The organism is Pseudomonas sp. FW300-N2F2 (assembly GCF_017351655.1).
Lineage (GTDB): Bacteria > Pseudomonadota > Gammaproteobacteria > Pseudomonadales > Pseudomonadaceae > Aquipseudomonas > Aquipseudomonas fluorescens_AA.
On the sequence record NZ_JACNDQ010000001.1, the window covers coordinates 1 to 230,686 of the forward strand.

Annotated in this window: 211 protein-coding genes and 4 tRNA genes; 147 read left to right on the forward strand and 68 right to left on the reverse strand. The window is 61.0% G+C overall.

Features of this window, described 5'->3' with window-relative positions; all coding sequences use genetic code 11:
* Window positions 1–103: 103 nt before the first annotated feature.
* The 50 genes from birA to bfr all read left to right on the forward strand — a co-directional run bounded on the left by birA (window position 104) and on the right by bfr (window position 36,675).
* On the forward strand, window positions 104–1,060 hold the full coding sequence (birA, locus tag J4E63_RS00005; RefSeq protein WP_207282429.1) for a bifunctional biotin--[acetyl-CoA-carboxylase] ligase/biotin operon repressor BirA: 957 nt from the start codon (window positions 104–106) through the stop codon (window positions 1,058–1,060).
* Window positions 1,050–1,799, forward strand: coding sequence for a pantothenate kinase (locus J4E63_RS00010; protein ID WP_207280603.1), 750 nt, complete (start codon window positions 1,050–1,052; stop codon window positions 1,797–1,799). Before birA ends, J4E63_RS00010 begins: the two co-directional genes overlap by 11 nt.
* Window positions 1,800–1,806: 7 nt before the next feature.
* Entirely contained in the window at window positions 1,807–2,262 is a 456-nt protein-coding gene (locus J4E63_RS00015) for a hypothetical protein (RefSeq protein WP_207280605.1), read from the forward strand.
* Between the two features lie 142 nt (window positions 2,263–2,404).
* Window positions 2,405–2,489 (forward strand) — tRNA-Tyr (locus tag J4E63_RS00020).
* A 24-nt stretch (window positions 2,490–2,513) separates the two neighbouring features.
* Window positions 2,514–2,587, forward strand: a tRNA-Gly gene (locus J4E63_RS00025).
* Window positions 2,588–2,613: 26 nt separating this feature from the next.
* A tRNA-Thr gene (locus tag J4E63_RS00030) sits at window positions 2,614–2,689 on the forward strand.
* Window positions 2,690–2,773: 84 nt separating this feature from the next.
* Entirely contained in the window at window positions 2,774–3,967 is a 1,194-nt protein-coding gene (tuf, locus tag J4E63_RS00035) for an elongation factor Tu (protein WP_003186103.1), read from the forward strand.
* Window positions 3,968–4,020: 53 nt separating this feature from the next.
* Window positions 4,021–4,096: transfer RNA gene (locus tag J4E63_RS00040), tRNA-Trp, on the forward strand.
* A 45-nt stretch (window positions 4,097–4,141) separates the two neighbouring features.
* Window positions 4,142–4,510, forward strand: a complete 369-nt coding sequence (secE, locus tag J4E63_RS00045) for a preprotein translocase subunit SecE (RefSeq protein WP_003206102.1) — start codon at window positions 4,142–4,144, stop codon at window positions 4,508–4,510.
* Between the two features lie 9 nt (window positions 4,511–4,519).
* Window positions 4,520–5,053, forward strand: coding sequence for a transcription termination/antitermination protein NusG (gene nusG / locus J4E63_RS00050; RefSeq protein WP_003186097.1), 534 nt, complete (start codon window positions 4,520–4,522; stop codon window positions 5,051–5,053).
* 117 nt (window positions 5,054–5,170) lie between these two features.
* Window positions 5,171–5,602 carry a 50S ribosomal protein L11 gene (gene rplK, locus J4E63_RS00055; RefSeq protein WP_003176435.1) on the forward strand — a complete coding sequence of 144 codons (432 nt, stop codon included), beginning with the start codon at window positions 5,171–5,173 and terminating at the stop codon, window positions 5,600–5,602.
* Window positions 5,602–6,297: a 50S ribosomal protein L1 gene (gene rplA, locus J4E63_RS00060; protein ID WP_003186095.1), complete on the forward strand. Its 696-nt coding sequence runs from the start codon at window positions 5,602–5,604 to the stop codon at window positions 6,295–6,297. Before rplK ends, rplA begins: the two co-directional genes overlap by 1 nt.
* Window positions 6,298–6,495: 198 nt before the next feature.
* The gene (gene rplJ, locus J4E63_RS00065; protein WP_060740391.1) at window positions 6,496–6,996 is read left to right on the forward strand and encodes a 50S ribosomal protein L10; all 501 of its coding nucleotides are present in this window, start codon (window positions 6,496–6,498) and stop codon (window positions 6,994–6,996) included.
* Window positions 6,997–7,074: 78 nt separating this feature from the next.
* Complete coding sequence (gene rplL, locus J4E63_RS00070; RefSeq protein ID WP_027617682.1) at window positions 7,075–7,440, forward strand: 50S ribosomal protein L7/L12; 366 nt, start codon at window positions 7,075–7,077, stop codon at window positions 7,438–7,440.
* Window positions 7,441–7,660: 220 nt separating this feature from the next.
* Window positions 7,661–11,734, forward strand: coding sequence for a DNA-directed RNA polymerase subunit beta (gene rpoB / locus J4E63_RS00075; RefSeq protein WP_060740392.1), 4,074 nt, complete (start codon window positions 7,661–7,663; stop codon window positions 11,732–11,734).
* A gap of 64 nt (window positions 11,735–11,798) precedes the next feature.
* Window positions 11,799–15,998 carry a DNA-directed RNA polymerase subunit beta' gene (gene rpoC / locus J4E63_RS00080; protein ID WP_047230482.1) on the forward strand — a complete coding sequence of 1,400 codons (4,200 nt, stop codon included), beginning with the start codon at window positions 11,799–11,801 and terminating at the stop codon, window positions 15,996–15,998.
* Window positions 15,999–16,214: 216 nt separating this feature from the next.
* On the forward strand, window positions 16,215–16,586 hold the full coding sequence (gene rpsL / locus J4E63_RS00085) for a 30S ribosomal protein S12 (RefSeq protein ID WP_003186084.1): 372 nt from the start codon (window positions 16,215–16,217) through the stop codon (window positions 16,584–16,586).
* Between the two features lie 102 nt (window positions 16,587–16,688).
* A complete protein-coding gene (gene rpsG / locus J4E63_RS00090; protein ID WP_003186074.1) occupies window positions 16,689–17,159 on the forward strand; it encodes a 30S ribosomal protein S7 in 471 nt (156 codons plus the stop codon).
* A gap of 30 nt (window positions 17,160–17,189) precedes the next feature.
* A complete protein-coding gene (gene fusA / locus J4E63_RS00095; protein ID WP_060740393.1) occupies window positions 17,190–19,295 on the forward strand; it encodes an elongation factor G in 2,106 nt (701 codons plus the stop codon).
* Window positions 19,296–19,326: 31 nt separating this feature from the next.
* Window positions 19,327–20,520, forward strand: a complete 1,194-nt coding sequence (tuf, locus tag J4E63_RS00100; RefSeq protein WP_003186103.1) for an elongation factor Tu — start codon at window positions 19,327–19,329, stop codon at window positions 20,518–20,520.
* Window positions 20,521–20,675: 155 nt separating this feature from the next.
* Window positions 20,676–20,987: a 30S ribosomal protein S10 gene (gene rpsJ / locus J4E63_RS00105; RefSeq protein WP_003186070.1), complete on the forward strand. Its 312-nt coding sequence runs from the start codon at window positions 20,676–20,678 to the stop codon at window positions 20,985–20,987.
* A gap of 80 nt (window positions 20,988–21,067) precedes the next feature.
* Window positions 21,068–21,703 (forward strand): 50S ribosomal protein L3, encoded by a 636-nt coding sequence (rplC, locus tag J4E63_RS00110; RefSeq protein ID WP_003186059.1) that lies wholly within the window; start codon window positions 21,068–21,070, stop codon window positions 21,701–21,703.
* Between the two features lie 12 nt (window positions 21,704–21,715).
* Window positions 21,716–22,318: a 50S ribosomal protein L4 gene (gene rplD / locus J4E63_RS00115; RefSeq protein WP_003186057.1), complete on the forward strand. Its 603-nt coding sequence runs from the start codon at window positions 21,716–21,718 to the stop codon at window positions 22,316–22,318.
* Window positions 22,315–22,614 carry a 50S ribosomal protein L23 gene (gene rplW, locus J4E63_RS00120; protein WP_002555488.1) on the forward strand — a complete coding sequence of 100 codons (300 nt, stop codon included), beginning with the start codon at window positions 22,315–22,317 and terminating at the stop codon, window positions 22,612–22,614. The genes rplD and rplW overlap by 4 nt, the downstream gene beginning before the upstream one ends.
* Before the next feature lie 14 nt (window positions 22,615–22,628).
* Entirely contained in the window at window positions 22,629–23,453 is an 825-nt protein-coding gene (gene rplB, locus J4E63_RS00125; protein WP_003186055.1) for a 50S ribosomal protein L2, read from the forward strand.
* Window positions 23,454–23,469: 16 nt separating this feature from the next.
* The gene (gene rpsS, locus J4E63_RS00130) at window positions 23,470–23,745 is read left to right on the forward strand and encodes a 30S ribosomal protein S19 (protein ID WP_002555486.1); all 276 of its coding nucleotides are present in this window, start codon (window positions 23,470–23,472) and stop codon (window positions 23,743–23,745) included.
* Window positions 23,746–23,756: 11 nt separating this feature from the next.
* Window positions 23,757–24,089 carry a 50S ribosomal protein L22 gene (gene rplV / locus J4E63_RS00135; protein WP_003103908.1) on the forward strand — a complete coding sequence of 111 codons (333 nt, stop codon included), beginning with the start codon at window positions 23,757–23,759 and terminating at the stop codon, window positions 24,087–24,089.
* A 13-nt stretch (window positions 24,090–24,102) separates the two neighbouring features.
* A complete protein-coding gene (rpsC, locus tag J4E63_RS00140; RefSeq protein WP_003176422.1) occupies window positions 24,103–24,789 on the forward strand; it encodes a 30S ribosomal protein S3 in 687 nt (228 codons plus the stop codon).
* Between the two features lie 12 nt (window positions 24,790–24,801).
* Window positions 24,802–25,215 carry a 50S ribosomal protein L16 gene (gene rplP / locus J4E63_RS00145; protein WP_025215754.1) on the forward strand — a complete coding sequence of 138 codons (414 nt, stop codon included), beginning with the start codon at window positions 24,802–24,804 and terminating at the stop codon, window positions 25,213–25,215.
* The gene (gene rpmC / locus J4E63_RS00150) at window positions 25,215–25,406 is read left to right on the forward strand and encodes a 50S ribosomal protein L29 (RefSeq protein ID WP_002555481.1); all 192 of its coding nucleotides are present in this window, start codon (window positions 25,215–25,217) and stop codon (window positions 25,404–25,406) included. The genes rplP and rpmC overlap by 1 nt, the downstream gene beginning before the upstream one ends.
* Window positions 25,407–25,408: 2 nt before the next feature.
* Entirely contained in the window at window positions 25,409–25,675 is a 267-nt protein-coding gene (gene rpsQ / locus J4E63_RS00155) for a 30S ribosomal protein S17 (protein ID WP_003194644.1), read from the forward strand.
* Window positions 25,676–25,698: 23 nt separating this feature from the next.
* Complete coding sequence (gene rplN / locus J4E63_RS00160) at window positions 25,699–26,067, forward strand: 50S ribosomal protein L14 (protein WP_002555479.1); 369 nt, start codon at window positions 25,699–25,701, stop codon at window positions 26,065–26,067.
* 11 nt (window positions 26,068–26,078) lie between these two features.
* Window positions 26,079–26,393 carry a 50S ribosomal protein L24 gene (gene rplX / locus J4E63_RS00165; protein WP_003186046.1) on the forward strand — a complete coding sequence of 105 codons (315 nt, stop codon included), beginning with the start codon at window positions 26,079–26,081 and terminating at the stop codon, window positions 26,391–26,393.
* 20 nt (window positions 26,394–26,413) lie between these two features.
* Window positions 26,414–26,953 carry a 50S ribosomal protein L5 gene (gene rplE, locus J4E63_RS00170; RefSeq protein WP_003186044.1) on the forward strand — a complete coding sequence of 180 codons (540 nt, stop codon included), beginning with the start codon at window positions 26,414–26,416 and terminating at the stop codon, window positions 26,951–26,953.
* A 13-nt stretch (window positions 26,954–26,966) separates the two neighbouring features.
* Window positions 26,967–27,272 (forward strand): 30S ribosomal protein S14, encoded by a 306-nt coding sequence (rpsN, locus tag J4E63_RS00175; RefSeq protein ID WP_003186042.1) that lies wholly within the window; start codon window positions 26,967–26,969, stop codon window positions 27,270–27,272.
* A gap of 210 nt (window positions 27,273–27,482) precedes the next feature.
* A complete protein-coding gene (gene rpsH / locus J4E63_RS00180; RefSeq protein WP_017848802.1) occupies window positions 27,483–27,875 on the forward strand; it encodes a 30S ribosomal protein S8 in 393 nt (130 codons plus the stop codon).
* A gap of 12 nt (window positions 27,876–27,887) precedes the next feature.
* Window positions 27,888–28,421 (forward strand): 50S ribosomal protein L6, encoded by a 534-nt coding sequence (gene rplF, locus J4E63_RS00185; protein WP_003186039.1) that lies wholly within the window; start codon window positions 27,888–27,890, stop codon window positions 28,419–28,421.
* 10 nt (window positions 28,422–28,431) lie between these two features.
* The gene (gene rplR / locus J4E63_RS00190; RefSeq protein ID WP_003186037.1) at window positions 28,432–28,782 is read left to right on the forward strand and encodes a 50S ribosomal protein L18; all 351 of its coding nucleotides are present in this window, start codon (window positions 28,432–28,434) and stop codon (window positions 28,780–28,782) included.
* 3 nt (window positions 28,783–28,785) lie between these two features.
* A complete protein-coding gene (gene rpsE, locus J4E63_RS00195; protein ID WP_003186035.1) occupies window positions 28,786–29,286 on the forward strand; it encodes a 30S ribosomal protein S5 in 501 nt (166 codons plus the stop codon).
* 2 nt (window positions 29,287–29,288) lie between these two features.
* Window positions 29,289–29,465 (forward strand): 50S ribosomal protein L30, encoded by a 177-nt coding sequence (gene rpmD / locus J4E63_RS00200; protein WP_003176408.1) that lies wholly within the window; start codon window positions 29,289–29,291, stop codon window positions 29,463–29,465.
* Window positions 29,466–29,468: 3 nt separating this feature from the next.
* Complete coding sequence (rplO, locus tag J4E63_RS00205) at window positions 29,469–29,906, forward strand: 50S ribosomal protein L15 (RefSeq protein ID WP_003186032.1); 438 nt, start codon at window positions 29,469–29,471, stop codon at window positions 29,904–29,906.
* Window positions 29,907–31,235, forward strand: a complete 1,329-nt coding sequence (gene secY / locus J4E63_RS00210) for a preprotein translocase subunit SecY (protein WP_003186029.1) — start codon at window positions 29,907–29,909, stop codon at window positions 31,233–31,235.
* 30 nt (window positions 31,236–31,265) lie between these two features.
* Window positions 31,266–31,382 (forward strand): 50S ribosomal protein L36, encoded by a 117-nt coding sequence (gene rpmJ, locus J4E63_RS00215; protein ID WP_002555468.1) that lies wholly within the window; start codon window positions 31,266–31,268, stop codon window positions 31,380–31,382.
* A gap of 130 nt (window positions 31,383–31,512) precedes the next feature.
* Complete coding sequence (gene rpsM / locus J4E63_RS00220; RefSeq protein ID WP_003186020.1) at window positions 31,513–31,869, forward strand: 30S ribosomal protein S13; 357 nt, start codon at window positions 31,513–31,515, stop codon at window positions 31,867–31,869.
* 30 nt (window positions 31,870–31,899) lie between these two features.
* Window positions 31,900–32,289, forward strand: a complete 390-nt coding sequence (rpsK, locus tag J4E63_RS00225; protein WP_002555466.1) for a 30S ribosomal protein S11 — start codon at window positions 31,900–31,902, stop codon at window positions 32,287–32,289.
* 18 nt (window positions 32,290–32,307) lie between these two features.
* On the forward strand, window positions 32,308–32,928 hold the full coding sequence (gene rpsD, locus J4E63_RS00230; RefSeq protein ID WP_003176404.1) for a 30S ribosomal protein S4: 621 nt from the start codon (window positions 32,308–32,310) through the stop codon (window positions 32,926–32,928).
* A 22-nt stretch (window positions 32,929–32,950) separates the two neighbouring features.
* Entirely contained in the window at window positions 32,951–33,952 is a 1,002-nt protein-coding gene (locus tag J4E63_RS00235; protein ID WP_003186012.1) for a DNA-directed RNA polymerase subunit alpha, read from the forward strand.
* A gap of 42 nt (window positions 33,953–33,994) precedes the next feature.
* Window positions 33,995–34,381 (forward strand): 50S ribosomal protein L17, encoded by a 387-nt coding sequence (gene rplQ, locus J4E63_RS00240; RefSeq protein ID WP_003186009.1) that lies wholly within the window; start codon window positions 33,995–33,997, stop codon window positions 34,379–34,381.
* Window positions 34,382–34,604: 223 nt separating this feature from the next.
* Window positions 34,605–36,053 carry a catalase gene (locus J4E63_RS00245; protein WP_207280607.1) on the forward strand — a complete coding sequence of 483 codons (1,449 nt, stop codon included), beginning with the start codon at window positions 34,605–34,607 and terminating at the stop codon, window positions 36,051–36,053.
* Window positions 36,054–36,210: 157 nt separating this feature from the next.
* Complete coding sequence (bfr, locus tag J4E63_RS00250; protein ID WP_003186005.1) at window positions 36,211–36,675, forward strand: bacterioferritin; 465 nt, start codon at window positions 36,211–36,213, stop codon at window positions 36,673–36,675.
* A gap of 163 nt (window positions 36,676–36,838) precedes the next feature.
* Here the strand turns inward: bfr and uvrA are convergent, their stop codons facing one another.
* Window positions 36,839–39,673, reverse strand: coding sequence for an excinuclease ABC subunit UvrA (gene uvrA, locus J4E63_RS00255; protein WP_072410491.1), 2,835 nt, complete (start codon window positions 39,671–39,673; stop codon window positions 36,839–36,841).
* Between the two features lie 179 nt (window positions 39,674–39,852).
* On the opposite strand from uvrA, the gene J4E63_RS00260 reads away from it, so the two are divergent.
* Together J4E63_RS00260 and J4E63_RS00265 are read left to right on the forward strand one after the other, a co-directional pair.
* Entirely contained in the window at window positions 39,853–41,250 is a 1,398-nt protein-coding gene (locus tag J4E63_RS00260) for an MFS transporter (protein ID WP_053125859.1), read from the forward strand.
* Between the two features lie 9 nt (window positions 41,251–41,259).
* A complete protein-coding gene (locus J4E63_RS00265) occupies window positions 41,260–41,781 on the forward strand; it encodes a single-stranded DNA-binding protein (RefSeq protein WP_003206078.1) in 522 nt (173 codons plus the stop codon).
* Window positions 41,782–41,905: 124 nt separating this feature from the next.
* Here J4E63_RS00265 and J4E63_RS00270 read toward each other — a convergent pair whose 3' ends face one another.
* The 3 genes from J4E63_RS00270 to J4E63_RS00280 all read right to left on the reverse strand — a co-directional run bounded on the left by J4E63_RS00270 (window position 41,906) and on the right by J4E63_RS00280 (window position 45,623).
* A complete protein-coding gene (locus J4E63_RS00270) occupies window positions 41,906–42,526 on the reverse strand; it encodes a hypothetical protein (protein ID WP_207280609.1) in 621 nt (206 codons plus the stop codon).
* A 145-nt stretch (window positions 42,527–42,671) separates the two neighbouring features.
* Window positions 42,672–43,526: a hypothetical protein gene (locus J4E63_RS00275; protein ID WP_207280611.1), complete on the reverse strand. Its 855-nt coding sequence runs from the start codon at window positions 43,524–43,526 to the stop codon at window positions 42,672–42,674.
* Window positions 43,527–43,697: 171 nt separating this feature from the next.
* The gene (locus J4E63_RS00280) at window positions 43,698–45,623 is read right to left on the reverse strand and encodes an MAC/perforin domain-containing protein (protein ID WP_207280613.1); all 1,926 of its coding nucleotides are present in this window, start codon (window positions 45,621–45,623) and stop codon (window positions 43,698–43,700) included.
* Window positions 45,624–45,834: 211 nt separating this feature from the next.
* On the opposite strand from J4E63_RS00280, the gene J4E63_RS00285 reads away from it, so the two are divergent.
* The gene (locus J4E63_RS00285; protein WP_207280614.1) at window positions 45,835–49,134 is read left to right on the forward strand and encodes an AAA family ATPase; all 3,300 of its coding nucleotides are present in this window, start codon (window positions 45,835–45,837) and stop codon (window positions 49,132–49,134) included.
* Between the two features lie 81 nt (window positions 49,135–49,215).
* Here the strand turns inward: J4E63_RS00285 and J4E63_RS00290 are convergent, their stop codons facing one another.
* Entirely contained in the window at window positions 49,216–49,770 is a 555-nt protein-coding gene (locus tag J4E63_RS00290) for a cysteine hydrolase family protein (protein ID WP_060740398.1), read from the reverse strand.
* A gap of 98 nt (window positions 49,771–49,868) precedes the next feature.
* Between J4E63_RS00290 and J4E63_RS00295 the strand changes: the two genes are divergently transcribed.
* The 3 genes from J4E63_RS00295 (at window position 49,869) to J4E63_RS00305 (ending at window position 53,046) form a co-directional block, all read left to right on the forward strand.
* Window positions 49,869–50,864, forward strand: coding sequence for a GlxA family transcriptional regulator (locus tag J4E63_RS00295; RefSeq protein ID WP_192264052.1), 996 nt, complete (start codon window positions 49,869–49,871; stop codon window positions 50,862–50,864).
* A 330-nt stretch (window positions 50,865–51,194) separates the two neighbouring features.
* Window positions 51,195–52,298, forward strand: a complete 1,104-nt coding sequence (locus J4E63_RS00300; protein WP_207280616.1) for a DUF3182 family protein — start codon at window positions 51,195–51,197, stop codon at window positions 52,296–52,298.
* On the forward strand, window positions 52,288–53,046 hold the full coding sequence (locus J4E63_RS00305) for a S9 family peptidase (protein ID WP_060740401.1): 759 nt from the start codon (window positions 52,288–52,290) through the stop codon (window positions 53,044–53,046). Before J4E63_RS00300 ends, J4E63_RS00305 begins: the two co-directional genes overlap by 11 nt.
* 126 nt (window positions 53,047–53,172) lie before the next feature.
* Here the strand turns inward: J4E63_RS00305 and J4E63_RS00310 are convergent, their stop codons facing one another.
* The 4 genes from J4E63_RS00310 to J4E63_RS00325 are packed head-to-tail and all read right to left on the reverse strand — an operon-like array spanning window position 53,173 to window position 57,188.
* Window positions 53,173–54,174 (reverse strand): lysylphosphatidylglycerol synthase domain-containing protein, encoded by a 1,002-nt coding sequence (locus J4E63_RS00310; RefSeq protein WP_207280618.1) that lies wholly within the window; start codon window positions 54,172–54,174, stop codon window positions 53,173–53,175.
* Window positions 54,161–55,459: a cardiolipin synthase ClsB gene (clsB, locus tag J4E63_RS00315; RefSeq protein WP_207280620.1), complete on the reverse strand. Its 1,299-nt coding sequence runs from the start codon at window positions 55,457–55,459 to the stop codon at window positions 54,161–54,163. Before clsB ends, J4E63_RS00310 begins: the two co-directional genes overlap by 14 nt.
* A complete protein-coding gene (locus tag J4E63_RS00320) occupies window positions 55,456–56,265 on the reverse strand; it encodes an endonuclease/exonuclease/phosphatase family protein (protein WP_192264038.1) in 810 nt (269 codons plus the stop codon). The genes clsB and J4E63_RS00320 overlap by 4 nt, the downstream gene beginning before the upstream one ends.
* Window positions 56,262–57,188: a DUF72 domain-containing protein gene (locus J4E63_RS00325; protein ID WP_207280622.1), complete on the reverse strand. Its 927-nt coding sequence runs from the start codon at window positions 57,186–57,188 to the stop codon at window positions 56,262–56,264. The genes J4E63_RS00320 and J4E63_RS00325 overlap by 4 nt, the downstream gene beginning before the upstream one ends.
* 257 nt (window positions 57,189–57,445) lie before the next feature.
* On the opposite strand from J4E63_RS00325, the gene J4E63_RS00330 reads away from it, so the two are divergent.
* The gene (locus J4E63_RS00330) at window positions 57,446–59,521 is read left to right on the forward strand and encodes a mechanosensitive ion channel family protein (protein ID WP_207280624.1); all 2,076 of its coding nucleotides are present in this window, start codon (window positions 57,446–57,448) and stop codon (window positions 59,519–59,521) included.
* A 150-nt stretch (window positions 59,522–59,671) separates the two neighbouring features.
* On the opposite strand, the gene J4E63_RS00335 is transcribed toward J4E63_RS00330, so the two are convergent.
* Window positions 59,672–63,985 carry a DEAD/DEAH box helicase gene (locus J4E63_RS00335; protein ID WP_207280626.1) on the reverse strand — a complete coding sequence of 1,438 codons (4,314 nt, stop codon included), beginning with the start codon at window positions 63,983–63,985 and terminating at the stop codon, window positions 59,672–59,674.
* A 293-nt stretch (window positions 63,986–64,278) separates the two neighbouring features.
* On the opposite strand from J4E63_RS00335, the gene J4E63_RS00340 reads away from it, so the two are divergent.
* Complete coding sequence (locus J4E63_RS00340; RefSeq protein WP_060740408.1) at window positions 64,279–65,163, forward strand: sugar nucleotide-binding protein; 885 nt, start codon at window positions 64,279–64,281, stop codon at window positions 65,161–65,163.
* Window positions 65,156–66,085: an NAD-dependent epimerase/dehydratase family protein gene (locus tag J4E63_RS00345; protein WP_207280628.1), complete on the forward strand. Its 930-nt coding sequence runs from the start codon at window positions 65,156–65,158 to the stop codon at window positions 66,083–66,085. The genes J4E63_RS00340 and J4E63_RS00345 overlap by 8 nt, the downstream gene beginning before the upstream one ends.
* A gap of 119 nt (window positions 66,086–66,204) precedes the next feature.
* Here the strand turns inward: J4E63_RS00345 and J4E63_RS00350 are convergent, their stop codons facing one another.
* From J4E63_RS00350 to J4E63_RS00370, 5 genes are all read right to left on the reverse strand, one after another.
* The gene (locus J4E63_RS00350) at window positions 66,205–66,903 is read right to left on the reverse strand and encodes an OmpW family protein (RefSeq protein ID WP_060740410.1); all 699 of its coding nucleotides are present in this window, start codon (window positions 66,901–66,903) and stop codon (window positions 66,205–66,207) included.
* Window positions 66,904–67,151: 248 nt separating this feature from the next.
* Window positions 67,152–67,670, reverse strand: a complete 519-nt coding sequence (locus J4E63_RS00355; protein ID WP_025215734.1) for a DUF3299 domain-containing protein — start codon at window positions 67,668–67,670, stop codon at window positions 67,152–67,154.
* An 11-nt stretch (window positions 67,671–67,681) separates the two neighbouring features.
* The gene (locus J4E63_RS00360) at window positions 67,682–68,947 is read right to left on the reverse strand and encodes an ABC transporter permease (RefSeq protein ID WP_092476109.1); all 1,266 of its coding nucleotides are present in this window, start codon (window positions 68,945–68,947) and stop codon (window positions 67,682–67,684) included.
* Window position 68,948: 1 nt separating this feature from the next.
* Window positions 68,949–69,659 carry an ABC transporter ATP-binding protein gene (locus J4E63_RS00365; RefSeq protein ID WP_060740412.1) on the reverse strand — a complete coding sequence of 237 codons (711 nt, stop codon included), beginning with the start codon at window positions 69,657–69,659 and terminating at the stop codon, window positions 68,949–68,951.
* Between the two features lie 136 nt (window positions 69,660–69,795).
* The gene (locus J4E63_RS00370) at window positions 69,796–70,383 is read right to left on the reverse strand and encodes a DUF2796 domain-containing protein (RefSeq protein ID WP_207280630.1); all 588 of its coding nucleotides are present in this window, start codon (window positions 70,381–70,383) and stop codon (window positions 69,796–69,798) included.
* Window positions 70,384–70,503: 120 nt separating this feature from the next.
* On the opposite strand from J4E63_RS00370, the gene J4E63_RS00375 reads away from it, so the two are divergent.
* Complete coding sequence (locus J4E63_RS00375) at window positions 70,504–70,851, forward strand: hypothetical protein (RefSeq protein ID WP_207280632.1); 348 nt, start codon at window positions 70,504–70,506, stop codon at window positions 70,849–70,851.
* Here the strand turns inward: J4E63_RS00375 and trxA are convergent.
* The 3 genes from trxA to J4E63_RS00390 all read right to left on the reverse strand — a co-directional run bounded on the left by trxA (window position 70,848) and on the right by J4E63_RS00390 (window position 73,021).
* Window positions 70,848–71,720, reverse strand: a complete 873-nt coding sequence (gene trxA / locus J4E63_RS00380) for a thioredoxin (RefSeq protein WP_060740415.1) — start codon at window positions 71,718–71,720, stop codon at window positions 70,848–70,850. The genes J4E63_RS00375 and trxA overlap by 4 nt on opposite strands.
* Before the next feature lie 186 nt (window positions 71,721–71,906).
* Entirely contained in the window at window positions 71,907–72,560 is a 654-nt protein-coding gene (locus tag J4E63_RS00385) for a methyltransferase (RefSeq protein ID WP_207280634.1), read from the reverse strand.
* A complete protein-coding gene (locus tag J4E63_RS00390; RefSeq protein ID WP_060740417.1) occupies window positions 72,557–73,021 on the reverse strand; it encodes a YbaY family lipoprotein in 465 nt (154 codons plus the stop codon). Before J4E63_RS00390 ends, J4E63_RS00385 begins: the two co-directional genes overlap by 4 nt.
* A 127-nt stretch (window positions 73,022–73,148) precedes the next feature.
* Between J4E63_RS00390 and nrdR the strand changes: the two genes are divergently transcribed.
* From nrdR to J4E63_RS00450, 12 genes are all read left to right on the forward strand, one after another.
* Complete coding sequence (gene nrdR, locus J4E63_RS00395; protein WP_013694316.1) at window positions 73,149–73,613, forward strand: transcriptional regulator NrdR; 465 nt, start codon at window positions 73,149–73,151, stop codon at window positions 73,611–73,613.
* Window positions 73,610–74,743, forward strand: coding sequence for a bifunctional diaminohydroxyphosphoribosylaminopyrimidine deaminase/5-amino-6-(5-phosphoribosylamino)uracil reductase RibD (gene ribD, locus J4E63_RS00400; protein ID WP_207280636.1), 1,134 nt, complete (start codon window positions 73,610–73,612; stop codon window positions 74,741–74,743). The genes nrdR and ribD overlap by 4 nt, the downstream gene beginning before the upstream one ends.
* A 46-nt stretch (window positions 74,744–74,789) precedes the next feature.
* The gene (locus J4E63_RS00405; RefSeq protein WP_103311338.1) at window positions 74,790–75,467 is read left to right on the forward strand and encodes a riboflavin synthase; all 678 of its coding nucleotides are present in this window, start codon (window positions 74,790–74,792) and stop codon (window positions 75,465–75,467) included.
* A 16-nt stretch (window positions 75,468–75,483) separates the two neighbouring features.
* On the forward strand, window positions 75,484–76,575 hold the full coding sequence (gene ribBA, locus J4E63_RS00410; protein WP_003206026.1) for a bifunctional 3,4-dihydroxy-2-butanone-4-phosphate synthase/GTP cyclohydrolase II: 1,092 nt from the start codon (window positions 75,484–75,486) through the stop codon (window positions 76,573–76,575).
* Between the two features lie 249 nt (window positions 76,576–76,824).
* Entirely contained in the window at window positions 76,825–77,301 is a 477-nt protein-coding gene (gene ribE / locus J4E63_RS00415; RefSeq protein ID WP_003206025.1) for a 6,7-dimethyl-8-ribityllumazine synthase, read from the forward strand.
* Window positions 77,298–77,798 (forward strand): transcription antitermination factor NusB, encoded by a 501-nt coding sequence (gene nusB, locus J4E63_RS00420; RefSeq protein WP_003185935.1) that lies wholly within the window; start codon window positions 77,298–77,300, stop codon window positions 77,796–77,798. Before ribE ends, nusB begins: the two co-directional genes overlap by 4 nt.
* Window positions 77,799–77,816: 18 nt before the next feature.
* Entirely contained in the window at window positions 77,817–78,782 is a 966-nt protein-coding gene (gene thiL, locus J4E63_RS00425; protein WP_207280638.1) for a thiamine-phosphate kinase, read from the forward strand.
* Complete coding sequence (locus tag J4E63_RS00430) at window positions 78,779–79,282, forward strand: phosphatidylglycerophosphatase A (RefSeq protein ID WP_053125805.1); 504 nt, start codon at window positions 78,779–78,781, stop codon at window positions 79,280–79,282. Before thiL ends, J4E63_RS00430 begins: the two co-directional genes overlap by 4 nt.
* A gap of 11 nt (window positions 79,283–79,293) precedes the next feature.
* Entirely contained in the window at window positions 79,294–80,052 is a 759-nt protein-coding gene (locus J4E63_RS00435) for an ABC transporter substrate-binding protein (RefSeq protein WP_207280639.1), read from the forward strand.
* Window positions 80,053–80,161: 109 nt separating this feature from the next.
* Window positions 80,162–80,779 (forward strand): GTP cyclohydrolase II, encoded by a 618-nt coding sequence (gene ribA, locus J4E63_RS00440; RefSeq protein WP_092204490.1) that lies wholly within the window; start codon window positions 80,162–80,164, stop codon window positions 80,777–80,779.
* Entirely contained in the window at window positions 80,776–81,195 is a 420-nt protein-coding gene (locus J4E63_RS00445; RefSeq protein ID WP_060740421.1) for a hypothetical protein, read from the forward strand. The genes ribA and J4E63_RS00445 overlap by 4 nt, the downstream gene beginning before the upstream one ends.
* The gene (locus J4E63_RS00450; protein ID WP_404943320.1) at window positions 81,195–81,977 is read left to right on the forward strand and encodes a cobalamin-binding protein; all 783 of its coding nucleotides are present in this window, start codon (window positions 81,195–81,197) and stop codon (window positions 81,975–81,977) included. Before J4E63_RS00445 ends, J4E63_RS00450 begins: the two co-directional genes overlap by 1 nt.
* Window positions 81,978–82,091: 114 nt before the next feature.
* On the opposite strand, the gene J4E63_RS00455 is transcribed toward J4E63_RS00450, so the two are convergent.
* From J4E63_RS00455 to J4E63_RS00470, 4 genes are all read right to left on the reverse strand, one after another.
* The gene (locus J4E63_RS00455) at window positions 82,092–83,972 is read right to left on the reverse strand and encodes a TonB-dependent siderophore receptor (RefSeq protein WP_207280648.1); all 1,881 of its coding nucleotides are present in this window, start codon (window positions 83,970–83,972) and stop codon (window positions 82,092–82,094) included.
* Window positions 83,973–84,118: 146 nt separating this feature from the next.
* A complete protein-coding gene (gene dxs, locus J4E63_RS00460) occupies window positions 84,119–86,017 on the reverse strand; it encodes a 1-deoxy-D-xylulose-5-phosphate synthase (RefSeq protein WP_207280649.1) in 1,899 nt (632 codons plus the stop codon).
* A gap of 115 nt (window positions 86,018–86,132) precedes the next feature.
* Window positions 86,133–87,020 (reverse strand): polyprenyl synthetase family protein, encoded by an 888-nt coding sequence (locus tag J4E63_RS00465; protein WP_103309257.1) that lies wholly within the window; start codon window positions 87,018–87,020, stop codon window positions 86,133–86,135.
* Window positions 87,017–87,259, reverse strand: coding sequence for an exodeoxyribonuclease VII small subunit (locus J4E63_RS00470; protein WP_060740426.1), 243 nt, complete (start codon window positions 87,257–87,259; stop codon window positions 87,017–87,019). Before J4E63_RS00470 ends, J4E63_RS00465 begins: the two co-directional genes overlap by 4 nt.
* 486 nt (window positions 87,260–87,745) lie before the next feature.
* Here J4E63_RS00470 and J4E63_RS00475 point away from each other — a divergent pair, with 486 nt between their 5' ends.
* The 13 genes from J4E63_RS00475 (at window position 87,746) to J4E63_RS00535 (ending at window position 103,959) form a co-directional block, all read left to right on the forward strand.
* Window positions 87,746–88,534, forward strand: coding sequence for a YfaP family protein (locus J4E63_RS00475; protein ID WP_060740427.1), 789 nt, complete (start codon window positions 87,746–87,748; stop codon window positions 88,532–88,534).
* Window positions 88,535–88,569: 35 nt separating this feature from the next.
* Window positions 88,570–90,279, forward strand: coding sequence for a DUF2138 domain-containing protein (locus J4E63_RS00480; protein WP_207280650.1), 1,710 nt, complete (start codon window positions 88,570–88,572; stop codon window positions 90,277–90,279).
* Window positions 90,264–90,923, forward strand: a complete 660-nt coding sequence (locus J4E63_RS00485) for a DUF1175 domain-containing protein (RefSeq protein ID WP_092172828.1) — start codon at window positions 90,264–90,266, stop codon at window positions 90,921–90,923. Before J4E63_RS00480 ends, J4E63_RS00485 begins: the two co-directional genes overlap by 16 nt.
* Window positions 90,920–95,488 (forward strand): alpha-2-macroglobulin, encoded by a 4,569-nt coding sequence (locus J4E63_RS00490; protein ID WP_207280652.1) that lies wholly within the window; start codon window positions 90,920–90,922, stop codon window positions 95,486–95,488. Before J4E63_RS00485 ends, J4E63_RS00490 begins: the two co-directional genes overlap by 4 nt.
* A gap of 1 nt (window position 95,489) precedes the next feature.
* Window positions 95,490–97,109: a DUF2300 domain-containing protein gene (locus J4E63_RS00495; RefSeq protein ID WP_207280653.1), complete on the forward strand. Its 1,620-nt coding sequence runs from the start codon at window positions 95,490–95,492 to the stop codon at window positions 97,107–97,109.
* 3 nt (window positions 97,110–97,112) lie between these two features.
* Window positions 97,113–97,946, forward strand: coding sequence for a YfaP family protein (locus J4E63_RS00500; RefSeq protein WP_207280654.1), 834 nt, complete (start codon window positions 97,113–97,115; stop codon window positions 97,944–97,946).
* Window positions 97,947–98,346: 400 nt separating this feature from the next.
* Window positions 98,347–98,928, forward strand: coding sequence for a YjfI family protein (locus tag J4E63_RS00505; protein WP_003205989.1), 582 nt, complete (start codon window positions 98,347–98,349; stop codon window positions 98,926–98,928).
* Window positions 98,929–98,950: 22 nt separating this feature from the next.
* Window positions 98,951–99,649 carry a PspA/IM30 family protein gene (locus J4E63_RS00510; RefSeq protein ID WP_003185899.1) on the forward strand — a complete coding sequence of 233 codons (699 nt, stop codon included), beginning with the start codon at window positions 98,951–98,953 and terminating at the stop codon, window positions 99,647–99,649.
* A gap of 288 nt (window positions 99,650–99,937) precedes the next feature.
* Window positions 99,938–100,972 (forward strand): ion channel, encoded by a 1,035-nt coding sequence (locus J4E63_RS00515; RefSeq protein ID WP_192264412.1) that lies wholly within the window; start codon window positions 99,938–99,940, stop codon window positions 100,970–100,972.
* Window positions 100,959–101,621: a DUF2491 family protein gene (locus tag J4E63_RS00520; RefSeq protein WP_192264414.1), complete on the forward strand. Its 663-nt coding sequence runs from the start codon at window positions 100,959–100,961 to the stop codon at window positions 101,619–101,621. The genes J4E63_RS00515 and J4E63_RS00520 overlap by 14 nt, the downstream gene beginning before the upstream one ends.
* Before the next feature lie 15 nt (window positions 101,622–101,636).
* Window positions 101,637–102,065: a DUF350 domain-containing protein gene (locus J4E63_RS00525; protein WP_060740436.1), complete on the forward strand. Its 429-nt coding sequence runs from the start codon at window positions 101,637–101,639 to the stop codon at window positions 102,063–102,065.
* A 19-nt stretch (window positions 102,066–102,084) separates the two neighbouring features.
* Window positions 102,085–102,789, forward strand: a complete 705-nt coding sequence (locus J4E63_RS00530; RefSeq protein WP_207280655.1) for a DUF1190 domain-containing protein — start codon at window positions 102,085–102,087, stop codon at window positions 102,787–102,789.
* A gap of 12 nt (window positions 102,790–102,801) precedes the next feature.
* Window positions 102,802–103,959, forward strand: a complete 1,158-nt coding sequence (locus J4E63_RS00535) for a glutathionylspermidine synthase family protein (protein WP_207280656.1) — start codon at window positions 102,802–102,804, stop codon at window positions 103,957–103,959.
* A 139-nt stretch (window positions 103,960–104,098) separates the two neighbouring features.
* On the opposite strand, the gene J4E63_RS00540 is transcribed toward J4E63_RS00535, so the two are convergent.
* From J4E63_RS00540 to J4E63_RS00565, 6 genes are read right to left on the reverse strand one after another with little or no spacing between them, the layout of a single operon-like run.
* Window positions 104,099–105,031, reverse strand: coding sequence for a phosphatidate cytidylyltransferase (locus J4E63_RS00540; protein WP_060740439.1), 933 nt, complete (start codon window positions 105,029–105,031; stop codon window positions 104,099–104,101).
* 1 nt (window position 105,032) lies between these two features.
* Window positions 105,033–105,653, reverse strand: coding sequence for a 1-acyl-sn-glycerol-3-phosphate acyltransferase (locus J4E63_RS00545; protein ID WP_003205972.1), 621 nt, complete (start codon window positions 105,651–105,653; stop codon window positions 105,033–105,035).
* A gap of 9 nt (window positions 105,654–105,662) precedes the next feature.
* Window positions 105,663–106,118: a hypothetical protein gene (locus tag J4E63_RS00550; protein ID WP_207280657.1), complete on the reverse strand. Its 456-nt coding sequence runs from the start codon at window positions 106,116–106,118 to the stop codon at window positions 105,663–105,665.
* Window positions 106,108–107,451, reverse strand: a complete 1,344-nt coding sequence (locus tag J4E63_RS00555) for a phosphatase PAP2/dual specificity phosphatase family protein (protein WP_207280658.1) — start codon at window positions 107,449–107,451, stop codon at window positions 106,108–106,110. The genes J4E63_RS00550 and J4E63_RS00555 overlap by 11 nt, the downstream gene beginning before the upstream one ends.
* A complete protein-coding gene (locus tag J4E63_RS00560; RefSeq protein ID WP_207280659.1) occupies window positions 107,451–109,208 on the reverse strand; it encodes a bifunctional alpha/beta hydrolase/class I SAM-dependent methyltransferase in 1,758 nt (585 codons plus the stop codon). The genes J4E63_RS00555 and J4E63_RS00560 overlap by 1 nt, the downstream gene beginning before the upstream one ends.
* An 11-nt stretch (window positions 109,209–109,219) precedes the next feature.
* Entirely contained in the window at window positions 109,220–109,843 is a 624-nt protein-coding gene (locus tag J4E63_RS00565) for a CDP-alcohol phosphatidyltransferase family protein (protein ID WP_103309243.1), read from the reverse strand.
* A gap of 586 nt (window positions 109,844–110,429) precedes the next feature.
* On the opposite strand from J4E63_RS00565, the gene J4E63_RS00570 reads away from it, so the two are divergent.
* The 14 genes from J4E63_RS00570 to J4E63_RS00635 all read left to right on the forward strand — a co-directional run bounded on the left by J4E63_RS00570 (window position 110,430) and on the right by J4E63_RS00635 (window position 131,297).
* Window positions 110,430–115,265, forward strand: coding sequence for an RHS repeat-associated core domain-containing protein (locus J4E63_RS00570; protein WP_207280660.1), 4,836 nt, complete (start codon window positions 110,430–110,432; stop codon window positions 115,263–115,265).
* 3 nt (window positions 115,266–115,268) lie between these two features.
* Window positions 115,269–115,670 carry a hypothetical protein gene (locus J4E63_RS00575; protein ID WP_081015364.1) on the forward strand — a complete coding sequence of 134 codons (402 nt, stop codon included), beginning with the start codon at window positions 115,269–115,271 and terminating at the stop codon, window positions 115,668–115,670.
* Between the two features lie 341 nt (window positions 115,671–116,011).
* Window positions 116,012–117,265, forward strand: a complete 1,254-nt coding sequence (locus tag J4E63_RS00580; RefSeq protein ID WP_072410372.1) for a cystathionine gamma-synthase family protein — start codon at window positions 116,012–116,014, stop codon at window positions 117,263–117,265.
* Between the two features lie 135 nt (window positions 117,266–117,400).
* On the forward strand, window positions 117,401–118,831 hold the full coding sequence (locus tag J4E63_RS00585) for an amino acid permease (protein ID WP_060740446.1): 1,431 nt from the start codon (window positions 117,401–117,403) through the stop codon (window positions 118,829–118,831).
* Window positions 118,832–118,890: 59 nt separating this feature from the next.
* On the forward strand, window positions 118,891–119,775 hold the full coding sequence (locus tag J4E63_RS00590) for a LysR substrate-binding domain-containing protein (protein ID WP_060740447.1): 885 nt from the start codon (window positions 118,891–118,893) through the stop codon (window positions 119,773–119,775).
* A 30-nt stretch (window positions 119,776–119,805) separates the two neighbouring features.
* Window positions 119,806–121,170, forward strand: a complete 1,365-nt coding sequence (gene thrC, locus J4E63_RS00595; RefSeq protein WP_207280661.1) for a threonine synthase — start codon at window positions 119,806–119,808, stop codon at window positions 121,168–121,170.
* 11 nt (window positions 121,171–121,181) lie between these two features.
* Window positions 121,182–121,619, forward strand: a complete 438-nt coding sequence (locus J4E63_RS00600) for an Lrp/AsnC family transcriptional regulator (protein ID WP_053125728.1) — start codon at window positions 121,182–121,184, stop codon at window positions 121,617–121,619.
* A 1,761-nt stretch (window positions 121,620–123,380) separates the two neighbouring features.
* Window positions 123,381–124,439, forward strand: a complete 1,059-nt coding sequence (locus tag J4E63_RS00605) for a homoserine dehydrogenase (RefSeq protein ID WP_207280663.1) — start codon at window positions 123,381–123,383, stop codon at window positions 124,437–124,439.
* A complete protein-coding gene (locus J4E63_RS00610; RefSeq protein ID WP_207280665.1) occupies window positions 124,436–125,848 on the forward strand; it encodes an aldehyde dehydrogenase family protein in 1,413 nt (470 codons plus the stop codon). Before J4E63_RS00605 ends, J4E63_RS00610 begins: the two co-directional genes overlap by 4 nt.
* 226 nt (window positions 125,849–126,074) lie before the next feature.
* On the forward strand, window positions 126,075–127,079 hold the full coding sequence (locus J4E63_RS00615) for a hypothetical protein (RefSeq protein WP_207280667.1): 1,005 nt from the start codon (window positions 126,075–126,077) through the stop codon (window positions 127,077–127,079).
* A gap of 457 nt (window positions 127,080–127,536) precedes the next feature.
* Window positions 127,537–128,811 (forward strand): glycoside hydrolase family 68 protein, encoded by a 1,275-nt coding sequence (locus J4E63_RS00620; RefSeq protein ID WP_207280669.1) that lies wholly within the window; start codon window positions 127,537–127,539, stop codon window positions 128,809–128,811.
* Between the two features lie 595 nt (window positions 128,812–129,406).
* Window positions 129,407–129,766: a DUF6124 family protein gene (locus J4E63_RS00625; RefSeq protein WP_103309233.1), complete on the forward strand. Its 360-nt coding sequence runs from the start codon at window positions 129,407–129,409 to the stop codon at window positions 129,764–129,766.
* Window positions 129,767–129,943: 177 nt separating this feature from the next.
* Window positions 129,944–130,519, forward strand: a complete 576-nt coding sequence (locus J4E63_RS00630; protein WP_092177023.1) for a hypothetical protein — start codon at window positions 129,944–129,946, stop codon at window positions 130,517–130,519.
* A gap of 418 nt (window positions 130,520–130,937) precedes the next feature.
* Window positions 130,938–131,297 carry a DUF6124 family protein gene (locus J4E63_RS00635; RefSeq protein ID WP_192263491.1) on the forward strand — a complete coding sequence of 120 codons (360 nt, stop codon included), beginning with the start codon at window positions 130,938–130,940 and terminating at the stop codon, window positions 131,295–131,297.
* A 107-nt stretch (window positions 131,298–131,404) separates the two neighbouring features.
* On the opposite strand, the gene J4E63_RS00640 is transcribed toward J4E63_RS00635, so the two are convergent.
* The 12 genes from J4E63_RS00640 to J4E63_RS00695 all read right to left on the reverse strand — a co-directional run bounded on the left by J4E63_RS00640 (window position 131,405) and on the right by J4E63_RS00695 (window position 144,758).
* Window positions 131,405–133,276 (reverse strand): DNA/RNA helicase domain-containing protein, encoded by a 1,872-nt coding sequence (locus tag J4E63_RS00640; RefSeq protein ID WP_207280671.1) that lies wholly within the window; start codon window positions 133,274–133,276, stop codon window positions 131,405–131,407.
* Between the two features lie 24 nt (window positions 133,277–133,300).
* Window positions 133,301–133,684 carry a nucleotide pyrophosphohydrolase gene (locus tag J4E63_RS00645; RefSeq protein ID WP_053189928.1) on the reverse strand — a complete coding sequence of 128 codons (384 nt, stop codon included), beginning with the start codon at window positions 133,682–133,684 and terminating at the stop codon, window positions 133,301–133,303.
* A gap of 127 nt (window positions 133,685–133,811) precedes the next feature.
* Entirely contained in the window at window positions 133,812–134,579 is a 768-nt protein-coding gene (locus J4E63_RS00650; protein WP_207280674.1) for an HNH endonuclease, read from the reverse strand.
* Between the two features lie 546 nt (window positions 134,580–135,125).
* Window positions 135,126–135,857, reverse strand: coding sequence for a helix-turn-helix transcriptional regulator (locus J4E63_RS00655; protein ID WP_207280675.1), 732 nt, complete (start codon window positions 135,855–135,857; stop codon window positions 135,126–135,128).
* Between the two features lie 194 nt (window positions 135,858–136,051).
* Window positions 136,052–136,579, reverse strand: a complete 528-nt coding sequence (gene ppa / locus J4E63_RS00660) for an inorganic diphosphatase (RefSeq protein ID WP_053151827.1) — start codon at window positions 136,577–136,579, stop codon at window positions 136,052–136,054.
* A 112-nt stretch (window positions 136,580–136,691) separates the two neighbouring features.
* Window positions 136,692–137,504 (reverse strand): zinc-dependent peptidase, encoded by an 813-nt coding sequence (locus J4E63_RS00665; RefSeq protein ID WP_207280677.1) that lies wholly within the window; start codon window positions 137,502–137,504, stop codon window positions 136,692–136,694.
* 5 nt (window positions 137,505–137,509) lie between these two features.
* Window positions 137,510–138,166 carry a DedA family protein gene (locus tag J4E63_RS00670; RefSeq protein WP_106274660.1) on the reverse strand — a complete coding sequence of 219 codons (657 nt, stop codon included), beginning with the start codon at window positions 138,164–138,166 and terminating at the stop codon, window positions 137,510–137,512.
* A gap of 438 nt (window positions 138,167–138,604) precedes the next feature.
* Window positions 138,605–139,066, reverse strand: a complete 462-nt coding sequence (locus J4E63_RS00675) for an N-acetyltransferase (RefSeq protein WP_060740460.1) — start codon at window positions 139,064–139,066, stop codon at window positions 138,605–138,607.
* Between the two features lie 107 nt (window positions 139,067–139,173).
* A complete protein-coding gene (gene eutC, locus J4E63_RS00680) occupies window positions 139,174–139,998 on the reverse strand; it encodes an ethanolamine ammonia-lyase subunit EutC (protein ID WP_207280678.1) in 825 nt (274 codons plus the stop codon).
* A gap of 11 nt (window positions 139,999–140,009) precedes the next feature.
* Window positions 140,010–141,404: an ethanolamine ammonia-lyase subunit EutB gene (locus tag J4E63_RS00685; RefSeq protein WP_207280679.1), complete on the reverse strand. Its 1,395-nt coding sequence runs from the start codon at window positions 141,402–141,404 to the stop codon at window positions 140,010–140,012.
* A gap of 202 nt (window positions 141,405–141,606) precedes the next feature.
* Window positions 141,607–142,977 (reverse strand): ethanolamine permease, encoded by a 1,371-nt coding sequence (gene eat, locus J4E63_RS00690; RefSeq protein ID WP_207280680.1) that lies wholly within the window; start codon window positions 142,975–142,977, stop codon window positions 141,607–141,609.
* Between the two features lie 260 nt (window positions 142,978–143,237).
* Entirely contained in the window at window positions 143,238–144,758 is a 1,521-nt protein-coding gene (locus J4E63_RS00695; RefSeq protein WP_060740464.1) for an aldehyde dehydrogenase family protein, read from the reverse strand.
* 490 nt (window positions 144,759–145,248) lie between these two features.
* Between J4E63_RS00695 and J4E63_RS00700 the strand changes: the two genes are divergently transcribed.
* From J4E63_RS00700 to J4E63_RS00715, 4 genes are all read left to right on the forward strand, one after another.
* The gene (locus tag J4E63_RS00700) at window positions 145,249–147,156 is read left to right on the forward strand and encodes a sigma-54-dependent Fis family transcriptional regulator (protein WP_207280681.1); all 1,908 of its coding nucleotides are present in this window, start codon (window positions 145,249–145,251) and stop codon (window positions 147,154–147,156) included.
* A gap of 240 nt (window positions 147,157–147,396) precedes the next feature.
* A complete protein-coding gene (mpl, locus tag J4E63_RS00705; protein ID WP_207280682.1) occupies window positions 147,397–148,746 on the forward strand; it encodes a UDP-N-acetylmuramate:L-alanyl-gamma-D-glutamyl-meso-diaminopimelate ligase in 1,350 nt (449 codons plus the stop codon).
* The gene (gene ubiX, locus J4E63_RS00710; protein WP_060740467.1) at window positions 148,743–149,390 is read left to right on the forward strand and encodes a flavin prenyltransferase UbiX; all 648 of its coding nucleotides are present in this window, start codon (window positions 148,743–148,745) and stop codon (window positions 149,388–149,390) included. Before mpl ends, ubiX begins: the two co-directional genes overlap by 4 nt.
* Window positions 149,383–149,667, forward strand: coding sequence for a YceK/YidQ family lipoprotein (locus tag J4E63_RS00715; protein ID WP_207280687.1), 285 nt, complete (start codon window positions 149,383–149,385; stop codon window positions 149,665–149,667). The genes ubiX and J4E63_RS00715 overlap by 8 nt, the downstream gene beginning before the upstream one ends.
* 151 nt (window positions 149,668–149,818) lie before the next feature.
* Here J4E63_RS00715 and J4E63_RS00720 read toward each other — a convergent pair whose 3' ends face one another.
* The 3 genes from J4E63_RS00720 to J4E63_RS00730 all read right to left on the reverse strand — a co-directional run bounded on the left by J4E63_RS00720 (window position 149,819) and on the right by J4E63_RS00730 (window position 152,764).
* Entirely contained in the window at window positions 149,819–150,460 is a 642-nt protein-coding gene (locus J4E63_RS00720; RefSeq protein ID WP_192263509.1) for an oxidoreductase, read from the reverse strand.
* A 27-nt stretch (window positions 150,461–150,487) separates the two neighbouring features.
* Window positions 150,488–152,206, reverse strand: coding sequence for a C13 family peptidase (locus J4E63_RS00725; protein ID WP_207280688.1), 1,719 nt, complete (start codon window positions 152,204–152,206; stop codon window positions 150,488–150,490).
* A 102-nt stretch (window positions 152,207–152,308) separates the two neighbouring features.
* Window positions 152,309–152,764 (reverse strand): MaoC family dehydratase, encoded by a 456-nt coding sequence (locus J4E63_RS00730; protein WP_207280689.1) that lies wholly within the window; start codon window positions 152,762–152,764, stop codon window positions 152,309–152,311.
* Window positions 152,765–153,124: 360 nt separating this feature from the next.
* Here J4E63_RS00730 and J4E63_RS00735 point away from each other — a divergent pair, with 360 nt between their 5' ends.
* Genes J4E63_RS00735 through J4E63_RS00745 form a run of 3 tightly spaced genes read left to right on the forward strand, consistent with a single transcriptional unit; the run spans window position 153,125 to window position 154,804 of the window.
* Window positions 153,125–153,490: a CidA/LrgA family protein gene (locus J4E63_RS00735; RefSeq protein ID WP_192263513.1), complete on the forward strand. Its 366-nt coding sequence runs from the start codon at window positions 153,125–153,127 to the stop codon at window positions 153,488–153,490.
* A complete protein-coding gene (locus J4E63_RS00740; RefSeq protein WP_060740473.1) occupies window positions 153,487–154,203 on the forward strand; it encodes an LrgB family protein in 717 nt (238 codons plus the stop codon). Before J4E63_RS00735 ends, J4E63_RS00740 begins: the two co-directional genes overlap by 4 nt.
* A gap of 10 nt (window positions 154,204–154,213) precedes the next feature.
* On the forward strand, window positions 154,214–154,804 hold the full coding sequence (locus J4E63_RS00745) for an LON peptidase substrate-binding domain-containing protein (protein ID WP_192263518.1): 591 nt from the start codon (window positions 154,214–154,216) through the stop codon (window positions 154,802–154,804).
* Window positions 154,805–154,973: 169 nt separating this feature from the next.
* On the opposite strand, the gene J4E63_RS00750 is transcribed toward J4E63_RS00745, so the two are convergent.
* Together J4E63_RS00750 and J4E63_RS00755 are read right to left on the reverse strand one after the other, a co-directional pair.
* Entirely contained in the window at window positions 154,974–156,290 is a 1,317-nt protein-coding gene (locus J4E63_RS00750) for a bifunctional DedA family/phosphatase PAP2 family protein (protein WP_207280690.1), read from the reverse strand.
* A 197-nt stretch (window positions 156,291–156,487) separates the two neighbouring features.
* Window positions 156,488–157,165 (reverse strand): DNA-3-methyladenine glycosylase, encoded by a 678-nt coding sequence (locus J4E63_RS00755; protein WP_207280691.1) that lies wholly within the window; start codon window positions 157,163–157,165, stop codon window positions 156,488–156,490.
* A 196-nt stretch (window positions 157,166–157,361) separates the two neighbouring features.
* Here J4E63_RS00755 and J4E63_RS00760 point away from each other — a divergent pair, with 196 nt between their 5' ends.
* The 13 genes from J4E63_RS00760 to J4E63_RS00820 all read left to right on the forward strand — a co-directional run bounded on the left by J4E63_RS00760 (window position 157,362) and on the right by J4E63_RS00820 (window position 171,038).
* Window positions 157,362–158,633: a glutamate-5-semialdehyde dehydrogenase gene (locus J4E63_RS00760; protein WP_060740477.1), complete on the forward strand. Its 1,272-nt coding sequence runs from the start codon at window positions 157,362–157,364 to the stop codon at window positions 158,631–158,633.
* A 1-nt stretch (window position 158,634) separates the two neighbouring features.
* The gene (gene nadD, locus J4E63_RS00765; protein ID WP_060740478.1) at window positions 158,635–159,321 is read left to right on the forward strand and encodes a nicotinate-nucleotide adenylyltransferase; all 687 of its coding nucleotides are present in this window, start codon (window positions 158,635–158,637) and stop codon (window positions 159,319–159,321) included.
* Between the two features lie 71 nt (window positions 159,322–159,392).
* A complete protein-coding gene (rsfS, locus tag J4E63_RS00770; RefSeq protein ID WP_058543147.1) occupies window positions 159,393–159,887 on the forward strand; it encodes a ribosome silencing factor in 495 nt (164 codons plus the stop codon).
* A 9-nt stretch (window positions 159,888–159,896) separates the two neighbouring features.
* Window positions 159,897–160,364, forward strand: a complete 468-nt coding sequence (rlmH, locus tag J4E63_RS00775; RefSeq protein WP_047229490.1) for a 23S rRNA (pseudouridine(1915)-N(3))-methyltransferase RlmH — start codon at window positions 159,897–159,899, stop codon at window positions 160,362–160,364.
* 9 nt (window positions 160,365–160,373) lie between these two features.
* Window positions 160,374–162,269: a penicillin-binding protein 2 gene (gene mrdA, locus J4E63_RS00780; protein ID WP_060740479.1), complete on the forward strand. Its 1,896-nt coding sequence runs from the start codon at window positions 160,374–160,376 to the stop codon at window positions 162,267–162,269.
* 31 nt (window positions 162,270–162,300) lie between these two features.
* Window positions 162,301–163,404, forward strand: a complete 1,104-nt coding sequence (gene rodA / locus J4E63_RS00785) for a rod shape-determining protein RodA (protein ID WP_060743125.1) — start codon at window positions 162,301–162,303, stop codon at window positions 163,402–163,404.
* A 17-nt stretch (window positions 163,405–163,421) separates the two neighbouring features.
* On the forward strand, window positions 163,422–164,432 hold the full coding sequence (mltB, locus tag J4E63_RS00790; RefSeq protein WP_053125663.1) for a lytic murein transglycosylase B: 1,011 nt from the start codon (window positions 163,422–163,424) through the stop codon (window positions 164,430–164,432).
* Window positions 164,432–165,442 (forward strand): septal ring lytic transglycosylase RlpA family protein, encoded by a 1,011-nt coding sequence (locus J4E63_RS00795; protein WP_060740481.1) that lies wholly within the window; start codon window positions 164,432–164,434, stop codon window positions 165,440–165,442. The genes mltB and J4E63_RS00795 overlap by 1 nt, the downstream gene beginning before the upstream one ends.
* A 168-nt stretch (window positions 165,443–165,610) precedes the next feature.
* Window positions 165,611–166,768: a D-alanyl-D-alanine carboxypeptidase family protein gene (locus J4E63_RS00800; protein ID WP_060740482.1), complete on the forward strand. Its 1,158-nt coding sequence runs from the start codon at window positions 165,611–165,613 to the stop codon at window positions 166,766–166,768.
* Window positions 166,769–166,849: 81 nt separating this feature from the next.
* Window positions 166,850–167,125, forward strand: a complete 276-nt coding sequence (locus J4E63_RS00805; protein ID WP_053125656.1) for a DUF493 domain-containing protein — start codon at window positions 166,850–166,852, stop codon at window positions 167,123–167,125.
* The gene (gene lipB / locus J4E63_RS00810) at window positions 167,125–167,772 is read left to right on the forward strand and encodes a lipoyl(octanoyl) transferase LipB (RefSeq protein ID WP_003205887.1); all 648 of its coding nucleotides are present in this window, start codon (window positions 167,125–167,127) and stop codon (window positions 167,770–167,772) included. The genes J4E63_RS00805 and lipB overlap by 1 nt, the downstream gene beginning before the upstream one ends.
* A 1-nt stretch (window position 167,773) precedes the next feature.
* The gene (gene lipA / locus J4E63_RS00815; protein ID WP_014340371.1) at window positions 167,774–168,796 is read left to right on the forward strand and encodes a lipoyl synthase; all 1,023 of its coding nucleotides are present in this window, start codon (window positions 167,774–167,776) and stop codon (window positions 168,794–168,796) included.
* Window positions 168,797–170,105: 1,309 nt separating this feature from the next.
* Window positions 170,106–171,038, forward strand: a complete 933-nt coding sequence (locus tag J4E63_RS00820) for an LD-carboxypeptidase (protein ID WP_207280692.1) — start codon at window positions 170,106–170,108, stop codon at window positions 171,036–171,038.
* Between the two features lie 113 nt (window positions 171,039–171,151).
* Here J4E63_RS00820 and J4E63_RS00825 read toward each other — a convergent pair whose 3' ends face one another.
* The 5 genes from J4E63_RS00825 to leuS all read right to left on the reverse strand — a co-directional run bounded on the left by J4E63_RS00825 (window position 171,152) and on the right by leuS (window position 177,316).
* Window positions 171,152–172,474 (reverse strand): lytic murein transglycosylase, encoded by a 1,323-nt coding sequence (locus tag J4E63_RS00825; protein ID WP_207280699.1) that lies wholly within the window; start codon window positions 172,472–172,474, stop codon window positions 171,152–171,154.
* A 72-nt stretch (window positions 172,475–172,546) separates the two neighbouring features.
* Entirely contained in the window at window positions 172,547–172,711 is a 165-nt protein-coding gene (gene arfA, locus J4E63_RS00830) for an alternative ribosome rescue factor ArfA (RefSeq protein WP_030140368.1), read from the reverse strand.
* A 225-nt stretch (window positions 172,712–172,936) separates the two neighbouring features.
* Window positions 172,937–173,974, reverse strand: a complete 1,038-nt coding sequence (holA, locus tag J4E63_RS00835) for a DNA polymerase III subunit delta (RefSeq protein ID WP_207280701.1) — start codon at window positions 173,972–173,974, stop codon at window positions 172,937–172,939.
* A 39-nt stretch (window positions 173,975–174,013) separates the two neighbouring features.
* Complete coding sequence (gene lptE, locus J4E63_RS00840; RefSeq protein ID WP_207280702.1) at window positions 174,014–174,619, reverse strand: LPS assembly lipoprotein LptE; 606 nt, start codon at window positions 174,617–174,619, stop codon at window positions 174,014–174,016.
* A gap of 90 nt (window positions 174,620–174,709) precedes the next feature.
* Window positions 174,710–177,316, reverse strand: a complete 2,607-nt coding sequence (leuS, locus tag J4E63_RS00845; RefSeq protein WP_207280704.1) for a leucine--tRNA ligase — start codon at window positions 177,314–177,316, stop codon at window positions 174,710–174,712.
* Window positions 177,317–177,608: 292 nt separating this feature from the next.
* Between leuS and J4E63_RS00850 the strand changes: the two genes are divergently transcribed.
* The gene (locus J4E63_RS00850; RefSeq protein ID WP_092205537.1) at window positions 177,609–177,929 is read left to right on the forward strand and encodes a hypothetical protein; all 321 of its coding nucleotides are present in this window, start codon (window positions 177,609–177,611) and stop codon (window positions 177,927–177,929) included.
* A gap of 103 nt (window positions 177,930–178,032) precedes the next feature.
* The gene (locus J4E63_RS00855; RefSeq protein ID WP_207280705.1) at window positions 178,033–178,794 is read left to right on the forward strand and encodes a YdcF family protein; all 762 of its coding nucleotides are present in this window, start codon (window positions 178,033–178,035) and stop codon (window positions 178,792–178,794) included.
* A 141-nt stretch (window positions 178,795–178,935) separates the two neighbouring features.
* Here J4E63_RS00855 and lnt read toward each other — a convergent pair whose 3' ends face one another.
* The 5 genes from lnt to miaB all read right to left on the reverse strand — a co-directional run bounded on the left by lnt (window position 178,936) and on the right by miaB (window position 184,372).
* On the reverse strand, window positions 178,936–180,459 hold the full coding sequence (lnt, locus tag J4E63_RS00860) for an apolipoprotein N-acyltransferase (RefSeq protein ID WP_207280706.1): 1,524 nt from the start codon (window positions 180,457–180,459) through the stop codon (window positions 178,936–178,938).
* A gap of 27 nt (window positions 180,460–180,486) precedes the next feature.
* Complete coding sequence (locus J4E63_RS00865; RefSeq protein ID WP_003205870.1) at window positions 180,487–181,326, reverse strand: HlyC/CorC family transporter; 840 nt, start codon at window positions 181,324–181,326, stop codon at window positions 180,487–180,489.
* 39 nt (window positions 181,327–181,365) lie between these two features.
* Window positions 181,366–181,824, reverse strand: a complete 459-nt coding sequence (gene ybeY, locus J4E63_RS00870; RefSeq protein ID WP_003205868.1) for an rRNA maturation RNase YbeY — start codon at window positions 181,822–181,824, stop codon at window positions 181,366–181,368.
* Window positions 181,817–182,827, reverse strand: a complete 1,011-nt coding sequence (locus tag J4E63_RS00875; RefSeq protein WP_060740491.1) for a PhoH family protein — start codon at window positions 182,825–182,827, stop codon at window positions 181,817–181,819. Before J4E63_RS00875 ends, ybeY begins: the two co-directional genes overlap by 8 nt.
* Window positions 182,828–183,043: 216 nt before the next feature.
* Window positions 183,044–184,372 (reverse strand): tRNA (N6-isopentenyl adenosine(37)-C2)-methylthiotransferase MiaB, encoded by a 1,329-nt coding sequence (gene miaB, locus J4E63_RS00880; protein WP_060740492.1) that lies wholly within the window; start codon window positions 184,370–184,372, stop codon window positions 183,044–183,046.
* 133 nt (window positions 184,373–184,505) lie between these two features.
* Between miaB and J4E63_RS00885 the strand changes: the two genes are divergently transcribed.
* Window positions 184,506–184,835 (forward strand): DUF1820 family protein, encoded by a 330-nt coding sequence (locus tag J4E63_RS00885; protein WP_003185742.1) that lies wholly within the window; start codon window positions 184,506–184,508, stop codon window positions 184,833–184,835.
* A 139-nt stretch (window positions 184,836–184,974) separates the two neighbouring features.
* Here J4E63_RS00885 and J4E63_RS00890 read toward each other — a convergent pair whose 3' ends face one another.
* From J4E63_RS00890 to J4E63_RS00905, 4 genes are all read right to left on the reverse strand, one after another.
* Window positions 184,975–185,529: a tetratricopeptide repeat protein gene (locus J4E63_RS00890; protein WP_053188388.1), complete on the reverse strand. Its 555-nt coding sequence runs from the start codon at window positions 185,527–185,529 to the stop codon at window positions 184,975–184,977.
* Window positions 185,530–185,746: 217 nt separating this feature from the next.
* The gene (hemL, locus tag J4E63_RS00895; RefSeq protein ID WP_060740493.1) at window positions 185,747–187,030 is read right to left on the reverse strand and encodes a glutamate-1-semialdehyde 2,1-aminomutase; all 1,284 of its coding nucleotides are present in this window, start codon (window positions 187,028–187,030) and stop codon (window positions 185,747–185,749) included.
* Between the two features lie 28 nt (window positions 187,031–187,058).
* Window positions 187,059–187,685, reverse strand: a complete 627-nt coding sequence (gene thiE, locus J4E63_RS00900; RefSeq protein ID WP_060740494.1) for a thiamine phosphate synthase — start codon at window positions 187,683–187,685, stop codon at window positions 187,059–187,061.
* Window positions 187,686–187,702: 17 nt separating this feature from the next.
* Window positions 187,703–188,500: a hydroxymethylpyrimidine/phosphomethylpyrimidine kinase gene (locus tag J4E63_RS00905; protein ID WP_060740495.1), complete on the reverse strand. Its 798-nt coding sequence runs from the start codon at window positions 188,498–188,500 to the stop codon at window positions 187,703–187,705.
* Window positions 188,501–188,915: 415 nt separating this feature from the next.
* Here J4E63_RS00905 and J4E63_RS00910 point away from each other — a divergent pair, with 415 nt between their 5' ends.
* From J4E63_RS00910 to J4E63_RS00925, 4 genes are all read left to right on the forward strand, one after another.
* Window positions 188,916–191,300, forward strand: a complete 2,385-nt coding sequence (locus J4E63_RS00910) for a hybrid sensor histidine kinase/response regulator (protein ID WP_207280707.1) — start codon at window positions 188,916–188,918, stop codon at window positions 191,298–191,300.
* A 71-nt stretch (window positions 191,301–191,371) separates the two neighbouring features.
* Complete coding sequence (locus J4E63_RS00915; RefSeq protein WP_207280709.1) at window positions 191,372–193,021, forward strand: acyl-CoA dehydrogenase family protein; 1,650 nt, start codon at window positions 191,372–191,374, stop codon at window positions 193,019–193,021.
* Window positions 193,022–193,330: 309 nt separating this feature from the next.
* The gene (gene amn / locus J4E63_RS00920) at window positions 193,331–194,830 is read left to right on the forward strand and encodes an AMP nucleosidase (protein ID WP_207282431.1); all 1,500 of its coding nucleotides are present in this window, start codon (window positions 193,331–193,333) and stop codon (window positions 194,828–194,830) included.
* A 139-nt stretch (window positions 194,831–194,969) separates the two neighbouring features.
* The gene (locus J4E63_RS00925) at window positions 194,970–195,536 is read left to right on the forward strand and encodes a pseudouridine synthase (RefSeq protein ID WP_207282432.1); all 567 of its coding nucleotides are present in this window, start codon (window positions 194,970–194,972) and stop codon (window positions 195,534–195,536) included.
* Here the strand turns inward: J4E63_RS00925 and J4E63_RS00930 are convergent.
* Complete coding sequence (locus tag J4E63_RS00930; RefSeq protein ID WP_003228500.1) at window positions 195,531–195,740, reverse strand: DUF2788 domain-containing protein; 210 nt, start codon at window positions 195,738–195,740, stop codon at window positions 195,531–195,533. The two genes, J4E63_RS00925 and J4E63_RS00930, sit on opposite strands and share 6 nt — an antisense overlap.
* Before the next feature lie 211 nt (window positions 195,741–195,951).
* On the reverse strand, window positions 195,952–196,431 hold the full coding sequence (locus J4E63_RS00935; RefSeq protein WP_003185723.1) for an Lrp/AsnC family transcriptional regulator: 480 nt from the start codon (window positions 196,429–196,431) through the stop codon (window positions 195,952–195,954).
* 415 nt (window positions 196,432–196,846) lie between these two features.
* Here J4E63_RS00935 and J4E63_RS00940 point away from each other — a divergent pair, with 415 nt between their 5' ends.
* Window positions 196,847–197,854, forward strand: coding sequence for a DUF6515 family protein (locus J4E63_RS00940; protein WP_207280710.1), 1,008 nt, complete (start codon window positions 196,847–196,849; stop codon window positions 197,852–197,854).
* A 130-nt stretch (window positions 197,855–197,984) separates the two neighbouring features.
* Here the strand turns inward: J4E63_RS00940 and J4E63_RS00945 are convergent, their stop codons facing one another.
* Window positions 197,985–198,878 carry a cation diffusion facilitator family transporter gene (locus tag J4E63_RS00945; protein ID WP_207280711.1) on the reverse strand — a complete coding sequence of 298 codons (894 nt, stop codon included), beginning with the start codon at window positions 198,876–198,878 and terminating at the stop codon, window positions 197,985–197,987.
* 28 nt (window positions 198,879–198,906) lie between these two features.
* A complete protein-coding gene (locus J4E63_RS00950) occupies window positions 198,907–199,326 on the reverse strand; it encodes a hypothetical protein (RefSeq protein ID WP_060740501.1) in 420 nt (139 codons plus the stop codon).
* 98 nt (window positions 199,327–199,424) lie between these two features.
* Here J4E63_RS00950 and hrpB point away from each other — a divergent pair, with 98 nt between their 5' ends.
* Window positions 199,425–201,944 carry an ATP-dependent helicase HrpB gene (hrpB, locus tag J4E63_RS00955; RefSeq protein ID WP_207280712.1) on the forward strand — a complete coding sequence of 840 codons (2,520 nt, stop codon included), beginning with the start codon at window positions 199,425–199,427 and terminating at the stop codon, window positions 201,942–201,944.
* A 17-nt stretch (window positions 201,945–201,961) separates the two neighbouring features.
* Here the strand turns inward: hrpB and J4E63_RS00960 are convergent, their stop codons facing one another.
* The 3 genes from J4E63_RS00960 to J4E63_RS00970 all read right to left on the reverse strand — a co-directional run bounded on the left by J4E63_RS00960 (window position 201,962) and on the right by J4E63_RS00970 (window position 205,043).
* The gene (locus tag J4E63_RS00960; protein ID WP_207280714.1) at window positions 201,962–203,197 is read right to left on the reverse strand and encodes a hypothetical protein; all 1,236 of its coding nucleotides are present in this window, start codon (window positions 203,195–203,197) and stop codon (window positions 201,962–201,964) included.
* 13 nt (window positions 203,198–203,210) lie between these two features.
* Window positions 203,211–204,290, reverse strand: a complete 1,080-nt coding sequence (locus tag J4E63_RS00965; RefSeq protein ID WP_207280720.1) for an endonuclease/exonuclease/phosphatase family protein — start codon at window positions 204,288–204,290, stop codon at window positions 203,211–203,213.
* A gap of 90 nt (window positions 204,291–204,380) precedes the next feature.
* Window positions 204,381–205,043, reverse strand: coding sequence for a YciC family protein (locus tag J4E63_RS00970; protein WP_207280721.1), 663 nt, complete (start codon window positions 205,041–205,043; stop codon window positions 204,381–204,383).
* Window positions 205,044–205,218: 175 nt separating this feature from the next.
* Here J4E63_RS00970 and J4E63_RS00975 point away from each other — a divergent pair, with 175 nt between their 5' ends.
* The 3 genes from J4E63_RS00975 (at window position 205,219) to J4E63_RS00985 (ending at window position 207,209) form a co-directional block, all read left to right on the forward strand.
* A complete protein-coding gene (locus tag J4E63_RS00975; RefSeq protein ID WP_207280722.1) occupies window positions 205,219–205,968 on the forward strand; it encodes a DUF2076 domain-containing protein in 750 nt (249 codons plus the stop codon).
* Window positions 205,969–206,096: 128 nt separating this feature from the next.
* On the forward strand, window positions 206,097–206,576 hold the full coding sequence (locus tag J4E63_RS00980) for an NYN domain-containing protein (RefSeq protein WP_207280723.1): 480 nt from the start codon (window positions 206,097–206,099) through the stop codon (window positions 206,574–206,576).
* Between the two features lie 21 nt (window positions 206,577–206,597).
* On the forward strand, window positions 206,598–207,209 hold the full coding sequence (locus J4E63_RS00985; RefSeq protein ID WP_057451857.1) for a PolC-type DNA polymerase III: 612 nt from the start codon (window positions 206,598–206,600) through the stop codon (window positions 207,207–207,209).
* 117 nt (window positions 207,210–207,326) lie between these two features.
* Here the strand turns inward: J4E63_RS00985 and J4E63_RS00990 are convergent, their stop codons facing one another.
* Window positions 207,327–207,779: an Lrp/AsnC family transcriptional regulator gene (locus J4E63_RS00990; RefSeq protein ID WP_207280725.1), complete on the reverse strand. Its 453-nt coding sequence runs from the start codon at window positions 207,777–207,779 to the stop codon at window positions 207,327–207,329.
* 161 nt (window positions 207,780–207,940) lie between these two features.
* Between J4E63_RS00990 and yedA the strand changes: the two genes are divergently transcribed.
* From yedA to J4E63_RS01070, 16 genes are all read left to right on the forward strand, one after another.
* Window positions 207,941–208,843 (forward strand): drug/metabolite exporter YedA, encoded by a 903-nt coding sequence (gene yedA, locus J4E63_RS00995; protein ID WP_207280727.1) that lies wholly within the window; start codon window positions 207,941–207,943, stop codon window positions 208,841–208,843.
* A gap of 58 nt (window positions 208,844–208,901) precedes the next feature.
* Complete coding sequence (locus J4E63_RS01000) at window positions 208,902–210,236, forward strand: DEAD/DEAH box helicase (RefSeq protein ID WP_207280729.1); 1,335 nt, start codon at window positions 208,902–208,904, stop codon at window positions 210,234–210,236.
* 263 nt (window positions 210,237–210,499) lie between these two features.
* Window positions 210,500–211,810, forward strand: a complete 1,311-nt coding sequence (gene wbpA / locus J4E63_RS01005) for a nucleotide sugar dehydrogenase (RefSeq protein WP_207282433.1) — start codon at window positions 210,500–210,502, stop codon at window positions 211,808–211,810.
* Between the two features lie 98 nt (window positions 211,811–211,908).
* Entirely contained in the window at window positions 211,909–212,856 is a 948-nt protein-coding gene (locus tag J4E63_RS01010) for a Gfo/Idh/MocA family protein (RefSeq protein ID WP_092205265.1), read from the forward strand.
* A 99-nt stretch (window positions 212,857–212,955) separates the two neighbouring features.
* Complete coding sequence (wbpD, locus tag J4E63_RS01015) at window positions 212,956–213,540, forward strand: acyltransferase (RefSeq protein WP_207280738.1); 585 nt, start codon at window positions 212,956–212,958, stop codon at window positions 213,538–213,540.
* Window positions 213,537–214,628 carry a DegT/DnrJ/EryC1/StrS aminotransferase family protein gene (locus J4E63_RS01020; RefSeq protein ID WP_207280740.1) on the forward strand — a complete coding sequence of 364 codons (1,092 nt, stop codon included), beginning with the start codon at window positions 213,537–213,539 and terminating at the stop codon, window positions 214,626–214,628. The genes wbpD and J4E63_RS01020 overlap by 4 nt, the downstream gene beginning before the upstream one ends.
* Window positions 214,625–215,710, forward strand: a complete 1,086-nt coding sequence (wecB, locus tag J4E63_RS01025) for a non-hydrolyzing UDP-N-acetylglucosamine 2-epimerase (RefSeq protein WP_207280742.1) — start codon at window positions 214,625–214,627, stop codon at window positions 215,708–215,710. Before J4E63_RS01020 ends, wecB begins: the two co-directional genes overlap by 4 nt.
* A complete protein-coding gene (locus J4E63_RS01030; RefSeq protein WP_038859231.1) occupies window positions 215,707–216,489 on the forward strand; it encodes an ABC transporter permease in 783 nt (260 codons plus the stop codon). Before wecB ends, J4E63_RS01030 begins: the two co-directional genes overlap by 4 nt.
* Window positions 216,482–218,263: an ABC transporter ATP-binding protein gene (locus J4E63_RS01035; protein ID WP_259333792.1), complete on the forward strand. Its 1,782-nt coding sequence runs from the start codon at window positions 216,482–216,484 to the stop codon at window positions 218,261–218,263. Before J4E63_RS01030 ends, J4E63_RS01035 begins: the two co-directional genes overlap by 8 nt.
* Window positions 218,260–221,580 (forward strand): glycosyltransferase, encoded by a 3,321-nt coding sequence (locus tag J4E63_RS01040; protein WP_207280753.1) that lies wholly within the window; start codon window positions 218,260–218,262, stop codon window positions 221,578–221,580. Before J4E63_RS01035 ends, J4E63_RS01040 begins: the two co-directional genes overlap by 4 nt.
* A gap of 53 nt (window positions 221,581–221,633) precedes the next feature.
* Complete coding sequence (locus J4E63_RS01045) at window positions 221,634–222,671, forward strand: acyltransferase (RefSeq protein WP_207280755.1); 1,038 nt, start codon at window positions 221,634–221,636, stop codon at window positions 222,669–222,671.
* 10 nt (window positions 222,672–222,681) lie between these two features.
* Window positions 222,682–223,653: a hypothetical protein gene (locus tag J4E63_RS01050; RefSeq protein WP_207280757.1), complete on the forward strand. Its 972-nt coding sequence runs from the start codon at window positions 222,682–222,684 to the stop codon at window positions 223,651–223,653.
* 7 nt (window positions 223,654–223,660) lie between these two features.
* Entirely contained in the window at window positions 223,661–224,884 is a 1,224-nt protein-coding gene (locus tag J4E63_RS01055; RefSeq protein WP_207280759.1) for a glycosyltransferase, read from the forward strand.
* 60 nt (window positions 224,885–224,944) lie between these two features.
* Window positions 224,945–226,864 carry an asparagine synthase (glutamine-hydrolyzing) gene (gene asnB / locus J4E63_RS01060; RefSeq protein WP_207280761.1) on the forward strand — a complete coding sequence of 640 codons (1,920 nt, stop codon included), beginning with the start codon at window positions 224,945–224,947 and terminating at the stop codon, window positions 226,862–226,864.
* A complete protein-coding gene (locus J4E63_RS01065; protein ID WP_207280763.1) occupies window positions 226,836–228,095 on the forward strand; it encodes a glycosyltransferase family 4 protein in 1,260 nt (419 codons plus the stop codon). The genes asnB and J4E63_RS01065 overlap by 29 nt, the downstream gene beginning before the upstream one ends.
* Complete coding sequence (locus tag J4E63_RS01070) at window positions 228,092–229,318, forward strand: glycosyltransferase family 4 protein (RefSeq protein ID WP_207280765.1); 1,227 nt, start codon at window positions 228,092–228,094, stop codon at window positions 229,316–229,318. The genes J4E63_RS01065 and J4E63_RS01070 overlap by 4 nt, the downstream gene beginning before the upstream one ends.
* Window positions 229,319–229,355: 37 nt before the next feature.
* Here the strand turns inward: J4E63_RS01070 and J4E63_RS01075 are convergent, their stop codons facing one another.
* Window positions 229,356–230,603, reverse strand: coding sequence for a TIGR03862 family flavoprotein (locus J4E63_RS01075; RefSeq protein WP_207280771.1), 1,248 nt, complete (start codon window positions 230,601–230,603; stop codon window positions 229,356–229,358).
* Window positions 230,604–230,686: the final 83 nt, after the last annotated feature.

Sequence of the window (230,686 nt, forward strand, 5' to 3'; positions counted from 1 at the left end):
AGGTAGGGGTTTTGTTTTGCCCGCAGGAAAGTCATTTTGTGTTTCTATGCAACTGTCTTGCGCATGGCTATCATGCGGGCCTCATTATCAGGGCGCAGTCCGCATGCTCACGTTGCTAAAACTTCTGAAGGATGGCCGCTTTCATTCGGGGCAAGCGCTGGGTGCCGCACTGGGTATCAGTCGCAGTGCTGTATGGAAGCAGTTGCAGCACTTGGAGGCGGATTTAGGATTGTCTGTTCATAAAGTTCGAGGTCGGGGCTATCAGTTGGCTAAGCCTCTGTTGCTTTTGGATGCGACAGAGATCTGCGCAAAAGGCCTTCATGAGTGGCCTGTCCATATATTCGACTCTATCGATTCCACTAACGCCGAGGCGCTGCGTTTCATCGAGCGCGGAAGCGTGGCGCCATTCATGGTTTTGGCTGAGCGACAGATAGCGGGTCGTGGTCGTCGTGGCCGTAAGTGGGTCAGCCCATTTGCCGAAAACCTCTACCACAGCCTGGTGTTACGCATTAGCGGTGGCATGCGACAAATCGAAGGTCTGAGCTTGGTTGTCGGGCTTGCGGTCATGCATGTCTTGCGCGATATGGGGATCGCGGCGGCGGGGCTGAAATGGCCTAATGATGTCTTGGTGGGTGAGAAAAAGATCGCCGGCATTTTGCTTGAATTGGTTGGAGATCCTGCAGACGTTTGCCATGTTGTCCTGGGCGTAGGGATCAATGTGAATATGCAATCGACTGATGAGGTCGACCAGCAATGGACATCCATGTGCCTTGAAGCGGGCAGGGATTTTGATCGAAATGAGCTGGTGGCCCGATTGGGGGTGAAGCTGCAGCAATATCTGGAGCTTCATCGCGTATCGGGGTTTGCTGCGATCCAGTCGGAATGGGAGCAATACCATCTTTGGCAGGGGCGGGCTGTGTCTCTGATTGCCGGTGTTAATAAAATTGACGGCATTGTGCTGGGCATTGATCACCAGGGTGCGCTGCGTTTGAAGGTGGATGGTGTGGAAAAAAACTTTAGCGGTGGTGAGCTCAGTTTGAGGTTGCGTGATGATTCTTGAGCTCGACTGCGGCAACAGCTTTATCAAATGGCGCGTTCTGCGCCCTGACGGGATAACGCCGGTCGAGGGTGGTGTGGTCGGCTCTGACGACGATTTGCTCGCGAGCCTGAATGACGCGAAGAGGTTCCAGCTCAAGAAGTGTCGTCTTGTTAGCGTGAGGACCCAGGCGGAGACGGATTCATTGGTCGCTTCGCTGGTCGATGTGTTCGGGGTATCGGTAGTTCGTGCTGTGCCCGCCCGGGAAATGGCGGGTGTGAGAAACGGCTACGAGGATTACGAGCGGCTTGGCCTCGATCGATGGTTGGCTCTGCTTGGTGGTTTTCATCTCGCTTCGGGGGCGTGCCTGGTGCTGGATTTTGGTACTGCCGTCACGGCCGATTTCGTGGCTGCGGATGGTGGGCATCTGGGAGGGTTCATTTGTCCTGGCATGCCTCTGATGCGTAATCAATTGCGTACCCACACGCGGAAAATTCGTTATGACGATATAGCGGCCGAGCGAGCCCATGAGAGCCTTGCTCCAGGTCGTGCGACTGTCGAGGCGGTCGAGCGCGGTTGCATGCTGATGCTCAGGGGTTTTGTCCTGACTCAGCTTGAATTGGCGGAGCAATATTGGGGAAAGGATTTCGTGGTGTTTCTTACTGGGGGGGATGCCAATCTGGTTTCCGGGGTCGTTCCAGATGCCAGGGTGGTACCTGACCTGGTTTTCGTTGGTTTGGCGATGGCCTGTCCTTTTTCTTGAGGTTTCTATGCGGTGGCTGTTCCTGTTGTTGCTGGTTTTGAATGTCTTCTACTACATCTGGCATCAGCAGGAGGCCCCGCTTCGCGCCAAGGATGTCACGCCGCTGAGCTTGTATCGCGGGTCGCAGCAGGATATCCATCTCTTGAGCGAAACGGCGGATGCCCTTGTCAGGCGTGATTCGGCTAAATCTTCTGAGGTGCCCAAAACTTGTGTCTATCTGGGTGGTTTTGCTCGTCCGGAGCTGGCCAGGCAACTGGAGCAGCGCCTGGCGGCTTTGGGTGTCGTAGGTCGCTCTGTGGTATCGAGCGCGCAAAATCTCCCTGAGGGAGGGGGGTTCTGGGTTCAGGTTCCTCAGGAAGGCGCGGGAAAGGTGAATGAAACGCTGCTCCAAAACCTTTCTAAAGAATTCAATGAGTTAAAACATAAAATAATGCCATGCGAAGGGGTTGCACCCGCAGGGTAGTTTGCATAGAATGGCGCCCGCTTCGCAGCGAAGACCTTTAAAGGTAAGCGATACGAAGCGAGGTCAACGCAGCTAACCTCAGGTTTTTAATGAGAAAATGCTTGACAGAAGGCTGGCATGATATAGAATGCCGGCTCGCTTAGGAGGGGTTCCCGAGCGGCCAAAGGGATCAGACTGTAAATCTGACGTCTACGACTTCGAAGGTTCGAATCCTTCCCCCTCCACCATTTTTAGCGTGAGCTGCAAGCTCCGCGGGTATAGTTTAGTGGTAGAACCTCAGCCTTCCAAGCTGATGATGCGGGTTCGATTCCCGCTACCCGCTCCAAGTTTGCAGATTGTGCAAAGTGTTTTGCTCTTGTAGCTCAGTTGGTAGAGCACACCCTTGGTAAGGGTGAGGTCAGCGGTTCAAATCCGCTCAAGAGCTCCATATTACAAGGCAGATATGCAAATATCTGCCTTTGTTTTAATGGCTTGTGTGACTCGCTAAATTCTTCTCCTAGGGGTGATTTCGATGGCTAAGGAAAAGTTCGAACGTAATAAGCCGCACGTCAACGTCGGTACCATTGGTCACGTTGACCACGGTAAAACCACGCTGACCGCTGCTCTGACCCGTGTCTGCTCCGAAGTTTTCGGTTCGGCCAAGGTTGACTTCGACAAGATCGACAGCGCCCCGGAAGAGAAAGCTCGCGGTATCACCATCAACACCGCTCACGTTGAATACGATTCGGCCGTGCGTCACTACGCACACGTTGACTGCCCAGGTCACGCCGACTACGTAAAAAACATGATCACCGGTGCTGCCCAGATGGACGGCGCGATCCTGGTTTGCTCGGCCGCTGATGGTCCGATGCCACAAACCCGTGAGCACATCCTGCTGTCCCGTCAGGTAGGCGTTCCGTACATCGTTGTCTTCCTGAACAAGGCTGACATGGTTGACGACGCTGAGCTGCTGGAACTGGTTGAGATGGAAGTGCGCGACCTGCTGAGCACTTACGACTTCCCAGGTGATGACACTCCAATCATCATCGGTTCGGCTCTGATGGCTCTGAACGGCCAAGACGACAACGAAATGGGCACCACTGCCGTCAAGAAGCTGGTGGAAACTCTGGACAGCTACATCCCAGAGCCAGAGCGTGCTATCGACAAGCCGTTCCTGATGCCAATCGAAGACGTATTCTCGATCTCCGGTCGCGGTACTGTTGTGACTGGTCGTGTTGAGCGTGGCATCGTCCGTATCCAGGAAGAAGTTGAGATCGTCGGTCTGCGCGACACTCAGAAAACTACCTGCACCGGCGTTGAAATGTTCCGCAAGCTGCTCGACGAAGGTCGTGCTGGCGAGAACTGCGGCGTACTGCTGCGCGGCACCAAGCGTGACGACGTTGAGCGTGGCCAGGTTCTGGTCAAGCCAGGCACCGTCAAGCCGCACACCAAGTTCACCGCAGAAGTCTACGTTCTGAGCAAGGAAGAAGGCGGTCGTCACACTCCGTTCTTCAAAGGCTACCGTCCACAGTTCTACTTCCGTACAACTGACGTGACCGGTAACTGCGAGCTGCCAGAAGGCGTTGAAATGGTAATGCCAGGTGACAACATTCAGATGACTGTTACCCTGATCAAGACCATCGCGATGGAAGACGGCCTGCGTTTCGCTATCCGTGAAGGCGGTCGTACCGTCGGCGCTGGCGTCGTAGCTAAAGTCATCGAGTAAACAGTTGTAATGTCTTTTTCGGGCCGGCATAATGGTCGGCCTGATTTTGTTTTAGGTCAGTAGCTCAATTGGCAGAGCGACGGTCTCCAAAACCGTAGGTTGGGGGTTCGATTCCCTCCTGACCTGCCAGATTCACTCAGTGTGTCTGGCTTTCTTTTCACAGGATCTTCATAGATGACTCCTAAAGCTGAAGCTCAAGGCTCTCGCTTCGATCTGCTCAAGTGGCTAGTGGTAGTCGCTTTGGTGGTTATTGGCGTTGTTGGCAATCAGTATTATTCTGCTTCGCCGATCCTGTACCGTGTACTTGCATTGCTCGCCATTGCTGCTGTTGCTGCCTTTGTAGGCTTGCAGACGGCCAAGGGCAAGTCTTTCTTTGTACTCGCTAAGGAAGCTCGCACCGAGATTCGTAAAGTCGTATGGCCGACTCGCCAAGAAACCACGCAGACCACGTTGATCGTTGTGGCTGTTGTTCTGGTAATGGCGTTGCTGTTGTGGGGGCTCGATTCCCTGCTCGGCTGGCTTGTTTCCTTGATTGTTGGCTAAGGGTGTCCCGTGGCTAAGCGTTGGTACGTTGTGCATGCTTACTCGGGTTACGAGAAGCATGTCATGCGCTCGCTGGTAGAGCGCGTAAAGCTGGCTGGCATGGAAGACGGCTTTGGCGAGATTCTGGTCCCCACTGAAGAAGTGGTTGAAATGCGTAATGGCCAGAAACGCAAAAGTGAACGCAAGTTCTTTCCGGGCTACGTGCTGGTACAGATGGATATGAACGAAGGGACTTGGCACTTGGTCAAGGATACCCCTCGGGTGATGGGTTTCATCGGCGGTACTGCCGACAAGCCTGCGCCGATCACGGATAAAGAGGCAGAAGCGATTCTGCGTCGCGTCGCTGATGGTAGCGACAAGCCGAAGCCGAAGACGTTGTTTGAACCAGGTGAGGTTGTACGTGTCACCGACGGTCCATTCGCTGACTTCAATGGCACGGTTGAAGAAGTTAACTACGAAAAGAGCCGGATCCAAGTGGCAGTGCTCATTTTCGGTCGCTCTACTCCGGTAGAGCTAGAGTTCAGTCAGGTCGAAAAGGTCTGATTGAGCAGGCATCCCAACCCCGCAGCCCAAGGCTGTGGGGTTTTGTCGTCACTGGGATAAACGCGCAAGTAACCGGGGAGCCTTTCGAGGCGTTCGAACCCGTAATTGGAGTGCCTCATGGCCAAGAAAATTACCGCTTACATCAAGCTGCAAGTGAAGGCCGCTCAGGCTAACCCAAGCCCACCTGTTGGTCCTGCACTGGGTCAGCACGGCGTGAACATCATGGAATTCTGCAAGGCCTTCAACGCCCGTACTCAGGGTCTTGAGCCAGGTCTGCCGACTCCAGTGATCATCACTGTCTACAGCGACCGTAGCTTCACCTTCGAAACAAAAAGCACCCCAGCTTCGGTTCTGCTGAAGAAGGCTGCAGGTTTGACCAGCGGTTCCGCTCGTCCAAACACCGTTAAGGTTGGCACCGTTACCCGTGCTCAGCTGGAAGAAATCGCGAAAACCAAAAACGCGGATCTGACTGCAGCTGATATGGATGCAGCCGTGCGTACTATCGCCGGTTCTGCTCGTAGCATGGGCCTTAACGTGGAGGGTGTGTAATGGCTAAGCTGACCAAGCGTCAAAAGGCTATCGCCGGCAAAATCGAAGCAGGCAAGGCCTACAACTTTGTAGACGCCGCCGCTCTGCTGGCTGAGCTGTCGACTGTCAAGTTCAGCGAGTCGTTCGACGTTGCTGTGAACCTGGGCGTTGACCCACGTAAATCCGACCAGGTCGTTCGTAGCGCTACCGTGCTGCCACACGGCACTGGCAAGACCGTTCGTGTAGCTGTCTTCACCCAGGGCCCAGCAGCTGAAGCTGCTCTGGCTGCTGGCGCTGATCGCGTCGGCATGGACGATCTGGCTGCCGAAATGAAAGGCGGCGACCTGAACTATGACGTAGTGATCGCATCTCCGGATGCCATGCGCGTTGTAGGCCAGTTGGGTCAGATCCTCGGTCCACGTGGTCTGATGCCTAACCCTAAAGTCGGCACCGTAACGCCAGACGTAGCCACCGCGGTTAAAAACGCCAAGGCTGGTCAGGTTCGTTATCGCACCGACAAAAACGGCATCATCCACACTTCCGTTGGCAAGATCGGCTTCGACGCCGTCAAGCTGAAGGAAAACGTTGAAGCCCTGATCGCTGATCTGAAGCGTATCAAGCCTGCTTCTTCGAAAGGCATCTACGTCAAGCGCGTTACCCTGAGCACCACTATGGGCCCAGGTCTGGTCATCGACCAGAGCTCGCTCGACGCGTAAGACTCGGGTTGGCGCGAGCAATCGCGCCAATCAAAAAATTGGGGTCCCTGCCTGGCGGGGGCTGTCCAAGACCGTAGGCGACGCAAGTCTTAAACCACAAGCCTACGCAGATGGTGCTCCCGGTTCCTTACCGAATCAGACACCAAAACGACATTCGGTTTCGACCGAATGAAACGGTAACAAGCAGGAGTTAAACCCGTGGCAATTAATCTCGAAGACAAGAAGGCCATCGTCGCTGAAGTCAACGAGGCTGCCAAAGTCGCTCTGTCCGCTGTTGTGGCTGATGCCCGCGGTGTGACGGTAGGCGCTATGACCGGACTCCGTAAAGAGGCTCGTGAAGCTGGCGTATACGTACGTGTTGTACGTAACACCCTGCTCAAGCGCGCCGTTGCTGGCACTGAATACAGTGTCCTCAACGACGTGTTCACTGGCCCGACTCTGATCGCGTTCTCCAAGGATCATCCAGGCGCTGCTGCCCGTTTGTTCAAGGAATTCGCCAAGAGTCAGGATAAGTTCGAGATCAAGGCAGCTGCGTTCGAGGGCAAGTTCCTCGCAGCTAACCAAATCGACGTACTGGCAACACTGCCGACCCGCGACGAAGCCATTTCGCAGCTGATGAGCGTGATTCAAGGCGCTACCAGCAAGCTGGCTCGTACTCTGGCTGCAGTTCGCGAGCAAAAAGAAGCTGCCGCAGCCTAAGGCTGAGCATTTTCTCTCGCGTATTTTTGTTTATTTCGATGGCCGCGTAGGCCGTCCCCCAATTCAGGAAATACAGCAATGTCTATCTCCCAAGACGATATCCTCAACGCCGTAGCTGAAATGTCGGTTCTGCAGGTTGTTGAGCTGATCAAAGCTTTCGAAGAAAAATTCGGCGTTTCTGCTGCCGCTGCTTCCGCCGGTCCAGCTGCTGCTGCCGCCGTTGTTGAAGAGCAAACCGAATTCAACGTCATGCTGACCGAAGCTGGCGAGAAGAAAGTAAACGTGATCAAGGCAGTACGTGAACTGACCGGTCTGGGCCTGAAAGAAGCCAAGGCTGTAGTTGACGGCGCTCCTGCCATGGTTCTGGAAGCTGTTGCCAAAGACGCAGCTGACAAAGCCAAGGCCGCTCTGGAAGAAGCAGGCGCTAAAGTCGAGCTGAAGTAAGCATCGACTTTGCGTCTCCAGCCCGAGCGTTAAGCGACAGGCTGATGGCTGGTGGCTCTTGCCACCGGCCTTTTTCCGTTATTGGCAGCCGACTGGGTCGGCGCCGATAGCGAGCTGTAACCACCCGATGTGGTGGCGCAAACCATGGGGTTTGCACGATTTTCTGGCTGCTCCCGTCGGGAGGGGCCAAACAAGCAGGTGACCAAGCTGGGGAACGCTGATGGCTTACTCATATACTGAGAAAAAACGTATCCGCAAGGACTTTAGCAAGTTGCCGGACGTCATGGATGTGCCGTACCTCCTGGCCATCCAGCTGGATTCGTATCGTGAATTCTTGCAAGCGGGAGCGACTAAAGATCAGTTCCGCGACGTGGGCCTGCATGCGGCCTTCAAATCCGTTTTCCCGATCATCAGCTACTCCGGCAATGCTGCGCTGGAGTACGTCGGTTATCGCCTGGGCGAACCGGCATTTGATGTCAAAGAATGCGTATTGCGCGGTGTTACTTACGCCGTACCTTTGCGGGTAAAAGTGCGCCTGATCATTTTCGACAAAGAATCGTCGAACAAAGCGATCAAGGACATCAAAGAGCAAGAAGTCTACATGGGTGAAATCCCCCTGATGACTGAAAACGGTACCTTCGTAATCAACGGTACCGAGCGTGTAATCGTTTCCCAGCTGCACCGTTCCCCGGGCGTGTTCTTCGACCACGACCGTGGCAAGACGCACAGCTCCGGCAAACTGCTTTACTCCGCGCGCATCATTCCTTACCGCGGTTCGTGGCTGGACTTCGAGTTCGACCCGAAAGACTGCGTATTCGTGCGTATCGACCGTCGTCGCAAGCTGCCTGCATCGGTACTGCTGCGCGCGCTCGGCTATACCACCGAAGAAGTGCTGGACGCGTTCTACACCACCAACGTCTTCCACGTGCAAGGTGAAAACCTCAGCCTGGAACTGGTGCCTCAGCGCCTGCGCGGTGAAATCGCTGTCCTCGATATCCAGGATGACAAAGGCAAGGTTATTGTCGAGCAGGGCCGTCGTATCACCGCTCGCCACATCAACCAGCTGGAAAAAGCCGGGATCAAAGAGCTGCAGGTACCGATCGACTACGTCCTGGGTCGCACCACGGCCAAGGTCATCGTGCATCCGGCCACCGGCGAAATCCTTGCAGAGTGCAATACCGAGCTGACCACCGAGATCCTGGCGAAAATCGCCAAGGCCCAGGTCGTTCGTATCGAAACCCTGTACACCAACGACATCGACTGCGGTCCGTTCATCTCCGACACGCTGAAGATCGACTCCACTGGCAACCAACTGGAAGCCTTGGTCGAGATCTATCGCATGATGCGTCCTGGCGAGCCGCCAACCAAAGATGCAGCCGAGACCCTGTTCAACAACCTGTTCTTCAGCCCTGAGCGCTATGACCTGTCTGCGGTCGGCCGGATGAAGTTCAACCGTCGTATCGGTCGTACCGAGATCGAAGGTTCGGGCGTGCTGAACAAGGATGACATCGTTGCGGTCCTCAAGACCCTCGTCGACATCCGTAACGGCAAAGGCATCGTCGATGACATCGACCACCTGGGTAACCGTCGTGTTCGCTGTGTAGGCGAGATGGCCGAGAACCAGTTCCGTGTTGGCCTGGTGCGCGTAGAGCGTGCGGTCAAGGAACGTCTGTCGATGGCTGAAAGCGAAGGCCTGATGCCGCAAGACCTGATCAACGCCAAGCCTGTGGCTGCGGCGGTGAAGGAGTTCTTCGGTTCGAGCCAGCTGTCCCAGTTCATGGACCAGAACAACCCGCTGTCCGAGATCACCCACAAGCGTCGTGTCTCCGCACTCGGCCCAGGCGGTCTGACCCGTGAGCGTGCAGGCTTCGAAGTTCGTGACGTACACCCGACTCACTACGGTCGTGTCTGCCCGATCGAAACGCCGGAAGGTCCGAACATCGGTCTGATCAACTCCCTGGCGGCCTATGCGCGCACCAACCAGTACGGCTTCCTCGAAAGCCCGTACCGCGTGGTGAAAGACGCCCTGGTTACCGACGAGATCGTGTTCCTGTCCGCCATCGAAGAAGCCGATCACGTGATCGCCCAGGCTTCGGCCACGATGAACGACAAGAAGGTCCTGGTCGACGAGCTGGTAGCTGTTCGTCACCTGAACGAGTTCACCGTCAAGGCGCCGGAAGACGTCACCTTGATGGACGTATCGCCGAAGCAGGTAGTGTCGGTTGCAGCGTCGCTGATCCCGTTCCTCGAGCACGACGACGCCAACCGTGCGTTGATGGGTTCGAACATGCAGCGTCAAGCTGTACCAACGCTGCGTGCCGACAAGCCGCTGGTGGGTACCGGCATGGAGCGTAACGTTGCCCGTGACTCCGGCGTTTGCGTCGTGGCTCGTCGTGGTGGCGTGATCGATTCCGTCGACGCCAGCCGTATCGTGGTTCGTGTTGCCGATGACGAAGTTGAAACTGGCGAAGCCGGTGTCGACATCTACAACCTGACCAAATACACCCGCTCCAACCAGAACACCTGCATCAACCAGCGTCCGCTGGTAAGCAAGGGTGATCGGGTTCAGCGTAGCGACATCATGGCCGACGGTCCGTCCACCGATATGGGTGAACTGGCGTTGGGTCAGAACATGCGCATCGCGTTCATGGCATGGAACGGCTTCAACTTCGAAGACTCCATCTGCCTGTCCGAGCGTGTGGTTCAGGAAGACCGCTTCACCACGATCCACATCCAGGAACTGACCTGTGTGGCCCGTGACACCAAGCTTGGCCCAGAGGAAATCACTGCGGACATCCCGAACGTGGGTGAAGCCGCACTGAACAAGCTGGACGAAGCCGGTATCGTTTATGTAGGTGCCGAAGTCGGCGCAGGCGACATCCTGGTGGGCAAGGTCACTCCGAAAGGCGAGACCCAGCTGACTCCGGAAGAAAAACTGCTGCGTGCGATCTTCGGTGAAAAAGCCAGCGACGTTAAAGACACCTCCCTGCGCGTGCCTACCGGCACCAAAGGTACCGTCATCGACGTACAGGTCTTCACTCGCGACGGCGTTGAGCGTGATGCTCGTGCACTGTCCATCGAGAAGACTCAGCTCGACGAGATCCGCAAGGACCTGAACGAAGAGTTCCGTATCGTCGAAGGCGCAACTTTCGAACGTCTGCGTTCCGCCCTGGTCGGCCACAAAGCCGAAGGCGGCGCCGGCCTGAAGAAAGGTCAGGAAATCACCGACGAAGTCCTCGACGGTCTTGAGCATGGCCAGTGGTTCAAACTGCGCATGGCTGAAGATGCTCTGAACGAGCAGCTCGAGAAGGCCCAGGCCTATATCGTTGATCGCCGCCGTCTGCTGGACGACAAGTTCGAAGACAAGAAGCGCAAACTGCAGCAAGGCGATGACCTGGCTCCAGGCGTGCTGAAAATCGTCAAGGTTTACCTGGCAATCCGTCGTCGCATCCAGCCGGGCGACAAGATGGCCGGTCGTCACGGTAACAAGGGTGTGGTCTCCGTGATCATGCCGGTTGAAGACATGCCGCACGATGCCAATGGCACCCCGGTCGATGTGGTCCTCAACCCGTTGGGCGTACCTTCGCGTATGAACGTTGGTCAGATCCTTGAAACCCACCTGGGCCTCGCGGCCAAGGGCTTGGGTGAGAAGATCAACCGGATGATCGAAGAGCAGCGCAAGGTCGCTGACCTGCGTAAGTTCCTGCACGAGATCTACAACGAAATCGGCGGACGCAACGAAGAGCTGGACACCTTCTCCGACCAGGAAATCCTGGACCTGGCGAAGAACCTGCGCGGCGGCGTTCCAATGGCTACTCCGGTGTTCGACGGTGCCAAGGAAAGCGAAATCAAGGCCATGCTGAAACTGGCAGACCTGCCGGAAAGCGGCCAGATGCAGCTGTTCGACGGCCGTACCGGCAACAAGTTCGAGCGCCCGGTTACCGTTGGCTACATGTACATGCTGAAGCTGAACCACTTGGTAGACGACAAGATGCACGCTCGTTCTACCGGTTCTTACAGCCTGGTTACCCAGCAGCCGCTGGGTGGTAAGGCGCAGTTCGGTGGTCAGCGTTTCGGGGAGATGGAGGTCTGGGCACTGGAAGCGTACGGTGCTGCATACACTCTGCAAGAAATGCTCACAGTGAAGTCGGACGATGTGAACGGCCGGACCAAGATGTACAAAAACATCGTGGACGGCGATCACCGTATGGAGCCGGGCATGCCCGAGTCTTTCAACGTGTTGATCAAGGAAATTCGTTCCCTCGGCATCGATATCGATCTGGAAACCGAATAACACGTGACGCGAATCGAGAGCGGGGCTGTTTTGCCCGCTCTCTGCTCCGCCAGGAGGAAAGGCCTTGAAAGACCTACTGAATTTGCTGAAAAACCAGGGTCAAGTCGAAGAGTTCGACGCCATCCGTATTGGATTGGCCTCGCCTGAGATGATCCGTTCGTGGTCGTTCGGTGAAGTTAAAAAGCCGGAAACCATCAACTACCGTACGTTCAAACCTGAGCGTGATGGCCTGTTCTGCGCCAAGATCTTTGGCCCGGTAAAGGATTACGAGTGCCTGTGCGGTAAGTACAAGCGCTTGAAGCACCGTGGTGTGATCTGCGAGAAGTGCGGCGTTGAAGTCGCGCTGGCAAAAGTTCGTCGTGAGCGCATGGCGCACATCGAGCTGGCCTCGCCGGTTGCCCACATCTGGTTTCTGAAATCGCTGCCGTCCCGTATCGGCCTGCTGATGGACATGACCCTGCGTGATATCGAACGTGTTCTCTACTTCGAGAGCTACGTCGTTATCGATCCAGGCATGACCACCCTTGAAAAAGGTCAGCTGCTCAACGACGAGCAGTACTTCGAAGCGCTGGAAGAGTTCGGCGACGATTTCGATGCCCGCATGGGTGCCGAAGCTGTCCGCGAACTGCTGCACGCTATCGACCTGGAACACGAGATTGGCCGTCTGCGCGAAGAAATTCCGCAAACCAACTCCGAAACCAAGATCAAGAAGCTGTCCAAGCGTCTGAAGTTGATGGAAGCCTTCCAGGGTTCCGGCAACCTGCCAGAGTGGATGGTGCTGACCGTTCTGCCGGTACTGCCGCCAGACCTGCGTCCACTGGTTCCGCTCGATGGCGGTCGCTTCGCGACTTCCGACCTCAACGATCTGTATCGTCGAGTGATCAACCGTAACAACCGCTTGAAGCGCCTGCTCGATCTGTCCGCTCCGGACATCATCGTGCGCAACGAAAAGCGGATGTTGCAGGAAGCGGTCGACGCATTGCTCGACAACGGTCGTCGTGGCCGCGCTATCACCGGTTCCAACAAGCGTCCTCTGAAATCCCTGGCTGACATGATCAAGGGTAAGCAGGGTCGTTTCCGTCAGAACTTGCTCGGTAAGCGTGTTGACTACTCCGGTCGTTCGGTTATTACCGTAGGCCCGACCCTGCGTCTGCACCAGTGCGGTCTGCCTAAGAAAATGGCCCTGGAACTGTTCAAGCCGTTCATTTTCGGCAAGCTGGAAATGCGTGGTCTCGCTACCACCATCAAAGCGGCCAAGAAAATGGTCGAGCGCGAGCTGCCAGAGGTCTGGGACGTTCTCGCTGAAGTGATTCGCGAACACCCAGTGCTGCTCAACCGTGCACCGACCCTTCACCGTCTGGGTATCCAGGCGTTTGAACCGGTACTGATCGAAGGTAAGGCTATCCAGCTGCACCCGCTGGTCTGTGCTGCGTACAACGCCGACTTCGACGGCGACCAAATGGCCGTGCACGTGCCGCTGACGCTGGAAGCCCAGCTCGAAGCGCGCGCGTTGATGATGTCGACCAACAACATCCTGTCGCCAGCCAACGGTGAGCCAATCATCGTTCCGTCGCAGGACGTTGTATTGGGTCTGTACTACATGACTCGTGAAGCGATCAACGCCAAGGGCGAAGGTCGTGTGTTCGCGGATCTGCAGGAAGTTGACCGTGTGTTCCGTGCCGGCGAAGCCGCACTGCATGCCAAGGTCAAGGTGCGGATCAACGAAACCGTGAACGACCGTGATGGCGGCAGCGTGACCAACACCCGTATCGTCGACACCACCGTCGGCCGTGCGCTGTTGTTCCAGGTTGTGCCAAAAGGCCTGTCCTTCGACGTCGTCAACCTGCCGATGAAGAAGAAGGCGATCTCCAAGCTGATCAACCAGTGCTACCGCGTGGTTGGTCTGAAAGAGACCGTGATCTTCGCTGACCAGTTGATGTACACCGGTTTTGCCTATTCGACCATTTCCGGCGTTTCCATCGGCGTTAACGACTTCGTTATCCCGGATGAAAAAGCCCGCATCATCGGTGCTGCCACCGAAGAAGTGAAAGAGATCGAAAGCCAGTACGCCTCCGGCCTGGTAACCCAGGGCGAGAAGTACAACAAGGTGATCGACCTCTGGTCCAAGGCGAACGACGAAGTCTCCAAGGCGATGATGGCCAACCTCTCGAAAGAGAAGGTCATCGACCGTCATGGCAATGAAGTCGACCAGGAGTCGTTCAACTCGATGTACATGATGGCCGACTCGGGCGCACGGGGTTCTGCTGCGCAGATCCGTCAGCTCGCCGGTATGCGTGGCCTGATGGCCAAGCCGGACGGCTCCATCATCGAGACCCCGATTACCGCGAACTTCCGTGAAGGCTTGAGCGTACTCCAGTACTTCATCTCCACTCACGGTGCTCGTAAGGGTCTTGCGGATACCGCGTTGAAAACCGCGAACTCCGGTTACCTGACTCGTCGTCTGGTAGACGTTGCCCAGGATCTGGTCGTGACCGAGATCGATTGCGGCACCGAACATGGCCTGGTCATGACGCCGCACATTGAAGGCGGTGACGTTGTAGAGCCGTTGGGTGAACGCGTATTGGGTCGTGTCATCGCCCGTGACGTATTCAAGCCGGGTACCGAGGACGTGATCGTTCCTGCCGGCACCCTGGTCGACGAGAAGTGGGTCGAGTTCATCGAACTCAACAGCATCGACGAAGTGATCGTACGTTCGCCGATCAGCTGCGAAACCCGCTATGGCATCTGCGCCAAGTGCTACGGTCGCGACCTGGCACGTGGTCACCAGGTGAACATCGGTGAAGCGGTCGGCGTTATCGCTGCCCAGTCCATCGGTGAGCCGGGTACCCAGCTGACGATGCGTACGTTCCACATCGGTGGTGCGGCAAGCCGGACCTCCGCTGCCGACAGCGTCCAGGTGAAGAATGGCGGTACTGTCCGTCTGCACAACCTCAAGCACGTAGAGCGCGTGGACGGTCACCTGGTGGCTGTATCCCGTTCCGGTGAGCTGGCCATCGCTGACGACTTCGGTCGCGAGCGCGAGCGCTACAAGCTGCCTTACGGTGCTGTGATTTCGGTCAAGGAAGGTGACAAGGTCGACGCTGGCGCCATCGTGGCCAAGTGGGACCCGCACACCCACCCGATCGTGACCGAGATGAAAGGTACCGTGACCTACGTGGGCATGGAAGAAGGCATCACGATCAAGCGTCAGACCGACGAATTGACCGGTATGACCAACATTGAAGTACTCGACGCGAAAGATCGTCCAGCTGCCGGCAAGGACATCCGTCCGGCCGTGAAGATGGTCGACGACAACGGCAAGGATCTGTTGCTGCCAGGCACTGACGTAATCGCTCAGTACTTCCTGCCAGCCAACGCCCTGGTCGGTGTAGCGGACGGTGCGCGGATCGCGATCGGTGATGTTATCGCCCGTATCCCGCAGGAAACTTCGAAAACCCGCGACATCACCGGTGGTCTGCCGCGTGTTGCCGACTTGTTCGAAGCCCGTCGTCCGAAAGAAGCCTCGATTCTGGCTGAAGTCAGCGGCACCATCGCGTTCGGTAAAGAGACCAAGGGCAAGCGCCGCCTGGTCATTACACCGAACGACGGTAGCGATCCGTACGAAGAGCTGATTCCGAAGTGGCGTCACCTGAACGTCTTCGAAGGCGAACAGGTAAACCGCGGCGAAGTTATCTCGGACGGCCCGAGCGATCCACACGACATCCTGCGTCTGCTGGGTGTGAGTGCGCTGGCCAAGTACATCGTGAACGAGATCCAGGACGTTTACCGTCTGCAAGGCGTGAAGATCAACGACAAGCACATCGAGACCATCCTGCGTCAGATGCTGCGTAAGGTCGAGATCGCTGAATCCGGCGACTCGAGTTTCATCAAGGGCGACCAGATGGAACTGACTCACGTACTGGTGGAAAACGAGCGCCTGGCGACCGAAGACAAGTTTGTCTCCAAGTTCACTCGCGTGCTGCTGGGTATCACCAAGGCATCGTTGTCCACCGAATCGTTCATCTCGGCGGCTTCCTTCCAGGAAACCACCCGTGTACTGACCGAAGCGGCGGTAACCGGCAAGCGCGATTACCTGCGCGGCCTGAAAGAAAACGTGGTCGTGGGTCGTCTGATCCCGGCCGGTACCGGTTTGGCCTATCACAGCGAGCGCAAGCGTCGCCGTGATGCCGACAAGCCGTTGCGCGTAAGCGCCAGTGAAGTGGAAGCTGCACTGACCGAAGCACTGAACTCGAGTGGTAACTGAGTTCTGCGGTAATTGAGTGCCAGGCCCTGGTCGCCCCGTTCGGCGGATCGAGACAAATTGTCGAGATCCGGCGGGCGGGGAGGTCGGGGCCTTGCCTTGACTGGGGACAAGATCCTCTTTAGACTCTTGATCCCCTAAATTTGGCGGGAATTCGTTCCTGCCATTTTGCTTTTCTTGTAAGACAATAGCGTCGCAAGACAACAGTGGAGCTAGTAGATGGCAACTATCAACCAGCTGGTACGTCAGCCGCGTAAGCGTATCGTCGAGAAATCCGACGTGCCTGCGCTGCAGAACTGCCCGCAACGTCGTGGCGTATGCACCCGTGTGTATACCACCACGCCGAAAAAACCTAACTCGGCACTGCGTAAAGTATGCCGTGTGCGTCTGACCAACGGTTTCGAGGTTTCCTCGTACATCGGCGGTGAAGGCCACAACCTGCAAGAACACAGCGTGGTCCTGATCCGCGGCGGTCGTGTAAAAGACTTGCCAGGTGTTCGTTACCACACCGTTCGCGGCTCTTTGGATACTTCCGGCGTTAAAGGTCGTAACCAAGGTCGTTCGAAGTACGGTACCAAGCGTCCGAAATAATCGGCCGTTTAGCAGTTTTTAATTTTATTGAGTCGATAAGAGTAAGGTCGGGCACGCATCCGCTGTCCCGGGCTAACCTGAAGACCGTTTGAGGGCTTATCAATGCCAAGACGTCGCGTAGCAGCCAAACGTGAGATTCTGGACGATCCGAAATACGGAAGCCAGATTCTCGCCAAGTTCATGAACCACGTAATGGAAAGCGGCAAGAAAGCCGTTGCCGAGCGTATCGTTTATGGCGCACTGGACAAAGTTAAGGAACGCAAGAACAGCGATCCCCTGGAAATCTTCGAGAAAGCTCTCGACGCCATCGCTCCGCTGGTCGAAGTGAAGTCGCGCCGTGTAGGCGGTGCTACTTACCAGGTTCCGGTCGAAGTTCGTCCGTCCCGTCGTAACGCCCTGGCAATGCGCTGGCTGGTAGACTTCGCCCGCAAGCGCGGCGAGAAGTCCATGGCTCTGCGTTTGGCTGGTGAACTGTTGGACGCTGCTGAAGGTAAAGGTGCTGCAGTTAAGAAGCGTGAAGACGTGCACCGTATGGCTGAGGCCAACAAGGCTTTCTCGCACTACCGCTTCTAATTTTAGCGTCACTCAATTTGCGAGGGCTTTATGGCTCGTACTACACCGATTAACCGCTACCGTAACATCGGTATCGTTGCTCACGTGGATGCTGGTAAAACCACCACCACCGAGCGCGTCCTTTTTTACACCGGCAAGAGTCACAAAATGGGCGAGGTGCATGACGGCGCCGCGACCACAGACTGGATGGTGCAGGAGCAGGAGCGTGGTATTACCATTACTTCTGCTGCTATCACTGCCTTCTGGAAAGGTTCCGAGAAGCAGTACCCGCACGAGCACCGCTTCAACGTTATCGATACCCCGGGCCACGTAGACTTCACCATCGAAGTTGAGCGTTCCCTGCGCGTACTCGACGGCGCTGTCGTTGTGTTCTGTGGTACTTCGGGTGTTGAGCCTCAGTCGGAAACCGTATGGCGTCAGGCCAACAAATACGGCGTTCCACGTCTTGTTTACGTAAACAAGATGGACCGTGCTGGTGCCAACTTCCTGCGCGTGATCGCTCAGATCAAGCAGCGTCTGGGTCACACTCCGGTGCCGATCCAGCTGGCTATCGGTTCCGAAGACAACTTCCAGGGTCAGATCGATCTGATCAACATGCAAGCTGTCTACTGGAACGATTCCGACAAGGGTATGGTCCCTGTTCGCAAGGACATTCCTGCCGAACTGTTGGAAGAAGCCGAGCAATGGCGCAGCAACATGGTTGAGGCTGCGGCCGAAGCCAGCGAAGAGCTGATGAACAAGTACCTCGAAGGTGAAGAGCTCACCAACGAGGAAATCAAGGCCGCTCTGCGTCAGCGTACTATCGCTGGTGAGATCGTTCTGGCTGTTTGCGGTTCTTCCTTCAAGAACAAGGGTGTTCCCCTGGTTCTCGACGCCGTTATCGACTTCCTGCCTGCTCCAACCGACATTCCTGCTATCAAGGGTTCCAACCCGGATAACGAGGAAGAGGAAATGGAGCGTCACGCAAGTGACGACGAGCCGTTCGCGGCCTTGGCGTTCAAGATCGCTACCGACCCATTCGTGGGTACCTTGACCTTTGTTCGAGTTTACTCGGGCGTGTTGGCCTCCGGCGACGGCGTGATCAACTCGGTAAAAGGCAAGAAAGAGCGTGTGGGTCGTATGGTGCAGATGCACGCAAACGCCCGTGAAGAAATCAAGGAAGTACGCGCTGGCGACATCGCGGCCTTGATCGGCATGAAGGACGTCACCACCGGTGAAACTTTGTGCAACGCTGACAAGCCAATCATCCTGGTTCGCATGGACTTCCCGGAGCCGGTTATTTCGGTTGCCGTTGAGCCTAAGACCAAGGACGACCAGGAAAAAATGGGTATCGCTCTGGGCAAGCTTGCTCAGGAAGACCCGTCTTTCCGCGTCAAGACCGATGAAGAGACTGGTCAAACGATCATCTCCGGCATGGGTGAGTTGCACCTGGACATCCTGGTTGACCGGATGCGCCGTGAGTTCAACGTCGAAGCCAACATCGGTAAGCCTCAGGTTTCCTATCGTGAGCGCATCACGAAGAGCTGTGAAATCGAAGGCAAGTTCGTTCGCCAATCCGGCGGTCGTGGCCAGTTCGGTCACTGCTGGATCCGTTTTGCACCGGCTGACGAAGGTCAGGAAGGTCTGCAATTCCTGAACGAAGTCGTAGGTGGTGTGGTTCCTAAGGAATACATCCCGGCGATCCAGAAGGGTATCGAAGAGCAGATGAAGAACGGCGTTGTCGCCGGCTATCCGCTGATCGGCCTGAAGGCGACTGTGTTCGATGGTTCTTACCATGACGTCGACTCCAACGAGATGGCGTTTAAGGTGGCTGCCTCCATGGCAACCAAGCAGCTGGCCCAGAAGGGTGGCGGTGAGTTGCTTGAGCCGATCATGGCGGTGGAAGTCGTTACGCCTGAAGACTACATGGGTGATGTCATGGGCGACCTTAACCGTCGTCGTGGCATGATTCTGGGTATGGAAGATACGGTTTCCGGCAAAGTGATTCGTGCCGAGGTGCCGTTGGGCGAGATGTTCGGTTACGCAACCGACGTTCGTTCCATGTCTCAGGGGCGCGCAAGCTACTCTATGGAATTCAAAAAATACAATACAGCTCCGTCGCATATCGTCGAGACTGTTACCAAAAAGCAAGGCTGATTCAGCCCCTTTAAGCTAGGAGTTAATTGTCGTGGCTAAAGAAAAATTTGAACGGAACAAACCGCACGTCAACGTTGGCACCATCGGTCACGTTGACCACGGTAAAACCACGCTGACCGCTGCTCTGACCCGTGTCTGCTCCGAAGTTTTCGGTTCGGCCAAGGTTGACTTCGACAAGATCGACAGCGCCCCGGAAGAGAAAGCTCGCGGTATCACCATCAACACCGCTCACGTTGAATACGATTCGGCCGTGCGTCACTACGCACACGTTGACTGCCCAGGTCACGCCGACTACGTAAAAAACATGATCACCGGTGCTGCCCAGATGGACGGCGCGATCCTGGTTTGCTCGGCCGCTGATGGTCCGATGCCACAAACCCGTGAGCACATCCTGCTGTCCCGTCAGGTAGGCGTTCCGTACATCGTTGTCTTCCTGAACAAGGCTGACATGGTTGACGACGCTGAGCTGCTGGAACTGGTTGAGATGGAAGTGCGCGACCTGCTGAGCACTTACGACTTCCCAGGTGATGACACTCCAATCATCATCGGTTCGGCTCTGATGGCTCTGAACGGCCAAGACGACAACGAAATGGGCACCACTGCCGTCAAGAAGCTGGTGGAAACTCTGGACAGCTACATCCCAGAGCCAGAGCGTGCTATCGACAAGCCGTTCCTGATGCCAATCGAAGACGTATTCTCGATCTCCGGTCGCGGTACTGTTGTGACTGGTCGTGTTGAGCGTGGCATCGTCCGTATCCAGGAAGAAGTTGAGATCGTCGGTCTGCGCGACACTCAGAAAACTACCTGCACCGGCGTTGAAATGTTCCGCAAGCTGCTCGACGAAGGTCGTGCTGGCGAGAACTGCGGCGTACTGCTGCGCGGCACCAAGCGTGACGACGTTGAGCGTGGCCAGGTTCTGGTCAAGCCAGGCACCGTCAAGCCGCACACCAAGTTCACCGCAGAAGTCTACGTTCTGAGCAAGGAAGAAGGCGGTCGTCACACTCCGTTCTTCAAAGGCTACCGTCCACAGTTCTACTTCCGTACAACTGACGTGACCGGTAACTGCGAGCTGCCAGAAGGCGTTGAAATGGTAATGCCAGGTGACAACATTCAGATGACTGTTACCCTGATCAAGACCATCGCGATGGAAGACGGCCTGCGTTTCGCTATCCGTGAAGGCGGTCGTACCGTCGGCGCTGGCGTCGTAGCCAAAGTCATCGAGTAAGTCTCTTTTAGAGTCAGCTTGATGAGTTGAAAAGCCCCCGCTTAGCGGGGGCTTTTTTATTGGGTTGACACCTATCAGGGGCGTCTATAGAATTGCGCCTCCTTTTAACGGGCGTATTGCGCCCGGTGGGAATAGCAGCCGGAGTCTGAAATCCAATGCAAAATCAGCAAATCCGTATCAGGTTGAAGGCTTTTGACCATCGCCTGATCGACCAATCCACCCAGGAAATCGTGGAAACCGCGAAACGTACTGGTGCTCAAGTGCGTGGTCCAATTCCACTGCCTACCCGTAAAGAGCGGTTCACCGTTCTGGTCTCCCCGCACGTCAATAAAGACGCGCGTGACCAGTACGAGATCCGTACTCATAAGCGCGTTCTGGACATCGTCCAGCCAACGGATAAAACCGTTGATGCTCTTATGAAGCTCGATCTTGCGGCCGGTGTGGAAGTGCAGATCAGCCTCGGCTAAGACTCGGTCTTAGTCGTGTAACGCTCTGAAATGGGCGGCCATAGCGGGTGAAAGCCCCGTACACTCATGAGGTTTACAACATGACTATTGGTGTAGTCGGTCGTAAATGCGGTATGACCCGTATTTTCACCGAAGAAGGTGTCTCCATTCCGGTCACGGTCATTGAGATCGAGCCGAATCGCGTCACCCAGTTCAAAACTGAAGAGACCGATGGCTATCGTGCAGTGCAAGTCACTGTCGGCGAGCGTCGTGCTTCGCGTGTAACAGCAGCTCAGGCTGGCCACTTCGCCAAGGCGAACGTTGCCGCTGGTCGTACCGTAATGGAATTCCGCCTTGAAGAAGGCGAGTACCAGGCCGGCGATCTGATCAACGCTGAAATCTTCGCCGCTGGCCAACTGGTTGATGTAACCGGTCAGTCCAAGGGTAAAGGCTTCCAGGGTACGATCAAGCGTTGGAACTTCCGCGGGCAAGATAACACCCACGGTAACTCCGTATCCCACCGCGTTCCAGGCTCTATCGGCCAGTGCCAGACTCCTGGTCGTGTATTCAAGGGCAAAAAAATGTCCGGTCATATGGGCGCTGAGCGCGTGACCGTGCAGTCCCTCGAAGTAGTGCGCGTGGACGCTGAACGCAATCTGTTGTTGGTCAAGGGCGCTGTTCCTGGCGCTACTGGCGGCAACTTGGTTGTACGTCCAGCAGCCAAGGCTCGCGGTTAAGGGGAAGCTGACATGCAATTAAATGTAAATGACGCTCAAGCGATCGAAGTTTCCGAACTGACATTTGGCGGCGAATTCAACGAGACGCTGGTTCACCAAGCAGTCGTGGCCTACATGGCTGGCGGCCGTCAAGGTAGCAAGCAGCAAAAGACCCGTTCCGACGTTTCCGGTGGCGGCAAGCGCCCATGGCGTCAGAAAGGTACTGGCCGTGCTCGTGCCGGTACTATCCGTAGCCCAATCTGGCGTGGCGGCGGTACCACTTTCGCAGCTCGTCCTCAGGATCACTCCCAGAAGCTGAACAAGAAGATGTATCGCGCAGCAATGCGTTCCATCCTTGCTGAGCTGGTGCGTACTGATCGTCTGGTCGTGGTTCAGGACTTCGCTGTTGAAGCACCGAAAACCAAAGATCTGCTGAACAAGCTGAACGGCATGGGCCTGACTGACGTCCTGATCGTGTCTGACGCTGTTGATCAGAACCTGTACCTGGCTGCTCGCAACCTGCCACACGTCGACGTTCGTGACGTGCAGGGTTCCGATCCGGTCAGTCTGATCGCATACGACAAGGTGTTGATCACCGTGTCGGCCGTGAAGAAATTCGAGGAGCTGCTGGGATGAACCAGGAACGCGTATTTAAAGTTCTGCTTGGCCCGCACGTTTCCGAGAAGGCTACGGTTCTGGCAGACAAGAAAGGCCAGTTCGTTTTCAAGGTTGCTACCGACGCAACCAAGCTGGAAATCAAGAAGGCCGTCGAAAGCCTGTTCAGCGTGAAAGTAGAGCGCGTGACTACCCTGAACGTTCTGGGTAAAAGCAAGCGCACTGCTCGCGGTCTGGGCAAGCGTAATGACTGGAAGAAGGCAGTTATCTCCCTTCAGCCAGGCCAAGATCTCGATTTCAGCAGCAGTGCTGAGTAAGGAAGGGGTGCATCATGGCAATCGTTAAATGCAAACCGACTTCCCCTGGCCGCCGTTTTGTGGTCAAGGTGGTCAACCAGGAGCTGCATAAAGGCGCTCCTCACGCACCGCTGCTCGAGAAAAAATCGAAGTCTGGTGGTCGTAACAACAATGGCCGTATTACCACTCGTCACATCGGTGGTGGTCATAAGCAGCATTATCGTCTGGTCGACTTCCGTCGCAACGACAAGGATGGCATCGCTGCCACCGTCGAGCGTATCGAATACGATCCAAACCGTACTGCTCACATCGCTCTGCTGCTGTACGCAGATGGCGAGCGTCGCTACATCATCGCCCCTAAAGGCGTGAGTGCTGGCGACCAGCTGATCGCAGGTGCCCTGGCACCGATCAAGCCGGGCAACGCTCTGCAACTGCGTAACATTCCAGTTGGTAGCACCGTACACGGCATCGAATTGAAGCCAGGTAAAGGCGCACAGATCGCTCGTTCCGCTGGTGCTTCGGCTCAGCTGATCGCTCGTGAAGGTGTCTACGTGACCCTGCGTCTGCGTTCTGGTGAGATGCGTAAAGTACTGGCTGAATGCCGTGCGACCCTGGGCGAAGTCTCGAACTCCGAGCACAGCCTGCGTTCGTTGGGTAAAGCTGGTGCCAAGCGCTGGCGTGGCGTTCGCCCAACCGTTCGTGGTGTTGCCATGAACCCGGTTGACCACCCACATGGTGGTGGTGAAGGTCGTACCTCTGGTGGTCGTCATCCGGTATCGCCATGGGGCTTCCCGACTAAGGGCGCGAAGACTCGTGGTAATAAGCGTACCGACAAAATGATCGTCCGTCGTCGCAAGTAAATAGAGGGATACGACAGTGCCACGTTCTCTGAAAAAAGGTCCTTTTATTGATCTTCACCTACTGAAGAAGATCGAAGTGGCGGCGGAAAAGAACGATCGCAAACCAGTTAAGACCTGGTCGCGTCGTTCGATGATCCTGCCACAAATGGTCGGTCTGACCATCGCAGTACACAACGGTCGCCAACACGTCCCAGTTCTCGTGAACGAAGACATGGTCGGCCACAAACTGGGCGAGTTCGCCGGTACCCGCACATACCGTGGGCACGTGGCTGACAAGAAAGCCAAGCGTTAAGGGGTAAGGAAATGGAAGTAGCCGCTAAGTTGTCGGGCGCTCGAATCTCCGCCCAGAAAGCCCGCTTGGTCGCCGACCAGATCCGCGGGAAGAAGGTGGGCGAAGCGCTCAACCTGTTGGCTTTCAGCAGTAAGAAAGCCGCCGAGATCATGAAGAAAGTGCTGGAGTCGGCCGTAGCCAACGCCGAGCATAACGAAGGCGCAGACGTTGATGACCTGAAGGTCAGCACCGTTTTCGTCAACGAAGGGCGTTCGCTGAAGCGCATCATGCCACGTGCCAAAGGCCGTGCTGATCGCATCGTCAAGCGGTCTTGCCATATCACTGTCAAGGTTGCTGACAAGTAACGGAGTCGAAGAGATGGGTCAGAAAGTACATCCCATTGGCATTCGCCTGGGAATCGTCAAGGAGCACACCTCCGTCTGGTACGCAGACGGTCGGACTTATGCGGACTACTTGTTCGCTGATCTGAAGGTGCGTGAGTATCTCCAAGACAAACTAAAAAGCGCGTCCGTAAGCCGTATCGATATCCATCGTCCGGCGCAGACTGCACGTATCACCATCCACACCGCTCGTCCAGGTATCGTTATCGGGAAGAAAGGTGAAGATGTTGAGAAACTGCGTCAGGACCTGACCAAGCAAATGGGTGTGCCTGTGCACATCAATATCGAAGAGATCCGCAAGCCGGAGCTCGACGGTATGCTGGTTGCGCAGAGCGTAGCTCAGCAGCTGGAGCGTCGCGTAATGTTCCGTCGCGCTATGAAGCGCGCTGTACAGAACGCCATGCGCATTGGTGCCAAAGGCATCAAAATCCAAGTGAGCGGTCGTCTCGGCGGTGCTGAAATCGCACGTACTGAATGGTATCGCGAAGGTCGTGTGCCACTGCACACCCTGCGTGCCGACATCGACTATGCCAACTACGAAGCTCACACCACCTACGGTGTGATCGGTGTAAAGGTTTGGATCTTCAAAGGCGAAGTAATTGGTGGTCGCCAAGAAGAACTGAAGCCACAAGCACCAGCGCCTCGTAAAAAAGCTGCTAAGTAAGGGGTACGCCAAATGTTGCAACCAAAGCGTACGAAGTTCCGCAAGCAAATGACCGGTCACAACCGTGGCCTGGCATTGCGCGGTAGCAAAGTCAGCTTCGGCGAGTTCGCGCTGAAGTCTGTTGCTCGTGGTCGTCTCACCGCTCGTCAGATCGAGTCAGCGCGTCGTGCTCTGACCCGTCACGTAAAACGTGGCGGCAAGATCTGGATCCGTGTATTCCCGGACAAGCCTATTTCCAAGAAGCCACTCGAAGTTCGGATGGGTAAAGGTAAGGGTAACGTCGAATACTGGGTTGCCCAGATTCAGCCAGGCAAGGTCCTGTATGAAATCGAGGGTGTAACTGAAGAGCTGGCGCGTGAGGCTTTTGCCCTGGCTGCTGCAAAGCTGCCGCTCGCCACCGCCTTTGTTAAACGGACGGTGATGTGATGAAAGCGAATGAACTTCGTGAAAAATCAGCACAGCAGCTGAACGAGCAACTGCTCGGCCTGCTGCGCGACCAGTTCAATCTGCGTATGCAGAAAGCAACTGGCCAGTTGGGGCAGTCTCATCTGCTCTCGCAAGTTAAGCGTGATATCGCTCGCGTGAAAACTGTGCTCAACCAGCAGGCAGGTAAGTAATCATGGCTGAAGCCGAAAAAACTGTCCGTACGCTGACTGGCCGTGTTGTCAGCGACAAGATGGACAAAACCATCACCGTTCTGATCGAGCGTCGCGTTAAGCACCCGATCTACGGTAAATACGTTAAGCGTTCGACTAAGCTGCACGCGCACGACGAAACCAATCAGTGCCACATCGGCGACAAAGTCACTATTCGTGAAACTCGTCCGATGGCCAAGACCAAGTCTTGGGCGCTGGTTGATGTTCTCGAACGCGCTGTGGAAGTCTAAGGGCTAGGGGTCGGAGAAATTATATGATTCAGACTCAATCCATGCTCGATGTGGCCGATAACAGCGGCGCTCGCCGTGTTATGTGCATCAAGGTGCTGGGTGGCTCCCATCGTCGTTACGCTGGTATCGGTGACATCATCAAAGTTACCGTCAAGGAAGCAATTCCTCGCGGTAAGGTGAAAAAAGGCCAAGTGATGACTGCTGTCGTAGTCCGCACTCGCCATGGCGTTCGTCGTGCTGACGGCTCCATCATCCGCTTTGATGGCAACGCTGCTGTTCTGTTGAACAACAAGCAAGAGCCGATCGGCACCCGTATCTTTGGGCCAGTGACCCGTGAACTTCGTACTGAGAAGTTCATGAAGATCGTCTCGCTCGCCCCAGAAGTGCTGTAAGGAGATCCGACATGCAAAAGATTCGTCGTGACGACGAGATCATCGTGATCGCCGGCAAAGACAAAGGTAAGCGCGGTAAGGTGCTGAAGGTTCTTGCTGACAACCGTCTGGTTGTTGGTGGTCTGAACCTGGTCAAGCGTCATACCAAGCCTAACCCGATGTCGGGCGTACAGGGCGGTATCGTCGAGAAAGAAGCGCCACTGCACGCTTCCAACGTCGCCATCTTCAACGGCGAAACCAACAAGGCTGACCGCGTTGGTTTCAAAGTAGAAGACGGTAAGAAAATTCGTGTCTTCAAGTCGACCCAAAAAGCGGTTGATGCTTGAACACTGCTAGGTAGAAGACCATGGCACGACTAAAAGAGATTTACCGGAAGGAAATCGCACCGAAACTTAAGGAAGAACTTAAGCTTTCGAACGTGATGGAAGTTCCGCGCGTTACCAAAATCACCCTGAACATGGGTCTGGGCGAAGCGATCGGCGACAAAAAAGTCATCGAGCACGCTGTTGCTGACCTGGAAAAGATCACCGGTCAGAAAGTCGTCGTGACTTACGCTCGGAAATCCATCGCTGGCTTTAAAGTCCGTGAAGGTTGGCCGATCGGCGTCAAAGTGACCCTGCGCCGTGAGCGTATGTACGAGTTCCTGGATCGTCTGCTGTCGATCTCCCTGCCTCGGGTTCGCGACTTCCGCGGCCTGAATGCCAAGTCCTTCGATGGTCGTGGCAACTACAGCATGGGCGTTAAAGAGCAGATCATTTTCCCGGAAATCGATTACGACAAGATCGACGCTCTCCGCGGTCTGGACATTACCCTGACCACCACTGCTCGGACGGATGACGAAGGTCGCGCACTGCTGCGCGCTTTCAAATTCCCGTTCCGCAACTGATTGGAGTAGGAAAATGGCCAAGAAGAGCATGAAGAACCGTGAGCTGAAGCGTCAGCTCACCGTTGCCAAGTACGCCACCAAGCGTGCAGCGCTGAAAGCTATCATCGTTGATCTGAACGCAAGTCCAGAAGCACGTTGGGAAGCTACCGTAGCCCTGCAGAAGCAGCCACGTGACGCAAGCGCCTCGCGCATGCGTAACCGCTGCCGCCTGACTGGTCGTCCGCACGGCGTGTACCGCAAGTTCGGCCTTGGCCGTAACATGCTGCGTCAAGCTGCAATGCGTGGTGACGTTCCAGGTCTGGTTAAAGCCAGCTGGTAAGCACTGTCAAAGTCGCGGCGTTCGGGATCGCAAGATCCTGACCGTCGGTGACCTTGAACTTGAATCAAGCCCCTATTGGGGCTTGATTCATTTGTGGGGTGTGTCTAGAATACCCGGCTCGCCTGAGCCCGTGTTTTTATTGCGCGGATGTGCTCGGCGACACGTACTAGCCGAAAGGCTAATTTTTTGTGTATTAGGAGCGTCTAGCCCATGAGTATGCAGGACCCGTTAGCGGACATGCTAACTCGTATCCGTAATGCCCAGATGGCTGAAAAGTCCGTCGTAAGCATGCCATCTTCTACGTTGAAGGTAGCTGTTGCCAAAGTCCTGAAGGACGAAGGTTACATTGCGGGTTATCAGATCAGCAGCGAAATCAAGCCTCTGCTGTCCATCGAGCTGAAGTACTTCGAAGGCCGTCCGGTCATCGAGGAAGTGAAGCGCGTTAGCCGTCCTGGCCTGCGTCAGTACAAGTCCGTCGAGGATCTGCCAAAAGTTCGTGGCGGCCTGGGCGTGTCTATCGTCTCCACCAACAAGGGTGTGATGACGGATCGTGCTGCGCGCGCTGCCGGTGTCGGCGGCGAAGTTCTTTGCACTGTGTTCTAAGGGGGGATAAGCATGTCACGCGTCGCTAAGAACCCCGTTAAGCTGCCAGCCGGTGTCGAAGTCAAATTCGCAGGCCAACAGCTTTCGGTGAAGGGTGCCAAGGGCACTCTGCAACTGAACATCCATTCGTCCGTTGAGATCGTTGAAGAAGCTGGTGAGCTGCGTTTCGCTGCTCGCAATGGCGATCAACAGACTCGCGCAATGGCTGGTACCACTCGTGCGTTGGTAAACAACATGGTCCAAGGCGTAAGCCAAGGCTTCGAGCGCAAGCTCCAGCTGGTCGGTGTTGGTTACAAAGCGCAAGCAAAAGGCACAGTGCTGAACCTGGCTCTTGGCTTCTCGCACCCAGTGGATTATGAACTGCCGGAAGGCATCACCGCTGAGACTCCTAGCCAGACCGATATCCTGATCAAGGGCATCGACAAGCAGCTGGTAGGTCAAGTGGCCGCCGAGATCCGCGACTTCCGTCCACCAGAGCCGTACAAAGGCAAAGGTGTGCGCTACGCGGACGAAGTCGTCCGTCGTAAAGAAGCCAAGAAGAAGTAGGGCATAGCAAATGACCGACAAAAAAGTTACTCGACTGCGTCGCGCTCGCAAAGCACGCCTGAAAATGCACGAACTCGAAGTCGTGCGTCTCTGCGTGTTCCGCTCGTCGCAGCACATCTACGCCCAGGTCATTTCGGCCGACGGCAACAAAGTCCTGGCAAGTGCCTCGACTTTGGATAAAGAACTGCGTGATGGCGCCACTGGCAACATCGACGCGGCCACTAAGGTTGGCCAGCTGGTCGCTACGCGTGCTAAAGCCGCTGGCGTCTCGCAGGTGGCTTTCGACCGCTCTGGCTTCAAGTACCACGGCCGCGTCAAGGCGCTGGCTGATGCTGCTCGTGAAGCTGGGCTGGAGTTCTAAGTTATGTCAAATAACGACCAAAAGCGCGACGAAGGCTACATCGAGAAGCTGGTTCAAGTTAACCGCGTAGCCAAAACCGTTAAAGGCGGCCGTATCTTCACTTTCACTGCGTTGACCGTAGTGGGTGATGGTAAAGGCCGTGTTGGCTTCGGCCGTGGCAAGTCGCGTGAAGTGCCTGCTGCGATCCAGAAGGCAATGGAAGCTGCTCGCCGCAACATGATCCAGGTTGATCTGAACGGCACCACTCTGCAGTACGCAATGAAGTCCGCCCATGGCGCTTCGAAGGTGTACATGCAGCCTGCTTCTGAAGGTACCGGTATCATCGCTGGCGGCGCTATGCGTGCTGTCCTCGAAGTTGCTGGCGTTCAGAACGTTCTGGCCAAGTGCTACGGCTCGACTAACCCGGTAAACGTGGTTCACGCCACTTTCAAGGGTTTGAAAGCAATGCAGTCTCCTGAATCCATTGCCGCCAAGCGTGGCAAAAGCGTCAAGGAGATCTTCTGATCATGGCTACCGTAAAAGTAACGCTGATCAAAAGCATGACCGGCCGCATCCCTAACCACAAACTGTGCGTTAAGGGTCTGGGTCTGCGTCGCATCGGTCACACTGTAGAAGTCCAGGATACTCCCGAGAATCGCGGGATGATCAACAAGGCTTACTACATGCTGCGTGTCGAGGGTTAATCGATGAAACTCAATGATCTGAGTCCAGCGCCGGGTTCCCGTCGCGAAAAGCATCGTCCGGGCCGTGGTATCGGTAGTGGTTTGGGCAAGACCGGTGGCCGTGGCCACAAAGGTCAGACCTCCCGCTCCGGTGGCACCATTGCTCCAGGCTTTGAAGGCGGTCAACAGCCGCTGCATCGTCGCCTGCCGAAGTTCGGTTTCGTTTCCCTGAAAGCCATGGACCGCGCAGAAGTGCGTCTGTCCGAGCTGGCCAAAGTGGACGGCGACATCGTCACCGTGCAGTCCCTGAAGGATGCCAACGTGATCAACCAGAACGTACAGCGTGTGAAAATCATGCTGTCGGGCGAAGTTGCTCGTGCTGTCACCATCGGAAAGGGAATCGGCGCCACCAAAGGTGCGCGTGCGGCTATCGAAGCAGCTGGCGGCAAGTTCGAGGAATAAATGGCTAAGCAAGGTGCTCTCTCTGCGCTCGGCAAAGGCGGTATGTCTGAACTCTGGGCTCGTCTGCGTTTTCTGTTCCTGGCGATTATCGTCTACCGAATAGGCGCACACATCCCGGTTCCAGGTATCAACCCGGACCGACTCGCGGACCTGTTTCGACAGAATGAGGGGACCATTCTTAGCTTGTTCAACATGTTTTCCGGCGGCGCGCTGGAGCGGATGAGCATCTTTGCACTGGGGATCATGCCGTACATTTCGGCATCGATCATCATGCAACTGATGAGCGCCGTCAGCCCGCAGTTGGAGCAGTTGAAGAAGGAAGGTGAAGCTGGCCGTCGCAAGATCAGCCAGTACACCCGCTACGGCACTGTCGTCCTCGCTCTCGTTCAGGCCATTGGCATGTCCATTGGCCTGGCGGGGCAGGGCGTTTCGTTCACTGCTGACTTCAGCTTTCATTTCGTTGCGGTAACCACGTTTGTGGCGGGCGCGATGTTCATGATGTGGCTGGGTGAGCAGATTACTGAGCGTGGTGTTGGCAACGGTATCTCGATGTTGATCTTCGCAGGTATCGTCGCCGGTCTTCCGAGAGCGATCGGGCAGTCTTTCGAGTCTGCGCGTCAGGGTGATATCAACATTTTCGCCCTGGTTGCCATCGGTCTGCTGGCAGTAGCGATTATCGGTTTCGTGGTGTTCATCGAGCGTGGTCAGCGGCGTATTGCCGTTCACTACGCCAAGCGTCAGCAGGGCCGCAAGGTGTTTGCTGCGCAGACCAGCCACTTGCCGTTGAAGGTGAACATGGCCGGCGTAATTCCGGCTATTTTCGCGAGCAGCATCCTGCTGTTCCCGGCTTCGTTGGGTGCCTGGTTCGGCCAGTCTGAAGGTATGGGCTGGTTGCAGGACATCTCGCAGTCGATCGCTCCTGGTCAGCCGTTGAATATTCTGCTGTTTAGTGCAGGGATTATTTTCTTCTGCTTCTTCTATACGGCGTTGATGTTCAATCCGAAAGACGTAGCGGAAAACCTGAAGAAGTCCGGTGCCTTTATTCCGGGCATCCGTCCAGGTGAGCAGTCTGCGCGCTACATTGATGGCGTTCTGACTCGCTTGACCATGTTCGGTGCTCTTTACATGACGGCCGTCTGTCTGTTGCCCCAGTTCCTGGTGGTTGCGGCAAACGTACCGTTCTACCTTGGCGGGACCTCGTTGCTGATCGTGGTCGTGGTTGTGATGGACTTCATGTCCCAAGTACAATCGCACCTCGTTTCGCACCAGTACGAATCCCTGATGAAGAAAGCCAACCTGAAGGGCTACGGCAGCGGCATGTTGCGCTGAGTAGCGTCCATAAGGTTCGAGGAGTTGGTGATGAAAGTTCGTGCATCGGTGAAAAAGCTGTGCCGCAACTGCAAGATTATTCGCCGCGAAGGTGTTGTTCGGGTAATTTGCAGCGCGGAACCGCGTCACAAACAGCGCCAAGGCTGAGTGTGATTGTGCTTTAAGCCCGGCAGCTAGTGCGCTGCCGGGTTGATTATTTGTTATTACAGCGATATTATCTCGCGCCCTATTTCTTGGCTTCCGGGGCGTAGGTAGCTGTCAATTGGAGTCCCACTGAATGGCCCGTATTGCAGGCGTCAACATTCCAGATAACAAGCATACTGTTATCTCGCTGACCTACATCTATGGTGTTGGTCGCACTACTGCACAGAAAATTTGTGCAGTGACTGGGGTCAACCCAGCGGCAAAGATCAAAGATCTGAGCGACGAGCAGATTGAACAGCTGCGTGGCGAAGTGGCGAAGTTCACCACTGAAGGTGACCTGCGTCGCGAAATCAACATGAAAATCAAGCGCTTGATGGACCTCGGTTGCTATCGCGGTCTGCGTCATCGTCGTGGTCTGCCAGTACGCGGTCAGCGTACCAAGACCAACGCGCGTACCCGTAAAGGTCCGCGTAAGCCGATCCGCAAGTAATCGCCCCAGCGAATCGACAGGAATTTAATCATGGCAAAACCTGCTGCTCGTCCTCGTAAAAAAGTTAAAAAGACAGTGGTTGATGGCATCGCCCACATCCATGCTTCTTTTAACAACACCATCGTGACCATTACCGACCGTCAAGGTAACGCTCTTTCCTGGGCTACCTCCGGTGGTTCGGGTTTCCGCGGTTCCCGCAAGTCCACCCCGTTCGCTGCTCAAGTAGCTGCTGAACGTGCTGGTCAAGCTGCGCTGGAATACGGCCTGAAAAACCTCGACGTGAACGTCAAGGGTCCAGGTCCAGGTCGTGAATCCGCAGTCCGCGCTTTGAACGGCTGTGGCTACAAGATCGCCAGCATCACCGACGTGACGCCAATCCCGCACAACGGGTGCCGTCCGCCGAAGAAGCGCCGCGTGTAATCCAGGAGATTGTAAAGAATGGCTCGTTACATTGGTCCAAAATGCAAACTCGCTCGTCGCGAAGGCACCGATCTTTTTCTGAAGAGCGGCGTGCGCGCGATCGAATCGAAGTGCAACATTGAAGCAGCACCTGGTATCCACGGCCAACGCCGCGGTCGCCAGTCCGATTACGGCACCCAACTGCGTGAAAAGCAGAAGGTCCGTCGTATCTACGGCGTTCTCGAGCGTCAATTCAGCGGCTACTACAAAGAAGCAGCTGGCAAGAAAGGCGCAACCGGCGAAAACCTGTTGCAACTGCTCGAATGCCGTCTGGACAACGTTGTATACCGTATGGGTTTCGGTTCTACTCGTGCCGAATCCCGTCAGCTGGTATCGCACAAGTCGATCAGCGTTAACGGTCAGACCGTAAACGTTCCGTCCTACCAGGTTCGTGCTGGTGACGTGGTTGCTGTTCGCGAGAAAGCAAAGAACCAACTTCGCATTGTCCAAGCTCTCGATCTGTGTGCCCAACGTGGCCGCGTAGAATGGGTAGAAGTAGACACTGAGAAGAAGTCGGGCGTTTTCAAGAACGTTCCTGCTCGCAGTGATCTGTCCGCCGACATCAACGAAAGCCTGATTGTCGAGCTCTACTCCAAGTAAGGGCTAGAAAATAGGTGCATCCATGCAGATTTCGGTAAATGAGTTCCTGACACCCCGCCATATTGATGTGCAGGTTGTCAGTCCAACCCGCGCCAAGATCACACTCGAGCCTCTCGAGCGTGGTTTCGGCCACACCCTGGGCAACGCGCTGCGCCGCATCCTGTTGTCCTCAATGCCCGGCTGTGCAGTAGTCGAGGCCGAGATTGACGGTGTGCTCCACGAGTACAGCGCCATCGAAGGTGTACAGGAAGACGTAATTGAAATCCTGTTGAACCTGAAAGGTCTGGCTATCAAGCTGCACGGTCGTGACGAAGTTACGCTGACCTTGTCGAAGAAGGGTTCGGGGGTGGTTACCGCTGCCGATATTCAGCTGGATCATGATGTCGAGATCGTTAACCCCGATCACGTAATCGCTAACCTGGCGTCTAACGGCGCCCTGAACATGAAGCTCACCGTAGCTCGTGGTCGTGGTTATGAACCGGCAGACTCGCGTCAGAGCGATGAAGACGAAAGCCGCAGCATCGGTCGCTTGCAGCTTGACTCTTCGTTCAGCCCAGTTCGCCGTATCGCATACGTGGTGGAAAACGCCCGTGTCGAACAGCGTACCAACCTGGACAAGCTGGTTATTGATCTGGAAACCAACGGTACCCTGGATCCTGAAGAGGCTATCCGCCGTGCTGCAACCATCCTGCAACAGCAGTTGGCTGCGTTCGTCGACCTCAAGGGTGACAGTGAGCCAGTGGTTGTCGAGCAGGAAGACGAGATCGATCCGATCCTGCTTCGCCCGGTTGACGATCTGGAACTGACTGTACGTTCGGCTAACTGCCTTAAGGCGGAAAACATCTACTACATCGGCGACCTGATTCAGCGTACCGAAGTAGAGCTGTTGAAGACTCCGAACCTTGGCAAGAAATCCTTGACTGAAATCAAGGACGTTCTGGCCTCCCGCGGTCTGTCCCTCGGCATGCGCCTCGACAACTGGCCGCCTGCAAGTCTTAAGAAGGACGACAAGGCGACTGCCTGATCGTCGTAATCACCGAACGTTGTGTTTGGTAAGGAATGAACCATGCGTCATCGTAAAAGTGGTCGTCACCTGAGCCGCACCAGCTCGCACCGCAAGGCCATGTTCCAAAACATGGCGGTGTCGCTGTTCGAGCACGAGCTGATCAAAACTACACTGCCGAAAGCCAAAGAACTGCGTCGCGTTGCTGAGCCGCTGATCACTCTGGCCAAGACAGATAGCCTGGCTAACCGCCGTCTGGCTTTCGACCGTACTCGTTCGAAAGCTATCGTTGGTAAGCTCTTCAACGACCTGGGCAAGCGTTACGCTACCCGTGAGGGTGGCTACCTGCGCATCCTCAAGTGCGGTTTCCGCGCTGGCGACAACGCGCCTATGGCGTACGTCGAGTTGGTTGATCGTGCTACCAGCGGTGAAGCTGTATCCGCTGAGTAAGTCGGCAACAAACGAAAAACCGGGCCTTGTGCCCGGTTTTTTGTTGCCTGCCGAAAAGTGCCAAGACCGTTTCGCCTGGTTCGGCTATCGGCAAGTCTTAAGCATTAGATAATGACTATCGATGTCCATGATTTAATGAATTTGGATACTGTCACTAACATGATCGATACTCCTTTCCAGCCGATTAGCCGGCAGTTTGAAGACCGACCTAGGAAGATTGAGCATGAGCCAGATCAAAACGCTTACGACCGCCAGCGGCGCTCCTGTCGCCGATAACCAGAACTCTCGTTCCGCCGGCCCGCGCGGCCCGCTGCTGCTCGACGATTTTCACCTGATCGAAAAGCTTGCTCACTTCAACCGCGAGAACATTCCCGAGCGTCGCGTGCACGCCAAAGGATCGGGGGCCTACGGCACCTTTACCGTCACCCAGGACATCACCCAGTACACCAGCGCCAAGTTGTTCGAGTCGATCGGCAAGCAAACACCTACCTTCCTGCGGTTCTCCACCGTGGGTGGCGAGCGTGGTTCGGCCGACACTGAACGCGATCCGCGGGGTTTCGCCCTGAAGTTCTACACCGAGGAAGGCAACTGGGACATCGTTGGCAACAACACACCGGTGTTCTTCATCCGTGATCCGTTGAAGTTTCCGGACTTCATCCACACCCAGAAGCGTCTGCCGCAAAGCAACCTGAAAAGTGCCCAGGCGATGTGGGATTTCTGGTCCCATTCGCCTGAGGCGCTGCACCAGGTCACCATCCTGTTTTCCGACCGCGGCATTCCGGATGGCTACCGTCACATGCACGGCTTCGGCAGCCACACCTACAGCCTGATCAGCGCACAGGGTGAGCGGCATTGGGTGAAGTGGCACTACAAGACCCTGCAAGGCATCAAGAACCTTGCGCCGGCAGAAGCGGCACGCCTGGCGGGTACCGACCCGGATTATGCCCAGCGTGACTTGTTCGAGGCCATTGAGCGCGGTGACTTCCCGAAATGGCGCGTCTGCATCCAGATCATGAGCGAGGCCCAGGCTGCGGCCCATTACGAGAACCCGTTCGACGTGACCAAGACCTGGTCGCAGAAAGAGTTTCCGTTGATCGAAGTGGGTGTGCTCGAACTCAACCGCAACCCGCTGAATTACTTCGCTGAAGTCGAGCAGGCGGCGTTTGGCCCGAGCAACATGGTGCCAGGGGTTGGTCTCTCGCCGGATCGCATGCTGCAGGGCCGTGTCTTCGCCTACGCCGATGCGCACCGCTACCGTGTGGGCACCAATCACCAGCAATTGCCGGTGAATGCGCCACGTAGCCCGGTCAACACTTACCAGCGCGACGGTGCCATGGCGTTTGGCAGCAATGGCGGGGCGGCTCCGAACTACGAGCCTAACAGCTATGTGGAGGCACCGAAGCAGGCACCGCGTTATGCGGAGCCGGCATTGGCCCTCAGTGGCGCGGCGGATCGTTACGATCATCGCGAAGACACGGACTACTACAGCCACGCCGGTGCGCTGTTCCGTTTGATGAGCGACGAGCAGAAAGCGTTGCTGATCAACAATATCGCCGGCGCGATGGCGGGTGTATCGTCGGATGTCGTTGACCGTCAGCTCCAGCATTTCTTCAGGGCGGACGCCGCTTATGGAGAAGGTATCGCAAAGGCGTTGGGCGTACAGCTTAACTAAGTCTAAACGAGAAGCAGAACCGCCCTCATTTGGGCGGTTTTTGCGTTATTTAGCCCGGTTTTCTCGGATTTTCTTCACTTTTATTGCGATGAACGAGTGACCTCTCCGTCGGGTTGGTTCAAACTAGAGCCTTCAAAGCTTGTGGAGATGTAGGGCGATGCAAGGTCACCCAGATGTAATCGATTACCTCAACACGTTGCTGACAGGCGAACTGGCAGCCCGTGATCAATATTTCATCCACTCGCGGATGTACGAGGACTGGGGTTTCACCGAGCTCTACGAACGTATCAACCATGAGATGGAAGAAGAAGCCCAGCACGCCGATGCATTGATGCGCCGGATCCTGATGCTCGAAGGCACGCCGCGGATGCGTCCGGATGACTTGGATGTCGGGACCACCGTGCCCGATATGTTGGCCGCTGACCTACGCCTGGAATACAAAGTCCGCGCCGCGCTGTGCAAAGGCATCGAGCTCTGCGAGCAGCACAACGACTATGTGACCCGCGAGATCCTGCGTATCCAGCTTAACGACACCGAAGAAGACCACACCTACTGGCTGGAGAAGCAGTTGGGTCTGATCAAGTTGATTGGCCTGGAAAACTACCTGCAATCACAGTTCTGATCGCGATAATTGTGGGAGCGAGCTTGCTCGCGATAGCGGTTAAATCATCGCCTAAATGCAAACTGATACACCGCTATCGCGAGCAAGCTCGCTCCCACAGAAGAAAAGCAAAAAGCCCCTGCCATCGATGAGATGACAGGGGCTTTTTCGTGCCCGGGTGAAATCAGTCCCGATCACGCTCCAGCAACGGCTTGAGGTAGTAACCGGTGTAGGACTGCTTCATTTCGGCCACTTGTTCAGGCGTGCCCACGGCAATGATCTGGCCGCCCTTGGAACCGCCTTCCGGCCCCAGGTCCACCAGCCAGTCAGCCGTCTTGATCACGTCCAGGTTGTGTTCGATCACCACCACGGTGTTGCCGTGATCGCGAAGGCGATGCAGCACGTCGAGCAATTGCTGGATATCGGCGAAGTGCAGGCCGGTGGTCGGCTCGTCGAGGATATACAGGGTCTTGCCGGTGTCGCGCTTGGACAGCTCGCGGGACAACTTGACCCGCTGGGCTTCACCGCCGGACAGCGTCGTTGCCGACTGCCCCAGCTTGATGTACGACAGGCCGACATCCATCAGCGTCTGGAGCTTGCGCGCCAGGGCCGGCACCGCATCGAAGAACACCCGGGCCTCTTCGATGGTCATCTCCAGGGTTTCGTGGATGTTCTTGCCCTTGTATTTGATCTCCAGGGTCTCGCGGTTGTAGCGCTTGCTCTTGCACACATCGCACGGCACGTAGATGTCGGGCAGGAAGTGCATTTCCACCTTGATCAGGCCATCGCCCTGGCAGGCCTCGCAGCGCCCGCCCTTGACGTTGAAGGAGAAGCGCCCTGGGCCGTAGCCTCGGGAGCGGGACTCCGGCACGCCGGCGAACAGTTCGCGGATCGGTGTGAACAACCCGGTATAGGTCGCCGGGTTGGAGCGCGGCGTACGACCAATCGGGCTCTGGTCGATGTCGACCACCTTGTCCAGGTGCTCCAGGCCCTTGATGCTGTCGTGGGCGGCAGCTTCCAGGGTGGTGGCGCCGTTCAGGGCCGTGGCGCTGAGGGGGAACAGGGTGTTGTTGATCAGCGTCGATTTGCCAGAGCCGGACACGCCGGTCACGCAGGTCAGCAGGCCGATCGGGATTTCCAGGTCGACGTTGCGCAGGTTGTTGCCACGGGCGCCCTTGAGGGTCAGCGACAGCTTCTTGTTGCGCGGCGTACGTTTGGCCGGGACCTTGATCTTGACTCGGCCCGACAGGTACTTGCCCGTCAGCGAGTCAGGATGCGCCATGACTTCGGCAGCCGTGCCCTGGGCAACGATATGCCCGCCATGGACGCCCGCGCCCGGACCGATGTCCACCACGTAGTCCGCCAGGCGGATGGCGTCCTCGTCGTGCTCGACCACGATCACCGTGTTGCCGATGTCCCGCAGGTGCTTCAGGGTCCCGAGCAACCGGTCGTTGTCCCGCTGGTGCAGGCCGATGGACGGCTCGTCGAGGATGTACATCACCCCCACCAGGCCGGCGCCGATCTGGCTGGCGAGGCGGATACGCTGGGCTTCGCCGCCGGACAAGGTGTCTGCGCTGCGATCGAGGGTCAGGTAGTCCAGGCCGACGTTCACCAGGAACTGCAGGCGCTCGCGGATTTCCTTGAGGATCTTGTCGGCGATTTCGCCACGACGACCGGTGAGCTTCAAGCCGCCGAAGTAATCGGTGGCGTCACCAATCGGCAGGTTGGTCACCGCCGGCAGCGTCTTCTCGCCGACCCACACATGCCGCGCTTCGCGACGCAGACGGGTGCCACGGCAATCGGGGCAGGGCTGGGTGCTGAGGAACTTGGCCAGTTCTTCGCGCACGCTGGCCGACTCGGTCTCGCGGTAGCGTCGCTCCAGGTTCGGCACGATACCTTCGAACGGGTGGGAGCGCTTGACGATGTCGCCACGGTCGTTGAGGTATTTGAAGTCGACATTCTGCGAGCCGCTGCCGTGCAGGATGAATTTCTGCTGGTCGGCGGGCAACTCGTTGAATGGCTTGTCCAGGCTGAACTTGTAGTGGGCCGCCAGCGAGCCGAGCATCTGGAAGTAATAGACGTTGCGCCGGTCCCAGCCGCGAATCGCCCCTTCGGCCAGGGTCAGCTCGCCATTGACCAGGCGCTTGGTGTCGAAGAACTGCTTGACCCCCAGGCCGTCGCACGTCGGGCAGGCGCCAGCCGGGTTGTTGAAGGAGAACAGCTTGGGTTCCAGCTCGCTGATGGCATGGCCGCAGATCGGGCAGGCGAAGCGCGCGGAGAAAATGATCTCCTCGCCGGGCTCGTCGTCCATCGGTGCGACCAGGGCGATGCCGTCGGCCAGTTTCAGCGCGGTCTCGAAGGACTCGGCCAACCGCTGTTGCAAGTCGGCGCGGACCTTGAAGCGGTCGACCACCACATCGATCGAGTGCTTCTTCTGTTTATCCAGCTTCGGTAGTTCGTCCAGTTCGCACAGCTTGCCGTTGACCCGGGCCCGCACGAAGCCTTGGGCGCGCAATTCTTCGAACACCATCAGGTGTTCGCCCTTGCGTTCGCGAACCACCGGGGCCAGCAGCATCAGCTTGCTGCCTTCGGGCTGGGCCAGCACCAGGTCGACCATCTGGCTGACGGTCTGGGCTTCCAGGGGAATGTCGTGGTCGGGGCAGCGGGGGATGCCGACCCGCGCATACAGCAAGCGCAGGTAGTCGTAGATCTCGGTGATGGTGCCGACCGTCGACCGCGGGTTATGGGAGGTCGACTTCTGTTCGATGGAGATTGCCGGCGACAGGCCTTCGATGGTGTCGACGTCGGGTTTTTCCATCATCGACAGGAACTGCCGGGCGTAGGCCGACAGCGATTCGACATAGCGTCGCTGGCCTTCGGCGTACAACGTGTCGAAGGCCAGGGATGATTTGCCGGATCCGGACAGGCCGGTGATGACGATCAGCTTGTCCCGTGGCAGGGTCAGGTCGATATTCTTCAGGTTGTGGGTACGGGCCCCACGAATCAGGATCTTGTCCAAAGTGGCCTCGCTCGGCGGGCGTCGAAAACGTAGGAGTATACGGGCAAATACTGGATGGATGCACACTATTGAAGGCGCGATTGCAGCCATACATGAAGACTGCGCGGCAAACGGTCGCCATATACCCTCTCAATCGATGGGACTGGTAGAATCGCCGCCGGTTCACATGAGGTTTTTCCATGCAAGATCCCCACAGCGAACGCATGAGTCGTGGCGAGACACGCGCAGCAAGCGGTCTGGCCCTGGTGTTCGCCTTCCGTATGCTGGGCATGTTCATGGTGTTGCCGGTGCTGGCGACCTATGGCATGGACCTGGCAGGCGCCACCCCGGCCCTCATCGGCCTGGCGATTGGCGCTTATGGCCTGACCCAGGCGATCTTCCAGATCCCGTTCGGGATCATTTCCGACCGCATCGGCCGGCGTCCGGTTATCTACCTGGGGCTGATCGTCTTCGCCCTCGGCAGCGTGCTGGCGGCCAATGCCGACTCGATCTGGGGCGTGATCGCCGGGCGTATCCTGCAGGGTGCCGGGGCCATTTCCGCGGCCGTCATGGCGCTGCTGTCGGACCTGACCCGCGAACAGCATCGGACCAAGGCCATGGCCATGATCGGCATGACCATCGGTCTGTCGTTCGCTGTCGCCATGGTCGTAGGACCGTTGCTGACCCGTGCCTTTGGCTTGTCGGGCCTGTTCCTGGCGACCGGTGCCATGGCACTGGTGGGGATCCTGATCGTGGCGTTCATGGTGCCGCGCGCCACCGGGCCGTTGCAGCACCGGGAATCCGGGGTGGCGCGCCAGGCATTGATCCCGACGCTCAAGCACCCGGACCTGCTGCGCCTGGACCTGGGCATTTTCGTGCTCCACGCCATGCTGATGTCCAGCTTCGTGGCCTTGCCGCTGGCCCTGGTCGAGAAGGCCGGCCTGCCCAAGGAACAGCACTGGTGGGTCTACCTGACCGCGTTGCTGATATCGTTCTTCGCCATGATCCCGTTCATCATCTATGGCGAGAAACGACGCAAAATGAAACGAGTTTTGCTCGGCGCCGTCGTGACGCTGATGCTCACTGAGCTATTCTTCTGGCAGTTCGGCGATAGCTTGCGGGCCCTGGTGATCGGCACGGTGGTGTTCTTCACCGCGTTCAATCTGCTGGAAGCCTCGCTGCCGTCGCTGATCAGCAAGGTTTCGCCGGCGGGCGGCAAGGGCACGGCGATGGGGGTCTACTCCACCAGCCAGTTCCTGGGCTCGGCGTTGGGCGGTATCCTCGGCGGCTGGCTGTTCCAGCATGGCGGTTTGTCGGTTGTGTTCCTGGGATGCGCCGCGCTGGCTGCACTTTGGTTAGCCTTTGCTGTTACCATGCGCGAACCTCCCTATGTGACGAGCCTGCGCTTGCCCTTATCGCCCGAGGCGATTCGTGAGGCTGGCCTGACCGAGCGTCTGAAGGCCGTCGTTGGAGTAACCGATGCAGTGGTGGTCGCCGACGAGGCGGCCGTGTATATCAAACTCGACACCGAATTATTGGATCGCGCGACGCTCGAGCGCCTGGTGAACAACCCGGCCCCGACCACGTGCGAAGCCTAGGAGAACGTTATGGCCCGTGGGGTTAACAAAGTCATATTGGTCGGTACTTGCGGCCAGGATCCCGAAGTTCGCTACCTGCCGAACGGCAACGCCGTGACCAACCTGAGTCTGGCGACCAGCGAACAATGGACCGACAAGCAGACCGGCCAGAAGGTCGAGAAGACCGAATGGCACCGCGTGTCGATGTTCGGCAAGGTGGCCGAGATCGCCGGCGAATACCTGCGCAAGGGTTCGCAGGTATACATCGAAGGCAAGCTGCAGACCCGCGAGTGGGAAAAAGACGGCATCAAGCGCTACACCACCGAAATCGTGGTCGACATGCAAGGCACCATGCAATTGCTGGGTGGCCGTCCACAGGGCGACCAGCAACAAGGTGGCAACAACTACCAGCAGTCGGCTCCGGCCCCGCGTCAGCAGGCGCCTCGTCCACAGTCGGCGCCACAGCCACAACGTGAGCGCCCGGCCCCACAACAGGCCGCGCCGCAACCGGCTCCGGATTTCGACAGCTTCGATGACGATATCCCGTTCTGATCCTCGCCTGAGCGCATTACGCAGGTAGGTCACGAAAGCCCCAAGTGCTCGGCACTTGGGGCTTTTTATTTGTCTGGCGCAAACCGATTCGTGACTTTGGGGACACTGGCAAGCCCGGCCTTGCTCACAGATCCAGATCCAATACCTCCTGCATCCTCTCGCCAATCGACTGACTCAACCACGCGGCATGAAACGCCATGTCCTGATCCGTCAGATCCACCCCTACCCGAAGTGCGATGGCTTTGCCATTGCCTCCGGCGAAGCCCACCACAAAGTGACAGATGTTGGCGGAAGCGGTCGTTTTGTAAGGCTTGATGTAATGGATGTCGCTGTACGGCACGCATTCGTCGGTGGTTTGCCGGGCAGGGCGGCGTTGGGTGAAGGTGAGGCGTTGCTGGCGTTCGTCAAAGCAGAAGCCGAGCACCTTAGGTTCGGAGGCCAGCCAGTTGAGCACGCAGACGGCCGCGAATGCGCTGATTAACATGAGCGCTATGAACAGAGGGTCCTCGATCACTCTTGTGTGGATGGGCGACAGGTTTTGTCCGACATGAAACAGCTTCGTCGATAGCACTGCCAGCCCGTAGACCGGCAAGGCCAGCAGTATCACCACGGCATACACCATCGTGCCCAGATATCCCGGCCTGGATACCTCGCTTGAGCAATCCCATGTGGGCGGGTGCGGTGGCGCTGATGTAGCGGTTGGGAACGGGGATTCGACCAGGCGTGGCGGGCGTTTGCGTTTCATACGGCTGGCTCTTGGGAAAAATGCCCGGCCATTCTTATCGTTATTCCTCAAGTACGCCTAGTAAAAAACGGTTCGCCCGAGGTTGGGGTCTTCCTGGACCCCGCCAATCCAGGTTTTTTCTGTCTGACCTGCCGTGCCGTCACCTTCATGGCCGATAGTTCGCCGGTAATTCATGCCGCGTCGGCGCTTTTTCTTCGTGATAGTGCGGTTTGCCCTGGGGAGAGCTCATCAAGGTCGAGTTGGCCAGGATTGTCTCCGTCAGCAAACAGTCTTCACCTTCCCCGAACCAGCAGGCCAGCGCCGAGTTTCGATTGCCGTGCAGGTCCACGACGGCTGGCCAGTTCTCGACGCCATGGGCGTCACTGGGGGCGATGTCGGGGTAGTGCTTGGGCGGCAGGACCAGCGCATCGCCGGGCCGCAGCCACAGGTCGGCCAAATGGATTTCCCTCGACGCAGGCCGCCAACGGGCGACGCTGATCACCAGCGGCAAGCGGCCATAACGGGAAAAGAACGCGTGGGGGAAGTTGTGGTATTCGAGGTCGGTCGGGTTGTAGGTCAGCAGCTCGCGCTGGCGCGCCGGGCCCAGGTAGGGCGATTGGTGGCCGGCCCATTTGCCGTAGGTGTATTGACCCAGGATCAGTTGGTCGTATTCGAAACGCAGGCATTCGCCGTTTCCGAGCAGGGTCATGCCGAAGGCCTGCGCCGTTTCCTTGGTTGCCCAGATCGGTGCGTAGTGCACTTCGCTGGCGTGGAAGTCGAACGTCTTGATCCAGTAGGAACCGCTGTTCGTTGCAACCTCACGGTCCCGCCAACTGATGCCCGAATAGCGAGTACCCAGGGACAAGGCCGGGTTCTCGGGGCTGAGCTGGATCAGATGGCCGCGCTCCTGGACACTCGGTCGTGCCAGGCCATGGTCGTTGAACAGGTAGGGAAACCGGCGGGGATCGAGGGCCGTTTCCACGCCATCGCCGATAAAGGGAACACTGTTGAAGACTTGCATCGTATGGGGACCACGCACGCAAGAAGGCTAGAGAAAAGGGCGCTCAATCGCCCGATGAACCTGTGGGAGCGAGCTTGCTCGCGATGGCGGCGGCACATTCAACATTGAAGCAAGCTGAACCAGCGCTATCGCGAGCAAGCTCGCTCCCACAGGGGATCTCACTATCGGGTGTCAACTGTACGGACGATGCTGCTCACGCAACCAGTCCATGCCGTGAGGTTGGCGCCACGGCCGGACGGCGGCGCGTTTTTCAATCTGGGTCAGGCACAGGGCGTCCATCCAGTAGTAGACCATCAACAGGTGAAATACCTCATCGCCGCGCCGGTCCCAGATGACGTCGTCCTGCTGGCGACCCGGTTCGATGGGTTTGAGCCGGCAGTCGCCCTGGTCGTGCATGCCTTGCAGGCAGGTTCCCGTCTCGTAGTTGATCAGCAGCACCGGGTGGTTGATTTCCGGATAAGGTTTTTCCAGCTCGGGCATGTACCAGTATTGCCCTGGGTTGTGCCTGTCCGGCGTCTGCATGGCGATCCGGGTCCGGTTTTGCGGATCGACCGCCAGGGCCGGTTTGGCGTCGGTATTGTTGCGCACGATGTACAGCGCGGTGCGAGGGTCTTCCTCGGTCGTTGCGGTTTTTACCAACTTGACCTTGCCGAACGAGTCGTGGGAAAACCGAGCCTTGACCTTCACCGTTGGGTTGAGGTCCTTGCCTGCCTGGCCAAAACCGGCAATGAGTCCATCGACACCGGGTGCCTCGAAGTCATTTCCCGCCAGCACATAGGTCAGGCCGGACAACGGGTTGGGCTGCATGTGCTTGGTCAGCGTGTCCCAGCGCATCAGCGATACTTCGCTGGCGCCGTTGGACAGCAGGGCCTCACGCATGGCATACGTCGGGTAGTAGCGCGCGTCGCGCGGCCAGCGCTCAGTGGCCATCAGCAATTTTTGCCCGTTTTTTTGTCTCAGCAGCAGGGCCAGCGCATCCCAGAACTGTTCAAATTCCGTGGTCGATGCATTCGCGGCGGGTGGGTAGTGGAAGCTTTCGCTGGTTTCCTTGCTTTTGTTGTCGACGAACACCATTCGCAAGGCAGGGCGGGTTGCTTCGGCCTTGGAGGTGGCTTGCCGCCCGGAGCGGCCGAGGACAACCACCGAGTCTTGCCAAGTGGCTTCGATTTCCGCCTTGTAGCTGGTGTACCACTGGTAGGCCTGCTCCAGTGCCGTACGGGTCTCGCCTTCCTTGACGAAGCGATAGACCGGCGCGATTGCCAACTCCACGACGGTCGGGTCGTCGGGCAGCGATTCGCGCCATTTGCCGAACTCCGCATTGCAATTGTTCGGGTCCACTGAGTTGAAAGCGATGGCGTGCGTGCCACCCCGGGTGGTCAGGTTGGCGTTGCGATGGGCGATGTTTTTCTTGACCGTTTCCGAGACCGAGGTGGTCGCGCTGCCGCTGACAAAGGTGCCGTATTCGGCCTTGACCATGGCATCGAGGGTGTTGGTCTTGCTGAGGAAACTCTTGAGTGCGGTCATCGCATAGTTCAGCGAACCACCGACAGTCACTTCGCTGACGATATCGGCACCAAAGTCGACCAGGAAATTGAAGAATGGCGCCGGATTGCTCGAGTCGAAGGCCTTGGGCAACTCATCGATGCGCTTCTTGAACGCTTCCGTGGCATTGGCGGGGCTGACCTCGAGGGTCAGTTTCCATAACCGCACCGTGTGACTGTAGAGCGCGGCTTCACGCTCTTCGAGCGTCTTGATGTCGCTGCCGAAGGTGGCTTTGAAACCGGCGGAAAAGGCGCCGTATTTGCCGGAGGCTTCGACACTCGTCTGGGTATGTCTTTCGAATTCGTCGCGGGAGGCAAACGTCTCGGTGGAGAAGTTGTCGTTGGCCACGACCGTGGACATGGTGACGTTTTTCCCCACGTTGTAAGACGTTTTCCGGTACGGCACCGCACGTTTGCCCGACTCGGTATCGCCGACCTTCAGGCACTCCTTGCTGTCGCCGGCCCAATCGAGCCGGTTCAGTCCGCGCCCCAGTAATTGCGAGCCGCCGATATCCCGCACGTCATCGCCCGCGTTGCCCTTCAGTCCATCGCTCATCGCCTTTCTCCCATCGCTCAGGTTGTATCAACTGGGTGTCAATTGATGGGAGTGAGTATCGGGAGGGCGGTGATAGGCGGACAGTCCAGAGCGGTGTCAGTCCGGTATCAGTTTGGTATCAGGCAAAATGCCATCTTTTCATTAACCCGGGCGAGGCGCAGGAGTACACTCGATCGGCTGCCGTTGTCCCAGGGTAGAAAGGGCTATCGACATGGACTCCCGACCAAACACCTTTGTTGCCCTGCCCAGGCGTGATGCTTCGATATCCGACGGCCGTGTCCTGCTGGACGCCGTGTCGTTGAAAGGCCTGCGCAAACAGCATGGCCTGAGCCAGGAAACCCTGGCCGAGGCCTGCCTGAACCGGCATTTGTGCGTCTCGATCGCCTCCATCAAGCGGGCCGAAACCGGCAAGCCGGTGCTTTACCGCACGGCTCGGCACTTGGCGACGGCCTTCGGGGTCGATGTGAGTGAGCTGCTGAGCACTCCCGCCTCGGTGGCTTTGGCGCACATCCAACAGACGATGAACGCGGTGCACCAGACGGCCTTTGCGCAACAGGCGCTGAAACAGGTCGATGACAGCGTCATCCGCTACGTGCTGGAGCTGTCCTTTCGGATCGATGGGCTGCCCGTGACGACGTTCATGGAAGAAATCGAGCGCCTGGTGCGTCAGTTCGGCGGCGTTCCACTGGGGATGACGCAGGATGTGGTGATCGCCCAGTTCGGTTCGCCACAGGCCTATCGCAGCGATAGCGAGCGGGGCCTGCTCTGCGCGCTGGCCCTGAGTCGGGAGCAATTCGTCACGTCCGGGCATGCCCTGTTACTGCGGCTTGTGCGCCTGAGCGCCGACGCCATGGAGCCTGCGGTCGAGCCTGTCTTGCTCGCGCAAAAGCCGCTGTTGGAGCGTCATGGGCACGCGCCGGTGTATGTTGCGCAAAACCTGCTGGAACAGCTCGCTGCACGGTTTGAGTTTTCGGCCAGCGACGATGAGTTCCAGGCCTATCGCAAATGCCTGCGCCCACGCAGCCTCGACGAAAACGCGCCGCGTCCGTTGGTGGGACGGGCCATCGAGCTCTTGCAGTTCAAGGCGGTGATCGAGGCCACCCAGGAATGCCAGGACGGGCACATCGTCTATGTGCGCGGCATGGCGGGCATTGGCAAGACCCGCCTGGTCAGCGAGTTTTTCGAAATGGCCCGGCAGCGTGGCTTTGCCTGCCATCGCGGCGATGTGCTGGATTTCGGCATGGACAACAGCCTTTGGCCCCTGGGGCAACTGCTGGCCAGCCTGCTCAACCTGGGGGGCGCGGCGTCCGTCAGCGCCTCGCTGTTGGATGCCGCTTTGTCCCGCCTGAAAGTGGCCGCCGAACATCGCATGTTCTTGCAAGTGCTGACGGGGGTGTCGTCTGCCGAGCCTCCGGCCCTGTATGCCGCGATGAGCAACCAGGCCCGTACCCAGGGGCTGTTCCAGGCCTTGCTCGACGTGTTGCTGCGCAGCGCGGTGCAACAGCCTTTGCTGATCTGCGTCGAAGACCTGCACTGGGGCGATGCCACGCTGTTTATGCTGCTGGGCAGGCTGCTCGATGCCACTGACGAAGCGCCGGTGGTCTGGCTGCTGACGTCCCGTCCCGAAGGCGATCCGCTGGAAAGCGAAATCCGTACGCATTCCTCCAGCCCCATGAGTCTGCTCGACATCGCGCCGATCCGGGCGCGGGAGGCCACGGTCCTGGCGGAGCAGTTCACTGAGGTCGATCCGCGTTACCGGGCCGAATGTGTCGCCCGTGCCCAAGGCAATCCGCTGTACCTGACGCAACTGCTGTCGAGCCAGCAAGGGGTTTTCCCTGACAGTCTTAGGCATTTGGTCCAGACCCGCTTTGACAAATTGGCCCCCGAGCAACGTCGTGCCCTGCATTACGCCGCGGTGCTGGGCAATCGCTTCGAGCTGACGCTGTGGCGCGAAGCGCTGGGGCAGCCCGGTTATCTGCCAACCGCGGACATGCGCCAGGGGCTGTTGCGGGAGGTCGAGCCAGGCAGCTATCTGTTTGTCCACGACCTGGTCATGCACTGCCTCTACGATTCAATGCCCACGTTGCTGCGCGAGCAGTTGCACGGTGAGGTGGCGAATCTCTATCGCGCGCGCGACCGGGTGCTTTATGCCCAGCATTTACTGCGGGCCAACGATCCGGCGGCGTTCGACGCACTGTTGGTGGCCATGGGCGAAAAACGGCTGGCCTGCCAGTACGACAGTGTCCTTGCGCTGGCGCGGCAATGCTCGGCGTTTGCCGAACGTGCGCAGGGCAATTTTCTCTTCGCGTTGCTGTGCGGCCAGGCGTGCTCGGGCCTGGGCCAGACCGTGGAGGCCCGGGCGCATTTCCAGCGCGCCTTGGCATTGGCCGAGCAGCCGCAGGATCGAATCGAGGCCGCGTTGGGGCTGGCGGCAGTCCTCAATACCCTCGATTGCCTGGACGAGGAGGAGCGCCTGATCGAGGACATGCTGCCCATCGCCCGGTCCATGCAGGCCCATGCGGCGCTTGCCCGGTTGAATCACTTGCGCGGGAATATCTATTTCCCACGGGGTGATTACGCCGAGTGTCGCCGCCTTCACGAAGAGGCTTTGTCTTCTGCTCGCATCGGCCGGGACCTGGAAACCGAGGCCAAGGCCTTGAGTGGCATTGGCGACTCCTACTACGCACAAGGGCGCATGCAGACCGCCTACGAGGTCTTCGATCAATGCGTACGCCTGTGCGAGCGCAATGGCTGGACACACGTGGAGGCGGCCAACCGCAGCGCCCGTGGATCGGCGCAGTTGTACCTGGGTCAGCCAGAGCCCGCCTTGCGTGACGCCATGGAGGCCATCGAATGCAGCGCCCGGCTGGGCAATCATCGAGCGCAGGTTTTCTCGCGGCTCACTGCGGCCTGGGTGCTGGTGGCGGGCGGCCAGGATGCCTTGGCGGAACAAGAGCTGAGCAGTGCCCTGACGCTGGCACGCAGCCTTGGCGCCAGCCGTTTCGAAGCGATCCTGCTGGAAGGGTTGGCGCGGGTGGCGTTGCGCCAGGGCGAGCGCGGGCTGGCGCAGACCTTGATCATGGAGGCGGCGAGCCTGGTGGAACGCTTCGAGTTGCAGCGCTACATCGGGCCTTGGGTCTACGGCAGCCTGGCGATGATCAGCGATGACGGACCGTTCAGCCAGCAGGCCTTGGCGAAGGGCGAAGCCCAGCTCACCCAAGCCTGCCTGGCCCACAACGCCTTGCGCTTTCGCGTGGCGGCCGCTGAAACCTGCCTGTTGGCGGGCAATACCGAAAAGGCTATCTGGCATGGGCAACAAATGGCGGCATTGCCCGAGTCGGCGTCGTGCGCCTGGATCAACCATCATGTGCGGTTGATCGATGTGGCGGGCCAGTGGCTGCGCAACGGCGATCAAGCCAGCGGCGAGAAGCTGAAGGGGATGGCGCGAGAAGCGCAGCAGATGGGGTTCGTGGCGACGATGCCGCGGTTGTTGCTCGCGCTGGAGACTTGAGCGCTTCCAGGTACACCGTTGGTGCCTGAGACAAAACCGCACTTGGGTGATGAAGCGCGGTTTTTTAGCTGTGCCGTGGGTTTACTGATGGTCGGCCAGGAATTGCTCGGTACTCACCACACTCGCGTAGGCAAACCCCAGCGCTGCCATGAACGCCGCATGCACCTGGGCAGCCGGCACGACCACGCCGTTGAACTCCAGGTCGAGGGTCGCGCAGGCGTCGTGGATCACCGTGACGCCGTAGCCCAGGTCCGCCGCCGCCCGCACCACGCCATCGACGCACATGTGGCTCATGCTGCCGACCACCACCAATTGTTCGATGCCGTGCTGGTCGAGGAGTGCTTGTAGTTCGGTTTCGCGAAACGAATTGACGAAGTGCTTGAGGACCACCGGCTCATCGGCGCGGTTGAGCACCTTGGGGTGCAACTGTGCGCCTTCGGAGCCTGGGGTGAAGAAGGGCGCGTCGGCGGAGGTGAATTCGTGGCGGATGTGCACCACGCTGTCGCCGGCCTGGCGAAAGGCTTCGATCAACCGTGCGGCGTTATCGGCGGCGGCATGGGCACCGACCAACGGCCATTTGCCCTGGGGGAAGTAGTCGTTCTGGATATCGACTACGATGAGCGCTTGCTTGGACATGAGGGCTTCCTTGATCAGGTGGGGTAGGGCGCCAGTATTGGCCTTTACCGCCGGTTCGAGGATTGGCCGCAACGACAATAAGCGAGGGAAAACTGACAATGGCGCAGCAAAGGGCAGTCGCCGAGCTTGGGGTGCTCATCTACCCCGGCGCGCAAATGGCGGCGGTGCATGGCTTGACCGACCTGTTCGCCGTGGCCCAGCGGATCGCGGCCGAGCACGCCAGTGCACAATTGCCACGGTTGCGGGTCAGTCACTGGCAGACCGACAACGGCGAGGCGCCGCGGCGGGTGTTCGACAGCGAAACCGGCCCAGCGGGCCATTTGGTGGCGTTGCTGATTCCGCCGTCCCTCGCCGGCTTCGATGACGACCTGGCCTCGCCGACGCTGATGGATTGGCTGCGTGCGCAGCATGCGGGCGGCACCGTGTTGGGTGGTGTGTGTGTTGGCTCGATCCTGTTGGCCGAAAGCGGCCTGCTCGATGGGCGCAGCGCCACCACCCATTGGAGCTCGGCCAAGGATTTCGCCGCCCGTTACCCGAAGATCAAACTCAACGCCGACAAACCGATTGTCGACGACGGCGACCTGATCACCACCGCCGGGCTGATGGCCTGGTCGGAACTGGGACTGCGCCTGGTGGACCGCCTGCTCGGGCCCAGCATCGCCACGCGCACCGCGCAATTTCTGGTGATCGAACACAGCGACAGCGCGAGCCAGTGCGGCAGTAACTTCGCGCCCATCCTCGGCCATGGCGATGCGGCGATTCTCAAGGTCCAGCATTGGCTGCAAAGCAACGGCGCGGTGGAGGTTTCCCTCGGTGCGATGGCCGAACGGGCCGGGCTGGAAGAGCGCACCTTCCTGCGCCGGTTCCGTGCCGCCACCGGGCTCAAGCCCACCGAATACTGCCAGCACCTGCGGGTCGGCAAGGCCCGGGAAATGCTGGAGTTCACCAATGGCACCATCGACCACATTGCCTGGACCGTCGGCTACCAGGACCCCAGTGCCTTTCGCGCGACGTTCAGGAAAATCACCGGGTTGGCGCCGAGTGATTATCGGGCGAGGTTTGGGGTGAGCCCGCTGGGCATTCCCAAAGGCTGACACTGGACCTTTTGTGGCGAGGGAGCTTGCTCCCGCTGGGCTGCGCAGCAGCCCCACCATCCCAACTGACACACTGCGGTGTAGGTTCCTTGGGGGCGCTTCGCACCCCAGCGGGAGCAAGCTCCCTCGCCACAGGGTGGCGTTTAACTTGAGGCATCGTGCAATTTGCGGGATGCCAAGCCTGTGTCGTGCAGAATGAAACAGGCCCGTTGCTATCAACTGCACACAAGGCGCCCGCTTGGCTGACCCCTCCTTGCCGATGACATCATTGGCCTGATCTCTGCACCTATCCTTACCTAAAGCCATCGAGCGCAGGAGGAAGGGCACCGCATGACATCAGTCAATCGCAACAAACGGGTCGTGGCCTATTCGGTCAACCCACAAGCGCCTCGCCACGAAGTCGAGACCAACCGTGCCCTGGCCCAGTGGCTGGCGCAGATCCTGGGTTGGGAGTACGGCGACAGCCATGACTCCAGTGCCGGTCAGGATCTTTATCTGTTGCCCACGCAAACCCTGATCGGCCCCGAAACCTTGATGCGCCAGGGGGTGAAGGGGCCGGAGGATGTGTGGGGTGGGTATGTCGAGCATGATTTTATCTGCACCAAGGCGATTACCCACGGTCTGTTGAATAAGGACGCGGTGGCGCCCAAAGGCTGGTCGCCGCTGTTTGCCAAGCTGACGCGAGGCGCGGTGCTCGACGGCGTGACGGTCTTTTCGCTCAAGGACGCCCGCCCGGCCGCCGAACATTTGCTCTACACCGGGCCGATCCGCATCAAGCCGATCCATGCCTGCGCCGGACGTGGTCAACGGCTGATCAAGAGCCTGGCGCAGTTCGATGAGATCGCCGCCGGGCCCGACGCCCAGGCGCTGTTTGGTGAAGGGGTGGTGCTGGAACAGCACCTCAACGAGGTCAAGACCCAGAGCGTCGGCCAGAGCTTCATCAACGGCCAGGTCCTGAGCTATTGCGGCGTGCAACACCTGACCCACGACAGCGAAGGGCTGGAGGTGTACGGCGGGTCGGACCTGCTGGTAGTGCAGGGCGGCTACATCGAGCTGCTCAGGCTCGAACTGCCCGACGATGTGCGCGAGGCGGTGCGGCTGGCGCAAGTGTTCGATGACGCCGCCAACCAGGCCTACCCGAGCTTTTTTGCGTCGCGGCGCAATTACGACATTGCCCAGGGCCTGGATGCCGCCGGCCAGCCCCGTGGCGGCGTGTTGGAACAGTCGTGGCGCATGGGCGGGGCCAGCAGCGCCGAACTGGCGGCGTTGCAGGTGTTCGTCGAAACGCCTGAGACCAACGCGGTGCGGGTGTCTTCGGTGGAAACCTACCTCGACCAACCGCTGCCAGCCGGGGCCAGGGAGGTTTATCGCGGCGAGGCCCACAACAGCGACTTTCTTCTCAAATACGTAACGGTTCAATCCTATGACGGCTAGAAGTGAAACCATTCAAATCGAAATAGACGATGAACGCATGGACGGGACGTTCCTGAGCCCCAAATCGAAGGTCCCTGGCGTGTTGTTCGTACACGGCTGGGGTGGCAGCCAGGAGCGTGACCTGGAACGGGCCAAAGGCATCGCCGGCCTCGGTTGCGTGTGCCTGACCTTCGACTTGCGCGGGCACACCGGCGGGGCGGGCATCCCGTTGTCCCGAGTGACCCGTGAGGACAACCTGCGGGATCTGTTGGCGGCATACGACCGCTTGCTCGCCCACCCCGCCTTGGATACCTCGGCGATTGCCGTGGTGGGCACCAGCTATGGCGGTTACCTGGCCTCGATCCTGACGTCGCTGCGCCCGGTGCGCTGGCTGGCCCTGCGGGTGCCGGCGTTGTACCGCGACGAGCAATGGCACACGCCCAAGCGCGACCTGGACAAGACTGACCTGCTGGATTACCGCAGCACCCTGGTGCACGCCAGCACCAATCGCGCGCTGCACGCGTGCTCGCAGTTCACCGGCGATGTGTTGTTGGTGGAATCCGAGACCGATGCCTACGTGCCCCATGCCACCATCATGAGCTACCGGGCGGCCTGCCAGCAGACCCATTCGCTGACCCACCGCATCATCGACGGCGCCGACCATGCCCTGAGCGACCCTGTGTCACAACAGGCCTACACCTCGATCCTGGTGGACTGGATCACGGAAATGGTGGTGGGAGAGCGGTTGAGCATTATTCAGGCGCGCTGATCGTGGGGCCTCATCGCGAGCAAGCTCGCTCCCACAGGGGGTGGTGTTGCGATCGAGATAGGTGTGTTCACGACAGATCCAATGTGGGAGCGAGCTTGCTCGCGATGAGGCCAGGCCAGGCACCCATCACTTGACCCCAGGCTTGACCCGCAACGCCTTGGCCTTCGCCTCGATCACCAGGTACATCACCACGGTAATCAGCAACGGCAGGATGAAATAGATCGCCCGGTAAGCGATCAGCCCCGCCAGCAGGCTGCCCCGCGACACCTCATGTTGCAGCAGGGCAACGAACACCGCCTCCAACACCCCGAGCCCCGCCGGAATGTGGGTGATGACCCCGGCAATGCTGCTGATCAGCAACACCCCGAGCACCATCGGGTAATCCAGTTTGCCGGGCAGCAAGGTGAAGATCACCGCCGCCATCAACGACCAGTTCAGCGCGCCCAATGCCAGTTGCAGCACCGCCATGCGCAGCGACGGCAGGTTGATCTCCATGCCGCGGACGGTCCAGGCCCGACGCTTGGAAAACCGGCAGGCCGCCAGGTACCCGGCACTCGCCAGCAACAACAGCACGCCCACGCCTTGCAACGCATCGCTGCTGAGTTTCCAGCCCGGCGGCATGGTCACCAGGCCGCTGCTGAACACCACCCCGGCCAATGTCATGTAGCCGAACCAGTTGGTGGCCAGGCTCAGGCCGAGGATCTTGGCGATGTTCCCGCTGCTGACGCCCAGCCGCGAATACAGGCGATAGCGCATGGCGATACCGCCTACCCAGGCGCTGAGGTTGAGATTGAAGGCATAACTGATCACCCCCACCGGTAAAATCTGCCGCCAACCGAGTTTCTGGCGGATGTAGGTGCGTCCGATCAGATCGAAGCAGGCGTAGGTGATGAAGCTGGTGATGGTCAGCGCAGCGGCGATGATCAAGGTGCGCACTTTGAAATCGGCCAGGGTGGCGAACACCTCGGACCAATCGATGCGCCGGGCCAGGGTGGTGAAGAGCACGATCAACAGCAGGAAAAACGCCAGGGTCAGCGGTCTTTTCCAACGGCTCCAGCGGGATTTGGGCTTGGCCTGTTCCGGCGCATGGGCATCTCTCGGCGCGGTGTGCGCTTCAGAGTGGTTCATGGGGTTCGCTCCGGACCGCCGTCGGCGGTGAAAAAGGTTTCAGGCGCGGTTTATGGGCCGGCAGCCAGCCGGCCCAGGCCGGGAAATGGCGCAAAAAGTGGAACACCATGAAACCGATGGTCATGCGCCACAGCAGGCCCCGCGGCGCATGGTTTTCGGGCATGACCGTGCAATGGTTGCGGCTCAGGTAGTCGAGGCGCTCGAACAGCTCGCGGTTGAACGTCCGGTCGCGGATCAGCACGTTGGCCTCCAGGTTCAGCGACAGGCTCAGCGGGTCGAGGTTGCTTGAACCCACCGTGCTCCAGTCCTCATCCACCAAGGCGACTTTGCCGTGCAGCGGCCGCTCGCAGTATTCGTAGATCACCACGCCGGCCTTGAGCAGATAGCTGTAGAGCATCCGGGCCGCGAGCTTGGCGATCATCATGTCCGGTTGCCCTTGCAGGATCAGCCGCACCTCCACGCCGCGCCGCGCCGCGTTGCGGATCTCGCGCAGCAACCGGTAGCCGGGGAAGAAATACGCGTTGGCGATCACCACCCGCCGTTGGGCGCTGCGCAGCACCTGCAGGTAGACCTCTTCGATGTCGGTCTGATGCTCGTGGTTATCCCGGTAGACCAGGCGCACCTGGCCGTCATGGTCGTTGAAGGCCAGCTCGTTGCGGCGGCTGCGGCGGCGTTGCCACCAATACTTGGCCCGGGACGGACGGCCGCTTTGCAGCAGGGCGAAGTGATGGATGTCCACCACCGCCGGCCCCTTGATCTCCACGGAATAGTCCTGCTTGGCCTCGGGGCCGAAATCCCCCAAGTGGTCGGCGGAAAAGTTGATCCCACCGATGAAGGCAATCACCCCGTCCACCACCACGATCTTGCGGTGCAGGCGGCGGAACCAGTTGGTGCGGATGCCCAAGCGCCGGGGTGCCGGGTCGAACATCTGCAAGCGCACCCCGGCGTCGCTCAACGAGGCCAGGAAACCGGTGGTCAACTCACCGCAGCCGAAGCCATCGAGGCTGACGGTGATGCGCACGCCACGCTGGGCGGCTTCCACCAGCAGGTCCCGCAGTTCGTAGCCGACCTTGTCCTCGAACAGAATGAAGGTCTCAAGCAGGATTTCTGTTTCGGCCCGGCGAATGGCCTCGAAGACCCTGGGGAAATATTCCTCGCCGTTTTCCAGCAACGTGACGCGATTGTTGCCGTGCCAGCCGTATTCGATATCGGCCAGCGCCGGGTCGCGTTCGGTGGGCGTCGTGTCGACCTGTTCTACCGTCGCCTTGTCCATCGTCGCGCTCATAATTCGATCTCCACCGACAGCGGTGCATGGTCGGAAAGGTGCGACCAGGGTCGTACGTTCAACACCTTGGGATGATGGGCCTTGAGGTTGCGCACGTAGATGCGGTCCAGGCGCAGGATCGGCAGGCGCGCCGGAAAGCTGCGGGCCGGCTTGCCCCACTGCTCGGCGAACACTTCCCGCAGGCCGCAGGGTTCGAGCAGTTCACTGGCTTTGCCGCGCCAATCGTTGAAGTCGCCGGCCACGATCACCGGTGCATCGGGCGGCAGTTCGCTCAAGCGTTGGCGAAGCAGCTTGAGTTGCTCGACACGATGACCTTCGCGCAGCCCCAAATGGACGCAGATGGCATGCACATCCTGCCCATCGCCCGGCAGGCGCAGCACGCTGTGGAGCATGCCGCGGTTTTCATGGCCGCTGATGGACACGTCCAGGTTGTCGTGGCGGATGATCTGGAATTTCGACAACAACGCATTGCCATGGTCGCCCGCCGGGTACACCGCGTTGCGCCCATAGGCGAACTGTGGCCAGAGGGTGTCGGCGAGGAATTCGTATTGCGGCATGCTCGGCCAGTTGCTGTAGCGCTGGGGATGGTGTTCGTGGGTGCCGTGGACTTCCTGCAGGAATACCACGTCGGCGGACACGCTGCGCACCGCTTCGCGCAGTTCCGGCAGGATGAAGCGCCGGTTCAGGGCGGTGAAGCCCTTGTGGGTGTTGACGGTCAGCACGGTGAAACGGCTCACCCTGTCGAGATCCTGCCCCCCTTGTCGGGTCGGCTCGCAGGTCGCTTCGCTGGTTTGCGGACGGTTCATGGCAACACCCCTTCGGCTGGTCGCTGGCCGGGCGCGGTGGCGAGGTCCTTGTCCAGATGGAAATGTTCCAGCAAATGGCGTGCGTCGTAGGGCGCGCGGACTTTGATGTCGTTGTCGAAATAGCAGAATACTTCCCGGCTCTGGCGTGCCCGGGGTTTCTTGTCCGGGTCAATCAGGTGCGCGTCGCTCGGCTGCTTGCCGTGGCTCCAGGCCTCGATCCGGTCGCCCCAGCGCTTCAACGCCTCGTCGGTGTAGCCGCTGGCGTACAGCTCCTCGGCGCCATGCAGGCGCAGGTAGACGAAATCGCTGGTGACGTCTTCACGATAGGGCCATTTGCCGGCTGTGTCGGCGATCACCAGGGCCACGTCGTAGCGCTTGAGCAACGTGATGAAGTGCGGGTCGATGAAACTCTCATGACGGATTTCCACGGCGTGGCGCAGTGGGCGCTTTTTGTCAGTCATGGTGCTGGCGTGGCCGTCCAGGCGCGGCTCATGCTCCCGGGCCAGGGCGGCGGCGCCTTCGGTGTCGTGGGGCAATTGCTTGAGGAAGTCTTCGAACAGCTCGGGATCGAATTTGAAGCTGGGTGGAAACTGCCAGAGGATCGCCCCCAATTTCTCCTTGAGTTCCAGCACGCCGGAGGCGAAGAAGTTGGCCAAAGGCTTGCGGATGTCCCGCAGGCGCCTGATGTGGGTGATGAAGCGCGGGGCCTTGACGCTGAACACGAAGCCGGGCGGCGTCTCGGCATACCACTGGGCATACCGTTCGGGGCGTTGCAGGGCGTAGAACGATCCATTGATTTCGATACTGTTGACCGCTCGCGAGGCAAATTGCAGTTCCCGTTTCTGGGTCAGCCCCTTGGGGTAGAAATCTCCCCGCCAAGGCGTGTAGCGCCAGCCGGAAATGCCAATGTGGATCGCCGTCATGTATCCCTCCCGTGCCAATGACCTCGTACCGCCTGTGTCTTTTGATGACTGTTGCGCGGCCCGGAAAGTTTCGATGGGATGCCCGGCGGCAGTGAACCTGTGGCGAGGGAGGCGCAGCAGTCCCAAAAACAGGGCCGCTGCGCGCCCCAGCGGGAGCAAGCTCCCTCGCCACAAGGTTTGTATTGACCTTGTGAGCGAACTTGCCGGCGCAATATTGATCAGTTCCTTACCGATCCCGCGTGAAGGAGCCTCGCGTTTTGTCTCGATTGAGTACTGTATTGCTGCTGTTCTTGCTGGCGCTGACCGGCACCAGCGCCTACGGGACCGCCGCCGTCCCTGGCACCACCACGCCCGATGAACCGCCCGCCGAACCTGCGCCGCTGGTGCAGGGCGGTTTATTGGGGGCCATCAGTTCGAGCATCGACGACGTCCAGGACAAACTCGACCTCAACCAAAGCCTGGTGGATGCCTGGCGCCTGCGGGCGGACCGGGCGGCGGATGAGGTGGACCGGCTGGTGGACCAGACGTCCCGTTCGTCCTGGCGCGTGGCGGGGGATTTCCTGTTGTTGTCCAGCGTCTGGATCGGCGCGTTTGCGCTGATCTGGTCCGCGGCGCGGTTGCTGTTGCGACATCTGGGCCACCGGCGCTGGCTGCGCACCCGCCGGCGCATGCGCGACCTGCTCGGTTATCTGCTGCCGTACACCGCTGCGGCATTGATCTGCCTGCCGCTGACCCTCTATGTCAGTCACTTTCTGCAAGTCTCGGTCGGTCGCGCCCTGGCGTTGTGCTTCGCCTACGCCACCAGCAGCGGTATTTTCTCCACCTCGGTGTTGCTGTGCGTGATCGTGATGTTCAACGCCGGCCACAAACGCCGGGCGGTGGCGATGATCCGGCGTTTCAGCCCCCGACCGTTGTTCCTGATCGGCTTTCTCGCCGCCCTCAGCGATGCCCTGACCAGCCCGCAGATCGCCCGGCAACTGGGCGGCAACATCACCAGCAGCATCGCGGTGTTCACCGGGTTGTCGGCGTCGATGATCTTTGGCTGGCTGGTGATCCGCATGCGCCGCCCGGTGGCGCACCTGATCCGCAACCGCCCGCTGGCCCAGCGCTTGAAACAACCGGCCTTGCAGGAGTCGCTGCGGATTTTTTCCGGGCTCTGGTACTGGCCGATCCTGTTGATGGTGCTGGTGTCGGCGGTGAGCCTGATCGGCGTCGGCGAGGACAACCAGAAAGCCCTGCGTTGCGCACTGTTCACCACCATCCTGCTGATCGCCACGGTGTTTCTCAGCACGGTGTTCCAGCATGTCTTCAAGTCGCCCAAGGCCGAGGCCATCCAGCACAACAGCGCCTACAAGGGGCGGCTGTTGAGTCTGTTGCACGCTTTGTTGCGGATCGTCATGGCGGTGGTATTCATTGAAGTCCTCGGGCGGATCTGGGGCATTTCCCTGTTCGAGTTCGCCTCGCGCAACGCCATAGGCCGGGCGATCAGCGATTCCTTGAGCCGCATCGGCCTGATCTTCCTGATGACCTGGCTCACGTGGGTGGTGCTCGACACGGCGATCCAGGAGGCCTTGAAGCCGCCACTGAACAAGCGCGGGGCCCGCCAGCCCAGCACCCGGGTCAAGACCATCCTGCCGCTGTTGCGCAACGCGGCGAAAATCATCCTGGTGGTGATTTGCGCAATCACCACCATGGCCAACCTGGGCATCAACGTCGCACCGTTGCTGGCCGGTGCCGGAGTGGTGGGGCTGGCGATCGGTTTCGGTTCGCAGCAACTGGTGCAGGACGTGATCACCGGGCTGTTCATCATCATTGAAGACACGCTGTCCATCGGCGACTGGGTGGTGCTCAGCTCGGGCCACGCCGGCACGGTCGAAGGCCTGACCATCCGCACCCTGCGCCTGCGCGACGGCAAGGGTTTCGTGCACTCGGTGCCGTTCGGCCAGATCAAGGCGGTGACTAATCAGTCCCGGCAATTCGCCTTTGCGTTTTTCTCCGTGCAATTCACTTACGACACCGATGTCGACCAGGCCATCGAGCTGATCCGCGAAGCCGGGCGTTCGATCGCCGAAGACCCGTTCCTCAAGTTCAACCTGCAAGGGCCGCTGGATGTGTTCGGCGTGGACAAGATGGACCTCAACGGCGTGGTGCTCACGGCGCAGTTCCGTACCGTGTCGGGTGGGCAATATGCGGTGAGCCGAGCGTTCAACCAGCAGTTGAAGAAGCTTGTGGATAACCACCCGGCGGTGCACTTTGCGCAGACTTATCCACAGCAGGTGATGTTGCCCAAGCGGTTCGTGGAAGAGCCGAAAGAAGCGGGGGAGGAGTCGTGATTCGATAAGCCTGCTCGGTAACCTGTGGCGAGGGAGCTTGCTCCCGCTCGGCTGCGCAGCAGTCGTCGCTTTGGGTGGTTATTGTATCGAGCGGATGTATGGTTTGGGGCTGCTACGCAGCCCAGCGGGAGCAAGCTCCCTCGCCACCGGTTAAGGGTGTTGGATCAGTTTACTCCGGACCTCAGCCATCCCTTGAGCATCCAACTCCATCCAAAGATGCTGCTTGCCGGCAATCTGCGCCGCCACCGGCAAGCCGTCCCGATACACCAGCCGATTACTCGCCAGCGCCGGCATTTTCGCCCCCGGCAGCAAGGTGCCGGCCAGGTTCAGCGGGTCGACTCCGCACACCGCCACCAAGCTGCCATCGGTGGGACGGCGGCGGGTTTCGCGCAGCAACGGAATCGCTTCGGGCAGGGCGAACTGTTCCCCCGCCAGGCCGCTGACAAAACGCCCGCCGCGAATCTCGCCCCGCGCCTCCAGGCGATGGAACGTGCGCAATAGCTCGCGCCAACTCGGCAGCCACTCGGCCTCCCGCTCCAGCAAGCGCCAGAACACCACGCCGTAACGGCGCAGCAGGGTCATGGCGATGTGTTCCAGGGTCTGCGGCGCGGTGGGCGCCGGGCGGTGGCCTTCCACGGGGACGGGTTGGCTGCGGCGCAACAAGGCCCAGCGCCCGGCGTCGTCCATGCCGCCGACAAACGCGCCGCGCCCGCGCCGGCTGCTGCGGGCCTGGCGTTTGCTGGCCGGGGTGATCAGCGCGCGCAAGCCGGCAAAGCTGTCGGCATTCACCAGCCCGGCGCCCACCAGTTCCTGCAAGGCGATTTCCAGTTCGCTGCGCAGCAGGTGGGCTTCATGGGCCAGTTCATCGAAAAACAGCGCGCCATGCTCGCTCAGGGCCTGATGGACTTTCTGCGTCTTGGGCGACAACTCATCAAGGGCTGTTTGCCCGGCCAGGCTGCTCCACAACGCCACCTGGCTGCGCGGCAGCAACACCACCGGCGTACTGCGCAGGGCGCTGGCGGACGGCTTCTGGCGCGCGCTCAGGCGCGTCCATACCCACTTGCCGCTGCGGCACAACTCATCGAGCCAACTGGGCGAATAGTCCTTGATCCGCCCGGGCAACAGGTCGCTGTCCCAGGCTGACGCGGCGGCCGGGTAGCCTTCGAACTGGCCGAGGATCGACGGCAGCACGGCATTGCCCCGGCCCTGGGTGGACGACGACAGGTGCTGCCAGTCGAACAGGAAGCGCATGAAGTCCTGCAACATCACCGGCTCGATTTCCCGGCGCAGGCGCTTGACCGTGTAGCGATGGATCCGCGCCAGCAAATGCCGCTCGCACCATTCCTCCTGCCCGGTGCCCGGCGTGAAGCGCCCACGCAGCACGTAGCCTTGCTGCTCGAGCTGCGCCAGGGCCTGGGTGACCTGCGGGGTCGATAACCCCAGCGGGTGGGCGATGGCCTTCAACGGCAGTGGACCGAAGGCACTGAGCCGGGCGCGGAGCACTTCCACCAGGGCTTCGTCAACGTTCCAGGCTTCATCGAAATCGGCCGGTGGGGTCAGCGCCGGTTCCCAGCGAGCCTGTGGATAAAGGGCTTGCAAGCAGCTCAGGCGCTCCAGCGGCACCCACAGTCCCCGCTCGGCGCTGATCTGTATGTGGCTGGCGCGACCACTCGCGGCCAGTGCCTGCAGCCAATCCCGCCACGATGGGTGGGCGTCGGCTTCGCTGTCGGCGATGCAGGCCAGGCTCATCAAGGCTTCGTGCATCTCATCGAGATTGGCCGGCGTCGGCCAGGCCTCATCCCGGACCGACTGGATGGCTTCGGCGTCCAGCGCGCCAAGGTCGTCGGTGGATTGTGGATCGCTCCAGCGCCGGTTGATCACCGCCTGGGTCCGCCGTTCTTCCAGCGGCGCGTCGTCGAGAAAGGTGTAGGGACGGGCGCTGAGGATTTCTGCCGCCAGCGGCGAGGGCGCCGGCAGGTCGCGGCTGATCAGGCGAATCTGGCCCGCTTCCATGCGCCGCAACAGCGTCAGCCAACCTTCGCTGTCCATGGCTTCGTGCAGGCAATCGTCGAGGGTCTGTTCCACCAGCGGGTGATCGGGGATCTCCCGCTCGCCGGCGAGGTTTTCCAGGCAGGCGATCTGGTCCGGAAACACACTGGCGATCAGGTCTTCGCTTTTCATCCGCTGGATCTGCGGGGCGACTTTGCGTCCGCCGGTGTAGCGCGGCAGGGCCAGGGCCACGCCGGCGTTCCAGCGCCAGCGCACGCCGAACAGCGGTGCATCCAGCACCGCCTGGATCAGGATTTGTTCGGCGCTGTGGCTGTTCAGGTAGCGCCAGACCTCGTCCAGTTCGAAGCTGTGGCTGGTGGACAGCGAGAGCACGATGGCGTCTTCACTGGCGGCGGCCTGCAATTCGAAGTTGAAGGTGCGGCAGAAGCGCTTGCGCAAGGCCAGGCCCCAGGCGCGGTTGATGCGGCTGCCGAAGGGCGTGTGGATGATCAGTTGCGTGCCGCCGGACTCGTCGAAAAACCGCTCCATCAGCAGCGTGTCCTGGGACGGCAGGGCGCCGAAGGCCAGGCGCGCCGGGGCCAGGTAATCGACCAATTGTTCGGCGCTGGCGAGGTTCAGGCGCAAGGTACCGGTCAGCCAGTCGAGGGCCGGTTGCAGGTTGCCCGGTGTGGCGCCGAGCAGGTGGTCGAGCTGGGCTTGCAGGCGTGCCACGGCCCAAGACAATTCGTCGCTGCGCCCCGGGGCCTCGCCGAGCCAGAACGGAATGGTCGGCGGTTGGCCCTGGGCATCCTCGACCCGCACGCGACCGGTCTCGACGCGGATGATGCGATAAGACGTATTGCCCAGTTGGAACACATCGCCAGCAATGCTCTCCACCGCGAAGTCTTCGTTGACGCTGCCGATGTTCAAGCCCTGGGGTTCGAGCAGTACGCTGTAGTCGGCGTTGTCCGGAATGGTGCCGCCGCTGGTCACCGCCGTCAGTTTACTGCCCCGGCGCCCGCGCAGGGTCCGGGTCACGGCGTCGCGGTGCAGGTAGGCGCTGCGCACGCCCTGGCGGCCATTGAGGCCTTCGGCGAGCATCTGCAACAGCGCCTGGTAATGCCCTTCGTCCAGCTCGGCGTAGGGCGCGGCGCGGCGGAAGGTTTCCAACAGCGCCTGTTCCGGCCATTCCTGGCAACTGACTTCGGCGACGATCTGCTGGGCCAGCACATCCAGCGGCGCCTTGGGGATGTGCAGGATGTCGAGTTCGCCACGGCGCACGCAATCGAGCAGGGCGGCGCATTCGATCAAGTCGTCGCGGGTGGTGGCGAACAGGCGGCCCTTGGGCGTGCCGCCGACCTGGTGGCCAGAGCGTCCCACTCTTTGCAGGAACGCCGAGATCGAACGGGGCGAGGCAATCTGGCAGACCAGGTCGACATCGCCGATATCGATGCCCAGCTCCAGGGATGCAGTGGCGATCAGTACCTGCAGTTCGCCGCGCTTGAGGCGTTGTTCGGCGTCGAGGCGAAACTCCTTCGCCAGGCTGCCGTGGTGGGCGGCCACGGCGTCCTTGCCCAGGCGTTCGCTCAGATGACGACTGAGGCGTTCGGCCAGGCGCCGTGTATTGACGAATACCAGGGTGGTGCGATGCGCCCGGGCCAGCTCGGCGAGGCGGTTGTAGACCAGTTCCCACACGTCATTGGCCATCACCGCCGACAGCGGCACCGGTGGCACCTCGATGTCCAGGTCCCGGGGACGGGCGTGGCCGATGTCGACGATTTCACAGGCGCGGCCTTCACCGACGAGAAAGCGTGACACCGCTTCGATGGGCTTTTGCGTGGCCGACAGGCCGATGCGCATCAGGGGTTCGGCGCACAGGGCTTGCAGGCGCTCCAGGCTCAAGGCCAGGTGGCTGCCGCGCTTGCTGGCGGCGATGGCGTGGATTTCATCGACGATCACCGTGCGGGTGCTGGCGAGCATCTGCCGGCCGGAATCGGAACCGAGCAGCACGTAGAGCGATTCGGGCGTGGTGACCAGGATGTGCGGCGCGGTCTTGCGCATCGCCGAGCGGTCTTTTTGCGGCGTGTCGCCGGTGCGTACGGCGGTGGTGATCGGCAAGGGTGGCAAGCCCATTTTTTGCAACTGCTCGGTGATGCCGGCCAGGGGATTCTGCAGGTTGATCTGGATATCGTTGCTCAGGGCCTTGAGCGGCGAGACGTAGACCACCAGGGTCTGGTCCGGCAGGCCGCCTTGTTCCAGGCCGCGGTGCACCAGGTCATCGAGCACCGCGAGAAACGCGGTCAAGGTCTTGCCCGAGCCGGTGGGTGCCGCGACCAGCACCGAACGCCGCTGGCCGATCAACGGCCACGCCCGGGCCTGGGCGGCCGTGACCGCCGGGAAGGTCTGGCTGAACCAGGCGCGAACGGCGGGGTGAAAGCCTGCCATGGCGTGGTCGGCTGCAAGGGGCAGATTCATAGGGCAGTTTATGCGGGCGGAGCGGCGGAGATGCAAGTATCGGCTGAGATCTGCATCGCCTGTCAGGGCCTCATCGCGAGCAAGCTCGCTCCCACACAAGATATCAGTGCCTATGCGATCCCTGTGGGAGCGAGCTCGCTCGCGATAGCGGCCTCAAGGCGCACACAAATGCCGGATCCACACTTTACGGGTGACGGTTGCGCACTAAACCCGCAAAATGCAACGATTCCGGCAACGCCTGCGGGCGTTGTCGACCCAATTTTTTGTGCCAATAGAGTGGGCCTGCTGACTTTATGCGAATGCGCCTTATGTTACTGGGCGGCGGAAATGCCCTTGGGCAGGCGCTGATTCGCCTCGGTGCAGAAGAAGACATCGGTTTTCTTGCCCCCCGCCCGCCCGAAGACGGCTGGGATGCCGCGAGCCTGACGCAACTGCTCGACGACACCCGCCCGGACGCCTTGATCAACCTGGCGTACTACTTCGACTGGTTCCAGGCCGAGGCCGTCAGCGAGCAGCGCCTGGCCAGCCAGGAGCGCGCTGTCGAGCGTCTGGCCGGGCTGTGCCAGCATCACAACATCATCTTGCTGCAACCGTCGAGCTATCGAGTGTTCGACGGTTCCCGTGCCACCGCCTACAGCGAGAAAGACGAGCCCGTACCCCTGGGCGTGCGCGGCCAGGCGCTGTGGCGGATCGAGCAAAGCGTGCGCGCCACCTGCCCGCAGCATGTGTTGCTGCGTTTCGGCTGGCTGCTGGACGACAGCGCCGATGGTACCCTCGGCCGTTTCCTGGCCCGGGCCGAGCAGCCCGAAGAACTGTTGCTGGCTGACGACCGCCGGGGTAATCCGACGCCCGTGGACGATGCCGCGCGGGTGATCATCTCGGTGCTCAAGCAGCTCGATTGCGCGGCGCCGCTGTGGGGCACCTATCATTACGCCGGGCATGAGGCGACCACGCCACTGGCGCTGGGCCAGGCGATCCTCACCGAAGCCCGCGCCCTGCATCCGCTGGCCATCGAGTCCCCCACGCCCCAGGCCCACGCCGCACGGCCGGACGCCGCGGAAGAACCGCAGCACGCGGTGCTGGCCTGCAAGAAAATTCTGCACACTTTCGGGATCAAGCCCCGCGCCTGGCGCGCCGCACTCCCGGGCTTACTGGATAGGTTTTATCGCCATGGCTGAAGGCCCTGTTTTAATCACCGGCGGCGCGGGTTTCATTGGTTCGCACCTGACCGACGCCTTGCTCGCCAAGGGGCATGCGGTGCGTATCCTCGATGACCTGTCCACCGGCAAGCGCAGCAACCTGCCGCTGGACAACCCGGCGGTCGAACTGATCGAAGGCGACGTCGCCGATGCCGCGCTGGTGGCCCGGGCCATGGCCGGTTGCAGCGCCGTGGCGCACCTGGCGGCGGTGGCCTCGGTGCAAGCCTCGGTGGACGACCCCGTGCGCACCCACCAGAGCAATTTCATCGGCACGCTGAATGTCTGCGAAGCCATGCGCCAGAACGGGGTGAGGCGGGTGCTGTTCGCTTCCAGCGCAGCGGTCTACGGCAACAACGGCGAAGGCGAGTCCATCGACGAAGAAACCCCCAAGGCCCCGCTCACGCCCTATGCCTCGGACAAGCTGGCCAGCGAGTTCTACTTCGATTTCTATCGCCGCCAGCACGCGCTGGAGCCGGTGGTGTTCCGCTTCTTCAACATCTACGGGCCGCGCCAGGATCCGTCATCGCCGTACTCCGGGGTCATCAGCATCTTCAGCGAACGGGCACAGAAAGGCCTGCCAATCACTGTATTCGGCGACGGCGAGCAGACCCGTGACTTTGTCTATGTCGAAGATTTGGTGGACTTGCTGGTGCAGGCCATCGAGAAGCCCGAGGTGGAAGTGGGCGCGGTGAACGTCGGCTGGAACCAGGCCACGACCCTCAAACAGATGCTCCAGGCCCTGGCCGCCGTGGTGGGCGACCTGCCACCGATCAGCTACGGCCCGGCGCGTTCCGGTGACATTCGCCATTCCCGGGCCGACAACCACCGGTTGTTGGAGCGCTTCAGCTTTCCCCCGCAAACACCGATGAGTGTAGGGTTGGCGCGGTTGCTGGGGCGCTAAAACTGTGGGAGCGAGCTTGCTCGCGATAGCGCTGGGTCAGTCAACATCATTGCTGGCTGATCCACCGTCATCGCGAGCAAGCTCGCTCCCACAGGGATATTCGTACCTTTAAGTTCGGCTTAGAACTTGTAGCCCAACCCCACCATGTAGATGAACGGATCCACGTCGACATCCACCTTGGCCCGGGTACCGCCGGCCACGGCGTTGTTGTCCACATAGGCGGTGGTGTCGATGTCGATGTAGCGGATCTGGCCGTTGATCATGATGTTGTCGGTCAGCATGTAGTCGGCACCGACTTGCCACGCCATGCCCCAGCTGTTTTTCGCCCGGAAGTTGCTGAAGCCATTGGCGCTGGCTTCGCTGCCCACGTGTTCGTCGTAGATCCAGGTGTAGTTGATACCGGCGCCGACATAGGGCTGGAACGCCGACTTGGCGTCGAGCGGGTAGTAGACCAGGCTCAGTGTGGGCGGCAGGTGCTTGAGGGTGCCGAGCTTGCCATTGGCCGCGCCGAGGGCGGTGCCTTTGATTTTCACGTCGTGCTCGAACGGCGAGGCCGCCAGCAGTTCGATACCCCAATTGTTGGTCAGCATGTAGGCGAAGTTCAGGCCCAGTTGCGTGTCGCTGCTCATGGTGGCCTTGCCACCCAGGTCGGCGCCGGCCAGCGGGCCACGGTCGACCTTGACACTGGAGCTGTCGGCCTCTGGATTGACGGTGATAGCGCCGGCGCGAACGATGATGTCACCGGCCGTATGGGCCTGGGCGAGCGGGGCTGCGAGCGCGAGGGCAACGAGGGAAGCGCTGAGCAAGGACTTGTGCATGGGGGCTCCAGAGGACATTTCAAAATTGATGTCCCATGGTACGGAGCCGCCTGGCCCGGTCTTTTGACACAGCTCAATGAGTCTTGGTCGATTAATTGACCCAGCTCAATGAAATGATGATGAGCAAGCCTTGACGGCCCCATCGCGAGCAAGCTCGCTCCCACACAGGTCGCATAGGCACTGAGATCTCCTGTGGGAGCGAGCTTACTCGCGATAGCTATCTGACGGACTGCCCATCACCACCCGATTCACTCCGGCAGCTCATACACATAAATCTTCTGCGCCTCCATCTGATACCCGGCGTCGGCCAGTTCACTGGTGGACGGCTTGACTTGCATCGGCCCCTCGACCCAATACGGCTGGTACAACTCGTCGAGCTTCACGCCGACCTCGCTTTTCACATGCACGATCTGGTTCGACGGCGGTGGCGGCACGTGGATGCAGGCGCCGAAATACGGCACCAGCAGGAAGTCCGTGGTGCGACCTTCCTCGCTGACTTCCAGCGGCACGATGTAGCCCGGCAAGCGAATCTGCTGGCCGTCGAGGGCCTTGACCACCGGCGCGTTGGGCAGATCCTGCTTGGCGGCCGGAGCGGACTCGGCGGCCAGGGCGTCGCTCATCTTCGACAGGTCGTGCAGCGGCGTCATGTTCGGCACTTCCGGCGGGGCGTCCGGCGGGATCATTTCCGACCAGGCCAGGTCCCTCGGCTCGGCCGCCCACAGCGGCAGGGCGACCATCATCAACAGCGCTAGCAGGGCGCGGGGCATCTTCAAGGTCCTCATAGACGGATCGACAGGCCGTCGGCCAACGATTGGCGATAGGCGCGCCAGGCCGGCACGCTGCCCATCAGCAGGGCGGCGACCAGGATGCCAGCCAGCAGCGTCCATTCATATTCGCTCGGCCAGCCCAGGGGCAAGTACAAGCCGTAGGCCGACTGCACGTAACCCTGGGCGGCGGCGATGCCGATGTACAGCAACGCCAGCCCGGCGGTGACCCCGGCCAGCGCCAGGGCAAAGGCTTCAAGTACCAGCAGCGTCGCGATATGCCACGGCCGCGCGCCCACCGAACGCAGGATCGCCATTTCCCGGCGGCGCTCGTTGAGGCTGGTGAGGATCGCCGTGAGCATGCCGATCAACCCGGTCAGGACCACGAACAGCGAAATCACGAACAAGGCCTTTTCCGCCGTGCCCATCAGGCTCCACAACTCCTGCAGTGCTACGCCAGGGAGGATGGCCAGCAGCGGTTCGCCACGGAACTCATTGATCTCGCGTTGCAAGGCAAAGGTCGAAATCTTGCTGTTGAGGCCGAGCATGAACGCGGTGATCGCTTGGGGCGTGAGGTCCATGTTACGGGCTTGGTCGGCGCTGATGCGCCCATTGCCCTGGGCCGGCACGCCGTTCTTCCAGTCGATGTGGATCGCCTCCATGCCGCCGAGGCTGATATGCAGCGTGCGGTCCACCGGGGTGCCGGTGCGCTTGAGAATCCCGACCACGGTGAAGGGCTTGTCGTCATGCTTGACCAGGCTGATCGCCGCCACGCCGTGGGCCAGCACCAGCTTGTCACCGAGCTTGTAGTGCAGTGCCTCGGCGACTTCGGCACCGAGCACCACTTCGAACGGATCGGTGGCGAAGGCCCGGCCATCGGCCAGTTCCAGGTGTTGCTGGCGGCCGTACTGGTAATGCTCGAAGTAGGCCTCGGTGGTGCCCATCACCCGATAGCCGCGATGAGAATCGCCCAGGGACATGGGGATCGCCCACTTCACTTTCGGGTTCTTGGCGAACTGTTCGAAGCTGTCCCAGCGGATGTTGTTGGTGGCGTTGCCGATGCGAAACACCGAATACAGCAGCAGGTTCACCGAGCCGGAGCGGGCTCCGACGATCAGGTCGGTGCCGCTGATGGTGCTGGCGAAACTGGCTCGCGCTTCGGTGCGCACACGTTCCACCGCCAGTAGCAGACAGACCGAGAGGGCGATGGCAAACGCGGTGAGGATCGCGGTGAAGCGGCGGTTCGCCAGGCTGGCCATGGCTAGACGGAACAAATACATCTCAGACCTCGAGTGGCGTGGCGGCGCGATTGAGATCGGCCAGCGAGAGGTGGCGGTCGAACAGCGGCGCCAGGCTCTGGTCGTGGCTGACGAACAACAGGCTCGACCCGGCCTCGCGGCATTCGGCGAACAACAGCCGCAGGAAGTTTTCCCGGGCGTCGTAGTCCAGGGCTGACGTCGGTTCGTCGGCGATCACCAGTTCCGGTTGACCGATCAAGGCCCGGGCGGCGGCGACCCGTTGTTGCTGGCCGATGGACAACGAGTCGGCGCGACGCTCCAACAGGTTCGGGTCGGTCAAGCCCAGGTGGGCCAGCAGTGTGGCGGCCGCTTGATCGACACTGCCGTGGCGCTGGGTGGCCCGCTGCGCGCGCAGTTTCGAGAAGTGGCAGGGCAGTTCGACGTTCTCGCGTACCGAGAGAAACGGCAGCAGGTTGAACTGCTGGAAAATATAGCCGGTATGGTCCACGCGAAAGCGGTCGCGGCGGCCGGCGGCCAGTTCGCTGAGTTCCTGGCCGAGCAGGCGGATGCTGCCGCGATCCGGCGTTTGCACCCCGCCCAACAGCCCCAGCAGCGTGGTCTTGCCGCTGCCACTCGGGCCCTTGAGGAACAAGGTTTCACCCGCTTCCAGGCGAAACGCCGGGATATCCAGCAAGGGCGGATGCCCGGGCCAACTGAAGCCCAGGTCGGACAGTTCGATGAGTGCTTGGGTCATATGAAACCGGTCAGATCAAGGTGAACCCCTGTGGGAGCGAGCTTGCTCGCGATAGCGCTGGGTCAGGCTGCATCTGTATTGGACGTGCCGGCCTCATCGCGAGCAAGCTCGCTCCCACATTGGGTTTTGCGGTGAATCAGAATTTCAGGGTTGGCGCCTTGGCCGTCACTTCCACGCCTTGCTGGCCACTCGGGCTGATCAGTTGTACCTGAATTTTCTGGGTGGCCGGGAAGGTTTTGAACAGTGTCGCCAGGTCCAGGTTCTTCAATGCACCAGCGGCGGCGCAGGTGAACTGGTAATGGGCATGGATCTCACTGTGCTCGTGATGTTCGTCGCCATCGGCGTCTTCGTCATGGTCATCGTGGTCCGGTTCATCGCCGAACAGCGGGCTTTCCAGTTCCTGTTGGGCCACGGTGCACTTGGCGGCGGCCGGCAGGTTGAACAGCGCCAGCGGCTTGTCCAACTGCGCCCGTACCGCGGCGACCTTGGCCTTGTCGGCATCGCTGGTGGCGGCGTGTTCGAAGCCCACCAGGTTCATCGCCGGGCTTTCCAGTTCCAGCTCCAGGGTCTGACCATCCAGTGCTGCGTTCAGTCGAGCAACGCCGTGTTCATGGGCGCCGAGGCTGCCATGTTCGTGATCATGGTCGTGGTCATGCTCCACCGCCGCATGAGCGACAGCCAATGGCAGCAGGGCGAACGGCAAAGCGAGAAGCAGACGACGCATGACGAGTCTCCGAAAAGGTTATGTAATCTTATAACGAAAGTGCGGAGAGTTTGACCGTCTGCTTGGCGTCGCGCAAGGGCCATGGGAGCATGCGTACATGAAATATTCAGGAGCACGGTGATGTTGCGGATACGCGGAACCGTCGGCGAGTGGCCGGTGGACTTGACGATCGAAATGGATGAGGGCGACTGGGCGCAGCTCGGCGCGCAGTTGCAAGTGGCCAAATCCGAAGGCGCGACGGCACCGGCGGCCAAACCGACGAACCAGGACGATGCCCAATGGCAGATCGCCAAGGAACTGCTGCGCAAGGCCGGCCAACTGAGCGGTCCGGACCTGCTGGAGCAGCTCGAAGGCCTGACCGGCAGTGCCTCGGCGGGCAAGCGCCTGTTGGTGCGCCTGCGCCACTGCGCTGAGGTCAAGGTGCTGAGCGGCGGCGATACGCCGCTCTATAACTGGAGTGGGGCTTAATACAACGCCGCGAACAGCTTGCGGCGATAGGTCGTCACCAGCGGGTGATCGTTGCCCAGCAGTTCGAACACTTGCAGCAAGGTCTTGTGGGGCAGGCCTTCGCTGTAGCTGCGGTTACGCACGAACAGCTTGAGCAGCGCATCGAGGGCAGCTTCGTACTGTTGGCGCGCCAGTTGCTGGATCGCCAGTTGGTACACCGCTTCGTCGTCTTGCGGGTCTTTCGCCAGGCGCGCCTTGAGATCGGCGGCGTCCGGCAGGTGCTTGGCCAGGCCGAGGAACTGGATCTGCGCCTTGGCACCGGCGAGGGCGGCCTTGTGCTCATCGCTTTTCACCGCGTCGAGCACCGTCTGCGCTTCGTCCAGCTCGCCGCGCTCGGTCAGGCAGCGGGCATACAGGATCAGGGCCTTGGCGTTGGTGTTGTCTTCACCCAGCAAGACGGTGAGCACGGCTTCGGCGTCGGCGAAACGACCGTCGTCGAACAGCGCCTGGGCCTGTTCGAACGGGTCGGCGGCGGCCGGCGGCGGCATCTGCACATGGGGTTCGAGCATCGTGCGTACCGCCGATTCCGGCTGGGCACCGGCAAAGCCATCAACGGGCTGACCGTCCTTGAACAACACCACCGTCGGCAGGCTGCGAATGCCGAAGCGGGCCACAATGTCCTGCTCGATGTCGCAGTTGACCTTGGCCAGCAGCAATTCGCCTTGATAGCTCTCGGCAATGGTTTGCAGCATTGGCATCAGAGCCTTGCACGGCGCACACCACTCGGCCCAGAAATCCACCAGTACCGGTTTGTGGAAAGAGTTCGCGATCACCGATTGGTCGAAATCGGCCGTGGTGGCGTCGAAGATGTAGGGCGTTTCCTGAGTCATGGGCAATCTCGTAGAGCGCTTGAATGGGGCAACTATACGGCGTGGTGGGGGGTGGCTGAAAGCGGGGTGGCGGTGAGAGGTGTGGAGATTGGCAGGGGCCCATCGCGAGCAAGCTCGCTCCCACAAGGGATCTCAAGTGTTCATGCGCCCCCTGTGGGAGCGAGCTTGCTCGCGATGCTTTCAGGGTCAGCGCCGCGCGTGGTACAGGCTCACATGCCGAAACTCTTCCGGTTCGGCCAGGTCCGGCAGGGTCATGGCCTGGAGCATTTCGATGCGTCGGTACAGCGGATGCTGGAAATCCCGCACCCGGGAATCGGCCACCAACGCCTCGCGACCACGGCTGAGGAACTGGTCGAGCAGTGGCAGGTTGGCCCGGTCGTAGAGCACGTCGGCGACCAGGATCAGGTCGAAACGATCGGCCTCGGCGAAAAAGTCCGTCGAATAACTCAACTCCACGTCATTGAGCGCAGCATTGGCCTGACAGGCGGCTATCGCCAGTGGGTCGAGGTCGCAGGCTACCACCTCCAGCGCCCCAGCCTTGACCGCTGCGATGCCCGCCACGCCGGAACCGGCCCCAAAGTCCAGCACCCGCTTGCCTTCGACCCACTGCGGCTGCTCGGCGAGGTAGCGGGCCATCGCCAAGCCGCTGGCCCAGCAGAAACTCCAATAGGGCGGCTCGTGGAGAATGCGCCGGGTTTCTTCCGGGCTGAAGGCGCGGTCCATGTTGTCGCCGTCGATCAGCCACAACTTCAAGTCAGCGCCGGGTAGCGGGCAAGCCACCAGGCGCGCGTCGCCAAGCAATTCACTCAACGCCCGTTGCAGGTCTTGCGGTGCACTCATGGCGCTTTGACGAATTGCAGGGTGCCCAACGCCTGGGTGGTCGGTTGGCTGATGCGTTGTTCCGGCAAGTGCAGGATCAACTGGCCGGACTGGCTGGCGCGGCCACGCAGTTCCACGCGGGCGCCCACCGGGAAGGCTTCCGGGTTGAAGCGCAAGCGGAAGGGCAGGGCCTGGTTGGTGCCGATCAGGCTGGAACTGGCAAGCAGTTGTTGTGGACGGTCCTTGTCGTCGATCACCAGCAGCGCCAGTTCCACTTCGGCTCCGGCCGGCACGCCTTGCAGGGTGCCGCTCAACTCGCGCTGGTACGCCGGCAGCGGTCCCAGCTCGGTGGCCTGCCGGGCCTTTTCCTGGGCCTGTTTCGGCGCGGGGGCCGGAGCGGGAGCGGCGGGTTTGGGGGCATCGCTGCTGCACGCCATCAGCAGGCTGAAAAAACTGAGCAAAACGAGCGATCGTAGCGGCATGTGTGGCTCCAGCAAGGTGAATTCCATGGATCTGACGGTAAGCCCGTCTGTATACCGTAAACCCTATGGCTTGTCTTGCCAGTGGGATGCGCTACCATGGCCCTCCCTTTTTTTGTTGCCTGCCACCATGCACTGTCCCTTCTGCGGTGCCAACGACACCAAGGTCATCGACTCGCGACTGGTCGCCGAGGGCGAACAAGTCCGCCGCCGCCGCGAATGCCTGGCTTGCGGCGAGCGTTTCACGACGTTCGAGACCGCTGAACTGGTGTTGCCGCGCCTGATCAAAACCGACGGCAGCCGCCAGCCGTTCGACGAAGAAAAACTGCGCGCCGGCATGCAGCGCGCCCTGGAAAAACGCCCGGTGAGCGTCGAGCGCCTGGAAGCGGCGCTGGTGCACATCAAGCACAAGCTGCGGGCGACCGGCGAGCGCGAGGTCAAGTCCCTGGTGGTCGGAGAGTTGGTGATGGCCGAGCTGCAGAAGCTCGACGAAGTCGCCTACATCCGTTTCGCCTCGGTATACCGGCGCTTCCAGGACCTGAACGAGTTCCGTGAAGAAATCGACCGCCTGGCCCGCGAACCGGTGAAAGAATGACTGTCCCGGCGCAGCAGGCCGTCCTCGACGCCCACTACATGGCCCGTGCCCTGGAGTTGGCGCGGCGCGGTCACTACACCACCCACCCCAACCCCCGGGTCGGTTGCGTGATCGTGCGTGACGGGCAGATTGTCGGCGAAGGCTGGCACATCCGCGCTGGCGAGCCCCATGCCGAAGTCCATGCCCTGCGGGCCGCCGGTGACAACGCCCGGGGCGCCACGGCCTACGTGACCCTCGAGCCTTGCAGTCATCACGGGCGTACCCCGCCTTGTGCCGATGCGCTGGTCAACGCCGGCGTGGCGCGGGTGGTTGCAGCGATGCAGGACCCTAACCCGGCAGTCGCCGGGCGCGGCCTGCAGCGCCTGGCCCAGGCCGGCATCGCCACCGAAAGCGGCGTGCTGGAAGGTGAGGCGCGCAAGCTCAATGAAGGTTTTCTCAAACGCATGGAACAGGGCCTGCCGTTCGTGCGGGTCAAGCTCGCCATGAGCCTGGATGGCCGCACCGCCATGGAAAGCGGCGAAAGCCAGTGGATCACCGGCCCGGCCGCACGTTCGGCGGTCCAACGCCTGCGCGCCCAGGCCAGTGTGGTGCTGACCGGCGCCGACACGGTGCTGGCGGACAATGCCCGGCTGACCGTGCGCGCCGATGAACTCGGGCTGGATGCCGAGCAGACTGTGTTGGTCATGAGCCGTCCGCCGCTGCGGGTGCTGGTGGACGGGCGCCTGCGGGTGCCGCTGGATGCGCCGTTTTTCAAGGCCGGTCCGGCGCTGGTCGCTACCTGCATGGCGGTGGAAGAACAATACGCCAACGGTCCTGAATGCATGATCGTGGCGGGCGATGACGGCCAGGTCGATCTGCGTCGGCTGCTGGTGGCGCTGGCTGCTCGGGATGTCAATGAAGTGCTGGTGGAGGCCGGTCCGCGCCTGGCGGGGGCTTTCGCCCGGCAGGGGCTGGTGGACGAGTTCCAGATCTTCATTGCCGGCAAGTTCCTCGGTTCTTCGGCGCGGCCACTGCTGGACTGGCCGCTGGCGCAGATGAAGGACGCTCCCCAGTTGAAAATCACCGAAATCCGCGCCGTGGGCGATGACTGGCGAGTCATCGCCGTTCCCGTGCCACCGGCCAGCGTATAATTCCCGGCTTTCGCTCACGCGGCGGCCCGTTCTCGAGGAGGACTCCATGTTTACCGGCATCATCGAATCCATCGGCAGCATCCGTGCACTCACCCCCAAGGGCGGCGATGTGCGGGTCTACGTCGAAACCGGCAAGCTCGACCTGAGCGACGTCAAGTTGGGCGACAGCATCGCGGTAAACGGCGTTTGCCTGACCGCCGTTGAACTGCCAGGCAACGGCTTCCTGGCGGACGTCAGCCGCGAAACCCTCGACTGCACGGCCATGAACGACCTCAAGAGCGGCAGCCCGGTCAACTTGGAAAAAGCCCTGACCCCCACCACTCGCCTGGGCGGACACCTGGTCAGCGGCCACGTGGACGGCGTCGGTGAAGTGGTCTCGCGCACGGATAACGCCCGGGCCGTGGAGTTTCGCATCCGCGCCCCGAAGGAACTGGCCAAGTACATCGCCCATAAAGGCTCGATCACCGTCGACGGCACCAGCCTGACGGTCAACGCGGTGGATGGCGCCGAATTCCTGCTGACGATCATTCCCCACACGCTGAGCGAAACCATCATGGCTTCGTACCGGCCAGGTCGCCGGGTCAACCTGGAAGTCGACTTGCTGGCCCGTTACCTGGAACGCCTGCTGTTGGGCGACAAGGCCGCAGAGCCTGACTCTTCACAACGGCGGGCCGGTAACATCACCGAAAGTTTTCTGGCCGCCAACGGCTACCTCAAATCCTGACCCAAGGGGGTGCCGCGTGGCGCTCAATAGCATCGAAGAACTGGTTGAAGACATCCGCCAAGGCAAGATGGTCATCCTCATGGATGACGAAGACCGCGAGAACGAAGGCGACCTGATCATGGCCGCCGAGTGCTGCAAGGCCGAGCACATCAACTTCATGGCCAAGCACGCCCGTGGGCTGATCTGCATGCCGATGACCCGCGAGCGCTGCGAACTGCTGAAGTTGCCGCTGATGGCGCCACGCAACGGCTCGGGCTTCGGCACCAAGTTCACCGTGTCCATCGAGGCCGCCGAAGGCGTGACCACCGGGATCTCCGCCGCTGATCGCGCGCGCACCGTACAGGCTGCCGCCGCCCGGGACGCCAAGGCCGAAGACATCGTCAGCCCCGGCCACATCTTCCCGCTGATGGCCCAGGCCGGTGGCACCCTGGCCCGCGCCGGCCACACCGAAGCAGCGTGCGACCTGGCGCGCATGGCCGGTTTCGAACCCAGCGGCGTGATCTGCGAAGTGATGAACGACGACGGCACCATGTCCCGTCGCGCGGAGCTGGAAACCTTCGCCGCCGAACACAACATCAAGATCGGCACCATCGCCGACCTGATCCACTACCGGATGATCCACGAACGTACCGTTCAGCGGATTGCCGAGCAGCCGCTGGACAGCGAACTGGGCCAGTTCAACCTGGTGACCTACCGCGACTCGGTGGAAGGCGACGTGCACATGGCGCTGACCCTGGGCACTGTATGCGCCGAAGAGCCGACCCTGGTGCGCGTGCACAACATGGACCCATTGCGCGACCTGCTGATGGTCAAGCAACCCGGCCGCTGGAGCCTGCGGGCCGCCATGGCCGCGGTGGCCGAGGCCGGCAGCGGCGTGGTGTTGCTGCTCGGCCACCCGCTCGATGGCGACGTGCTGCTGGCGCACATTCGTGAAACCGGCGATCAGGCAGCGGTGAAAAAACCGACCACCTACAGCATCGTCGGTGCCGGTTCGCAGATCCTTCGCGACCTGGGCGTGCGTAAAATGCGCCTGATGAGCGCACCGATGAAATTTAATGCGATATCCGGTTTCGATCTGGAAGTTGTAGAATACGTGCCCTCCGAATAATGGCCCGGAGATTCCGGCATTGTTGTTCACTTAAGGCTAGTTAGATTCATTGTGGCGAGGGAGCTTGCTCCCGCTTGGGTGCGCAGCACCCACAACAGGGGCCGCTTCGCAGCCCAGCGGGAGCAAGCTCCCTCGCCACAAAAGCTTGAAAATGAACAGCATGACGGGATTTCCGATGCAGTATTCGTGGCTAATATCACTGAAGGAGCGCGTATAGAACGCGCTCTGGCTCTTTAAGAGATCTGACGAATGACCCTGAAGACCATCGAAGGTACCTTCATCGCCCCTAAAGGCCGCTACGCTCTGGTAGTGGGCCGTTTCAACAGTTTCGTGGTCGAGAGCCTGGTTGGCGGTGCGGTCGATGCCCTGGTTCGCCATGGCGTGAGCGAAAGCGACATCACCATCATCCGTGCCCCTGGCGCCTTCGAAATTCCGCTGGTTGCGCAGAAAGTCGCTCAAAAGGGCGAATATGCGGCGATCATCGCCCTGGGCGCGGTCATTCGTGGCGGTACTCCGCACTTCGAATACGTGGCTGGCGAATGCACCAAGGGCCTGGCCCAGGTGTCCATGGAATTCGGCGTGCCGGTCGCTTTTGGCGTGCTGACCGTTGACTCCATCGAACAAGCCATCGAACGTTCCGGCACCAAGGCCGGTAACAAAGGTGCCGAAGCTGCCCTGTCCGCCCTGGAAATGGTCAGCCTGCTGGCGCAGTTGGAGGCCAAGTGATTAGCGACGAAAGCGATCGTTTCAACCCGCGCGATCCAAAGCCTGCGGACGCCGGCAAGCCATCGAAAAGCGTCAAGCGTCGCGAAGCCCGTCAGCTCGCGACCCAGGCGCTGTATCAATGGCACATGGCCAAGCAATCGCTGAACGAGATCGAAGCGCAGTTTCGGGTCGATAACGATTTCAGTGATGTCGACGGTGCTTATTTCCGCGAGATCCTGCACGGGGTCCCGCAGTTCAAGACCGAAATCGACACCGCGCTCACGCCTTGCCTGGACTTGACCATCGAAGAGCTGGATCCGGTTGAACTGGCGGTTCTGCGCCTGTCCACCTGGGAACTGCTCAAGCGCGTCGACGTACCGTACCGCGTGGTGATCAACGAAGGGATCGAACTGGCGAAAGTCTTCGGTTCCACCGATGGTCACAAGTTCGTCAACGGTGTGCTCGACAAGCTCGCCCCGCGCCTGCGTGAAGCTGAAGTGAAGGCGTTCAAGCGCTGATTGGCGCTTGTTATCCCAATGGGTGAGTTTGAGCTGATCCGTAACTACTTCGCCGCCGCGCCTTGCGCGCAGGGCGGCGAGGGCGTTGCGCTGGGGATCGGCGACGACTGCGCCTTGCTGACAGCTCCTCCCGGGGAACAGCTGGCGGTCTCCACCGACACGCTCGTGGCCGGTGTGCATTTTCCAGAGCCTTGCGACCCGTTCCTGCTCGGCCAGCGCTCGCTGGCCGTGGCGGTCAGTGACCTGGCTGCCATGGGCGCCAAGCCTTTGGCCTTTACCCTAGCCCTGACCTTGCCGGCGGTGACCACCGATTGGCTGCAAGCCTATGCCCGCGGTTTGAACCAGATGGCCCAGGCCTGTGGCGTGGCGCTGGTGGGAGGGGACACCACGCGTGGGCCGTTGAGCCTGACCATGACCGTGTTCGGCCACGTGCCTTCCGGCCAGGCCCTGACCCGCAGCGGCGCCCGGCCCGGCGACCTGCTGTGTGTCGGCGGCGAACTGGGCAATGCCGCCGGCGCCTTGCCGTTGGTACTCGGTCAGCGGCGCGCCGAGCCTGGGATTGCCGAGCCACTGTTGGCACATTATTGGTCGCCCCGACCGCAGATCGACTTGGGCCTGGCGTTGCGGGGAAAGGCCAGCGCGGCGATGGATATTTCCGATGGCCTGCTGGCCGATTGCGGGCATATTGCCCTGTCGTCCGGGGTAGCCTTGCAGGTTGAACGGGACCGACTGCCGCTGTCCAACGCTCTGGTAGCGTTTCTTGGCGAGGCCGATGCCGCACAGGCCGCCCTGAGCGGCGGTGACGATTACGTGCTGCTGTTCGCCCTGCCTCCGAACCGATTGTCAGCGTTGCAGGCCGAAGGCTGGCCGATCCATGTGATCGGCAGCGTCCTGGCCGGGCAAGGCGTCACGCTGGTGGACAGCGACGGGCACGACATCACCCCGCACGTACGGGGCTATCAACATTTTCGGGAGACACCGTGACAGATCATCCCAACCAGGTCCCGGCAGAGTTCGTTCCGCCTTCGGTCTGGCGCAATCCCTGGCATTTCCTGGCATTTGGCTTTGGTTCGGGCACTTTACCTAAAGCGCCGGGCACCTGGGGCTCGCTGGTTGCGCTACCCTTCATTCCGTTGTGGCAGATGTTGCCGGACTGGGGCTACTGGTTGATGCTTGGCATCACCATGCTGTTTGGCTTCTGGCTGTGTGGCAAAGTGGCGGACGACCTGCGGGTGCACGATCATGAAGGCATCGTCTGGGACGAAATGGTCGGCATGTGGATCACCTTGTGGTTGGTGCCGGAAGGCTGGTATTGGTTGCTGACGGGATTTCTGGTGTTCCGTTTCTTCGATATCCTCAAGCCGTGGCCGATCCGCTGGATCGACCGACATGTGCACGGAGGTGTCGGGATCATGCTCGACGATGTATTGGCCGGGGTTTTCGCCTGGCTGGCAATGCAAGGATTGGTGTGGTGTTTCACCTGAAGGAGCCAGGCATGGGCGTAAGCCGCGCACTACTGCTGTTGCTGTGTTTAGGAGCCTGTATGGGGGTGAGGGTGGCCGAGTCGGCGCCGCAGCCTGACAAGGTTCGCGCGGCGAGTGAGGAGTGGGCCGATTACACCCAGGCCGACGGACAGGGCATGGGCTGGGACATCTTGCGCGCGGTGTTCGAGCCTGAAGGCGTCAAGCTGGAAATCCGCAGCGTGCCCTACACCCGTTCGATCGGGCTGGTGCAGCGCGGCGAGGTCGACGTGCAGGTCGGCGCCTATCGGGATGAATCCGAAGGCGTGCTTTACCCGAAGTGGCACTACGACGTCGATCACATCTATGCCTTGGGGTTGGCCTCCAAGCCGACGCCCACCCTGGCGACGATTGGCAACTATCGACTGGTATGGATGCGCGGGTACGAATACAACAACTACCTGCCCAACATCCGGCGTTTCAATGAGATCCACCGGGCGGTGGGTATCTTGCCGATGCTGATCCATGAGCGAGCGGATTTTTACATCGATGCGTCGATGGAAATCGAAGAAGTGCTCGCCAAGGCCGATAATCCGAAGCAGTTCAAACTCTCGCCGCTGATCAATTTGCCTCTCTACCTGGGCTTTGCCAACACCGCCAACGGACGGGCATTGAGCGAGCTGTTCGACCGGCGGATGGAAGTGCTGGTGAAAACCGGCCAGCTCAAGCCGATTTTCGAACACTGGAAGCAACCCTATCCTTTCGACGAGAATGGCAAGCCACCGAAGCCGTAATCAAACTTTTCGATGGTTATGGCCGACAATTCAGCCTAAGCGTCGGTCGGGACGTGCTGTTACAATGCCCGCCTCTGCGAAACTCCAGTACTAGATCAGGAGCACACCGGTGCCTGTCGTTTTTGTTGCCGCTTCCAAGCTGCCAACGCCCTTTGCGCAATTCACCATGCATGGTTTTCTCGATGAAGCCACCGGCCGCGAGCACGTCGTGCTCAGCCTGGGTGATTTCGCCGACGGTTCTGCGGTGCTGGGCCGCCTGCATTCCGAATGCCTGACCGGTGATGCCCTGTTCAGCCAGCGCTGCGATTGCGGTTCGCAACTCGAGGCCGCGCTGCAGGCCATCGCCCGTGAAGGCCGTGGCGTGTTGCTGTACCTGCGCCAGGAAGGCCGTGGCATTGGCCTGTTGAACAAGATCCGCGCCTATGAACTGCAAGATGGCGGCGCCGATACAGTGGAAGCCAACGAGCGCCTGGGCTTTGCCGCCGACCTGCGCGACTACAGCATCTGCCTGCCGATGCTGGAGCATCTGGGCGTGAAGTCGCTGCGCTTGATGACCAACAACCCACGCAAGGTCAAGGCGTTGACCGACATGGGCATCGTGGTGGCCGAGCGTGTGCCGCTGCACACCGGTCACAACCCCCACAACAAACTCTACCTGGCAACCAAGGCCAGCAAGCTCGACCACATGATGGGCAACGAGCACCAAGGCGAGGTTGACCGGGCGTGACGCGCGGTCAGGTTCGGCGGCGGCTGTCGGTCAGTTGGTGGAAATACCTGGCCCTGGCCTTGCTGCCACTGTTTGTGATCAATGCGGTGTTCGGCCAGGGCGAAGCGATTCTGCCGGTGCTGGCGATGCCGTTGTTCATTGCCGGCCTGGCGTCGATGTTTGTCAGCCTGCGATTCTTCGGGCCGTATAAACAGGCCCTGGTCGCCACCCAGAAAGCCCTCGACACACCCGAAGAGCCCCAGGCCTGGATCGACCTGGCGGCCCGTCGCCGCGCCGCCTTCCTGGTGGCCGGGTTGCCGGCCTGGATCGGCGCCCTGGCGGTGTTCGTGGGCCTGGAAGCCGTGCCGTTGATGCTGCTGGCCTTGTCGACCGCCGTGTTGTTCTACCTGTACCGCATCCCGCGTCAACTCGGCTGATGAGCCGCTGGCTGGCGGTCTTGCTGCTGGCCCTCAGCGCCTCGACGATGGCGGCCTCGCGGGTCGTCAGCCTGGCGCCGTCGCTGTCGGAAATCGTCGTTGAACTGGGCTCCGCCGACCTGTTGGTGGGCGTGCTGGATGGCGGGGATCGCCCGCCGGCGCTCAGGGACGTGCCCTCGGTAGGCCGTTACGGGCAACTGGACATGGAGCGCTTGCTCAGCCTCAAGCCCGATCTGCTCCTGCTCTGGCCTGGCAGTGTCGGCCCGGCCCAGCGCGAGCAGCTCAAGGGCCTGGGCATCCTCATCCATGTCGCCGAGCCCCGCAGCCTCGACCAACTCATCACGCAAATCGAAGCCATCGCCAAGCAGCTCGGCCGCCCGGAGCGGGGCGTGCAGCGGGCGGCGCAGTTGCGCGTGCGTCTCGAGGCGCTACGCCAGCGCTATCGACGGGACCCGCCGTTGCCGGTGTTCTATCAGGTCTGGGACCGGCCGCTGTACACCGTTGGTGGTGGGCAGATCATCAGTGATGCGCTGAGCGTGTGCGGTGCCCACAACGTTTTTGCCGACCTGAGCCTGCCGGCGCCACAGGTGAGTGTGGAAGCGGTGCTGCAACGTAGTCCGCAAGTCATCCTGGCCACGGAACAGACGCAGCTCGATGCCTGGAAAACCTGGCCGGTGGCGCAGGGGCGGTTGTTGGTCAATGACAAAGGCCTGGAACGGCCCAGTGGGCAGATGATCGAGGCGACGGCGCGGCTATGTGAGTTGATTGCGCCAGACCGATAGACTGCGGCGCCTGTAATCGCGAGCAAGCTCGCTCCCACAGGGGCTCCACAACAGGTTAACTGTGGGAGCGAGCTTGCTCGCGATGAGGCCAGCCCAGACACCACAGTTCCTGGATCAGAGTTCCGGGGTCCAAGTCACCCCAAACAACCACGCCCGACCTTCCTCCCGATACCCATACTGCCCCCCATCATGGCTATACAGCGCCCGGCTGTAGCCCTTGTCCAGCAGGTTATCCACCTTCATCTCCAGCTTCACCTCCCGGGTCAGCGCCCAACTGCCGCGCAACCCGAGCAGGACATAGCCGCCCAGGGCGTTGCGGTTGTCTTCATCGTCATAGCTGCCGCTCACCGCTTGCCAGGTGGCGCCCAGGCCGAGGCGGTCGAATTGCCGGTCCAGGTCCAGGCTCAAGGTCCGCCGGGCGCGGCGGGCCAGGGTGTGACCGCTGTCGCGGTCGCGCGGGTCGATGATGGCCAGGGCCAGATTGCCCTGCCAGCCGAAGACATCCTGCAGGTAGGCCATTTCAAAGCCGTCGATCCGCGCCGAGGCGACGTTCTGCGGGCGTGAGTCGCGGCCAAAAATGATCGCGTCTTCCAGGTCGGTGCGGTACAGCGAGGTTTCCAGGCGGGCGCTGTCGCTCAGTTGGCTGCGCCACTGCAGCTCGTAGCTCTTGGCCGTCTCGGGCTTCAGGTCGGGGTTGCTGAAGTCTGGGTAGTACAGGTCGTTGAAGGTCGGCGCGCGGAAGCTCTCACTGTAGGTCAGCAACAGGTCGTTGGCCGGATTGACCGGCACGGTGAGGGTGCCGCTCCAACTGTTCTGGCCGCCCAACTGTTGGTTCTGGTCGCGACGCAGGCCCAGTTCCGTCGAGAACGTTTCGGCCTGGAAGCGGTGCTGGATGAACGCTGCACGGTTCCAGCGGCTGTCCTCGTCGAACGGTGTGCTGCTGTTGACCCGGTCCTGATACCAGTCGCCGCCGACGATCAGGCTGTTGCGCTCGTCCAGCGTCACATCGTTCTGCCAGGTCACCGAATCGCGGTAGGTATTGAAGACTTCGCGGACATCGCTGAGCTTGTCGAAGGTCTTTTCGCGGTTCTCGCTGTGGCCCAGTTCCAGGCGGGATTTCCAGGCGTCGTTGATGCGCCCGTCCACATAGGTGCTGAAGCTGCTCACCGCGAACTCGCTGTAGGGTTGCTGGGGCAAGGACTCGAAAGTGCTCGGGTCGAAGCGGCCGAACGGGTTGTCGTATTCGCTTTTGCCGCGGTTATCCAGCAGGTTCAGGCCAACTTCCAGGTCATCGCTGGCCGCATGGCTCAGGCTCAGGCTGAAGGACTGGTTGCGGTTGGCATCGTCGTCGCGGTCGCTGGCGTAGGACTCGTGGGTCCGGTTGCTGCCAGCGCTGTCGTCGAGGCTGGCACCGAGGTTGAAACGGGTCTGCTCGTCGCCGCCGGACAGGCCCAGGCTGCGCTCCCAGGTCTGGTGGCTGCCGACCCCCACGTGCAGGCGCGGTTGCAGACCCTGGGTGTTGCCGCGCCGGGTGAAAATCTGGATCACCCCGCCCACTGCGTCGGCGCCGTAGATCACCGAACGCGAACCGCGCAGCACTTCCACGCGCTCGATCTGGTTGATGTTCAGGCGTTGCAGGTTGCTGTCACCGGAGGTGGCGTTGCCGATGCGCTGGCCGTCCACCAGCACCAGGCTCTGGGCCGATTTGGTCCCGCGAATGTAAATCCCCGGCAGGCTGCCGCGCCCACCCAGCGGCGCCACTTGGACACCCGGCACGCGGCTGAGCAAGTCCGTGACACTGGTCGGTTGCAAGCGCTCGATGTCGTCGCGGGTGAACACGGTGTTGGCGGCACTGCTGTCGTTGCGGGCCTCGACCTGGCGGTTGGCGCTGATCACGATGTCGGGCAGCTTCAAGGCCTGGTCGCGTTCGAAGGTGTCGGCCAGCAGGTCGGGGGTGGGTAGCAGAGAGAGGGTGAGGGCGAGGCGGAGTTTCATGGGGGTCCGGACATGTCTGGTCTGCACAAACCCCTTGTGGGAGCGAGCTTGCTCGCGATGGCGGAAGATCAGTCAAGTCATCCATTGGCTGACACACCGCTATCGCGAGCAAGCTCGCTCCCACAGGGGATCTGTGTTGGCTGAACTTACAGGCCCAACAACTGCAACCGCTGGCGCACCGCCGCTTCGATCCCCGCCTCGTCCAGCCCGCATTCGGCCAGCATCTGTGCCGGCTTGGCGTGTTCGACGTAGCTGTCCGGCAGGCCCAGGTGCAGCACCGACTTGAGGATGTTCTCCCGGGCCAGGAACTCGCTGACCGCCGCACCGGCACCGCCCATGATGGCGTTTTCCTCGATGGTCACCAGCAGGTCATGGCTGCCGGCCATTTCGCGCACCAGGGCTTCATCCAGGGGTTTGACGAAACGCATGTCCACCACGGTAGCGTCCAAGGTGTCGGCGACTTTCAAGGCCTCGGCCAGTTGCACGCCGAACACCAGCAGGGCGGTTTGCTTGCCCTGGCGGCGGATCACGCCCTTGCCGATCTCGATGGGTTCGAGGTCGGTCGAGAGAGTCGCGTTCGGGCCGGTGCCACGAGGGTAGCGCACCGCCGCCGGGCCATTGAACAGGTGGCCGGTGGTGAGCATCTTGCGCAGCTCGTTTTCATCGCTCGGGGTCATCACCAGCATGCCGGGGATGCAGCGCAGGAACGACAGGTCGAAGCTGCCGGCGTGGGTCGGGCCGTCTTCGCCCACCAGGCCGGCGCGGTCGATGGCGAACAGCACGTCGAGGTTCTGCACCGCCACGTCATGGATCAACTGGTCGTAGGCCCGTTGCAGGAAGGTCGAATAGATCGCCACCACCGGCTTGGCGCCTTCGCAGGCCATGCCGGCGGCGAGGGTCACGGCGTGCTGCTCGGCAATCGCCACGTCGAAATAGCGCTGCGGGTAGCGTTCGCTGAACGCCACCAGGTCCGAGCCTTCCTTCATCGCCGGGGTAATGCCCACCAGGCGTGGATCGGCGGCGGCCATGTCGCACAGCCATTGGCCGAAAACGCTGGAATACTTCGGTCCACCGGCTTTTTTCGGCGCGGCGGCCGGGGCGTCCAGGGGTTCGAGCTTGGTGATGGCGTGGTAGCCGATCGGGTCGACCTCCGCCGGAGCGAAGCCTTTGCCTTTCTTGGTGACCACGTGCAGGAACTGCGGGCCCTTGAGGTCGCGCATGTTGCGCAGGGTGGCGATCAGGGTCGGCAGGTCGTGGCCGTCGATGGGGCCGATGTAGTTCCAGCCCAGTTCTTCGAACAGCGTGCCGGGCACCAGCATGCCCTTAGCGTACTCTTCGGTACGGCGGGCGATTTCCCAGGCACCGGGCAGGCGCGACAACACCTTCTTGCTGCCTTCGCGCATGCTGGCGTAGGTGCGGCTGGAGAGGATCTTCGCCAGGTAGTTGGACAACCCACCGACATTGCGCGAGATCGACATGTCGTTGTCGTTGAGGATCACCAGCATGTTGGCGTTGACTTCCGGCGCATGGTTCAGCGCCTCGAAGGCCATGCCCGCGGTCAGTGCGCCGTCGCCGATCACGGCAATGGCCTTGCGCTCGCTGTTTTGCAGGCGGGCGGCAATCGCCATGCCCAGGGCGGCGCTGATGGAGGTGCTGGAATGGCCGACGCCAAAGGTGTCGTATTCACTCTCGGAACGGCGCGGGAAGGCGGCGATGCCGTCCTTCTGGCGCAGCGTGCCCATGCGCTCGCGACGATCGGTGAGGATCTTGTGCGGGTAGGCCTGGTGCCCGACGTCCCACACCAGCCGGTCGTCCGGGGTGTCGAACACGTAGTGCAGCGCGATCGTCAGCTCGATGACGCCCAGGCCGGCACCGAAGTGCCCACCGGTCTGGCCGACTGTATAGAGCAGTTCCAGGCGCAACTCATCGGCCAGGGTTTCCAGCTCGGCTTCACCCAGGCGACGCAGGCCGTCCGGCGTGTTGGCGCGGTCCAGCAGGGGCGTGGTCGGGCGCTTGCGGGGAATCTCTTGAAACGTCGTGGGCATCAGGCGAATCGTTATAGGTATAGAAAGAGGCGGCAGTTTACCTTATGCATCGCAAGCTGCCCACGCGTAGGCCGGAACTTGGCCGATACGCACTTATGAATGGGTTGACCCTGTATCAGCTGCGTCGTTCGACGATATAGCGCGCCAAGTCGCGCAACGGTTCGGCCGCCGCGTCAAAGGGTCGCAGCGCGGCCAAGGCCTGGTCGCGCAACTCCAGGGCGTAGACCTTGGCCGCGGCGAGGCCGAGCAGGGCCGGGTAGGTCGGCTTGTCCCGGGCGATATCGGCGCCCTGGCGTTTGCCCAGGGTCTGGGTATCGCTTTCCACGTCGAGGATGTCGTCCTGCACCTGGAACGCCAGGCCAATGGCCCGGGCGTAGGTCTGCAAGGCTTGCAACTGCTCGGGGGTGGACCGACCGCTGGCCAGGGCACCGAGTTGGACGCTGGCCTCGATCAGCGCGCCGGTCTTGTGCCGGTGCATGTATTCCAGGGCGTCCTGGTCCAGCTTCAGGCCCACCGAACCCAAGTCGATGGCCTGGCCGCCGACCATTCCAGCGGGGCCCGCCGCCAACGCCAGGGCGCTGACCATGTCCAGGCGAATCTGCGCCGGGCAGTCGCTCAGGGCCGGGTCCAGCAGGGCGCTGAACGCCAGGCTCTGCAAGCCGTCGCCGGCCAGGATCGCGCAGGCTTCGTCGAATTGCTTGTGGGTGGTCGGCTGGCCGCGGCGCAGATCGTCGTCGTCCATGGCTGGCAAGTCGTCGTGCACCAGCGAATACGCGTGGATCAGCTCCACCGCGCAGGCCGCGCCGTTGGCCTGTTCGGCCTGGCCGCCCAAGGCTTCGCACGCGGCATAGGCCAACAGCGGCCGCACACGCTTGCCGCCATTCATCACGCTGTAGCGCATGGCTTCGTACAGGCGCGCCAGTTCCGGGCTCGGGGCGCTGAACAACGTATCCAGTGCAGCATTGACCCGGGCCTGGCTGCTGGCCTGATAGGCACCGATCATTCAGGTTGTTCCGCGTCGAAAGGCTCTTCGGTCAGCTCACCGTCGCGCTCGAGCAGCAATTGCACTTTCTGCTCGGCCTGGGCCAGCGCCGCCTGGCAGTCGCGAGTCAAGCCGATACCCTGCTCGAAGGCGGTCAGCGAGTCTTCCAGCGACAATTCGCCGTTCTCCAGCCGTTCGACCAGTATTTGCAGGTCGGCCAGAGATTGTTCGAAATCCAGTGCAGCTTTTTTGCGGGCCATGGCGGCTATTCCGGTTGACTGTTAAACCGGCGCGACACTAGCAGACATGGGGTTTTGGGGCAAATCAGGGCGGGGGGATCGAAGCGGGACAACGGGCTTGCACCGACCCGCTTTTGTGGCGAGGGAGCTTGCTCCCGCTCGACTGCGCAGCAGTCGCAATCCGTTTCAAGCCCAGCAGGTAGGGGCCGCTTCGCAGCCCAGCGGGAGCAAGCTCCCTCGCCACGGGTTTGCCTCCGAAATAAACGTCAGTTTTCGTATTCGGCTCATTTCGTGAGCCGAATACGCCTGCTATTCGGCTCACGCACCTCCCAGTACGTGATTTCCCACACAGAATCGCGTGTTCCCCGATTGTGGAAAATCTGCCGAATAGCTACTCTTCGCGCCATCTACGGCCCCTTGTAACGGGGCCTCCAGACGAAACCCGAATAATGACAAGCAGCGCCGAGGAAGGGCGCCGGGTTGCGTTGTGCATGGCAGGAGGCATACGTGCGTTTTCTTTCTTTATTGATCGTATTGCTCGGTGCGCCGTTGGCGTGGGCCGAGCCTTCGGCCGAGCTGTCGGAGCCGGTCGGGGGCTGGCGCTACAGTGGCCTGCTCGATCGCACGGAAAACCCCCAGGTCGCCTATCCCACACCGCCCATCGACCGGGGCGTGCAGCGCAACCGCACGATGATCGAGGGCCGGATCAAGGACATGGGCACGGCTCGCCAGCCCCATAGCCTGGCGGTCAACGGCAATCCACTGAATCTCTATACCGACGACGAGGGCCGTTTCGCCCGGCCGTATGCGTTCGGCGCCGGTTCCAACAGCGTCGAGGTGCGCAGCTCCGAAGGCCGCTCCCTCAAGCGCGTGCAATTCTATGAAGCCAACAACCTGCGCACCCCGGCACAGATCCGCGTGGTGCTGGGCTGGGACGACCCTCAGGCCGAACTCGATCTGCATATCGTCACACCCGACGGCCAGCATGCGTTCTTCGGTCGGCCGGCGCTGACCAATGGCGGCGGCCTTGACCCGGATGGTGTCGATGGCCCCGGCCCTGAAATGTTCACCATGACCGCGCCGATGCACGGCACCTACCTGGTCTACGTGAACTATTGGGGCAACTACGGCAGCGGCGGCTACAACTTTGATGAGGCCAGCAACCAGAACGAGGTGATCACCTCGCAGATCAACCTGGTGCTCAACGAAAACACCGTCGATGAAAAACGCGAGACCTTTGTCGTGCCCCTGCGCGCCATTGGCGATCTGTTGCTGGTCAAGACTTTCAACTACTAAGTATCCGCTCCACGGATGAACAGGCCCTTGTGAATATGAGCGACAACACTGCTTCCCCGACCACGCCGACCCCTGTCGCCAAACCTGTGCGCCGCTGGCCGGCGATACTGATCGGGCTGTGCCTGGTCGCGGGTGTGGCCGCCGGGTTGGGCTGGTTCATGACCAAGCCCAAGGCGCCGCCCATGGAGTTGGCGTTGGAAAAACTCGGCCTGAGCCGCCCCGACGGATTGCTCGAGGCGCACTCCCTGAGCCAGTTGCCCAAGGACCTGTTGGCGGTGCCGTTCCTCAAGGCCACGCTCACCGAGGATTTCGTCTTCTATTACGAGGCCCACGCCGACCGCCTCGGGCTGATCGGCAGCCTGCGCCGGATCATCTACGAGCATGACCTCAAGTTGCAGGACAGCCTGATCGAAGAGCTTTTCGACCAGCCGGCCGATGTCGCGTTGTGGCGCGGTGCGGACGGTCGCCTCAAGGATTTCCTGTTGGTGATGGATCGCGGCGGCCTGGCGAAGGTGCTGGAGCCGTTGGCGAAAGTCGCACTGGATGACGCGCAACTGAGCAAGCTCAGCGACCTGAAGGTCGGCGGTGACGACGTTGCGCTCTACCAGCTCAGCTACAACGCCAGCAAATCCCTGCTCTTCGCCTCCCATGGCGACAAGCTGGTCGTGCTGTCCAATCCGACCAAGCTGTACGACCCGGCCAGCGGCTCCGCGGTTGAACCGGGCAGCGTTTCGACGACTGCCCTGGCTGCCTTGCTCAACGGCGACAAACTGTTCCCCGAAGCCTTCGGCCTGCCGCCCAAGGCGCCGGAGGTCAAGCAACGCATCTCGGTCAACGCCAGCGTGCTCGCCATGGGCTACCAGCGTTTCATCCCGAACTTCGCCGGTTTGCGTTTCGACATGGACGACAAGGGCTGGCACAGCTTCCTGGCCATGGACGAGCTGGAGAACCAGCCGGACTTCGACTTCAAGCCGATCTGGCAAGCCATGCCCATGGGCGCCAGCGCCTGCGTAGCCTTGCCCCTGGCCGCCGAGCAACAGAAACCGTTGCTGGTCAGACTCGGCGCCGACGAAAAAGCCGCCCAGGCCATGGTCGATCATGTGGCCGGCGCCGCAGGCCTGTGCTGGTACGCCGATTCGCGCCTGTACACGCCGCTGTTGGTGGCGAGCCTGAATGAAGACGATGGCAAGCTCGATGCCGACCTGGGCAACCTGTTCGGTTCGATGGTCGGCGCCTACGAAAACAATGTCGCCGAACATGCCTTCCCGGTCGTCGAGAAACAACAAGGCTCGACCCACCAGTGGCTGCGTCAGGTCAGCTCCAATTTCGGCCCCTACCTGGCCAAGGAAGCGGAGCAGCCCGAGGCGATTACCGGCAAGGCGTTCCTGCGGGTCAGCCTGGCCCGCCACGGTTCGACCTTGCTGTTCTCCCTCGATGACAAACTCGTGGACAAGGCCCTCGGCACCCTCGACAAACGCTTCCCGCCCATGGCCGACGTCGTGCCCAAGGACCTGCTGATGCCGGTCTACTTCGGCCCGGATTCCATGGCGCAACTGATGCAGCGTGAAACCCTCGACAGCTTGCCCCAGGACATGGAGCCGGTGTTCTACAACGCCGCGCAAACCTACCTGATCCCGAAACTGCGCACCCTCGGTGGCTATGGCAAGTACGCGCTGACCTTGCCTGCAGGCAGCGAGCCGGATGGCCACTGGCAGTGGCTGCCGCTGGAATGGAAAGCGCTGTGACAGCACTGATCCGCAACCCCGCGTTGACGTTGCTGCTGGCGTTGCTGCTCGGCGGGCCGGCGCTTGCCGTCGAGGCGCCGGCGCTGGATGTGCAGCAATCCCAGGTCTTTCGCGCCTGGTTCGTGCGCATTGCCCAGGAACAGCTGACCAGAGGCCCCAGCCCGCGCTGGTATCAGCAGGACTGCGCCGGGCTGGTGCGTTTCGCCGCCAACGAAGCGCTCAAGGTCCACGATGAAAAATGGCTGCGCAGCAATGGCCTGTCCAATCGCTACCTGCCACCGGAACTGCCGCTCAGCGATGCGCAACGGCGCCTCGCCCAGCAATGGCAGCAGGGCGGCGGCAAGGTCGGGCCCTACGTCAACGCCATCAAGCTGATCCAGTTCAACAGTCGCCTGGTGGGCCGCGATGTCGCCCAGGCCCGTCCCGGCGACCTGATGTTCTTCGACCAGGGCGACGACCAGCACCTCATGATCTGGATGGGCCGCTACATCGCCTATCACACCGGCACCACAACCCCTACCGACAACGGCATGCGCTCCGCAAGCCTGCAACAACTCATGAACTGGAAGGACACCCGATGGATACCCGACGCAGCCAACCCCAACTTCATCGGCGTCTATCGACTCAACTTTCTCTCCCAATGACCGGTGCCCGCATGCTGCGCTTGTGTTCAAAATTGCCCCTGCTGTTCGCCCTGTTGCTGGCACCTGTCGTGAATGCCGAAGACACGGTGGAGCCCAGCGGCTACACGCCGGTGGCCGGTGAAAGTTTCTTCCTGCTGGCCGACAGCAGCTTCGCCAGCGACGAACAGGCCATGGTTCGCCTCGAAGCGCCGGGCCGCGACTACCGTCGGTTCCGCATGGAGCCCTACGGCGGCGCCGACATCCGCGTCTATCGCATCGACAAGCCGCTGGATTTCCTCAAGCGCCAGAAGAACCTGCACCGTGTGGTCAGCGACGGCCAGTTCAAGGGCGAAGGCCTGTCGAACACCCTCGCGTACCTGTGGGACAACTGGTACCGCAAATCCCGTCGGGTGATGCAGCGGGCGTTCTCCTACGAGTCCCGCCAGCAAGTCACCGAAGAAGTGCCGGAATTGAAGATTGGCGACGCCCTGGTCGCGCCGACGCCGTATGAAGCGCCGGCACAGTTCGCCTTGATCCCGGGCTTGCCGGTGGTCAGCCAGTTCCGTTATCCGCTGTGGCAGGCCAAGCCGATCCAGCCGCCAGCCGGGGTCAACCTGGCCGGCTCCTCCAGTGAGTTCGTCAGCGTCGCGCCGGGCAATGTCTATGTGCCGCTGGGCCAGTTGAAGCCGGGCCTGTACCTGGTGGAAGCGCTGATCGGCAAATACCGCGCGACCACCATGGTCTTCGTCTCCAACACCGTGGCCGTGAGCAAGATTGCCGGCGACGAATTGCTGGTCTGGGCCGCACGCAAGCATGAAGGGCGTTCGGTGCCCAAGGTCAATGTGCTGTGGACCGACGGCCTGGGCGTGATGAGCAGCGGTGCCACCGATGAAGACGGCCTGCTGCGCCTCAAGCACGTCAGCCCGGAACGTTCGTTCGTGATCGGTGAAGACGAGGAGGGCGGGGTATTCGTCTCGGAAAACTTCTATTACGACAGCGAAATCTACGACACCAAGCTCTATGCTTTCACCGACCGGCCGCTGTACCGCCCGGGGGATTGGGTGTCGCTGAAAATCGTTGGCCGTGAGTTCAAGAACGCCCGTGATTCGGTACAGCCGACCGCCGCCGACGTGAATGTCAGCGTGCTGGACGCCACCGGCACCGCGCTGCAAACCCTGGCCCTGAAGCTGGACGCCAAGGCCGGCACCCAAGGCCGTTTCCAACTGCCGGAAAACGCCGTGGCCGGCGGTTACGAACTGCGCTTCAGCTACAAGGACCAGCTCTACAGCAGCGCCTTTCGCGTGGCCGAATACATCAAGCCGCACTTCGAGATCGCCCTGAACCTGGCCAAGCAGGATTACCGGACCGGCGAGCCGGTCAAGGGCAACCTCGTGTTGCTGTACCCGGACGGCAAGCCCGTGGTGAATGCCAAGGTGAGCCTGAGCCTGCGGGCCCAGCAACTGTCGATGGTGGATAACGAGCTGCAATACCTGGGGCAGTTCCCGGTGGAACTGACCAGCAGCGAAGTGACCACCGACGCCAAGGGCAACGCGACCCTCGACCTGCCGGCCGCCGACAAGCCGAGCCGCTACACCCTCACCGTGTTCGCCAGCGATGGTGCGGCGTATCGGGTCAAGACCACCAAGGAAATCCTCATCGACCGTGGCGCGGCGAACTTCCGCCTGAGTGCTCCCCAGCGGTTCAGCGCCGTCGGCCAGAAAGTGGCGTTCAGCTACGCCAACGAAGGCGGCAACGAGCAAGCCAAGGCCGTGACACCCGGCAGCTACGCCTGGGTGCGCCTGGAAGACCAGAGCACCGGCGAAGGCAAGCTGGCGGCCAAGGACAAGGGCTTCAGCCTGACCTTCGAGCGCCCGGGCACCTACAACCTGACGCTCAAGGACGACCATGGCCGGGTCATCGGCGCCGCCGCCCATGCGGTGACCGGTGAAGGCATCAAGGCCGTGCCGGGCACGGTCGAGATCGTCTTCGACAAACCTGAATACAAGACCGGTGACGAAGCGCTGGCGCTGATCACCTTCCCGGAACCGGTCAGCGATGCGTTGCTGTCGCTGGAGCGGGACAAGGTCGAGGCCACGGCACTGCTGTCCAAGGGCGGCGACTGGCTGAAGATGGAAAAACTCAGCGACACCCAATACCGCGCGCGCATCGCCGTGAAGGATAGCTTTGCGCCCAACCTGACCTTCTCGGTGCTGTACACCAAGGGCGGCCAGTACAGCTTCCAGAACGCCGGCATCAAGGTGGTCACGCCGCAGATCGACGTTGCCGTCGTCACCGACAAGGCGACTTACCGCCCCGGCGACACGGTGACCGTGGACCTGAGCACCCAGTTCGCCGGCAAGGCGATCCCGGCGCACCTGACGGTCAGCGTGGTGGACGAAATGGTCTATGCCCTGCAACCGGAAGTCGCGCCGACCATCGACCAGTTCTTCTATCACCCGCGCCGCAACAACGTGCGCACCAGTGCCAGCCTGTCGTTCATCAGCTACGACGTGGCGCTGCCAGGCAGCCCCGGTGCGCCGGGCAAGGCCAACCGCAGCGAACGTGGGGTCAAGGTGCTGGAGCGGCCGCGGCGTGAAGACGTCGACACCGCCGCATGGCAACCGGAGCTGGTCACCGACGCCAGCGGCAAGGCGCGCTTCACCTTCAAGATGCCGGACTCCCTGACCCGCTGGCGCATCACGGCCAAGGCGATCGCTGACGACGGCCAGGTGGGGCAGAAGAAGCAGTTCATCGCCTCGGAAAAACCGCTGTACCTGAAGTGGAGCGGCCCGACCCGTTTCCGCACGGGCGACAAGCCGCAACTGGGCCTGTTCGCGTTCAGCCAATCGGAAAAACCACTGAAGGCCGAACTGCTGATTCGTTACGCCGGTGCTGAACAGCGTGTGGTGGCGGAGCTGAAAAACGGCATCAACTACGTGGCGCTGCCAGCCATGGAGCTGAGCAGTGGCGACTTGAGCGTGCAGTTGCAGTTGAACGGCGAAACTCAGGACGCCCTGGCCATGCACTTGAACGCCATTGGCAACGGCTGGCAAGTCACCCAGAGCCAGCGCGTTGACGTGGCAGGCGCCGACACCCCGCTGACCCTGCCGGCCGACGCCAGCGATATTCGCCTGCGCCTGGATGACAGCCCGCAAGCGTTGTTCCGTTCAGCCCTGGACGACCTGCTGAGCTACCCGTACGGAGGCGTCGAGCAGACCGCCAGCCGTCTGTTGCCGTTGAGCATCGCCTATCCGACCCTGGCGTCGAACCCGCAGATCCGCGACCGCTTGCGGTTGATCATGCAAAACAGCCGCTTGCGTCTGGTGCAGATGGCCGGGCCGTCGGCGAGCTTCACCTGGTGGGGCCAGGACGGTGAGCCGGATGCCTTCCTCACCGCCTATGCCTATTACGCCGACTGGCACGCCAGCCAGGCCCTGGCCCTGAGCCTGCCGCCGGAACACTGGCAGCGGGTGCTGGAGGTCTACGCCAAGCAGGCCGGTGATACGCCGCTGCTGCAACGGGCGTTGATCCTGTCGTTCGCCAAGCAGATGCAACTGCCGGTGAACACCTTGCTCAGCGGCCTGATGGATGATCTGGCGAAGGCCAGTGAAGACAGCACCGAGAGCGTGCTGGACAGCGGCGAAGACAGCCTGGTCATGTACGCGCCGGATTCGGCCCTTGGCTTGGCCAGCGCCCGTGTCCTGACCGCGTCCCTGGCGAAACAGGCCAAGGTGCCGTTGCCGGCGGCCTTCAGCCGTCAAGCCGATGCGGCGCTACAGCAACTGGAACTCAGCTCCCAGCCATTCGTCGAGGCCCTGGTGCTGTCGTTGCAGAGCTTCGATCAGGCCCGCGCCAGTGCATTGCTGCAACGGGTGCTGCCGCAGCAGTCCACCCTGGAACGGGCCCTGGCCCTGACCTGGTTGCAGCGCAGCATCGAACAGGCAGCGCCGGCCGTGGCCTTGGCACCGGGCGAAGGCTGGGCCGCCAAGCAGGGCGCGAGCGGTGAAACCTACTGGCAGTGGCAGGGCGCGCAGCCCCCAACGATGTTGACCCTGACCAGCACCCAGGCGCGTCTGGTGCAAGCGGCATTGAGCTTCCAGAGCCAGCAACCACCGGTAGCGCCAATGGCGGTGTCCATCACCCGGCGCCTGTCGCGCCTGGTGCCAGGGGACGAGGCCTTCACCTTCAAGCTCGAAGCCGTGGGCAACAAACCGTTGTCCAGCGACAGCCTCTACCTGGATGAAGTGATCATCAACAGCAAGGCCTCGACGCCACTGCGCTACGGCATGCTCGAAGTGCCGCTGCCGCCGGGCGCCGATGTGGAGCGCACCACGTGGGGCATCCAGTTGATGGGCAAGGCCGACAGCGAACCGACGTCCCTGGAAAAGGCCCGCTTCGAGCCCGGCCAGATGGCGTATGCGGTACCGGTGGACGCCCTCAGTGGCGAGCTGCGCCTGCGGCACTTGGTGCGCTTCTCCCAGAAGGGCCAGTTCACCTTGCCACCAGTGCGCTTCACCCAGGTCTACGCGCCCCAGAATCAGGCTCGTGAACAGAAACCGGCACTTGGTCAGGTCACGGTCAACTGACATGCGCAGGCGGTGGGTTGGGTGGTTGTTGTGCTTGATCCCTGCGCTGGCAACGGCGCAGGACGAGCCGTTGCGCCTGGCCTTCGACGGTCAATTGCTGCGAGTGAGCCAGGCCCAGGTGCTGGATCGCCAGCCGCTGCCTGCTTCCTTGCAGGCGCCACTGGGCAGTCTGTGGAAACTGTTTGTCTACGCCTGGTTGGTGGACACCGACGCTCGCGAGCCGGTCTATGAGTGCCGCGGTGAGTCGAAGGAAGAGGTCTATTGCTGCAATGCCGGGCAGAGCATCGGTCGCGATCAAGCCTTGGTGAAATCCTGCGGTTTGTATTTCGAACCGCAGCGGCTTGGGCTTTCGGCCTCGAACTGGCGCGATTACTGGCAGGCCCGCCAGGCGCCGGCCTGGTTGTTGGACCTGCCGGCCTTGCAGCCCCAGACGCAGGTACCGGTCACGGAACTGCTCAAGGCCCTGGCCATGCTGCCGGCCCAGGACCAGGCCCGTCGGGTGCTGCTGGATGTGGTGCTCGGTGCGGCGGACGGGCGGCTGGTCGGCGAGTTGGGCAGTCGCCTGCGGGTCAAGACCTGGAGCTGGCTGGGTGACCAGGGGCCTTCCTCCCGACAGGGCGGTTTCGCCGGTTGGCTGGCCGACGGCACCCCGGTGTGGGCCGGGGGCCGTGGCACCAGCCAGCAAGTCCTGAAGCTCTACGGCGAAGGTTTGGCGGCGGCATTGCCGTCCCGCTGGCCGGCGGAAACCGGGCGCTGCGTGGAAGTCGGCCTGTTTGCCCGCTATCCCTGGCAGCGGGTGATGGCCGGTGACCGGCCTGCTGCGCCGGGTCAATTGCGCGGTGATTACCGGGTCGAATTCACCAACGGCAACCAATTGGACATCCACAGCGATGGCGAGCTGTTCCTGATGCCCGGCAAGCTGGTGGCGCGCCTGGACCGGGAGGAATACGTCGCCCGGGTCCTGCAGCGCGAAGCCAAGGCCGAGCCCGTCGAAGCCGCCAAGGCACTGGCCGTGGCGATCCGCACCTATCTGCTGCAGAACGCCCAACGCAATGGCGATTGCTTGAGCATCGACGACAGCAGCCATCGCCAGCGCGTCGCGCCACGCCCGGCGGCGCCTGAAGCCCGCGCCATTGCCGCCTGGACCAGCGACCTGGTCCTGGCCGGCACCGACGTCACCTACCACTCCGACCAGCCCGGCCCGGACAAGCTGTCCTGGGCGCAAGCCGTAGAACAAGCCAACGCCGGCCAACGCTACGACGCCATCCTGCTGCACGCCTACCCGCGTGCCAGCCTCAGCCGTTGGGACAATCCGGTGGCGTCCTGCGAGGCGCTGCCCGCCGCCCAGGACTGGCTGCTCAAGCAGCGCCGGGGCTGGCGTGAGCGGCTGGAAGGTGAAGTGGGCTACAACGAAATCAGCACTTTCGCCGTCTGCCGCGTTGCCTTTGGCCGGCCTTATGTCGACCGCGAGCGCCAGCGCATCTATGTGCGCGGCGTGCTGTCGCTGCAAGACCGTCTCGACCTGACCCATGAATATCTGCACCTGGCCTTCGAAGCTCACCCCAACGGCCAGGACGAAACCTATATCGAAGGGCTCGCCCGTCACCTCTTGCTGGAATAGACCATGACACTCCGTTATCCACAGGTCTTGCTGTTGCTCTGCGCCCTGACCGCGTTGCCTCCGGCCATGGCCGCTGACGCCATCAAGCTCGACACCCCCATTGGCGGTTGGCGCAGCGGGGCGCCGGGAGGTGAAGGCGAAAGCTTCAGCCAGACCGTCAACTACCCGGCCTCGTCGGTCAACACGCCCCCAGGCCAGGCCAACACCGCCCGCATTACCGGGCAGATCAAAGGCGCGCCCAAGGACAGCAATGCGCCGGGCCAGTTGATCGTCAACGGCGTCAGCCTGCCGCTGAAGCTGGATGAGGAAGGTCGCTTCGACCGGCCATTCTCGTTCCCCAACGGCAGCAACAGCGTGGAAGTGCGCAGCGCCGATGGTCAGCAACGCCACCGCACGCAATTTCTCAACACCAGCGGCGGCGCCACGCCGGCCAAGCTGCGGGTGTTGCTGACCTGGGACAGCGACGGCACCGACCTGGACCTGCACCTGGTCACCCCCGATGGCGCCCACATCTGGTACGGCGACCGCGCCGCTGCCAACGGCGCCGCCCTCGACGTCGACGTCACCACCGGCTACGGCCCGGAAATCTTCGCCATGCCCGCGCCGATCAAAGGCCAGTACCTGGTGTATGTGAACTACTACGGCGGCGGTTATCGCAGTGAAGAGGACGGCGAAGAGGGTGAGGGTGGTGGAGAGCAAGCGCAACAAGCCCTGACCACCGCACAGGTCACCGTGATCACGGAGGAAGGCACGCCGAACGAGAAGATGGAAACCTTCGTCGTGCCGATGCGGGCGGTGGGCGAGCTGACGCTGGTCAAGAGCTTCAGTTACCCATAAGGCACACCGGGATCTCTTGTGGCGAGGGAGCTTGCTCCCGCTGGGCTGCGAAGCGGCCCCCATCGAGGCTGACTGCATTTTTTAACTGACACACCGTAGCGCCTGGCTTAGGGCTGCTTCGCACCCCAGCGGGAGCAAGCTCCCTCGCCACAAAGGCAGTCGGTAAGCGGGCCTCTACAGGGTTCATCTGCCATTTGTGACAGATAAAAATCTCACGCGTGAGCTATTGTGGGCTTTTGAAACTACCTGTAGTGTTTCTCACGCGTGAGTTTTTCACAGTGGGGTCAGTACCATGCCAATCAGCGCTCCATCAGATCCGCCTGACGGGTCTGTGACCGATTCAGCGAGCCGCACGGGAGAGCGCGCCAAACCCTCCGCGAAAAAACCGTCGAGCTTCTACATGAAGCAGATGCGTGCGGGCCTGAGTGCCGCCGGGTATGTGAAACACGAGACTTGGGTGCTTCCCGAAAACCGAAGCCTGCTCAAGCAAATGGAGAAACAGCTACGCCAACCGATTCTGGCTGGCTCATTCATGTCGGAGGATTACATGAGCGCAGGTAATAACTGGAACATCGATCGCCTCTACAGCGCCCTTCAGGCCCTGGACGAAGTGGTCGCGAACGACATCACTCTCTCCCTCGTCCAAGGCTCCGAGTCCAGCATCAAGCTGGAAATGAATGACTTTGGTGGCTTGCCGATCTACATCGCAGTCGTGGGCGACCAGATCATCGTCGATACCGTCCTGGTGGATGTCGAGTCGATCAGCGACGTGGCGGCCTTCAACGACGCCGTGTTGCGCAGCCGGGAAATGTTCCCGCTGTCGTCCATCGGCATCGAGACCATGCCCAACGGACAGGTCGTCTACAACATGTTCGGCGCGCTGAGCTCCGACTCCAGCCTGACCAACGTCGTCACCGAGGTCAAAACCCTCGTCGACAACGTCCAGCGCGCCAGCGAAGCGTTCGAACGCTTCTTCATCTAATTCGCCGAACAGGAACCATCCAATGACTCAGTCCATCTGGAGCAAGTTGTTCACCGCACTGCGTGGCGGTGCCAACGAAGTCGGCGAATCGATCGTCGACCAACAGGCCTTGCGCATCCTCGACCAGGAAATCCGCGATGCCGACAGCGCGCTGGCCAATGCCAAGCGTGAGCTGGTCACCATCATGGCCAAGCACAAGCTGGCGACCGATCGCGTCGGCGAATACAACGCCAAGATCAAGGACCTGGAAGCCAAGGCCCTGGCCGCGATCCAGGCCAACCGCGAAGACCTGGCGCTGGAAGTGGCCGAAGCCATTTCGACCCTGACCAACGAACTGGACGCCGAGCAAAAGCACGCGACCGAATTCGGCGGCTACGCGGACAACATGCGCAAGGACATCACCAAGGCCGAAAGCCGCATCAAGAGCCTGCGTCAGCAAGTGGACATGGCCAAGGCCCGCGAAAGCGTGCAGAAGGCCCAGGTCAGTGCCTCGATCGCCAGCGGTGGCGCCAATGGCAAGCTGGAAACCGCCGTCGGTACGCTCAACCGCCTGCAGGCCAAGCAACAGCAACGTGCCGCTGAACTGCAGGCCCAGGACGAACTGGCCGAAGCTTCGACCGGCTCCGACCTGGAACGCAAGCTGCGCGATGCCGGCATCACGCCGAACGAAGGCAGCGCCAATGCGATCCTGGAACGCCTGAAGAAAAAATCGGCTGAGTGATCTGTTCGGGCTGAACAATCAAGGCAGGCCGAGCACAAAACCTGTGGCGAGGGAGCTTGCTCCCGCTGGACTGCGCAGCAGTCCCATTCCTTGGGGCCGCTTCGCGCCCCAGCGGGAGCAAGCGCCCTCGCCACAATAGTGTCCGGCGCTCCTGGATTTAATTGTGACGCAGGTACTTTTATCCAAGCGCCGCAACAGGTTTAATGCTGTCCGGCCACTACGTTCGAGCGCTCACACGCCAGAGCGATGATCCCGCCAGGAACGAAGCCCCACGGAGTCAGGGACGAAATGTCGATTTTCCTTTTGTTGCGCTCGTACGCATCGTCCTTCTTCCATCGGTTCGGCTGGGCGGGCCTGGCCATTGCGCTGGGCGTGCACCTGTCCACGGCCTGGATCGGCCTGGTGCTGCTGGGCGAGCAACACCTCATCGCCGCCGCCACGTTTATCTACTTCTATCTCACCACCACGCTCACCGTCGGCTATGGCGATCTGTTGCCACAGACATCCGCCGGGCGAATTTTCGTGGCGACCTGGATCATGCTCGGAGGCATTGCCCTGTTGACGACGGTCATCGGCAAAACCACCAGCAGCGTCATCGATGTTTGGAGAAAAGGCATGAAGGGCAAAGGCGATTTCACCGGCAAGGTCGGCCACACGGTTCTCATCGGCTGGGAGGGCGCCTCCAGCGAACGGGTCATCGACCTGCTGCTGCAGGACGAAACCTCCAATGACAACCTGATCGTCATCTGCGATTGCGATCTCGAAGAAAACCCCATGCCCGGCAAGGCATCCTTCATCAAGGGCGACAGCCTGTCCTCCGTCGCACTGCTGCAGCGCGCTGGCGTGCCGGGTGCCGAACGCGTGCTGGTGCGCACCCATTCCGACGACCTGACCCTGGCCACCGTACTGGCGGTCAATCAACTGGGGCCTGCCGGGCATGTGGTCGCCCACTTCAATGACAGCGAAATCGCCGCCCTCGCCAGCGCCTATGCCCCAAGCCTGGAATGCACCTCCAGCATGGCCATCGAAATGCTGGTGCGGGCCTCCCAGGACCCGGGCTCGTCAGTGGTCATCAATGAGTTGCTCTGTGTGGGCGAAGGCGCCACCCAGTACCTGATGAAACTGCCCGAGGCGTTTGAAGCGACGTTCGGCGAGCTCTACACCCGGATGAAAGAGCAGCACAACGCTACGCTGATTGGCTACCGCGCCCAGGGCGCCCGTCACCCAGCGATCAACCCGCCCGGCACCACCCGCGTCGTGGGCGGAGAACTCTTCTACATCGCCTCCACGCGACTCAAGGAAATTTCCCATGGGGTGGTTTAAACAGTTGATGGGGCTCGAGGCCCCGAACGCGAACACCACAGCCAGCCAGGGCGCGCCCGTCACCGGGCCGTTGGGCCTGGCCTCCGGCAAGCAGGTCATGTTCGATGCCACGCTCAAGTTGTTGCTCGACGGCAACAGCACCGTGGTCATCCCGGGTTCCCAGCAGATCTGGAGCCTGGGCATCGTCGACCTCGGGCAGTCGAACTGGCTGTCGCGCTGCTACATGAACGACGAAGACTACTGGCTGCAAGTGCACACCAGCGGCGACATCGCCGGGCAGGTCGAGTCGGTGATCCTGTTCAACTACCTCAGCTACGTCACGATCAACAGCGAAGCGGAGTTGCGTCGCCTGGCCGGCCCTGAAAGCCTGATCGGCCTGCCGACCTACACCCACGACGGCGTCGAGTACAGCCGCGAATGGGGCACCGAGGCGGGCCAGACAGAATTGGTGACGTTGAGCGAGCGCGTGAGCAATCCGGATGAGTCCTACAGCGTCGAGCACCGTTCGATGCTGTACGCCCGCGACACCGGCCTGACGGATCGCCGGGAGTTCCTGTTGTTCTCCGTCGAAGAGGACGCCGAAGGCACCGTCAGCCTGAGCACTTCGCTGGGTATTTCGCTGTACACCACTGACCTGAACACTCTTTGAATAAGGAAGAAGTCCATGCTTGAAGCGCTCTCCATTTCCCTGAACAAGGCCGCCGTGTTCGGCTTCGCCCTGTACATCCTCGGCGCCGCCGTGCTGTTCGCGCTGTTCCAGTTCATCTACATCCATGTCACGCCCCACAAAGAGTTCGAACTGATCCGCTCGGGCAACGTGGCTGCGGCGATCGCCTTGAGCGGTGCCCTCATTGGTTTCGCCATCCCGGCCAGCAACGTGATTGCCTACTCGATCAGCATGCTGGACTTCGTCGTCTGGACGGTGATCGCCGCGGTCGTCCAGTTGCTGGCGTTCCTGGTGACCAGCCTGGTGCTCAAGGGCGCTTCCGCGCGCATCAAGCAGGGTGAAATCGCCGCCGGTATCTACATCGCCGCCGTGGCCATCAGCGTCGGCCTGTTGAACGCCGCGTGCATGACGCCTTCCACGAACTGATTGCGCCACGGAGAACCCGATGAAACGAAGCAAGTACGTCCAGCTTTCGCTGGCCGCGTCGGTCGCCATGGCGATATCCGGCTGCGGGCCTGCGGAAAAAACCTACAAGTTGCAGAAGAAGTACAACTTCCAGTCCGTCCAGGAATGTGTCGATGAAAAGCTGCCGGTGGACATTTGCTCCACCGCCTACATGACCGCCATGGGTGAGCATCGTCGCATCGCGCCGGTATACGATAGCAAGGCCGATTGCGATGCCGACTTCGTGCCCGATTGGTGCCAGCAGGACTCGGCCGGCAAGTTCCTGCCCAAGCTGGGTGGTTTCGAGCTGAACGCCGATGGCGAAGTCACGCAGTCCGAGGTCGATGCCGCCCGGGCCCAGTTGCCGGCTTCGGAAGCGAACGTCGGTGGATCAGGCTTTGGCAACCTGTTGACCGGCCTGTTGATCGGCAACATGTTGAGCGGCAACCGCAGCAGTTATTACTCCGAGCCGGTATACCGCTACCGCGATGACCGCGGCAACTTCGGGTCCTCGACGCTCAGCCAGCGGGTTTCCAGCGGCTCGACCTTTACCAAGTCCAACCAGGCGCGATACGGCAGCTACACCGACTCTATCAAGTCCAGCAGCAAGCCGATGTCCGTTGCCTCATCCACCTCCCGTGGCGGCTTCGGCAGCAAGTCCAGCGCCCGCAGCGGTTGGGGCGGTTCGAGCAGCTCCGGCGGTTGAGGAACCAGCGCCATGAAGAAGATCCATTGCGCAGAGCGTCCTGACTGGAAGCAGACCGCCGAGCAGCTCGGCTTTCTGTTCCACACCATCGACGACGAACCCTATTGGGACGAAAGCGCGTACTACCAGTTCACCCTCAAGCAGATCGAGGACGACCTGGAAGACCCGACCACCGAGATCCATGACATGTGCATGGACCTCGTGGCCCGCGTGGTCCAGAGCGAAGAGTTGCTGGAGCGCCTGAGCATTCCCGCGCCGTTCTTCGACCTGGTGCGCACTTCATGGCTTGAAGGCCACCCGCACCTGTATGGGCGCATGGATTTCTCCTACAACGGCAGTGGCCCGGCCAAGCTGTTGGAACTCAACTACGACACGCCGACCAGCCTCTACGAAGCGGCGGCGTTCCAGTGGGGTTGGTTGGAGCAATGCATCGAGCGCGGCACGCTGCCGGCCCATGCCGACCAGTTCAACAGCATCGACACCAAGCTGCACCAGGCCTTCGCCCAGTTGCAGCTCACCCAGCCGTTTTATTTCGCCTCGATGAAAGACTCAATCGAAGACAAAGGCACCACGGACTACCTGCGTCTGATCGCGGAAAAAGTCGGCATCGAGTCGCGGCACATCGATATCGAGGACATCGGCCTCAACAGTGACGGGCGTTTCGTCGACCTGGAAGAGCGCTGGATTCCACACCTGTTCAAGCTGCATGCCTGGGAGTTCATCTTTCACGAGCCTTTTGGTGCGGCGATTGCCCAGTGTGATACGCAGTTTTTCGAGCCGGCCTGGAAGTCGATCATCTCGAACAAAGGCATCCTGCCGCTGCTGTGGGAATTCAACAAAGGCCACCCGAACCTGCTCGCGGCTCACCTGGATACCGACATCAGCAAAGCCGTGCCCAAGGGCTGGGTGCGCAAGCCGTTCTTTTCCCGGGAAGGCGCCAACATCGAGCTGCAGACCGCTGACGGCTTGATTGTAAAAGAAGACGGCCCCTACACCGACGCGCCGTTCATCCTCCAGGAATTCGCGCCGCTGCCGAAGTTTGACGACAGCTACACCCTGATCGGCTCCTGGGTCATCGGCGACCAGGCGGCCGGCATTGGCGTGCGGGAAGACAACAGCCTGATCACCAAGGATTCCAGCCGGTTCCTGCCGCACCTGATCCTCGACTGATAGCCCTGCACACCACCCCCCCCTGTGGGAGCGAGCTTGCTCGCGATAGCGATGGATCAGCTGACATCGATGTTGACTGACCTGACGCCATCGCGAGCAAGCTCGCTCCCACAGGTTTAGGTGTTTGCCGCAGGGTTTTTCAGGTCCACCAGTACCGCACCAGGTGGAAGAAGATCGGCGCGGCGAAGCAGACCGAGTCCAGGCGGTCGAGCATGCCGCCGTGGCCTTCGATCATGTGGCCCCAGTCCTTGACGCCGCGGTCGCGTTTGATCGCCGACATGACGATGCCGCCGGCAAAGCCCAGCAGGTTGATCAGCAAGGCGATGAGGAACGACTGCCACGGATTGAACGGCGTGATCCACCACAGCGCGCCACCGATCAGCGAGGCCAGGAAAATGCCGCCGACAAAGCCCTCGACGGTTTTCGAGGGCGACAGGTTCGGCGCGATCTTGTGTTTGCCGAACAGCTTGCCGCACACGTACTGCAACACATCCGACAGTTGCACCACGATGACCAGGTAGGCGATCAGCAACAGGTTGCGGCCTTCGAAACCGGCGATGTCCAGGGTCAGCAGGGCGGGCACGAAGGAGATGCAGAACACCGCGATCATCAAGCCCCACTGGACCTTCGAGGCGCGCTCGAGGAAGTGTGTGCTATCGCCGCCCAGGGACGCGAGGATCGGCAGCAGCAGGAACACATACACCGGGATGAAGATCGAAAACAGCCCGTACCAGTCGTAGTAGATCAACAGGTATTGCAGCGGCAGCGCCAGGTAGAACGCCGCCACCAGGGCCGGGTAGTCACTGCGCCGGGTCGGTGTCAGGGTCAGGAATTCCCGCAGGGCGTAGAACGACACGGCGTAGAACAACAGGATGACCGCCGCGTTGCCGAGCCAGAACGCCACGCCGATCACCAGCACCATGATCCACCAGGCATTGATCCGGGCGTTGAGGTTATCGATCACCGAGTTCGGCGCGCCGCGGGTTTTCAGCCTGAGAATGAAACCGATCAACGAAGCCAGCACCAGGATGGCGCCGATCCCGCCAAACAACATCAGGGTATATCGATCCATGTCAGACGTGCTCCGGGGCCAGTGCCAGCAGCGCGGCGCGGCTGCGTTCAAGGAATTGCTCTTTGCTTTCGCCTTCTTCGATGCACAGCGGTGCGCCGAAACTGGTGGTGCATAACAGCGGCAGCGGCAGGACACGACCCTTGGGCATGACGCGGTTGAGGTTGGCGATCCACACCGGGATCACCTCGACCTCGGGGTGATTTTTCATCAAGTGATAGATCCCGCTCTTGAAGGGCAACAGGCCTTCCTCCGGATTACGCGTGCCTTCCGGGAAGATGATCAGCGAGTCGCCGTTTTCCAGTGCATCGAGCATCGGCTGCAATGGGCTGTAGGAAGGATCCTTGCGCTCGCGGTCCACCAGCACGCCGTTGAACACCCGGTTGATGATGTAGCGACGCACCGGGCTGGTCTGCCAATAGTCGGCCCCCGCCACCGGGCGGGTGAGCTTGCGCAGCGCCGGCGGCAGCGAGGCCCAGAGCAATACGAAGTCACCGTGGCTGCTGTGGTTGGCGAAGTAGATCCGTTGCACCGGCGTCGGCGCGCAGCCGAGCCACAGGCTGCGCGCGCCGGTGACCATGCGGGCGGCGGAGGTGATGAGGTTGGCGACTACGGGTTCGAACATGAGGATTCCTTATCCTGAAAAGGCTAGCCAGGGACTGGCCAGGATGAAGCCCAGCGTCAAGACAACTTGTGCGGCCAGCAGGCGTGACTGCCGACGCAGCAGCAACAATGCGCCATGCCGGCGTTCGGTCCAGAGGCGACCAGCACGTGCGGCCGGTTGCAGGCCCAGCGCGGTGAGGGCCTGATCCAGGGTATAGGTGCGCTCGGCCAGGGACTGGGTGCTATCAGCCATGCGCTGGAACAGATCGGCGTCAAACGCCACGCGCAGCGCCCAGTATTTTTCCAGCACGCCGAGCACCAGTAGCGCCACACTCAACAGCAACAACCACGGATCGATGACGCCCACCAGCCACTGCCCCAACCCCAGCAGCGCCCCAAGCAGCGTCAGCCCGGTGGACAGCTGGTCCAGCGAATGACCCCGGCGCAACAGGCTCGCCACGGTGTGGAGCTCCATATCACTGATCATGGACATGCCCCTGTGCTGTGGATAATTGCTCCAGCGCCCGACGGTGCGCCGCATGCAAAACGATACGCGGTCGGGCGCGCTGGATTTGCACGATCGCCGCATCAACGTTCGCCGCCCGGCCGCTGTGCAGCAGCCAGGCCACCACCGCCGTGGCGCTGCGCGAATAACCCAAGGCGCAGCAGACCAGCACCGGCCCGTGCTGGCGCAGGCTTTCGATAGCTTCTGCCGCGTTCAGGCATTGTTCGGCGGTCGGTGCTGTCAGGTCGAGCACCGGCAATGAGCGATAGGCGACGCCCGTGCTGCCCATGGACAGTTCCGCGCAGAGGTCGAGCACGCCGGTAAACGCACTGTCCTTCAATTCCATCGGCGTGGGGATTCGCCCCAGCCAGACGTTATCCGCCACTTGGTCGGGCTGCGGATGCTTGCGCGTCCAGCCGCGAGAATTGATCCACGCCGCCGCCAGATAAGGCGCCAGCAACCAGCGCGCTGCCGGACTCAAGCGACCATCGGCACGCTTCTGGAAACCGTCGGCGCCGAACACCAGATAATTCAGCGCCACCATGAGCACCGCGACCGCCGGCCAGATCAGCCAGAGCCACGCGCCGCCCAAGGCAAACGCCGGAATGAACAGCGCCGCCGCGCCCAGGCCATAACGCCAGGCCAAGCGTCGGCGAGCAGGATCCGCCGCCAGACGCGCACTCAACAGCGGACTGGGTCGATCCAGAGGCCACAACCAGACGCACAGCCAACCGGCCAACGCGCCCGTGGGCAGGTCAATGAAGTGATGTTGATACGTGGTCAGCACCGATACGCCGATCAACGCGAACCAACCGTGCATCACCCAACGCCAGACCCCCTGCAAATGCCGCTGATAGCAGACCCAAAGGATGACCAGCAACGCAATGTGCAGCGACGGCGCCTGGTTGAACGGCTTGTCGAAACCCGCCAGCACCTCGAACAACCAACCGAACACGCCATCCATCTCTGGCCGGGGGAAGGTGAAGCGCAACGGCCAGAGCAGGAAGCAACTGACCGCAATCATCTGGGCCGTGAGCAGGCGCAAGGCGTGGCGCTTGAGTTCGTCACGGCTGCTGGGCAATAGCAAGGACAGGCCGTACAACAGGTCGATCGACCAGTAAGGCACGATGGTCCAGGCCATGAACGGCATGTGGGTTTCCCAGGCGAACACCAACGTGCCGACGTCGTCACGCTGGGAAGTGACCCAGGTGGCGAAGCCGTAGGTGGTGAAGAACAGCGGCGCCAACAACAGCAGCCACAGCACTGCGGGTTTCAGCAGTGCGGGTTCGCGGGCCGGAGCGATGACGGCGCTCATTACTGCACTCGCTGCGCCAGCGAAACGCTGAAAATGCCCCATTCATCGACCCGCAGGGTGATCTTGCGGAAGCCCGCCGCCTCAACCAATTGGTCCATTTCCGCCTGGGTACGTCGACGCATCACCCAGGCCTGACCGGCGCGGTGGCTGGTGAGGGCGCGGGCGATCAGTTCCAGCTGCGGGTGCCACGGCTGGCCGGTGTAGACCAGGAAACCGCCAGGCTCCACGGCTTCGGCCAGGCCCGCGAGGGAGCCGCCGACCAGTTGGTTGTCGGCGAACAGCTCGTACAGGCCCGACACCACGGCGAGGGTCGGCTTGGGTTCCAGCGCCGCCAAGTCCTGGCGGTCGAAGGCATCACCTTTGACGAATCGAGCGATATCGCCCAAGCCTTTTTCAACGATCAGCGCACTGCCATCGCGCACGTTGATGTCGCTGTAGTCGCGCAGCAGGATCGACTCGGGCAACGGGCTGACCCCTTGCAGGGCTTCGAGAATGTAGCGGCCATGGCCGGCGGCGATGTCGACGATGCGCACTTCGCGGTCTTGGGCGCGCAACTCGGCCATCGCCAGGCGCAGCAGCTCCTCGACGTTCAGCTTGCGCTGGCGAATGCCGCGCCAGCCGATGGAGTTCAGGTAGTTCTGGTCGATCATCTTGCCCAGCGCCGAGGTACCGGTGGGGCGGTTGCGGTAGACGTAATCCAGGGTACTGCCGGAGTCGAACCCGGTGTCGAAGCCCAGTTTCACCCCCGCCGACAACTTGCTGCCAAAGCGCATGCTGGCACGGGTCATGCGCCAGTAGAGGTCGCGCAGCGAGTTGTGGGGCAGCGGCGTGGCCAGGGTTTCGGCTTCGGCGCAGGTCGCGCCCAGGCGATCGGCGTCCAGCAGGGAAGGGCGGTCCAGCGGTCGGGCGAAGTTTTGCAGGATGAAGCGGCGCGCACTGGCAACGGCTGGCGCACGGTTCTTCTCGCCCAGGGTGTCGTGGAAAAAGCCCGGCAGGATGTGCTTTTCCTTGTGCAGGCTGCCCAGGCGTTCGAAGAATTGCTCCTGGGGTTTGCGGTGTACCACGAAGTCCGAGCCGGAGATCAACAACTGCGTCGGCACCTGGATCGCCTGGGCATCGGCCACTACGCGGTCGGCGGCTTCGTACAGGCCCAGCAGCACGTTCACCGAAATGGCCTTGGTGATCAACGGATCGCTGTCGTAGGACGCCACCCGCTCCGGGTCATGGCTGAGGAATTTCGCCTTGACGTAGCTGTTGACGAAGAAATTGCCGCGGAACTTGCGCATCAGCGCCAGGCCTGGACGGGCGAACGGCACGTAGAGCTTGACCTTGAACGCCGGCGACGCCAGCACCAGCGAGCGAATGCGCGGCGCGTAGTCGTGGACCCAGGTGGACACGATCACCGCGCCGACGCTTTGTGCGACTACGGCGATGTTCGCTTCGTCGATTTGATGCGCCGTGCCGATGTGATCACAGAACGTCTGCACGTCCCGCGCACTGGTGGCGAAGCTCGGGCTGTCGCCCCGTTCACCCGGCGACTGGCCATGGCCACGGGCGTCCCAGGCAAAGAAGTCGAACCCGAGCAGGTCCAGCTCATCCACCAGGTGCGCGATGCGCCCGGAGTGCTCATGGCCACGATGAAACAACAACACAGCCTGGCGGGGTTCACCCGCTGCCGCGTCGACAGCCGGCCAGTGTTGGTAGAACAGTTCCACGCCATCGTGGGTGGTGAATGTCCGGTGTTGGGCTTCGCGCATTGCAAGTTCCTTTATGCTGAGGGAGCGTTTTCCTTCACCTGGCCCAGGCCATGACGCACCCGATTGACCAAGGTATAAACCAGCAGGGCGGCAACCACCGCCATCACACCATTTATCCAGAGCGCCCCGAGCCAACCCAGGGCAATACCGGTCGCCAACACGCCAAACACAAAGGCGCGATCACTCTTGCCCATCGGCCCGTCATAGCGCCGCGAAGCCCCTACCATCGCCCCCAGCACACCGGCGTATTCGCTGAACAGCGCCAACAGCGTGACCAACAACACGAGCAGAAGACTGGTATCGGCAAACAGGGCAAAAGGCAGGATCAGGGCAACGTCGGCGATGATATCGCATAGCTCGTTGAGGTAGGCGCCCAGATGGGATTGCTGGCCAAATTCCCGCGCCAGCATGCCATCCACCGCATTCAACGCCATGCGCAGGAACATCCAGACCGGAACCAGGACGAAAATCCACGGATGGCTGGCGAACCAGGCAATGACCGCCCCCACCAACACCGAGACGATACCCGCGAGCAGGGTGACCTGGTTGGCGGTGACCCCGTTGTTGTAGAGGCGTTGAACCATGGGGCGCAGCAGGTTTTGAAAGGCGGGCTTGAGTTGGTAGATGGAGGGCATCGGGGGAAGATCTCGGCCGGTTGCGGGGCTGGGCTTATACAGATGCGAGATTACGATAGGTTGAGGGGTTGCTGGCGGGTATTTCTCGAGAATGCGCGCGGGTAGGCATCTATTCGCGCATTTTCTGCGCAAGACACTCCGGAAAATTGAAAAAACACAGACCCGTGGCGAGGGAGCTTGCTCCCGCTGGGTTGCGCAGCAGCCCCAAAGCCATTCAACGCGGTGGCCGGGCAGGTTTACGACTGCTGCGCAGCCGAGCGGGAGCAAGTTCCCTCGCCACAATGGTTCATACAACCTTAAGTTAACCAGCGCCTGTGAGAACAGCAGCTCACGCATTCCCGCCCCCACCACAATCCCCCTGTGGGAGCGAGCTTGCTCGCGATGGCGGTACATCAAACAAAAAGATCTTCAGCCTGCTGGCCATCTGCATGCTCATGTCGTGGCATCTATAGTCATCAGCGGGGTTCGCACGCCAAGCGTTTGAATTTAGCGAATCGCCCTACATCCATCCCCTCTTTCCCTGACTTATTTCCCTCGCCATCGCAGGCAAAGTCTCGCGCCCAATCCTACGTCGCGAGCTGCCTGCATGCCTGACTACGACAAAATCCTTGCCCAGGGCAACGTCATTGGTTCGCTGGTGATGGCGGCCATGGACCCCGAGCAGCCGGATGTCGAAGCGGTTTTCCAGGACTTTCGAAACTGCCTGAACGACTACGACGCCTGGGCTGAAAGCTTTTGGGCCGGCTGGGCGCTGGATCTTGAGCAAGTGTTCAAGGTCGGCAACGAGGTGTCCCTGGCGGCGCCGAAGAACCTGGACAAACCCGTCAGTGCCGCCGTGGTGGCTTGCCCGGCGGAAGGGCCACTGACGCTGGTGCACATGTTCCAGGCGGCGCGTTTCGTGCCGATTGGCGACACGCCGGTGATGCTGGAGCCGGTCATCGATGGCACGCCGGGGAAGGAAATTTTCGGCGAGCCGATCCATCACGTGATCGGCCCCAGCGGCATCCTGGAAGTGCCTGAGTGTTGGCGAGGCCAGCGTTATCGCATCACCTTTTTTCCCCATGTCACGGCCGATCACGTCAAGGCGTTGTATGCGTCTTACCAAGGCGTGATCGACGAACTTGAGGGCTGGCTGAAAGCGGAGTGGGAGCAGTTTCAACCACTGTGGGCGGAATTTTCCGACGCCGGGTTTCTTCAACGCTACGACGTGTTGCAGCAGGCTGATTGGCGCGGTTTCAAAAACGCCCTGCATCAACTCTGGGACGACGTTAAGCAGGTTTTCGGGCTGCTGGCCGATCTGCAGGCCAACAGCGAAAAACTGTTGGAGTACCTGACTCAAGCCGAGCTTGAACAGCTACTGAAGGCATCCTCCGAGGTAATTGCCAAAGGGTTGATGGTGTTGAGCGACGAGCCGTTGCTCTTCGTTCACGTGGCCGCGTTCACCAGTTGGCTGCGGATGTTGCCGCCTCAGTACATGGCCGAAGTCGTCGGAGAACTGCGCGCCTCGGTACTGATCAATTTCCTGCTGATGCGTTTGACCGGGGGACTGGGCCTGGGTCTGCGCATGAGCGGTAACGTATTGGGCCGGGTCCGCTCGGAGCGGGCCCGGGAATGGTTGCTGGCATCGAGCCTGAGACTGGGCCAACTCACCCCCGACCGGCTCAATCAACATGCCGATGTGCTCAAACCGTTGGTGGTCAGCCAACGCGCACCTTTAAAACCGACGCCTGTCGGACCCTTGCACATCACCCCGGAACACTCTGCGCCATTGTCTGTGAGCAATCCGGCCGCCGTGGCGCGGGAAAAATCCCAGCCGTCTACCCGCCTGAGCGAACACGAACCCCACGACGACGCCCCGGCCCAATCGAAAAACCCCAACGGCGACAGCGCCGACACCGCGGCCCAGACCCAGACCAGTGGCTGCCCGGTGTCGATGGTCACCGGCGAAGAACTGCTGACCCTGGACGACGGCACCCTCGACGGGCGCTTGCCGTTCGTCTTCACCCGGCTGTACCGCACCAGCGCCGTCGCCCTGGATGTCGGCCTCGGGCGCGGCTGGAGCCATGCCCTGGCCCATCGCCTGGAGCTCAAGGGCGAGCAGATCACCTGGGTCGACCAGGAAAACCGCCGCACGATCTTTCCGTTGCCCACCGCCCAGCGTCCGGCGATCCACAACAGCCTGGCCCGGGCGGCGATCTACCTGGGGGCCGAGCCGGACGAACTGATCATCGCCCAGCCCGGGGAAAACGCTCCGTTCCTGCACTTTCGCGACGGCCACCTGATCGCCCTCAGCGACCGCTACGACAACCGCCTGACCGTCCAGCGCAACATCCACGGCGACATCAGCCGCCTGGACAACGGCGCCGGGCGCTCCCTGCACCTGCGTTACGAACAGCGCCACCTGGTCGCCGTCGACTACCAGAGCTTCCATTCGGCCCTCACCCTCGACGAAGCCTGGCGGACCGAGCAGACGCTGGTGTCCTACCGCTACGACGGACGTTTCCGACTGATCGAAGCGACCAATGCCGCCGGTGAAAGCGAACGCTACGACTACGACGACCAGCACGTCATCCTCCAGCGGCAACTGGCCGGCGGGGCGAGTTTCTACTGGGAATGGCAAGGCGTCGGGCCGGCGTCCCGCTGTGTACGGCATTGGGCCTCCTTCGCGCAGATGGACAGCCGCTACACCTGGGGCGAGGACGGCCGTGTCACGGTCCGGCACCTGGATGGCAGCCAGGAAGTGTATGTCCACGACGACCGGGCGCGGTTGGTGCGCAAGGTCGAGCCCGACGGCGGCGAGCACCTCAAGGCCTACGACGAACAGGGCCGGCTGATCGCTGAACAGGACCCGCTGGGGGCGGTCAGCGAATACCGCTACGACGACGTCGGACGGCTGGTGGCGCTGATTCCGCCGGACGAAGCGCCGACTTCCTACGAGTACCGCAACGGCTTCCTGCACACCCGGTCCCGTGGCAAGGCCATGTGGACCTACCGCCGCAATGCCCGGGGCGATGTGATCGCGAGCATCGATCCCGACGGCCAGCGCACGGAATATGCCTACGACGCCCATGGGCAACTGCTGGCCAGGTATGACCCGGACGGTGGTGAGCATCGTTTCACCTGGAGTCGCCTGGGCCAACTGACCGAAGAGCTCCTGCCCGACGGCGGTCGGCGGTGTTTTGCCTACGACGCCCTGGGGCGTTTGCTCAGTCGCCGGGACGAACACGGCGCCCTGACGCACTACCAATGGGACGCCGTCGGCCGCCTGCTGCAAGTCACCCTGCCCACCGGCGCCACCCGGGCCTGGAGCTACAACGCCTACGGCAAGGTCATCGCCGAGCGCGACGAGCAGGGCCGAACCACCCGCTACGAATACGCCGACGACCTGCACCTGGTCAGCCGCCGCCTGAACCCTGACGGCAGCGAGCTGAAGTACCGCTACGACTCGGCGCGGCTGTTGCTGACCGAGATCGAAAACGAATCCGGCGAACGATATCAGCTGGACTACACGCCCAACGGCTTGATCCGACAGCAAATCGGCTTCGACGGCCAACGCACCGCCTACGCCTACGACCTCAACGGCCACTTGCTGGAGAAAACCGAGCACGGCGAGGACGGTTCGCAACGGGTCACCCGGTACCAGCGTGACGCGGCCGGGCGGCTGCGGATCAAGACCTTGCCCGACGGCCAGGCCATCGAATATCGCTACGACGAACTGGGCCGGCTGGTCCACGTCGACGACGGCAGCGATCATCCGCTGGCCTTCGAATACGACGCCCAGGATCGGCTGGTCACGGAACACCAGGGCTGGGGCACCCTGCGTTATCGCTACGATGCCGGCGGGCGCCTCAACCACCTGCGCCTGCCGGACGACAGCCAACTCGACTACCACCACGCCCCCGGTGGCGCGCTGACCGCCATCGACCTCAACGGCGCGCGCCTGACCGAACACCGCGTTGACGGCGGCCGCGAACGGCAACGCCGGCAGGGCCAGCTGCTCAGTGATTACACGTACGACGAACAGGGCCGCCTCAAGGCCCAGACCGTGTGGCAGAACCCCCAGCAGCAATTGTTCTGGCGCGACTATGCCTACAGCCCCCGGGGCAACCTCCAGAGCCTTTCCGACCAGCGAAACCGCCGCCGCTACCAGTACGACCCGCTGGATCGCCTGACCCGCATCGACTTTTCCCACAGCGAACCGCCGGAACACTTCAGCCACGACCCGGCCGGCAACCTGCTGATGCAGGACCGCCCCGGCCCGACCACCCTCAAGGGCAACCGCCTGCTGAGGGAGGGCGACCGCCACTACGACTACGATGCCTTCGGCAACCTGATCCGCGAACGCCGCGGCCAGGCCCTGGTCAGCGCCTACCGCTACGACAGCCAACACCGCCTGATCGGCGTCACCACGGCCGACGGCCGCGAAACGTCCTACCGCTACGACGCCTTCGGCCGACGCATCAGCAAGACCGTGGACGGCCTGACCACGGAATTTTTCTGGCAGGGCGACCAGGTCGTCGCCGAAAACAGCCCGCGCCACCACCGCAGCTACGTCTACGAACCGGGCACCTTCCGCCCACTGGCCCTGCTCGACGGCGAAGGCCCCGACGCCCGCCCGTTCTACTACCACCTCGACCACCTGGGCACCCCCCAGGAACTGACCAACCCCGCCGGCCAGATCGTCTGGTCGGCGCGCTACAACGGCTACGGCAAACTCACCGAACTCACCCACGGCGGCGAACAGCTGGAACAACCGCTGCGCTTCCAGGGCCAATACTTCGACCCGGAAAGCGGCCTGCACTACAACCGGCACCGCTACTACAATCCCGAGACCGGCCGTTATTTGACGCCTGATCCGAGCAAGTTGGCGGGTGGGCTCAATGGGTATCGGTACACGGTGAACCCGACGGGGTGGGTGGATCCGTTGGGGTTGGTGGATTGTCCGGGGAAGGGTGGGTGTCGGCCGGCGGTTGGGGGGCAGGATCCGGCGGCGAAGGTTGGGGTGGATGAGGGGGTGAAATCCCCTCCTAAACCTACATATCTTTATCGTGGAGACTTGAGGAAGCCAGAAGTCATTTTTAAAGAAGGCTTTATGAGCTTGGGGAAAAGCACTGATTTATTGCTTCATGTTTGGGATAACAGAGACCCGCCCAGTAATTTTGTCAGTACAACTACGGATGTTGATATTGGGACCTATTTCGGAACAAAATATAATACACGGAAAGGATATCTGTATGTCCTAAAGAAAATTCCTGGGCGTGATGTGAACAAGGAGCTGCCTCGCAACGATGTTCCATATAGTTATGAGCGCGAGATTGCCATTCCTGATCGAGTAAAAGCTGAAGATATTCTCGGAGCCACTCCCCTGAATAAAGATGGTTCCTATGTTGGGTATTCTATACCCAATCCTCAAAGGAAATAAAAAATGACTAAGCAAGTTATCCCAGTTATTACAAACGGTCGAAGAGAAGAGGTGGTACTTGATGTTAATGCCAGTAAATCAACCGTCCTGCTGACCTTCAAAAACGGCTGGTCAAAAAAATACTCCGGAGTGGATGTATACGAGTGCCTTGGCAAAATTATCCAAGAGCATTCTGATTCAAAATTTTTATGCAAGGGAGCTAAACTTAGTGTGCGACCTTCTAGTATGTCCTCGCAAATGTCTTCAGGAATAGCTGCTTATGAACATGTCTTAGGTAAGCGTGCATCGAGAGCGGATCTTGTTAATATATTCGATTATGAAGACCAAGATATAGTGAGTGATCCTCAGCTACAAAAAGATTATTTCTTTCTCTGGTTGGATTCTATAAAGGATGTGGATGAATAGAGTATGGATGTGTGGAGCAAGATATTTTGATCGATTTTAGCGATATAACTCGCGGTCCACTGCACAGTCAAAAGTCAATGAAATCCCAATGTGGGAGCGAGCTTGCTCGCGATAGCGGAGTATCAGTCACCCTCAATGGCAACTGACCCACCGTCATCGCGAGCAAGCTCGCTCCCACAGGTTCATCGGTGATTCGCCGGTCGCTATTCGCCTGCAGCCATTAAAAAAACCACCCCTTTGGCACCGATAACATCGTTTCTCGGCCTCGCGGCTTTTCCCTATATTGGCCCTCAGATCCGGTGGATGGCTCAACGTCCACCCCCTCAGTGTGAGTAGCCTCAATGAACAATAAACCTGACAGCACAGGGCTTGATAACGCCGGCGCGGGAACGCGGGCGGTCTGGGGTGGGGAGCAAGTCAGGCACCCCTACAACGCCACGCAAACCCCCATCGTGGCCAGCGCCGCGTACGGCTACGACGACATCGACGTCTGGTACGACGTCGCCTTGGGCAAGGCCCCCGGTTTTATCTACAGCCGCATGAGCAACCCCACCGTCGAGACCCTCGAAGCCAAGATTCGCGAGTTGGAAATGGCCGAGTCCGCCGTGGCCTTCAGCAGCGGCATGGCGGCGATCAGCAGCGTGCTCTACACCTTCCTGGCCCATGGCGATCGCGTGGTATCGACCAAGGACAGTTACGGCGGCACCAACAAGATCTTCGAAGAGTTCCTGCCGCGTACCGGCGTGGCGGTGACCCTGTGCGAGACCTTCGATCACGACGACATCGAGCGTGAAATCGCCAAGGGCTGCCAGGTGCTGTACCTGGAAACTCCCACCAACCCAACCCTGAAGATCCTCGACATCCCGCGCCTGGTGGCGGCGGCCAAGCGTGTCGGCGCGGTGGTGGTGGCGGATAACACCTTTGCTACGCCACTGAACCAGAGCCCGTTGGCCTTGGGGGTGGACGTGGTGATTCACAGCGCCACCAAGTTCCTCAGCGGCCATGGCGACGTGCTCGGTGGCCTGGTGTGCGGCCGCGAAGCCTTGATGGCCAAGGTGCGTCATTACCGGGAAATCAACGGCGCGAGCCTCGACCCGTTCTCGGCCTACCTGATCATCCGTGGCATGAAGACCCTGGCGCTGCGCATGCGCCAGCAACAACACAGCGCCCGGGCCCTGGCCGAATTCCTCTGCACCGAACCCCTGGTGGAGTCGGTGAATTACCCCGGCCTGCCCAGCCACCCGAACCACGCCGTGGCCTGCGCGCAAATGTCTGGCTTCGGCGCCATCGTCAGTTTTGTCCTGGCCGGTGGCATGGACACCGTCAAGCTGCTCCTGCCACGCCTGCGCTTCGCCCATTGCGCGGGCAACCTGGGCGCGGTGGAAACCATCTACGGTCCGGCCCGCACCACCAGCCATGTCGAGAACACCTTGGAAGAGCGCCAAGCCCTGGGCATCTCCGAAGGCCTGGTGCGGGTTTCGGTGGGTATCGAAGACACGGACGATTTATTGGATGACCTCAAACAGGCCTTCGCCTTTGTCAAAAAAACACTTGATCCGCAACTCAATGAAGTCCTCACCGAGACAGTGACCTGAAGTGTGAATGTTGATACTCCGCGACAAGGCTGTCAGCGGGGCGTTCATGAATAGGAATAATAATAAAAGCTCAGTGGCGCTTGTCTTACTCGCGCAGAGGTAGAGGCGCGCCCTGACATTTCATGAGAAACAACCATGTCCATAACAGAACAACAAACTAATACGCGGACCGGCTTCAAGCAGGAAATGCAGACGCGCCATATCGTCATGTTGGCACTAGGCGGCGTCATTGGTACCGGGCTGTTCCTCACGTCCGGCTACACCGTCAACCAGGCCGGCCCCATGGGCGCGGTGATCGCCTACATCATCGGTGCGCTGATGGTCTACATGGTGATGATGTGCCTGGGAGAACTGGCGGTGCAGATGCCCGAAACCGGTTCGTTCAGCACCTACGCCACGCGTTTCCTCGGGCCCGGCACCGGCTACACCGTGGCCTGGTTGTATTGGCTGACGTGGACGGTGGCCATCGGTTCCGAGTTCACCGCTGCCGGTATCCTGATGTCGCGATGGTTTCCCGACACGCCGGTGTGGATCTGGAGCGCGCTGTTCGCCGGCGTGGTGTTCCTCACCAACGTGGTCTCGGTGCGTTTGTTCGCCGAGACCGAGTTCTGGTTGTCGTTGATCAAAGTACTGACCGTGGTGGTGTTCCTGCTGATCGGCGGTGGCGCGATTCTCGGCCTGTTGAACATCGACCAGGCCCATAGCATCGGCTTGAGCAACTTCACCCGCGAAGGACTTTTTCCTACCGGTTTCATGCCGATTGCGATGACGCTACTGGCGGTGTCCTTCGCGTTCTCCGGCACTGAATTGATCGGCATCGCCGCCGGCGAAACCAAGGACCCGCAACGCAATGTACCGCGCGCCATCCGCACCACCGTGCTGCGCCTGGCGGTGTTTTTCGTCGGGACCATTTTTGTCCTGGCGACTTTGCTGCCCCGCGAGCAAGCCGGCCTGGTGGAGAGCCCGTTCGTCACGGTGTTCACCTACATCGGCATTCCGTACTCCGCCGACATCATGAACTTCGTGATCATCAGCGCCCTGTTGTCGGCGGCCAATTCCGGGTTGTACGCCGCCTCGCGGATGCTCTGGACCCTCAGCGACCAGGGCCACCTGCCCAAGCAATTCTCGGCCCTGACCCGCATGGGCACGCCGCTCAACGCGATCATCGTCAGCATGGCCGGCGGCGCCGCTTCGTTGCTCAGCAGCGTGTTCGCCGCCGACACCATCTACCTGGCACTGGTGTCGATTTCCGGCCTGGCCGTGGTGGTGGTGTGGATGAGCATCGCCGCGAGCCAGATCGCTTTCCGTCGTCACTATGTGGCCAACGGCGGCGATATTCGCGACCTCAAGTTCCGCGTTCGCGGTTATCCGTGGGTGCCGCTGGGGGCGCTGGTGTGCTGCAGCCTGGCGTGTGTCGGGATCGCCTTCGACCCTGAACAGCGGGTGGCGCTGTACTTCGGCTTGCCGTTCATCGCCTGGTGTTACTTCGTGTATTACATTACCCGCAAAAGCCGCGAGCGACGCTTGTCGGTTGCCCTCGTGGCACAACCGTCCGACGCGTTCTAAGCCGCGTCGACGGGGCGGGCAAACGTGCCCGGTGCGTGGGGGTCAACGAGGTCCAGATCATGAAGCAAAAAACGTTGCCCCCATTGAATTGGCTGCGGGCATTCGAAGTGTCGGCCCGCTGCCTGAACTTCACCCACGCCGCCGACGAATTGTTTTTGACCCAGGGCGCGGTCAGCCAGCAGATCCGCCAATTGGAAAGCCATCTGGGGGTGGCGCTGTTCAAGCGCTTGCCCCGGGGGCTGGGCCTGACCGAGGAAGGCCAGGCGTACCTGCCGGTGGTGCAGGACGCGATCACGCGACTGGCAGTGGGCACCAACGAAATCTTTGGCCAGCACAAGCGCCGGCCGATCAAGGTGCGTGGCAGCCTGGCGTTTTTCGTGCACTGGCTGGCGCCGAAACTGGTGGACTTTCGCCAGGCTCACCCCCACGTCGACATCCGCTATATCAGCAACATCTGGGTCAAGGAACTGGACGGCGAAGACGACATGGAAATCCGCTGGGGCCACGGGCAATGGCCCGGCCTGGTGTCCCAGCGCCTGACCTGGGACACCTTGTTCCCGGTGTGCTCGCCGGCCTTGATGGCGACGCTGAAGGTGCCGGCGGACGTGGCGAAGCATTCGTTGTTGCACGTGCTGGGCTACGAAGAAGGCTGGGGGTACTGGCTGAAAATGGTCGGTGTCGACAGCGTCGACTCCTCGACCGGCATGCAATTCGACACACTGGTCTGCACGTTACGCATGGCCGAACTGGGACAGGGCATCGCCCTGGCGCGGTCGTCGATGGTCAGTGAGTTGCTGGACGACGGGCGCCTGGTCGAACCCTTCGCCCAGCGCATCGAAGCCAGCGAATCGTTTTACCTGGTGCGCAGTTCCGGGGCCGAGCAACACCCCGACGCGGCGCGGTTTTCCACCTGGCTGGTGGAGCAGGCGCATCGTTTCAAGTGAGCCGTTTCAAGTGAATATCCGGAGTTGGCCATGCGCTATGTGAGTACCCGAAATTCCGCCGTGCAGGTCGATTTCGAAAAAGTTGTGCTGTCGGCCATCGCGGAGGATGGCGGCCTGTTCGTCCCTGTCGAGCTGCCGCAGTTCGAACCCCAGGACATCGCTAACTGGTCCACATTGGCCTACGACGAACTGGCCTATCGAGTGATGCGTCCGTTCGTGGGCGAAGCGATCCCCGAGGCCGATTTCAAGCGGGTGCTCAAGGAAGCCGGCAGCCAGTTCAGCCATCGTTCTTTGGCGCCGTTGCATCAGGTGGATCGCAACGAGTGGGTCCTGGAATTGTTCCATGGGCCGACCCGTTCCTCGAAGGACTTTGCCGCGCAATTGCAGGCGCGACTGGTGCAGTACTTTTTGCGCAAACGCGGGCGTCGCGCCGTGGTGATCGGCGTCACCAACGGCGACACCGGGCTGGCCGCCATCGAAGCCTTCAAGCACTGCGATGAGACCGATGTGGTGGTGATTTATCCCGAGGCCGGTGTGCCGCAAGACCAGCTTCAAGACCTGCAAGCGACGGCGCATCCGCGGGTTCATCAAGTGGCCGTCGATGGCAGTTTCGATGAGTGCCAGACCTTGGTCACTCAACTGTTCCGACAGCACGAGGCGATCAGTTTCAATTCCAGCAACTGGGTCAGCGTCATGGCGCAGTTGGTGTTTTATTTCCACGCGGTGCTGCAGTTGGGCGGCGGCCAGCGACCCATTGGCTTCAGCGTGCCGGCGGCGAGTTTTGCCGAGGTCTATGCCGGCTACATCGCGCAGAAGATGGGTTTGCCGATCACACAGATGATCGTCGCCACCAACCAGAATGACGCGCTGCATCAGTTCTTTTTGAAGAACCACTACTCGCGATTGCGCGCCAGCAAGACCCTGTCGCCGGCCATGGATTTGTCGATCTTTTCCAACTTGGAACGGTTTCTCTGGGAGCTCTATGGGCACGATGATCAAGCGGTGAGCGCGCTGATGCACACCTTCGAAACCCGTGGCGAAATGACCATCGCCAACGAGTTCTGGCTACAGGCGCGGATGATCATCGACTCGTACGCGGTGAGTGATGAACAGACGCTGGAGGAAATCACCTCGCTGCATCGCGACACCGGCTACGTCATCGACCCCCACACCGCCACCGGCGTGCTCGCGGCGCGCTTGTACCGCCGCAGCCTGGTGGCGCCGATGGTGACCTTGAGCGAGATCTCACCGGCCAAATCGGCGCAGTTGCTCGGTGAGTTGGGGATCAGCATTGCGGCGCAACAGCGTCCAGTTTCCGAACATGGCCCGGCGCAGATTCATCGCATCCAGCCGGACGACCTCGGTGCCCTCCATCAACTGCTCGGCGCCCTATAACCGGAGGCCCCATGAAGCGAATCCTCGATCCCCTCGACGAACGCATCATCGCCGAACTGCGCCTTAACGCCCGCGCGGCCCACGCCGAGCTGGCGGCCAAGGTCAACCTCTCGCGCAACGCCGTACGCCAACGCATCGAACGCCTCGAACGCGACGGCGCGATCCAGGGCTACACGGTGCGCACCGGGGAGGGCGCGCAAGCGTCGTCGAACATCAACGCCGTGATCTTCGTCTACCGCTACGACCGCATGCGCGGCGCCGAGGTGTTGCAAGCGTTGCAGGCCATGCCGGAAGTGCTGCAGTGCGATGTGATGAGTGGCGAGTTTGACTTGATGCTGCGGGTGGGCGCGGCGAACCCGGAGCGGGTGCATAAAGTGTGGAAAGAAATCTCCGCGCTGCCCGGGGTAGAGAACACCGTGACGTCGTTTGTGTTGTCGTCGGTGGTCTAATGCCGCAGACGCCCAGCCACCACAACCCCGTGGCGAGGGAGCTTGCTCCCGCTGGGCTGCGAAGCAGCCCCAACCAGGCTGACCACAATCCACCTGACCCACCGCGCAGGCCAATTCCAGGGGGCCGCTGCGCAGCCCGGCGGGAGCAAGCTCCCTCGCCACAAGAGCGGTCGGCAGTGGGTCAGCCAAGCAGGTGAATTTCCTGACACCAATGGACCAGGCACCGAGCAAACCTGTGGGAGCGAGCTTGCTCGCGATAGCGGTACACCAGCCGCCATCGATATTGCCTGACCTGGCCCCATCGCGAGCAAGCTCGCTCCCACAGGGGAATGTGCTCGGCCACCACAAAACATGTGGCGAGGGAGCTTGCTCCCGCTGGGCTGCGAAGCAGCCCCAACCAGGCTGACCACAATCCACCAGACCCACCGCGCAGGCCAATTCCAGGGGCCGCTGCGCAGCCCAGCGGGAGCAAGCTCCCTCGCCACAAGAGCGGTCGGCGGTGTGTCAGCCAAGCAGGTGAGTTTCCTGAAACCAATGGACCAGGCACCGAGAAAACCTGTGGGAGCGAGCTTGCTCGCGATAGCGGTACACCAGCCGCCATCGATATTGCCTGACCTGACCCCATCGCGAGCAAGCTCGCTCCCACAGGGGAATGTGCCCAACCACTACCGTGGCGAGGGAGCTTGCTCCCGCTGGGCTGCGAAGCAGCCCCAACCAGGTTGGCCAAAATCCACCAGGCCCACCGCGCAGGCCAATTCCAGGGGCCGCTGCGCAGCCCAGCGGGAGCAAGCTCCCTCGCCACAAGAGCGGCCGGCGGTGGGTCAGCCAAACAGGTGAATTTCCTGACACCAATGGACCAGGCACCGAGAAAACCTGTGGGAGCGAGCTTGCTCGCGATAGCGGTACACCAGCCACCACTGATGTACCTGACCTGGCCCCATCGCGAGCAAGCTCGCTCCCACAGGGGAATGTGCTCGGCCACCACAAAACATGTGGCGAGGGAGCTTGCTCCCGCTGGGCTGCGAAGCAGCCCCAACCAGGTTGGCCACAATCCACCAGGCCCACCGCGCAGGCCAATTTCAGGGGCCGCTGCGCAGCCCAGCGGGAGCAAGCTCCCTCGCCACAAGAGCGGCCGGCAGTGGGTCAGCCAAGCAGGTGAATTTCCTGACACCAATGGACCAGGCACCGAGAAAACCTGTGGGAGCGAGCTTGCTCGCGATAGCGGTACACCAGCCGCCATCGATGTACCTGACCTGGCCCCATCGCGAGCAAGCTCGCTCCCACAGGGGAATGTGCCCAACCACTACCGTGGCGAGGGAGCTTGCTCCCGCTGGGCTGCGAAGCAGCCCCAACCAGGTTGGCCAAAATCCACCAGGCCCACCGCGCAGGCCAATTCCAGGGGCCGCTGCGCAGCCCAGCGGGAGCAAGCTCCCTCGCCACAAGAGCGGCCGGCGGTGGGTCAGCCAAACAGGTGAGTTTCCTGACACCAATGGACCAGGCACCGAGAAAACCTGTGGGAGCGAGCTTGCTCGCGATAGCGGTACACCAGCCACCACTGATGTACCTGACCTGGCCCCATCGCGAGCAAGCTCGCTCCCACAGGGGAATGTGTTCGGCCAGTGGAACAAGCAGGCTTACCGCTTTGCCCACCCCCTGGTCAAAACGCCCAAAAAATAGAGCAAATTGGCATATTTCACTGCCCACCCCACCCCCCTAACCTAGATCCCAACAACCCACCCCCGGATCAAGGACATAACAAAAATGACTGAATACAAACTGGCGCTGGTCGGCTTCGGCGGTGTGAACCGGGCATTGGCTCAGCTGATTGCCGAGCGTAACGAAAGCTGGAAGACCGACCTCGGCTTCACCCTGAAAATCGTCGGCGTCACCGACCTGTTCCTCGGTTCGGTGATGGACCGCCACGGCCTCGACGCCGCGTCACTGGCCAGACTGCCAGCCACCCAAGGCGCCATGGCCCAACTCCCCGGCGGCACCGTCGACGCCCTCAACGAAGCCGTGATCAAGGACTGCGGCGCCGACATCATCGCCGAAGCCACCTTCACCAACCCGGTGGACGGCGAGCCCGCCACCTCGTTCTGCCGCTGGGCCCTGGAGCGCGGCAAGCACGTGGTCACCACCAACAAAGGCCCCATCGCCCTGCACGGCGCCGAACTCAAAGCCCTGGCCCAGCGCAACAACGTCGCCTTCGAATACGAAGGTTCGGTCATGAGCGGCACCCCCGTCATTCGCCTCGCCAAACAATCCCTGGCTGGCAGCTCGATCACCGGTTTCGAAGGCATCCTCAACGGCACCTCCAACTTCGTCCTCACCTGCATGGAAGGCGGATCGGGATTTGCCGAAGCAGTCAAAAAGGCCCAAGAACTGGGCTACGCCGAAGCCGACCCAACGGCGGATGTCGAAGGCCATGACGTGCGCCTCAAAGTCGTCATCCTCGCCAACGAACTGCTGGACGCCAAGCTCACCGTCAACGACGTCACCTGCCGCGGCATCTCCGCCCTCAGCCTCGCCGACATCGAAAAAGCCCGCCACGACGGTGCCCGCTGGAAACTCATCGGCGCCGCCACGCGCCAGGCCGACGGCTCCATCAGCGCCCGCGTCGAACCGCGCCTGCTGAGCAACGACCACCCACTGGCCAGCGTCAGCGGCGCCACCAACGCCGTGTCGTTCACCAGCGAACTGCTTGGCGCCGTGACCGTCTCGGGCCCCGGCGCAGGCCGCACCGAAACCGCCTTCGCGCTGCTGTCGGACATCATCCACATCCACCAATCGGCAACTGGCAAACAGGAGCACAACCTGTGAACGTATCGCGCCTGGCCCTGGCGGTCGTCGAACCGCACATCGAAGTCCTCAACCCCTTTGACGGCAGCCTCGTCGGCACCGTCGCGGACCTCAAAGCCTCAGAAGTCCCACAACTGCTCGAGACCGGCCGCAACGGCGTCAAAGCCTGCGCCGCACTGCCGCGTCATCGCCGCGCAAGCATTCTCGAACACGCTGCACTGAACATCGAACGCGACGCCAAAGCCTTCGCCCGGCTGATCGTCGACGAAGCCGGCAAGACCCTCAAACAGGCGGAAAAAGAAGTCAAACGCTGCGTCAACACCCTCAAGCTCTCCGCCGAAGAAGCCAAGCGCAACGCCGGCGAAATCGTGCCGTTCGACGCCTACGAAGGCGCCGAATCGCGCCAAGGCTGGTTCACCCGCGATCCCCTGGGCCTGATCGTCGCCATCACCCCCTACAACGACCCGCTGAACCTGGTGGCCCACAAACTCGGCCCCGCCATCGCCGGCGGTAACGCCGTGATTCTCAAACCGTCCGAACTGGCACCGTTGTCAGCCCTCAAACTGGTCTCTTACCTGGTCGCCGCCGGCCTGCCCGAAACCGTGGTCACCGTCGCCACTGGCGGCGCCGAACTCGGCAAAGCTCTGGTCGCCGCCCGCGACGTACGCATGATCTCCTTCACCGGCGGCTTCGTCACCGGCGAACAAATCGCCCGCACAGCCGGCCTGAAAAAACTCGCCATGGACCTCGGCGGCAACGCCCCGGTCATCGTCATGGCCGACTGCAACCTCGACGCCGCCGTCGATAGCTGCATCTCCGGCGCCTTCTGGGCCGCCGGGCAAAACTGCATCGGCACCCAACGCCTGCTCATCCACGCACCGATCTACGCCGCCTTCCGCGAGCGCTTCGTCAGCCAGGCCCAAGCCCTGGTGGTTGGCAACCCGCTGCTCGCCAACACCGACATCGGCCCGATGATCACCCACCAAGCCGCGCAAAACGCCGAACACGTGGTCAACGAAGCCCTGCAACAAGGCGCCACCTTACTCTGCGGCCACCGCCGCCAAGGCGCCTGCTACGCCGCGACCGTGTTGGAAAACGTCGACCATGCCAGCCGACTCTGGCGTAACGAGGTCTTCGCGCCGGTGGTGGTGTTGCAGCCGTTCGAGACGTTCGATGAAGCCATTGCGTTGGCTAACGAACCTGAATACGCCCTTCACGCTGGGATTTTTACCAACGACCTCAGCACCGCGATGAGCGCTGCTCGGCGAATCGAGGCGGGGGGCGTGATGATCAATGACTCGTCGGACTTCCGGTTTGATGCGATGCCGTTTGGGGGCTCCAAGTACGGCAGTCTGGGCAGGGAAGGGGTGCGATTTGCGTACGAGGAAATGACCCAGCCGAAGGTGGTGTGCCTGAATACGTTGGGTTGATGGGGCCGGTCGTTGGCATCGGGCAGGTTGGTCACCTGCCCGATTTTTTGCGGCATCCCAAAGAGCTTCGAGTCTTGCGCTTCACAAATATTTTTCAGGGGCCTGTCGGCCAAATCGTCCTGGCTCATCTAAGCTGAATTTTCCTGGAAAATGCGCCAAGTGCCTTCTCATACGAATGCGGCCAACCCGGCTTGCGGCACCGCTCAGCAGCCAGGCGGGAGGAAGGATGCCGAACGTACTGGTGGTGGTCTGGGACTTCAATACACGCCTATTACGAATCCCTGTTGATAATAGCCTTGTCGCCATACACCACAGAATCGTGGCCCTGGAGGACATGGCGAAAACTGCCTTCGCCAAAAATGTCGATCAACATCGACTGGATTATTGTCTGGTCGTCGCGCCCGAATATTTCTTCTCCAAGGACATGCCTGTCACGTTTCTTTCGGAGGAAGAAAAAGAAATCATCCGGGCAACGTTGGTGGATATCTCAAAGAGAAACCCAAGGTTGATACTGGTCCCAGGCACGACGCTGTGGTTCAAGTCAATGATGCGCCCGGATTCCAGGATGCTGAAAAGGGAGACCGGAAAATTGAAATCGTGGGGGCAAACCAGAAATATCAATAAGCCAAAATACAGTCGGGAAATGGAAGCGGTTGTGGGCGAAATCCCACAGCATGACCGCATGAATAAAGGGATCTATGGCCATCATGCAAAGACTACGAAGGAGGAGATCGCGAAAATCGAATCAAGAGGGGCGGAAGCCAGGGACGGAATAGTCAGAAATACCGGCTTCATCATTTGGGATGGAAACGTCTTCTATCAGCATAAACGCTATCCCAATATCGGAAATGATGGGCTGGAAGAACTGGCTGGGGCGCAGTTCTGGGCCGATAAGATATTCATGCCGGGCAGTTATCGAGAAACCCCTGCTGTCCGTGACCTGCAAATCGCTCTGGAAATATGCGCAGAGCATTTCATTGGCGCGACGGTTTTGCATAAGAACAACGTCCTGGATTTCCATATCCTGGTCTCGGCCAGCATTGCTCTCGCCAAGGCTCGTGTGGGCGTAAAGCATGGAGGATATGTGGTTCACGCTGATTCAGGCGGCAGTTCAGTCTATCGGCGTGAAGGCAGGGACTTGGTTCAGCTCCGAGCCATCGATGAAACCGAAATAGGCTTGTTGGGTGTTGAAGCCGGTCGCGCCAGGAGTTTTGTTTGCGCGATTGCCTAGACCGAGCCTGACCTCGCCGAAAGAGCTGCGGCGGATGTGAAATCCAGATCCGCCATAACAGGCATTTCACACCCCCTGTGGGAGCGAGCTTGCTCGCGATAGCGATGCACCAGTCAACATCAATACCGCAGACCCACCACTGCGCAAGCAGCCCACCACGTCCCGTTTCCCTTCATGCCGCCGATGGCGACAAATCTAAACCCCCGTGTGGCTCCCCCACCAAGTAGCGTTCAAAGCACCGAGTGTGCAGGCAACGTCGTCGATCTCTCCCCAAATTAACTTCTGCAAACGTTCAAAGCTGAAACGTATCAGCTCCAAGAAAAAACCAAAATATGCACAAATGCATTTTTCCTTGACCCACAGGGGTGCGTCTCTATAAGGTGATTTCACTGTATGTGCATCCAGTATTTCTCAAGCGTCATTTATTTGAATCCATTCATGGACGAGGTATTACCTTATGAAAACCAACACTGAAAAATTCGGTGTAACCCCCCATCAACCCAGCCTGTGGACCCGCGCTGATGCGTTGAAAGTCCGGGCGGACGATCCCACCACCACTCAGCCGCTGGTCCGCGCGGATTTCCCGGTATTGAGCAACGACGTGTTCATCTGGGACACCATGCCCCTGCGCGACCTGGACGGTAACGTGACGTCCGTCGATGGCTGGTCGGTGATCTTCACCCTGACGGCCGATCGTCATCCAAACGACCCCCAGTACCTCGACGAGGACGGTAACTACGACATCCTCCGCGATTGGAACGATCGTCACGGTCGAGCAAAGATGTACTACTGGTTTTCTCGCACCGGCAAGAACTGGGAATTCGGTGGCCGCGTGATGGCCGAAGGCGTTTCGCCGACCGCTCGCGAATGGGCCGGCACCCCGATCCTGTTGAACGACCGAGGTGAAGTGGACCTGTATTACACCGCCGTCACCCCAGGCGCGACCATCGTCAAGGTGCGCGGTCGGGTCGTGACCACTGAACATGGTGTCAGCATGGTCGGCTTCGAGAAGGTCAAGCCGCTGTTCGAGGCCGACGGCAAGATGTACCAGACCGAAGCCCAAAACGCCTTCTGGGGTTTCCGCGACCCATGGCCATTCCGCGACCCGAACGACGGCAAGCTGTACATGCTGTTCGAGGGTAACGTGGCCGGTGAGCGCGGCTCGCACAAAGTGGGCGAGGCCGAAATCGGCGACGTGCCACCGGGTTATGAAGATGTCGGCAACTCGCGCTTCCAGACCGCCTGCGTTGGCATCGCCGTGGCCCGCGACGCGGACGGCGACGACTGGGAAATGTTGCCGCCCCTGCTGACCGCCGTGGGCGTCAACGACCAGACCGAACGCCCGCACTTCGTGTTCCAGGATGGCAAGTACTACCTGTTCACGATCAGCCACACCTTCACCTACGCCGACGGTGTGACCGGGCCGGACGGCGTGTACGGTTTTGTCGCGGACTCGCTGTTCGGCCCCTACGTGCCGCTCAACGGTTCCGGCCTGGTACTGGGCAACCCATCCTCCCAGCCATTCCAGACCTACTCGCACTACGTGATGCCAAACGGCCTGGTGACCTCCTTTATCGACAGCGTACCGACCGACGCAACCGGCACGCAGATTCGTGTGGGTGGCACCGAGGCACCAACGGTGGGCTTGAAAATAAAAGGGCAGCAGACGTTCGTGGTGGCCGAGTACGACTACGGGTACATCCCGCCGATGCTCGACGTTACGCTTAAGTAATAGCAATACAGGGGGTTCAGGCAGCGGGTTTGAGGTCGATGACAAAACCGTTGTGGATATGATCGAGATATCCCGCCTGATTCATTGCGACGTTGCTCGCAAGCCCCATTGAACAACGAGTCGTAACCCGCTCGCGGCTGGCTGCAAGGATGCAGCCAGTCGCGAATGCATTTCCCTGCGACGTATGTACACAAGCGCTTCTGTGGGAGCGAGCTTGCTCGCGATAGCGGTGCATCCGCAACATTCCAGCCAGCTGTTTATCGTGACTCCACGAGACTAGCCAAGACCGACATCGCCTTGCGCCATTACCTACAACTACGCCAGAATCCGCCGGCTTGTGCGTCTTGGGTCACGTCGGTAACTTGGACCTGTCACTGCTCATCAGTGATCGGGTTTAGTCGCCCGTCTCAACCTAAGGCGTACCAGGTCCCCGTCGGACAGGCTTTGCTGTTCCTGTATTGATGGTGGCTGTGCGCAGGGCGCCTCCGGGCGCGCCGGGATTCTTAGGTTCACCGGTCGACTAACCTGCGCACAGCTGCCGCCCCTTCGTTTAGTCGCGAGGTGGTTGCAGCCTCACTTACAGGAACCTAAGTCGATGGCAAAAATTACACCGAACCCTCCAACTGCAGATGAGCATGTATCTCGCGCTCAGTCTGCTCGTAACAACAAGCTTGATGACGCTGCCAACCGGGCGTTGGATTACTACCTGAAGCCTACGCCGAAGAACGAAACGTCCGACAAACCCAACACCATCTTCCGTATCGCATCTGATGTTGATTCGGAGTGTCTGCTTGCCAATCTCAGTGAAAACCTGGCTTCGGCCAATGCCATGATCAATGATTTGGCGTTTGATCTTGAGGGATCGCGACGGCGTGTTGCGTTGGGGATTTTGCAGGTGATTGAGGTGAGTGAGCTGTTGGCGAATCGGGCTTTGGATATTGTTGAGGTGAGGTAACAAGGGGCTGCGCTTACCCCGGGCATGAAAAAAAGGTCTTGCATGGCAAGGCCTTTTTTGTGGCCGGTCGCCCGACAACGGCCAGCCACGACACATAATCGATTGTGATGATGGCCCTCAATATTTCGCCCGGCAGGTCGTTAGCTTTAACTGTCCTCTCTTATCAAGGAAGTTGCCGTGTCCGAAAATGTTTACGCACCGCCTTTGGCTCAACTGGAGACCATCGTTGAACAGCCTTCTGAGTTTTATGTGGTGTCGCCAGCAAAGCTTCTGACACTGGCGATTCTGACGTTTGGTTTCTATTTCTATTACTGGTCATACAAAAACTGGAGCCTGTACAAGCAATCCACCCAGGCAGATATCTGGCCGTGGGCTCGTGGCCTGTTGTGCATATTTTTCATTCACCAACTGTATCGACGCGCGAATGAGAAAATTCGCGGCAGTGGTCGTACGTATGAGTGGGACTATGAGCAGTGGGCAACCGTATTCGTTGTGCTGACGGTCGGTGCCAATCTGTTGGATGGAGTGGCGAAGCGCGTCGATGGCTTCGAGTTTCTGATCGGCTGGTTACTGCTGGCGATTCCACTGCGAGCCTATGTGGTAAGCCGGAGCCAACCGATGATCAACTTCGCCGCCAATGACCCTCAGGCGCTGAGCAATTCGCGCTTCACCGTATGGAATTACCTGTTCATGGTGTCGGGAGTTTTGCTCTGGGCGCTGACATTACTTGGTGCCTGGACCCTTTATCGTTGAACCGAATGGGAGTCGAGGCAGCTCAGCCGAAGGTGGTTCGTTTGAATACGTTAGAGTGAGGCAACGCGGTGTTTATTGGGGCGTGTGAGATTTGGGAGGGGCCGACGCCGTCTTGCGCCTTTGCCTACAACTACGCCAGAATCCGCCGGCTTGTGCACCTTGGGTCCCCTCGGTAGTTTGAATCCGTCACTGCTCATCAGTGATCGGGTTTCGCAGCCCGGACTCTATAGGCGCACAACGTCACCTTCGAAAGCAGATCGCCCATGTCTGTGATTTTCGTCAGAGGTGGCTGTGCGTGGGAGACCTTCGGGTCTGCCGGTCCCTAGAGTCCCGGTCTGCGAACCCGCGTACAGCTGCCACCCCATACTTCGTTTCGCAGCGAAGGGTGGTAGCTCCAACAGGCTCTAGGAGTTTTACCATGGTCAAAATTACACCGAACCCGCCAGCTACCGACGAAACCGTGTCTCGCGTTCAGTCTGCTCGTAACAAGAAGCTTGATGATGCTGCGAACCGGGCTTTGGATTTTTATCTGAAGCCTACGCCGAAGAAAGAAACGTCTGACAAGCCCAACACCATCTTCCGTATCGCACCGGATGTTGATTCGGAATGTCTGCTGGCCAATCTCAGTGAAAACCTGGCTTCGGCGAATGCCATGATCAGTGACTTGGCGTTTGATCTTGAGGGATCGCGACGGCGTGTTGCGATGGGTATTTTGCAGGTGATTGAGGTGAGTGAGCTGTTGGCGAATCGGGCTTTGGATATTGTTGAGGTGAGGTAAAGCGGGGCGTTAACTGCATTCTGGCGTAAAAAAGGTCTTGCTTGGCAAGACCTTTCAATAAAGAGCTCCGAAACGACGCGTGCCCAGATTGTCCAAGTCAACAGGACTCAGCGTGGACGGTAGTCGGCAAGCCGACTCTCAAAGTACCGTGCCGTCTCCTGATCAGTACAGTACAGGTAGCACCCTTTCATTCCACGGGTCATCAATGTTCGGTACGTGTTTTTGATGATCAGATCCGTCTCTTTCTGCGCGAAGTCAGGCCGCTCTTTCGCCAGTTTCTTCCAGCCACGAATCGATTTGTCGTGCTTGTCACGTTTATGCGGCGACGTCAGCACTTGCCCGTCACGGACGATTAAATCCGGCCCGATTATCACCCCTATGTAGTCGACTTCCAGCCCTTGGCAGGTGTGGATGCAACCGACCTGTTCAATGGAGTTTTCCGCAATGATCCACAAACTGCCGTCCTGATCCAGGTTCCATTGGCGCGCATAATCATCGCCGATCACGATATCGGATGCCTGGGGATCTTTTTTGCTGAGCCAAGGCCAGCAGTAACCCGCGACTACGCGAGATTTGTTTTCGTGGTTTTTCTGCTCAATGGCCGCGTGCATCGCTTGAGGGGTGTTGAACACCTTGAACTCGTACTCGCTAGTATCGAGTAGCGGATTGGCGGTCGGTCGAATAGCCAATACGTCATCCAACCACGCTAGATAGCCATCAGAGCCACTGCAACGAAACTGAGAGGACAGCGAGTATTCCTCCACCGTTGCACCTTTTGCTTTGGCAAAGGCACGGATTGCCTGCTTGCTACCAATGTCGCTCAAGGTCACGCGCTGGTCTTCGTCAATGAAGAAAATTGAGCATTTCGCTGAACCGACCAGTTCTTTGATTTGGTTCTCGCCCAAGTTCCCATAAAGACCGCTTTTCTCGTTCAGCCTATGGGCTTCGTCAACGATTAGCGCGTCATACGTGTTGGGCTCGGTATCGATAAACGCGCCCGATCCAGAAAAGAAATTAGAGAAATGGCTACGTTTGATCGTACCAACTAGCTTGCTTTCGTACACTTTGCGTGGCGCTGCGTTTTTCGAGACGTATTTGCTCATTAACTTCAGCGCGGTGAGGCTTACCAGCAAGTTGATCGCCAGAACGGTTTTTCCTGTTCCAGGACCACCTTCGATGATTAGCACCTTTGGGGCTTCTATGCTGGCTTCAGTTCCTGCAACGAGCGCTGACTCGAAGACTTCTTTCTGGTCATCAATCAACACAAACTCAGGTTTGCCATCCATGAGCCCGGTAAGTGCCTCGGCTAGCGCTTTGGATGGACGAATTTTTCCGTTGGAAAGTTCGTAAAGCACCTCTTTATTGTCACCGTGAGTGATGTGCTTTTTCAGGAAACTTCTTAGTTTCGTCAGTTCCTCAGGGCCTTTGAGAAACAGCGGAGCTTTACTGGTATGGGCTTGGTAGTGAACGGAGTCGATGACGCCATCGCTGACATAGTTATGCAGATAGGCACAGGGGCGAATTTCGATGCTTTTGTCATAGACCGCTTCGTTGAAGCCTTCTAACAGTGCTGCGTACGACCATACCTGATAGGACGGGTGAATGGTTTCAACGAGACCGCCACCTAAGGCAGTTTTGACAATTGCGTCCTTGGTGGTTGCGCTCGCCTTGCTCCATTGCTTCAGCTCGATCAATACGGCTTTCTTGGCTTGGTTCTCATCACGACCTGTGAGCAAAAAGTCGATGCGCTTCGAGGACTGAGGGATGTGCAGCTCAATAGCCAAGCCAGCATTGCTAGGCAGGTCATCATCTCGAAGCACCTTGGCCATGTAGGTCAAGGATCCCTGCCACGACCTGATCTCTGATGCGCCCACCTTCTTACCGGTGGCCTCTTTGAAGTGCCGCAGGATCACTTCTTCAATATCGTCGTTATCGTTGTCTTTCAGGAATTGCTGTTTGGTCGCCGCGTAAACGATCACAAGAGATCCTTAGAGCACTGAAGGTCAGAGTTGGTCGTACTTTTTGCTGGTGCTTTTGGCTTTGTCGACGGGGTATTTCTGGCCGTTCAGAGCAAGCTTGCTCGTTACCGCTTCGTTGAGATCGACGCCAAGCACGCTACTCAGGCGAACCAAGTACATGAGCACGTCGGCTAACTCGTCCTTCACGGATTGGGCGGTTGTCGGATGCTTAGCGGCAGCCAGTGAATCGGCTTCGTTCATCCATTGGAATACTTCGCACAACTCGCCCACCTCGCCTGTCAGCGCTAGCAGAAGGTTTTTGGGCGAGTGGAATTGCTGCCAGTCGCGATCATCTGCAAAGCGTTGAAGCGACGCCGCAAGATTCTCCACGTCGATTAATTGTTTGGGTGTGCCATCTGCCTTGCTCACAGGCTTGCCTCTCGTGTGCTGCCAGAAACGTGACAGCTGCCACGTCAGAAATCTAGGGGTGGATTGTAAGAGTTTTCGTTTGGTGGCGTAGGCTTTTCACTGATTCGCCTCCGATAATCGGCCCAGTTCAGGCTTTGTTTTTGGCAGCTTGGTAGCGGTCCTTGACCTCGGTCACACTCAGCCACTTACGGCGTGAATGCACCACTCGATGGCAATTGGCACATAGCAATGCGAGGTCCGTGAGTTTGGTTTTATCGCCAGGTTGGAGCGTATGCAGCGGCTTGGTGTGGTGCACATCGATAACGCCTTCGACGTCCGGACCATATGTTTTGCTGAAGTTGAAGCCACAGGCTTCGCACTGGAGAACACCGTGCTTCTTGAGGGCTTCGTCCTTTTTTCGTTTGACGAGTTTTTTGTCCCTTTCCCGTACACGGTGTACTCGGGTTAACACTTTTCCTTCCTCTGCTTCGAAGAAGCCCGGCTCTTCCTCCTCGCTTAGATTTATTGGCGTAGTAGAAGTGGTTCCGACGTTCGCCTTGATGGCTGCTACGACTTCGGCTAAGCGCTCGGGGTTATCCGCGAATTCCAGCCATACCAATTCCTCGTCCTTATTGCCTTTTGCAAGACCTGTGCGACCAGTGTTGGTGTAGCTCGGATCCCAGCGACGGAAATTGTTGAGCTTCATATAAACACCGTTGGCGTTACGAAAACTCTCGTTCTTGCTCATACCGATGGCGTTGCCAATGAGATTGAGGCTCTGTGATAGGGCTCGGACTTCTGGATGGTTAACACCAGGTAAGCCATTGCGGTATAGCAGATAAAGGTTCAGGGCTAGGACGAGTTCGTCACGGCTCCAAGGCGGATTGGATTGATTGCTGGTAGGTGAAGAGGACATGGCGGGGGCTATCCGTAGGGTTCCCGTTTCGCTGTAGGACGCAGCGCAATATGCCGTCAGAATATTCTCTTCTGATGGCGTTTGGGAATCATACGGTGTTCGATGACCTTTGCTGTCGAGCGCGGGGATACTTACGAGCGACGTTGTTTGGTCATCAGGCGGGATTTTGGATGGGGGATGGAAAGCTCAGACATTAAAAAGCCGGCTTATGGCCGGCTTCTCGTTGACTAACTCAGTTCGTTTTTGACAAACCTCACCAGCCTTCAAAACGTACATCCGGCTCTTGCGGCCGGCTGTGGGACTTGGTCAGAAAGTGATCTGCCTTGTCGGTGCGAGGCGTGGGCTCGCAAATGTGGGGCGGAGGATACGCGGGTTTTCGGCAGAATCCCAGTGGTAAGTGGTGTGGAATCATTGGGTTAGGATGATTCGGGTAAAAGCAGGGGGCTGCTGCGCAGCCCAGCGGGAGCAAGCTCCCTCGCCACAAAAGCTCCTCACCACAAGGCTCCTCGGCACAAGGCGCTTTGCCTGTCTGCCCGTTCGGGTGGGTTAGTCGCACACCGGCGGTCTCTGTTTGTTGAGGGTGGACCACCAGAACACCCAGCCGATCACCCGTATGTTCTGCGCCTCGATCTGTTCGGCGCTGAAGACTTCGTCCGGGTAGGCCGCGCTGTTGTGGCTGCGCAGTCGCAGGCGGTTGCCGGGGATGCGGTGCAGGTATTTGATGCGGAGCATGCCGTCGTGTTCGAGGGCGTAGATTTGGCCGTCGACGATTTGGGTCAGGCCGCGGTCGATGGCGAGGGTGGAGCCGTCTTCGATGCGTTCGGCCATGCTGTCGCCGACCATGGTCAGGCAGATGGCGTCGCTGGGGTTTATTTCCAGGGTTTCGAGGTGGCTGCGGGGCAGGCGGATGGATTGGTCGGGGATTTCGACGATGTGGGTTTTGGTTTCGCCGGGGGCGATGGGGACTTCCTTATAGAAAGGCAGTTCGATGTCCGTGGGTTCCAGCACGCTGTAGACGCCATCGTTTTCGGCCGCCTCGTAGGTGGTGCCGGGGCCGAGGCCCAATGGGGTTTGCGGGCCTTCGCCGTGGGCGAGCCACTCCGGGCTGACGGTCAGCAGGCTGGCGATGGAGTGGATGCGCCCTGGCGGGATGCCACGGTTGAACCAGTTGTTCACGTGTTGGGATTTCACGCCGTATAACTTCGCGAAGTCGGCGGATCGGATATTCGCTTCTTTTAGAAGGGCTCGGAAGCGGTCGCCACTGGAAAGTATTTTCATAAACGGAAAGTTTAGGGGCGACTGTGTTTTCGGCAATAAACATGTCGTTCAAATATATAAGACGATCTTTCCGTTTTTGGGATTTGAAAGGCGCGGGCTAAACGTGGGTAAACGGTGTTAATACAGCTTCGTATTAGAAACCATTAAGGCATAAAAAAACCCCGGGGCAAACCGGGGTTCTTTTCAAGTTTGTTTCAGCCTTTGTAGGCGGCAACCGACTTGGTGATCGCTTCGCGGGCGGCGTCTGCGCCGGCCCAGCCTTCGATCTTGACCCACTTGCCTTTTTCGAGGTCTTTGTAGTTCTCGAAGAAGTGTTCGATCTGCTGGATCAGCAGTGGTGGCAGGTCGGTGTATTCCTTCACGTCGACGTACAGTTGCGACAGTTTGTCGTGTGGTACTGCGATGACTTTGGCATCGCCGCCGCCGTCGTCGGTCATGTTCAGGATGCCGACTGGACGGGCGCGGATGACCGAGCCTGGGGCAACTGGGTATGGGGTCACGACCAGCACGTCGAGGGGGTCGCCGTCGTCGGCCAGGGTGTTAGGGATGTAACCGTAGTTGGCCGGGTAGAACATGGGGGTGGCCATGAAACGGTCAACGAACAGGCAGTCGCTGTCTTTGTCGATTTCGTATTTGATCGGGGCGTGGTTGGCCGGGATTTCGATCGCGACGTAGATGTCGTTCGGCAGGTCTTTGCCAGCCGGAATCTTGCTGTAGCTCATTGGGCGGTGCCCCCGTTAGTTGACCAAATGACTTGGTCGGATTGACCAAAAAGTGGCGGCGATTATAGGCATATTCGGCCGCTGTTGCCACGTTACCAGGGTCTTAGAGACCTTAGTATGACGCCTGATAGACCGGATCTTCGGCTTGAAGTTGCCGCAGCCGGGCCAAAGGATCCTGGCGGTAGAAGGCCTTGAGCTGTTCATAGACCCGTGGATAGGCCTGGTGCAGCAGGTCCGGGGCGCTGAAGAAGTATTCGCTGGTGACGGCGAAGAACTCCGCCGGGTTTTCCGCGGCGTAGGGATCGATGAGGGTTTCTGCGTCGGGGTTGTGGTCCAGTTGGCGGTCGAGGTCGTCGAAGGCTTGTTGCATGGCTTCGGCCCAGTCGCTGACGCGCATGTCGGCGTGCAGTGGCGGCAGGCCGTTGGCGTCGCCGTTGAGCATGTCGAGTTTGTGCGCCAGTTCGTGGATCACCAGGTTGTAGCCGTCCCAGCCGCCGCTGGCCATCACGCCGTCCCAGGCCAGGATGATAGGGCCTTGGGGCCAGGCTTCGCCGCTGTGTTCGCCGTCCCACTCGTGCTCGATGCCGCTGGCGTCGCGGTAGCGTTGGGGGCTGAGGAAGTCGTCGGGGTAGAGGACGATTTCGTGGAAGCCCTGGTACCAGTTCAGCTCGCCCAGGTGCATCAGTGGCAGTTGGGCCTGGGCGGCGAGCAGCAGGCGTTGTTCCTGGTGCAGTTCGACGCCGGGCAGGGCGGTGAGGTGTTTATCGTGCAGGAACAGTACGCAGGCTTCTCGCAGCCATTGGTCCTCGGCGGCGCTGATGCCGTCGAGGAAGCTCAATTGTTGGCGCACCCGTTGCCAGGTGTCCTCGGCCACGGGATGTTTGGCGAGGGTGCGTCGGCGGCGCCAGTTGCTCAGGGACCACATGGCGATCAGCGTGGTTGGGCTTTCGAGGCGCGCTGGTTCATTTTGCTGCGCACCAGGCTGATGATCATCGGCAGCAGCGACACCAGGATGATGCCCACCACCAGCAGCGACAGGTTCTGCTTGATGAAGGGCACGTTGCCGAAGAAGTAACCGAGGGTCACCAGGCCGCCGACCCAGAGGACGGTGCCGAGGACGCTGAAGCCGAAGAAGCGCAGGTAATTCATTTTGCCCACGCCGGCGACGAAGGGGGCGAAGGTGCGGATGATCGGCAGGAAGCGCGCCAGGGTCACGGTTTTACCGCCGTGTTTGTCGTAGAAGTCGTGGGTTTGCTGCAGGTAGTCGCGGCGGAAGATTTTCGAGTTGGGGTTGCTGAACAGTTTTTCGCCAGCGGTGCGGCCGATGAGGTAGTTGGTGCTGTCGCCGAGGATGGCCGCGAGCATCAACAGGCCGGCCAGTAGTACGGGGTCCATGGCGCCACCGGCGGCGACGGCGCCGGCGATGAACAGCAGGGAGTCGCCGGGCAGGAATGGCATGACCACCAGGCCGGTTTCACAGAAGATCACCAGGAACAGGATGGCGTAGACCCAGGTGCCGTAGTTGGTCACCAGCAGGTCGAGGTACACATCGAGGTGCAGGATGAGGTCGAGGGGATTGAAATCCATGCATAACACCTGTGGTGGTGGCCTGGCTCGGCAGGCTTTGGGTCGGGCTTGGAGGATGGCTACAGAGTGTGTAGCTTTTTCTTACAAGCCGGGAAGAGCGGCATTATACGGGGTGGAGGGTGGGGAGCGGGGTGAGTTTGTAGCCAGGGATTTCGGTGGTGTTGTGGTTGGGGGCAGGCTGGGTGAAGGCTCTTGTGGTGAGGGAGTGGTGGAAGCAGTTGACTCGGTCTGGCTGATACACCGCATGCACAGGTTTTGGGGCTGCTGCGCAGCCCAGCGGGAGCAAGCTCCCTCGCCACGGGGTTGGTGGAAGCAGTTGGCTCGGTCGGGCTGATGCACCGCGTGCTCAGGTTTTGGGGCTGCTGCGCAGCCCAACGGGGATAAATCCCCTCGCCACAGAGGGTTTGGTGTTGTGGCAGGGGGACTCAGCCAAAGGGGTCAGATGCCTTCGCTGATCGGCAACACGTAGTTCTTGAACTCGGTGTCTTCCTTGAAGCCGATCGATTCGTAGGTTTTCTGCGCCACTTCGTTGTTGCTGCTGGTGGAGACGCGCATGCGCACGGCGTTGGTTTCCTTGGCCATTTTTTTCGCGGTGCGGATCAGGTTGTCGGCCACCAGTTGGCGGCGGGCGTCTTCGGCGACGTAGATGTCGTTGAGGATCCATACGCGCTTGAGGGACAGGGATGAGTAGCTCGGGTAGAGCTGGCAGAAGCCCAGTAACCGGTTGTCGTCGTCATCGGGCAGGGCCAGGTAGATCACCGATTCCTTGCGGCGCAGGCGCTTTTCGAGGAAGGCTCGGGACGAGTCCGGGTAAGGCAGTGAGCCGTAGAATTCCCGGTACTTGACGAACAATGGGGTCAGCAGGTCCAGGTGTTCCAGCGTCGCTTGGATAATCCGCATGGTAGGTCTCGTCTGCAAAGGTCGACAGATATTCTGACAACAACGTCGCGCTGCCGTGCTTTTGATGCTGCCTGAAAGCGGATCAAAAACGCAATCGGATAAGCGGATCAGTTTCGGGGCGGCGCCAGTAGGAAATTACCTTTCATATCGGCTCCGTTTTCCGCCTCTAGAGTGTTCACCTGGGCTTCGTCCTTCAGATTGACGCCCGAAAGCTGACGGCGGCAGGCCTCGCGCATCAGGTAGATCAAGCGATGGGCCGCCATGCCGTAGCTCAGGCCTTCGAGGCGGACATTGGAGATGCAGTTGCGATAGGCATCGGTCAGGCCGACCTTGGGCGCGTAGGTGAAATACAGCCCCAGGCTGTCGGGGGAGCTGAGGCCGGGGCGTTCGCCGATCAGGATCACCGACATTTTCGCGCCGAGCCGCTGTGCCACTTCATCGGCCACGGCGACGCGGCCCTGTTCCACCAGGATCACCGGCGACGTCGACCAGCCTTCAGCGGCGATCTGTTCTTCCAGCCGTGCCAGGAACGGCAAGGTATGGCGATGCACCGCCAGGGCCGACAGACCGTCAGCCACGACGATGGCCAGGTCCACGCCGCCGGGATGGGCCGCAGCGTAGTCCTGCAGGACTTGCGCGGAGGCGTCGTCGAGCCGGCGGCCCAGGTCCGGGCGCTGTAGATAACTGTGTCGGTCGGCCGCGGCGCTGTGGAGCAACAGGCTTTCACGGCCGCCCTCGGTCAACTGTGCGCGAATGCCCTGGTGATCGAAGGCCAGGTGCACCGCATCGCGGGCCTGGGCGTGGGCGTACTGGAAATCCAGTTGCGCCTGGGTCGGCAGGCTGGTGCCGGTGCGGCCCAGGGCGATGCGTGCCGGGGTGAGGTTGCGCAGATTCAGCCAAGGGTTTTGCGGGTCGACAGGTTTTTTATCCATGGGCAGTTCACTCATCCCAGATGTGCGAGGGCGTGACGGAACGCCGGTGGCAGGTTGTCGCCAAACCGCACCCGGCCATCGGCCTGGGTGAAGATGCCCATGTTCGCCAGCCAGGTTTCGAACTCCGGCGCCGGCTTCAGGCCCAGGGTCTGGCGGGCGTAGAGGGCGTCGTGGAACGAGGTGGTCTGGTAGTTGAGCATGATGTCGTCGGAGCCGGGGATGCCCATGATGAAGTTGATCCCGGCCACGCCCAGCAGGGTCAGCAGGGTGTCCATGTCGTCCTGGTCGGCTTCGGCGTGGTTGGTGTAGCAGATGTCACAGCCCATCGGCACGCCCAGCAGCTTGCCGCAGAAGTGGTCTTCGAGGCCGGCGCGGATGATCTGTTTGCCGTTGTACAGGTATTCCGGGCCGATGAAGCCTACAACCGTGTTCACCAGGAACGGGTTGAAATGCCGTGCGACGGCGTAGGCCCGGGTCTCGCAGGTCTGTTGATCGACGCCGTGGTGGGCGTTGGCCGACAGCGCGCTGCCCTGGCCGGTTTCGAAATACATCAGGTTGTTGCCCAAGGTGCCGCGATTCAGGCTCAGCCCGGCGTCGTAGCCTTCCTGCAAGATGTTCAGGTTGATGCCGAAACTGGCGTTGGCCGCTTCGGTGCCGGCGATGGACTGGAACACCAGGTCCAGGGGCACGCCGCGGTTCGCCGCTTCGATGGAGGTGGTGACGTGGGTCAGCACGCAGCCTTGGGTGGGGATGTCGTAGCGCTGGATGATGGCGTCGAGCATTTCCAGCATGGCGCAGATCGAGGCCGTGCTGTCGGTGGCCGGGTTGATGCCGATCATGGCATCGCCGTTGCCGAAGAGCAGGCCGTCGAGGATGCTCGCGGCGATCCCGGCGGGTTCGTCGGTGGGGTGGTTGGGTTGCAGGCGGGTGGACAAGCGCCCGCGCAGGCCGAGGGTGCCGCGGAACTTGGTGACCACGCGGATTTTCTGCGCCACCAGCACCAAATCCTGCACGCGCATGATCTTCGACACGGCGGCGACCATCTCCGGCGTCAGGCCGGGGGCCAGTGCCCGCAGGCTCTGTTCATCGGCGGCATCGCTGAGCAGCCAGTCGCGAAAACCGCCGACCGTGAGGTGGCTGACGGTGGCGAAAGCTTGTTTGTCGTGGGTGTCGACGATCAACCGGGTGACTTCGTCGGCCTCGTAAGGGATCAGCATTTCTTGCAGGAAATGGCTGAGGGGCAGGTCGGCCAAGGCCATTTGCGCAGCCACCCGCTCGCCATCGTTGAGCGCCGCGATCTCGGCCAGGAAATCCCCCGAGCGCACCGGGCTGGCCTTGGCCATCAGGTCTTTGAGGCTGTCGAAACGATAGGTCTGGGCGCCGACGGAATGGGCGAATGCGGCCATGGGCGGTGTCCTCCTGTTCTCTAAGTAACTTAAATACACCCCATAACCCTGTGGGAGCGAGCTTGCTCGCGATAGCGGTGTGTCATTCAACACATGTGCCGGATGTAAGACCGCTATCGCGAGCAAGCTCGCTCCCACAGGGGGACGGCGTGCACTTTTAAATGGCAGGCGCCAGGCCCTCAGCCCGGCGCCGGTGCAACTTTCAGATACCTGTGAGCATAGCGTCCGCCGGTGCATCGGAGCGTTGCTTGGCGGTCAGTTGGAAATACAGGTAGCCGACAACCATGAACGCCAGGAACACCAAGCCAATCACCATGTTGAACCACGCCATCGCCACCAGGCACACCACCGCCAGGAACAGCGCAATGCCCGGTACGATCGGGTAGCCCGGCGCACGGAAGGTGCGTTCCAGGTTCGGTTCGGTCTTACGCAGCCTGAACAGGCTGAGCATGCTGATGATGTACATCACGATGGCGCCGAACACCGACATGGTGATCATCGCCGCCGTCAGGGTCATGCCTTGCAGGTTCACCAGGCCATCGCTGTAGATCGCCGCGATGCCGATGACGCCGCCGGCCAGGATCGCCCGGTGCGGGGTCTGGAAGCGCGACAGTTTCGCCAGGCCACGGGGCAGGTAGCCGGCCCGGGCCAGGGCGAAGAACTGCCGCGAGTAGCCGAGGATGATCCCATGGAAGCTTGCCACCAGGCCGAACAGGCCGATCCACACCAGCATGTGCATCCAGGTTGAATTGTTGCCGACCACCGCCTTCATGGCCTGGGGCAGCGGGTCGTTGATGTTCGACAGGGTGCGCCAGTCACCCACGCCGCCGGCCATGATCATCACGCCGATGGCGAGGAACACCAGGGTGAGGATGCCGCTGACATAGGCACGGGGAATCGTGCGTTTCGGGTCCTTGGCTTCTTCGGCAGCCATGGCCGCGCCTTCGATGGCGAGGAAGAACCAGATCGCGAAGGGGATCGCCGCGAAAATGCCCGGGATCGAGGCGAGGGTGAACTCGTTGGAGCCGGCCCAGCCATTGAGCACGAAGTTGCTGAAGCTGAAGCCCGGCGCGACCACGCCCATGAACACCAGCAACTCGGCGACCGCCAGCACGGTGACCACCAGCTCGAACGCGGCGGCGATGCTGACGCCGAGGATGTTCAGGGTCATGAAGACGATGTACGCGCCAACCGCCGCGAGCTTGGGGTCCAGTTCGGGAAATTGCACGTTGAGGTAGGCGCCAATCGCCATGGCGATGGCCGGGGGGGCAAAGACGAATTCGATCAGGGTGGCGATCCCGGCGATCAACCCGCCTTTCTCGCCAAAGGCCCGTCGGCTGTAGGCAAAAGGCCCGCCGGCGTGAGGAATCGCGGTGGTCAGTTCGGTGAAACTGAAGATGAAGCAGGTGTACATCAGCGCCACCATGAGGGCGGTGACGAGAAAGCCCAGGGTCCCGGCGGTGCCCCAGCCGTAGCTCCAGCCGAAGTACTCGCCGGAAATCACCAGGCCGACGGCGATGCCCCATAAATGCAGGGTGCCGAGTGTGGGTTTGAGTTGGGTGGTAGAAGTCATAAGTCCTCTCTGTCTTTTTTATTGTTTGATCTGTTGGACTTTCGGGATTGCTGTGGAGCGGGCACGCAAGGCTCATGCCAGAGCGGTGGGGCGGTAATTTGATGTTGTCAGTGAGGGCGTCATCGCGAGCAAGCTCGCTCCCACAGTGGATCTGTTGCCAACCCTGGAAAAAGAGTTATCCACAGATCCCTGTGGGAGCGAGCTTGCTCGCGATAGCTATCAAAAGGGCAAAGCAGGAGGCCCTGCCTTGCCCCAGTGACTTAGAAGAACCCCAACGGATTGATGTCGTAGCTCACCAGCAGGTTCTTGGTCTGCTGATAGTGGTCGAGCATCATCTTGTGGGTTTCACGCCCCACGCCGGACTTCTTGTAGCCACCGAACGCGGCGTGCGCCGGGTACAGGTGGTAGCAGTTGGTCCACACGCGACCGGCCTTGATCGCCCGGCCCATGCGGTAGGCGCGGTTGATGTCGCGGGTCCACAGGCCGGCGCCGAGGCCGAACTCGGTGTCGTTGGCGATCGCCAGGGCTTCGGCTTCGTCCTTGAAGGTGGTGATGCTCACCACTGGGCCGAAGATCTCTTCCTGGAACACACGCATTTTGTTGGTGCCCTTGAGCAGGGTCGGCTGGATGTAATACCCGGTCGCCAGGTTGCCCTCGAGTTTTTCCACCTTGCCGCCGGTCAGCAGCTCGGCGCCTTCGCCCTTGGCGATTTCCAGGTACGAAAGAATCTTGTCGAATTGCTGCTCGGATGCCTGGGCGCCGACCATGGTGTCGGTGTCCAGTGGGTCGCCGCGTTTGATCTGCAGGACTTTCTTCATCACCACTTGCATGAATTCGTCGTAGATCGATTCCTGGACCAGGGCGCGGGATGGGCAGGTGCAGACTTCGCCCTGGTTGAAGAACGCCAGCACTAGGCCTTCGGCGGCTTTCTCGATGAAGCTCGGTTCGGCCTGCATGATGTCTTCGAAGAAGATGTTCGGCGACTTGCCGCCCAGTTCCACGGTGGACGGGATGATGTTCTCGGCGGCGCATTTCATGATGTGCGAGCCCACCGGGGTGGAACCGGTGAAGGCGATCTTGGCGATGCGCTTGCTGGTGGCGAGGGCTTCGCCGGCTTCCTTGCCGAAACCTTGCACCACGTTCAGCACGCCGGGCGGCAGCAGGTCGCCGATCAGCTCCATGAGCACGCAGATGCCCAGCGGGGTTTGCTCGGCCGGCTTGAGCACTACGCAGTTACCGGCGGCCAGGGCCGGGGCGAGTTTCCAGGCGGCCATCAGCAGTGGGAAGTTCCACGGGATGATCTGCCCGACCACGCCCAGGGGTTCATGGATGTGGTAGGCCACGGTGTTGCCGTCGATCTCGGCAGCGCTGCCTTCCTGGGCCCGCAGGCAACCGGCGAAGTAGCGGAAGTGGTCGGCGGCCAGGGGGATGTCGGCGTTGAGGGTTTCGCGCACGGCCTTGCCGTTGTCCCAGGATTCGGTGATCGCCAGGGTTTCGAGGTTGGCCTCGATGCGGTCGGCGATTTTCAGCAGGATCAGCGAACGGGCCTGGGCCGAGGTGGCACCCCAGGCATCAGCGGCGGCGTGGGCGGCGTCCAGGGCTTTTTCGATGTCTTCGGCCGTGGAGCGCGGGAATTCGGCAATGGGCTGGCCATTGACCGGGGAAGTATTGGTGAAGTACTGACCTTTGACCGGCGCGACGAACTCGCCGCCGATGTAGTTACCGTATTTGCTCTTGAACGAAACGATAGCGCCTTCAGTACCGGGGTGAGCGTAACGCATGATGAGTTCTCCTTGGCTTTTGTGCTTATACGGGAGGCCGCGCAAAATTGAGCGCTGGTAATAAAGCCTAGAGCAAAGGTTGGGCCATTGCCTTGCAGGGCCCGTAAATCAAGACTTTAGGAGGAGTTGCTCGGACAAACGGATGGGGGGTGTGACGCTTGCGATACAGCGGGTGTGACAGTTTGTGCCAGATGCGAGACAGTCTGTGACTGGCAGGTCGCGCCAGCATTGCAAAGGCGGTTGGGCTGGAGGATGCTGGGCTTCGATCCTGGAATCTCTGGCAACCGTATTTTTGTGGCAGGACAGCTTTTGTGGCGAGGGAGCTTGCTCCCGCTGGAGCGCGAAGCGGTCCCAAGGCAGCCAACTCGGTCAGCCTGATACACCGCAAACTCAGGTTTTGGGGCTGCTGCGCAGCCCAGCGGGAGCAAGCTCCCTCGCCACGGGGTATGTGTTGGCAGGTCCAAAGGTCCTTCGGGGAGAATAATAAGAAATGCACAGCAACCATTTGAGTCGCCATGCCCAGCAAGTCCTGACGGTCACCCAGGGCAAGGCCCATCTGCAGGGCCCTGGCAGCGATCCGTCGATTGCCCGTTCCTGGCTGCGCTGTCTCGAGGACTATCACCTCGACCCGGCCCAGAACCTGGCGCCGACGGTGCTCGAGCATGGCCGGGTGCTGGAGAGCCGCGAGCGCTTGCAACAGGTGCTGCACATCGCCGGCAATGAAATGACCAGCCTGCACCAGCAACTCTCCGGCGCCGGCCACGCGGTGTTGCTGACCGACGCCCGGGGTGTGATCCTCAACTGCGTCACCGCCCCCAGCGAACGGAAGATTTTCGAACGGGCCGGCCTCTGGCTCGGCGCCGACTGGAGCGAAGCCTGCGAAGGCACCAACGGCATCGGCACCTGCCTGGTGGAGCGCCAGGCCCTGACCATCCACCAGGAAGAACACTTTCGTGGCCGCCACACCGGCCTGACCTGTTCGGCCAGCCCGGTGTTCGATCCCCAGGGCGAATTGCTGGCGGTGCTCGACGTCTCCTCGGCCCGGCCGGACGTGTCGCGCCAGAGCCAGTTCCACACCATGGCCCTGGTCAATCTCTCGGCGAAGATGATCGAGAGCTGCTATTTCCTCCGTTGCTTCGACAATCAATGGCTGTTGCGCTTTCATTTGCAGGCCGAATCCGTGGGGCTGTTCAGCGAGGGCTTGCTGGCGTTCGACGGCGAAGGGCGGATCTGCGCGGTCAACCAGAGCGCGCTCAATCTGTTGGGGCATATTCGCGGCGGCTTGCTGGGCCAGCGGGTGGAAGACTTTTTCGACTGTTCACTGGATGAATTGCTGGGGCGGGCCAGTGCCCAGGCCAGCGCCAGTTGGCCGCTGCGCACCCGTGATGGCCGGCATTTGTTCGCCGTGTTGCGTGGGCAGCCGCGCAGTGTGCCGGTGCCGGTCGCGCCAGCGCTGCTCAAGGCCATCGAACCCGCGCGGCTGCCGGGCATCTGCCTGGGGGACGCGGCGTTGCAGGAGCATTTTCGCAAGGCGCTGCGGGTGTTCGAGCGCGATGTGCCGCTGCTGATCCATGGCGAAACCGGCTCCGGCAAGGAGGCGTTCGCCAAGGCCGTGCACCACGCCAGCCAGCGCGCCGGCAAGCACTTCGTCGCCCTCAACTGCGCGGCCATCCCCGAAAGCCTGATCGAGAGCGAACTGTTCGGTTATCGCGGCGGCAGCTTCACCGGCGCGCGCAAGGAAGGCATGCGTGGCAAGCTGCAACAGGCCGACGGTGGCACGCTATTCCTCGATGAAATCGGCGACATGCCCCTGGCCTTGCAGACCCGTTTGCTGCGGGTGCTGGAAGATCGCCAGGTGGTGCCCATCGGCGGCGAGCCCGAGGCGGTGAACGTGCGCATCATCAGCGCCACCCACCGGCAGTTGCTTGACCGGGTGCGGGACGGCAGTTTTCGCGAGGATTTGTACTACCGCCTCAATGGCCTGGAAATCCCCCTCCCGGCGTTGCGCGAGCGCAGTGACAAGTCGCAGTTGCTGGATTTTCTGTTGGCTGAGGAGAGCGGGGCCGAGACGGTGCTCATCGAAGAGCCTGCGCGCCAGGCGTTGCTGGGATTCGACTGGCCGGGCAACGTGCGGCAACTGCGCAATGTGCTGCGGACCCTCGCCGCGCTGTGTGATGGCGGGCGGATTGGGCTGGAGGACTTGCCGGAGATGATCCGCCAGCGCCCGGTTGCCGTGGTGGAAACGGTGGCAGAACGGCCACTGGAAGATGCCGAGCGCCTGGCGTTGCTCGATGCACTGGAGCGCCAGCGCTGGCACATGACCCACACGGCGGAACAACTGGGGATCAGCCGCAATACCCTTTACCGGAAGTTGCGTAAACACGCTATCGCCCGCTGAGCCACTGATAATTGATCTGCTGACTGCTGTTGTGGCGAGGGTTGTGCATTCAGCTGTGGGAGCGAGCTTGCTCGCGATGGCGGTGTGTCATTCAACACATGTGTTGGCTGTAGGACCGCTATCGCGAGCAAGCTCGCTCCCACAGGGGATTTGCAGTGTCCTGATGGCTGCCGTTCGAAACACAAGGTGCGATTTCCCCCTCCCTACGCTAACCTGCGGCCATGTTTTACGAGGTCGACTATGCACATCCATATTCTCGGTATTTGCGGCACTTTCATGGGTTCGATGGCGGTCCTGGCCAAGGAGCTGGGCCATCACGTGACCGGTTCCGACGCCAACGTCTATCCGCCGATGAGCACCCAGCTGGAAGCCCAGGGCATTGAACTGACCCAAGGCTACGACCCGGCGCAACTGGACCCGGCGCCGGACCTGGTGGTCATCGGCAACGCCATGTCCCGGGGCAACCCGGCGGTGGAGTACGTGCTCAACAAAGGCCTGCCGTACGTGTCCGGGCCGCAGTGGCTGGCCGATCACGTGTTGCAGGGCCGTTGGGTCCTGGCCGTGGCCGGCACCCACGGCAAGACCACCACCAGCAGCATGCTCGCCTGGGTCCTGGAACACGCGGGCATGAGCCCGGGTTTCCTGATCGGTGGCGTGCCGCAGAATTTCTCGGTGTCGGCGCGCCTGGGTGGCACGCCGTTCTTCGTGATCGAGGCGGACGAATACGACAGCGCGTTTTTCGATAAACGCTCGAAATTCGTCCACTACCGTCCACGCACGGCGATCCTCAACAACCTTGAGTTCGATCACGCCGACATCTTCCCCGACCTGGCGGCCATCGAACGGCAATTCCACCATTTGGTGCGCATCATTCCGAGCGAAGGCCTAGTGATCCATCCGACCACCGAACCGGCCTTGCAGCGCGTCATTGAAATGGGCTGCTGGACCCCGGTGCAAACCACCGGTGCGGGCGGCCAATGGCAGGTGAAGTTGCTCAAGGATGACGGTTCGCAATTTGAAGTCATGTTCGAAGGCCAGTCCCAAGGCGTGGTCGAGTGGGACATGACCGGCCAGCACAATGTCGCCAACGCCCTGGCGACGTTGGCGGCGGCCCGGCATGTCGGCGTGGTGCCGTCCATGGGCATCGCCGCGTTGAGCGCGTTCAAGAGCGTGAAGCGGCGGATGGAGAAAGTCGCCGAGGTCAACGGCATCACCATTTATGACGACTTCGCCCACCACCCAACGGCCATCGCCACCACCCTCGACGGTTTGCGCAAGCGCATCGGCGATGCGCCGCTGATCGCGATCATCGAGCCGCGCTCCAACTCCATGAAGCTCGGCGCTCACCGCGATGGCCTGCCGGAAAGCGTGGTCGATGCCGACCAGGTGATCTGGTACGCACCGGCCAACCTCGGCTGGGACCTCGGCGCCACCGCCGCGCTGTGCACGGTGCCGTCGATTGTCAGCGATTCCCTGGAAGGCATCATCGAGCGCGTGAAGAGCCAGGCCCAGCCCGGTACCCACGTGGTGATCATGAGCAACGGCGGCTTCGGCGGCCTGCATGGCAAGCTGGCCGAGGCACTGAAATGAACACGCGCTTGGAGAGCAATGGTCCTGAACGCATCACACTGGCGATGACCGGTGCTTCCGGCGCCCAGTACGGTTTGCGCCTGCTCGATTGCCTGGTGCGTGAAGACCGCGAGGTGCACTTCCTGATCTCCAAGGCCGCGCAATTGGTGATGGCCACCGAGACCGACGTGACCCTGCCGGCCAAGACCCAGATGATGCAGGCCTTCCTTACCGAATACACCGGGGCGGCGGCGGGGCAGATTCGCGTGTATGGCAAGGAAGACTGGATGTCACCGGTAGCCTCGGGCTCCGGCGCGCCGGCGGCCATGGTGGTGGTGCCGTGCTCCACCGGGACGCTGTCGGCGATTGCCACCGGGGCCTGCAACAACCTGATCGAACGGGCGGCGGACGTCACGCTCAAGGAGCGCCGTCCGTTGATCCTGGTGCCGCGGGAAGCGCCGTATTCGAGCATTCACCTGGAGAACATGCTCAAGCTGTCGAACATGGGCGTGACCATCCTGCCGGCCTCGCCGGGTTTCTATCACCAGCCGCAGACCATCGACGACCTGATCGATTTCGTCGTCGCGCGGATTCTCAACCTGTTGAACATCCCCCAGGACATGCTGCCGCGCTGGGGCGAGCATCATTTGAGCAGCGATGAATAAGCTGCTGATCGTGCTGCTGGCGCTGCTACTGACCGGCTGCGCCACCGCCCGCACCCTCGACGCGGCCAAGCCCGGTGCGCCGGTGGTGTACGCGGGCACGCGCCTGGATCTTTACGCGCTCAACGGCGGCTGCTGCGCCAAGGACCGCTTTGGGGCCGAGGCGCCGAGCTACCCTGGCGTCGATCTGCCGGGCAGTGCGCTGCTGGATACCTTGTTGTTGCCGTTGTCGTTGTTCACCGCAATCGGCGTGGGGTTCCGAGCGACTGGGGGGATGTAGCAAACACCAGGATGGGGGCTTGGCTTTGGGGCGGTGGCGCGCCCATCGCGAGCAAGCTCGCTCCCACATTCGACCTCATTCTTCCTGACGAAACTCGGTCAACTGTGGGAGCGAGCTTGCTCGCGATGAGGTCCAGTCAGGCGCTGCAGAATCATTTGCCCAGCTTACGCAACTCATCCGACTCCACCACCCGCACCCCATTCTGCTCCTCCAGCGCCAGGCGCCACATGGCCCGGGCCAGTTGGCAGGCTTCGATGCCGTGGTACTTGCCTGGGATCAGCTTCGACAACGGCCCGGCCAGTTGCTCGGCCAGGCGCGGTTCGACGCGGTCGCCCAGCAGCAGGGAAGGGCGGCAGATGGTCAATTGCGGCCAGTCCTGGGCCTTGAGGGCCGCCTCCATCTCACCCTTGACCCGGTTGTAGAAGATCGATGACTTGGCGTCGGCTCCCAGGGCACTGATCACCACCAGGTGCCGCGCGCCCAGTTCCCGGGCGCGCTTGGCAAATGCCACCACCAGGTCCAGGTCCACCGCGCGAAAGGCTGCTTCAGAGCCGGCTTTCTTGAGGGTGGTGCCGAGGCAGCAAAAGGCGATGTCGACCTGGCCGCTGAGTTGAGGGAACACCTGGGCCGGTTCCCCCACCGGGTTTTTCAGGCGCGTGTGTTCGGCCAGCGGCCGGCGGGTGGGGGCCAGGACCCGGGTGATGGTCGGCTCGTTGAGCAGCCGGTCCAGTAGATGTTCCCCGGTCAGCCCGGTGGCTCCGGCGAGCAAAACATGCTGAGGCGTCAAGTACATAGTGTTTCCCCCTTGATACGGTTCAGCTTAGTTGCTCTTTGTGGCCTCGTCGTTCAATGCAGTACTTTGCAATGCTTTCCGGGCCTGCTGTTTGCGCAGCAGTTGCCAGTGGGAAAGGACCGTCCTCGGCGCCCACATCTGCGGTTCGGAGGCTTCGAAATTGTCTGCCTGCTCCCGTTCGGCCACGGTGGCCTTGGCCCGCTTGAAAGCCTGCTCCAGGTCGTCGGTCTGGTTCAATGCCTGGGCGAACAGCGCATCGCCGAAGTAGGTGAAGTTGGCTTCCTCGGAGCAGCCGAAGGACACCCGGTCGGCCCGGGAAGCGGTCATGATCAAGGTGCGTTCATCCTTGAGCGCCGGGATGAAGCCGCCGGAGTAGCAGGCCGAGATCACCACGATCTTGTCGCGGTTCTTCAGCGGCGCCAGGACCACGGCCAGTTCATCGGCGGGCAGGTCGGCCAGTTCCATGCGCGGCTGGTCGAGCACCAGTTCATGCTCGCTGGTGCCGTGGCTGGTCAGGTAGATGAAAATCAGGTCTTCCGGGCCGCTGCGCTCGGCCAGGGTGGCGGCGGCGCGGCGCAGGCTTTCGCGGCTGGCCATGGGCCGGTCGCCGAGGTGATCGCGGTGGTTCACCAGGCGGATCTGCCCGAACGCGCCGAAACGGCTGGCGAGCATGTTGGCGACATAGTCGGATTCGCGCAGGAACACGCTTTGCTTGCCGTCGCCACCCAGGGTCAGGCTGTACAGCTCCACCGCCGGGGTCGAGGCCGGGATGTTGGCCAGGGCCTCCTCCAGCAGGCGGCCCTGGGCCAGCAGGCCAAGTTCGAGCACATCCGGCAACAGCCTGCCGTCCGCGTCGCGCACCCGTTGGCCGTTGGCCCAGGTGCCGCTTTGCACGGTGCCATCGGTGAGCACCAGGGTGCCGTGTCCGTGGTAGCTGTCGCTTTCGAACTGGCCGATGTAGAAACTGCCGTCGGGCAGGTTCAGGCGGCCCTGGCCAGTAAAGCGCCAATCGTTGAATTGACCGAGGTAGTGGCTGCCGTCGGCGCCGATCAGTTCGCCCTTGCCGGTCAGCGCACCGTCCTTGAACCGGCCGATCCAGACATCGCCGTCGGCATTTTCGTAGCGACCGCGACCGTTGAGCTGGTTGTTCCTGAAACCGCCGATGTAGACATCGCCATCGGCGCTGTTGAAGGTGCCTTTGCCCTGCAGTTGCCCGTCGACAAAATGGCCGGTGAACTGGTTGCCGCTGGCGTCGAAGCGCTGGCCTTCACCGTTGGGCTTGCCGTTGACGAAGGGGCCTTGGTACTGGCTGCCGTCGTCGAGTTCCAGGCGCCCGAGACCGGAATAGCGGTCGGCCTTGAACTCGCCCCGGTAGGTCATGCCGTTTTCCTTGAGCGTCCCTTCACCGTCCCGTCGCCCCAGCTTGAAGCCGCCGGTGTAGCTGCTGGAGGGTGTGGTCAGGCTGCCCTGGCCGTGGAACAGGCCCTGGTGGAACTGGCCGCGATAGACCTCGCCATTGCTGCCGTGCCATTCCCCGGTGCCGTGCCACTGGCCCTTGTCGAACTGCCCGGCATACCAACTGCCGTTGGGGTAGTCGATGCGCCCTTGGCCTTGCAGCAGCCCGTCCACCAGATCGCCGCGATAGCGGCCGCCGTCGGGCAGGCGCGCGTCGGGCGGCAGCGGCGATTCGCCGCCGCCACAGGCGGTGAGCAACAGGGTCAGGGTCAGTGGGACGAATAAGCGCATAACGGGATCCAGGTCATCAGGCCACGAGTATGCCGCAGCTATGCGCATTGAATATAGGGAAGCGATGCGAAACTGCACGAGCGGTTTCGCGACCGCGCAGGTTTACACGAAGCAGAGCGACAGCGGCTCGGCGATGTAGGCCGGTTTTTCCGAACCTTCGATTTCCAGCGTGGCGCTGGCCTTGAGCAGCCATTGGCCGGGTTTTTTCTCGGTGGCGTCCACCAGGTCGACCTTGAGCCGGACCTTGGAATCGACCTTCACCGGTTGGATGAAACGCACGCTGTCCAGGCCGTAGTTGACGACCATCTTCACGCCTTCGGGCAGGATCAGGATGTCTTCCATCAGCTTGGGCATCAGCGACAGCGACAGGAAACCGTGGGCGATGGTGCTGCCGAACGGGGTCTGCGCGGCCTTGACCGGGTCGACGTGGATGAACTGAAAGTCGCCAGTGGCTTCGGCGAACAGGTTGATGCGCGCCTGATCGATCGTGAGCCATTCGGAACGTCCAAGTTCCTTGCCGACATAATCTTTGAGCGCTGCAACGGGGACGTAGGGCATTGAGACTCTCCTTGGGTTCATCGGTTTTACTTTTTCTGGAGCGGGGATTGGCGTCCCCGAAAAACCACTGTAGATCAACATGGCGTGCAAGTAAGGTCACTGAACATGCTTTTTACGAATGCCGACCCATAGCGCGGGCATGCTTATAATGCCGGCGCATTCTTTGCAATTCCGTTCATTTAACGTGTGCGTTTGATTCCGTGGCGAGGGAGCTTGCTCCCGCTTGAGTGCGAAGCACTCATGAAATGGGGCCGCTGCGCAGCCCCGCGGGAGCAAGCTCCCTCGCCACACAATCACGCCGCTCGCTTGAGTGAACCGAATTGGCGCGTTCATTGGGGCTGTTGCAGGGGGAGAGAGCGGATGTTGCTACGGGGCCTGACCTGGCTGGTGTTTTTTCAATTGCTGGGCACTGCGATCAATCATGTGTTCTTGCCGGTGCTGCCGGGGCCGATCATTGGCCTGCTGTTGCTGCTGGGCTATCTGGTGATGCGCGGTGAAGTCAGCGAACCGTTGAACCTGGCCGCCAGTAGCCTGCTGCGTTACCTGCCCTTGCTGCTGGTGCCGCCGGCGGTGGGGGTGATGGTCTATGCCGGGGCGATTGCCGCCGATTTCTGGGCCATCGTTGGCGCGTTGACCTTGTCCCTGGTGCTGTCCGTGGCGCTGACGGGCGTGCTGATGCAGCGCCTGGCCCGCCGTCACGTCGCCGCCCCGGAGGACAGCCAATGATGCTCGACTGGCAGGGCGCCTGGACCTCGGTGATCCACCATCCGCTGTTCGGCATCGGCATTACCCTGGGTGCCTATCAGTTGGTGTTGGCGGCGTTCGAAAAGACCCGCTGGGTGTTCCTGCAACCGGTGTTGATGTCGATGGTGCTGTTGATCGGCGTGTTGGTCGGCTGCGGCATCGGCTATGCCGAGTACCGCAAGAGCACCGAGATCCTCAGCATTCTGCTGGGCCCGGCCACGGTCGCCCTGGCGGTGCCGCTGTATTTGAACCTGCGACGGATCCGGCAGTTGTTCTGGCCGATTTTTACTACGCTGGTGATAGCCGGGGTGTTTGCCACGGGCTCCGCGGTGGTGTTGGGCTGGGCTTTTGGCGCCGAGCACATGATCCTGATGACCATGGCGCCCAAGTCCGTGACTTCGCCGATCGCCATGCTGGTGGCCGAGCAGATCGGCGGCGTGGCGGCCATGGCGGCGGTGTTCGTGTTGATCACCGGTGTACTCGGGGCGATCCTCGGTCCGAGTATTCTGACCCGCTTGGGGGTCCATAGCCCCGAGGCCCGGGGGATGGCCCTGGGGCTGGCGGCCCATGCGGTGGGCACGTCGGTGGCGTTGCAGGAAAGCGAGGAGTCGGGTGCCTTTGCGGCGCTGGCGATGAGTCTGATGGGCGTGGCCACGGCGGTGCTATTGCCGTTGGTGGTGTCGATGACCGTTTAAGGATCTGGTTATGAGCTTGCCGCTTTTCCCGTTGAACACTGTGCTGTTCCCCGGTTGCATCCTCGACTTGCAGATTTTCGAGGCGCGTTACCTCGACATGATTGGGCGCTGCATGAAAAAGGGCGAAGGCTTCGGCGTGGTGTGCATCCTCGATGGCGAGGAAGTCGGCCTCGCGCCTGAAGGCTTCGCGCAGGTCGGTTGTGAAGCGCGCATCACCGATTTTTCCCAGCAGGACAATGGTCTGCTGGGCATTCGCGTGGAGGGTGGACGGCGCTTTATCGTTCATGGCACCAGCGTCCAGGCGGATCAACTGATGGTCGCTGAAGTCGAGTGGCTGGAGGAGGAGCCGGAGCAACCGCTGCAAGAGGAGGACGCTGACCTGGTGGCGCTGCTCAAGGCCCTGGCCGAGCACCCGATGGTCGAGGCCCTGAACATGGGCACCGAAGCGACCGGCCAGCAATCGCTGGCCAATCAACTGGCTTACCTGCTGCCGTTCAATGAGCTGGACAAGATCGACCTGCTGCAACTCGACGACCCGCAACAGCGCCTGGATGCGATCCAGGCGCTGCTCGATGAGCTGCAGGGCGAACTCTTCGCCTGACACCACCAAACAGCACTGATCCCCTGTGGGAGCGAGCTTGCTCGCGATAGCGGAGGGTCAGCTTGCATCAATGGTGAATGTGCAGCCGTCATCGCGAGCAAGCTCGCTCCCACAGTGGTTTCGGGCTGCGCCAGGAATCTCCTGTGGGAGCGAGCTTGCTCGCGATTGCCTAATAGGCATACCGCAACATCGCATGGGGCAAATGCCGCAGCGCGAAGAAGCTGAACACCGCCACCAGCGCCGGCAGAATCAACCACCAGACTTTCGGTGGCATGGCCGGCAGCGGGCTCTGGCGCTGGCTCAGCCACAGGGCGGCGGCACAGATGCTGGCGGCCAGCATGGCGCCGGCGACGATGTCGCTCGGCCAATGGGCGCCCAGGTAGACCCGCGACAGGGCGATGGCCAGCGCCGGCAAGCAGCCCAGCAGCAGCCAGGTCAGGCGCAGGCGTGGCGGTTGACCGCGGCCGGCCAGGACGGCAAGGGTCAGGAACAGCGCGAACGCCCCGGAGGCGTGGCCGCTGGGCATGCTGTAGCTGGTCAGCGGGTCGGTGAGGATTTCCGGGCGCATCCGGGCAAAGAAGTGTTTGCTGCCGGTATTGGCCAAGGAGGTGAGCAGCATCGTGCCACCGGCGAAGATTGCCTGGCGCCATTGGCGCGCCAGCAGCAGTAACCCTGTCAGTAGGGTGCTGAAAATCAGCATGTTGCGGAATTCGCCGATCAGCGTGAAGGTCACGGCGATTTCGTCCAGCGTCGGGCTGCGATGCTCCTGGACCAGGGCCATCAAGCCCTGGTCGAACGCCGTCAGGTAACGAAAGCCGATGAACAGGCCGATCAGGATCACCAGGCCGATGCCGGCGATCAGCGCCGTGGCATGGCGATGGCGACGCAGGGTGCTGTTGACGCTCAGCCCGATCATCACCGCGATGCTGCCGATGACCACGCCGGCCTGTGGCCAGAACCCTTCGGGCAATGGCAGGCGGAATGCCGCCCCGGTGGCCCAGCCCGGCAGCAGGTAGGCCACGGTCCAGCCCGCCGCGGCCAACACGCTGACGGCGGCGAAGCGCGGGAACGGCATGTCGCACATCCCGGCCACCATCGGCAACATGGGTCGCAACGGGCCGATAAAACGCCCCACCAGCAGGCTGGCGATGCCGTAGCGCTGGAAATAGTTTTCCGCGGCGCTCATCCACTCAGGGTGATGCCGCAGCCCGGGCAGGCGGCGGATGTTCTGGTGGAAGTGCCGGCCAAGGAAATACGACACCAAGTCCCCGAGCAAGCCGCCGAGCAGGCCCAGCAGCAACGTCTCGCCCAGGGACAACGCGCCGCTGCCGGCCAGAACCGCGATGGCAAACAACAGCACCGTACCCGGCACGATCAGGCCAGCAATGGCCAGGCATTCCACGCAGGCGACGATGAACACCGCCACCGCCAGCCATTGCGGGTTGACGGTCAGCCAGCCGGTGATGCTATCGAGCCATGGGCCCATAAGGACAACTCCATTGAATAGTGATTGGCATGCACTGAACCCCCTGTGGAATTCTGTGGTGAACACAAAACCTGTGGCCACTGAAGATCAACTGTGGGAGCGAGCTTGCTCGCGATTGCGGAGGGTCAGTCAACATCAATTCTGCTGACCCGACGCTATCGCGAGCAAGCTCGCTCCCACAGGGTTGTGCGGTGTGTTCATGAAAGCAAAAAATAATCACGCCCTTCGACCTGCCCCCGTCGCAGCGGGTTACGGGTGCACCACGGTGCGTAGGCGGCATCGACGAAGCGATAGGGCAAGTGTTCATCCCGTCCCAATGGAATACCCAGGCGGGTGGTCTGGATCGCGTTGACCGTTGGCACGCCCGCATCTTCCACCAGCAAGCGCTCGGGGTCGAAGCGTTTGGCGTCCCAGTCCGGCACTTTCAACCCCAACGCTTTGCACAGCAGGGTCTGGCCGGCACAGAGTTTCTGCGGTGTGCGCGGCCGGCCTTGGGCTTCGGGGTTGTTCAATAGCATCTGCGCCAGGCTCGCCGGCCCGGAAAGGGTATCGACCCACGGGTAAGCCGATTTGATCAGCACTGCATTGCCTGGACCCTGGGCGCTGAAGTTCAGCGAATCGCCGCCCCGGGCGTAGTACATATAGATGTGCCCTCCATCCAGAAACAAAGCCTTACGCTTTTCCGTGTAGCCCAGCGAGGCGTGGCTGCCTTTTTCGGCAAAGTAATACGCCTCGGTCTCGATGATCCGCGCGCTGAGCCACAGCTCGCCGACCTTGTGGCGAATGACTTTGCCCAGCAGGTCTTTGGCAAGGACCTGGGCGTCGCGGTCGAAAAAGGCGTGGGGCAGGGCGTTGGGCGATGGCAAATCGGTCATGGCGATAGACGAAGTGAGGCCAAAGGAAGCGCGATGATAGCAATGGAAAGCTTAATCACCGCTGAACACTCGCTTCAACCGGCTGTTTACGCCTGTTTTACTTCTCCGCCGGTCACCACTGCGAGTCCATGCTGTTAGTCGAGGGTTACGACAGCTATAATCTGCCGCTTTCCCCATCGCCAAGACCACACAGACCATGACTGAGTCCGTTCTTGACTACATGACCCGCCTGGGTCGCGCCGCTCGCGAAGCGTCGCGCATCATCGGCCGGGCCAGCACCGCGCAGAAAAACCGCGCCCTGCAGGCCGCCGCCAATGCGCTGGACGCTGCGCGCGCCGAGTTGTCCGCCGCCAACGAGCTGGACCTGGCCGCCGGCCGGGCCAATGGCCTCGAACCGGCCATGCTCGAGCGCCTGGCGCTGACCCCGGCCCGCATCGACGGCATGATCGTCGGTCTGCGCCAGGTCGCGGCCCTGCCGGACCCGGTCGGGGCGATCCGCGACATGAGCTACCGCCCGTCGGGCATCCAGGTCGGCAAGATGCGCGTGCCCCTGGGCGTGGTCGGGATCATCTACGAGTCGCGGCCGAACGTGACCATCGACGCTGCGAGCCTGTGCCTGAAGTCGGGTAACGCGACCATCCTGCGCGGCGGTTCCGAAGCCATCCATTCCAACCGTGCCATTGCCGCCTGCATCCAGCGCGGCCTGGCCGAGGCCGATCTGCCGGCGGCCGTGGTGCAGGTGGTGGAAACCACCGACCGCGCTGCAGTCGGCGCCCTGATCACCATGCCCGAGTTCGTCGATGTCATCGTGCCACGTGGCGGCAAAGGCCTGATCGAACGGGTCAGCCGTGACGCCCGCGTGCCGGTGATCAAGCATCTGGACGGTATCTGCCACGTCTACGTCAGTGCCCACGCCGAATTGCCCAAGGCCCAGCGCATCGCCTTCAACGCCAAGACCTACCGCTACGGTATCTGCGGCGCGATGGAAACCCTGCTGGTGGACCAGGCCGTTGCCCAGGACTTCCTGCCGTCGATGGCCGCCCAGTTCCGCGAAAAAGGCGTCGAACTGCGCGGTTGCGAGCGTACCCGGGCGATCATCGAGGCCGTCGCGGCCACGCAAGAAGACTGGGACACCGAGTACCTGGCGCCGATCTTGTCGATCCGCGTGGTCGACGGGCTGGACCAGGCCATCGAACACATCAACCGCCACGGCTCGCACCACACCGATTCCATCGTAAGTGAGCACCAGGGCGAAACCCGGCGTTTCGTGGCCGAAGTGGATTCGGCGTCGGTGATGATCAACACCCCGACCTGCTTCGCCGACGGCTTTGAATACGGATTGGGTGCCGAGATCGGCATTTCTACTGATAAGCTGCACGCCCGCGGCCCGGTGGGCCTCGAAGGCCTGACCTGCGAGAAGTACATTGTGGTCGGTGACGGCCAGTTGCGCGGACAGGAGCCGGTCTGACTTGGGCGACCTCGACCCGTCAGCCGCTGTGACGACGACAACTCCGCCCCGGCGCATCGGTATCCTGGGCGGCACGTTCGACCCGGTGCACATCGGCCATTTGCGCGGTGCGCTGGAAGTCGCCGACGCCCTGGCCCTCGATGAGCTACGCCTGACGCCCAGCGCCAGGCCGCCTCACCGGGACACGCCGCAGGTGTCGGCGCAGGACCGTCTGGCGATGGTCGAGTGCGCGGTGGCCGGTGTGGCACCGCTGGTGGTGGATGCCCGCGAATTGCAGCGGGACAAACCGTCCTACACCATTGATACCCTGGAGCTGATGCGCGCCGAACTGGCCGTTGAGGCCCAGGTTTTTCTGCTTCTGGGCTGGGACGCATTTTGCGGCCTGCCCACTTGGCATCGCTGGGAAGAGTTGCTCCAGCATTGCCACATCCTGGTGTTGCAACGCCCGGATGCCGACAGCGAGCCGCCGGATGCCTTGCGCAACCTGCTGGCGGCCCGCTCGGTGAGCGACCCGCTGGCCCTGAAAGGGCCGAGCGGACAGATTGCATTCGTCTGGCAGACGCCGCTCGCGGTATCCGCCACCCAGATCCGTCAACTGCTGGCCAGCGGTAAGTCGGTACGTTTCCTGGTGCCCGACGCGGTCCTGGCCTACATCGATGCGCACGGGCTTTACCGTGCGTCGAACTGAAAAAGGCGCGCTTCAAGGCACGTGAATGCGTGTAGCGAAGCGCCCGAACATACGAGCAAAACGAGTTTTATATGACTGACAAAGACGTAAACAAAGTAAAGCGCAAGGGCACGTTCAAGAGCGCCCCGCTGCCTGTAGAGGCGCATACCGGCGTGGCGCTGGTCGGCGAAGAGCTGGTCAAGGTGGCCGTGGCGGCCCTGGAAGACGTCAAGGCCCAGGACATCCAGGTGATCGACGTTCGTGAAAAGCAAAGCATCACGGACTACATGATCATCGCCACCGGTACCTCCAACCGCCAGATTGGCGCGATGCTGGACAAGGTCCGCGAAGCGGTCAAGGCCCAGGGCGTCAAGCCGCTGGGTGAAGAAGGCAAGGGCGACAGCGACTGGGTACTGTTGGACATGGACGATGTCATCGTGCACATGATGACCGCCTCGGCACGTCAGTTCTACGACCTGGAGCGCCTGTGGGCCGGTGCCGAGCAGAGCCGTTCGGCCAGCGCCGCGCATCACAGCCCGGAAAACCCCCATGAGCACTTCACCAAGCTCAACAAAGACCAGCAATAAGGGACCGCTGTGCGACTGCGCCTGATCGCCGTCGGTTCTCGCATGCCCAAGTGGGTGGAAGAAGGCTGGCATGAATATGCCAAGCGTCTTCCCTCCGAGCTGGCCCTGGAACTGGTGGAAATTCCGCTCAACACCCGTGGCAAGAACGCCGACGTGGCGCGTTTCATCCGCCAGGAAGGCGAAGCCATGCTGGCCAAGGTCGGGCCGAACGAGCGCATCGTCACCCTCGAAGTCCATGGCAAGCCCTGGAGCACCGAGCAGTTGGCGGTGGAACTCGATCGCTGGCGGTTGGACGCGCGCACGGTCAACTTCATGGTCGGCGGCCCGGAAGGGCTGGCGCCGGAAGTCTGTGCCCGGGCCGATCAGCGCTGGTCGTTATCGCCGTTGACGTTGCCGCACCCGCTGGTGCGGATCCTGATCGGCGAACAGTTGTATCGTGCCTGGACAGTCCTGTCCGGGCACCCTTACCACAAGTAATCCTGCCCCATGCCCCAGCCGATCCGCATCAAGGACCACGAAAAAGACGCCCGTCTGGTACGGGGCCGCGTCGTGTTCGGTGCTATTACGGTGGTGACGCTGATCGGCGTGCTGATTGCGCGCTTGTATTTCCTCCAGGTGATCCAGTACGAGTACCACTCCACCCTGTCGGAAAACAACCGGGTGCACGTGCAACCGATTCCGCCGACCCGCGGGCTGATCTTCGACCGCAACGGCGTGGTGGTGGCGGATAACCGGCCCAGCTTCAGCCTGAGCATGACCCGCGAGCGCTCCGGTGACTGGCAGCAGGTGCTCGACGTGATTGTCGAAGTGCTGCAACTGACGCCCGAGGACCGGGCGATCTTCGAGAAGCGCATGCGCCAGGGCCGACGGCCGTTCGAGCCGGTGCCGATCCTGTTCGAGCTGACCGAAGAGCAGATCGCCCTGATCGCCGTGAACCAGTTCCGCCTGCCCGGCGTCGAGGTGGTGGCGCAGTTGGTGCGGCATTATCCCCAGGGGCCGCATTTCGCCCACTCGGTCGGCTACATGGGACGGATCAACGAGAAAGAGCTCAAGACCCTCGATCCGGTCAATTACAGCGGCACCCACCATATCGGCAAGACGGGTATCGAGCGCTTCTACGAGCCTGAACTGCATGGCCAGGTGGGTTACGAGGAAGTCGAGACCAACGCTCGCGGTCGCGTATTGCGGGTGCTCAAGCGCACCGATCCGATCCCCGGCAAGGACATCGTCCTGAGCCTGGACATCAAGCTGCAAGAGGCCGCCGAAGCAGCGCTGGGCGGACGGCGCGGCGCGGTGGTGGCGCTGGACCCGAACACCGGCGAGGTACTGGCGATGGTCAGCCAGCCGAGTTTCGACCCGAACCTGTTCGTCACCGGCATCAGCTTCAAGGCCTACGCCGAGCTGCGCGATTCCATCGACCGGCCGCTGTTCAACCGTGTGTTGCGCGGTCTCTATCCGCCGGGCTCGACCATCAAGCCGGCCGTGGCGATTGCCGGGCTGGACTCCGGCGTGGTGACCGCTTCGAGCCGGGTCTACGACCCGGGTTATTACCAGTTGCCGAACTATGACCACAAGTACCGTAACTGGAACCGCACCGGCGACGGTTATGTGGACCTGGAAACGGCGATCATGCGTTCCAACGACACCTACTTCTATGACCTGGCCCACAAGCTGGGGATCGATCGGTTGTCGTCCTACATGAACAAGTTCGGTCTCGGCCAGAAAGTCTCCCTGGACATGTTCGAGGAATCCCCCGGCCTGATGCCTTCGCGCGAATGGAAGCGGGCGACCCGGCGCCAGGCCTGGTTCCCCGGCGAAACCCTGATCCTGGGGATCGGCCAGGGCTACATGCAGGCCACGCCACTGCAGTTGGCCCAGGCCACGGCGCTGGTGGCGAGCAAGGGCAAGTGGTATCGCCCGCACCTGGCCAAGACCATCGAAGGCCAGAAGCCGGTGGACCCGGACCCGATGCCGGACATCATCCTGCGCAACCCGTCGGACTGGCAGAAGGTCAACAACGGCATGCAGCAGGTGATGCACGGCGCCCGTGGTACCGCCCGCAAGGCGTCCATCGGTGCGCAATACCGGATTGCCGGCAAGAGTGGTACGGCCCAGGTCGTCGCCATCAAGCAGGGCGAGAAGTACGACCGCTCCAAGGTCCAGGAACGCCACCGCGACCACGCCTTGTTCGTCGGTTTCGCGCCGGCCGACAACCCGAAGATCGTCGTGGCGGTCATGGTCGAGAACGGCGAGTCGGGTTCCGGCGTCGCCGCGCCGGTGGTGCGCCAGATCATGGACGCCTGGCTGCTGGATGAGCACGGCCAGCTCAAGCCTGAATACGCGAGCCCCATCACTGCGGAGGCTACGGCCCGTGAAGAATAATTTCGACCGGATCCTCTCCAGCGAAGACGTGATGCGCCGTCGCGCCACCTTGTTGCAGCGCATGCACATCGATGGCCCGTTGCTGATCCTGCTGCTGACCCTGGCCGCCGGCAGCCTGTTCGTGCTGTATTCGGCCAGCGGCAAGAGCTGGGACCTGTTGGCCAAGCAGGCCACCTCGTTCGGCATCGGCCTGGTGTCGATGATCGTGATCGCCCAGCTCGAGCCGCGGTTCATGGCGCGCTGGGTGCCACTGGCCTATGTGGTGGGGGTCTGCTTGTTGGTGGTGGTGGACATCATGGGCCACAACGCCATGGGCGCCACCCGCTGGATCAACATACCCGGGGTGATCCGCTTCCAGCCTTCGGAATTCCTCAAGATCATCATGCCGGCGACCATCGCCTGGTACCTGGCCAAGCGTTCCCTGCCGCCGCAGCTCAAGCATGTGTGCATCAGCCTGTTGCTGATCGGCATCCCGTTCATCCTGATCGTCCGTCAGCCGGACCTCGGCACCTCGCTGCTGATCCTGGCCGGCGGCGCCTTCGTGCTGTTCATGGGCGGGCTGCGCTGGCGCTGGATCCTCAGCGTGATCGCCGCCGCCGTGCCGGTGTCGGTGGCCATGTGGTACTTCGTGATGCACGACTACCAGAAGCAGCGGGTGCTGACTTTCCTCGACCCGGAGAGCGATCCGCTGGGCACTGGCTGGAACATCATCCAGTCCAAGGCCGCCATCGGCTCCGGCGGGGTGTTCGGCAAGGGCTGGCTGATGGGCACCCAGTCGCACCTGGACTTTTTGCCGGAAAGCCACACCGACTTCATCATCGCCGTCATGGGCGAGGAGTTCGGCCTGGTGGGCATCTGCGTGTTGCTGCTGATCTATCTGCTGCTGATCGGCCGGGGGTTGGTGATCACCGCCCAGGCCCAGACGCTGTTTGGGAAATTGCTCGCGGGCAGCCTGACCATGACGTTTTTTGTTTATGTTTTCGTCAACATCGGTATGGTCAGTGGCCTGTTGCCGGTCGTGGGGGTGCCGTTGCCTTTCATTAGCTACGGAGGAACTTCGCTGGTGACCCTACTGTCAGCGTTTGGGGTTTTGATGTCGATTCATACGCATCGCAAGTGGATCGCGCAGGTTTGAATAAGGTGAAGAGTTCAATGCAAGCAATGCGCGGCTGGTCGACGCGATATGCGCCGTGGATCGGCCTGGTCGGCTTCCTGGGCAGTGCGTCGCAGGCCTTGGCCGGTGAATACGAAGGCTCGCCCCAGGTGGCCGAATTCGTCGGTGAGATGACCCGCGACTACGGTTTTGCCGGTGAGCAGCTGATGGGGGTGTTTCGCGAGGCCGAACGCAAGCAGTCGATCCTCGATGCGATCTCCCGGCCCGCCGAGCGGGTCAAGCAGTGGAGCGAGTACCGGCCGATGTTCATCACCGAGGCGCGTATCGCCCGGGGCGTGGACTTCTGGCGCCAGCACGAGGCCGCCCTGGCCCGTGCCGAGCAGGAATACGGCGTGCCGGCCCAGTTCATTGTGTCGATCATTGGCGTCGAGACCTTCTTTGGCCGCAACACCGGGAATTTCCGGGTGATCGACGCGTTGTCGACCCTGGGCTTCGATTACCCGCCGCGTGCCGAGTTCTTCCGCAAGGAGCTGCGCGAGTTCCTGCTGCTGGCCCGTGAAGAGCAGGTCGATCCGTTGACCCTCAAGGGTTCCTACGCCGGGGCCATGGGCCTGCCGCAATTCATGCCCAGCAGTTTCCGCGCCTACGCGGTGGACTTCGACGGCGACGGCCACATCAATATCTGGACCAACCCGACCGATGCCATCGGCAGTGTCGCCAGCTATTTCAAGCGCCACGGCTGGGAAGCCGGCCAGCCGGTGGTCAGCCGTGCCGACGTGCGTGGCGAGCAAGTGGACGAGGGCCTGACCGAGGGCATCGAGCCGACGAAAACCGTCGGGGAGTTGCGGGCGTTGGGCTGGTCGAGTCATGATGCGCTGCGTGACGACATGCCGGTCACCGCGATGCGCCTGGAAGGCGAACAAGGCCCCGAATACTGGATGGGCCTGAAGAATTTCTACGCGATTACGCGTTATAACCGCAGCGTGATGTACGCCATGGCCGTATATCAACTGTCTGAAGAGCTGGTCAAAGCACGGGGCGTCAAATAATGCGGGCATTGCCTACCTATCAACCCCTGAAGCTCGTGGCGTTGGCCGCGCTGTCGCTGTTGGTCGTCAGTTGTTCGACCAGCCGCGCGCCGGCCCAGAAAAACACCACCGCCGTACGCGCGACGCCGGGCCTGGACATCAACCGGGCCCACAAGGACGGCGCGCCGTGGTGGGACGTGGATGTCTCGCGCATCCCCGACGCCACGCCGACCCTGCACACCGGTCCCTACAAGGCCAACCCGTACACGGTGCTGGGCAAGACCTATTTCCCGATGGCAGAGTCCAAGCGCTACGTGGCCTCGGGCACGGCGTCCTGGTACGGCACCAAGTTCCATGGCCAGAACACCGCCAATGGCGAGGTCTATGACCTGTATGGCATGAGCGCGGCCCACAAGACCCTGCCGCTGCCCAGCTATGTGCGGGTGACCAACCTGGACAACAACAAGAGCGTGATCCTGCGGGTCAATGACCGTGGGCCGTTCTATTCCGACCGCATCATCGACCTGTCGTATGCGGCGGCGAAAAAACTCGGTTACGCTGAAATCGGCACCGCCCGGGTCAAGGTCGAAGGCATCGACCCGCAGGAATGGTGGGCCCAACGTGGCCGTCCGGCGCCTTTGATGCTCAACGAGCCGAAAGTGGCGCAAAATGCCGCGCCAACCGTGACGGCGTCCACCGGCACGGTCGAACAGTGGACACCACCGCCGCAGCAACACGCCGCGGCCGTGCTACCCGTGCAGATCGATGCAAAAAAAAACGCTTCTGCAACAGCGTCTGGCCAGTTTCTGCAAGTGGGCGCGTTCGCCAACCCGGACGCTGCCGAGCTGCTGAGGTCGAAGCTAAGCTCGATGGTGAGCGCCCCGGTGTTCATCAGCTCGATCGTGCGCAACCAGCAGACACTGCATCGGGTGCGCCTGGGGCCGATCGGTTCTCCGGGTGAAGTCCAGCAGGTGCAGAACAGTGTGCGCCTGGCCAATCTCGGTTCGCCGAGCCTGGTCACCGCTGAGTAATTGAATGAGGCCCGCTGGCGGTTGGAGCGGGTCAGGTTGTTGGCTCCATGAATAATAAAAGCCCGGCAAGGGCAGTGAGTGAGCAACTTAAATACGCGGCAGCTCGTTAGAAAGCTGCCTGTTTCAGTTTTGCCTTCGGGCAGTCCCATTAGCGATTTCGAGAGACGGATGAACATCACCACCTTTGCCAAACGCCTTTGCCTGCTAGTCCCGCTGCTTCTCTCACCGGCCGCGTTCGCGGTCGAGATGATGCCGGCTCCCCCTCAATTGGCCGCCAAATCCTTTGTGCTCATGGATGCCAGCAGCGGCGAGGTGCTGGTAGAGAACAACGGTGACCAGCGCCTGCCACCGGCCAGCCTGACCAAGCTGATGACCGCCTACATCGCCACGCTGGAAATCCGTCGCGGCCAGATCGGTGAAAACGATCCGGTGACCGTCAGCGAAAACGCCTGGCGCACCGGCGGTTCGCGGATGTTCATCAAGGTCGGTTCGCAAGTGACCGTCAGCGACCTGCTGCACGGCATCATCATCCAGTCCGGCAACGACGCCAGCGTCGCCCTGGCCGAGCACATCGCCGGCAGCGAAGATGCGTTCGCCGACATGATGAACAAAACCGTGGCCGACCTGGGCATGACCAACAGCCACTTCATGAACCCCACCGGCCTGCCGAACCCTGAGCACTATTCGTCGGCTCACGACATGGCGCTGCTGGCCCGGGCAATCATTCATGAAGACCCGGCCCACTACGCCATCTACTCCCAGAAGGAGTTCTTCTGGAACGGCATCAAGCAGCCTAACCGCAACCTGCTGCTGTGGCGCGACAAGACCGTCGATGGCCTGAAGACCGGTCACACCGACGAAGCCGGCTACTGCATGGTGTCTTCGGCTGTGCGTGATGGCATGCGCCTGATCGCCGTCGTCTTCGGCACCAGCAGCGAAGTGGCCCGTGCCGCCGAGACCCAGAAACTGTTGACCTACGGCTTCCGCTTCTTCGAAACCCAGACCTTCTACCAGAAGGGCACCGAACTGGCCCAGGCCCAGGTCTGGAAAGGTTCGAGCAACCAGGTCAAGGCCGGCCTGGCCCAGGACCTGACCATGACCCTGCCTAAAGGCCAGCTCAAGAAGCTCGCTGCCAGCATGACCATGAACCCGCAACTGACCGCTCCCATCGCCAAGGGCGACGTGATCGGTAAAGTCGAAGTCAAACTGGACGACAAAGTGGTGCACAGCGCTGACCTGATCGCTCTGGACGCGGTCGAGGAAGGTGGTATCTTCCGCCGCATCTGGGATAGCATCCGTCTATTCTTCTACGGCTTGTTCAACTGATCGAAGTGTTGACCTGCATGGCCTCGTTCCCATCCGGAGCGGGGCCATGTGCGTTACCACGGCTTACGAGGCCGTTACGCCATGACAGACTCTGAAGTAAAGGCGCCAAAAATCGAATTTCCCTGCGCGGATTACCCCATCAAGGTAATCGGCGACACCGGCGTGGGGTTCAAGGACAAGATCATCGCGATCCTTGAAAAACATGCCACCGTTGACCACAAGACCCTGGCCGAGCGCCAGAGTACCAACGGCAAGTACACGACGATCCAGTTGCACATCATTGCCACCGGTCAGGAACAGCTCTACGACATCAACAGCGAGCTGCGAGCGACCGGTTTCGTGCACATGGTGTTGTGATGCCGGGCACGCTGGGCTTTCGCGAGCTGGGCACGATGGCCTACGAGCCGGTCTGGCATGCCATGCAACGCTTCACGAACGAACGCGGTACCACCGCCGACGATGAAGTCTGGCTGGTGGAACACCCGCCGGTGTTCACCCAGGGCCAGGCCGGCAAGGCCGAGCACCTGTTGCTGCCGGGGGATATCCCGGTGGTGAAGGTCGACCGGGGCGGGCAGGTGACCTACCATGGCCCTGGCCAGCTGGTCGCCTACCTGTTGCTGGATGTGCGCAAGCTGGGGTTTGGCGTGCGCGAGCTGGTCACCCGCATGGAAACGTGCCTGATCGAGCTGCTGGCCAGCTACGGTGTGACGGCGGCGGCCAAGCCGGATGCGCCGGGTGTCTACGTCGATGGGGCGAAAATCGCCTCCCTCGGCTTGCGGATCCGCCATGGCTGTTCGTTTCATGGCCTGGCGCTGAACGTGGACATGGACCTGGCGCCATTCCGACGGATTAATCCCTGTGGTTACGCGGGACTGGCGATGACCCAGTTGAGCGAGCACGCAGGATCGATTGAATTTGCCGAGGTAAGTGCCCGGCTGCGCGCGCAGCTCGTCAAACACCTCGACTATGCTGAGCAGACGACCCTCACGGGCGGAATCGACTGATATGACTACTGATGCAGTGCAAACCATGATCCCGACGCTGGACGTCACCGAGCGTCCGGCCCCGCGTGCCAAGGTAGAGGCCGGCGTCAAGCTGCGCGGCGCCGAGAAGGTTGCACGCATCCCGGTCAAGATCATCCCCACCACCGAACTGCCGAAGAAACCCGACTGGATCCGCGTGCGCATCCCGGTTTCCCCGGAAGTCGACCGCATCAAGGCCTTGCTGCGCAAGCACAAGCTGCACAGCGTTTGCGAGGAAGCGTCCTGCCCGAACCTGGGCGAGTGCTTCTCCGGCGGCACCGCCACGTTCATGATCATGGGCGACATCTGCACCCGTCGTTGTCCGTTCTGTGACGTCGGCCACGGCCGTCCGAAGCCCTTGGACACCAACGAGCCGGAAAGCCTGGCCATCGCTATTGCCGACCTGAAGCTCAAGTACGTGGTCATCACCTCGGTGGACCGTGACGATCTGCGTGACGGCGGTGCCCAGCACTTTGCCGACTGCATCCGCGAGATCCGCAAGCTGTCGCCGAACGTACAGTTGGAAACCCTGGTGCCCGATTACCGTGGCCGCATGGACATCGCCCTGGAAATCACCGCCGCCGAGCCGCCGGATGTGTTCAACCACAACCTGGAAACCGTGCCGCGCCTGTACAAGGCCGCGCGTCCGGGGTCGGATTACCAGTGGTCGCTGACCTTGCTGCAGCGCTTCAAGCAGATGATGCCGCACATTCCGACCAAGTCCGGCTTGATGCTGGGCCTGGGTGAGACGGATGAGGAAGTTATCGAGGTCATGAAGCGCATGCGTGAGCATGACATCGATATGCTGACCTTGGGGCAGTACTTGCAGCCGTCCCGTAGTCACTTGCCGGTGCAGCGTTTTGTGCACCCGGATACCTTTGCCTGGTTTGCTGAGGAAGGGTACAAGATGGGCTTCAAGAACGTGGCCTCGGGGCCGTTGGTGCGATCTTCGTATCATGCGGATGAGCAGGCTAAGTTGGTCAAGGCTGAGCTTTTGGGTTCCTGATTTAGCGGTTTTTTGGTGGTGGGTTGGTGTGAATATCCGTTTCTTCGGTAACGGCTACTTAGGGTTCCGCCCTTACGGCGGGTCACTTTTGAAGAGCGCAAAAGTAACCAAAACGCTTTTGCCCCACCACTCGGCACCTCGCCTAGGCTCGGTGTGCCCTCACTCCGGCATTGCTCCGTGGGCCGCCGCGAAGGGCCCTCCATGGCCCAGCGCGGCTACCTCGGCATCCATGCCGAGGTTCGCGAAAGCGGAGGATCAGTTTGCGATGATGTTGGCTGTGCTGACGTCATCGCGAGCAAGCTCGCTCCCACAGGTTTTTGTGTTGTGTGCAGATGCTGTGATCACCCGCAAGTCCATGTGGGGGCGGGCTTGCTCGCGAAAGCGGAGTATCAGTTTGTGGTGATGTTGGCTGTGCTGACGTCATCGCGAGCAGGCTCGCTCCCACAGGTTTTTGTGTCGTGCGTAGAGGCTGTGATCACCCGCAAGTCCATGTGGGAGCGGGCTTGCTCGCGGAAGCGGAGTATCAGTTTGCGATGATGTTGGCTGTGCTGACGTCATCGCGAGCAAGCTCGCTCCCACAGGTTTTTGTGTCGTGCGTAGAGGCTGTGATCACCCGCAAGTCCATGTGGGAGCGGGCTTGCTCGCGGAAGCGGAGTATCAGTTTGCGATGATGTTGGCTGTGCTGACGTCATCGCGAGCAGGCTCGCTCCCACAGGTTTTTGTGTCGTGCGTAGAGGCTGTGATCACCCGCAAGTCCATGTGGGAGCGGGCTTGCTCGCGGAAGCGGAGTATCAGTTTGCGATGATGTTGGCTGTGCTGACGTCATCGCGAGCAAGCTCGCTCCCACAGGTTTTTGTGTCGTGCGTAGATGCTGTGATCACCCGCAAGTCAATGTGGGAGCGAGCTTGCTCGCGATGGCGGTGGTTCAGTTACATAGATGCTGGATGTGTCGCGCTCTTGCTTTGCTTTGCTTTGCTTTGCTTTGCTTTGCTTTGGATCTTGATCTTGATCTTGATCTTGATCTAGGCGCCCCGTTAAACCACGCTGGCCGAACGCAGGCATTGCGTAGTGGGCATCCCGGCATGGATGCCGGGATAGCCGCGCTGGGCCATGGATGGCCCTTCGCGGCGGCCCACGGAGCAATGCCTTCGTTCGGGCATGCCGAGCCTAGGCGAGGCACCGAGTGGTGGGGCAAGAGCGTTTTGCTTACTTTTGCGCTTTTCAAAAGTGAGCCGCCGTAAGGGCGGAACCATAAGTGGCCGTTACACAAAAAACGGATATACACACAAGCCGACAAAGCGGGAAACGCATGGACCTAACCCCACATCACCCTGTCCCAGCTCTCCCATCCGAAGGCCTGATCGCCGTGATCGCCCCCGCCGGCCCGGCCCCCCTGGACACGGAAAAAGCCATCCAATGGATGCGCGCCCGAGGCCACGAGCTGCGAATACTCCCAGGCGTCTACGAAAAAAACGGCTACCTCGCCGGCAGCGACGAAATACGCCTCAACGACCTGCACACCGCCTTCGCCGACCCAGAAGTAACCGCGATCATCTGCCTACGCGGTGGCTACGGCACACCACGCCTGCTGGATCGCATCGACTTCGACCTCCTGCGACGCAACCCCAAGCCATTCGTAGGCTACAGCGACATCACCGCCCTGCACCTGGCCATCAGCCGTTACGCAGGCTTCGTGACCTTCCACGGCCCGCTGCTCAACGCCGATCTGCTGGGCGACAAGGAACCCCCAACCGTCACCTCGTTTTTCAGCCTGCTGCGTGGACAGTTGAAGGCCGGCAGTGAGCTGAACCACCCCGCAGCCTACCCATTGACTACCGTCGAGCCAGGTATCGCCCACGGACGTCTGCTGGGCGGCAACCTGTCGATCATTGCCGCGACCATGGGCACGCCTTATCAGATCGACGCCGAAGGGGTGATCCTGTTCATCGAAGACGTCAACGAGCCGCTGTATCGCATCGACCGACTGCTGACCCAACTGCGCCTGGCCGGCACGTTGGCACAGCTGCGCGGTGTGTTGGTGGGGGACGTGGCCGGGGTCGACGTCGAGGCGTTGAACGGGCTGCTCAAGCAGACTTTCGCGCCATTGCGCATTCCGGTGCTGTCCGGTTGGCGCAGTGGGCATTGCGATCCGAACCTGACCTTGCCCATGGGGGCGTTGGTGACGCTGGATGCGGGGGAGAAGAGGTTGGTGTTGGAGCAGGATGTGGTGGTCAGTCGCTAGTCATGTAGCGCTTGGGAGTCAGCCATCGCGAGCAAGCTCGCTCCCACAGGTTGATTGGGAACACCTGTGGGAGCGAGCTTGCTCGCGATAGCGGCAGTCGCCAATAAGGCGAATCAGCGGTTACGCAACGCCTCCAGCAACTGCTGCGTCGGATACCCATCCGCCGGCCAGCCGAACGACTGCTGGGCGCTGCGGATGGCCTTGCGGGTGTTGGCGCCGATGATGCCGTCGGGGTTGCCCGCGTCGTAGTTGTGCTTGCCCAGCAGGGTTTGCAGTTCGATGCGTTCGCTGCGGCTCAGGGGCAGGTCTTCCTTGGGCCACTGGCCGTAGATCAGCCCGCCGTCGGTAAAGCGCTTTGACAACAGCCCGACCGCCAAGGCATAGGACGACGAGTTGTTGTACTTGAGGATGGCACGGAAGTTATCGAAGATCAGGAACGCCGGGCCGCGATGGCCGGCCGGCAGCAGCAGGGACGCCGATAGCTGCTTGTCATCCGGGGCGATCGGCAAGCCGCCATATTCTGAAACCCCCAGCCGGATCCATTCGGAGACGGGCTTGCGGATCGTGCCATCGGCCAGCGTGTAGTCGAAGCCCTCGGCAAGATCGACCTCGAACCCCCACGGCTGGCCACGTTGCCAGCCGGAGCTTTGCAGGTAATGCGCAGTCGAGGCCAGGGCATCGGTGGAGCTGCCCCAGATGTCGCGGCGGCCGTCGCCGTCGAAATCCACCGCGTGGGTGTTGTATGTGGTGGGAATGAATTGGGTCTGGCCCATGGCGCCGGCCCAGGAGCCGAGCATTTTTTCCGGTGTGATATCGCCCTGTTGCAGGATTTGCAGCGCGGCGATCAATTGCGCATGGGCGAAGCCCGGGCGTCGTCCTTCGTAGGCCAGGGTCGCCAGGGAGTTGATCACCGACTTGCTACCCTGGAACTGGCCAAAGTTGCTCTCCATGCCCCACACCGCCACCAGCGCTTCGCGATCGACGCCATAACGCTGTTCGATGCTTTGCAGGACCTGGGCGTTCTGCTGGATCAGGCTCTTGCCTTTGTTGACCCGCAGTGGCGACAGCGCGCCATCGAGGTATTCCCACACGGGGCGGGTGAATTCCGGCTGGCTGCGGTCGGCCTTGATCACGCTCATGTCCGGGCTGACGCCGACAAACGCACGGTCGAACAAATCGGCGCGGATCCCGGCGGCCAGGGCTTCCTTGCGAAACCCGGCCTGCCATTCAGCGAAGGTCTGGGTGGGGGCAATGGCCAGGTCATCACCGGTGGGCACCACGGGCGGCACGATGGCCGGAGCGGTCACGGCGGGAACGGTCTGGAGCGGTTGGGCGTCGGCGGCGGTAGGTTTTTCGGCGCAGGCGACAAGCAGGACAACGCTTGCGGCAACAATCATTTGGCGCAGTGGCCAACGATGGGAAAGACAGAAGGGCATGCACGGGTCCAGAAATACAAATCAGGTGCTGACCTTAACATGCGAAAGGGGCGTAGGGCTTGTCCGAGTGTTTCAAGCGGCCAGAAAGCAAGAAGCCTCCCAGTTGTCAGACTGGAAGGCTTCGCGGCGGTAGCTGCCTTTGCCCTTGGCGGGTCGTTCCTGGCGGCTGCGGAACAGGGGCTGGGCGACGATGGACTTGGCCTTGTTGGGGCCATGCCTGGATGGCTTTTTGCTCATGATGGGATCTCTCGTGGGGATGGTTTTGCGGGGCAAATCATGGGACAGAGTTGGGGTGTTGTCCAGTCCCTGCATGCGAGAGAAATTGTCGCCTGAAATAAAGCTTTCGTGGCGAGGGAGCTTGCTCCCGCTGGGCTGCGAAGCAGACCCAAAAAACAGGGCCGCTTCGCGCCCCAGCGGGAGCAAGCTCCCTCGCCGCAAAAAACTCTGGTCTGAAGAGTGTGTTTACTCGGCAGGTAGGGGCAACCGTTGACCGGCCATCAACAACGACAACCGACTCAGGCTCATCCACGGCGAGCCGGCGGCCTGGCCCTTGATCTGCGCATCGATGCGCTGGGCTTCGAGCAGCAATTGCGCCCAGCGCGGTGCCGAATAGCGTTGCAGGGCCTTGCTCATCAGGGGTTTGCGCTTGTCCCAGACGGGCGGGCGGGCCTGGCTGAAGGCCTTGTCCAGCGGTACGCCCTGGCTGTATTGCAGGGACAGGTTGGCCAGCAGGCGCAACTCCCGGGCCAGGGCCCAGAGGATCACCGGCGGCTCGACGCCTTCGCCCCGCAGGCCTTCGAGCATGCGCAGGGCATGGGCGGCTTCACCGTTGAGGATCGCATCGGTCAGGCCGAAGACATCGAAGCGCGCACTGTCGGCCACGGCAGCCTGCACTGTTTCTACGGTGATCTGCCCGCCTTCGGCCATCAGCTTGAGTTTTTCGATTTCCTGGGCGGCGGCCAGCAGGTTGCCTTCGACCCGGGCGGCAATCAACTCCACCGCGTCCTGGCTGGCCGAGAGACCGGCCTGGGACAGGCGTTGGCGGATCCAGCTGGGCAACTGGCTGACATCCACCGGCCAGATCTGCACGAACTGGGTCTGCTGGCCTTCGACCAGGGCCTTGCCCCATTTGGTCTTCTGCGCGCTGCCGTCGAGTTTCGGCAAGCTGATGAGCAGCACCGTGTCCTCGGCCGGGCGTGAGCAATATTCGATCAGCGCAGCGGCGCCCTTGTCCCCGGGTTTGCCGGAGGGCAAGCGCAGTTCCAGCAGGCGTTTTTCGGCGAACAACGACATGCTCGCCCCGGCCTGCAGCAGCGTGCCCCAGTCGAAACTGGCGTCGGCGGCGAAGACTTGGCGCTCGTCGAAACCTTGCTGGCGTGCGGCAGTGCGGATGGCGTCGGCGGCTTCCTGGCACAGCAGCGGGTCATCGCCACTGATGATGTAGACCGGCGCAAGGGCGCCTTGCAGGTGTTTGCCGAGTTGGGCGGGAGCGAGCTTCATAAGAGAAAGCGAGCGGGGCGCCGGAGCGCCCCGCAAGGCTTATTCAGCCGGGATCTGCATCGGCGACTGTTGCGGGGTTTCCGCTTCAGCCTTGCGCGCCGCTTCCAGGGCTTCGGCTTCGGCCTTGGCCTTGGCGTTGGCGGTCTGTTGCAGCTGGTCCAGTTGGGCCGGGCTCAGCTGTTGCAGGCGCAGCATCATCCTTTGTACGAGCTCGCGACGCATTTCGCCGCGCACTTCGATGGATTCCTGGTCGGAACCGGTGATGTTGTTGCCGTCGTGCAGGTAGACCTTTTGCACCTGGAGCTTGTCGTCCAGCAGTGTCAGGTCGTTCTGGCCGTGGATCTCATAGTTCAGCACGTTGGTCAGTTCGTACTCGGCCGAACGACCGGCGCCGGCGTAGCTCAGGCTGCGCTGGCTTTGCTGTTCACTGGCCAGCACCAGCTTGTACGGTGCGCCGTTGTAGACTTTCACACCGCTGTTCTCCAGGGTCTGGCGCAGCATTTTCACGGTTTCGCCATAGGTGTCCCGTGCGCTGAGGTCCAGTTCCTTGATCGCCAGCTCGGTGGTGCCGGTGCCGCGCAGTTGGAAGCCGCAGGCGCTCAACAGGACCGCCAGGCCCACTACCAGCAGATTACGTTTGATCATCTTGTTGCTCCCCTTGAACCCTATGGGGGTCGACCATGCGACCCCGCAGGTTGTATTCGGCGCCAGGCTTGAGCCTCGCGCCCGATCCAATTAGCTTGCGACGATGTTGACCAGCTTGCCGGGCACGACGATCACTTTGCGAATCGTCAGGCCATCGACAAAGCGCAGCACGTTTTCATTGGCCCGCGCAGCGGCTTCGACTTCTTCACGTGTGGCGGCGGCCGGCATTTCGATCTGGCCGCGCAGCTTGCCGTTGACCTGGATGACCAGGGTCAGGCTGTCCTGCACCAGCGCGGTTTCGTCCACCACCGGCCAGCGAGCGTCAATCACCGGGTCGGCGTGACCCAGTCGATTCCACAGCTCGTGGCTGATGTGCGGGGTGATCGGCGCCAGCAGCAGCGTCACGGCTTCCAGGCCTTCGTGAATCAGCGCGCGATCCTGCTCGGTGCCTTGCGCGGCTTTTTCCAGCACGTTCATCAGCGTCATCACCTGGGCGATGGCAGTGTTGAATTTGTGGTTCTGGCCGACGTCATGGCTGGCCTGCTTGATGGCCAGGTGAATCGAGCGACGAACGGCTTTCTGCTCGTCGTTCAGGCCGGCGACGTCCAGTTTGCCCGGCAGGCCCTGGGTGACGTGGGCTTGGGCCAGGCGCCAGACGCGCTTGAGGAAGCGGTGCGAGCCCTCGACGCCCGAGTCGGACCATTCCGCGCTCATGTCAGGTGGCGAGGCGAACATCATGAACAGGCGGCAGGTGTCCGCGCCGAACTGGTCGATCATTGATTGTGGGTCGACGCCGTTGTTCTTCGACTTGGCCATTTTCTCGGTGCCGCCGATTTCCACCGGCAGGCCGTCGGCGATCAGCTTGGCGCTGATGACCTTGGCCTTGCTGTCGCGTTCGAGTTCGACGTCGCTCGGGTTGAACCAGGTGTAGGCACCGTTGGCTTCGCGACGATAGTAAGTCTCGGCGATCACCATGCCTTGGGTCAGCAGGTTCTTGAACGGCTCGTTGGAACTCACCAGGCCTTCGTCACGCATCAGCTTGTGGAAGAAGCGTGCATAGAGCAGGTGGAGAATGGCGTGTTCGATGCCGCCGATGTATTGGTCCACCGGCAACCAGTGGTCGGCCGCGGATTTTTCCACCAGGCCGCCTTCATAGTGCGGCGAGGCGTAGCGCGCGTAATACCAGGAGGACTCGACGAAGGTGTCCATGGTGTCGGTTTCACGCTTGGCCGGTGCGCCGCATTTCGGGCAGCTGCATTCGTAGAACTCGGGCATGCGCGCCAGGGGCGAGCCGGCACCGTCGGGCACGACGTCTTCTGGCAGGACCACGGGCAGTTGGTCTTCCGGCACCGGTACGTCACCGCAGGTGTCGCAATGCACGATCGGGATCGGGCAGCCCCAGTAGCGCTGGCGGCTGATGCCCCAGTCCCGCAGGCGGAACTGGGTGCGCGAGGCACCGAGGTTCTTCTTGATCAGGGCGACTTCGATGGCATCGAATGCACCTGGGAAGTCCAGGCCGTTGAACTCGCCGGAGTTGATCAGTTCGCCGTGTTCGCCATAGGCGTCCTGCCAAGGTGCCGGAGTCTGGTCGCCGGCGCTGGTGCGCACCACCGGTTTGATCGGCAGGTTGTACTTGTGGGCGAATTCGAAATCACGCTCGTCGTGGGCCGGCACGGCCATCACGGCGCCGTCGCCGTAGTGCATCAGCACGTAGTTGGCGACCCACACCGGCAGCTTCTCGCCGGTGAGCGGGTGCTCGACGAACAACGACGTCGCCAGGCCTTTCTTCTCTTGAGTGGCGACATCGGCTTCGGCGACGCTGCCGCCCTTGCATTCGGCGATGAACGCCTGCAGCTCGGGGTTGTTCTGTGCCGCCAGGGTGGCCAGCGGATGCTCGGCGGCCACGGCCACATAGGTGGCGCCCATCAGCGTGTCCGGACGGGTGGTGAAGACTTTCAGGGTGCCGGCTTCGCCAATGGAGGCGACGTCATACGGGAACTGCACTTCCATGCCCCGGGACTTGCCGATCCAGTTGCGCTGCATGGTCTTGACCTGCTCGGGCCAACCGGTCAGCTCGTCGAGACTCTCCAGGAGTTCATCCGCGTAGGCGGTGATCTTGAAGTAGTACATCGGGATCTCGCGCTTTTCGATCAGCGCGCCGGAGCGCCAGCCGCGGCCGTCGATCACTTGTTCGTTGGCCAGTACGGTCTGGTCCACCGGGTCCCAGTTCACGGTGCCGTTCTTGCGGTAGATCACGCCTTTTTCGAACAGGCGGGTGAACAGCCATTGTTCCCAGCGGTAGTAGTCCGGCTTGCAGGTGGTCACTTCGCGGGACCAGTCCACCGCCAGGCCCAGGCTGCGCAGCTGGGTCTTCATGTAGGCGATGTTTTCGTAGGTCCACTTGGCGGGGGCCACGTTGTTCTTCATCGCGGCGTTTTCCGCCGGCATGCCGAAGGCGTCCCAACCCATGGGTTGCAGGACGTTCTTGCCTTGCATGCGCTGGTAGCGGGAGATCACGTCGCCGATGGTGTAGTTGCGCACGTGCCCCATGTGTAGCTTGCCGCTGGGGTAAGGGAACATCGACAGGCAGTAGTAAGTCTCCTTGCCTGGCTGTTCACTGACTTCAAAGGACTTTTGCTCGTCCCAGAACGACTGGGCGGCGGCTTCGATTTCACGGGGCTGGTAGTGTTCGTGCATGGCTACTTTTGTACTGAATGGGGTGGCCCAATCCTCTTCGTGGCCATACTGGACGCAGACGACGCCGAATGCGGCGTTTTCGATGCCCAGCCAAGCTGGAAGTGGAGTTACAGGAAGCGCCGTAGCATACATGACCGCGCTCTACCGAGGGAAACCCTGATTGCGTGCTGGTCATCGACGATCGCTGGCGCGAACCCGTGTTCAGGGCCGTTGGTCGCGGCGCCCTGCCGGTTTGCCCAGCGAAGCTAAGCTTCTCAATGGGGAGTGAGTCTTATCTTCAATGAGGTGAGGGATGGTTGAATCACAACGAAAAGTCGCTACACCTGAGTTGTATGAAAAACTGATCGATCGTCTCGGGGTGGCCCTGGACGCTGCAAGAACCGCCGGCCGCTTGCGGGATGAGCGTCCGGTAGAGCTGGAGCTGCGTGGCTTGAGCCCCGCAGAGTTCGAACTGGTCGAGGCTTACCTCGAACAGGCCGGACATCAACCCCCCGCCAGTGGGGCCCAGGTAATCAAGCGTCTCGATGCGCCCCGTTCGGCCAAGGTTGTATGGCTCAAGGACCGGACGCCTGACAAGGATGCTGTAAAGGTCCGGTCACTGCAGTTCAAGTAACGCCGGATTCACGCGTGTCGCTTTTTTTGATTCAAGGTTTTTTCGAATCTGTTGTCGCTTTGCGTCAACCCACCTAGGCTTCGGGCATCTATGGAGATGCCCGATGCCGTTTCGCTATTTCATCAAACAACTTTTATTGCCGCCCGGCATTCTTTTGCTGTTGTTGGCGCTTGCCTGGTGGTGGCGCCATTCGCGGCCGCGCCTGGCTCGCCTGTGTTTTGCCGTCGGTCTGGGGGGCTTCTGGCTGATGAGCCTGCCGGTGGTGGTGCAGTGGAGTGCCAAGGCACTGGAGCGTGAACCGCCGTTGCTGCGCAGTGAATGGGCGACCCTGGCCCAGCGTGCCGACGCCATCGTGGTGCTGGGTTCCGGTCGCGAGCGCGGTGACCTGGCCTGGGGTTCCGACCAGCCCACCGGTGTCGGCCTCGAACGCCAGCGTTATGCGGCGCGACTGGCCAAGGCTTCGGGCTTGCCCGTGCTGACGACCGGCGGCTTGCACTATGGCACTCCACCCAGTGAAGCGAAGTTGATGGCCGATTCGATGCGGGACGACTTCGGCGTCACCGTACGCTGGCAGGAAGCGCGCAGCCGTACGACCTGGGAAAACGCCCAGATGAGCGCCGAGATCCTGCTGCCGGAAAATATAAAGCGCATTGTGGTGGTCACCCAGGCCTGGCACATGCCGCGTGCGGTCTGGAGTTTCGAGCGCTCAGGATTTGAAGTGGTGCCGGCGCCTGTCGGCTTCCTGGGCCCGGACAACGCCCGGCCACTGGGCGGCTGGATGCCGGAGTTCAAGTCGATCTGGCAGTCCGGGCAGTTGATGAATGAGGCGATGGGGTTGTTGGGGTATTTGGTGTTTTATCGCTGAGCATACGAAATGTGTGGGCTGAACATAGTTGTGGCGAGGGAGCTTGCTCCCGCTGGGCTGCGCAGCGGCCCCAAAATTTCTGGGAGCGCTTCGCACTCCAGCGGGAGCAAGCTCCCTCGCCACAAGTGCTTCCAAAAGGCTTTAAACCGTCTTGGCCATCCGGCTCGCCACCAATGCCCAGCCCAACAGCAACACACAAAAAATGATCAGCGGCCACGAGCGCCATTGCAGGTACGGGGTCAGGTTGTGCATCGGCACCACTTCGCCATAGAGGATGCCGCGCTCGAATTGCGGGATCTGTGCGGTGATCTGGCCAAAGGGGTTGATCAGGCCGGTCACGCCATTGTTGGTGGCGCGGATCATCCAGCGGCCGGCTTCCAGGGCGCGCATCTGGGCCATTTGCAGGTGTTGCAGCGGGCCGATCGAGGTGCCGAACCAGGTGTCGTTGCTGATGGTCAGCAGCAGGTCGCTGCGCGCCGAGAGGCTGGCGGCGAATTCCGGGTAGACCACTTCATAGCAGATGAACGGGGCGATCTGGTAACCCTTGGCTTGCAGCAACGGCTGGTCGACCGGCCCCCGGGCGAAGTCCGACATGGGCAGGTCGAAGAAGGCGATCAGGCCGCGCAGGATGTCTTGTAGCGGCACGTATTCGCCAAAAGGTACGAGTTTTTGCTTCAGGTAGGTACCGTCACCTTCGCCGGTCACGGTGATGCCGTTGTAGTAACGCTTCTCGTGATGCACCAATTGGCGAATCGGCACGCCGGTAATCAACGCCGACTGCCGCTCGGCGGCGAAGTTGCCCATCATGTCCAGGTAGCCCTGGGCGGACTCCTTGAGCACCGGCACCGCGGTTTCCGGCCAGATCAGCAGGTCGACGCGCTTGGAGGCGAAGCTCATGTCGCGGTACAGCGCCAACTGCGCGTTGAGCTGTTCGGGGTCCCACTTCATGCTTTGTTCGATGTTGCCCTGGATCGCCGCGACGCTCAGCGGGTCGCCCGAGGGGCTGGTCCAGGCATGCCCCTTGAGTGCCATGCCGGCCACCCACGGGCCGATCAACAGCAGCACGCCCGCGGCAATAAAGCCTTTGCGGGCGCCGCGGATCAGCCGCGGCGCGTTGTACAGCAGCGCGGCGGTCAGGGCCAGGGTGAAGGAGATCAGCCACATCCCGCCCAGCGGCGCGAGGCCGGCCAGGGGACCGTCGAGCTGGCTGTAACCGGAATACAGCCACGGGAACCCGGTGAGGAACCAGCCGCGGAAGGCTTCCTGGCCCAACCACAGCGCGGCGAATGCCAGGGCATCGGCCAAGGGCGCCTCGTTGCGGCGCAGCCAGCGCGCCCACAGCCAGGCGGGCAGGGCGAAGAACCAGGCGATGGCGGCGATGAACAGCAGCATCAACAGCCCGGCGAGCAGCACCGAGGCGCCGCCGAAGTTATGGATGCTGACGTAGATCCAACTGGTGCCGGCGCCAAACAGGCCAAAACCGAAACACCAGCCACGGCCCAAGGCCTGGCGTGGCGAAAGCTCGCGCAGTCCGGCATAGAACAAGCCGACCGCCAGCAATGCCAGCGGCCAGAGGTCGAACGGTGCCAGGGCCAGGGTGGTGATCGCACCGGCCGCCACGGCCAGCAGGTTACCGGGCCAGCCGGGGCGGGTTATCCAGCGCATGTGTATCCTTAGCGGGTCTCGCAGGGGTTATCGGCCAATGGGTGACAGGCGCAGCAGGTGAATCCGGCGGCTGTCGGCATTGAGGATGCGGAAGCGCCAGGAGCCGATTTCCGTGGTTTCGTTGCGCTTGGGCAGGTGCCCGAAAGCACTCATCACCAAGCCGCCGACGGTGTCGAACTCATCGTCGGAGAATTGGCTGTCGAAGAATTCGTTGAAGTTCTCGATCGGCGTCAGAGCCTTGATCAGGAAGTCACCGCTGGGCAGCGGCTTGATGTAGCTGTCTTCCTCGACATCGTGCTCGTCCTCGATGTCGCCGACGATCTGCTCGAGGACGTCTTCGATGGTGACCAGGCCGGCCACGCCGCCGTATTCGTCGATGACGATGGCCATGTGGTTGTGGTTGGCGCGGAATTCCCGCAGCAGCACGTTCAGGCGCTTGGACTCGGGCACGAAGGTGGCCGGGCGCAGCAGGTCCTTGATGTTGAAGCTGTCGCCGTTCTCCTGAAGGATCAGCGGCAGCAGGTCCTTGGCCAGCAGTACGCCCATGACGTCGTCATGGCTCTCGCCAACGACCGGGTAGCGCGAGTGAGCGGAGTCGACCACGGCGGGCAGGAATTCACGCGGGGTCTGGGTCGCCTTGATGCTGACCATTTGCGAGCGCGGGACCATGATGTCCCGCACTTGCAGGTCAGCGACCTGGATGGCGCCTTCGACGATGGCCAGCGCTTCGCTGTCCAGCAGTTTGTTCTGGTGTGCATCGCGCAGCAGCTCCAGCAGCTCCTGGCGGTTTTTCGGCTCATGGGCAAAAGCCTGGGTGAGCTTGCCCAGCCATGACTTCTGCCCGTTGCTCGATCGATCTTCGCTCATAGCGATTACTCTGAATCCTTTGTCGTTACAGTTGATGTATCAGTGTTCGTCGCCGGCGTAGGGGTCGGGATGACCCAGCTCTGCAAGCAACGTTCGTTCCAGTGCTTCCATTTCTTCGGCTTCGTCATCTTCTATATGGTCGTAACCCAGTAGATGCAAGCAGCCGTGAATCACCAGATGGGCCCAGTGGGCCTCGGGGGTCTTGTCTTGTTCCGCCGCTTCACGCTCCACCACCGGGACGCAGATCACCAGGTCGCCCAGCAGCGGGATGTCGAGCAGCTCGTCGGGAACGTCGGCGGGGAACGACAGCACGTTGGTGGCGTAGTCTTTCTGCCGCCAGGTATGGTTCAGCTCGCGGCCTTCGGGCTCGTCCACCAGGCGGATCGTCAGCTCCGAGTCGGCGCTGCGCTGGCGCAGGGCCAGTTCGCACCATTGGCGGAACTGGGCTTCGCTGGGGGCGGCGTGTTCGCAGGCCACTTGCAGGTCGAGTTCAAGCATTGTGGCGATTGCCTTTGCCTTCGGTCGTGTCGTCGGCCTCGCGATTCTCGAAGCGCTCGTAGGCTTCGACAATGCGCTGGACCAACGGATGGCGCACGACGTCCTTGGGCATGAAGTGCGTGAAGCTGATGCCTGGCACGTCCTTGAGGACCTGTATCACATGGTTCAGCCCGGACTTGGTGCCACGGGGCAGGTCGACCTGGGTGATGTCCCCGGTGATGACGGCGGTGGAGCCGAAGCCGATCCGGGTCAGGAACATTTTCATCTGCTCGACCGTGGTGTTCTGGCTTTCGTCGAGGATGATGAAGCTGTTGTTCAGGGTACGACCGCGCATGTAGGCCAGCGGCGCGACCTCGATGACCTGGCGCTCGATCAGCTTGGCGACGTATTCGAAGCCGAGCATTTCATACAGCGCGTCATAGAGCGGGCGCAGGTACGGGTCGATCTTCTGGGCCAGGTCGCCGGGCAGGAAGCCGAGTTTTTCACCCGCTTCGACCGCCGGTCGCACCAGCAGGATGCGCCGTACCTGTTCGCGCTCCAGCGCATCGACGGCGCAGGCCACGGCCAGGTAGGTCTTGCCGGTACCGGCCGGGCCGATGCCGAAGTTGATGTCGTTGCCCAGGATTTCCTTTACGTAGCGCTGCTGATTCAAGCCGCGCGGGCGAATCATGCCTTTTTTCGTGCGCAGGGCCACGGCAGGTTCCGACGGGGCGTGGTTGTCGAGTTCTTCGACAGCCGATTCCTGCAGGAACAGGTGGACCGTATCCGGCGACAGCTCGCTCCCCTTGGTTTCCCGGTAGAGACGGCGCAGCAGGTTTTCCGCGGAGGTGGTGTGCTTGGGTTCGCCGATCAGCTCGAACTGGTTTCCGCGGTTGCGGATCTCGATGGCCAGGCGCTGTTCGATCAAGCGCAGGTGCTCGTCGAATTGCCCGCACAGATTGGCGAAGCGGCGAGCCTCAAAGGGCTCGAGAATAAAGCGATGTGGTTCGATGGGTGCGTTCAAGGTCGTTTTTAGCCGCCCAGGGGCAATTGAGATGAAACCAAGGATAGCGCCAGTAGGCTGGGTGCGAAAGCTCTTAAACAGGCGAATCCGATCACAAGGCTTGGCACGATTCACTGTGGGAGCGAGCTTGCTCGCGATGGGGGCCTCACATTCAACATGAGAATTGACTGCCATGCCGCTATCGCGAGCAAGCTCGCTCCCACAGGAAGTGTGGGGTTACTGGATCAGCGAACCCCGCAGGGAGTGCGGTTGCGCGGCGTCGATGTGCACATCGGCGAACTGGCCGATCAGGGCCGGGGTGTCGCAACGGAAATTGACGATACGGTTGTTTTCGGTACGTCCTTGCAGCTCGCCGGGGTCTTTTTTCGAATAATCGGTCACCAGAATTCGCTGGACGGAACCGACCATTTGTCGGCTGATCTCGAAGCCTTGCTGGTTGAGGCGATGCTGCAAGGCGTTGAGCCGTTCTTTTTTCAGTTCTTCCGGGGTGTCGTCCGCCAGGTCGGCCGCCGGGGTTCCAGGGCGCTGGCTGTAGACGAAGGAATAGGAGAAGTCGAAGCCCACGTCTTCGATCAGCTTCATGGTCTGCTGGAAGTCTTTCTCGGTTTCACCGGGGAAACCAACGATAAAGTCCGAGCTGATGCAGATGCCCGGCACTGCCGCGCGCAACTTGCGCAACTTGGATTTGTACTCCAGCGCCGTGTGGTTGCGCTTCATGGCCGCGAGGATCCGGTCGGAACCCGATTGCACCGGCAAATGCAGGTGCTTGACCAGCTCGGGAACCTCGGCGTGGGCCTGGATCAGGCTGTCGGAGAACTCCAGTGGATGGGACGTGGTGTAGCGGATACGGTCGATGCCGTCCACCGCCGCCACCACGCGGATCAGCTCGGCGAGGTCCGCCAGGCGCCCGTCATGGGTCAGGCCGCGATAGCCGTTGACGTTCTGCCCCAGCAGGGTCACTTCGCGCACGCCGTTTTCGGCCAGGTGGATGATCTCGGCGATCACGTCGTCGAACGGTCGGCTGACTTCCTCGCCGCGGGTATAGGGCACCACGCAGAACGTGCAGTACTTGCTGCAGCCTTCCATCACCGACACATAGGCGCTTGGGCCGTCGATGCGCGGTTCGGGCAGGTGGTCGAACTTTTCGATTTCCGGAAACGAGACATCCACTTGCGGCAGCTTGGTCGCGCGCGCGGCGTCGATCATCTCCGGCAGACGGTGCAAGGTCTGCGGGCCGAAGACCACGTCCACGTACGGAGCACGATCGCGAATGGCCGCGCCTTCCTGGCTGGCCACGCAACCGCCCACGGCGATGACCATTTCCGGGTTGGCCAGCTTCAGCTCGCGCCAGCGGCCCAGTTGGGAATACACCCGGTCCTGGGCGCGCTCGCGGATCGAGCAAGTATTGAGCAGGATCACGTCCGCGTCTTCGGCGCGGGCGGTGACTTCCAGGGCCTGGTGTTCACCCAGCAGATCGACCATGCGCGAGCTGTCGTACTCGTTCATCTGGCAACCGTGGGTTTCGATGTAAAGCTTCTTGGCCATGGACGGAGTCATCACGTGATTCAAAGAACCGCGCATTATAGGGAACAAGTCCCCCGGTTCCTACCGCTGTGCGAGCAGTGGCTATGCTATAGTTCGCGCCCTCATTTTTACCCGCCGATGTGTTTCGCCAGCCATGACCAAACGTGAAGCTCCAATCTACAAGGTGATTTTCCTTAACCAGGGCCAGGTGTTCGAAATGTACGCCAAGCAGATCTATCAAAGTGATCTGTGGGGCTTCCTGGAAGTGGAAGAGTTCGTCTTTGGCGAGCGCACGCAAGTGGTCGTCGATCCGAGCGAAGAAAAGCTCAAGGCGCAGTTCGAAGGCGTGGTGCGCAGTTTCGTACCGATGCATTCGATCGTGCGCATCGACGAAGTCGAACGCCTGGGCACGCCGAAAATCAGCGAAGCCCGCGGTGCGGTTGGCAACGTGATGCCGTTTCCGATGCCGATGCCTGAGAAGTAAGACTCAAGACCGAGGTGCTTCCAATCGCGAGCAAGCTCGCTCCCACACTGGATTGTCGATGCTCGCAAACTTGTGCGCACAGAGAACCCATGTGGGAGCGAGCTTGCTCGCGATTAGGCCATCAAGGCCGAAGCAATAGTCAGGGCAGCGGCGAAAAAGGCGTACGCCCATCGGCGTTCTGCAATTCCATCAGGTATTTGCGAAAGATCTGGCCCAGCACCTGGGTCGCCACTTCCAACTCGTCGCGGGGCATCTGCTCGGCGACTTCGTCGGCGGTGTCCAGGGCTTCTTCGGCGCCATTGACCGCGGCCATCTTCAAGACGATGTAGGCCTGGACGTTGTTGGCCGGCACGCCTTCACCATGGAAGAACATGCCGCCGAGCTTGAATTGCGCCTGGGCATGGCCTTGCAGCGAGGCTTTTTCGAAGTAGTTGAGGGCCTGCTTGAGGTCGCGGGGTGCAGCCTTGCCTTCGTAGTAGAACTCGCCCAACTCGTATTGCGCTTGTGCATCACCTGCGTCCGCCGCTTTCTGACAGGCGTCGAGTGCCGGTGCGAGATCTTGTGGCTGGGTATTGAGCGTGCAACGGCCCAGCGCCGGGATCAACAACGAGTTGCCGCCTGCCTGTGCATTCGCCAGCAGCGGCTGAAGGAGCAACAGGCAGCCCAAGGCAAGGGTGCGGCCGGTGCGGTTCATGGGAATCGACTTACCTCTGAGGGGCGCGCGGACCCTCCGGGGGATCCAATAAGCGCGCATTATGAAATAAGCGGGGCCATCCTTACAAAGTCTTTACTCGTTTTTCTGCTGCACGGGAATGCTAATAGCAGCTTCGGGCATAAATACGTAGGAAAAGGGCGGGAGGTTGTCAGCAATCACTGACGCCAGCTTCAGCCAGCGTCAGTTATCCACAGGCTTACTTCAGTGCCGCGAAGGCCCGCTCGGCTGCATCGAGGGTGATCTTCAGCTCGGTCTCGCCATGGGCGATGGAGGTGAAGCCGGCTTCGAACGCACTCGGGGCCAGGTACACGCCGCCGTCGAGCATCAGGTGGAAGAAGCGCTTGAACCGGTCGGCATCGCTGGCCATGACGTCTTCGAAGGTGACGATGTCATCGGCGCCACTGAAATACAGGCCAAACATGCCGCCGGCCTGGGTGGTCACGAAGGGGATACCCGCCGCATCGGCGCGGATCTGCAGGCCGTCGAGCAGGCGAGTGGTGTAGTCGGTCAGTTCGGCGTGGAAGCCCGGGCGGCTGATCAGGCGCAGGGTGGTCAGGCCGGCGGCCATGGCCAACGGGTTGCCCGACAGCGTGCCGGCCTGGTAGACCGGGCCCAGCGGCGCGATGCATTCCATGATGGCGCGCTTGCCGCCGAAACAGCCGACCGGCATGCCGCCGCCGATGATCTTGCCGAAGGTGCTCAGGTCCGGCGTGACGCCGTAATGGGCCTGGGCGCCACCGAGGGCCACGCGGAAGCCGGTCATCACTTCATCGAAAATCAACACCACGCCATGCTGGTCGCACAGGCTGCGCAGGCCTTCGAGGAAACCCGGCGCCGGCGGCACGCAGTTCATGTTGCCGGCCACCGGCTCGACAATGATGCACGCCACTTCCTGGCCGACTTCGCCGAGCATTTTCTCGACTTCTTCGAGGTCGTTGAACGGCAGGGTCAGGGTGTGTTTGGCGAACGCCGCCGGCACACCGGCCGAGCTCGGCACGCCCTGGGTCAGTGCGCCGGAACCGGCCTTGACCAGCAGGCTGTCGGAGTGGCCGTGGTAGCAGCCTTCGAACTTGATGATGCTGTCGCGCCCGGTGTAGCCCCGCGCCAGGCGGATCGCACTCATGGTCGCCTCGGTGCCGGAGCTGACCATGCGCACCATTTCCATCGACGGCACGATCGAGCAGACCAGGTCGGCCATCTCGGTCTCCATCGCGGTCGGGGCGCCGTAGGACAGGCCGTGGACCAATTGCTTGCGCACCGCATCCAGCACGTCCGGATGGCTGTGGCCGAGGATCATCGGGCCCCAGGAACCGACGTAGTCCACATAGCGCTTGTCGTCTTCGTCGGTGACGTACGCGCCTTCGGCGTGCTTGAAGAACAGCGGGGTGCCGCCGACGCTCTTGAACGCACGGACAGGCGAGTTCACGCCGCCGGGGATGTGTTTCTGGGCGTTGGCAAACAGGGTTTCGGAACGGGACATGGTTGGGCTCTCGAAAACGAAAAATGGACTATTTGATCTGCAGCAGCTCGTTGAAGGCGCGGGCGCGGCGCGTCACTTCAGCGCTGCTGTCGGCGCCGAACAGACCGTGGACCACCGCCAGCAGGTCGACCCCGTGGGCCACCAGCGGGGCGGCGTTCTCCAGGGTGATGCCGCCGATGGCGCACACCGGAATATGCAGTTTGATGCGCGCCTGTTCGAGCAGTTCAAGGTTTGCGCTGGGGGCGCCGGGCTTGGTGTTGGAGTTGAAGAAGCGCCCGAACGCGACATAACTGGCGCCTTCGCTGGCGGCCTGTTCGGCCAGGGCCAGGCTGGCGTGGCAGGTGGAGCCGACGATCGCCTTGTGCCCGAGCAGCGCCCGCACCGGCGCCAGCGGGCCATCGGTCTGGCCCAGGTGCACACCGACGCCCAGGCGCGCGGCCAGTTCGGCGTCGTCGTTGATGATCAATTGGGTCTTGTAGCGCTCGCACAGGTTGCGCAGGGCTTCGGCCTCGCGCAGGCGGCGGGCTTCGTCGCTGCTTTTGTCGCGGTATTGCAGCAGGGTCACGCCACCTTCCAGCGCCGCTTCGACATAAGCGAGGAACTTGCCGGCCAGCAATTGGCTATCGGTGATGGCGTACAGGCCACGTAATTTCATTCCACAGGCCTCCGGTGCTACGAGCAGAAATCCAGCGGCAGGCGACGCGGCACGAACTGGCCTTTGCCCAGTTGTTCGGCATCGCGCAAGGTGCGCCAGGTGTAATCCAGTGCTGTCTTGACGGCGCTGGCGAGTTGTTCGCCCTGGGCCAGCCGACCGGCCAGGGCGCTGGCCAGGGTGCAGCCGGAACCGTGGTAGCTGCCGGGCAAGCGCTGGCAGGTAAAGGTTTCACGGCGGCCATCGCGGCTGTAGAGGCGATTATGGACTTCATGTTCGTCGCCGTGACCGCCGGTGATCAACAGGTGTTTGACGAAGGGCAGCAGTTTTTCCGCGCACTCGTCGGCGCTGCCCTCGGGCAGTTCGGCGAGGATGCGTGCTTCAGGCAGGTTGGGGGTGGCGATGATGGCCAGGGGCAGCAGGCGTTCGCGCATGGCGTAGCCGACTTCATCCTTGCCCAGGCGCCCGCCACCGCCGGCGCGCAGCACCGGGTCGCAGACCATCGGCAGATGCGGGTGGGCCTGGAGCAGTTCGACCACCGTGTCGACCATTTCCAGTGAGCCGAGCATCCCCAGCTTGACCGCCGCTACCGGCGAATCGTTGAGCACGGCATTGGCTTGCGCCAGCACCCACTCGCGATCGAGCACGCGGAAATCGCTGACGTTGACGGTGTCTTGCACGGTCAATGCGGTAACGGCCGGGGCGGCATGACAGCCCTGGGCGAGCAGGGCTTCGATATCTGCCTGCAAACCGGCGCCACCACTGGGGTCGTGGCCGGAGAGACAGAGGACAACGGGGCGAGAGCTGTAGATATTCATGGTGCGCGAGCTTACCACCAAACCTGTTTTATCGGTGGTGGGAGTCAGAGGATTTGTACGCTGCCTGTGATGGCAAGGCCCGGCTCATCGTGGCGAGGGATCTTGCTCCCGCTGAGGTGCGAAGCGCCTCCCGATAACAGGCGGCCGCTTCGCGCCCGAGCGGGAGCAAGCTCCCTCGCCACGGTGAGTCATCGTTCAAGATTCCTGTCTGACCAAAGCAACAGCTCTATCTCAATGCTTTGCTCTGAAACGCCCGTTCTAGAGCCTTCTGTAGAAAAAATTTCAATGGTGCAAATTGGCCATCAGCGGCTATGCTAGAGATGGATCCAACACATAACAGGTAATGCCGGTTTTACGTCTACTCAGGGAATGGGGGGCTTCCTGACTCAACCGGACAGGCCACGCTGGGGCTTAAATGCGCTATTTGCTGATGTTACTGCTGTGCTTGTCCCCTCTGGCAAGTGCCCTGGAATTCGATGAATTCACCCAAAGCCTACCCTTGGGCCATGCCTTGCAAGTGTTCGAGGACGCGGGCGGCACGGCCACCCTGGATGAGGTTCTGGCCCAGTCCGCATCGGGTGCGTTCAAGCCCCACGACAAAGCCACGTTGAACGCCGGTTACTCGCGATCAGCCTTCTGGTTGAAAATCGACCTGCACTATCGCCCCGGCAATCCGGACGCCCAGCGCACCTGGCTGCTGGAGCTGGCATACCCGCCGCTGGACCACCTCGACTTGTACCTGCCCGACGCGGCGGGGACCTATCGGCTGGTTCGCCAGACCGGTGATGCGTTGCCGTTCGCCAGCCGCGAGATCCGCCAGAACAATTACCTGTTCAGCCTGGCGTTCAAACCCGAACAGCAACAGACCGTCTATTTGCGCCTGCAAAGCCAGGGTTCGATCCAGGCGCCGTTGACGCTGTGGTCGAGCACCGCGTACCTCGAGCAACAGCCGGTGCGCCTGTATGTGCTGGGCATCATCTATGGCGTGCTGCTGGGGATGCTGGTGTACAACCTGTTCATCTACCTGAGCGTGCGCGATACCAGCTACCTCTATTACATTTTCTACATCGCCTCGTTCGGCCTGTACCAATTGTCGGTCAACGGTGCCGCCGTGGAGTACTTCTGGCCGGACAACCCCTGGTGGGCCAACGCCGCGACGCCGTTCTTCATTGGCTGCGCGGGTCTGTTTGGCAGCCAGTTCGCCCGCAGCTTCCTGCAAACCGCCCAGCATGGCCGCTGGATGGACCGCATGCTGCTGGCACTGATCGGCTACAGCGCCGTGGTCATCAGCCTGTCGCTGATGACCAGCTATGCCCTGGCCCTGCGCCTGGCGACGGCGTTGGCGCTGGTGTTCACGGTGGCGATCTTTGCCGCGGGGTTGTTCGCCTGGTGGCGTGGCCTGCGGGTGGCGCGCTATTTCATCATTGCCTGGTCGGCGTTTCTGCTGGGGGGCATCATCAATACCTTGATGGTGCTGGGCTACCTGCCGAACGTCTTCCTGACCATGTACGCCAGCCAGATCGGCTCTGCCATCGAAGTGGCGCTGTTGTCCCTGGCCTTGGCCGACCGCATCAATGCCATGCGCGAACAGCAGGCCCAGACCCTGTTGGACGCCGGGCAGAAGCTCGAAGTGCTCAACCAGCAACTGGCCCACGGCAACAAACTCAAGGACGAATTCCTCGCCACCTTGACCCACGAACTGCGCACGCCGATGAATGGTGTGATCGGTTCCCTGGAGTTGATGGAAACCGTCGAGATGGACGAGGAGCTGACCCAGTATCAACAGACCGCCGCCGGGTCGGCGCGGGACATGATGCGCATGGTCAATGGCATCCTCACTCTCACGGAGTTGCAGGCCGGCAAGCTCAAGGTCTATCCGGCGCCGTTCAGCCTGCGAGGGGTGATCGATGCGCTGCAGGTGCAGTTCGGCGCCAATGCCGCGGCCAAGGGCCTGGACTTCAAGGTCGACGTGTCCCCGGGCCTGGCGGACCGGTTGATCGGCGACAGCGGCAAACTGGCCCAATGCCTGGAGTGCTTGCTGGACAACGCGATCAAGTTCACCCGGTTGGGCGGCCTGGCGCTGCGTGTCAGCGGTCGGCCGACGGAGCTCGATCGGCTGGTGTTGTCCTTTGCCGTCATCGACACCGGGATCGGCTTTACCGACCTGGGGGAAGCGACCTTGTACCAGCGCTTCTTCCAGCTCGACGGCTCGATGACCCGCGAATATGGCGGTCTCGGCGTGGGCCTGGCCATCTGTCGGCAATTGGTGGAGCTGCTGGGCGGGCGCCTGACCCACACTTCCGAGCCCGGTCGCGGCAGCCGGTTCCAGTTGGACGTGGAGTTTGACGTGGCCTTGCCGGCGGCGGTCCCGACGCCGTTTTCCTTCGGTGGCCGCCAGGGCTCGCGCCAGCCCCAGGATTGCACGGTGCTGCTGGCGGATGACAACAACATCGATCAGTTGGTCATGCGTGGCATGTTGCTCAAGTTGGGTTATCGGGTGCGCACCGCCGACAGTGGCCGCGCCGCGCTGGATCTGCTGCACGGCGAGCGCTTTGACGCGGTGCTGCTCGATTGCCAGTCGCCGCCGCTGGACGGTGTGTCGGTCTGCTGCCAGATCCGCGCGTTGTCTGGCTGCGAAGAGCTGCCGGTACTGGTGGTCAGCCCGAACCTGGGGCAGGAGCGCTGTCCCTCGGGCGCGTTGATCGACTACCTGAGCAAACCGGTGAAATTCGAGGCATTGCAGGCCACGCTCCAGCGTCGGGTGCTTTGCCCGAGGCAGGGTGAAAGCGCCGATATTTAGGCATATATGACACTTTGTTCGGCCTGGAGGCGGTGCTTAACTGAATCCCTGGCCGATCGAGGAGCCCTGTCATGAACCTGCACCAGTTCGCTGAAACCCACGACGTCACCAATCAGCCGCCGTCTCTGGATGGCGCCAATCTGTACCGCATCGACCTGCCGTTGCAGCAGTGGTCGCAGCGCTTCGGGGCTGGCTGGGCGCAGGCGCGGATCGATGCGTATGGGGCGCTGGCCGGCGGGCCGTTGATGGAAGCGGGCTTCCTGGCCAACCAGAACAAACCGGTTTTTTCCAGTCATGACCGCTACGGCCATCGCATCGACCTGGTGGAGTTCCATCCCGCTTATCACCAGTTGATGCGCACCGCCGTCGAGCATGGCCTGCCGAGTTTGCCTTGGGCCCATCCACAACCCGGCGCACATGTCGCCCGGGCGTCGATGACCTATCTGCACAGCCAGGCCGAAGCCGGTACGGGGTGCCCGTTGACCATGACCTTCGCCAGCGTGCCGGCGCTGTGCCTGCAACCGGATCTGGCCGAGCGCTGGCTGCCGAAGGTGCTCGCCACCGAGTACGACCCGCGCAACGTCGGCATGGCCCACAAGGCCGGGGTGACCCTGGGCATGGCGATGACCGAAAAACAGGGCGGCACCGATGTGCGGGCCAACACCACCAAGGCCTATCCGGTGGGTGCCAGCGGTCCGGGCCAGGCCTATGAGCTGGTGGGGCACAAATGGTTCTGTTCGGCGCCGATGTGCGACGCTTTCCTCACCCTGGCCCAGACCGACAAGGGCCTGACCTGTTTCCTGCTGCCGCGCCATCGCCCGGACGACACGCGCAATCAGTTCTACATCCAGCGCTTGAAGAACAAGCTGGGTAACTGTTCCAACGCCTCCAGCGAAGTCGAGTTCCGTGGCGCACTGGCCTGGATGGTCGGTGAAGAAGGCCGCGGCGTGCCGACGATCATCGAGATGGTGGCCATGACCCGCTTCGATTGCATGGTCGGCTCCAGCGCCCTGATGCGCCAGGCGTTGACCCAGGCCAGCCATCACTGTGCGCACCGCAAGGTCGGTGGCAAGCTGTTGAGCGAACAGCCGCTGATGCAGAACGTCCTGGCTGACCTGGCGTTGGAAAGCGAGGCCGCCCTGGCCTTGAGCCTGCGCATGGGCCGGGCGCTGGACCATTTGAATGACGAGCATGAGGCCAAGTTCGCCCGGCTGGTGACGGCGGTGGGCAAGTACTGGATCTGCAAGCGCGCCCCCGCGATGATCAACGAAGCCGCCGAATGCATGGGCGGCGCCGGCTACGTCGAAGACAGCATCCTGCCGCGCCTGTACCGTGAAGCACCGGTCAACTCGACGTGGGAAGGCTCCGGCAACGTGCAATGCCTCGATGTGTTGCGCGCCCTGTCCAAGGAGCCGGGTGTGCTGGAGGTCTTGTTCAGCGAATTGGGCGACGGCTACGGCGACAAGCGCCTGGCCGGGCACATCCACCAATTGCACGCAGCCTTCAAGGACACCGACGACATCCAGTACCGCGCCCGGCAATTGACCGAAGACATTGCCGTCGGCCTGCAAGCCAAGCTGTTGCTGGAGGCGGGGAACAGTGAGGTCAGCGATGCTTTTATCGCCAGTCGCCTGGGTTCGACCGGCCGGGTGTACGGTGCCCTGCCTCGGGGCTTGAATGTCGAAGCCATCGTTACCCGCTCGACCCCGCACGCCCTTTAGAAACACCATACACCCCTGTGGGAGCGAGCTTGCTCGCGATGGCGTCGGTATATCCAACTTCATATGGTGAATGACACACCGCTATCGCGAGCAAGCTCGCTCCCACAGTGGACCTGAGTTGTACACAACCTCTGATTACGCCATCGAACCTTGTGGGAGCGAGCCTGCTCGCGATGGCGTCGGTACATCCAACCTCTATGGTGACTGATTCACCGCTATCGCGAGCAGGCTCGCTCCCACAGGGATTGTCGGTGAATGATCAAGCGCGCCAATACGCCACTGTTCCCGTCGGGCGGCGATGCAGGCAAGATGAGGGCCTGCAAGTCAGAACACAGGAAGCTGATCGTGACCGAAGCGTTTATTGTCGTTCAAACCGCCGAACAAGCCGTGGATCGTCTAGCGGCCCTGCACGAGCGTGCGACCACCGCGCTGAACCAGGCGCTGATGCGTTATCTCAAGGACCGCATCGAACCGGATGCCGAGCAGCGGGCGCTGTTTCGCTATCCCGCCCTGCGCCTGACCTATCACTGCCACGGCGAAGTCCCGCAAACCACGCGGGCCTATGCCAAGGTCCAGCTGCCCGGCACCTACAGCGTCACCGTGACCCATCCCGCCGCGTTCCGTAAATACCTGCTGGAACAGCTGGTCCCGCTGATGCACGACTTTACCGTCACCGTGGAAGTGGGCGTCAGCGAGCAGAACATCCCATATCCGTACGTGGTGGAGCAGGGCGACGAACTGGCCGGCTCCGGTGTGACCGCCGCCGTACTGGCGCGGGTATTCCCCAGCACCGACCTGTCGGCCGCCACCGATGGCATCGCCGACGGCCTCTACGACTGGGAAAACACCGACCCGCTGCCCCTGGCGCTGTTCGATGCCGCGCGGGTGGACTTTTCCCTGCGCCGGCTGGTGCATTACACCGGCAGCGACTGGCGCCATGTGCAGCCGTGGATCCTGCTGACCAACTACCACCGCTATGTCGACCAGTTCATCGTCCATGGCCTGGAGCAACTGCGCAGCGACCCGCGCTTTGTGCGCATGGTCCTGCCGGGCAACGTGATCATCGACAAGAACATGGACCATGGCGAAGCGTCGGCCATCGCTGCCGGTGTGGTCTGGCACCGTTACCAGATGCCGGCTTATCACCTGCAGACCAACGACGGCCATGGCGTGACCCTGGTGAATATCGGTGTCGGCCCGTCCAACGCCAAGAACATCACCGACCACCTGGCCGTGCTGCGCCCGCATTGCTGGCTGATGATCGGCCACTGCGGTGGGCTGCGGCAGTCCCAGACCATCGGTGACTACGTGTTGGCCCACGCCTACATGCGTCGCGATGGCATTCTCGACCGGGTGGTGCCGCCGAACATTCCGATTCCAGCCCTGGCCGAAGTGCAGATGGCGCTTCAGCAGGCGGCGGCGAACATCACCGGCGAGAAGGGCGACGAGCTGAAAAAACGCCTGCGCACCGGCACCGTGCTGACTTACGACGATCGCAACTGGGAACTGCGCTGGGCCCAGGAACGTCCGCTGATCAACCTGTCTCGCGCCGTGGCGGTGGACATGGAAAGCGGCACCATCGCCGCCCAGGGTTATCGTCTGCGGGTGCCCTATGGCACGTTGCTGTGTGTCTCGGACAAACCGCTGCACAGCGAGATCAAGCTGCCGGGCTCGGCCAACGCGTTCTATGAGCGAGCGGTCAACCAGCACCTGAAGATCGGCATCGAGGCGCTGGACCTGTTGCGCACCGAACTCAACTCGTTGCATTCGCGCAAACTGCGCAGCTTCGACGAGCCGCCGTTCCGCTGATCGGATGGTGGTCATTTAACGGTCGGGCCACTAGCATGGTCGGCCCCGACCGTTAGATGTTGTATTCGCCATGCCCCGTCCTCCACGCCCTGCCTCCCGTCGCCCTGGCGCGAAGCTTCCCGCCGCTGCGCCGCGCCGTGTGGCCAAGGCTCCGCCAGCCGAGCCAAAGCTGATCCTGTTCAACAAACCCTTCGACGTGCTGACGCAATTCAGCGACGGTGAGGGGCGGGCGACGCTCAAGGATTTTATCGACGTACCGGGCATCTACCCGGCCGGGCGGCTGGATCGCGACAGTGAAGGTTTGCTGTTGCTGACCAACGATGGGCAATTGCAGGCGCGTATCGCCGACCCCAAGCACAAGCTGGCCAAGACTTATTGGGTGCAGGTGGAAGGCGAACCGAATGCCGAACAGTTGCAGCGTTTGCGCGATGGGGTGGAATTGAACGACGGCATGACCTTGCCAGCCGAGGCGCGCCAGTTGGACGAGCCGCAGTTATGGCCGCGCAACCCGCCGGTGCGCTTTCGTAAAAGTGTGCCCACGAGTTGGCTGGAGCTGGTGATCCGCGAAGGGCGCAACCGCCAGGTACGGCGCATGACCGCCGCGGTGGGCTTGCCGACACTGCGCCTGGTGCGGGTCAGGATCGGCGACTGGACCATCGAAGGGCTCGATCAGGGCCGGTGGAAAGAAGTTCCGGCGCGCTTATAACGCGCCTGATTCGATCAGGCCGATCACTACGCTCTTGATGATGAACGCGGCCACGCCAAGCCCCAGCACGAAAAACAGAATGAACGAGCCGAAGCGTCCGGCCTTGGACTTCTTCGCCAGATCCCAGACGATGAAGCCCATGAAAATGATCAGGATGCTGACCAGGCCGGTCATCATCCACTCTTCGAAAACAGCAGGATCCATCAGGACACTCCGGCGTGGGCGGGGTTGTAAGGGCGGGGCGAGTATAAGGCATGGGGGAGCGACGAGGGATTGGCCTGCGGCGGTGTGTCGCAGCTATTCATCGCCTGGGCTGACGCTATCGCGAGCAAGCTCGCTCCCACATTGGATTCAGCGAGCGCGATATCTGTGGCGCCCAGCCCCTTGTGGGAGCGAGCTTGCTCGCGATGCGTTCTTAGCTACGCAGGTGAGTCAACGGCAACTCGGTGCTGTTGAGCACCTGGTTCAGCACAAAGCTTGAGCGCACGCTGGTGACGCCATCGATCCGGGTCAGGTGCCCCAACAGCAGTTTCTGGTAATGGTCCATGTCCGGCACCACCACCTTGAGCTGGTAGTCCGCGTCCATGCCGGTGACCAGGCTGCACTCCAGCACTTGCGGCAGGTTGCGGATGGCGGCTTCGAAGTTTTCGAAACGCTCGGGTGTGTGGCGGTCCATGCCGATCAGCACATAAGCCGTCAGGCTCAGGCCCAGTAGCTTGCGGTCGAGCAGGGCGACCTGGCGGGTGATGTAGCCGTCATCCTCCAACTGCTTGACCCGCCGCGAGCAGGGGGAGGGCGACAGGCCGATGCGTTCGGCCAGTTCCTGGTTGGAGATGCGCGCATCGCGCTGCAATTCCGCCAGAATGCTCAGGTCGTAACGGTCGAGTTTGCTCATCGGTCGGGCCTTTATCTTGATAATTGCGGAGGATTATCTATCCGGGGTTAAAAATTGCGCAAGTGATGTTTATTTCCGCAATCTTCGCAATCATCTGTCGGTACCCCAGGCTTATGCTTACCACCAAGATCACTGCTCGGACAAACAGTCCAGTGCAGCCCGCCCAATCCGGCCGGCTGCGGTCGCAGTACCCACCGGTACTGGCAGACCCCCGAGCTGCACACCGTCCAGAAGACGGCGTGAGGTGAGCCGACGTCATAAGCGTCGAGCACGGACGAAATTCTCAAGGGGAGGCCGACGGGCCTCCCTTTTTTAATGCCTGCGAAATAAACCCCGTGGCTGATAATCTGTCGCAGAACCGGCCTGGGCTTTTCCGAGTCTTATCATCAGGCCCTGAACCGTTGTGAGGAATTTCATGAAGTCGCGCATCTGGCGTTTGGCAGGTGTTGGTCTGTTGTGGGCAAGTGTCAGTGCGCAAGGAGTGGCCGACGATCAGCAAAACCGTGGCGGCCCGGACGGCGGTCGCGGGCAGGACGGGCGCGGCGGCAACGGCCAGGGTTACTCGGGCCAGCCGCGGCCGCAGAGCAACGAAATCATTCGGGGCGACAACAGTCGTCAGTTCGAGGTCAGGCCGCAGAACCCGGGTGGACAACACTACGATCGTCCATCGCAGGACCCTAACGCTCACGGTCGTCCGCCGCAGCCGCAGCCTGGCAACAACTTGCCCATCCAGGGCCGGCCCGACAGCGTGACCCAGACCCGCGAACCGCAACCGGGGTATTACCGCGATATTCCTCGGCGCAACGATGGCTATCCGAACGCAGGTCCGCGACCAGACCATGACGGTCGTCCCGATCAGCATTGGTCCGGTCGGCCGGGTGGGCATGGCAACGGTTGGGGCCCGGGGCCGCAATACCGTCCGGGTTATGTGATCGACCGTTTCCCGGATCGCAACTACCGCGTGCCCTATCGCGGCCAGGACTATTTCTATTCGGGCGGCTACTGGTATCGCCCGCAAGGACCGCGTTACGTCGTGGTCGCGCCACCGCGGGGCATCCGCACCCGTTACCTGCCCGATTACGCCCGGGAAGTGTGGGTCGGCAGTTCGCTGTTCTTCCTCGCTGCCGGCGCCTATTACATCTACGAAGCCAACACCCAGGATTATGTCGTGGTCGATGCGCCGGTCGCCAACCCGCAGCCGCAACCCCAAGGCAACAGTTTCGATGTGGTGGCCTATCCGGCCAACGGCCAGTCGCCCGAGCAGGTCAATCAGGATGGCTACGACTGCTATCGCTGGGCGGTGCAGCAGAGCGGGTTCGATCCGCGCAACTACACCTACCCGCCGGCACCGGAAGTGGTGCAGACCTATCGCCAGGCCCAGGGCAGTTGCTTGAGCAGTCGTGGGTATCAGGTGACGTACTGACTATCCAGTGCAAATCCCCTTGTGGCGAGGGAGCTTGCTCCCGCTGGCCTGCGCAGCAGGCCCAGGATCTTGCGGTCGCTGCGCAACCGAGCGGGAGCAAGCTCCCTCGCCACCGGTTCTGTGTTCGGCATCACGCGCTGGCGCGCTTCACCACGTCCGACGGATCGGCATGCACCAGCACTTCGGCCTTCGGATAAGCGTGGTGGATGGCATCGGCGGCCTGGTCGCTGATGCCGTGGGCCACTGACAGGGTCAGGTCCCCCGGCAACTCCAGGTGCAGTTGCACGAACCAGTGGTTGCCGGAGACCCGCGTACGCAGGTCATGGGCGCCCAGCACGCCGGGCACGGCGCAGGCCAGTTCCAGCATGCGCTGGCTGACGTCGGGCGGCAGTTCTTCATCCATCAGCACCGCGAAGCTTTCCCGGGCGATCTGGATGGCGCTCCACAGGATGTACGCGGCGATCCCCAGGCCGAACCAGGCGTCGAGTCGATACCAACCGAACCCGGCCAGTACCAGCGCGACCAGGATGCTGCCGTTGAGCAGCAGGTCGGAGCGATAGTGCAGCGAGTCGGCGCGCACGGCGTTGGAGCCGGTGGCGCGGATGACCCGATGCTGCAACGCCAGCAGCGCCAGGGTCAGCCCCAGGGAAAACACAATCACACCGACGCTGAGCCAGGGCGCCTCCACCGGTATCGGGGTTTTCAGGCGTTCGAAGGCCTGCAAGGCAATCAGCACCGCACTGGCGCCGATAAACAGCGCCTGGGCCATGCCGGCCAGGGATTCGGCCTTGCCATGACCGTAGCGATGGTCATCGTCGGCGGGGCGTAATGCATAGTGCACCGCCAGCAGATTGAGCAGCGAGGTGACGCCGTCCAGGGCCGAGTCGGTCAGGCCGGCGAGCATGCTCACCGAACCGCTGAGCCACCAGGCCAGGGCCTTGGCGATCACCAGTGTGAGGGCCACGGCCACCGAGGCCCGGGTGGCCAGGCGCAGCAGGCGAGCGTGTTCGGTGCTGGTGGTCATGGCGCGGTCGTTCCTTCAGTGGCGCCGGTCATGCGGCCGGTTTCAGACCGAGGGTGGCCAGTTGTTGCGCGCTGCCTTTGTGCTGGATCAGTCGAGGATCGTCCAGTGGGAAGCTGCGGCCCAGTTCGCGTTCCAGGATCGCCTGCAGTTTTTGGTTATTGACCGTGCCGTCGGGGTTGATGGCCGGCTTGAGTTTCTCTGGCTCGATCTGGACGCTGCGGCCCGGTTCGAAATAGATGGCGCCGGTGGCAAAGTCCACGGCGAACGCGATCAGGCCGGGGATGATGTAGAACAGCAGGCCGACGGCATCGAGGGCGGCGATGGCCGGGTCGATCTTGCCGTCGATCTGGCCGCGACGGTCCGGGTAGAAGATCGAGCCACAGGCACTGATTTGAGTCAGCAGGGAGGCGACCAGCACGCCACCGATCACGCGAAAGGGAATACGCATAGCAATCTCCTGAACAGGTAGTAGAGGCGTTGCTGGTTGGAGTCCAGACCACGCTAAACAGTTCGCCGTTATACTCGGCCCTCTGTTTTGGAGCCAGCATGATTTCTTTGCCGATTGATGAAGTTTTACCCGCCCTGCGTCAAGCCTTGGCATCACGCCACGAAGCCGTGCTCGAAGCACCGCCCGGTGCCGGTAAAACCACCCGTGTTCCCCTGGCCTTGCTGAACGAGCCCTGGCTGGCCGGACAGACCATCCTGATGCTCGAACCCCGGCGCCTGGCGGCACGGGCGGCGGCTGAGCGGCTGGCCAGCGAACTGGGGGAAAAGGTCGGTGAAACCGTCGGTTACCGGATTCGTCTCGACAGCAAGGTCGGGCCCAGGACCCGCATTGAAGTGGTCACCGAAGGCATCCTCACCCGCCGTTTGCAGGACGACCCGGCGCTGGAAGGGGTGGGGCTGCTGATTTTCGATGAATTCCACGAACGCAGCCTCGATGTCGACCTGGCCCTGGCCTTGAGCCTCAACGGTCGGGAGTTGTTTCGCGAAGACCAACCGCTGAAAATCCTGCTGATGTCCGCCACCCTGGAAGGCGAGCGCCTGGCCGGGTTGTTGGACGACGCGCCGATCCTGCGCAGCGAAGGCCGCATGTTCCCGGTGACGGTGCGCTGGGGGCGGCCGTTCCAGCCCGGCGAATTCATCGAGCCGCGACTGGTGCAGACCGTGCTCGAAGCTTTGCACGATGAAACCGGCAGCGTCCTGGTGTTCTTGCCTGGGCAGGCGGAGATCCGCCGGGTCCATCAGCAACTGGCCGAGGCCTTGGGCGAGGGCGGCGACGTCTTGCTCTGCCCGTTGCACGGCGAACTGGACCTCGCCGCTCAACGCGCCGCCATCGACCCGGCACCCGCCGGCCAGCGCAAGGTGGTGCTGGCCACCAACATTGCCGAAACCAGCCTGACCATCAATGGCGTGCGGGTGGTGATCGACGCCGGACTGGCCCGGGTGCCGCGTTTCGACCCGGGCAGCGGCATGACCCGGCTCGACACCCAGCGCATTTCCCGGGCCAGCGCCACCCAGCGGGCCGGTCGCGCCGGGCGCCTGGAGCCGGGGGTGTGCTACCGGTTGTGGTCCGAAGACCAGCATGAACAATTGGCCGCCTACGGCAGCGCGGAGATTCTGTCGGCGGACCTGGCCGGGTTGGCCCTGCAACTGGGGCGCTGGGGCGTGACGCCGCAGCAATTGGTCTGGCTCGACGTCCCGCCTGCCGCTGCGTATGCCCAGGCCCAGGACCTGCTGCAACGCCTGGGCGCGCTGGAGGGCGAGCAACTGACCCGCCACGGCCAGGCCATGGCCGAACTGCCGGCCCACCCGCGTATCGCGCATCTGCTGTTGCGCGGCCAGGCGCTGGGGCTGGCGGACATGGCCTGCAATGTCGCCGCGCTGCTGGGCGAGCGCGACATTCTCCGGGGCGCCGGCGCGGACTTGCACAGTCGCCTGGCCTTGCTGTCCGGCGAAGAGCGAGCGTCGCGCGGCGCCCAGGGTGGGGTGCAGCGGGCGCGGCAATTGGCCCGGCAATATCGCGGTTACCTGCGGGGCAAGGCCGAAGAGGCCGTGGTCGATCCCGCTCATCCGCGCTGGCTTGGCGCGTTGCTGGCGTTGGCCTACCCCGACCGCGTCGCCCAACAGCGCCGGCCCGGTGGCGCGGAATATCGCCTGGCCAACGGCCGGGCGGCGTTGTTTGCCGAGGCTGACAGCCTGATGAAACAGGCGTGGTTGGTAATCGCCGACCTGGGCAGCCGCCAGGGCCAGCGGGAAGAGCGGATTTACCTGGCGACGGATTTCGACCCGGCACTGTTCGACTCGGTATTGGCCGAGCAAGTGCACACGGTGGATCAGTTGGATTGGGACGAACGCGAAGGCGTGCTGCGGGCCGAGCGCCAGCGCAAGGTCGGCGAACTGGTGCTCAGCCGCGAACCCTTGACCGGCCTGGACGAGTCAGCCCGTAGCCAGGCCCTGGTGAACCTGGTTCGGCGCAAGGGGCTGGAATTGCTGCCCTGGACCCCGGAACTGCGGCAATGGCAGGCGCGGGTGGCCTTGTTGCGTCGCCTTGAACTGGAGGCCAAGGGCGAGAGTGAATGGCCAGACGTCAGCGACGCAGTGCTGCTGAATACCCTCGAACACTGGTTGATGCCTTATCTGGGCCGAGTCTCGCGTCTCAGCCATTTCGCCAACCTGGACCTGTCGAGCATCGTCCACAACCTGTTGCCCTGGCCGTTGCCGCAACGCTTGGACGAACTGGCGCCGCACCATTTGAGCGTGCCCTCGGGCTCGTCGATCCGCCTGGACTACAGCGAACATCCACCGATCCTGGCGGTGCGCTTGCAGGAACTCTTCGGCCTGGCCGACACCCCGCGCATCGCCGGCGGCCGCCAGGTCGTCAAGCTGCACCTGCTGTCACCGGCCCGCCGACCGGTGCAGGTGACCCAGGACCTGGCGAACTTCTGGCGCAGCACCTATGCCGAGGTGAAGAAGGACCTCAAGGGGCGTTATCCCAAGCATTACTGGCCGGATGATCCGCTGGTGGCGGAGGCGACGGCGCGGGTCAAGCCGCGTAAGGCCTAGTGCCCGTATCACAACGGCTACTGCAGATGCCTCCCGACGATATCTGCAATCAAAAGGCCTGTTTTTTCGGAAAAGGCCACGGATACCTGGCCGTTGGCATACTGGATTCTGGCCGGCGCGAGGGATTCGTCGCTTTCGGTCACGCCCTTGACCACGGCATAGCCATTGACCGAGACGGTCAGGCGAACTCGCTTGACCGGCAAGCCTTCTCCAAAGTCCTTTTGCAAGACGTCCGCTGGGACAATGCCTGAAATCCTCGGGTCCGACAGTGGCGAACTTGCGTCTCTCTCGTAGTGGTTGAAGAACCGCTCGATGAGTACCCCCTCTACCTGCTCGAAGGTGAACGCCAGGTTGTCGAAAAGTCGATGGGGGTCAAATTCTTGTGTTCTCAGGCAGAACGTCAAGACCTTCAAGATGATTTGCGACCCTTTGAAGTCAGGGTCATCTACCGCTGGGTGGGTGCTTTCGGAGAAGTGGAGCCGGGTCAGATACAGGGCATCGTCCTTGACCAGGATGTTCAAGTCGATCCTGGGAGGCGTGGTTTTTATCCCGATGGATTTAATGCCATACCATTCATAAAAACCACCGAACCGGTCATGAATGGGGGTGTTGGGTTTGCGCCCGTTGTTGATGTCGGATTCGTAATACAGCATGTTGGAACACAAGGATTCCGCCAATTCTTCAGTCGGCGAGATATGCGCCCAGGGCCAATTCTCGATTGAAGTAAAGCGTTCGTCTTCCGTTTCGATCTGGCTCTCTAGATAGTTTGTCCCGGAACCGGCTAGGTAGCAGGTTCCAAAGTTCTGGGTGGGCATCGTGGCTTCAGGGCGGTGGGTGTAGGCGCGCTTGCCACCTTTTCCATCCAGTAGAACGCCCAGCATGTGGAATGCACCCGCGGTCCGGCCCATGCTCATTAAAACCTGGTCGATCGTGTCGGCATCGATCATGGCGTCGGGTTGATAGCAGAGCTTGATGTCAATCGACTTCGCAAGCGCCACCCAGAACTCATAAGCCGATCGGCAATCCCCTGCAAAGGCGAGCATGCCGCTGTTGTTCGGCAGGATGTAGGTTTTTCGACCCATGCGCGCGATATGAAACGGCCCGTCAGCGTCATGCCAATCAGTGGGTATCAGCCCCAGCGAAGGAACCCACACGGACATCGACTGGCGCTTGTCTGGACCGTTCGCGCTGATCAAGCAGTCGGCGATCAAGTGTGGGTCATGCTCGGGGTTGATCAGGGCGATTACCGTCATGGTGAGATTCCTTTCAAGGTATGGCTGGCAACAAAAAACGCGCAATCACCGGTAAATGATCAGAGATGCGCAAGGTGTCGTCCTGGCGCACCTGGGCTTCGACCCGTTTGATCCGGGGGCTGTAGAACAGGTAGTCGACGGTGCGGTCGGGGCCGTTGAGGCCTGGGTCGTTCGGGTAATGGGTCAGCCAGTGCTCGCGGTCGATGCCGCTGGCTTCGTTGTTGGTGGGAATCATCGGGTACTTGTCCCACAGCAGGTGCAGCGGGCTGTCGGCGGAGTAGGGCGTGCGTTGCTCGGACGGCAGGCGTCGGTACTGGCCCAGGGGCAGCAGGTTGAAGTCGCCGCCGATCAGCCAGGGCGTGCCTGCGGATTCGAACTTATCCAGTGCCTGGGTCACGGCGGTGATTTGTCTGGGCAGGGTTTCGTCCGGTTCAGTGGCCCGTTCCAGGTGCGTGTTGAGCACCGCTAGCTGGCTGCCGTCGCTCAGTGACAGATAGCTCACCAACAAGGCATTTTTCGGCTGGAACTGACGGCTGATGACGTTGGTGTCGGCCACCGGCAGTTGCACCCGTTCGGCATGGTCGATGCGGTAGCGACTCAGGGTCGCCAGTTGCCGGCCGACGCTGCCGAAGATGTGCGGGTCGGGGATGAAGTCGGCTTTCCAGTCGAAGGCGCTGGTGCCGCACGGATAGAGGTCGGCGAGTCGTTCCTGCAGCAGCTTGAGCTGGTCCTGGTAATCGCTGGCCTTGGCGCCCTTGTCCAGTTCCTGGAGCAACACGATGTCCGGTTGCTCGTCGCGGATGACCCGGGCCACTTCGTCGAGACTGAAGGCCATGTCTTCCAGGGTCGGGCTTTCATCGTCGCCCTGGGCCAGGTCGTGCCAGAACACGTAGCGCTTGCCGGCGAGGAACTGGACGTTCCAGGTCATCACCTTCAACGCTTGGCCGGGTGCCAGCGCTGCTGCATTGGCGGTGCAACTGACCGGCACGCTTTCCCGAGGCTGTGGCCGCCAGGTCAGGCCGTAGATCGACAGGGCGGCCAGGCTGAGGATCAACAGCAGGCCCAGCAAGGTGTAGCGCAGTAGACGGGTCATGGCTCGGCTTATGGGCGAAACGCAAAAGTGCTCCCGAGCATAACCGAGAGCGGTTCTCAAGCCCAAGCCCAGGGCTGTCGCCGTGTGCGATCAGCGGCGCTCGGGCTTGGCCTCGATCAGCATGAACAGGCGGAACAGCACCACGGTGGTGAACAGTTGCAGGAAGCTGTGGACGCTTTCGATCAGCAAGCTGACCGCGGGGTTCTGGGGTGACGGATACACCGAGACGCTGGCGCCCTTGAGCAGCCACAGTGGGCCCATCACCGCGAGAATGCACAGCAGGATCCGCCAGAAGTTGCCGCGGGACAGGTTCAGACTTTCCTTCATCGCCGCCAGGGGAGCCAGGCCCCTGAGGACCAACAGGTATTCGCCGAAGGCCAGGGTCACCATCAGCCACAGGCCCGGCAGGAAGTACAACGACAGCCCCACCAGGATCAACAACGTGTTGAGGGCCGTCAGCAAGGCAAAGCGTGGCCACAGAGTGAGGGCCGTTGCCAGCAGGTCCCGCGTGCGTGGTGCTTCACCGCGGCTGCGGGCGTCGAGAAACAGGATCAGCGCGGCGGTGTACAAGGGGTACACCAGCAGCCCGACGATCACGCTGTAGCCGGGAAAGCCGTCGGGGCCGAGGGCGCTGTCCACGCCTTGCTGCAGCAGGGCCTCGAGTATCACCAGTGGCAGGCACAACTGGGCGATCCGGCCCAAATGGCGCTTGAAGAAATACAAAGAGTCGCGCAGCACGTCAAACGGATTCATGGGTCGGTATCGCAGTTGAAAAAGCGGTCCGACACTTTAACCGATCAGGCGCCCGCACAAGCAAACGTAAACATCAGGTAAAGACCATTGAAAGCTTTCCGGCGAGCCCCATTACTGATGGGCACCGGTCTTCGGGATCGGAATGGTTTCTACCCGGCAATCGAATGAGGTCGCCATGAACAACGAAGAACAAACCCTGATCGATGGACTGTTTTCACGGCTGCAACAGGCCGAAAAGGATTCAGCCCCGCGCGACGCCCAGGCCGAGGCGCGGATCAAGGAGCACCTGGCGAGCCAGCCAGCGGCGGGCTATTTCATGGCCCAGGCGATCCTGGTGCAGGAGGCCGCGATCAAGCGCCTCGATGAGCAGAACAGGCAACTCGCCCAGCAGGTCGAGCAATTGCAGGCTGAGCTGCAACAAGCGCGCAAGCAAGCGCCGGCACCCAGCGGTGGCGGTGGTTTCCTCTCGAGTATTTTCGGCGGCAGCCCGCGGGATTCACGCCCGGCGAACGCGCCGGCCTCCAGCGCTGGTGGTTGGCGCGAACCGGCGCAACCGTCCTTCAATGCCCCGGCCCAACAGGGCTTCGGCGCGCCGTCCGGCAATTATGGCGCACCGCAGCAACAAGCCCCGGCAGCGGGCAGCTTCCTCGGCGGCGCCCTGAAAACCGCCGCGGGCGTGGCTGGCGGCGTGATGCTGGCCCAAGGCATCAGCAGCCTGTTCCACAGCAATCAGCAACCGCAGGAGATCGTCGAGGTCATCAAGGAAGAACCGGCGCAACCGGTCAACGACACCGCAGGCAACGGTTGGGGCGATGACTCGCGTGTGGCCGACAACGACACCTACGGCAACGACCAGGGCGGGTTCAGCGACGCGGACTACAGTGACGATTCATCTTCCTTCGGCGACGACGACTCCTTCGTCTGACCTGCCATTCGTCCGGGGCGCCCTGGCGCCTCGGGCCGATTATTCGCGGAACGATCCTTCGGGCTGGCATACTGGGCGACTTTTCGGCCCTGGTGGGCTGCGTACGTGTGCACCCAAGAGGAAACGCGGTGAAAAAAATTGCAGTGTTCGCCGATGTCCAGAACCTCTACTACACCGTGCGCCAGGCTTACGGTTGCCATTTCAACTACGCGGCGCTGTGGGCCGATGTCAGCAAACAGGGGCAGATCGTCGAGGCCTATGCCTATGCGATCGATCGCGGTGACAGCAAGCAGCAGCAATTCCAGCAGATCCTGCGCAACCTGGGTTTCGTCGTGAAGCTCAAGCCCTACATCCAGCGCAGCGACGGCTCGGCCAAGGGCGACTGGGACGTGGGCATCACGCTGGACATCATGGGCGCCGCCGACCATGTCGATGAAGTGGTGCTGGCCTCCGGCGATGGCGATTTCGACATGTTGCTCGAACGCATCATCCAGAAGCACGGTGTGCAAGCCGTGGCCTATGGCGTGCCGGGGTTGACCGCCAACTCGCTGATCCGCGCCGCCAGTCGCTATGTGCCCATCGAAGGCGCGTTGTTGCTCAAGAATTGATTTTCACGGAGTTCAAAAGGTTTGGAACGCATCGCAGTCATCGACTTTGAAACCACCGGGATCACCCCGAGCAGCAGTTGCCGGGCCACTGAAATCGCGGTGGTGATGCTCGAGCAAGGCCGGATCGTCGACCGCTACCAGAGCCTGATGAATGCCGGTGTGCGCGTCCCTGCGTTTATCGAGCAACTGACCGGCATCAGCAACGCCATGCTGCGCAGCGCACCCTCGGCGGAAAAGGTCATGAACGAGGTCAACGAGTTCGTCGGCATCACGCCACTGTTGGCCCACAACGCCGCGTTCGACCAGAAGTTCTGGGATTTCGAGCTGGGACGTATCAAACGCACCCGCTTGCAGAATTTTGCCTGCTCATTGTTGCTGGCCCGGCGCCTGATGCCGGCGGCACCGAACCACAAGCTCGGCACGCTCAATGCGTTCGCCGGCTTGCCCCACACCGGCCAGGCTCACCGGGCCATGGCCGATGCCGAAATGGCCGCCAACCTCACCGCGCACCTGGCTTCGCAACTGCGGCAAAAGCATGGGCTGCGGGAGTTGTCCCATGATTTGCTGTGCAGTTTGCAGAAAGTGCCGGCGGCGAAGATCAACGAGCATCTCAAGCGGCATCGCGGGTTCTAAGTACACCGCCGGACAACTGTGGGAGCGAGCTTGCTCGCGATAGCGTCGGATCAGTCAGCCTCTTTGTGACTGACACTCCGCCATCGCGAGCAAGCTCGCTCCCACAGTTGATCAGTGTTATTGCCCATTGCCTTCCAACTGCCCCAACGGCACGCGCTTTTCAATGGCGCTGGACAGCACGATCGAAGTCTTGCTGAAACCGAACTTGGCAATGCGGTTGATCAGCTCTTCCAACTCGGGCATCGAGCCAACCGCCGCTTGCATGATCACGCACGGATCCCCGGTGACCCGGTGGCATTCGGTCAGTTGTGGGATCTTGCACAGTTCGTCGTAGGTCTTCTGGTTGCCGTGCTGGTTCATTCGCAGTTCGATGACGCACTGCACCGGCAGGCCGATCTTCGCCATGTCGACTTTGGCTTGATAACCGGTGATGACACCGCTGGCTTCCAGTTTGCTGACCCGTTCAGCCACGGCGGGGGCTGACAGGTTCACTTTGCGGGCCAGTTCGGCGTAGGACGCACGACCGTTTTCCAACAGGGCGCTGAGCAACATGCGGTCGTATTTATCCACGGTTTGGCTTCCTGTCGGCGCGACTTTCGAAAGCGCGATTTATAGCGCTGATCGCCGTGTTTTGAAAAGTGTATGGCCTGGATAAACAGGTTTTGTAGCTTAATTTCCGTCTATCGCCTTTCTAGAATAGCGTCTCTCATTGTCCTGACTTCGAGCTGAACATGCCTGGCCCACGCCGTTTCCCCCTGCCATTGATCGCTGCTTTCTTTGCCTTGTACGTCATCTGGGGTTCGACCTACCTGGTGATTCGTATCGGTGTGGAGTATTGGCCGCCGCTGTTGCTGGGCGGGATTCGTTTTGTGTTGGCCGGTTCGCTGATGTACGGCTTCCTGCGCTGGCGCGGGGCGCCAGCGCCGACCTGGGCGCAATGGAAGGCCGGGGCCATCATTGGCGTGTTGTTGCTCAGTTTTGGTAACGGTGCGGTCAGTGTGGCCGAGCACACGGGCGTGGCGTCCGGGGTCGCGGCGTTGGCGGTGGCGACGGTGCCTTTGTTTACCTTGCTGTGCGGATATTTCTGGGGCGCGCGTAATACCCGTCTGGAATGGGCGGGGATTGTGCTGGGGTTGATCGGCATCGCCATGCTCAACCTCGGTTCCAATCTGCAATCCAGCCCGTTGGGGGCGACCTTGCTGGTGTTCGCGGCGGCCTCCTGGGCCTTTGGCTCGGTGCTCAGCAAACACCTGCCGCTGCCGGCCGGGGCAATGGCCAGCGCTGTGGAAATGTTGGTGGGCGGTGTGGTGCTGTTGATCGGCAGCGTGGCCAGCGGTGAACACCTGGACAGCATGCCGCCGCTGGAAGGCTGGTTCGCGCTGGCGTACCTGACCTTCTTCGGTTCGATCATCGCCTTCAACGCCTACATGTACCTGCTCAAGCATGTGCGTCCGGCGGCGGCCACCAGCTATGCCTACGTCAACCCGGCCGTGGCGGTGTTGCTGGGCATCGTATTCGCCGGTGAAACCATCGGCATCGAGGAGGCCTTGGCGATGCTGGTGATCATCAGTGCGGTGGTGTTGATCGGCTTGCCGCAGTGGCGCAAACCCAAGCCTGCGCCGGCCGTCTCCTGATTTAGGGTAAACTGCCGCGCATTGCACACCTTGCGCTGATTTTTCCTACGGTATTTCCATGACTTTCGCCACCCTTGGCCTGATCGAACCCTTGCTGCGCGCCCTCGAGACGCTCGGCTACCAGACCCCGACTCCGGTTCAGGCCCAAGCCATGCCGGCAGTGCTCGCCGGTCGCGACCTGATGGCCGCGGCCCAGACCGGCACCGGCAAGACCGCCGGTTTCGCCGTGCCGCTGTTGCAGTTGCTGACCACTGAAGGACCGAAAGTCGCGGCCAACTCGGTGCGAGCGCTGATCCTGGTGCCGACCCGTGAATTGGCTGAGCAGGTCCATGAAAGCGTGCGTCAGTACGCGCAAAACCTGCCGTTGAGCACCTACGCGGTGTACGGCGGTGTCAGCATCAACCCGCAGATGATGAAGCTGCGCAAAGGCGTCGACCTGCTGGTCGCCACGCCGGGGCGCTTGCTCGATCTGTTCCGCCAGAATGCGCTGAAGTTCAATCAACTGCAGACGTTGGTGTTGGACGAAGCCGACCGCATGCTCGACCTGGGTTTCTCCGAGGAACTGGCGAATATCTACAAGGCCTTGCCAAAGAAACGCCAGACCCTGTTGTTCTCGGCGACCTTTTCCGATGCGATCCGCTTGCTGGCCGGGCAGATGCTCAATGATCCGCTAAGCATTGAAGTGAGCCCGCGCAACGTGGCTGCCAACACCGTCAAACAATGGGTGGTGACGGTGGACAAGAAGCGCAAGCCGGAATTGTTCGTGCACCTGATGCGCAAGCACAAGTGGAAGCAGGTACTGGTATTCGCCAAGACCCGCAACGGCGTCGATGCGCTGGTGGACAAACTCCAGGGCCTGGGGGTCAACGCCGACGGTATCCACGGTGACAAACCCCAGGCCACCCGCCAACGTGCACTGGACCGCTTCAAGGCCAGTGAAGTGCAAATCCTGGTTGCCACCGACGTCGCCGCCCGTGGCTTGGACATCGAGGATTTGCCGTTGGTGGTGAACTTCGACCTGCCGATCGTGGCCGAGGACTACATCCATCGCATCGGCCGTACCGGCCGGGCGGGCGCTACAGGGCAGGCAATTTCCCTGGTCTGCGCCGATGAAGTGAATCTGCTGTCAGCCATCGAGATGTTGACCCGTCAGACGTTGCCTCGCCAGATGGAACAAGACTTCGAGCCTGAGCACCGCGTGCCGGACACCGATGCCAGCGGCCAGGTGATCAAGAAGCCGAAAAAGCCGAAGAAACCGAAAGCGTCCGGTGGTGGCGGCAAGCGCAACCTGGGCAAGTGGGTGGACAGTGGCGATGCGGCGCCGGTGGAGCCTTCGGTCAAGCCTGTGCGCAAAGTGCCGGTGTTCAATACCGGGCCGCGTAAGAAAAAGTAATCAGCGAGCAACCTGCGTCCGACTGCGCAGTTACTCAAAAAATGACATTCCCTTCGTACCGTTCGTCGCGCCGGGGAGCGTTGATTCGCCTCCACTTACCTGTGCCTGGAGGGGCGAGCCGCGGCGCTGTTCGTGTGCGGCCAGTGTGTAGGAATTTTTCTATCTTTCGCAAAGATGGGGATTTGTCCTATGAGCATACTGCCACGTCTTGGTAACATGTCTTACATATGGAGTTCTTCATTTCGTTGGGAGTGGTTGGTTTGATGGGTGTGGTCGAAGCAAGTATTGCGAAATTCAAGAGTAAGGATGCGGTAATCGGGATCGTAGGCCTTGGGTACGTCGGGTTGCCGTTGATGCTTCGCTACAACGCTATCGGTTTCCGTGTCCTGGGTATTGATATCGATACCGACAAGGTGGCCAAGCTCAATGCGGGCCAAAGCTACATTGAGCACATTGCCAGCAGTCATGTTGCCAATGCACGAGCGACGGGCTTCCTGGCAACGAGCGACTTCAGCAAGGTCAGCGAATGTGATGCGCTCATCCTGTGCGTGCCTACGCCGCTGAACAAATATCGCGAGCCGGACATGAGCTTCGTGATCAACACCACCGACGCAATCAAGCCTTATCTGCGCGCCGGCCAGGTGGTTTCGCTGGAAAGTACCACTTATCCAGGAACTACCGAGGAAGAGCTCTTGCCTCGTGTCGAGGAGGGCGGTCTTGTCACCGGCGAAGACATTTTCCTGGTCTACTCCCCTGAGCGCGAAGACCCGGGCAATCCCGACTTCGAAACCCGTACCATCCCCAAGGTCATCGGTGGTCATACCCCCAATTGTCTGCAGGTTGGCATTGCACTTTACGAGCAGGCCATCGACCAGGTCGTGACGGTCAGTTCGACCAAGGCCGCCGAGATGACCAAGCTGCTGGAAAATATCCATCGCGCGGTGAACATCGGTCTGGTAAACGAGATGAAGGTCGTGGCCGATCGCATGGGCATCGACATCTTCGAAGTGGTTGATGCCGCGGCTACCAAGCCCTTCGGCTTTACCGCGTATTATCCTGGGCCCGGGCTGGGCGGCCATTGCATCCCGATCGATCCGTTCTACCTGACCTGGAAGGCTCGCGAGTACGGCCTTCATACGCGCTTCATCGAGCTTTCCGGCGAAGTCAACCAGGCAATGCCGGAGTATGTGGTCGGCAAGTTGATGGACGGGTTGAACAATGAAGGCAAGGCACTCAAAGGCAGCCGGGTGCTGATCCTGGGGATTGCCTACAAGAAGAATGTCGATGACATGCGTGAGTCCCCATCGGTCGAAATCATGGAGTTGCTCGAAGCCAAGGGCGCCGTTGTCGCGTACAGCGACCCGCACGTCCCGGTATTCCCCAAGATGCGTGAACACCATTTCACGCTGTCGAGTGAGTCGCTCACGGCGGACAACCTCGCGTCGTTCGACGCGGTGATTCTTGCCACAGACCATGAGAAGTTCGATTACGAGCTGATCAAGGACTCGGCTCGCCTGATCGTCGACAGCCGTGGCAAGTACCGTACGCCCGCGGCGCACATCATCAAGGCCTGACAGCCTGTCTACAGGAGGGGCCAGCAGGAGCGGGGCTTGCGCTTGCCCTTCCTGAAGGTCCCGCTTCGAGGCAAATACCCCTTTTCTGAGGTCTTTCCATGAAACGTTTTGCCCTTATCGGTGCCGCCGGCTATATCGCCCCGCGCCATATGCGCGCCATCAAGGACACCGGCCATGAACTGGTCTGTGCCTATGACATTAATGATTCGGTCGGGATCATTGATAGCCTGTCGCCACAAAGCGAGTTCTTTACAGAGTTCGAGCGCTTCTATGACTACGCCTGGCGACTCAAGCGCGACCCTGCCACTGCGCTGGATTTCGTTTCGATCTGCTCCCCCAACTACTTGCACCATCCGCATATCACTGCGGGACTGCGCCTTGGTTGTGACGTGATCTGCGAAAAGCCGTTGGTGCCTACCACCGCCATGCTGGATGACTTGAGCTTGACCGAGCGGGAGACGGGCAAGCGTCTCTGGAACATTCTCCAATTGCGTCATCACCAGGCAATCATCGACCTGAAAAATCGCGTCCAGGTCGAAAAGCGTGCCCACAAGCATGAGGTCGACCTGACCTATATCACCAGCCGCGGCAGGTGGTACATGGAAAGCTGGAAAGGTGATCCTCGCAAGTCTTTCGGCGTTGCCACCAATATTGGCGTGCACTTTTACGACATGCTGCATTTCATCTTCGGCAAATTGCAGCGTAACGTTGTCCACTATGCCAACGATTTCAAGGCTGCCGGTTACCTGGAGTATGAGAATGCTCGTGTGCGTTGGTTCCTTTCCATCGACGCCGATGACCTGCCGGCGTCTGTAAAGGGCAAGAAGCCGACGTTCCGTTCCATTACGTGTGATGGCGAGGAGATCGAGTTCTCCGAAGGCTTCACCGACCTGCATACGGTCAGCTACCAAGCGGTACTGGATGGCAAGGGCTACGGCATCGAAGATGCTCGGCATTGTGTTGAAACGGTGGAAACCATTCGCACCTTGACGCCGACTCGTGCCGCAGATGGCGAAGGTCACCCGTTCGTGGCAGGGCTGAAGTAAGCCCAAGGAACATGGTTCATCATAAATGGCAGGTTGCCGGCATTGCGGTAACCCGCTGTTTTTGTATATGCGTACCGTGACGTACATCAGGACTCAAACTTGAACTACTATCAGCATCCCAGTGCGATCATCGATGATGGCGCCCAGATCGGTGATGAATCCCGTATCTGGCATTTTGTCCATGTCTGCGGTGGCGCGCGCATCGGTCGTGGCGTTTCGCTTGGCCAGAACGTTTTTGTCGGAAACAAGGTGGTGATCGGCGACCACTGCAAGATCCAGAACAATGTTTCCGTCTACGATAACGTCACCCTTGAAGAGGGTGTTTTTTGTGGCCCGAGCATGGTGTTCACCAACGTCTATAACCCCCGCTCGCTCATCGAGCGAAAAAACGAATACCGCGACACGCTGGTCAGGAAGGGCGCGACGCTCGGAGCCAACTGCACGATTGTCTGCGGTGTGACCATTGGTGATTACGCCTTCGTAGGCGCCGGTGCGGTGGTCAATCGCAATGTGCCAGCCTATGCCCTGATGGTCGGTGTCCCTGCCCGGCAGATTGGCTGGATGAGTGAGTTCGGCGAGCAGTTGGACCTGCCGTTGAGCGGAGAAGGCTGTGCGCCGTGCATTCATTCCGGTGCTACGTATGTACTCAGCGGGAATGTGCTTAAAAAGGAGAACAAGCAGTGATCGAGTTCATTGACCTCAAGGCTCAGCAGGCGCTGATCAAGGTGGAGATCGACGCGGCTATCCAGCGCGTCCTGGCCCATGGGCAATACATCCTTGGCCCTGAAGTGAATGAGCTTGAAGAGCGCCTGGCAGCCTTTACAGGGGCCAAGTACTGTATCAGTGTCGCCAACGGGACCGATGCCCTGCAAATCGCGCAGATGGCGCTCGGGATCGGCCCGGGCGATGAGGTCATCACCCCTGGGTTTTCCTATATTGCCACGGCGGAAACCGTTGCCTTGCTCGGGGCGAAGCCGGTCTACGTCGATGTCGACGCCAAGACCTACAACCTGGATCCCGCGCTGTTGGAAGCGGCCATTACGCCGAAGACGAAAGCGATTATCCCGGTCTCGCTATACGGCCAGTGCGCCGACTTCGATGCGATCAATGCCATCGCAGCACGGCATGGCATACCAGTGATCGAGGATGCCGCGCAGAGTTTCGGGGGGCTTTATAAAGGAAAGCGCTCCTGCAACCTGAGCACTATTGCCTGCACCAGTTTCTTCCCGAGCAAGCCATTGGGTTGCTATGGCGATGGCGGTGCGATGTTCACCAATGATGAAAACCTGGCCAAGGTGCTCCGGCAGATTGCCCGGCATGGCCAGGATCGTCGCTACCATCATGTTCGTGTCGGCGTGAACAGTCGGCTGGATACGCTGCAGGCAGCGATAATGCTGCCCAAGCTGGATATTTTCGAGACTGAGCTGCGTCAGCGTCAGGAAGTCGCGCAACGTTATGCCCTATTGCTGGAGCAGGCAGATATCGCCGCGCCTTTCGTGGCGACGGCAAGCCAGAGCGCTTGGGCCCAGTACACGGTGCAAGTGGCCTCGCGCGATGCTGTACAGAAACACCTGGCAAGTGCCGGCATCCCTACGGCTGTGCATTATCCGATCCCCCTGAACCGCCAACCTGCGGTCAAGGACGAGCAGGCGCAACTGCCGGTCGGCGATGCGATCGCCGCCCGTGTCATGAGCCTGCCCATGCACCCTTATCTCGATGAGCCTTCCCAGCGCCTTATTGTCGACACTTTGAAAGAGAGCCTTCGCGTATGACCTGCAAGATCGTAACCATCGTTGGCGCTCGTCCACAGTTCATCAAGGCTGCGGCGGTTTCCCGGGAAATTCTGAAGCATCCGGGGCGCCTGGTGGAAGTCATGGTGCATACCGGGCAACACTACGACCCGAACATGTCCCAGGTTTTCTTCGACGAACTGGAGATCCCGGCGCCCAAGTACAACCTTGAGGTGTCAGGGGGGACCCATGGCGCGATGACGGGGCGGATGCTCGAAGGTATCGAGCAGATACTCCTCGAGGAAAAGCCGGATTGGGTACTGATCTACGGCGATACCAACTCCACATTGGCGGGCGCGCTGGCGGCAGCGAAGCTGCACATCCCCGTCGCCCATGTCGAGGCAGGGCTGCGTTCGTTCAACATGCGCATGCCGGAAGAGGTCAACCGTATCCTGTCCGACCGCGTTTCGACGCTGCTGCTTTGCCCCACGGCCCTGGCCGTCGATAACCTGGCCAAGGAAGGGCTCAGCGAAGGGGTGCACAACGTCGGTGATGTCATGTACGACGTGGCGCTGTTCTATCGCGAGCGCGCCAAGGCGCAGAGCCAGGTCCTGGTGCAGTTGGGTTTGAAGGAGGGGGCTTTTGCACTGGCGACATGCCACCGTGCTGAAAATACCGACGATCCCCAGCGCCTGGGTGAAATCATGGCCGGTCTGGCTGACGTTGCCGTGCAGATGCCCGTCGTCCTGCCGTTGCATCCGCGCACACGCAACCTGCTCAAGACTCACGGGCTGGAACATTACCTGAACGCCATCAAGGTGGTGGACCCGCTGCCATTCCTGGACATGGTTGCCCTTGAACAGGCCGCCAACGTTATCCTGACCGATTCGGGCGGGGTGCAAAAAGAGGCGTATTTCTACAGGGTGCCCTGCATCACCCTGCGCGATGAAACGGAATGGGTCGAAACCGTCGAGCTGGGCTTCAACCAGTTGGTGGGCGCCAATCGGAATGCCATTAAAACGGCGATGGAAAACCGGTCGATCCCTGAAGGCCAGGTAGATGTCTACGGCGACGGTACCGCCGCCGCACGAATCGTCGCTATCCTGGAAAACACCCGGCCATGAACCCGATTTCAATCATCTGGCGTCACATTCACGTCCTGTGGGCGACCACATTGACCGATATACGCAGCCGGTTCATCGGCACGATCTTCGGTGTCGCATGGATTTTCCTCTATCCACTGCTGTTCCTCGGTTTGTATGCCGTGGTCTACACGATGATTTATCGCGTACGGGTCGCAGAGTTCGGCACCTTCGACTACGTGCTGCTGATATTTTGTGGATTGGTGCCTTTCCTTGGTTTTTCCGAGGCGCTGGGCAGCGGAGTGGGATCGGTGCTGGGCAACAAGGGGCTGATCAAGAACACCTTGTTCCCGATCGACCTGATTCCCGTCAAGACGGTCCTGGCCAGCAGCGTGACGATGCTGGTGGGGCTGGTGATGTTGCTGATGGTGTTGTGGAGTCGCGGCATCGTCCACTCCACACAGCTGGCAATCCCCTTGATACTGGTGCTGCAGATCATCTTCACGGTCGGCCTGATCTGGATACTCTCGGCGATCAACGTGTTCGTACCAGACCTGAGCCAGATGGTTGCTGTGCTCATCCTGTTCCTGATGCTGGTATCGCCCATCGCCTATACGCAGGAAATGATTCCCAAGGAACTCATTCCCTTCATGTACCCCAACCCGTTGTACTACCTGATCATGTTGTATCGGGATGCAGCGTTCATCGGGGTCATCAAGCCTGGATTGCTGGCTATTTTTACCGTCATTTCGTTCTCCACTTTCTTTCTGGGTGGATTTGTCTTTTCGCGATTGAAGCCATTATTTGCCGATTATGTCTGAGCCGATCATTGAACTAGCCTCCATCGCCAAGATGTACCGGATTTTCCGCTCGCCACGCCACCGTATGGTTGAGGCGCTGGGTTTTCCCGTTGCCCGGTCGACCTACGATGAGTTCTGGGCTGTGCGCAACCTGTCGTTGACGATCAAGCCCGGCGAGCGCGTGGGGTTGGTTGGGCGTAACGGTGCCGGTAAGAGTACGATGCTCAAGCTGATTGCCGGGCTCATCCAGCCGACTGAGGGCTCGGTCAAGGTCCGTGGGAAAGTCCAGGCGTTGATGGAGCTGGGGACCGGGTTTCATCCCGAGTTCACCGGTCGCACCAACGTCATGTCGTCCTTCGCCTACCAGGGTGTGACGGGCGCTCGCGCCAGGAAGTTGCTTGATGATGTGCTGGAGTTCGCTGAACTCGAAGAGTTCATCGATAAGCCGGTAAAGACTTATTCGTCAGGCATGTATTCGCGACTGGCCTTTGCGGCAGCGACTGCCATACGTCCGGAAATCCTCATCATCGATGAGATCCTTGGCGCCGGTGACTCGTATTTTGCCGGTAAATCCGCCAAGCGGATGCGCACCTTGACGGCAGAAGGCTCGACCGTGTTGTTCGTTTCCCATGACATGTCGGCTGTGCAGATGATCTGCGACCGCGCCATCTGGGTCGAGCGCGGCAGGATTGTCGCCGATGGTGACCCGATCGAGATCGGCCGCTCCTATGCGGCATCCATCCGCAAGCAGGAGGAGCTGCGCCTGAGGGCGATCAACCTGAAGCTCAGCCGTGGGGACGTCAGTGAATTGCTGACCGACACCGAGGTCGACCGGGTCTCGGTACTGCGTTTCATCTCCGCCTCCGACGATGCGCCGACGACCCCCCTGGCCGTGTTCGAGATGACGCTCGAACAGAAAGGTGAAGTTATCGACAACGTGTTGGTGGGGGAGGCCCTGGACGATGACCGTAACCAGCGGCTGCACCTGCTGACCTCCCATGGCTACATGAACTGGGGGGCTCCGAGGAGGACCTCCGAAGGGATCAGCTATCGGGAGTTCAAGGATTGTGGCGGGCAATACAAGCACGCCCCGGTCAGCATCAAGGTTCCGTTGGGGCTGGGAGACTTGAGCGAGTTTTTCGTGACCATCCGGCACACGGGCACTGGTGTGGGCGAAACGGTCTACTGCCAGATATTCGACGGTTTGGAGTACATCACCATCGGCACGTTGGAGCCGGCTGCCGAAGATGGGCAGATGATCAGCCAGCGGTTTGCCCTCAGTTCCTTCGTGCCTTCAGCGACCGACAATGCACCGGCGGTGGCCGAACGGTCTGATTTTGAATATGGCGAAGGCAGTGCCTGGATCGACGGCGTCGATTTCCTGGATCGGCATCAGGAGTCGCGGCGTGTGTTCTCCTTTGGCGAGCCACTTTACGTCCACGTGAAATGGGGCGCCAAAGTCGACATCCCTTGCATGTCTTTCATCATTTGCATCTATGGCATGGACGGGCGCTGTGTGGCGCAGGTCGTATCGCCGTTCATTTCGTCCACGCGGGACCGTCGCACGGGTCTGGTCAAGGCGCAGTTCGACCCGTTGATGGTAGGCGTGGGGGACTATGTGATCTCCGTGGGCATTTTCGATGGCATGACCGAAAGCCAATCGAGTGGGGAACATCCGCTGGATGTCCATGATCGCCAATACCGCATCCGTGTGACTGCGCCCCTGGATGTGCGTATGGAGCGTGGGTTGGTCGTGCACCCGGTGGAATGGGTCAATCTGGAATCCGTTGAATGAGTAAGCGCTCCGAGATCAGTTATTTTGCCCAGGCCGACCTGTGGAGCCGCAATGCAGTCTCCGAGCAGGTTGCCGTCGCCGAGGATCTGATCGAACTGATCCCCGACTCGGTGAACACCATTCTCGACGCCGGTTGCGGCAACGGCACCGTGACCAACCGCCTGGTGCCACGCTGGGATGTGGTGGGCTGCGATATCAGCGAAGCCGCAGTCAAGCGTGTGCAGGCACCAGCGCTGGTGGCCGATTTATGTGCGATCCCGTTTGGCGACCGAAGCTTTGACCTGACGCTTTCCAGCGATGTGATCGAGCATTTGCCCGACTCCATCTATGCCGAGGCCCTGGCCGAGATTGCCCGGGTGTCGGCGCGCTATATCCTGGTGGCTGTTCCCTACCGCGAGTTGCTCGAGGCGGCTGAAATCACCTGCCCGGGGTGCGGTACGCGTTATCACGCCCATTTGCATCAGCGCAGCTACACGCTGGAGGACGCGATATCGCTGTTCGCCCCGGCATTCTCGGCGGTGGACGTACGGTTTTCCGGTGAATCGTGGACGTTTGAAGACCCCAAGATAGTCGAAGCGTCGCGTGCCTTGTCGGGCCTGGATTACCCATTCGAGGACGGCGTTTGCCCCAACTGCTCCATGCGTCGCGGACCTGTGGAACGACCGGCGTCTGCACTGATGGTGCAGCGACGTTTCGAGGGCTTGCAGGCGATGCAGTCGGCGGAAGGCTTGCGCAGGATGCCTGACATCAGTGAGATCCTGGTGCTGTTCGAACGTGGTGCTGCGCCGACAAGCCATTGGAGCATGCCTGCCAGTACGGCGACCTTCAATGAATCGACGTTCGCACTGTCCGGCCTGGCGCTACGGGATAATCCGTTCAATTATCCCCGCAGCGTCTACCGCATCCAGAGCGATTCCGATTACGGTATCGTCACGGTTCCCCGGCGCCCAGGGTCGGTACAGGTGGAAGTGGGTGAACTGGGGTCGGTCGAGGTCTACGATCACGTTCGCGGGCACTACGTCAATTGCCCTCGGGACAATGATACTGGTGCCTATCATCTGGCCCCGGTGCCGTTCGGGCCCCATGGCTGCATCCTGCGCATGCTTCATCCCAGCGATGACTTGCAGGTGCAGATGACTTTCGAAGAGGCCGACCAGCGTAAGATCATTGCCTGTTGCCTGGGCGATGATCCTAGCGTCGCTCAAATGCGCGAGGAGGCAAGCAAGTTCTCAGCATTGACCGAGCAATTGGAGACTACGCGCTCGGCCCTTGAGAACAAGCTTCAGGAAAAAGAGCGCGCGTTGTTCGAGCAGACCCAGGCGATGGCCAGGGTCAATACCCTGGCGAACGAACTCGAGGACAAGCGCGCCGAGTTGGAAGACCGCTATACCCAACTCAGCGAAAGGGCGTCGGCCCAGGAAATACTGATCAGCAATGGCGAGGCTCGTGTCGAGGCGCTGTCGAGCGAGAACGAGCAGCTCTCCTCACAAATAGCGACCCTTCAAGCAGAGCTCGATGGTACGCGGCACCACGGTGAAGCTTATCGGTACGAGATTCATCAACTTACGCTCAAGCTTGAACAATTGGGTGATCTTGCCAATGAACTTGAGGCTCGGCGAGATGCCCTCGAGCGTGAGCTTCAGTCGCGCGATCAGCAATTGAAGAGCCTGCAGGGCCTGTACGACTCAGCGCTGCTGCAAAAAGAACATTGGATTGAAAAAAACGGCGAACTCGAACTCAAGCAACATGATCTGGTCATGATGCTTGAAGCGCTTGAGTCGCAAGTCAATCAGGCTCAGATCGTCGCACTCGAATACCAGAACGCCGTGGAACGGCTTGAAGTTCTGGAGTTGGAAAAGACAACCTTGGGCCTGGAATTGGAAAGTCTGAGCATGGAAGTTTCGGCGCGTTCTGACGAATTGGCGGAAAAACACCGTGTTGCGCAGCATTTGAATGACTTGTCCGAGCGCCTGGAAAGCCAGCGTGAAGCGCTGGAGGCCAAGGTCAAGAGCCTGGGCATGACCATCAACGGTCTGGTGGAGGAAAAAACCGAATACCAGATGTTGGTCGATGCATTGCATATCCGCCTGGGGGAAGGGGCGCACAAGGAAGCTAACCTGCCACGCAAGGTCCTGGTGCTGTCGCATATGTACCCTCGCGAATACAACATGGTCGGCGGGATTTTTGTCCATGAGCAGGTCAAGGCTCTGAGGGCACAGGGCATCGATGCAAGAGTGGTCAGTGGCGAGCCATTCTGGATCAACACCGTCAACCCCAAGGCGATCAGGCGTGCGCTGAACATCTACCGGGCCCAGAAGATCCGTGGCTGGGAAGAGCATGAAGGCGTTCCGCTGATCCGCTTCCCGTACATCGTGAGCTCATTGCTGCCTTTCCAGGCCCATGCCACAACCTACTCCCATGGTTTGCTGCGCCAGGCCGAGTGGCTGCGGACAGACTTCGATTTCGAGCTGATCCATGCTCACACCGCCTATACCGATGGCACCGCAGGTCGCCGTCTGGCCAGCAAGCTGAAAATACCGTTGGTCATTACCGAGCACACCGGGCCTTTCACGACCTTGACCCGTACGCGCTACTTGCGCCACATGACACAAAAGGCCCTGAATGCGGCCGATAAAGTAATCGCGGTCAGTTCTGCATTGCTCTCGGACATACGCCAGCAGGTCAAGCTCAAGGAAGGTGTCGATACGCAAGTGATCGCCAACCTGGTCGATACCGACATGTTTGGCGAACAAGCGGTGAAGCGTGACGAGTTGATCCATTTGTTGTGGGTCGGTCACTTCGTTCCAGTCAAGCGAGTGCCTGTATTGCTCGAGGCGTTCGCCGCCGCGTTCCAGTTGGAGCCGCGCCTGCGTCTGCGGCTGGCCGGCAGCGGTGAGGGTCTTGAACAGGCCCGGGCCTTGGTCGACACCCTGGGGATTGCGCAGGTGGTGGAGTTCTCCGGACGTGCCAGCCGCACGCAACTGGTCGATTACTACCGTGAATGCGATTTCCTGGTGATTTCCAGTGAAAGCGAGACATTTGGCGTGGTGGCGATCGAAGCCATGAGCTGTGGACGGCCGGTGCTCACCACCCGCTGCGGCGGCCCTGCCGAGATCGTTTCACATCCACAGTTGGGTCAGGTCGTGGGGATGAGCGTGGAGGAGTTGACCCAGGGGATGTTGACGATGGCCCACCAACGTGAAGCCTTCAACAGCCGGGTCATTCGCAAGGTGACCGAATTGAAATTCTCCAGCGCCAGCATTGCCCAGGAGATCGTGAGCGTGTATTCGGCCTCGATGGAAAACCGCAAGCGTTAGATGCCCATCAGCGTGCTGACTCACAAATAACTCAACAGGGATGCTTTCGTTCAATGAATCAAGTCATAACAGGTTCGCCCGTGCGGGTGCATGATTCGAGCTTGGATTTTGTGCGGGTGGTCGCGTGCCTGGCCGTGGTGTTGTTGCACGTTTCTGCACGGCCGATCTATATGCAGGGTGAATTGAGCATGTGGGCCTGGCTCGTGGGCGACGCCGTCAGCTCGTTGACCCACTGGTGCGTGCCGGTGTTCGTGATGCTCAGTGCAGTGCTGATCCTCGGTAACATCAAGACAACCTATCGCCATATCCTGACCTCCCGTGTGCCACGCATGCTGGCTGTTCTGTTCATCTCTTCGGTGATCTACGCCTTATGGATGAAGTACTTCCAGCAGGCCTTTGTCTGGACCGCTTTCCTGAAAGCCATTGTCTCGGGGCAACCGTATTACCATTTGCACTTTTTCTACCTGATCATCGGGCTCTATCTGATAGCGCCGCCGCTGTCGCAGGCCGTGGTCAATATGGAAGAGAAAGACCTGCGCAATGCGGTCATCGCCACTTGTATCCTGACGATGGTGACATTCGCCTGGAGTACGTTTTCCCGGACATACACGCCCAATGGCGGTAGTTTTTCCTGGTCGTACATCAGTTATTTCCTGCTGGGTTATTACCTGTACAAGTTTCGACCCAACCTGCCCTACGGGATGATTACGTTGGTGGGGTACCTGGTCACGGTCATCGGGACCTTCGCGCTGGCCTATGGTTTCGGCAGTGCCTACACATGGAAGTTGTACTTCTTCAGCTACTTCAGCCCAACGGTTTTTGCCATGTCCATCGGTGTATGGGGTTTGAGCCTGCAAGTCGCGAAGAAAGTCAGGATACCTGGGCTCAAGCGCTTGGCTCCGCTGACGCTGCTGGTCTACATCCTGCATCCAATTTTCATGGAGTTGTTCCGTTCGCAATATGCCAAGGTCTCTCCCTCGTTGATGAGGCCATTGATAGAAGTGCCATTGACATTCGTGCTGACAACCTTCTGTGCCTTTGCCGCAGCCTGGTTGCTGTACAGAATCTCCTTTATTCGTCGTTTATTTTAAGGATTTGCAAGTGAGTAACTCTAAGAGCCGTACCGTGATACTTGCCTCGGTTGCTGTCGTGGCAGTAGCCGGCTTGGGGTATGCATGGAAAAACAACTTACTGTTCGGTGATGTCTTTGATTGGGGCAGTGAGCCGGTCGTTCGTGTCCAGCCGGCATCGGAAGACTCCCTGCATGTCGAATACCCTTCGGTCTTCAAAGTCGGTGATGCCAACGCCATGCTGTACTCCGGGTACGGTGACGATCATCGCTGGAGGATCAAGTTGGCCACCGCGCAGAACGACACCGACTACATCAAGCAGGGCAACATCTTCGACGAAAAACTGTTGCCATTCAAAGGCGCCTACGCTTTCCCCTTTGTCAGGAAGAACCTGGTAAACGGTGTAACCGGCTATGAACTGTTCTTTTCCGTGACCGAAGATGGTTCCACCTCTTATTCGGCGATCTATCGTTCCACCAGTACCAACGGCTTGCGTTGGGAAACGCCTAAGAAACTGTTGAGCGACAGTGCCCTTGACCCGGTTGTGCTCAAGCACAACGGTCGGGACAAAATTCTCTACACCTCCGCAGTCAATGGGAGCAACACGATCAAGGCGGCCGAACTGAAAGCCGATGGCGGTGTGGGATCGAGCACCGTGGTGTTGAGTCCAGACACTGGGATCTACACATTGGGCGTAGTCCATGTCAATGACAAGCCGGTGCTCCTTGTGGAAACCCCGAAGAGTTGGGATGCCTACTGCTTCAACGCTTCGGACAAACTGGTAGCGGCGAGCCAGGAGCCGGTGTTCACGTTCAAGGACAATACCGGGAAAGCTTGGGATGGCTTGAAGTACGGCATGTACTTCTTCGAAGAGGCTGACTCGCCGACAGTCTATTACAACGGTATTGAAGGTCATGGTGTCGAACAGGGCGGGCAAATTGGCGTTGCCAATTACAACGCCGGCAACTTGACCAGCAAATTGGACTTGAGCCAGTGTCAGTGAATCGGGATTGCAACGGCGCATGAATATTTTGATGACGACAGCCGATCATTTGATGATTGATCGGCGGATTCTGCAGGAAGCCCAGACGTTGGTTGAGCAGGGTCACCAGGTGACGTTGTTGGCGGGCTTCGAATGTCCGCAACGGGAGTCCTACTCGCACAACGGTATAAAGATCGAGCGATTCATGTTCGATTGGGGGGATTCGCGGTTTTCAGCCCTGGCACGTCGCTATAACTTGCTGCCAGGCTCGACCACCTATAATCGAGCCTGGCGTTTGTTCAGGGCCTGGGCCAATCGTGTAGCGCGTTTGAACAGTTTCGAGCAGTTCATTCTCGACCGGATGACGGAATACCAGGTTGACGTGCTGCACGTGCATGATTTTCCCATGCTGGCGCCGGCCGTCGAACTGGCGAAGATTCGAAACGTTCCGCTGATCTACGACGCCCATGAGCTGTACTACGCTCAGGTACAGCTACCCGAGGCCACCCAGAGGAAATACAAGAAAAAAGAATCGCGGCTGATCAAGCAAGTGGATGCGGCGATTACGGTGAACCCGTACATTGCCAAGTTGATGGCAGAACGTTATGCCGTTACGACTCCACACGTCATCATGAACGCAGCGCCCAAGGTACCGGTGGCGTCGACGTCATTGCTGCGTGAGCGCTTCGGTCTTGCTCCCGATGACAACATTCTGCTGTACCAGGGCTGGATTTCCGATAATCGGGGAATTGAGCGCATTGTCGAGGCGGCAGCCGACTTTGCCGCCAATACCTATCTGGTGCTTGTGGGATACGGTGCATTCGAAGACACCTTGAAGAACCTGGTCATTGAGCGAAACCTCGGGCACCGGGTGTTCTTTTACGGTGGGGTGCCATCCGACGATCTGCACGAGCTGACTTGCGACGCCGACCTGGGAATCATCCCTTACCATGGCGTCGACGAGAATAATTATTTCTGCAGCCCCAACAAACTGTTCGAGTTTGCGGTCGCTGAGTTGCCTTTCATCAGTAACGACTTGCCATTCCTGCACGATATCGTCAGCACTTATGGCAACGGCTTGTTGGCGGATTTGAATTCTGCCGAGGCCATTGCAAGTGCGGTCAACCAGTTGTTCGGCGATTCGGCGAAGATGGCTTCGCTGAAAGACGGGGCGAAGAAAGCCCGTGAAGCGATCAATTGGGACGTGGAAGGTGAAAAGTTGCTGAATATCTATCAACGCGTCACGGGCTGAGTTCTTCGGAATTTTGAACGACGCGTCAGTTATTGTTTGTTTAAGGCAGGATGGTTTTTTATGTGTGGGATTGCAGGGATCGTAGCGGTTTCAGGAACGCCAGAGTCGATGCGTGGCTCCGTCATGAAGATGATGGACGCCATTCGTCACCGTGGCCCCGATGGTGAGGGCACCTGGCTTGATCCTGCTCGGCCTGTAGCGTTGGGCCATCGGCGCCTGGCAATTATTGACCCGGAACACGGCAAGCAGCCGATGACTACCGAGGACGGTCGTTACACGATCGTTTTCAACGGAGCCATCTACAACTACCTGGAATTGCGCCGCGAACTCATCGGTCGAGGCCATCCATTGCACCACTATTCGGACACGGAAGTGCTGCTGCACGCCTTCCGTGAGTGGGGCGAGCGCTGTGTCGATCGCCTGATAGGCATGTTTGCCTTTGCCATCTGGGACCGCCTCGAACAACGACTTTTCTGCGCTCGAGATCGTATTGGCATCAAGCCGTTCTACTACCATTTCGATGGTCAGAAACTCGGATTTGCCTCAGAGATCAAGGCACTCTTTGCCGACGGCTCCCTGAAGGCGGAGTCGAATTCGGACGGTTTGCAGGATTACCTGACGTTTCAGTTTTGCCTGAACGAAAAGACACTGTTCAAAGGGGTCCAGAAGCTCGAGCCGGGTTATCACCTCAGCGCCTGGTATGAGGGCAGTCAGCTCAAGATCAAGACCTACCAGTATTGGGATCTGCAATACAACATCGACGAGCGCCATGACGAGCGTTATTTCGTCGACAATCTCGCCGCCCTGATAGAGGACTCGGTGCGCATGCACCTGCGCTCCGATGTGCCGCTGGGTGCGCACTTGTCCGGCGGCCTGGATTCCAGCGCAGTCGTCTGCCTGGCCTCAAGGATGTTGGGGGGCGAACGACTCAAGACCTTCACCGGGGCCTTCCATGAAGGTCCGCAATTCGATGAGACGGGGCACGCCAAGGCCGTATCGGCGTTCGCCGGTACCGACTATAACGAGGTGTACATCCCGGGCAGTGAGCTGGCCGATCTGCTACCCAAATTGATGCACTTCATGGATGAGCCGCTCGCCGGTCCAGGCCTGATTCCACAGTATTACGTTTCGCGCCTGGCTGGCGAGCAGGTCAAGGTCGTACTGGGGGGGCAGGGCGGTGACGAGCTGTTCGTCGGGTATGCCCGCTACATGGCAGCCTACCTGGAGAAGTGCTTGTCCGGGGCGATCAATGAAACGGCAAACCAGCATCGCTATGCGGTTTCGCTGGAATCGATCATCCCCAATCTGTCGTTGCTCAAGACTTATCAGCCAATGCTGCAAGGGCTGTGGCGTGAAGGTTTGTTCGCATCGACCGACCAGCGCTATTTCCGCCTGATCGATCGCAGTGAAGGTATGTCCCATCTGTTCAATCCGGATGCCTTCGACAAGGGCTACTCGCCGTTCGAGTCCTATCAACAAATCTTCAATCGCGAAGGCTTGCATTCCCTGGTCAATCAGATGACCTACTTCGACCTCAAGGGCTCTTTGCCGGCATTGCTCCATGTAGAAGATCGCACGAGCATGGCGGCTTCCATCGAGTCGCGTGTGCCGCTGCTGGATCACCGCATCGTGGAGTTCATGGCCACCATTCCACCGAACATCAAGTTTGCCGGCGGACGAATGAAGCATCTGTTCAAGGAGTCCGTGCGCAACGCGGTGCCGCAGAGCATCTTCGAGCGCAAGGACAAGATGGGTTTCCCGACACCGTTGACGCAATGGACCAAGGGGGTCGCCCGCGATTTCGTCCGCGATACGCTGTTGTCCGAGCGAGCCCGTGCGCGCGGGTTGTACAACGTGCAGTCCGTCGAGAAGGCATTGAACAGCGAAAGCGAGTTCGGTCGGGTCGTCTGGGGATTGCTGTGCATGGAGCTCTGGCACCGCAACTTTATCGATGGAGACCTGCATCCGGGTGGTATCTGAAATCATGCAGCATGCCCCGCGGGTCTTGATGCTCTGTAATGACAGGCAGATTGACCGGAGAATCCTTCTCCAGGCCGACAGCCTGGAAGAGGACGGTTGGGACGTCACGATCCTGGCCATGCCGGCGGACGAACTCGTGGGTACGGATGACCGGCGTGTACGGCGCATCGGTACCCAGACCGAATCGATTGCACGCAAGGAGAATCGCGTGCTTGAGGCCTATGGCCTCATGCGTCGGCATTTACCGATGAACGGTCGCCTGATGCGTGCAATGAAATCCCTGGCCTGGCGTTTCCTGGTCGATCATGAGCGTTTCTACCTGAACCTGTTCCTGGCTGATGGGCGTCAACACAAAGCGGAGGTGGTGGTGGCTCACGATCTGCCAATGCTTGCGGTCGGACGCACGTTGTCCGAAGAGTTCGATGCTCACCTGGTCTACGACAGCCATGAGCTCTACAGCGAGCAAGAGTTCTCTCGTGGACAGCGCTCCAGTTGGGCCCAGGTGGAGCGTCGGCATATACAGGCCTGTGATCGGGTGATTACCGTCAACCCTTCCATCGCCCGCGAGCTTGAGGCGCGTTATGGTGTGGCTGAAGTGGCCGTCATCCACAACGCGGAGCGTATCCAGGCACAAACCGAGCGTTCCTGGTATTTGCACGAGCGCTTTGGCATTCCCCGCGAGCACCGTGTGCTGCTGTTCCAAGGCGGTTTTTCTGCTGGACGCAACTTGCCTGAACTGGTGGAAGCCATGGGGTTATTGTCCAATGCCGGAATCCATCTGGTCCTGCTTGGCGACGGTCAGCTCGCCTCGGCCCTGCAGCGCCTGGTTGAGCGCAAGGGACTGACATCGCGGGTGCATCTGCATCCGGCGGTTGCCCAATCGCAGTTGCTTGGAATAACGGCAGCGGCTGATGCGGGCGTCATCCCCTACCAGGCGATCTGTTTGAATAACTATTACTGCACGCCGAATAAATTATTCGAGTTTATTGCGGCGGGACTTCCGATTCTGGCCAGCGACCTGCCCGAACTTCGTCGCCTGGTGGAGGGGAACCGGATTGGCTGTGTTGGCGACCTTGCGACGCCCCGAGCGATCGCCGATAGGATCACCGCTTTTTTTGCCGATGAACAAAGACTGCAACACTGGCGCGAGCGACTCTCGGTGGTTCGCCAGGAGCTTAGTTGGCAGCAGGAAGGCGAACGGCTTAAAGAATTGTATAAGGCGTTCAAATGAAAGTCGCAGTGGTTTATCAGTACTATCAGGGGCACTCGTCTCCGGGGCATTCGCTGATGTACGAACTCACCCAGCATTTGGCTGCTGAGGGCCATAGCGTGACGGTGGTGTCCGGGCAAACCGGTTACATGCAGCGCGATAAGCCGGTACTCCCTTGGTACAGGCGGCTGATTCTCAAGGAAAGAGAAGGCCTGGTTAAGATCATTCGTACCTACACCTACAGTGAATTGCATCGCAGTTACCTGGGGCGCTTGATCAGTTTTCTTTCATTCTCCGTGACGGCGCCCCTTGGTCTTCTGCGAGCCGAAAAACCGGATGTCGTGCTGGCTTCTTCGCCCCCTATCTTCCCGATGCTTCCAGTATGGGTGGTTTGCAAGCTGCGAGGTATCCCGTTGGTGTTCGAGGTCCGGGATCTGTGGCCGGAGTCCGCCGTGCAGATGGGGATCCTGCGCAATCGGTTGCTGATTTCCATCATGTCCTGGATGGAGCGGTTGCTCTATGACAAGGCGAAACGCATCGTCACCCTGACCCAGGGTATCCGCAACGATATCCATGCGCGCGGCTGGCCTGTGAGCAAGCTGGAAGTCATTACGTGTGGTGTCGACACTCAAATGCTCTATCCAGACGCCGAGGCCGGATGCGTGGTTCGTCGCAACTTCGGTTGGGAGGGGCGCAATATCATCCTGTACTTCGGCGCCATGGGCGAAGCCAATAACCTGGATGTGGTCATTGACGCCGCCGTGCAGTGCCAGGATGAAAATACGCTGTTCCTGTTGATCGGCGACGGCATGAAACGGCCCTACCTCGAGCAGCGGATTACAGAACTGAAGATCGACAACGTACTGATCCTCCCGCCGGTGTCCAAGCACGAGGGACGGGGGTTCATCAACGCTGCCGACCTATGCCTCGTCACCTTGAAGGACATCCCGTTGTTCAGGGGCGCCATCCCTACGAAGCTGCTCGATTACATGGCCTGCGGCAGGCCAGTGTTGTGCGGTGTCGAGGGGGAGGCAGCCGAGATAGTCAAGGACGCGAAAGCCGGGCTGGTGTTTCAACCGAACGATGGCCATCGCCTTTCGGTCATCATTGCCGAACTGCTGCGCAACGAGTCTCTGCGCGACAAGATGGGACAGAGTGGGGCGCAATATATAAAGGACAACTTCGATGCGGTGCGAAGCCGAACGGCAATGACCGCGCTGCTCGAGGCTGTTTCAGTCGGCTAGGCTGGGATATCGGGCCTGCCGGGTATGGGCGTACGGCTCAGGACCGCGCGCCGTTCCTGAGCCAATCCAACACGCCCAGCCCCGCACGATAGCCGGTAGCGAAGCATGCAGTGAGAAGATATCCCCCGGTAGGTGCTTCCCAATCGATCATTTCTCCTGCAACAAAAACCCCTGGAACGGATCTCAGCATAAGGTTTTCGTCCAGGCCGCTGAATACCACGCCGCCTGCACTGCTGATGGCTTCATCCAGCGGGCGGGGCTTGACCAGGGTGATGGGCAAGGCCTTGATCGCCTGGGCCAGTCGCGCCGGGTCGGCGAAGGCGTCGGCAGGGGTGAGTTCGCGCAGCAGCGCGGCCTTGACGCCATCCAGTCCCAGCTGGCCATGTAAATGCTTGGCCATCGAGCGTGAACCGCGAGGCTTGCCCAGGGCTTGCCGGATTTTGTCCACAGGCCGGCCAGGCAGCAGGTCCAGGTGAATAGTCGCGCTGCCATGTTGGTTGATCGCTTCGCGAATCGTTGCCGACAGGGCATAGACCAGGCTGCCTTCGAGGCCGGTGGCGGTGAGCACGCATTCGCCGAGGCGCGGTACATCGTCGTTCAGGCCCATGGCGATGTTCTTGAGCGGGGCCCCGGCGAATTTGCTGATCATCAGGTCGCTCCAGGCCGCTACCTCGAACCCGCAGTTGCTGGGTTGCAGTGGCGCCAGGGCTACGCCGCGTTGTTCCAGCGGTAGCATCCAGGCGCCGTCGGAGCCCAGGCGCGACCAACTGCCGCCGCCCAACGCCAGCAAGGTGGCCTTGGGGTGCAGGGTTTTGTCGCCTTCCGGGGAGGCGATGCGCAAGCTGCCATCCGGGTTCCAGCCGAGCCAGCGATGACGCGTGTGGATCACCACGCCAGCATCGCGCAGGCGCTTGAGCCAGGCGCGCAACAGCGGGGCGGCCTTCATGTCGGTAGGAAATACCCGCCCGGAGCTGCCGACAAAGGTGTCGATGCCCAGCCCGTGGATCCATGTGCATAACTCATCCGCCCCGAATGCCCGCAACAGCGGCGCGAGGTTTGGCGCGCGTTCGGCGTAGCGGGACAGGAACGCCGGAAAGGCTTCGGAGTGGGTGATGTTCATGCCGCCCACGCCGGCCAGCAGGAATTTCCTGCCCACCGATGGCATGCCGTCGTACAGGTCGACTCGCAGGCCGGCCTGGCTCAACACCTCGGCCGCCATCAGGCCGGCGGGGCCGCCGCCGATGATGGCGATGTCTGAGGGGGAGGGCTTGGCGGTCGAGGTCATGATTTGAACTGTGGGGGCTGGGGTAGGCGGGGCATTCTACCAGCACAGATCCCTGTGGGAGCGAGCTTGCTCGCGATAGCGGT

Coding starts and splice junctions, on each gene's coding strand:
- birA (WP_207282429.1), top strand. CDS start 104: ATGCTCACGTTGCTAAAACTTCTGAAGGATGGCCGCTTTCATTCGGGG.
- J4E63_RS00010 (WP_207280603.1), top strand. CDS start 1,050: ATGATTCTTGAGCTCGACTGCGGCAACAGCTTTATCAAATGGCGCGTT.
- J4E63_RS00015 (WP_207280605.1), top strand. CDS start 1,807: ATGCGGTGGCTGTTCCTGTTGTTGCTGGTTTTGAATGTCTTCTACTAC.
- tuf (WP_003186103.1), top strand. CDS start 2,774: ATGGCTAAGGAAAAGTTCGAACGTAATAAGCCGCACGTCAACGTCGGT.
- secE (WP_003206102.1), top strand. CDS start 4,142: ATGACTCCTAAAGCTGAAGCTCAAGGCTCTCGCTTCGATCTGCTCAAG.
- rplK (WP_003176435.1), top strand. CDS start 5,171: ATGGCCAAGAAAATTACCGCTTACATCAAGCTGCAAGTGAAGGCCGCT.
- rplA (WP_003186095.1), top strand. CDS start 5,602: ATGGCTAAGCTGACCAAGCGTCAAAAGGCTATCGCCGGCAAAATCGAA.
- rplL (WP_027617682.1), top strand. CDS start 7,075: ATGTCTATCTCCCAAGACGATATCCTCAACGCCGTAGCTGAAATGTCG.
- rpoB (WP_060740392.1), top strand. CDS start 7,661: ATGGCTTACTCATATACTGAGAAAAAACGTATCCGCAAGGACTTTAGC.
- rpsL (WP_003186084.1), top strand. CDS start 16,215: ATGGCAACTATCAACCAGCTGGTACGTCAGCCGCGTAAGCGTATCGTC.
- rpsG (WP_003186074.1), top strand. CDS start 16,689: ATGCCAAGACGTCGCGTAGCAGCCAAACGTGAGATTCTGGACGATCCG.
- fusA (WP_060740393.1), top strand. CDS start 17,190: ATGGCTCGTACTACACCGATTAACCGCTACCGTAACATCGGTATCGTT.
- rpsJ (WP_003186070.1), top strand. CDS start 20,676: ATGCAAAATCAGCAAATCCGTATCAGGTTGAAGGCTTTTGACCATCGC.
- rplC (WP_003186059.1), top strand. CDS start 21,068: ATGACTATTGGTGTAGTCGGTCGTAAATGCGGTATGACCCGTATTTTC.
- rplD (WP_003186057.1), top strand. CDS start 21,716: ATGCAATTAAATGTAAATGACGCTCAAGCGATCGAAGTTTCCGAACTG.
- rplW (WP_002555488.1), top strand. CDS start 22,315: ATGAACCAGGAACGCGTATTTAAAGTTCTGCTTGGCCCGCACGTTTCC.
- rplB (WP_003186055.1), top strand. CDS start 22,629: ATGGCAATCGTTAAATGCAAACCGACTTCCCCTGGCCGCCGTTTTGTG.
- rplV (WP_003103908.1), top strand. CDS start 23,757: ATGGAAGTAGCCGCTAAGTTGTCGGGCGCTCGAATCTCCGCCCAGAAA.
- rpsC (WP_003176422.1), top strand. CDS start 24,103: ATGGGTCAGAAAGTACATCCCATTGGCATTCGCCTGGGAATCGTCAAG.
- rplP (WP_025215754.1), top strand. CDS start 24,802: ATGTTGCAACCAAAGCGTACGAAGTTCCGCAAGCAAATGACCGGTCAC.
- rpmC (WP_002555481.1), top strand. CDS start 25,215: ATGAAAGCGAATGAACTTCGTGAAAAATCAGCACAGCAGCTGAACGAG.
- rpsQ (WP_003194644.1), top strand. CDS start 25,409: ATGGCTGAAGCCGAAAAAACTGTCCGTACGCTGACTGGCCGTGTTGTC.
- rplN (WP_002555479.1), top strand. CDS start 25,699: ATGATTCAGACTCAATCCATGCTCGATGTGGCCGATAACAGCGGCGCT.
- rplX (WP_003186046.1), top strand. CDS start 26,079: ATGCAAAAGATTCGTCGTGACGACGAGATCATCGTGATCGCCGGCAAA.
- rplE (WP_003186044.1), top strand. CDS start 26,414: ATGGCACGACTAAAAGAGATTTACCGGAAGGAAATCGCACCGAAACTT.
- rpsN (WP_003186042.1), top strand. CDS start 26,967: ATGGCCAAGAAGAGCATGAAGAACCGTGAGCTGAAGCGTCAGCTCACC.
- rpsH (WP_017848802.1), top strand. CDS start 27,483: ATGAGTATGCAGGACCCGTTAGCGGACATGCTAACTCGTATCCGTAAT.
- rplF (WP_003186039.1), top strand. CDS start 27,888: ATGTCACGCGTCGCTAAGAACCCCGTTAAGCTGCCAGCCGGTGTCGAA.
- rplR (WP_003186037.1), top strand. CDS start 28,432: ATGACCGACAAAAAAGTTACTCGACTGCGTCGCGCTCGCAAAGCACGC.
- rpsE (WP_003186035.1), top strand. CDS start 28,786: ATGTCAAATAACGACCAAAAGCGCGACGAAGGCTACATCGAGAAGCTG.
- rpmD (WP_003176408.1), top strand. CDS start 29,289: ATGGCTACCGTAAAAGTAACGCTGATCAAAAGCATGACCGGCCGCATC.
- rplO (WP_003186032.1), top strand. CDS start 29,469: ATGAAACTCAATGATCTGAGTCCAGCGCCGGGTTCCCGTCGCGAAAAG.
- secY (WP_003186029.1), top strand. CDS start 29,907: ATGGCTAAGCAAGGTGCTCTCTCTGCGCTCGGCAAAGGCGGTATGTCT.
- rpmJ (WP_002555468.1), top strand. CDS start 31,266: ATGAAAGTTCGTGCATCGGTGAAAAAGCTGTGCCGCAACTGCAAGATT.
- rpsM (WP_003186020.1), top strand. CDS start 31,513: ATGGCCCGTATTGCAGGCGTCAACATTCCAGATAACAAGCATACTGTT.
- rpsK (WP_002555466.1), top strand. CDS start 31,900: ATGGCAAAACCTGCTGCTCGTCCTCGTAAAAAAGTTAAAAAGACAGTG.
- rpsD (WP_003176404.1), top strand. CDS start 32,308: ATGGCTCGTTACATTGGTCCAAAATGCAAACTCGCTCGTCGCGAAGGC.
- J4E63_RS00235 (WP_003186012.1), top strand. CDS start 32,951: ATGCAGATTTCGGTAAATGAGTTCCTGACACCCCGCCATATTGATGTG.
- rplQ (WP_003186009.1), top strand. CDS start 33,995: ATGCGTCATCGTAAAAGTGGTCGTCACCTGAGCCGCACCAGCTCGCAC.
- J4E63_RS00245 (WP_207280607.1), top strand. CDS start 34,605: ATGAGCCAGATCAAAACGCTTACGACCGCCAGCGGCGCTCCTGTCGCC.
- bfr (WP_003186005.1), top strand. CDS start 36,211: ATGCAAGGTCACCCAGATGTAATCGATTACCTCAACACGTTGCTGACA.
- J4E63_RS00260 (WP_053125859.1), top strand. CDS start 39,853: ATGCAAGATCCCCACAGCGAACGCATGAGTCGTGGCGAGACACGCGCA.
- J4E63_RS00265 (WP_003206078.1), top strand. CDS start 41,260: ATGGCCCGTGGGGTTAACAAAGTCATATTGGTCGGTACTTGCGGCCAG.
- J4E63_RS00270 (WP_207280609.1), bottom strand. CDS start 42,526: ATGAAACGCAAACGCCCGCCACGCCTGGTCGAATCCCCGTTCCCAACC.
- J4E63_RS00275 (WP_207280611.1), bottom strand. CDS start 43,526: ATGCAAGTCTTCAACAGTGTTCCCTTTATCGGCGATGGCGTGGAAACG.
- J4E63_RS00280 (WP_207280613.1), bottom strand. CDS start 45,623: ATGAGCGATGGACTGAAGGGCAACGCGGGCGATGACGTGCGGGATATC.
- J4E63_RS00285 (WP_207280614.1), top strand. CDS start 45,835: ATGGACTCCCGACCAAACACCTTTGTTGCCCTGCCCAGGCGTGATGCT.
- J4E63_RS00290 (WP_060740398.1), bottom strand. CDS start 49,770: ATGTCCAAGCAAGCGCTCATCGTAGTCGATATCCAGAACGACTACTTC.
- J4E63_RS00295 (WP_192264052.1), top strand. CDS start 49,869: ATGGCGCAGCAAAGGGCAGTCGCCGAGCTTGGGGTGCTCATCTACCCC.
- J4E63_RS00300 (WP_207280616.1), top strand. CDS start 51,195: ATGACATCAGTCAATCGCAACAAACGGGTCGTGGCCTATTCGGTCAAC.
- J4E63_RS00305 (WP_060740401.1), top strand. CDS start 52,288: ATGACGGCTAGAAGTGAAACCATTCAAATCGAAATAGACGATGAACGC.
- J4E63_RS00310 (WP_207280618.1), bottom strand. CDS start 54,174: ATGAACCACTCTGAAGCGCACACCGCGCCGAGAGATGCCCATGCGCCG.
- clsB (WP_207280620.1), bottom strand. CDS start 55,459: ATGAGCGCGACGATGGACAAGGCGACGGTAGAACAGGTCGACACGACG.
- J4E63_RS00320 (WP_192264038.1), bottom strand. CDS start 56,265: ATGAACCGTCCGCAAACCAGCGAAGCGACCTGCGAGCCGACCCGACAA.
- J4E63_RS00325 (WP_207280622.1), bottom strand. CDS start 57,188: ATGACGGCGATCCACATTGGCATTTCCGGCTGGCGCTACACGCCTTGG.
- J4E63_RS00335 (WP_207280626.1), bottom strand. CDS start 63,985: ATGAATCTGCCCCTTGCAGCCGACCACGCCATGGCAGGCTTTCACCCC.
- J4E63_RS00340 (WP_060740408.1), top strand. CDS start 64,279: ATGCGAATGCGCCTTATGTTACTGGGCGGCGGAAATGCCCTTGGGCAG.
- J4E63_RS00345 (WP_207280628.1), top strand. CDS start 65,156: ATGGCTGAAGGCCCTGTTTTAATCACCGGCGGCGCGGGTTTCATTGGT.
- J4E63_RS00350 (WP_060740410.1), bottom strand. CDS start 66,903: ATGCACAAGTCCTTGCTCAGCGCTTCCCTCGTTGCCCTCGCGCTCGCA.
- J4E63_RS00355 (WP_025215734.1), bottom strand. CDS start 67,670: ATGCCCCGCGCCCTGCTAGCGCTGTTGATGATGGTCGCCCTGCCGCTG.
- J4E63_RS00360 (WP_092476109.1), bottom strand. CDS start 68,947: ATGTATTTGTTCCGTCTAGCCATGGCCAGCCTGGCGAACCGCCGCTTC.
- J4E63_RS00365 (WP_060740412.1), bottom strand. CDS start 69,659: ATGACCCAAGCACTCATCGAACTGTCCGACCTGGGCTTCAGTTGGCCC.
- J4E63_RS00370 (WP_207280630.1), bottom strand. CDS start 70,383: ATGCGTCGTCTGCTTCTCGCTTTGCCGTTCGCCCTGCTGCCATTGGCT.
- J4E63_RS00375 (WP_207280632.1), top strand. CDS start 70,504: ATGTTGCGGATACGCGGAACCGTCGGCGAGTGGCCGGTGGACTTGACG.
- trxA (WP_060740415.1), bottom strand. CDS start 71,720: ATGACTCAGGAAACGCCCTACATCTTCGACGCCACCACGGCCGATTTC.
- J4E63_RS00385 (WP_207280634.1), bottom strand. CDS start 72,560: ATGAGTGCACCGCAAGACCTGCAACGGGCGTTGAGTGAATTGCTTGGC.
- J4E63_RS00390 (WP_060740417.1), bottom strand. CDS start 73,021: ATGCCGCTACGATCGCTCGTTTTGCTCAGTTTTTTCAGCCTGCTGATG.
- nrdR (WP_013694316.1), top strand. CDS start 73,149: ATGCACTGTCCCTTCTGCGGTGCCAACGACACCAAGGTCATCGACTCG.
- ribD (WP_207280636.1), top strand. CDS start 73,610: ATGACTGTCCCGGCGCAGCAGGCCGTCCTCGACGCCCACTACATGGCC.
- J4E63_RS00405 (WP_103311338.1), top strand. CDS start 74,790: ATGTTTACCGGCATCATCGAATCCATCGGCAGCATCCGTGCACTCACC.
- ribE (WP_003206025.1), top strand. CDS start 76,825: ATGACCCTGAAGACCATCGAAGGTACCTTCATCGCCCCTAAAGGCCGC.
- thiL (WP_207280638.1), top strand. CDS start 77,817: ATGGGTGAGTTTGAGCTGATCCGTAACTACTTCGCCGCCGCGCCTTGC.
- J4E63_RS00435 (WP_207280639.1), top strand. CDS start 79,294: ATGGGCGTAAGCCGCGCACTACTGCTGTTGCTGTGTTTAGGAGCCTGT.
- J4E63_RS00450 (WP_404943320.1), top strand. CDS start 81,195: ATGAGCCGCTGGCTGGCGGTCTTGCTGCTGGCCCTCAGCGCCTCGACG.
- J4E63_RS00455 (WP_207280648.1), bottom strand. CDS start 83,972: ATGAAACTCCGCCTCGCCCTCACCCTCTCTCTGCTACCCACCCCCGAC.
- dxs (WP_207280649.1), bottom strand. CDS start 86,017: ATGCCCACGACGTTTCAAGAGATTCCCCGCAAGCGCCCGACCACGCCC.
- J4E63_RS00465 (WP_103309257.1), bottom strand. CDS start 87,020: ATGATCGGTGCCTATCAGGCCAGCAGCCAGGCCCGGGTCAATGCTGCA.
- J4E63_RS00470 (WP_060740426.1), bottom strand. CDS start 87,259: ATGGCCCGCAAAAAAGCTGCACTGGATTTCGAACAATCTCTGGCCGAC.
- J4E63_RS00480 (WP_207280650.1), top strand. CDS start 88,570: ATGAGCGACAACACTGCTTCCCCGACCACGCCGACCCCTGTCGCCAAA.
- J4E63_RS00485 (WP_092172828.1), top strand. CDS start 90,264: ATGGAAAGCGCTGTGACAGCACTGATCCGCAACCCCGCGTTGACGTTG.
- J4E63_RS00490 (WP_207280652.1), top strand. CDS start 90,920: ATGACCGGTGCCCGCATGCTGCGCTTGTGTTCAAAATTGCCCCTGCTG.
- J4E63_RS00495 (WP_207280653.1), top strand. CDS start 95,490: ATGCGCAGGCGGTGGGTTGGGTGGTTGTTGTGCTTGATCCCTGCGCTG.
- J4E63_RS00500 (WP_207280654.1), top strand. CDS start 97,113: ATGACACTCCGTTATCCACAGGTCTTGCTGTTGCTCTGCGCCCTGACC.
- J4E63_RS00505 (WP_003205989.1), top strand. CDS start 98,347: ATGAAGCAGATGCGTGCGGGCCTGAGTGCCGCCGGGTATGTGAAACAC.
- J4E63_RS00510 (WP_003185899.1), top strand. CDS start 98,951: ATGACTCAGTCCATCTGGAGCAAGTTGTTCACCGCACTGCGTGGCGGT.
- J4E63_RS00515 (WP_192264412.1), top strand. CDS start 99,938: ATGTCGATTTTCCTTTTGTTGCGCTCGTACGCATCGTCCTTCTTCCAT.
- J4E63_RS00520 (WP_192264414.1), top strand. CDS start 100,959: ATGGGGTGGTTTAAACAGTTGATGGGGCTCGAGGCCCCGAACGCGAAC.
- J4E63_RS00525 (WP_060740436.1), top strand. CDS start 101,637: ATGCTTGAAGCGCTCTCCATTTCCCTGAACAAGGCCGCCGTGTTCGGC.
- J4E63_RS00530 (WP_207280655.1), top strand. CDS start 102,085: ATGAAACGAAGCAAGTACGTCCAGCTTTCGCTGGCCGCGTCGGTCGCC.
- J4E63_RS00535 (WP_207280656.1), top strand. CDS start 102,802: ATGAAGAAGATCCATTGCGCAGAGCGTCCTGACTGGAAGCAGACCGCC.
- J4E63_RS00540 (WP_060740439.1), bottom strand. CDS start 105,031: ATGGATCGATATACCCTGATGTTGTTTGGCGGGATCGGCGCCATCCTG.
- J4E63_RS00545 (WP_003205972.1), bottom strand. CDS start 105,653: ATGTTCGAACCCGTAGTCGCCAACCTCATCACCTCCGCCGCCCGCATG.
- J4E63_RS00550 (WP_207280657.1), bottom strand. CDS start 106,118: ATGATCAGTGATATGGAGCTCCACACCGTGGCGAGCCTGTTGCGCCGG.
- J4E63_RS00555 (WP_207280658.1), bottom strand. CDS start 107,451: ATGAGCGCCGTCATCGCTCCGGCCCGCGAACCCGCACTGCTGAAACCC.
- J4E63_RS00560 (WP_207280659.1), bottom strand. CDS start 109,208: ATGCGCGAAGCCCAACACCGGACATTCACCACCCACGATGGCGTGGAA.
- J4E63_RS00565 (WP_103309243.1), bottom strand. CDS start 109,843: ATGCCCTCCATCTACCAACTCAAGCCCGCCTTTCAAAACCTGCTGCGC.
- J4E63_RS00570 (WP_207280660.1), top strand. CDS start 110,430: ATGCCTGACTACGACAAAATCCTTGCCCAGGGCAACGTCATTGGTTCG.
- J4E63_RS00575 (WP_081015364.1), top strand. CDS start 115,269: ATGACTAAGCAAGTTATCCCAGTTATTACAAACGGTCGAAGAGAAGAG.
- J4E63_RS00580 (WP_072410372.1), top strand. CDS start 116,012: ATGAACAATAAACCTGACAGCACAGGGCTTGATAACGCCGGCGCGGGA.
- J4E63_RS00585 (WP_060740446.1), top strand. CDS start 117,401: ATGTCCATAACAGAACAACAAACTAATACGCGGACCGGCTTCAAGCAG.
- J4E63_RS00590 (WP_060740447.1), top strand. CDS start 118,891: ATGAAGCAAAAAACGTTGCCCCCATTGAATTGGCTGCGGGCATTCGAA.
- thrC (WP_207280661.1), top strand. CDS start 119,806: ATGCGCTATGTGAGTACCCGAAATTCCGCCGTGCAGGTCGATTTCGAA.
- J4E63_RS00600 (WP_053125728.1), top strand. CDS start 121,182: ATGAAGCGAATCCTCGATCCCCTCGACGAACGCATCATCGCCGAACTG.
- J4E63_RS00605 (WP_207280663.1), top strand. CDS start 123,381: ATGACTGAATACAAACTGGCGCTGGTCGGCTTCGGCGGTGTGAACCGG.
- J4E63_RS00615 (WP_207280667.1), top strand. CDS start 126,075: ATGCCGAACGTACTGGTGGTGGTCTGGGACTTCAATACACGCCTATTA.
- J4E63_RS00620 (WP_207280669.1), top strand. CDS start 127,537: ATGAAAACCAACACTGAAAAATTCGGTGTAACCCCCCATCAACCCAGC.
- J4E63_RS00625 (WP_103309233.1), top strand. CDS start 129,407: ATGGCAAAAATTACACCGAACCCTCCAACTGCAGATGAGCATGTATCT.
- J4E63_RS00635 (WP_192263491.1), top strand. CDS start 130,938: ATGGTCAAAATTACACCGAACCCGCCAGCTACCGACGAAACCGTGTCT.
- J4E63_RS00650 (WP_207280674.1), bottom strand. CDS start 134,579: ATGTCCTCTTCACCTACCAGCAATCAATCCAATCCGCCTTGGAGCCGT.
- J4E63_RS00655 (WP_207280675.1), bottom strand. CDS start 135,857: ATGAAAATACTTTCCAGTGGCGACCGCTTCCGAGCCCTTCTAAAAGAA.
- ppa (WP_053151827.1), bottom strand. CDS start 136,579: ATGAGCTACAGCAAGATTCCGGCTGGCAAAGACCTGCCGAACGACATC.
- J4E63_RS00665 (WP_207280677.1), bottom strand. CDS start 137,504: ATGTGGTCCCTGAGCAACTGGCGCCGCCGACGCACCCTCGCCAAACAT.
- J4E63_RS00670 (WP_106274660.1), bottom strand. CDS start 138,166: ATGGATTTCAATCCCCTCGACCTCATCCTGCACCTCGATGTGTACCTC.
- J4E63_RS00675 (WP_060740460.1), bottom strand. CDS start 139,066: ATGCGGATTATCCAAGCGACGCTGGAACACCTGGACCTGCTGACCCCA.
- eutC (WP_207280678.1), bottom strand. CDS start 139,998: ATGGATAAAAAACCTGTCGACCCGCAAAACCCTTGGCTGAATCTGCGC.
- J4E63_RS00685 (WP_207280679.1), bottom strand. CDS start 141,404: ATGGCCGCATTCGCCCATTCCGTCGGCGCCCAGACCTATCGTTTCGAC.
- eat (WP_207280680.1), bottom strand. CDS start 142,977: ATGACTTCTACCACCCAACTCAAACCCACACTCGGCACCCTGCATTTA.
- J4E63_RS00695 (WP_060740464.1), bottom strand. CDS start 144,758: ATGCGTTACGCTCACCCCGGTACTGAAGGCGCTATCGTTTCGTTCAAG.
- J4E63_RS00700 (WP_207280681.1), top strand. CDS start 145,249: ATGCACAGCAACCATTTGAGTCGCCATGCCCAGCAAGTCCTGACGGTC.
- mpl (WP_207280682.1), top strand. CDS start 147,397: ATGCACATCCATATTCTCGGTATTTGCGGCACTTTCATGGGTTCGATG.
- ubiX (WP_060740467.1), top strand. CDS start 148,743: ATGAACACGCGCTTGGAGAGCAATGGTCCTGAACGCATCACACTGGCG.
- J4E63_RS00715 (WP_207280687.1), top strand. CDS start 149,383: ATGAATAAGCTGCTGATCGTGCTGCTGGCGCTGCTACTGACCGGCTGC.
- J4E63_RS00720 (WP_192263509.1), bottom strand. CDS start 150,460: ATGTACTTGACGCCTCAGCATGTTTTGCTCGCCGGAGCCACCGGGCTG.
- J4E63_RS00725 (WP_207280688.1), bottom strand. CDS start 152,206: ATGCGCTTATTCGTCCCACTGACCCTGACCCTGTTGCTCACCGCCTGT.
- J4E63_RS00730 (WP_207280689.1), bottom strand. CDS start 152,764: ATGCCCTACGTCCCCGTTGCAGCGCTCAAAGATTATGTCGGCAAGGAA.
- J4E63_RS00735 (WP_192263513.1), top strand. CDS start 153,125: ATGTTGCTACGGGGCCTGACCTGGCTGGTGTTTTTTCAATTGCTGGGC.
- J4E63_RS00740 (WP_060740473.1), top strand. CDS start 153,487: ATGATGCTCGACTGGCAGGGCGCCTGGACCTCGGTGATCCACCATCCG.
- J4E63_RS00745 (WP_192263518.1), top strand. CDS start 154,214: ATGAGCTTGCCGCTTTTCCCGTTGAACACTGTGCTGTTCCCCGGTTGC.
- J4E63_RS00750 (WP_207280690.1), bottom strand. CDS start 156,290: ATGGGCCCATGGCTCGATAGCATCACCGGCTGGCTGACCGTCAACCCG.
- J4E63_RS00755 (WP_207280691.1), bottom strand. CDS start 157,165: ATGACCGATTTGCCATCGCCCAACGCCCTGCCCCACGCCTTTTTCGAC.
- J4E63_RS00760 (WP_060740477.1), top strand. CDS start 157,362: ATGACTGAGTCCGTTCTTGACTACATGACCCGCCTGGGTCGCGCCGCT.
- rsfS (WP_058543147.1), top strand. CDS start 159,393: ATGACTGACAAAGACGTAAACAAAGTAAAGCGCAAGGGCACGTTCAAG.
- mrdA (WP_060740479.1), top strand. CDS start 160,374: ATGCCCCAGCCGATCCGCATCAAGGACCACGAAAAAGACGCCCGTCTG.
- rodA (WP_060743125.1), top strand. CDS start 162,301: ATGCGCCGTCGCGCCACCTTGTTGCAGCGCATGCACATCGATGGCCCG.
- mltB (WP_053125663.1), top strand. CDS start 163,422: ATGCAAGCAATGCGCGGCTGGTCGACGCGATATGCGCCGTGGATCGGC.
- J4E63_RS00795 (WP_060740481.1), top strand. CDS start 164,432: ATGCGGGCATTGCCTACCTATCAACCCCTGAAGCTCGTGGCGTTGGCC.
- J4E63_RS00800 (WP_060740482.1), top strand. CDS start 165,611: ATGAACATCACCACCTTTGCCAAACGCCTTTGCCTGCTAGTCCCGCTG.
- J4E63_RS00805 (WP_053125656.1), top strand. CDS start 166,850: ATGACAGACTCTGAAGTAAAGGCGCCAAAAATCGAATTTCCCTGCGCG.
- lipB (WP_003205887.1), top strand. CDS start 167,125: ATGCCGGGCACGCTGGGCTTTCGCGAGCTGGGCACGATGGCCTACGAG.
- lipA (WP_014340371.1), top strand. CDS start 167,774: ATGACTACTGATGCAGTGCAAACCATGATCCCGACGCTGGACGTCACC.
- J4E63_RS00820 (WP_207280692.1), top strand. CDS start 170,106: ATGGACCTAACCCCACATCACCCTGTCCCAGCTCTCCCATCCGAAGGC.
- J4E63_RS00825 (WP_207280699.1), bottom strand. CDS start 172,474: ATGCCCTTCTGTCTTTCCCATCGTTGGCCACTGCGCCAAATGATTGTT.
- arfA (WP_030140368.1), bottom strand. CDS start 172,711: ATGAGCAAAAAGCCATCCAGGCATGGCCCCAACAAGGCCAAGTCCATC.
- holA (WP_207280701.1), bottom strand. CDS start 173,974: ATGAAGCTCGCTCCCGCCCAACTCGGCAAACACCTGCAAGGCGCCCTT.
- lptE (WP_207280702.1), bottom strand. CDS start 174,619: ATGATCAAACGTAATCTGCTGGTAGTGGGCCTGGCGGTCCTGTTGAGC.
- leuS (WP_207280704.1), bottom strand. CDS start 177,316: ATGCACGAACACTACCAGCCCCGTGAAATCGAAGCCGCCGCCCAGTCG.
- J4E63_RS00850 (WP_092205537.1), top strand. CDS start 177,609: ATGGTTGAATCACAACGAAAAGTCGCTACACCTGAGTTGTATGAAAAA.
- J4E63_RS00855 (WP_207280705.1), top strand. CDS start 178,033: ATGCCGTTTCGCTATTTCATCAAACAACTTTTATTGCCGCCCGGCATT.
- lnt (WP_207280706.1), bottom strand. CDS start 180,459: ATGCGCTGGATAACCCGCCCCGGCTGGCCCGGTAACCTGCTGGCCGTG.
- J4E63_RS00865 (WP_003205870.1), bottom strand. CDS start 181,326: ATGAGCGAAGATCGATCGAGCAACGGGCAGAAGTCATGGCTGGGCAAG.
- ybeY (WP_003205868.1), bottom strand. CDS start 181,824: ATGCTTGAACTCGACCTGCAAGTGGCCTGCGAACACGCCGCCCCCAGC.
- miaB (WP_060740492.1), bottom strand. CDS start 184,372: ATGGCCAAGAAGCTTTACATCGAAACCCACGGTTGCCAGATGAACGAG.
- J4E63_RS00885 (WP_003185742.1), top strand. CDS start 184,506: ATGACCAAACGTGAAGCTCCAATCTACAAGGTGATTTTCCTTAACCAG.
- J4E63_RS00890 (WP_053188388.1), bottom strand. CDS start 185,529: ATGAACCGCACCGGCCGCACCCTTGCCTTGGGCTGCCTGTTGCTCCTT.
- hemL (WP_060740493.1), bottom strand. CDS start 187,030: ATGTCCCGTTCCGAAACCCTGTTTGCCAACGCCCAGAAACACATCCCC.
- thiE (WP_060740494.1), bottom strand. CDS start 187,685: ATGAAATTACGTGGCCTGTACGCCATCACCGATAGCCAATTGCTGGCC.
- J4E63_RS00905 (WP_060740495.1), bottom strand. CDS start 188,500: ATGAATATCTACAGCTCTCGCCCCGTTGTCCTCTGTCTCTCCGGCCAC.
- J4E63_RS00910 (WP_207280707.1), top strand. CDS start 188,916: ATGCGCTATTTGCTGATGTTACTGCTGTGCTTGTCCCCTCTGGCAAGT.
- J4E63_RS00915 (WP_207280709.1), top strand. CDS start 191,372: ATGAACCTGCACCAGTTCGCTGAAACCCACGACGTCACCAATCAGCCG.
- amn (WP_207282431.1), top strand. CDS start 193,331: ATGAGGGCCTGCAAGTCAGAACACAGGAAGCTGATCGTGACCGAAGCG.
- J4E63_RS00930 (WP_003228500.1), bottom strand. CDS start 195,740: ATGGATCCTGCTGTTTTCGAAGAGTGGATGATGACCGGCCTGGTCAGC.
- J4E63_RS00935 (WP_003185723.1), bottom strand. CDS start 196,431: ATGAGCAAACTCGACCGTTACGACCTGAGCATTCTGGCGGAATTGCAG.
- J4E63_RS00940 (WP_207280710.1), top strand. CDS start 196,847: ATGAAGTCGCGCATCTGGCGTTTGGCAGGTGTTGGTCTGTTGTGGGCA.
- J4E63_RS00945 (WP_207280711.1), bottom strand. CDS start 198,878: ATGACCACCAGCACCGAACACGCTCGCCTGCTGCGCCTGGCCACCCGG.
- J4E63_RS00950 (WP_060740501.1), bottom strand. CDS start 199,326: ATGCGTATTCCCTTTCGCGTGATCGGTGGCGTGCTGGTCGCCTCCCTG.
- hrpB (WP_207280712.1), top strand. CDS start 199,425: ATGATTTCTTTGCCGATTGATGAAGTTTTACCCGCCCTGCGTCAAGCC.
- J4E63_RS00960 (WP_207280714.1), bottom strand. CDS start 203,197: ATGACGGTAATCGCCCTGATCAACCCCGAGCATGACCCACACTTGATC.
- J4E63_RS00965 (WP_207280720.1), bottom strand. CDS start 204,290: ATGACCCGTCTACTGCGCTACACCTTGCTGGGCCTGCTGTTGATCCTC.
- J4E63_RS00970 (WP_207280721.1), bottom strand. CDS start 205,043: ATGAATCCGTTTGACGTGCTGCGCGACTCTTTGTATTTCTTCAAGCGC.
- J4E63_RS00975 (WP_207280722.1), top strand. CDS start 205,219: ATGAACAACGAAGAACAAACCCTGATCGATGGACTGTTTTCACGGCTG.
- yedA (WP_207280727.1), top strand. CDS start 207,941: ATGCCTGGCCCACGCCGTTTCCCCCTGCCATTGATCGCTGCTTTCTTT.
- J4E63_RS01000 (WP_207280729.1), top strand. CDS start 208,902: ATGACTTTCGCCACCCTTGGCCTGATCGAACCCTTGCTGCGCGCCCTC.
- wbpA (WP_207282433.1), top strand. CDS start 210,500: ATGGGTGTGGTCGAAGCAAGTATTGCGAAATTCAAGAGTAAGGATGCG.
- J4E63_RS01010 (WP_092205265.1), top strand. CDS start 211,909: ATGAAACGTTTTGCCCTTATCGGTGCCGCCGGCTATATCGCCCCGCGC.
- wecB (WP_207280742.1), top strand. CDS start 214,625: ATGACCTGCAAGATCGTAACCATCGTTGGCGCTCGTCCACAGTTCATC.
- J4E63_RS01030 (WP_038859231.1), top strand. CDS start 215,707: ATGAACCCGATTTCAATCATCTGGCGTCACATTCACGTCCTGTGGGCG.
- J4E63_RS01035 (WP_259333792.1), top strand. CDS start 216,482: ATGTCTGAGCCGATCATTGAACTAGCCTCCATCGCCAAGATGTACCGG.
- J4E63_RS01040 (WP_207280753.1), top strand. CDS start 218,260: ATGAGTAAGCGCTCCGAGATCAGTTATTTTGCCCAGGCCGACCTGTGG.
- J4E63_RS01045 (WP_207280755.1), top strand. CDS start 221,634: ATGAATCAAGTCATAACAGGTTCGCCCGTGCGGGTGCATGATTCGAGC.
- asnB (WP_207280761.1), top strand. CDS start 224,945: ATGTGTGGGATTGCAGGGATCGTAGCGGTTTCAGGAACGCCAGAGTCG.
- J4E63_RS01065 (WP_207280763.1), top strand. CDS start 226,836: ATGGAGACCTGCATCCGGGTGGTATCTGAAATCATGCAGCATGCCCCG.
- J4E63_RS01070 (WP_207280765.1), top strand. CDS start 228,092: ATGAAAGTCGCAGTGGTTTATCAGTACTATCAGGGGCACTCGTCTCCG.
- J4E63_RS01075 (WP_207280771.1), bottom strand. CDS start 230,603: ATGACCTCGACCGCCAAGCCCTCCCCCTCAGACATCGCCATCATCGGC.